This window comes from Streptomyces sp. NPDC021622, from assembly GCF_040640795.1.
In the GTDB taxonomy this organism is placed as follows: Bacteria; Actinomycetota; Actinomycetes; order Streptomycetales; family Streptomycetaceae; genus Streptomyces.
Genome location: NZ_JBFACK010000020.1, coordinates 1 through 184,077, shown reverse-complemented (window position 1 = coordinate 184,077; position 184,077 = coordinate 1). Strand labels below are relative to the sequence as shown.

The 184,077-nt window shown below is 70.9% G+C and carries 173 protein-coding genes, 1 tRNA gene and 7 pseudogenes; 95 read left to right on the top strand and 86 right to left on the bottom strand.

What is annotated here, in order from left to right; translation table 11 throughout:
* The first annotated feature begins 176 nt into the window (after window positions 1-176).
* The gene (locus tag AB0G47_RS33845; protein ID WP_360777776.1) at window positions 177-1,304 is read left to right on the top strand and encodes an NADH:flavin oxidoreductase; all 1,128 of its coding nucleotides are present in this window, start codon (window positions 177-179) and stop codon (window positions 1,302-1,304) included.
* A 69-nt stretch (window positions 1,305-1,373) separates the two neighbouring features.
* Here AB0G47_RS33845 and AB0G47_RS33840 read toward each other — a convergent pair whose 3' ends face one another.
* Window positions 1,374-2,837, bottom strand: a complete 1,464-nt coding sequence (locus tag AB0G47_RS33840) for an NCS2 family permease (RefSeq protein ID WP_360777774.1) — start codon at window positions 2,835-2,837, stop codon at window positions 1,374-1,376.
* A gap of 344 nt (window positions 2,838-3,181) precedes the next feature.
* Between AB0G47_RS33840 and AB0G47_RS33835 the strand changes: the two genes are divergently transcribed.
* Entirely contained in the window at window positions 3,182-3,877 is a 696-nt protein-coding gene (locus tag AB0G47_RS33835; RefSeq protein ID WP_360777772.1) for a helix-turn-helix transcriptional regulator, read from the top strand.
* A gap of 36 nt (window positions 3,878-3,913) precedes the next feature.
* Here AB0G47_RS33835 and AB0G47_RS33830 read toward each other — a convergent pair whose 3' ends face one another.
* Complete coding sequence (locus tag AB0G47_RS33830; protein ID WP_360777770.1) at window positions 3,914-5,074, bottom strand: family 2 encapsulin nanocompartment cargo protein terpene cyclase; 1,161 nt, start codon at window positions 5,072-5,074, stop codon at window positions 3,914-3,916.
* Between the two features lie 429 nt (window positions 5,075-5,503).
* Between AB0G47_RS33830 and AB0G47_RS33825 the strand changes: the two genes are divergently transcribed.
* Window positions 5,504-6,931, top strand: a complete 1,428-nt coding sequence (locus tag AB0G47_RS33825) for a family 2B encapsulin nanocompartment shell protein (protein ID WP_360777769.1) — start codon at window positions 5,504-5,506, stop codon at window positions 6,929-6,931.
* 23 nt (window positions 6,932-6,954) lie between these two features.
* Window positions 6,955-7,815 (top strand): geranyl diphosphate 2-C-methyltransferase, encoded by an 861-nt coding sequence (locus AB0G47_RS33820; RefSeq protein WP_360777767.1) that lies wholly within the window; start codon window positions 6,955-6,957, stop codon window positions 7,813-7,815.
* Here the strand turns inward: AB0G47_RS33820 and AB0G47_RS33815 are convergent.
* Together AB0G47_RS33815 and AB0G47_RS33810 are read right to left on the bottom strand one after the other, a co-directional pair.
* Window positions 7,785-8,903, bottom strand: a complete 1,119-nt coding sequence (locus tag AB0G47_RS33815) for a CapA family protein (protein ID WP_360777765.1) — start codon at window positions 8,901-8,903, stop codon at window positions 7,785-7,787. The genes AB0G47_RS33820 and AB0G47_RS33815 overlap by 31 nt on opposite strands.
* Before the next feature lie 39 nt (window positions 8,904-8,942).
* Complete coding sequence (locus AB0G47_RS33810; protein ID WP_360777763.1) at window positions 8,943-9,689, bottom strand: PP2C family serine/threonine-protein phosphatase; 747 nt, start codon at window positions 9,687-9,689, stop codon at window positions 8,943-8,945.
* A gap of 123 nt (window positions 9,690-9,812) precedes the next feature.
* Here AB0G47_RS33810 and AB0G47_RS33805 point away from each other — a divergent pair.
* Window positions 9,813-11,078 (top strand): annotated as a pseudogene (locus AB0G47_RS33805) (alpha/beta family hydrolase); the annotation flags it as partial.
* Between the two features lie 69 nt (window positions 11,079-11,147).
* Here AB0G47_RS33805 and AB0G47_RS33800 read toward each other — a convergent pair.
* Complete coding sequence (locus AB0G47_RS33800; RefSeq protein WP_360777793.1) at window positions 11,148-11,561, bottom strand: Fur family transcriptional regulator; 414 nt, start codon at window positions 11,559-11,561, stop codon at window positions 11,148-11,150.
* A 431-nt stretch (window positions 11,562-11,992) separates the two neighbouring features.
* Between AB0G47_RS33800 and katG the strand changes: the two genes are divergently transcribed.
* From katG to AB0G47_RS33770, 6 genes are all read left to right on the top strand, one after another.
* Window positions 11,993-14,224, top strand: coding sequence for a catalase/peroxidase HPI (katG, locus tag AB0G47_RS33795; RefSeq protein ID WP_360777762.1), 2,232 nt, complete (start codon window positions 11,993-11,995; stop codon window positions 14,222-14,224).
* A gap of 118 nt (window positions 14,225-14,342) precedes the next feature.
* Complete coding sequence (locus AB0G47_RS33790) at window positions 14,343-15,155, top strand: thioesterase family protein (RefSeq protein WP_360777760.1); 813 nt, start codon at window positions 14,343-14,345, stop codon at window positions 15,153-15,155.
* Window positions 15,152-16,294 carry a sensor histidine kinase gene (locus AB0G47_RS33785; protein WP_360777758.1) on the top strand — a complete coding sequence of 381 codons (1,143 nt, stop codon included), beginning with the start codon at window positions 15,152-15,154 and terminating at the stop codon, window positions 16,292-16,294. Before AB0G47_RS33790 ends, AB0G47_RS33785 begins: the two co-directional genes overlap by 4 nt.
* Window positions 16,295-16,396: 102 nt before the next feature.
* The gene (locus AB0G47_RS33780) at window positions 16,397-17,287 is read left to right on the top strand and encodes an ATP-binding cassette domain-containing protein (protein ID WP_360777757.1); all 891 of its coding nucleotides are present in this window, start codon (window positions 16,397-16,399) and stop codon (window positions 17,285-17,287) included.
* The gene (locus tag AB0G47_RS33775; protein WP_360777755.1) at window positions 17,280-18,032 is read left to right on the top strand and encodes an ABC transporter permease; all 753 of its coding nucleotides are present in this window, start codon (window positions 17,280-17,282) and stop codon (window positions 18,030-18,032) included. Before AB0G47_RS33780 ends, AB0G47_RS33775 begins: the two co-directional genes overlap by 8 nt.
* 122 nt (window positions 18,033-18,154) lie before the next feature.
* Complete coding sequence (locus AB0G47_RS33770; RefSeq protein ID WP_360777753.1) at window positions 18,155-18,829, top strand: response regulator transcription factor; 675 nt, start codon at window positions 18,155-18,157, stop codon at window positions 18,827-18,829.
* 32 nt (window positions 18,830-18,861) lie between these two features.
* Here the strand turns inward: AB0G47_RS33770 and AB0G47_RS33765 are convergent, their stop codons facing one another.
* A complete protein-coding gene (locus AB0G47_RS33765; RefSeq protein ID WP_360777752.1) occupies window positions 18,862-19,755 on the bottom strand; it encodes an alpha/beta hydrolase in 894 nt (297 codons plus the stop codon).
* 71 nt (window positions 19,756-19,826) lie between these two features.
* A complete protein-coding gene (gene cynR / locus AB0G47_RS33760; protein WP_360777751.1) occupies window positions 19,827-20,735 on the bottom strand; it encodes a transcriptional regulator CynR in 909 nt (302 codons plus the stop codon).
* Window positions 20,736-20,889: 154 nt separating this feature from the next.
* Between cynR and AB0G47_RS33755 the strand changes: the two genes are divergently transcribed.
* Both AB0G47_RS33755 and cynS read left to right on the top strand, forming a co-directional pair.
* On the top strand, window positions 20,890-21,492 hold the full coding sequence (locus AB0G47_RS33755) for a carbonic anhydrase (protein ID WP_360777749.1): 603 nt from the start codon (window positions 20,890-20,892) through the stop codon (window positions 21,490-21,492).
* 66 nt (window positions 21,493-21,558) lie between these two features.
* The gene (gene cynS, locus AB0G47_RS33750; RefSeq protein ID WP_360777747.1) at window positions 21,559-22,029 is read left to right on the top strand and encodes a cyanase; all 471 of its coding nucleotides are present in this window, start codon (window positions 21,559-21,561) and stop codon (window positions 22,027-22,029) included.
* Window positions 22,030-22,043: 14 nt separating this feature from the next.
* Here cynS and AB0G47_RS33745 read toward each other — a convergent pair whose 3' ends face one another.
* Window positions 22,044-22,700: a TetR/AcrR family transcriptional regulator gene (locus AB0G47_RS33745; protein ID WP_360777745.1), complete on the bottom strand. Its 657-nt coding sequence runs from the start codon at window positions 22,698-22,700 to the stop codon at window positions 22,044-22,046.
* 55 nt (window positions 22,701-22,755) lie between these two features.
* Entirely contained in the window at window positions 22,756-23,697 is a 942-nt protein-coding gene (locus tag AB0G47_RS33740; protein ID WP_360777743.1) for an alpha/beta hydrolase, read from the bottom strand.
* 146 nt (window positions 23,698-23,843) lie between these two features.
* On the opposite strand from AB0G47_RS33740, the gene AB0G47_RS33735 reads away from it, so the two are divergent.
* The 7 genes from AB0G47_RS33735 to AB0G47_RS33705 all read left to right on the top strand — a co-directional run bounded on the left by AB0G47_RS33735 (window position 23,844) and on the right by AB0G47_RS33705 (window position 30,075).
* Complete coding sequence (locus AB0G47_RS33735; RefSeq protein WP_360777741.1) at window positions 23,844-24,671, top strand: enoyl-CoA hydratase-related protein; 828 nt, start codon at window positions 23,844-23,846, stop codon at window positions 24,669-24,671.
* A gap of 18 nt (window positions 24,672-24,689) precedes the next feature.
* Entirely contained in the window at window positions 24,690-24,848 is a 159-nt protein-coding gene (locus AB0G47_RS33730) for a hypothetical protein (RefSeq protein WP_360777791.1), read from the top strand.
* A gap of 68 nt (window positions 24,849-24,916) precedes the next feature.
* Complete coding sequence (locus tag AB0G47_RS33725) at window positions 24,917-25,732, top strand: SDR family oxidoreductase (RefSeq protein WP_360777739.1); 816 nt, start codon at window positions 24,917-24,919, stop codon at window positions 25,730-25,732.
* Complete coding sequence (locus AB0G47_RS33720; protein ID WP_360777737.1) at window positions 25,729-26,367, top strand: HAD family phosphatase; 639 nt, start codon at window positions 25,729-25,731, stop codon at window positions 26,365-26,367. The genes AB0G47_RS33725 and AB0G47_RS33720 overlap by 4 nt, the downstream gene beginning before the upstream one ends.
* Window positions 26,368-26,397: 30 nt before the next feature.
* Entirely contained in the window at window positions 26,398-27,618 is a 1,221-nt protein-coding gene (locus AB0G47_RS33715; protein ID WP_360777735.1) for an acyl-CoA dehydrogenase family protein, read from the top strand.
* The gene (locus AB0G47_RS33710; RefSeq protein WP_360777733.1) at window positions 27,615-28,367 is read left to right on the top strand and encodes an SDR family oxidoreductase; all 753 of its coding nucleotides are present in this window, start codon (window positions 27,615-27,617) and stop codon (window positions 28,365-28,367) included. Before AB0G47_RS33715 ends, AB0G47_RS33710 begins: the two co-directional genes overlap by 4 nt.
* A 343-nt stretch (window positions 28,368-28,710) precedes the next feature.
* Complete coding sequence (locus AB0G47_RS33705; RefSeq protein ID WP_360777731.1) at window positions 28,711-30,075, top strand: FAD-dependent oxidoreductase; 1,365 nt, start codon at window positions 28,711-28,713, stop codon at window positions 30,073-30,075.
* 55 nt (window positions 30,076-30,130) lie between these two features.
* Here the strand turns inward: AB0G47_RS33705 and AB0G47_RS33700 are convergent, their stop codons facing one another.
* Window positions 30,131-30,376, bottom strand: coding sequence for a hypothetical protein (locus AB0G47_RS33700; RefSeq protein WP_360777729.1), 246 nt, complete (start codon window positions 30,374-30,376; stop codon window positions 30,131-30,133).
* Window positions 30,373-30,840 carry a nuclear transport factor 2 family protein gene (locus AB0G47_RS33695; protein WP_360777727.1) on the bottom strand — a complete coding sequence of 156 codons (468 nt, stop codon included), beginning with the start codon at window positions 30,838-30,840 and terminating at the stop codon, window positions 30,373-30,375. Before AB0G47_RS33695 ends, AB0G47_RS33700 begins: the two co-directional genes overlap by 4 nt.
* A 175-nt stretch (window positions 30,841-31,015) precedes the next feature.
* Between AB0G47_RS33695 and AB0G47_RS33690 the strand changes: the two genes are divergently transcribed.
* The 3 genes from AB0G47_RS33690 (at window position 31,016) to AB0G47_RS33680 (ending at window position 34,374) form a co-directional block, all read left to right on the top strand.
* On the top strand, window positions 31,016-31,567 hold the full coding sequence (locus AB0G47_RS33690; protein WP_360777725.1) for a TetR/AcrR family transcriptional regulator: 552 nt from the start codon (window positions 31,016-31,018) through the stop codon (window positions 31,565-31,567).
* Between the two features lie 177 nt (window positions 31,568-31,744).
* On the top strand, window positions 31,745-32,659 hold the full coding sequence (locus AB0G47_RS33685; protein ID WP_360777723.1) for a diiron oxygenase: 915 nt from the start codon (window positions 31,745-31,747) through the stop codon (window positions 32,657-32,659).
* Between the two features lie 65 nt (window positions 32,660-32,724).
* On the top strand, window positions 32,725-34,374 hold the full coding sequence (locus AB0G47_RS33680; RefSeq protein ID WP_360777721.1) for an FAD-dependent oxidoreductase: 1,650 nt from the start codon (window positions 32,725-32,727) through the stop codon (window positions 34,372-34,374).
* A gap of 37 nt (window positions 34,375-34,411) precedes the next feature.
* Here the strand turns inward: AB0G47_RS33680 and AB0G47_RS33675 are convergent, their stop codons facing one another.
* Window positions 34,412-34,624 (bottom strand): DUF4287 domain-containing protein, encoded by a 213-nt coding sequence (locus AB0G47_RS33675; protein WP_360777719.1) that lies wholly within the window; start codon window positions 34,622-34,624, stop codon window positions 34,412-34,414.
* A 247-nt stretch (window positions 34,625-34,871) separates the two neighbouring features.
* Between AB0G47_RS33675 and AB0G47_RS33670 the strand changes: the two genes are divergently transcribed.
* The 3 genes from AB0G47_RS33670 to AB0G47_RS33660 all read left to right on the top strand — a co-directional run bounded on the left by AB0G47_RS33670 (window position 34,872) and on the right by AB0G47_RS33660 (window position 40,644).
* Window positions 34,872-36,458, top strand: a complete 1,587-nt coding sequence (locus tag AB0G47_RS33670) for an MFS transporter (RefSeq protein WP_360777790.1) — start codon at window positions 34,872-34,874, stop codon at window positions 36,456-36,458.
* A gap of 151 nt (window positions 36,459-36,609) precedes the next feature.
* Complete coding sequence (locus tag AB0G47_RS33665) at window positions 36,610-39,666, top strand: BTAD domain-containing putative transcriptional regulator (protein WP_360777717.1); 3,057 nt, start codon at window positions 36,610-36,612, stop codon at window positions 39,664-39,666.
* A gap of 321 nt (window positions 39,667-39,987) precedes the next feature.
* Window positions 39,988-40,644, top strand: a complete 657-nt coding sequence (locus tag AB0G47_RS33660; RefSeq protein ID WP_360777715.1) for a M15 family metallopeptidase — start codon at window positions 39,988-39,990, stop codon at window positions 40,642-40,644.
* Window positions 40,645-40,652: 8 nt separating this feature from the next.
* Here AB0G47_RS33660 and AB0G47_RS33655 read toward each other — a convergent pair whose 3' ends face one another.
* On the bottom strand, window positions 40,653-41,537 hold the full coding sequence (locus AB0G47_RS33655; protein WP_360777713.1) for an NAD(P)-binding domain-containing protein: 885 nt from the start codon (window positions 41,535-41,537) through the stop codon (window positions 40,653-40,655).
* Window positions 41,538-41,586: 49 nt separating this feature from the next.
* Between AB0G47_RS33655 and AB0G47_RS33650 the strand changes: the two genes are divergently transcribed.
* On the top strand, window positions 41,587-41,994 hold the full coding sequence (locus AB0G47_RS33650) for a MerR family transcriptional regulator (protein ID WP_360777711.1): 408 nt from the start codon (window positions 41,587-41,589) through the stop codon (window positions 41,992-41,994).
* Window positions 41,995-42,029: 35 nt separating this feature from the next.
* On the opposite strand, the gene AB0G47_RS33645 is transcribed toward AB0G47_RS33650, so the two are convergent.
* Window positions 42,030-42,476: an anthrone oxygenase family protein gene (locus tag AB0G47_RS33645; protein WP_360777709.1), complete on the bottom strand. Its 447-nt coding sequence runs from the start codon at window positions 42,474-42,476 to the stop codon at window positions 42,030-42,032.
* 109 nt (window positions 42,477-42,585) lie between these two features.
* Here AB0G47_RS33645 and AB0G47_RS33640 point away from each other — a divergent pair, with 109 nt between their 5' ends.
* Both AB0G47_RS33640 and AB0G47_RS33635 read left to right on the top strand, forming a co-directional pair.
* Window positions 42,586-43,230 carry a TetR/AcrR family transcriptional regulator gene (locus tag AB0G47_RS33640; protein ID WP_360777707.1) on the top strand — a complete coding sequence of 215 codons (645 nt, stop codon included), beginning with the start codon at window positions 42,586-42,588 and terminating at the stop codon, window positions 43,228-43,230.
* Between the two features lie 4 nt (window positions 43,231-43,234).
* Window positions 43,235-43,747, top strand: a complete 513-nt coding sequence (locus tag AB0G47_RS33635) for a hypothetical protein (protein ID WP_360777705.1) — start codon at window positions 43,235-43,237, stop codon at window positions 43,745-43,747.
* A 17-nt stretch (window positions 43,748-43,764) separates the two neighbouring features.
* Here the strand turns inward: AB0G47_RS33635 and ssuE are convergent, their stop codons facing one another.
* From ssuE to AB0G47_RS33615, 4 genes are all read right to left on the bottom strand, one after another.
* Window positions 43,765-44,319, bottom strand: a complete 555-nt coding sequence (ssuE, locus tag AB0G47_RS33630) for an NADPH-dependent FMN reductase (RefSeq protein WP_360777704.1) — start codon at window positions 44,317-44,319, stop codon at window positions 43,765-43,767.
* Window positions 44,320-44,833: 514 nt separating this feature from the next.
* The gene (gene fxsT / locus AB0G47_RS33625) at window positions 44,834-47,317 is read right to left on the bottom strand and encodes an FxSxx-COOH system tetratricopeptide repeat protein (RefSeq protein ID WP_360777702.1); all 2,484 of its coding nucleotides are present in this window, start codon (window positions 47,315-47,317) and stop codon (window positions 44,834-44,836) included.
* A 239-nt stretch (window positions 47,318-47,556) separates the two neighbouring features.
* The gene (locus AB0G47_RS33620; RefSeq protein WP_360777700.1) at window positions 47,557-48,318 is read right to left on the bottom strand and encodes a TIGR03943 family protein; all 762 of its coding nucleotides are present in this window, start codon (window positions 48,316-48,318) and stop codon (window positions 47,557-47,559) included.
* On the bottom strand, window positions 48,315-49,349 hold the full coding sequence (locus AB0G47_RS33615) for a permease (RefSeq protein ID WP_360777698.1): 1,035 nt from the start codon (window positions 49,347-49,349) through the stop codon (window positions 48,315-48,317). The genes AB0G47_RS33620 and AB0G47_RS33615 overlap by 4 nt, the downstream gene beginning before the upstream one ends.
* A gap of 193 nt (window positions 49,350-49,542) precedes the next feature.
* Between AB0G47_RS33615 and AB0G47_RS33610 the strand changes: the two genes are divergently transcribed.
* On the top strand, window positions 49,543-50,712 hold the full coding sequence (locus tag AB0G47_RS33610; protein WP_360777696.1) for a GTP-binding protein: 1,170 nt from the start codon (window positions 49,543-49,545) through the stop codon (window positions 50,710-50,712).
* Window positions 50,713-50,729: 17 nt separating this feature from the next.
* Here the strand turns inward: AB0G47_RS33610 and AB0G47_RS33605 are convergent, their stop codons facing one another.
* Window positions 50,730-51,332 carry a TetR family transcriptional regulator gene (locus tag AB0G47_RS33605; RefSeq protein ID WP_360777694.1) on the bottom strand — a complete coding sequence of 201 codons (603 nt, stop codon included), beginning with the start codon at window positions 51,330-51,332 and terminating at the stop codon, window positions 50,730-50,732.
* 84 nt (window positions 51,333-51,416) lie between these two features.
* On the opposite strand from AB0G47_RS33605, the gene AB0G47_RS33600 reads away from it, so the two are divergent.
* Window positions 51,417-52,328 carry an SDR family NAD(P)-dependent oxidoreductase gene (locus tag AB0G47_RS33600; protein ID WP_360777693.1) on the top strand — a complete coding sequence of 304 codons (912 nt, stop codon included), beginning with the start codon at window positions 51,417-51,419 and terminating at the stop codon, window positions 52,326-52,328.
* Here the strand turns inward: AB0G47_RS33600 and AB0G47_RS33595 are convergent.
* Together AB0G47_RS33595 and AB0G47_RS33590 are read right to left on the bottom strand one after the other, a co-directional pair.
* Complete coding sequence (locus tag AB0G47_RS33595; RefSeq protein WP_360777690.1) at window positions 52,318-53,139, bottom strand: alpha/beta hydrolase; 822 nt, start codon at window positions 53,137-53,139, stop codon at window positions 52,318-52,320. The genes AB0G47_RS33600 and AB0G47_RS33595 overlap by 11 nt on opposite strands.
* Window positions 53,140-53,168: 29 nt before the next feature.
* The gene (locus AB0G47_RS33590) at window positions 53,169-54,005 is read right to left on the bottom strand and encodes an alpha/beta hydrolase (RefSeq protein WP_360777688.1); all 837 of its coding nucleotides are present in this window, start codon (window positions 54,003-54,005) and stop codon (window positions 53,169-53,171) included.
* Window positions 54,006-54,206: 201 nt separating this feature from the next.
* On the opposite strand from AB0G47_RS33590, the gene AB0G47_RS33585 reads away from it, so the two are divergent.
* Complete coding sequence (locus tag AB0G47_RS33585) at window positions 54,207-54,518, top strand: hypothetical protein (protein WP_360777686.1); 312 nt, start codon at window positions 54,207-54,209, stop codon at window positions 54,516-54,518.
* Window positions 54,519-54,572: 54 nt separating this feature from the next.
* Here the strand turns inward: AB0G47_RS33585 and AB0G47_RS33580 are convergent, their stop codons facing one another.
* On the bottom strand, window positions 54,573-55,772 hold the full coding sequence (locus AB0G47_RS33580; protein ID WP_360777684.1) for an ROK family transcriptional regulator: 1,200 nt from the start codon (window positions 55,770-55,772) through the stop codon (window positions 54,573-54,575).
* A 191-nt stretch (window positions 55,773-55,963) separates the two neighbouring features.
* On the opposite strand from AB0G47_RS33580, the gene AB0G47_RS33575 reads away from it, so the two are divergent.
* The 6 genes from AB0G47_RS33575 to AB0G47_RS33550 are packed head-to-tail and all read left to right on the top strand — an operon-like array spanning window position 55,964 to window position 64,755.
* The gene (locus AB0G47_RS33575; protein WP_360777788.1) at window positions 55,964-57,469 is read left to right on the top strand and encodes a sugar ABC transporter ATP-binding protein; all 1,506 of its coding nucleotides are present in this window, start codon (window positions 55,964-55,966) and stop codon (window positions 57,467-57,469) included.
* 38 nt (window positions 57,470-57,507) lie between these two features.
* Window positions 57,508-58,476 carry an ABC transporter permease gene (locus AB0G47_RS33570; protein WP_360777786.1) on the top strand — a complete coding sequence of 323 codons (969 nt, stop codon included), beginning with the start codon at window positions 57,508-57,510 and terminating at the stop codon, window positions 58,474-58,476.
* Window positions 58,473-59,483, top strand: coding sequence for an ABC transporter permease (locus AB0G47_RS33565; protein ID WP_360777682.1), 1,011 nt, complete (start codon window positions 58,473-58,475; stop codon window positions 59,481-59,483). Before AB0G47_RS33570 ends, AB0G47_RS33565 begins: the two co-directional genes overlap by 4 nt.
* Window positions 59,484-59,488: 5 nt before the next feature.
* On the top strand, window positions 59,489-60,697 hold the full coding sequence (locus AB0G47_RS33560; protein WP_360777784.1) for a substrate-binding domain-containing protein: 1,209 nt from the start codon (window positions 59,489-59,491) through the stop codon (window positions 60,695-60,697).
* Entirely contained in the window at window positions 60,694-61,566 is an 873-nt protein-coding gene (locus AB0G47_RS33555; RefSeq protein WP_360777680.1) for a sugar phosphate isomerase/epimerase family protein, read from the top strand. Before AB0G47_RS33560 ends, AB0G47_RS33555 begins: the two co-directional genes overlap by 4 nt.
* Before the next feature lie 48 nt (window positions 61,567-61,614).
* A complete protein-coding gene (locus tag AB0G47_RS33550; protein ID WP_360777678.1) occupies window positions 61,615-64,755 on the top strand; it encodes a ThuA domain-containing protein in 3,141 nt (1,046 codons plus the stop codon).
* 78 nt (window positions 64,756-64,833) lie between these two features.
* Here the strand turns inward: AB0G47_RS33550 and AB0G47_RS33545 are convergent, their stop codons facing one another.
* Entirely contained in the window at window positions 64,834-65,973 is a 1,140-nt protein-coding gene (locus AB0G47_RS33545; protein ID WP_360777676.1) for an aminoglycoside phosphotransferase family protein, read from the bottom strand.
* A gap of 232 nt (window positions 65,974-66,205) precedes the next feature.
* Between AB0G47_RS33545 and AB0G47_RS33540 the strand changes: the two genes are divergently transcribed.
* Window positions 66,206-67,705 (top strand): hypothetical protein, encoded by a 1,500-nt coding sequence (locus AB0G47_RS33540; RefSeq protein WP_360777674.1) that lies wholly within the window; start codon window positions 66,206-66,208, stop codon window positions 67,703-67,705.
* A gap of 50 nt (window positions 67,706-67,755) precedes the next feature.
* On the opposite strand, the gene AB0G47_RS33535 is transcribed toward AB0G47_RS33540, so the two are convergent.
* The 6 genes and pseudogenes from AB0G47_RS33535 to AB0G47_RS33510 form a co-directional block, all read right to left on the bottom strand.
* On the bottom strand, window positions 67,756-69,177 hold the full coding sequence (locus AB0G47_RS33535) for a SpoIIE family protein phosphatase (protein ID WP_360777672.1): 1,422 nt from the start codon (window positions 69,175-69,177) through the stop codon (window positions 67,756-67,758).
* Between the two features lie 168 nt (window positions 69,178-69,345).
* Complete coding sequence (locus tag AB0G47_RS33530; protein WP_360777670.1) at window positions 69,346-69,990, bottom strand: response regulator transcription factor; 645 nt, start codon at window positions 69,988-69,990, stop codon at window positions 69,346-69,348.
* 12 nt (window positions 69,991-70,002) lie between these two features.
* Entirely contained in the window at window positions 70,003-71,394 is a 1,392-nt protein-coding gene (locus AB0G47_RS33525) for a sensor domain-containing protein (RefSeq protein ID WP_360777668.1), read from the bottom strand.
* Window positions 71,395-71,410: 16 nt separating this feature from the next.
* Window positions 71,411-71,824, bottom strand: coding sequence for a hypothetical protein (locus AB0G47_RS33520; RefSeq protein ID WP_360777795.1), 414 nt, complete (start codon window positions 71,822-71,824; stop codon window positions 71,411-71,413).
* Window positions 71,825-71,896: 72 nt separating this feature from the next.
* A pseudogene (locus AB0G47_RS33515) lies at window positions 71,897-72,021 on the bottom strand (ABC transporter ATP-binding protein); the annotation flags it as partial.
* 410 nt (window positions 72,022-72,431) lie between these two features.
* Entirely contained in the window at window positions 72,432-73,142 is a 711-nt protein-coding gene (locus tag AB0G47_RS33510) for a class I SAM-dependent methyltransferase (RefSeq protein ID WP_360777666.1), read from the bottom strand.
* A 246-nt stretch (window positions 73,143-73,388) separates the two neighbouring features.
* On the opposite strand from AB0G47_RS33510, the gene AB0G47_RS33505 reads away from it, so the two are divergent.
* Entirely contained in the window at window positions 73,389-74,930 is a 1,542-nt protein-coding gene (locus tag AB0G47_RS33505) for a M12 family metallo-peptidase (protein WP_360777665.1), read from the top strand.
* Between the two features lie 101 nt (window positions 74,931-75,031).
* On the opposite strand, the gene AB0G47_RS33500 is transcribed toward AB0G47_RS33505, so the two are convergent.
* On the bottom strand, window positions 75,032-75,394 hold the full coding sequence (locus AB0G47_RS33500) for a hypothetical protein (protein ID WP_360777663.1): 363 nt from the start codon (window positions 75,392-75,394) through the stop codon (window positions 75,032-75,034).
* A gap of 71 nt (window positions 75,395-75,465) precedes the next feature.
* Window positions 75,466-75,756 (bottom strand): EF-hand domain-containing protein, encoded by a 291-nt coding sequence (locus tag AB0G47_RS33495; protein ID WP_360777661.1) that lies wholly within the window; start codon window positions 75,754-75,756, stop codon window positions 75,466-75,468.
* A 408-nt stretch (window positions 75,757-76,164) separates the two neighbouring features.
* On the opposite strand from AB0G47_RS33495, the gene AB0G47_RS33490 reads away from it, so the two are divergent.
* A complete protein-coding gene (locus AB0G47_RS33490; RefSeq protein WP_360777659.1) occupies window positions 76,165-76,620 on the top strand; it encodes a hypothetical protein in 456 nt (151 codons plus the stop codon).
* Between the two features lie 82 nt (window positions 76,621-76,702).
* Here AB0G47_RS33490 and AB0G47_RS33485 read toward each other — a convergent pair whose 3' ends face one another.
* Together AB0G47_RS33485 and AB0G47_RS33480 are read right to left on the bottom strand one after the other, a co-directional pair.
* Window positions 76,703-77,797, bottom strand: coding sequence for an alanine racemase (locus AB0G47_RS33485; protein ID WP_360777657.1), 1,095 nt, complete (start codon window positions 77,795-77,797; stop codon window positions 76,703-76,705).
* Window positions 77,798-77,925: 128 nt separating this feature from the next.
* Complete coding sequence (locus tag AB0G47_RS33480) at window positions 77,926-78,966, bottom strand: helix-turn-helix domain-containing protein (protein ID WP_360777655.1); 1,041 nt, start codon at window positions 78,964-78,966, stop codon at window positions 77,926-77,928.
* Window positions 78,967-79,035: 69 nt separating this feature from the next.
* On the opposite strand from AB0G47_RS33480, the gene AB0G47_RS33475 reads away from it, so the two are divergent.
* Together AB0G47_RS33475 and AB0G47_RS33470 are read left to right on the top strand one after the other, a co-directional pair.
* Window positions 79,036-80,010 carry an NADP-dependent oxidoreductase gene (locus tag AB0G47_RS33475; protein WP_360777653.1) on the top strand — a complete coding sequence of 325 codons (975 nt, stop codon included), beginning with the start codon at window positions 79,036-79,038 and terminating at the stop codon, window positions 80,008-80,010.
* 186 nt (window positions 80,011-80,196) lie between these two features.
* Window positions 80,197-81,348, top strand: coding sequence for a hypothetical protein (locus tag AB0G47_RS33470; protein ID WP_360777651.1), 1,152 nt, complete (start codon window positions 80,197-80,199; stop codon window positions 81,346-81,348).
* A 50-nt stretch (window positions 81,349-81,398) separates the two neighbouring features.
* Here the strand turns inward: AB0G47_RS33470 and AB0G47_RS33465 are convergent, their stop codons facing one another.
* The 10 genes from AB0G47_RS33465 to AB0G47_RS33420 all read right to left on the bottom strand — a co-directional run bounded on the left by AB0G47_RS33465 (window position 81,399) and on the right by AB0G47_RS33420 (window position 91,553).
* Window positions 81,399-82,160 carry a FadR/GntR family transcriptional regulator gene (locus AB0G47_RS33465; RefSeq protein ID WP_360777649.1) on the bottom strand — a complete coding sequence of 254 codons (762 nt, stop codon included), beginning with the start codon at window positions 82,158-82,160 and terminating at the stop codon, window positions 81,399-81,401.
* A gap of 17 nt (window positions 82,161-82,177) precedes the next feature.
* Window positions 82,178-83,218, bottom strand: a complete 1,041-nt coding sequence (gene denD, locus AB0G47_RS33460) for a D-erythronate dehydrogenase (protein ID WP_360777647.1) — start codon at window positions 83,216-83,218, stop codon at window positions 82,178-82,180.
* Window positions 83,215-84,036: a 2-oxo-tetronate isomerase gene (gene otnI, locus AB0G47_RS33455; protein ID WP_360777645.1), complete on the bottom strand. Its 822-nt coding sequence runs from the start codon at window positions 84,034-84,036 to the stop codon at window positions 83,215-83,217. The genes denD and otnI overlap by 4 nt, the downstream gene beginning before the upstream one ends.
* A 50-nt stretch (window positions 84,037-84,086) precedes the next feature.
* Window positions 84,087-85,391 carry an MFS transporter gene (locus tag AB0G47_RS33450; protein ID WP_360777643.1) on the bottom strand — a complete coding sequence of 435 codons (1,305 nt, stop codon included), beginning with the start codon at window positions 85,389-85,391 and terminating at the stop codon, window positions 84,087-84,089.
* 75 nt (window positions 85,392-85,466) lie between these two features.
* Complete coding sequence (locus AB0G47_RS33445; protein WP_360777642.1) at window positions 85,467-86,141, bottom strand: aldolase; 675 nt, start codon at window positions 86,139-86,141, stop codon at window positions 85,467-85,469.
* Window positions 86,138-87,436 carry a 3-oxo-tetronate kinase gene (gene otnK, locus AB0G47_RS33440; protein ID WP_360777640.1) on the bottom strand — a complete coding sequence of 433 codons (1,299 nt, stop codon included), beginning with the start codon at window positions 87,434-87,436 and terminating at the stop codon, window positions 86,138-86,140. Before otnK ends, AB0G47_RS33445 begins: the two co-directional genes overlap by 4 nt.
* 3 nt (window positions 87,437-87,439) lie before the next feature.
* Window positions 87,440-88,372 carry an L-threonate dehydrogenase gene (gene ltnD / locus AB0G47_RS33435; protein WP_360777638.1) on the bottom strand — a complete coding sequence of 311 codons (933 nt, stop codon included), beginning with the start codon at window positions 88,370-88,372 and terminating at the stop codon, window positions 87,440-87,442.
* A 294-nt stretch (window positions 88,373-88,666) separates the two neighbouring features.
* Window positions 88,667-89,839 carry an RICIN domain-containing protein gene (locus AB0G47_RS33430; protein WP_360777636.1) on the bottom strand — a complete coding sequence of 391 codons (1,173 nt, stop codon included), beginning with the start codon at window positions 89,837-89,839 and terminating at the stop codon, window positions 88,667-88,669.
* 99 nt (window positions 89,840-89,938) lie between these two features.
* Entirely contained in the window at window positions 89,939-90,595 is a 657-nt protein-coding gene (locus AB0G47_RS33425) for a hypothetical protein (RefSeq protein ID WP_360777635.1), read from the bottom strand.
* A 40-nt stretch (window positions 90,596-90,635) separates the two neighbouring features.
* Entirely contained in the window at window positions 90,636-91,553 is a 918-nt protein-coding gene (locus AB0G47_RS33420) for a LysR family transcriptional regulator (protein ID WP_360777633.1), read from the bottom strand.
* Between the two features lie 257 nt (window positions 91,554-91,810).
* Here AB0G47_RS33420 and AB0G47_RS33415 point away from each other — a divergent pair, with 257 nt between their 5' ends.
* Window positions 91,811-92,563, top strand: coding sequence for a sulfite exporter TauE/SafE family protein (locus AB0G47_RS33415; RefSeq protein WP_360777631.1), 753 nt, complete (start codon window positions 91,811-91,813; stop codon window positions 92,561-92,563).
* 33 nt (window positions 92,564-92,596) lie between these two features.
* Here the strand turns inward: AB0G47_RS33415 and AB0G47_RS33410 are convergent, their stop codons facing one another.
* The gene (locus AB0G47_RS33410; protein WP_360777629.1) at window positions 92,597-93,574 is read right to left on the bottom strand and encodes a DinB family protein; all 978 of its coding nucleotides are present in this window, start codon (window positions 93,572-93,574) and stop codon (window positions 92,597-92,599) included.
* A gap of 62 nt (window positions 93,575-93,636) precedes the next feature.
* On the opposite strand from AB0G47_RS33410, the gene AB0G47_RS33405 reads away from it, so the two are divergent.
* Window positions 93,637-94,635: a YafY family protein gene (locus AB0G47_RS33405; protein WP_360777627.1), complete on the top strand. Its 999-nt coding sequence runs from the start codon at window positions 93,637-93,639 to the stop codon at window positions 94,633-94,635.
* Between the two features lie 36 nt (window positions 94,636-94,671).
* Here AB0G47_RS33405 and AB0G47_RS33400 read toward each other — a convergent pair whose 3' ends face one another.
* Window positions 94,672-95,244, bottom strand: a complete 573-nt coding sequence (locus AB0G47_RS33400) for a helix-turn-helix transcriptional regulator (RefSeq protein WP_360777625.1) — start codon at window positions 95,242-95,244, stop codon at window positions 94,672-94,674.
* 47 nt (window positions 95,245-95,291) lie between these two features.
* Between AB0G47_RS33400 and AB0G47_RS33395 the strand changes: the two genes are divergently transcribed.
* Window positions 95,292-96,218 (top strand): class I SAM-dependent methyltransferase, encoded by a 927-nt coding sequence (locus tag AB0G47_RS33395; protein ID WP_360777623.1) that lies wholly within the window; start codon window positions 95,292-95,294, stop codon window positions 96,216-96,218.
* Window positions 96,219-96,254: 36 nt separating this feature from the next.
* Here AB0G47_RS33395 and hemC read toward each other — a convergent pair whose 3' ends face one another.
* A complete protein-coding gene (hemC, locus tag AB0G47_RS33390; RefSeq protein WP_360777621.1) occupies window positions 96,255-97,190 on the bottom strand; it encodes a hydroxymethylbilane synthase in 936 nt (311 codons plus the stop codon).
* Between the two features lie 201 nt (window positions 97,191-97,391).
* Here hemC and AB0G47_RS33385 point away from each other — a divergent pair, with 201 nt between their 5' ends.
* Window positions 97,392-97,868, top strand: a complete 477-nt coding sequence (locus AB0G47_RS33385; protein ID WP_360777619.1) for a GNAT family N-acetyltransferase — start codon at window positions 97,392-97,394, stop codon at window positions 97,866-97,868.
* Between the two features lie 25 nt (window positions 97,869-97,893).
* Here AB0G47_RS33385 and AB0G47_RS33380 read toward each other — a convergent pair whose 3' ends face one another.
* From AB0G47_RS33380 to AB0G47_RS33365, 4 genes and pseudogenes are all read right to left on the bottom strand, one after another.
* Window positions 97,894-99,411 (bottom strand): MFS transporter, encoded by a 1,518-nt coding sequence (locus tag AB0G47_RS33380; protein WP_360777617.1) that lies wholly within the window; start codon window positions 99,409-99,411, stop codon window positions 97,894-97,896.
* Between the two features lie 15 nt (window positions 99,412-99,426).
* Window positions 99,427-99,576, bottom strand: coding sequence for a hypothetical protein (locus AB0G47_RS33375; protein ID WP_360777615.1), 150 nt, complete (start codon window positions 99,574-99,576; stop codon window positions 99,427-99,429).
* Between the two features lie 52 nt (window positions 99,577-99,628).
* Window positions 99,629-99,896, bottom strand: a pseudogene (locus AB0G47_RS33370) (hypothetical protein); the annotation flags it as partial.
* Between the two features lie 202 nt (window positions 99,897-100,098).
* Window positions 100,099-100,512 (bottom strand): VOC family protein, encoded by a 414-nt coding sequence (locus AB0G47_RS33365; protein ID WP_360777613.1) that lies wholly within the window; start codon window positions 100,510-100,512, stop codon window positions 100,099-100,101.
* A 283-nt stretch (window positions 100,513-100,795) separates the two neighbouring features.
* Here AB0G47_RS33365 and AB0G47_RS33360 point away from each other — a divergent pair, with 283 nt between their 5' ends.
* The 6 genes from AB0G47_RS33360 to AB0G47_RS33335 are packed head-to-tail and all read left to right on the top strand — an operon-like array spanning window position 100,796 to window position 108,230.
* The gene (locus AB0G47_RS33360) at window positions 100,796-102,406 is read left to right on the top strand and encodes an ABC transporter substrate-binding protein (RefSeq protein WP_360777611.1); all 1,611 of its coding nucleotides are present in this window, start codon (window positions 100,796-100,798) and stop codon (window positions 102,404-102,406) included.
* A 56-nt stretch (window positions 102,407-102,462) separates the two neighbouring features.
* A complete protein-coding gene (locus AB0G47_RS33355; protein WP_360777609.1) occupies window positions 102,463-103,416 on the top strand; it encodes an ABC transporter permease in 954 nt (317 codons plus the stop codon).
* Window positions 103,413-104,297 carry an ABC transporter permease gene (locus tag AB0G47_RS33350; RefSeq protein ID WP_360777607.1) on the top strand — a complete coding sequence of 295 codons (885 nt, stop codon included), beginning with the start codon at window positions 103,413-103,415 and terminating at the stop codon, window positions 104,295-104,297. Before AB0G47_RS33355 ends, AB0G47_RS33350 begins: the two co-directional genes overlap by 4 nt.
* Window positions 104,294-105,319, top strand: a complete 1,026-nt coding sequence (locus AB0G47_RS33345; protein WP_360777605.1) for an ABC transporter ATP-binding protein — start codon at window positions 104,294-104,296, stop codon at window positions 105,317-105,319. Before AB0G47_RS33350 ends, AB0G47_RS33345 begins: the two co-directional genes overlap by 4 nt.
* Window positions 105,316-106,374 (top strand): oligopeptide/dipeptide ABC transporter ATP-binding protein, encoded by a 1,059-nt coding sequence (locus AB0G47_RS33340; RefSeq protein WP_360777603.1) that lies wholly within the window; start codon window positions 105,316-105,318, stop codon window positions 106,372-106,374. Before AB0G47_RS33345 ends, AB0G47_RS33340 begins: the two co-directional genes overlap by 4 nt.
* Before the next feature lie 11 nt (window positions 106,375-106,385).
* The gene (locus AB0G47_RS33335) at window positions 106,386-108,230 is read left to right on the top strand and encodes a gamma-glutamyltransferase (RefSeq protein ID WP_360777601.1); all 1,845 of its coding nucleotides are present in this window, start codon (window positions 106,386-106,388) and stop codon (window positions 108,228-108,230) included.
* 155 nt (window positions 108,231-108,385) lie between these two features.
* Here the strand turns inward: AB0G47_RS33335 and AB0G47_RS33330 are convergent, their stop codons facing one another.
* From AB0G47_RS33330 to AB0G47_RS33315, 4 genes are all read right to left on the bottom strand, one after another.
* Entirely contained in the window at window positions 108,386-109,666 is a 1,281-nt protein-coding gene (locus AB0G47_RS33330; protein ID WP_360777599.1) for a cation:proton antiporter, read from the bottom strand.
* Window positions 109,667-109,670: 4 nt separating this feature from the next.
* On the bottom strand, window positions 109,671-110,156 hold the full coding sequence (locus AB0G47_RS33325; protein ID WP_360777597.1) for a TrkA C-terminal domain-containing protein: 486 nt from the start codon (window positions 110,154-110,156) through the stop codon (window positions 109,671-109,673).
* A 122-nt stretch (window positions 110,157-110,278) separates the two neighbouring features.
* Window positions 110,279-111,817: an ATP-dependent DNA ligase gene (locus AB0G47_RS33320; protein WP_360777595.1), complete on the bottom strand. Its 1,539-nt coding sequence runs from the start codon at window positions 111,815-111,817 to the stop codon at window positions 110,279-110,281.
* A gap of 109 nt (window positions 111,818-111,926) precedes the next feature.
* Entirely contained in the window at window positions 111,927-113,468 is a 1,542-nt protein-coding gene (locus AB0G47_RS33315; protein WP_360777593.1) for a sigma-70 family RNA polymerase sigma factor, read from the bottom strand.
* 207 nt (window positions 113,469-113,675) lie between these two features.
* Here AB0G47_RS33315 and AB0G47_RS33310 point away from each other — a divergent pair, with 207 nt between their 5' ends.
* The 3 genes from AB0G47_RS33310 to AB0G47_RS33300 all read left to right on the top strand — a co-directional run bounded on the left by AB0G47_RS33310 (window position 113,676) and on the right by AB0G47_RS33300 (window position 115,950).
* Entirely contained in the window at window positions 113,676-114,089 is a 414-nt protein-coding gene (locus AB0G47_RS33310) for an SsgA family sporulation/cell division regulator (protein ID WP_360777591.1), read from the top strand.
* Between the two features lie 136 nt (window positions 114,090-114,225).
* Window positions 114,226-115,125, top strand: a complete 900-nt coding sequence (locus AB0G47_RS33305; protein ID WP_360777589.1) for a trypsin-like peptidase domain-containing protein — start codon at window positions 114,226-114,228, stop codon at window positions 115,123-115,125.
* 93 nt (window positions 115,126-115,218) lie between these two features.
* Window positions 115,219-115,950, top strand: coding sequence for a siderophore-interacting protein (locus AB0G47_RS33300; protein WP_360777587.1), 732 nt, complete (start codon window positions 115,219-115,221; stop codon window positions 115,948-115,950).
* 9 nt (window positions 115,951-115,959) lie between these two features.
* Here AB0G47_RS33300 and AB0G47_RS33295 read toward each other — a convergent pair whose 3' ends face one another.
* Window positions 115,960-117,135, bottom strand: coding sequence for a serine hydrolase (locus tag AB0G47_RS33295; protein ID WP_360777585.1), 1,176 nt, complete (start codon window positions 117,133-117,135; stop codon window positions 115,960-115,962).
* A 221-nt stretch (window positions 117,136-117,356) separates the two neighbouring features.
* Between AB0G47_RS33295 and AB0G47_RS33290 the strand changes: the two genes are divergently transcribed.
* Together AB0G47_RS33290 and AB0G47_RS33285 are read left to right on the top strand one after the other, a co-directional pair.
* On the top strand, window positions 117,357-118,043 hold the full coding sequence (locus AB0G47_RS33290; RefSeq protein WP_360777583.1) for a restriction endonuclease: 687 nt from the start codon (window positions 117,357-117,359) through the stop codon (window positions 118,041-118,043).
* A gap of 137 nt (window positions 118,044-118,180) precedes the next feature.
* Window positions 118,181-119,008 (top strand): NAD(P)H-binding protein, encoded by an 828-nt coding sequence (locus AB0G47_RS33285; protein WP_360777582.1) that lies wholly within the window; start codon window positions 118,181-118,183, stop codon window positions 119,006-119,008.
* Window positions 119,009-119,029: 21 nt separating this feature from the next.
* Here the strand turns inward: AB0G47_RS33285 and AB0G47_RS33280 are convergent, their stop codons facing one another.
* A complete protein-coding gene (locus AB0G47_RS33280) occupies window positions 119,030-119,824 on the bottom strand; it encodes an NAD(P)H-dependent oxidoreductase (RefSeq protein ID WP_360777580.1) in 795 nt (264 codons plus the stop codon).
* A 96-nt stretch (window positions 119,825-119,920) separates the two neighbouring features.
* Here AB0G47_RS33280 and AB0G47_RS33275 point away from each other — a divergent pair, with 96 nt between their 5' ends.
* Window positions 119,921-120,814 carry a helix-turn-helix transcriptional regulator gene (locus AB0G47_RS33275; RefSeq protein ID WP_360777578.1) on the top strand — a complete coding sequence of 298 codons (894 nt, stop codon included), beginning with the start codon at window positions 119,921-119,923 and terminating at the stop codon, window positions 120,812-120,814.
* Window positions 120,815-120,869: 55 nt separating this feature from the next.
* Window positions 120,870-120,941 (top strand) — tRNA-Ser (locus AB0G47_RS33270).
* Between the two features lie 121 nt (window positions 120,942-121,062).
* Here AB0G47_RS33270 and AB0G47_RS33265 read toward each other — a convergent pair.
* Both AB0G47_RS33265 and AB0G47_RS33260 read right to left on the bottom strand, forming a co-directional pair.
* Complete coding sequence (locus AB0G47_RS33265) at window positions 121,063-121,554, bottom strand: glutathione peroxidase (RefSeq protein ID WP_360777576.1); 492 nt, start codon at window positions 121,552-121,554, stop codon at window positions 121,063-121,065.
* A gap of 33 nt (window positions 121,555-121,587) precedes the next feature.
* The gene (locus AB0G47_RS33260; RefSeq protein WP_360777574.1) at window positions 121,588-122,370 is read right to left on the bottom strand and encodes an ABC transporter permease; all 783 of its coding nucleotides are present in this window, start codon (window positions 122,368-122,370) and stop codon (window positions 121,588-121,590) included.
* Window positions 122,371-122,508: 138 nt separating this feature from the next.
* Between AB0G47_RS33260 and AB0G47_RS33255 the strand changes: the two genes are divergently transcribed.
* Together AB0G47_RS33255 and AB0G47_RS33250 are read left to right on the top strand one after the other, a co-directional pair.
* Complete coding sequence (locus AB0G47_RS33255; RefSeq protein WP_360777572.1) at window positions 122,509-123,594, top strand: S-(hydroxymethyl)mycothiol dehydrogenase; 1,086 nt, start codon at window positions 122,509-122,511, stop codon at window positions 123,592-123,594.
* Complete coding sequence (locus tag AB0G47_RS33250) at window positions 123,594-124,226, top strand: MBL fold metallo-hydrolase (RefSeq protein ID WP_360777570.1); 633 nt, start codon at window positions 123,594-123,596, stop codon at window positions 124,224-124,226. The genes AB0G47_RS33255 and AB0G47_RS33250 overlap by 1 nt, the downstream gene beginning before the upstream one ends.
* 54 nt (window positions 124,227-124,280) lie before the next feature.
* Here the strand turns inward: AB0G47_RS33250 and AB0G47_RS33245 are convergent, their stop codons facing one another.
* Window positions 124,281-125,129, bottom strand: coding sequence for a fumarylacetoacetate hydrolase family protein (locus AB0G47_RS33245; protein WP_360777568.1), 849 nt, complete (start codon window positions 125,127-125,129; stop codon window positions 124,281-124,283).
* Between the two features lie 248 nt (window positions 125,130-125,377).
* On the opposite strand from AB0G47_RS33245, the gene AB0G47_RS33240 reads away from it, so the two are divergent.
* Window positions 125,378-126,097, top strand: coding sequence for a DUF2470 domain-containing protein (locus tag AB0G47_RS33240; RefSeq protein WP_360777566.1), 720 nt, complete (start codon window positions 125,378-125,380; stop codon window positions 126,095-126,097).
* On the opposite strand, the gene AB0G47_RS33235 is transcribed toward AB0G47_RS33240, so the two are convergent.
* Window positions 126,068-126,367 carry a DUF1232 domain-containing protein gene (locus AB0G47_RS33235; protein WP_360777564.1) on the bottom strand — a complete coding sequence of 100 codons (300 nt, stop codon included), beginning with the start codon at window positions 126,365-126,367 and terminating at the stop codon, window positions 126,068-126,070. The two genes, AB0G47_RS33240 and AB0G47_RS33235, sit on opposite strands and share 30 nt — an antisense overlap.
* Window positions 126,368-126,553: 186 nt before the next feature.
* On the opposite strand from AB0G47_RS33235, the gene AB0G47_RS33230 reads away from it, so the two are divergent.
* Together AB0G47_RS33230 and AB0G47_RS33225 are read left to right on the top strand one after the other, a co-directional pair.
* Window positions 126,554-127,744 carry an amidohydrolase family protein gene (locus tag AB0G47_RS33230; RefSeq protein WP_360777563.1) on the top strand — a complete coding sequence of 397 codons (1,191 nt, stop codon included), beginning with the start codon at window positions 126,554-126,556 and terminating at the stop codon, window positions 127,742-127,744.
* An 82-nt stretch (window positions 127,745-127,826) separates the two neighbouring features.
* A complete protein-coding gene (locus AB0G47_RS33225; protein ID WP_360777782.1) occupies window positions 127,827-128,396 on the top strand; it encodes an isochorismatase family protein in 570 nt (189 codons plus the stop codon).
* 31 nt (window positions 128,397-128,427) lie between these two features.
* On the opposite strand, the pseudogene AB0G47_RS33220 reads toward AB0G47_RS33225, so the two are convergent.
* A pseudogene (locus tag AB0G47_RS33220) lies at window positions 128,428-128,586 on the bottom strand (SDR family oxidoreductase); the annotation flags it as partial.
* Between the two features lie 86 nt (window positions 128,587-128,672).
* Window positions 128,673-130,283: an alpha-amylase family glycosyl hydrolase gene (locus tag AB0G47_RS33215; protein WP_360777561.1), complete on the bottom strand. Its 1,611-nt coding sequence runs from the start codon at window positions 130,281-130,283 to the stop codon at window positions 128,673-128,675.
* Between the two features lie 173 nt (window positions 130,284-130,456).
* On the opposite strand from AB0G47_RS33215, the gene AB0G47_RS33210 reads away from it, so the two are divergent.
* Window positions 130,457-131,125 (top strand): hypothetical protein, encoded by a 669-nt coding sequence (locus tag AB0G47_RS33210; protein WP_360777559.1) that lies wholly within the window; start codon window positions 130,457-130,459, stop codon window positions 131,123-131,125.
* Here the strand turns inward: AB0G47_RS33210 and AB0G47_RS33205 are convergent.
* Both AB0G47_RS33205 and AB0G47_RS33200 read right to left on the bottom strand, forming a co-directional pair.
* A complete protein-coding gene (locus AB0G47_RS33205; protein ID WP_360777558.1) occupies window positions 131,122-132,297 on the bottom strand; it encodes a lactonase family protein in 1,176 nt (391 codons plus the stop codon). The genes AB0G47_RS33210 and AB0G47_RS33205 overlap by 4 nt on opposite strands.
* Window positions 132,298-132,421: 124 nt before the next feature.
* A pseudogene (locus tag AB0G47_RS33200) lies at window positions 132,422-134,045 on the bottom strand (amidohydrolase).
* A gap of 9 nt (window positions 134,046-134,054) precedes the next feature.
* Here AB0G47_RS33200 and AB0G47_RS33195 point away from each other — a divergent pair.
* Both AB0G47_RS33195 and AB0G47_RS33190 read left to right on the top strand, forming a co-directional pair.
* Window positions 134,055-134,486 (top strand): hypothetical protein, encoded by a 432-nt coding sequence (locus AB0G47_RS33195; protein ID WP_360777556.1) that lies wholly within the window; start codon window positions 134,055-134,057, stop codon window positions 134,484-134,486.
* Between the two features lie 245 nt (window positions 134,487-134,731).
* Window positions 134,732-135,106, top strand: coding sequence for an STAS domain-containing protein (locus AB0G47_RS33190; protein ID WP_360777554.1), 375 nt, complete (start codon window positions 134,732-134,734; stop codon window positions 135,104-135,106).
* Window positions 135,107-135,189: 83 nt separating this feature from the next.
* On the opposite strand, the pseudogene AB0G47_RS33185 reads toward AB0G47_RS33190, so the two are convergent.
* Window positions 135,190-135,372 (bottom strand): annotated as a pseudogene (locus AB0G47_RS33185) (hypothetical protein); the annotation flags it as partial.
* A gap of 237 nt (window positions 135,373-135,609) precedes the next feature.
* Here AB0G47_RS33185 and AB0G47_RS33180 point away from each other — a divergent pair.
* Entirely contained in the window at window positions 135,610-136,281 is a 672-nt protein-coding gene (locus tag AB0G47_RS33180; RefSeq protein ID WP_360777780.1) for a TNT domain-containing protein, read from the top strand.
* A 7-nt stretch (window positions 136,282-136,288) separates the two neighbouring features.
* Complete coding sequence (locus AB0G47_RS33175; RefSeq protein WP_360777552.1) at window positions 136,289-136,525, top strand: hypothetical protein; 237 nt, start codon at window positions 136,289-136,291, stop codon at window positions 136,523-136,525.
* Here AB0G47_RS33175 and AB0G47_RS33170 read toward each other — a convergent pair.
* The 3 genes from AB0G47_RS33170 to AB0G47_RS33160 form a co-directional block, all read right to left on the bottom strand.
* On the bottom strand, window positions 136,514-137,686 hold the full coding sequence (locus AB0G47_RS33170) for a GTP-binding protein (RefSeq protein WP_360777550.1): 1,173 nt from the start codon (window positions 137,684-137,686) through the stop codon (window positions 136,514-136,516). The two genes, AB0G47_RS33175 and AB0G47_RS33170, sit on opposite strands and share 12 nt — an antisense overlap.
* A gap of 4 nt (window positions 137,687-137,690) precedes the next feature.
* Window positions 137,691-137,861, bottom strand: coding sequence for a 50S ribosomal protein L32 (gene rpmF / locus AB0G47_RS33165; RefSeq protein WP_360777548.1), 171 nt, complete (start codon window positions 137,859-137,861; stop codon window positions 137,691-137,693).
* An 80-nt stretch (window positions 137,862-137,941) separates the two neighbouring features.
* Window positions 137,942-138,505 (bottom strand): GNAT family N-acetyltransferase, encoded by a 564-nt coding sequence (locus AB0G47_RS33160; RefSeq protein WP_360777546.1) that lies wholly within the window; start codon window positions 138,503-138,505, stop codon window positions 137,942-137,944.
* Between the two features lie 415 nt (window positions 138,506-138,920).
* On the opposite strand from AB0G47_RS33160, the gene AB0G47_RS33155 reads away from it, so the two are divergent.
* The 5 genes from AB0G47_RS33155 to AB0G47_RS33135 all read left to right on the top strand — a co-directional run bounded on the left by AB0G47_RS33155 (window position 138,921) and on the right by AB0G47_RS33135 (window position 145,393).
* Window positions 138,921-140,516, top strand: a complete 1,596-nt coding sequence (locus AB0G47_RS33155) for an ABC transporter substrate-binding protein (RefSeq protein ID WP_360777778.1) — start codon at window positions 138,921-138,923, stop codon at window positions 140,514-140,516.
* Entirely contained in the window at window positions 140,513-141,466 is a 954-nt protein-coding gene (locus AB0G47_RS33150; RefSeq protein WP_360777544.1) for an ABC transporter permease, read from the top strand. The genes AB0G47_RS33155 and AB0G47_RS33150 overlap by 4 nt, the downstream gene beginning before the upstream one ends.
* Window positions 141,463-142,269, top strand: coding sequence for an ABC transporter permease subunit (locus AB0G47_RS33145; RefSeq protein ID WP_360777542.1), 807 nt, complete (start codon window positions 141,463-141,465; stop codon window positions 142,267-142,269). The genes AB0G47_RS33150 and AB0G47_RS33145 overlap by 4 nt, the downstream gene beginning before the upstream one ends.
* Entirely contained in the window at window positions 142,266-143,828 is a 1,563-nt protein-coding gene (locus AB0G47_RS33140; RefSeq protein ID WP_360777540.1) for an ATP-binding cassette domain-containing protein, read from the top strand. Before AB0G47_RS33145 ends, AB0G47_RS33140 begins: the two co-directional genes overlap by 4 nt.
* Before the next feature lie 77 nt (window positions 143,829-143,905).
* Window positions 143,906-145,393, top strand: coding sequence for a membrane-associated oxidoreductase (locus AB0G47_RS33135; protein ID WP_360777538.1), 1,488 nt, complete (start codon window positions 143,906-143,908; stop codon window positions 145,391-145,393).
* Here the strand turns inward: AB0G47_RS33135 and AB0G47_RS33130 are convergent.
* Window positions 145,380-145,742 (bottom strand): hypothetical protein, encoded by a 363-nt coding sequence (locus AB0G47_RS33130; protein ID WP_360777536.1) that lies wholly within the window; start codon window positions 145,740-145,742, stop codon window positions 145,380-145,382. The two genes, AB0G47_RS33135 and AB0G47_RS33130, sit on opposite strands and share 14 nt — an antisense overlap.
* 196 nt (window positions 145,743-145,938) lie before the next feature.
* Here AB0G47_RS33130 and AB0G47_RS33125 point away from each other — a divergent pair, with 196 nt between their 5' ends.
* From AB0G47_RS33125 to AB0G47_RS33085, 9 genes are all read left to right on the top strand, one after another.
* Window positions 145,939-147,033 (top strand): substrate-binding domain-containing protein, encoded by a 1,095-nt coding sequence (locus AB0G47_RS33125; RefSeq protein WP_360777534.1) that lies wholly within the window; start codon window positions 145,939-145,941, stop codon window positions 147,031-147,033.
* A 91-nt stretch (window positions 147,034-147,124) separates the two neighbouring features.
* The gene (locus AB0G47_RS33120) at window positions 147,125-148,456 is read left to right on the top strand and encodes an extracellular solute-binding protein (protein WP_360777532.1); all 1,332 of its coding nucleotides are present in this window, start codon (window positions 147,125-147,127) and stop codon (window positions 148,454-148,456) included.
* A 76-nt stretch (window positions 148,457-148,532) separates the two neighbouring features.
* Entirely contained in the window at window positions 148,533-149,504 is a 972-nt protein-coding gene (locus AB0G47_RS33115; RefSeq protein WP_360777530.1) for a sugar ABC transporter permease, read from the top strand.
* Entirely contained in the window at window positions 149,501-150,364 is an 864-nt protein-coding gene (locus AB0G47_RS33110; RefSeq protein ID WP_360777528.1) for a carbohydrate ABC transporter permease, read from the top strand. The genes AB0G47_RS33115 and AB0G47_RS33110 overlap by 4 nt, the downstream gene beginning before the upstream one ends.
* Before the next feature lie 37 nt (window positions 150,365-150,401).
* Window positions 150,402-151,418 (top strand): hydroxyacid dehydrogenase, encoded by a 1,017-nt coding sequence (locus AB0G47_RS33105; RefSeq protein WP_360777526.1) that lies wholly within the window; start codon window positions 150,402-150,404, stop codon window positions 151,416-151,418.
* On the top strand, window positions 151,415-153,316 hold the full coding sequence (locus tag AB0G47_RS33100; RefSeq protein ID WP_360777524.1) for a DUF2264 domain-containing protein: 1,902 nt from the start codon (window positions 151,415-151,417) through the stop codon (window positions 153,314-153,316). The genes AB0G47_RS33105 and AB0G47_RS33100 overlap by 4 nt, the downstream gene beginning before the upstream one ends.
* A 31-nt stretch (window positions 153,317-153,347) precedes the next feature.
* A complete protein-coding gene (locus AB0G47_RS33095) occupies window positions 153,348-154,073 on the top strand; it encodes an AraC family transcriptional regulator (RefSeq protein WP_360777522.1) in 726 nt (241 codons plus the stop codon).
* A complete protein-coding gene (locus tag AB0G47_RS33090) occupies window positions 154,070-154,915 on the top strand; it encodes a MerR family transcriptional regulator (protein ID WP_360777520.1) in 846 nt (281 codons plus the stop codon). Before AB0G47_RS33095 ends, AB0G47_RS33090 begins: the two co-directional genes overlap by 4 nt.
* Window positions 154,915-156,153 carry a glycosyltransferase gene (locus AB0G47_RS33085; protein WP_360777518.1) on the top strand — a complete coding sequence of 413 codons (1,239 nt, stop codon included), beginning with the start codon at window positions 154,915-154,917 and terminating at the stop codon, window positions 156,151-156,153. The genes AB0G47_RS33090 and AB0G47_RS33085 overlap by 1 nt, the downstream gene beginning before the upstream one ends.
* A 61-nt stretch (window positions 156,154-156,214) precedes the next feature.
* On the opposite strand, the gene AB0G47_RS33080 is transcribed toward AB0G47_RS33085, so the two are convergent.
* The 4 genes from AB0G47_RS33080 to AB0G47_RS33065 form a co-directional block, all read right to left on the bottom strand.
* A complete protein-coding gene (locus AB0G47_RS33080; protein WP_360777516.1) occupies window positions 156,215-156,730 on the bottom strand; it encodes a hypothetical protein in 516 nt (171 codons plus the stop codon).
* Between the two features lie 198 nt (window positions 156,731-156,928).
* Window positions 156,929-157,678, bottom strand: a complete 750-nt coding sequence (locus AB0G47_RS33075) for an SDR family oxidoreductase (protein ID WP_360777514.1) — start codon at window positions 157,676-157,678, stop codon at window positions 156,929-156,931.
* Between the two features lie 100 nt (window positions 157,679-157,778).
* Window positions 157,779-159,428, bottom strand: a complete 1,650-nt coding sequence (locus AB0G47_RS33070) for an amidohydrolase (protein WP_360777512.1) — start codon at window positions 159,426-159,428, stop codon at window positions 157,779-157,781.
* A gap of 56 nt (window positions 159,429-159,484) precedes the next feature.
* A complete protein-coding gene (locus tag AB0G47_RS33065) occupies window positions 159,485-160,903 on the bottom strand; it encodes a cytosine permease (protein ID WP_360777510.1) in 1,419 nt (472 codons plus the stop codon).
* Between the two features lie 215 nt (window positions 160,904-161,118).
* Between AB0G47_RS33065 and AB0G47_RS33060 the strand changes: the two genes are divergently transcribed.
* The gene (locus tag AB0G47_RS33060; RefSeq protein WP_360777777.1) at window positions 161,119-161,688 is read left to right on the top strand and encodes a TetR/AcrR family transcriptional regulator; all 570 of its coding nucleotides are present in this window, start codon (window positions 161,119-161,121) and stop codon (window positions 161,686-161,688) included.
* Window positions 161,689-161,744: 56 nt separating this feature from the next.
* Complete coding sequence (locus tag AB0G47_RS33055) at window positions 161,745-161,981, top strand: hypothetical protein (protein WP_360777509.1); 237 nt, start codon at window positions 161,745-161,747, stop codon at window positions 161,979-161,981.
* 29 nt (window positions 161,982-162,010) lie between these two features.
* Here AB0G47_RS33055 and AB0G47_RS33050 read toward each other — a convergent pair whose 3' ends face one another.
* Complete coding sequence (locus AB0G47_RS33050) at window positions 162,011-162,313, bottom strand: hypothetical protein (protein ID WP_360777507.1); 303 nt, start codon at window positions 162,311-162,313, stop codon at window positions 162,011-162,013.
* A gap of 264 nt (window positions 162,314-162,577) precedes the next feature.
* Window positions 162,578-164,038, bottom strand: coding sequence for a cytochrome P450 (locus tag AB0G47_RS33045; protein WP_360777505.1), 1,461 nt, complete (start codon window positions 164,036-164,038; stop codon window positions 162,578-162,580).
* 109 nt (window positions 164,039-164,147) lie between these two features.
* Here AB0G47_RS33045 and AB0G47_RS33040 point away from each other — a divergent pair, with 109 nt between their 5' ends.
* The 4 genes from AB0G47_RS33040 to AB0G47_RS33025 are packed head-to-tail and all read left to right on the top strand — an operon-like array spanning window position 164,148 to window position 166,539.
* Window positions 164,148-164,756, top strand: coding sequence for a helix-turn-helix domain-containing protein (locus AB0G47_RS33040; protein ID WP_360777503.1), 609 nt, complete (start codon window positions 164,148-164,150; stop codon window positions 164,754-164,756).
* Window positions 164,757-164,804: 48 nt separating this feature from the next.
* The gene (locus AB0G47_RS33035; protein ID WP_360777501.1) at window positions 164,805-165,383 is read left to right on the top strand and encodes a DUF2867 domain-containing protein; all 579 of its coding nucleotides are present in this window, start codon (window positions 164,805-164,807) and stop codon (window positions 165,381-165,383) included.
* A gap of 9 nt (window positions 165,384-165,392) precedes the next feature.
* Window positions 165,393-165,515: a hypothetical protein gene (locus tag AB0G47_RS33030; RefSeq protein WP_360777499.1), complete on the top strand. Its 123-nt coding sequence runs from the start codon at window positions 165,393-165,395 to the stop codon at window positions 165,513-165,515.
* A gap of 34 nt (window positions 165,516-165,549) precedes the next feature.
* Window positions 165,550-166,539, top strand: a complete 990-nt coding sequence (locus AB0G47_RS33025; RefSeq protein WP_360777497.1) for a nitronate monooxygenase — start codon at window positions 165,550-165,552, stop codon at window positions 166,537-166,539.
* A 36-nt stretch (window positions 166,540-166,575) separates the two neighbouring features.
* Here the strand turns inward: AB0G47_RS33025 and AB0G47_RS33020 are convergent, their stop codons facing one another.
* Complete coding sequence (locus AB0G47_RS33020; RefSeq protein WP_360777495.1) at window positions 166,576-167,319, bottom strand: helix-turn-helix transcriptional regulator; 744 nt, start codon at window positions 167,317-167,319, stop codon at window positions 166,576-166,578.
* Between the two features lie 54 nt (window positions 167,320-167,373).
* Between AB0G47_RS33020 and AB0G47_RS33015 the strand changes: the two genes are divergently transcribed.
* Complete coding sequence (locus tag AB0G47_RS33015) at window positions 167,374-168,594, top strand: MFS transporter (protein ID WP_360777493.1); 1,221 nt, start codon at window positions 167,374-167,376, stop codon at window positions 168,592-168,594.
* A gap of 4 nt (window positions 168,595-168,598) precedes the next feature.
* Here AB0G47_RS33015 and rph read toward each other — a convergent pair whose 3' ends face one another.
* Window positions 168,599-171,253: a rifamycin-inactivating phosphotransferase gene (gene rph / locus AB0G47_RS33010; RefSeq protein WP_360777491.1), complete on the bottom strand. Its 2,655-nt coding sequence runs from the start codon at window positions 171,251-171,253 to the stop codon at window positions 168,599-168,601.
* Between the two features lie 161 nt (window positions 171,254-171,414).
* On the opposite strand from rph, the gene AB0G47_RS33005 reads away from it, so the two are divergent.
* Together AB0G47_RS33005 and AB0G47_RS33000 are read left to right on the top strand one after the other, a co-directional pair.
* A complete protein-coding gene (locus AB0G47_RS33005; protein WP_360777489.1) occupies window positions 171,415-172,329 on the top strand; it encodes an alpha/beta hydrolase in 915 nt (304 codons plus the stop codon).
* Between the two features lie 86 nt (window positions 172,330-172,415).
* On the top strand, window positions 172,416-173,153 hold the full coding sequence (locus AB0G47_RS33000) for a MerR family transcriptional regulator (protein ID WP_360777487.1): 738 nt from the start codon (window positions 172,416-172,418) through the stop codon (window positions 173,151-173,153).
* Window positions 173,154-173,163: 10 nt separating this feature from the next.
* On the opposite strand, the gene AB0G47_RS32995 is transcribed toward AB0G47_RS33000, so the two are convergent.
* The 4 genes from AB0G47_RS32995 to uvrA all read right to left on the bottom strand — a co-directional run bounded on the left by AB0G47_RS32995 (window position 173,164) and on the right by uvrA (window position 178,382).
* Window positions 173,164-173,598 (bottom strand): hypothetical protein, encoded by a 435-nt coding sequence (locus AB0G47_RS32995; protein ID WP_360777485.1) that lies wholly within the window; start codon window positions 173,596-173,598, stop codon window positions 173,164-173,166.
* 5 nt (window positions 173,599-173,603) lie between these two features.
* Complete coding sequence (locus tag AB0G47_RS32990; RefSeq protein ID WP_360777483.1) at window positions 173,604-174,191, bottom strand: hypothetical protein; 588 nt, start codon at window positions 174,189-174,191, stop codon at window positions 173,604-173,606.
* A 199-nt stretch (window positions 174,192-174,390) separates the two neighbouring features.
* Window positions 174,391-175,650, bottom strand: a complete 1,260-nt coding sequence (locus AB0G47_RS32985; protein ID WP_360777481.1) for a helix-turn-helix domain-containing protein — start codon at window positions 175,648-175,650, stop codon at window positions 174,391-174,393.
* Window positions 175,651-175,826: 176 nt separating this feature from the next.
* Window positions 175,827-178,382, bottom strand: coding sequence for an excinuclease ABC subunit UvrA (gene uvrA / locus AB0G47_RS32980; protein WP_360777479.1), 2,556 nt, complete (start codon window positions 178,380-178,382; stop codon window positions 175,827-175,829).
* A gap of 128 nt (window positions 178,383-178,510) precedes the next feature.
* On the opposite strand from uvrA, the gene AB0G47_RS32975 reads away from it, so the two are divergent.
* On the top strand, window positions 178,511-179,260 hold the full coding sequence (locus AB0G47_RS32975; RefSeq protein WP_360777477.1) for a MerR family transcriptional regulator: 750 nt from the start codon (window positions 178,511-178,513) through the stop codon (window positions 179,258-179,260).
* A gap of 7 nt (window positions 179,261-179,267) precedes the next feature.
* Window positions 179,268-179,948 (top strand): SUMF1/EgtB/PvdO family nonheme iron enzyme, encoded by a 681-nt coding sequence (locus AB0G47_RS32970; RefSeq protein WP_360777475.1) that lies wholly within the window; start codon window positions 179,268-179,270, stop codon window positions 179,946-179,948.
* A 15-nt stretch (window positions 179,949-179,963) separates the two neighbouring features.
* Here the strand turns inward: AB0G47_RS32970 and AB0G47_RS32965 are convergent, their stop codons facing one another.
* The 5 genes and pseudogenes from AB0G47_RS32965 to AB0G47_RS32945 form a co-directional block, all read right to left on the bottom strand.
* Window positions 179,964-180,848 carry an alpha/beta hydrolase gene (locus AB0G47_RS32965; protein WP_360777473.1) on the bottom strand — a complete coding sequence of 295 codons (885 nt, stop codon included), beginning with the start codon at window positions 180,846-180,848 and terminating at the stop codon, window positions 179,964-179,966.
* Window positions 180,849-180,913: 65 nt separating this feature from the next.
* Window positions 180,914-182,098, bottom strand: coding sequence for a GDSL-type esterase/lipase family protein (locus tag AB0G47_RS32960; RefSeq protein ID WP_360777471.1), 1,185 nt, complete (start codon window positions 182,096-182,098; stop codon window positions 180,914-180,916).
* Window positions 182,099-182,114: 16 nt separating this feature from the next.
* Entirely contained in the window at window positions 182,115-182,708 is a 594-nt protein-coding gene (locus AB0G47_RS32955; protein WP_360777469.1) for a WHG domain-containing protein, read from the bottom strand.
* A gap of 92 nt (window positions 182,709-182,800) precedes the next feature.
* A complete protein-coding gene (locus AB0G47_RS32950; protein WP_360777467.1) occupies window positions 182,801-183,214 on the bottom strand; it encodes a hypothetical protein in 414 nt (137 codons plus the stop codon).
* Between the two features lie 2 nt (window positions 183,215-183,216).
* Window positions 183,217-184,077: pseudogene (locus tag AB0G47_RS32945) on the bottom strand (hypothetical protein); the annotation flags it as partial.

Here is a 184,077-nt window from a genome sequence, read left to right as displayed (position 1 = left end):
CGAGCGACAGCGAGAGCAGCTCCATGAGCCGGGCCGTGTCGGTGCGGGGAGAGCCTGTCATGACGGTCACTTTACCTCGTGAAACTTGACGATCTTAAATATCGGCGTTTACCGTCTAGGCGTTGCTTGAGTTTATCAAGCATCTAAGTTGTCAAGTTTCCACGAGGAGCACCACCGTGACCGTCACTACGTCCTCGGCCTCCCGCGCGGCCGAGATCCTGTCCCGGCCCGTCGCGCTGAACGGCTTGACCGTCCCGAACCGGATCGCGATGGCGCCGATGACGCGCATGTTCTCCCCGGGCGGCGTTCCGGGCGAGGACGTGCGGTCGTACTACGCCCGCCGTGCCGCCGCGGGCGTGGGCCTGATCGTCACCGAGGGGACGTACGTCGGCCACGATTCGGCCGGACAGAGCGACCGTGTGCCGCGCTTCCACGGCGAGGAGCAGCTCGCGGGTTGGGCGAAGGTCGCCGAGGACGTGCACGCGGCGGGCGGCACGATCGTCCCGCAGCTGTGGCACATCGGCATGGTGCGCAAGCAGGGCGAGGCGCCCTACCCCGACGCGCCCGCCGTCGGCCCCTCCGGCATCCGCGTCGACGGCACCGAGGGCACCGGCAAGGCGATGACCCGGAGCGACCTGGACGACGTCATCGGCGCCTTCGCCGAGGCCGCCGCGGCCGCCGAGCGCATCGGCTTCGACGGCGTCGAGCTGCACGGCGCCCACGGCTATCTCCTCGACCAGTTCCTGTGGGAGGGGACGAACCGCCGTACCGATGCGTACGGCGGCGACGCCGTGGCCCGTACGAAGTTCGCGGCGGAGATCGTGGCGGCGGTCCGCGCGGCCGTCTCGCCCGAGTTCCCGGTGATCTTCCGCTACTCGCAGTGGAAGCAGGAGGCCTACGACGCGCGCCTCGCCGAGACCCCGGAAGAGCTGGAGGCGATCCTGGCCCCGCTCGCCGCGGCGGGCGTCGACGCCTTCCACGCCTCCACGCGCCGGTACTGGCTCCCGGAGTTCGAAGACTCGGACCTCAACCTGGCGGGCTGGACCAAGAAGCTCACCGGCAGGCCCACCATCACCGTCGGCTCGGTCGGCCTCGACGGTGACTTCATCCGCGCGTTCGCTGGCGAGGGCGCCGCGCTCGGCAGCATCGACAACCTCCTCGACCGCATGGAGCGCGACGAGTTCGACATGGTCGCCGTCGGCCGCGCCCTGCTCCAGGACCCGCAGTGGGCGGCGAAGGTCCTGGGGGACCGGACCGCGGAGCTGAAGCCGTACGACGCTGCGGCGCTGAAGACGCTGAGCTAGCGCCGCGAGCGCGCCGGACCGGATGAAACGTGCAGCGGGCCCAGGGCTTCGGCCCTGGGCCCGCTTTCGTCACTTGACGCCGAGGAGCTGCTCGATCGGGTCGATGGCGAAGTAGACGGCGAACAGCACCGAGACACCCCACAGCAGCCAGTGCACCTCGCGGGCCCGGCCGAGCGCCGTCTTGATGATGACGTACGCGAGGAAGCCGGCGCCGATGCCGTTGGTGATGGAGTAGGTGAACGGCATGACGGCGATGGTCAGGAACGCCGGGATCGCGATGTCGTAGCGGTCCCAGTCGATGTGCTTGACCTGCGTCATCATCAGGAAGCCGACGGCGACGAGCGCGGGGGCCGCCGCCTGCAGCGGAACGATCGTCAGCACCGGCGTGAGGAAGAGCGCCAGGGCGAACAGACCGCCGGTGAACAGGTTGGCGAAGCCGGTGCGGGCGCCTTCGCCGACACCCGCCGCCGATTCGATGTACGTGGTCGCGGAGGAGGCCGACGCGGCACCGCCCGCCACCGCCGCCGCACCGTCGATGAGCAGCACCCGGCCCAGACCCGGCACCTGGCCCTGCTCGTCGAGCAGATCCGCCTCCGCGGTGACACCGACGACCGTGCCCATGGTGTCGAAGAAGTCGGACAGGATGAGCGTGAAGACGAGCAGCAGTACGGTGACGACGCTGACCTGACCGAAGGCACCGAACACGTCGAACTTGCCGAGCAGCCCGAAGTCGGGGCTGTCCACGAGGGAGTCCGGCAGCTCGGGCGTGGTCAGACCCCACGTCTTGATGTCCGCCGCCTTGTTCAGGACCAGGGCGAGGACGGTCGTCACGACGATGCTGATGAGGATCGCGCCCTTGACCTTGCGGGCGAGCAGCACGATCGTCAGCACGACCCCGAAGCAGAACACGAACATCGGCCAGCCGGTGAGGTTGCCCGTGCCGAGCTGCACCGGCACGGTCGTGTTCGCGGCATCCGGGATGCGGGTGACGAACCCGGCGTCGACAAAGCCGATGAACGCGATGAACAGGCCGATACCGACGCTGATGGCCTGCTTGAGCGGCTGCGGGATGGCATGCATGACCGCCTCGCGCAGACCGGTCAGGACCAGCACGCAGATGATGATGCCTTCGAGGACGATCAGGCCCATGGCGTCGTCCCACGTCATCAACGGGGCGAGCTGGAAGGCGACGACCGCGTTGAGACCGAGTCCGGCCGCGAGCGCGAGCGGGAGGTTGCCGCCGATGCCCATGATGACCGTCATCACGGCGGCCACGAGCGCGGTGGCCGTGACCAGCTGGGCCGGGTCGAGCTCGGCGCCGGTCTTGTCCTTGGCGCCGCTCAGGATGATCGGGTTGAGCACCAGGATGTACGCCATCGTGAAGAACGTGGCGAATCCACCGCGTATCTCCCGGCCGTAGGTCGACCCGCGTTCACTGATGCGGAAGTAGCGGTCGAGCGGACCGCTGGGGACACGGGGTCCGCCGGGTGCCGGGTACGCGTCGTGCGGAGCGCCGGTCGCGCTGGGTTTCATCAACTCTCCAGGATGTGCGCATGACTTGGGGGCGCATGGAGCGTGCGCGGGTGAACGCATCCGGAATCAGGGGACTGTTGGATGAACATCCGACTCCGTCGTCGGCGGCGTGATGCGCGAACGCACATGCGAAGCGCTGTGGATCATACGGACGGATGGTCGGCGATGCGCGCTCGAATGCCCCGAACTGGCAATGGTTGCAAGGACGTTATGGAGATTCTGCGGCTGCACCCCGCGCCTGCTGGAGGTATGCACGAAAAGTACCCCTGGATCTATGCACTAAATGTGGGGTCTGTGGAACGCACAGTAGCCAAATCGATCATCTGTCTCTATTATCCCGGGCTGTGCCTGGTCCCCCCTCCCATGACCCGCCCCCGCCCTTCGACGCCGGTGCCGCGCGCCGCATCCGCGACTCCCTCGGCATGGCTCCCGGCCACGTCGCGCACGGCATGCGCGCCTCCTTCGGCATGGGGCACATCACCCCCGACACGATCACTGCCTGGGAACGCGGGATCGCCGCGCCCAACCCGGGCGAACTCGCCGCACTCGCCGCAGTGCTGTGGTGCGAGCCGACCCAACTCATCGGTACGCCCCGTGCGTTGAGGGAGCATCGGCTGATCCGCGGCTATGCCGCCGTCGATGTCGCCCGTGCGGTCGGCATGGACACCGCCGAATACGAGGCCGCCGAGCGCACCGGCGTATGGACGGGTGACGCGCGCCAGTCAGGAGCGCTGGCGTCCGTGCTCGGCCTCTCCGTACGCGACCGTCTTGCGGTCACGGGTGGGAACGGCCGCCTGGCCGAACTGCTCGGCGAGGCGGTCAGCACCCGCTGGCAGGCGCACTCCCGAGCCCTCGCGAAACTGACCGGTATCGACCGAAAGATGCTCGAAGCGCCGCTGCGCTTGATGCACCAGGAGTACCAGAACCTGATGACCGCGACCCTGAGCCGGGGGATGGTCGGCAAGTCCGCGTCCGGCGAGCAGGGCCGGGCCTATCTGGAGGGCATCGTCGACCGCTTCTGGACGCTGTTGGGCATGTGACGGTGCCGGGCGCCCGGTGCCCGGCACGGCCGGGCTTCAGGGTGAGGTCGCGTAGCGGGTGCCGACGTTTCCTGCGTGCCATTCGTGGTTGCCGCCCACCCAGTTCGACAGGCCGGTCATGAAGCGGGCGAGGAGCGGATCGGTGGCGGAGAGCACGGCGGCCTGTTCCTCGAAGAGGCGGACGAGGTCGTTGTGGACCTCGATCGACTGCTGGAAGGCGTCCTCGATGGAGCAGTCCTCCTCGGCGGCGATCACGGTCGGCAGGCTGTAGTGGAAGCGCTCGCTCTGCTGCTCCTTGCGCAGCGAGTAGAGGTCGTTGCAGATGGTCGAGGCGTTGGAGGACAGGGCGACGGCGCGCTGTACGGCGGGTTCCGCGAAGAGCTGGGCGGGCAGTTCGTAGCCGCCGATGGCGTCGGTGATGGTCAGGCATGGGCGGAAGTTGTTGAACTGCCGCTGCACCAGGTACTCCCACACCGCCGGGGTGCGGCGTTCGCTGATGCAGTCGCCCTCGGCGTTGTAGCCCAGGTAGAGGCCGGCGATGTCGTGCCGGTAGCGGTGGGCCTGCGCCGAGGTGGCCAGGGCACGGAAGTGGTCCATGGCCGAGCGCATCGAGCGCAGGGCCGGGTGGGAATCCACTCCGGACCGCCAATCGGCTTCGTAGCGTGGGGTGTTGTGGGCCGGGTCGATCGCGGACTGGGCGACGGCGAGTGCCGCGCCGCGCCGGTCGGCGCTGCCGCCGTACTCCGCCTCGCAGAAGTAGTCGTCCACGGCGTTCTCGCCCACCAGCAGGCGGGCGGCGGCCATGAGGTGGTCGATGTCCGGTGCGTCCGGGTGGCACAGGACGACCGACCGTCCCGGGTCGAAGCCGACAAGGGCCTCCCGGTGATCGGTGTCCGGATAGAGGGCCACATCGTTCTCGGCCCACTCGACGAGACGGTCGTTGACCTCGTCGGCCAGCGCACGGTCGTCCCGTACGGCGGGTGGGCAATAGAGGCCCTCGATCCGTTGCGATGACGGCGACATCGGCGATGGGCCGGCCGTGGGCGAGGCCGACGCCGATTCCGGTTCCGCGGCAGGCGTGAGGCGCAGGGAGTCGGTCCCGATCCCGGAAGGACCCGAAAGGAGCCGGGTCAGCAGGCGGGGCGAACCAAGGGCGTCCGCGGGCGCGTTGGTCGTACCGGGCAAGGGCGCCTTCATCCGCAACTCCGTCCACGGGAGAGTCGACTCGGCTCGGTCGTCGACGCAGGCATAGCACGGCCCAGAGGGCGGATCAAGGGCGCGCCGGCCTCCCCGACAGGACGCAGCACGCACAACAACCCTGCCCATACCGGGAATTGAGGATCCACCCCTCCACTTCTTCACGGCCTTGGATGACCTGGGACGGTTCGCTTGATTCCAGCCGTCCTCGGGCGCGGTGACTGCCGATCCCGCAGCGCGCCGCAGGCTGTTCGCGCAGGTCATCCAGGGCGTGGGGCCGGTGGCGCAAACACATGGTGTGGGCGGGAGGCCGCTCTCGACCGCCGTCGACGCGCGCTGCTTCACTTGCGGCGCGCAGCTCCTGCGGCCGGGTCCGCCGCAGGAGTCTTTCGTGTCCTGAGCAACGCACTGCCGTGGGAGGGGACCAGGATGGCGACCGCAACGTCGGCGGAGCAGCCGGAGCAACCTGAACAGAGCGCGGGCCAGGCACAGTTGAGTCTGGGCATCGCGGCCGCCCGCAATCTGGCGACCACCACCAAGACCGTTCCGCAGATGCAGAACATCAGCTCCCGCTGGCTGCTGCGGACGCTGCCCTGGGTGGAGGTCGGAGGCGGCACGTACCGGGTGAACCGGCGCCTGGTGTACGCGGTCGGCGACGGCCGGGTGACCTTCGTCCAGGAGGGCGCCGACGTCCGGGTCGTCCCCGCGGAACTGGGAGAGCTGCCGCTGCTGCGCGGATTCGACGACTCCGAGGCGCTGCGGGCGCTCGCCGAGCGCTTCCAGCAGCAGGAGCTCCAGCCGGGCCAGATCCTGTCCCAGGCGGGCCGCCCCGCCGACCACGTCTACCTGATCGCGCACGGCAAGGTGGAGAAGATCGGAACCGGCAAGTACGGCGAGGAGACCCGGCTCGGAGTCCTCGCCGACGGCGGCTTCTTTGGCGGCCAGGTGGTCGGGGACGAGCCCGGCGACTGGGAGTTCACCACCCGCGCGGTGACCGCGTGCACCGTTCTGGTGCTGCCCCGACAGGCGTACGAGGAGGTCGCCGGGCAGAGCGAGACGCTGCGGACCCATGTGCGGGCGCGCCAGGCCGAGGGGGAGCGGCCGCAGAACAGGCGCGGCGAGGCCGACATCGCGCTCGCCGCCGGGCACGCCGGCGAACCGGCGCTGCCCGGCACCTTCGTGGACTATGAACTGGAGCCCCGCGAATACGAGTTGAGCGTGGCGCAGACGGTCCTGAAGATTCACACCCGGGTGGCCGACCTCTACAACGACCCGATGAACCAGGTCGAACAGCAGCTGCGGCTGACCATCGAGGCGCTGCGCGAACGCCAGGAGTACGAGCTGGTCAACAACCGCGAGTTCGGGCTCCTGCACAACGCCGACCACAGCCAGCGCATCTCCACCCACTCAGGACCGCCCACACCGGACGACTTCGACGAGCTGCTCAGCATGCGGCGCCAGACCAAGGCGTTCTTCGCGCACCCGCGCGCCGTCGCCGCCTTCGGCCGCGAATGCAACAAGCGCGGCATCTACTTCGGCGACACCGAAGTCGGCGGCCACCGCCTTCCGGCCTGGCGCGGCGTGCCGATCTACCCCCTGGGGAAGCTGGAGGTCTCCGCCGAAGGCGCCACCTCGATCCTGGCGATGCGTACCGGCGAGGAGGCGGAGGGCGCGGTCGGCCTGCGCCAGACCGGCATCCCCGACGAATACGAGCCGGGCCTCAATGTGCGGTTCATGGGCATCAACGACCAGGCCGTCATCTCCTACCTGGTCAGCGCCTACTACTCGGCGGCCGTGCTCGTGCCCGACGCGGTCGGCGTTCTGGAGAACGTCGAGGTCTCCCGGACACCCGCCTGACACGTTGTTAAGGAGTTCTGACGATGACGATGACTCCGGAAGCCTCCTCCCGCGTGGTGCGCACCGCCTACCAGCAGGCGGTCGCGGAGTACTGGAACAAGGAGAAGGACCCGGTCAATCTGCGCCTCGGGGATGTCGACGGCCTATACCACCACCACTACGGGATCGGCGACTGGGATCCCTCGGTCCTGGAGGGCCCCGAGGAGACCCGCGACGAGCGCGTCATCGAGGAGCTGCACCGCCTTGAGTCGGCGCAGGCGGACGTGCTCATCGACCACCTGGGAGCCATCGCGCCCGGCCACCGTCTGCTGGACGCCGGCTGCGGCAGGGGCGGCACCAGCATCATGGCCAACCAGCGCTTCGGCTGCCAGGTCGACGGCGTATCCATCTCCGAGTCACAGGTCGAGTTCGCCAACGCCCAGGCCCGCAGGCGCGGCGTCGACGCCAAGGTGGCCTTCCACTTCCGCAACATGCTGGACACGGGTCTGCCGTCCGGTGCCTTTCACGGGATCTGGAACAACGAATCCACCATGTACGTGGACCTGTTCGCGCTCTTCTCCGAGTACGCCCGGCTGCTGGTCCACGGCGGGCGCTACGTCTGCATCACCGGCTGCTACAACGACGTCACCGGCGGCCGCTCCAAGGCGGTGAGCCGCATCGACGAGCACTACACCTGCAACATCCACTCCCGCAGCGCGTATTTCAAGGCGCTCGCCGCCAACGGCCTCGTCCCCATCAACGTCGTCGACCTGACGGCCGCGACCATCCCCTACTGGGAACTGCGGGCCAAGTCCTCACTGGCCACCGGCATCGAGGAACCCTTCCTGACTGCGTACCGCGAAGGCAGCTTCCACTACCTCCTCATCGCCGCCGACCGCATCTGACCCTCGGCTCGCAGGATGAGCTCCGCGTCGGTGGCGACGCAGGGGCGGAACCCCGTCGCGATCCGGTCGAGGAGTGAGCACAGCCACCGGGAGTCCTCCGACGAGGCGTGGCACAGTCGCATGCGCCGGGACTGCAGCGGGACGATGCGCAGCTCGACGAGCCGGCCCGTGCCGGGTTCAAGTGAGGCCAGGTAGAGGAGCCGCAGGTCGTCGCGGTACTGCTCGTACCCGGTGATGCCCTCGTAGTCATTGATGAAATCGCCGCAGCCGTACAGGACGAGCTTGCCTCGATACGTCTCCAGGGGGCGAGGGTGGTGCGATGAGTGGCCGTGCACGACATCCGCTCCGGCGTCGATCAGGGCGTGCGCGAAGGCGACTTGGTCCCGGGGCACGCGGTACCCCCAGTTGGAGCCCCAGTGGACCGAGACCATCGCGATGTCGCCCGGACCCTTCGTCCGCCGTACGCGGTCGGCCACTTCGGCAGCGGCGGATGCGCCGGCCACGAAGCTCACCCCGCTGCGGTCTTCGGCCGCCGCCCAGCCGTACGGAACGCCGCTGGACGGCATGCCGAAGGCGAAGACCAGGAGCCGGTGGTTCCCGTCGAGCGGGACGATCGCCGGGCGGCTCGCCGCGTCTGCGTCCTGGCCCGCGCCGGCCGTCCGCAGCCGTGAGTCGGCCAGTGAGCCGAGCGTCTCCGTCAGCCCGCTGCGGCCGAAGTCAAGGACGTGATTGTTGGCCAGGACGCAGACGTCGGGCCGGGCGGCCGCCAGGCAGGGGACGTTGGCGGGATGCATCCGGTAGTGGATGCCCTTGCCCGGTGCGAACGAGCCGCCGCGCGTGACGCTGGTCTCCAGGTTGATGACGCGGGCGTCGGGCGCGGCCGCCGCAAGGACCTCCAGCGCGTCCCCCCAGGGCCACGCGAAGCCGACCGGACGCGGGATGGGCCCGTTCACCGCCTCCGCCAGGGCGACGTACCCGTTGGCGTCCCGCATGTAAGTCTCGCGCAGCTCCGGGTCACCGGGGTGCGGCAGTATCTGGTCCACACCACGGCCGAGCATGACGTCGCCGCAGACGAACAGCGTGGTCATGCGGCCTCTCCCTGGGGTGTCGTGGGGTCGATGAGCCGATCAGTCGACGATGCCGATCAGCGCGAGGGTGATGTTGTCGGGGCCGCCGGCCTCGATGGCGGACTTCCACAGTCCGAAGGCCGCCCGCCCGCCGTCCTGGGCCCGCAGCACCTCGTCGATCGCTTCCTCGGGCACGGGGTCGGTCAGGCCGTCGGTGCACACCAAGTAGCGCCGCCCCGTGGTGAGGGGCGTCGTGCTGATGTGCGGCGTGATCTCGGTGAACCGCGGAGCGCCGCCGAGCGACTGCGTGACGATCGACGTGGTGCGCCGGCCGGGCTCCGGTGCCGGGCTGTCGTCGACGCTCATCCGGTGCAGCGCCGCATGGCCGCCGCTCACGTCGAGCACTCTGCTGTCACCGACGTTGAACACCAGCAGTTCCGTCGGGAGGACCACGATCCCCGCGACCGTCGTCCCCATGGTGATCAGCTCCGGGTCCCCGTCCGCCACCGCGTACACGGAGTGATTGCAGGCGTCCAGCGCGTCACGCACGGCTTGTTCGCTGTCCAGGGTGGGGCCGAGCGAAGCCAGGTGCCGGACGACGAGGCTGCTGGCGACCTCGCCGGCCGGCTGGCCGCCGATGCCGTCGGCGACCGCCACGACGAGCGGCGTACCGAGCGGGAACCCCAGCGTCTGCGGGTTCTCGGTCACGGTTCCGCACAGCGTCCATGGCCCGACGGCCAGACTGTCCTCGTTGTGATCGCGCATGAGCCCCGGGTGACTCAGGGCGGTGACCGTTACGTACGGCATCTCCATCCCGCCTCTCTCCGCCACGGCGGGCGCTTTCCGCACCTCCAATTGTCGCGCCGTGCGCCCCCGCGGGCGCGGTCGGAGCGCGACAATGGAAGTGCCGAACGAGATGGGGCGAACACCGTGCTGTTCAGCGACCGTGTGGATGCCGGGCGCCGCCTGGCCGGAGCGGTGCGGCACCTGCACAAGGAAAGGCCGGTCGTCCTTGGCCTGCCCAGAGGCGGCCTACCGGTGGCCTTCGAGGTGGCGCGGGCGCTCGGTGCCCCGCTCGATGTGATCGTGGTCCGCAAGCTCGGCGTCCCCTACCAGCCGGAACTGGGCTTCGGGGCGATCGGCGAAGGCGGCGTACGCGTCATCAGCGAGGAGATCGTGCGCCACTGCGGCATCCGGCCCGCGGAGCGCGCCGCGGTCGAGCGCCGGGAGGAACGGGAGCTGCTGCGCCGGGCGCGGCGGTACCGCGACGGGCGCCCTCGGACGGCGGTCGACGGCCGCACGGTGATCGTGGTGGACGACGGGATCGCGACCGGCGCCACGGCCGCTGCCGCCTGCCGGGTCGCACGGGCACAGGGCGCGGCCCGCGTGGTGCTCGCCGTGCCGACGGCTCCGGCGGACACCCTTGACCGGATGCGCGAGGTGGCGGATGAAGTGGTGTGCCTGGCCGCGCCGGACCTGTTCGGCTCCGTGGGCCAGTGGTACCGCGACTTCTCGCAGACCTCCGACGAGGAAGTGATCGCATACCTGGCGCAGGCCGCCCGTTCCGGACCCGTCGAGGCCGAGGTCGAGGTCGACGCGGGCGGCATCGGTCTGGTCGGAGACCTCGCTCTGCCGGAGGGCGCCCGCGCGGTGGTGATGTTCGCCCACGGCTCCGGCAGCAGCAGGCACAGCCCGCGCAACCGGTCGGTGGCGTCGGCCCTGCGCGCGGCGGGTCTCGGCACGCTCCTCTTCGACCTGCTCACTCCCGCCGAGGAGGGCGACCGGGCGAACGTCTTCGACATCGACACGCTGGCCGCGCGGCTGTCGGGGGCCACCCGCTGGCTGCGGCAGCGCGAGTCCTTGGCGATCGGCTACTTCGGAGCCAGCACCGGGGCCGCGGCGGCGCTGCGGGCAGCCGCCGACGACGCGGCCGATGACACGGCTGTCGGCGCCGTGGTCTCCCGGGGCGGCAGGCCCGATCTCGCCGCGCCCCGCCTCGGCGACGTACGCGCACCGACCCTGCTGATCGTCGGCGGGCACGACCCGATGGTGGTCGACCTCAACCGTGCCGCCCAGGCGGAACTGCGCTGCGAGAACCGGCTCGACATCGTCCCGGGGGCCACGCACCTCTTCGAGGAACCCGGAACCCTGGACCAGGTGGCCGACCTGGCCAGGGACTGGTTCATCGGACACCTGACGGCAAAGGATGGTCGGCCCGGTGGCGGCGGCCCCGGCGTGCCGGAACAGCCGCACGGGCGCCGTGAGTTACCCGGCGCACTCCGGGCACAGCCCTCGATAGGTCACCTCGACATCGGACACCTGGAAGCCGAACCGTTCGGATGGCGGCAGCGCCGCCAGCGGGTCGCCTTCGGGGTGCACGTCCCGGATGGCGCCGCAGCCGGAGCAGACCAGGTGCTGGTGCGGATGGTGGGCGTTCGGGTCGTAACGCTTGGCGCGTCCGTCGGTGGCCACCTCGACCACCTCGCCGAGCGAGACGAGTTCGCCGAGGGTGTTGTAGACGGTGGCACGGGAGATCTCCGGCAGCCGGGCGGTGGCGCGCGCGAGCACCTCGTCCGCGGTGAAATGGACGTGTTCGCCGTCGAGCACCTCGGCGACCACCCGGCGCTGAGCGGTCATCCGCCAGCCACGTCCGCGGAGCCGTTCGAGCAGGTCGCTCATGTCCACCAGCCTAACTTTGCGTCGTTGAGCATCGTCCGACAAATGAATCCGTACGGCGCCCTGTCTGTCGTATTGACTTGGACTTGGTCCATCGTAGGATCGGATCCGGCCGACAGCCAAGGGACAGGGCAACAGCAGGGAAAAGCGCGTGACTTCAGCAGGCGGGTCCGCTCGACGCGGCATCCGGTGCACCGCTCGCCGACCATTGGTACGGCGAGCCGGCGGGAGTCCTCGGCCTGGAGCCGTTCGAGGACCAGATCCTGCTGGAGAAACCTGCCCCCGTCGACCCCGAGCGCATCGTCCGTGTGCGCGCCGGTGCCCGGTCGGTGACCAGCCCGCCCTCGGCGGCCCGTGCACCGACCGAAGCACCACTCCGCAGTTCTTGAGGCAGTTCTTGAGCTTTGTGATCCGCCCCGTCCGGAAGGATTCCCATGTCTGAGAACCATGACGCGATCGTCACCGACCCGAAGCCGGAGGAGACAGGCGGCTGCCCGGTCGCGCACGGACGCGCACCGCACCCGACCCAGGGCGGCGGAAACCGCCAGTGGTGGCCGGACCGGCTCAACCTGAAGATCCTCGCCAAGAACCCCGCCGTGGCGAACCCCCTGGGCGAGGAGTTCGACTACGCCGAGGCCTTCAAGACCCTCGACCTGCCCGCGGTGAAACGCGACATCGCCGAGGTGCTCACCACCTCGCAGGACTGGTGGCCCGCCGACTTCGGCAACTACGGCCCGCTGATGATCCGGATGGCCTGGCACAGCGCGGGCACCTACCGCATCAGCGACGGCCGCGGCGGCGCCGGCGCCGGTCAGCAGCGCTTCGCCCCGCTCAACAGCTGGCCGGACAACGCGAGCCTCGACAAGGCCCGCCGTCTGCTGTGGCCGGTCAAGAAGAAGTACGGCCAGAGCCTCTCCTGGGCCGACCTCATGATCCTCACCGGCAACGTGGCCCTGGAGGGGATGGGCTTCAAGACCTTCGGCTTCGGCGGCGGCCGCCCCGACGTCTGGGAGCCCGACGAGGACGTCTACTGGGGTCCCGAGACCACCTGGCTCGACGACGAGCGCTACACCGGCGACCGGGAGCTCGAGGACCCGCTCGGCGCCGTCCAGATGGGCCTCATCTACGTCAACCCCGAGGGCCCCAACGGCAACCCGGACCCGATCGCCGCGGCCCGCGACATCCGTGAGACGTTCCGCCGGATGGCGATGAACGACGAGGAGACGGTCGCCCTGATCGCGGGCGGTCACACCTTCGGCAAGACCCACGGAGCGGGCTCGTCGGACAACATCGGTCCCGACCCCGAGGCCGCCCCGATGGAGCAGCAGGGCATCGGCTGGAAGAGCACGAACGGCACCGGTGTGGGCGCCGACGCGATCACCAGCGGTCTCGAGGGCATCTGGACGAACACCCCGGTCACCTGGGACAACAGCTTCTTCGAGATCCTCTTCGGCTATGAGTGGGAGCTGTTCAAGAGCCCGGCCGGCGCGTACCAGTACCGTCCGAAGGACGGCGCAGGGGCGGGCACCGTACCCGACGCCTTCGACGCGTCGAAGACGCACGCGCCGACGATGCTCACGACCGACCTCTCGCTCCGGTTCGACCCGGCCTACGAGCAGATCTCACGGCGCTTCAAGGACAACCCCGAGGAGTTCGCCGACGCCTTCGCTCGCGCCTGGTTCAAGCTGACCCACCGCGACATGGGCCCGATCGTGCGCTACCTCGGCCCGGAGGTCCCGGCGGAGCAGCTGGTGTGGCAGGACCCGCTGCCCGCGGTCACGCACGAGCTCGTCGACGCGGCGGACATCGCCGCCCTCAAGAGCCAGGTCCTCGCATCGGACCTGACGGTTTCCCAGCTGGTGTCCACCGCGTGGGCGTCGGCCTCGTCCTTCCGCGGCAGCGACAAGCGCGGCGGCGCCAACGGCGCCCGCATCCGCCTGGAGCCGCAGAGCGGCTGGGAGGTCAACCAGCCCGACGAGCTGGCCACCGTACTGCGCACCCTGGAAGGGATCAGGGACTCCTTCAACTCGGCCCAGAGCGGCGGCAAGCAGATCTCGCTTGCCGACCTGATCGTGCTGGCCGGCGCCGCCGGTGTCGAGCAGGCCGCCAAGGACGGCGGCGTCGAGATCGAGGTCCCGTTCACGCCGGGCCGCGCCGACGCGTCGCAGGAGCAGACGGACGTGGAGTCGTTCTCCGCGCTCGAGCCGCGCGCCGACGGGTTCCGCAACTACATCGGCAAGGGCAACCGCCTGGGCGCCGAGTACCTGCTGCTCGACAAGGCGAACCTGCTGACCCTCAGCGCCCCCGAGCTGACGGTCCTCGTCGGTGGCCTGCGCGTCCTCGGCGCCAACCACCAGCAGTCGAAGCACGGCGTCCTCACCACCAACCCCGGGACTCTGACCAACGACTTCTTCGTCAACCTGCTCGACCTGGGCACGGAGTGGAAGTCGACGTCCGAGGCCCAGGACACGTTCGAGGGCCGTGACGCCGCCACGGGCGCGGTCAAGTGGACCGGCACCCGTGCCGACCTCGTCTTCGGCTCGAACTCCGAGCTGCGCGCGGTCGCGGAGGTCTACGCGAGCGATGACGCGAAGGAGAAGTTCGTGCAGGACTTCGTCAAGGCGTGGGACAAGGTCATGAACCTGGACCGGTTCGACCTCTCCTGACGCGTAGCGGACGACGGCGTCCGGGCCGGCCCCCGTGGGCCGGTCCGGACGCCGTTCTGCGTGCGTGCGGTGACAGGAGGCGCCGTACGATCACCGAAGGCACGACAGAGGAGGCCCGTTGAACACCGGCGCAGCGGTTCCGGACAGCTACTACGAGCGGATAGACGAGCACCGCTACAAGCCCACCGTCCACGCGAGCGGCGCCTGGGACCCCGACGAGCTGCACTTCAGTCCGCTCGGCGGCCTCGTCGTCCACGCCATCGAACGCCATCTGGCCGGCAGGGCCGCGGACACCGGCCTGGTCATCGGCCGGATCAGCTTCGACATCCTGGGGCGCCTCGCGCTCGACGAGTGCGAGATCCAGGTGGAGACCGTCCGCCCCGGCCGCACCATCGAGCTGATCGAGGCCACCGTGCTGGTCGCAGGACGAGCGGTGGTCCGCGCCCGCGCCTGGCTCCTCGCCGCGCTCGACACGAGCGCCGTCGCGGGCGGCGCCCCGGCCCCGCTCACCCCGCCCGACGAGGTCGCCCCGTGGGAGATGGCAGCCCTCTGGCCCGGCGGATACATCGCCTCCATCGACGTACGTCCGCTGTCCCCGCCGCAGCCGGGACGTACAACCGCCTGGATCTCCACGGCACTTGACCTCGTCGCGGGTGAGAGCGCAAGCCCGCTCGCGTCGTACGTTGGCCTCGTCGACACCGCCAACGGCATCGCCGTACGCCAGCCGCCCACCGCCTGGATGTACCCGAACGTCGACCTGACCCTGCACCTGTACCGGCAGCCCGAAGGCCGCTGGACCGGCCTCGACACGACGGTCGTCTTCGGAGGCTCGGGGCACGGCGTCACCAGCACGGTCCTGCACGACGCCACCGGACCTGTCGGATACGCACACCAGATGCTGACCGTCAGGCCACAGCCGACCGCGCAGTGACCGTGCGGGATGTCCGGCAGCGGCGCCTGATCCTGCTCGATGTACCGGCGGCACTCGGCCTCGCGCTGCTGCCTCAACTGGCCCCACTGCGGGACACGTTGAGCGGCGAGACGAGCGACACCGCCGTGTTGGTCCTTTCCCTGAGTACCGCGCTGCCGGTCGCCGTCCGTCGGCTGTGGCCCGTGCCGGTCTTCGCGTTCGTGCTCGTCGCCGCCTGCGCGGCACTGCCGTCCGGACTCGGGCCGACCTCGTTCCTCGCCGCCGCGTACGCGCTGTATGCGGTGGCGGTGGAGTGGCGGCGGCAGCCGGGGCCGTCCGCGGTCGTCATCGGCGGGGCGTGCGCGACTGGTGCCGCCCTGCTGACGCTGACGGGAGGGCGGGACTATGAAGGCGGGACCCGGGTGGTGCAGGTCGTGTTCGGGCTGCTGGTCCTCGGCGCGACCTGGGCGGCGGGGTCGTCCGTCAGGGAACGCAGGGAGAGCGTACGGCGCGTCATCGCGGAGACGGCCGAGCGGGCGAAGGTCGAGGAGCGGCTGCGCATCGCCCGTGACCTCCACGACGTCGTCACGCACAGCGTGGGCCTCATCGCGGTCAAGGCCGGGATCGCCAACCACGTGGTCGACAGCCGCCCGGAGGAGGCGCGGGAAGCCCTGACGGTGATCGAGGACGTCGGCCGCACGGCACTGCGCGACCTGCGGGCCACGCTCAAGGTGCTGCGGCGCGACGGGGATGCCGACGAGGACATCGGTCCCGCGCCGGGGCTCGCCGATCTGCCGCGGCTGGTGCGGGCCGCCGAGGCGGCGGGAGTCCGTGTCGATCTTGACTCCCGCTGCGACGAGGGGCCTCCGGACGGCATCGCGACGGCCGCGTACCGGATCGTGCAGGAAGCCCTGACCAACGTCGTGAAGCATGCGGCGCCGACCCGGTGCCGGATCGAACTCAGGGCAGGGGCTGGTGAGTTGACGGTTGATGTCTACGACGATGGGCCCGGCGCGGGTGCCGCGCACCGCCCCGCCGCCCCCGGCGGCGGCCTCGGCCTGGTCGGGATGCGGGAGCGGGTCACCGCACACGGCGGCACTCTCACCGCCGGGCCGCGGGCGGGCGGCGGCTTCCGGGTGACGGCGGCACTGCCGTACTGATCCGGACTCATCCGCAGGTATGGGTTCGGTGCACGCGGGGCGTCCCGCTCATCCCGACCCGGGACCGATGCACGGGCCACGGTCCGTGGCGAGACTTGACGTGTGATCGACGTCCAGAACTTGACCAAGCGGTACGGGGAGCACACCGTCGCCGGCGGTCTCACCTTCACGGTGCGACCGGGTGCCGTCACGGGGTTCCTCGGGCCCAACGGGGCCGGTAAGTCCACCACGATGCGGATGATGCTCGGCCTGACGCACCCGGACGGCGGGTCCGCGCGGATTGGCGGGCGTGACTACCGCGAACTGCGCCACCCCGCCCGGCACGTCGGCGCCCTCCTCGACGCGTCGGCGCCGCACCGCGGCCTCACGGCGGTCGACCATCTGCGGTGGCTGGCGCAGAGCAACCGGATCCCGCGGCAACGGGTCGGCGAGGTACTGGAGTTGGCCGGTCTGACGCACGCGGCCCGGCAGCGGACCGGAGCCTTCTCCCTGGGCATGGGCCGACGGCTCGGCCTGGCCGCCGCCCTGCTCGGCGACCCGCCCGTCCTGGTCCTCGACGAGCCGTCCAACGGCCTGGACGCGGAAGGCATCCGCAGGCTGCGCGAACTGCTGCGCAGGCGGGCCGCCGAGGGCGGCACCGTCTTCGTATCCAGTCATCTGATGACCGAGATGTCCCTGATCGCCGACCATGTAATCGTCATCGACCGAGGTCAACTCCTCGCGGACACCGGCATGGCGGACTTCATCCGGACCCATGCGCGGCCGTACGTACGCGTGCGGTCCTCTGAACCCGCCCTGCTGGCCCGTGAGTTGGAACGCAGGGGAGCCGTGCCCGTTCTCGCGGCGGACGGCAGTCTGGAGGTCGGTGGTCTTTCCGCGGGCGACATCAGCCGCCTCGCCGCGGGGTGCGGTGTCGCGCTCGACGAACTGAGCACCCGTACCGGCTCCCTGGAGGACATCTTCCTCTCGCTCGTCGGGGGCAGCCGTGGCTGAGACGCTCGCGGCCGTCCGGGCCGAGTTCACCAAGGTGCGAGGTGTCCGCGGCACGTTCCTCGCGCTGCTCCTTTTCATCCCGCTGAGTCTCCTCATCGCCGCCTTGGACGGCTGGTCGGCGAGGTCGGCGCTGGAATCCGACCGCGGCATGCTGCGCGACGGCTTCACCGCCGCGCAGGCCGGCCTCGACGGAATCCTCTACGGGCAGCTCGCGCTGATCGTGTTCGGTGTGCTCGTCGTCAGCAGCGAGTACGGGTCGGGGATGATGCGGGTCTCGCTGCTCGCCGTGCCCCGGCGCGGAAGGCTTTACGCGGCGAAAATGGCCGTCACGGCAACGGCCGCCCTGCTCGTCGCGATCCCGGTCACCGTCGTCGGTTACCTGGTCACTCAGCTCGCCCTGGGATCCCACGGTTCCTCGATCGGGGCGGAGGGCGTGCCCCGGGCGCTGGCCGGGGCGGTGCTGTATCTGACGCTGGTGAGCCTGTTCGCCGCGGGCACGGCCGCGGCGGCCCGCAGCGCCGTCGTCCCCCTGGCGATCCTGCTGCCGATGGTGCTCGCGGGGTCCCAGATCCTCTCCGTCATCGGGGCCACGAAGGAGGTGGCGCGGTACTTCCCCGACCGGGCCGGCGCGCGGATGCTGACCGTCGACGCGGGTGACGCGTACACCGGGGGTGCGGTGCTGCTCGTCTGGACGGTGACGGCGCTCGCTGTGGGCCAGGTGCGCCACAGCCGATGGGATGCCTGAGTCCGCTGGCCGACCGCGGCCCAACCTACCGACGTGTGACGGGAGTTGAAAGGGCCGACGAGACCCCACTGCTAAAGTTGCCGAATCCAGAGGCCCGTTGAACAGCATGCGAGGAACGCGGGATGGCCGAGGCGATCCGAGTGCTGATCGCGGACGATCAGGCGTTGCTGCGCGGCAGCTTCCGCGTGCTCATCGATGCCACGCCCGGGATGACGACGGTCGGCGAGGCGGCGGACGGCGCCTCGGCAGTGGAACTGGCCCGGGAGCTGGTCCCGCACGTGGTCCTGATGGATCTCCGCATGCCCGTGATGGACGGCATCGCCGCCACGCGGCACATATGCTCCGACGAGGGCCTGGCCGGGGTACGGGTGCTCGCGCTCACGATGTTCGACATGGACGAGTACGTGTACCCGGCCCTTCGGGCGGGCGCGAGCGGATTCCTGCTGAAGGACGCCTCACCGTCCGACCTGGTCGCGGGCATCCGTGTCGTGGCCACCGGCGAGGGCGTCCTGGCGCCGACGGTCACCCGCCGCCTCATCGCGGACCACTCGGGCCGCACCGAACCCGACCGGCGGGCACCCGGGCTCGTGGGGCTCACCAAGCGGGAACAGGAGGTGCTCGTGCTGATCGCCAACGGCCTTTCGAACGCCGAGATCGGCGCACACCTGGTGATCAGCCTGCCGACGGTGAAGACTCATGTGGGCAGCCTCCTGGCCAAGTTGACCGCCCGCGACCGCGCGCAGCTCGTCATCATCGCGTACGAGAGCGGACTGGCCGAGCGCGGAATGCCGGCCTGAGGGACCCGTGCCCCGGCGTCGCCCGGCCGCGGTCAGTCCGTGACCCCGCTCGCAAAGGCGAGCGAGCGGCTGAAGATGTCATCCGCCTGCGCCTCGGTCAGCCCGTACCAGACGTGGTCGGAGCCCGGGACCGTCCAGAGTTCGACGGGCGCGCCCGCCTCGCGCAGGCGATCGGCCAGGGCCTCGCTGTGGGTGCGACTCACCATGCGGTCCTCCTCGCCGTGGACGAGGAGGAGCGGCGGTGCGTCGGCGTGGGCCCGGGCGAGCGGGCTTGCCGCGCGGGCGAGTTCGGGTACGGCGGAAGGGGCCGCGCCCAGCAGCAGCGCTTCGGGGGACGCGGGGTCCGACGGGTCGTAGCTGCCGCGGGCGGTGGTCAGATCGCTCGGCGCGTACCAGATGACGGCGCCCGCGACCCGCGGTCCGGTGTGGGTGAGCGCGAGGAGGGAGGCGAGGTGCCCGCCCGCGGACTCTCCCCACACCACCGTCCGCCCGGTGTCGATGCCGAGCTCATCGGAGCGCAGCGTCAGCCACCGCAGGGCGGCACGCAGGTCGTCAAGCGGGGCGGGGAAGACGGCCTCGCCGCTGAGCCGGTAGTCGACGCAGGCGACCGCGAAGCCTGCGGCCGCGATGCGCGCGAAGGGCCCGGGCGACCACGAACGCGTGTGCAGCCCCATGTCGTCGCGCCGCCCCCGGCGCCACGCACCGCCGTGCACGTAGAGCACCAGCGGGGCGGGCGTGGGGGATTGGCCGGCCTTCTCGGGCAGCCACAGGTCGAGCTCCAGCGGGCGGCTGCCCTCGGGCACGTCGTAGGGGATCCCGCGCAGCACGCTGACGCCGGGCTCGCAGGGGGCGGCGGGCGGCAGGGCCGCGATGTCCGGGTGGGGTACGCCGATGACCTGGAAGAGGCTGGGGCGTTCGGCCGTCACTGGGTGCTCCACTGGTGGTCGGGCAGGGAGAGCACATCGTACTGTTCGAAACTTCTTGGGGGGCGACCGCCTCAGACGGGGGCGTAGGCGCGGGCGGCGACGAGCTGTTCGGTGACGCGGGTGAAGGCGCGGGCCGCGGCGCTGCGGTAGGCGCTGTCGCGGTGCAGCAGCGTGACGGTCCGGGCCGGCAGGGGAGGGTCCAGCGGGACCTGGGTCAGATGGGGGTGGTCGTGTGTGACGGCGTCGGGCAGCACCGTCGCCAGGTCGGTGCGCCGGACGATCTCGGTGAGCGCCTGGATGGAGTTGGCCTCCACGGCGATGCGCGGCTGCACCCCGTGCGCGGTGAAGTAGCCGTCGATATGGGTGCGGGTAGCGAAGTCACCGCTGAGAAGCGCGAGTTGACGCTCCATCAACTGGCTGACGGGCAGGGGAACTTCGCTGTCGCTGTCGGGGTGCCGGGCCGCGGCGACGACCAGGCCGAGGGTCTCGGTGAACAGGGCGGTGGCGGTGATGCCGGGTGCGTGCGGGCCGTGGAAGGCGATGCCGAGGTCCAGCTCGTCGGCGAGCAGCCCGGCCTCGATGCGTTCCTGCGTCATCTCCTTGACGTCCAGTGTGATGCCGGGGTGGCGGTCGTGGAACTCTGCGGCGAGGGGACCGACGAGGTAGGTGGTGAACGTCGGGGTGATCGCCAGGCGCAGATGCCCGCGGGAGAGATCGGCGACGTCCAGGACGGCACGTTCGGCAGCGGCGAGGTCCCGCAGGGCCCTGCGGGCGTAATGGGCGTAGGTCTCGCCGGCGTCGGTGAGTCGGACGGTCCGTCCGGTGCGGTCGAGGAGCTGTGTGCCCACGGCGCGCTCGAGCTGCTTGATCTGCTGGGACAGCGTCGGCTGGGACACCCGCAGCTCCTCGGCGGCGCGGGTGAAGTTGGCGTGCTCGGCGACGGCGAGCAGATAGCGCAGATGACGGAGCTCCGGAGCCATGCCCTCCAGCATAGACGGAGCTATAGATGGCATCGATAGGAGTCATGGATAGTGCGTCTTGGACGCTATAGGTGCAGGTCGTGCATGGTGGATCTCGCCGCCCCACAGAGCGGCAGCGCCGCCCGCCGAGTGGGCAGCCAGGAAGGGAGTGACCATGCCAGACCTCACCGAGGGCGTCACGCGATTTCGGCGCGATGTCTATCCGGCAAAGGCGGAGCTCTTCGCCGAGCTGGCCGCGACCCACCGGCCGACGACGCTGTTCATCAGCTGCTCCGACGCCCGGGTGGTGCCGGAGCTGATCACCCAGAGCGAGCCGGGCGAGCTGTTCGTGATCCGCACCGCCGGCAATCTCGTCCCCGCCCACACTCCCGGCTCGGACGGGGTGGCGGCCAGCATCGAGTACGCCGTCGCCGTCCTCGGCGTCACCGACATCGTGGTGTGCGGTCATTCCGCCTGCGGCGCGATGACCGCGCTCGCCGAGAACCACGACCTGACCGCCGCTCCCGCGGTCGCCGACTGGCTGCGGCACGCGGACGCCTCACGGGCCCGCGTCACCGCGGAGACCGGCGAGCGCGAGGTGGACGCCCTGGTGCGCGAGAACGTACGCGCCCAGCTGGCGAATCTGGCGACCCACCCCTCGGTGGCCCGCGCCCTGGCCGCGCGAACCCTCACCCTGCACGGCTGGGTCTATGACATCCCCACCGGCACCGTCGAGGAACTCGACGCCACCGGCCGCACGGCCACGCTCGTGGCCTGAGCCGGCAGAACCAGAAGCAGCCGCCGCCTGTCCGGCGAGCGGCACCCCCCCCGAAAGGAACCTCCCATGCTGCACGCCCAGTTCGACCCCACCGCACGTCAGACCCTCGCCACGACCGCCGTCGAGGCCAAGCTCCGCAAGGACCTGTCCTGGCAGCAGATCGCCGACGCAGCCGGCCTCTCGGTGGCCTTCGTCACCGCTGCCGTGCTCGGCCAGCACGCCCTGCCCGAGCAGTCGGCAACGGCCGTCGCCGAACTCCTCGGCCTGGACGACGACGCCGCGCTGCTCCTGCAGACCATCCCGACCCGCGGCTCCATCGACGGCGGTATCCCCACCGACCCGACGATCTACCGCTTCTACGAGATGCTCCAGGTCTACGGCACGACGCTGAAGGCCCTGGTCCACGAGGAGTTCGGCGACGGCATCATCAGCGCGATCAACTTCAAGCTGGACGTGCAGAAGGTCGCCGACCCCGAGGGCGGCGAGCGCGCCGTCATCACTCTGGACGGCAAGTACCTGCCGACCAAGCCCTTCTGACCGATACGGGCGCTCTACGCCTCCGGTTCGGCGTCCTTCAGCTGGAGCCCGTTCTCCCAGATCTTGTTGAGCGTCGTGACGAGCCGCTCGAACGGGATGCGCTGGCCCAGCACGAACACCATGTACGCCATACGGCTCACCATGACCGAAAGCGCGTGTGCCGTCACCAGCGGATCCAGGCTGGTGTCGGCCTCGCCGTTCTCCTGCAGAGCGCTGATCAGCTTGGCGTTGCGGCGGGCAAAGGCGTTGCCGCGCTCGATGCGCAGCGCCATGAACTGCTCGTCGATCTGGGCGACTTGCTCGAACAGCGCCATCAGGCGCGCGTTCTTCTTGTACGCGCGCAGATACTCGCGGTTCGAGGCGTCGATGAGCTCGCGGGTGTCGGTGATGCCGGTGCGCTCGCGCAGGTGCGGGTGGAGCATCTCCTCCTGCACCTGCTCGACGAGCGCCTGGAAGATCTCTTCCTTACTGTTGAAGTACGTGTAGAAGGACCCGGACGCGACATGGGCCGCCTTGGAGATGTCCGTGATCCGGGCGTCCAGATATCCGTCACGCTCGAAGACCTCACGGGCGGCCGTGATCAGGGCGTTGCGCGTCCTGACACCGCGTGCGCTGCGTGGTGTGATCGGTTGCTTCTGGCCGCCGTCTGCGGCCGGGGCCTGGGCAGCCACTGCGATCCATTCACTGTCGTTCGAACACATATGTAACCGGTGGCTGCGGATGCTATCAGCCCAGGCCGGACAGGAAGTCGAGCAGCGCGGCGTTGACCTCGTCGGCGCGCTCCTGCTGGATCCAGTGGCCCGCCCCGTCCAGGACGACATGGCCGCGCAGATCGGTGAGGACGCGGTCGAGGCCGTGCGCGGGCATGAACTTCCCCACGGGATCCTTCGATCCGGTGATGAACAGCGACGGCTGCGCGATGAGCCGGCCGTCCAGGTGCTCCGTGAGCGCCCAGGTCCGGTCCAGGTTGCGGTAGTAGTTGAGGCCGCCGGTGAACCCCGTCTCCTCGAACGCCTTCACGTAGTACGCGAGCTCCTCATCGCTCAGCCACGGGGGAGGCGGCAGCTGCTCGTCGGGTTTCGCGGCCCACTCGGCGGAGTAGATCTCCCTGGTGACGAGCGTCCTGCGGACGTTCTCGCTCAGGGCCCGGTCGGCGACGCCCGGCTCCTGGAACCACACGATGTAGAAGTCGTCGCCGAAGCGCGAGCGCAGGATCGGCAGCGGCGGGGCAGGGGCACGCGGCGTCACCGGCACGCTCATCCCCACCACCGCGCGAACACGCTCCGGGTACGCCGATGCCATCTGCCAGACAACGATGGCACCCCAGTCGTGCCCCACGAAGACCGCGTCGTCCGCCCCGATGTCGTCCAGGAGCCCGGCGAGGTCGGCGCAGAGGGTCAGCGCGTCGTACGCGTCGGCCTCCTCGGGGCGTGAACTGCCGCCGTACCCCCGCATGTCGGGCACAAGCACGCGGTGTCCCGCGGCCGCGAGGGCGCTGACCTGGTGCCGCCAGGAGAACGCCAGCTCCGGAAAGCCGTGGCAGAGCACCACCGGAGGCCTGCCGGGACGGCTCTCCCCGTGCTCGAAGACCCGGAGCGTGATGCCGTTGGTCGCGACGTCCCTCGCCGCGACGCTCTCCCACTCGCTGATCGGCATGTGTGTCGTCATGTGCAGAACTCCCGTGGTCGCGTGGACCGGCGCCGGAACTCGCGCTGGTGAAGGGCGTGTTCAAAGTATTGAACTTGACGTTGGGTTCAAATATACAGGGCGGGCCACGGCGCGGAGCGCGAAGCGTTCAGAAGGAGGCCACGACAGTGACCGGAAGCAGTCGGACGGAGCGACGGGAAACGGTCATCGCCCGGCGGCGGGGACCCGTGCTCGTGCTGACCCTGAACCGCCCGGAGCGGCTGAACGCCTGGAACGACGAGCTGGAAGACCGCTGCTTCGCGCTGCTCGCCGAGGCGGACGCCGACCCCGAGGTGCGCGCGATCGTCCTGACCGGAGCGGGGCGCGGCTTCTGCGCCGGAGCGGACATGGACGACCTGCGGCAGGTCGGCGAGGTCGGCGCGGCGACGGACCTGGCCACGCTGGACCTGCCGAAGCGGGGGCGCCCGCGCTGGTTCCCGCTGACCCTGCGCAAACCGCTGATCGCGGCGATCAACGGGGCCGCGGCGGGCCTCGGCCTCGTCCAGGCCCTGTACTGCGACATCCGCCTGAGCACGCCGGACGCCAAGCTCACCACGGCGTTCGTGCGGCGCGGCCTGATCGCCGAGTACGGCATCGCCTGGCTGCTGCCCCGGCTCGTCGGGCCAGGACGGGCCATGGACCTGCTCCTTTCCGGACGTGTGGTGCGCGGGACCGAGGCGTACGAGATGGGTCTGGTCAACAGGGTCGTCGAGCCCGAGCTGCTCCTCGACGCGGCGGTCGACTACGCCACGGACTTGGCCACCTGGTGCTCGCCCACATCCATGAGCGTCATGAAGCGGCAGGTCCTCCAGGCGCTCGACACCGACTTCGCCACGGCGGCCGGGGCAGCGGACGCCCTCATGGCGGAGGCCTTCCGGCATCCCGACGCCACCGAGGGCGTCACCAGCTATCTGGAACGCCGCGCACCCGCGTTCCGCCCCCTCGACCCCAAGTGACGCAAAGGCCGAGCCGGTCTGGGGGAGGCCGAGCTGCGTGCCTGGGCGAAGGGGCGGTTGTCCGCGTACAAGGTGCCCCACCGGGTCGCCGTCGTCGACGAGCTGCCGAAGGGCCCGAACGGGGAGATCCTCAAGCGTGCCGTCGACCTGGCCTTGCCGGCGCCCCACAAGCATTGAAGTTGACATCGGATTCAACTACGGTGAGGGGCGCCGGGGGAGATTCGGGCTATCGACTGGGAGAGTTCGTGCAGATCAACGGGAGAGTCGCGATCGTCACGGGCGCGGCGGGCGGTATCGGCGCCGCCATCGCGCAACGCCTCCTCGAGCACGGCGCTCGGGGCGTCCTGCTGACCGACCTCGACGCCGACCGGCTCGCGGCGACGGTGAAGCGGCTGGCCGGCGCACACGGAGAGGAGCGGGTGTCCGGTGACGCGGCGGACGCCGCGTCGACCGCGGACCTGGAGCGCCTGATCGCGGCGGCCGACGAGCGCTTCGGTCCCGTCGACCTGTACTTCGCCAACGCCGGAGTCGGCGGCGGCCCTGGCCTAGACGCGAGCGAGGCGGAATGGAGCCGGGCGCTCGACGTCAACGTGATGGCGCATGTGCGCGCGGCGAAACTTCTCGTGCCCGGCTGGGTGGAGCGCGGCAGCGGCTACTTCTTCAGCACCGCGTCGGCCGCGGGCCTGCTCACACAGATCGGCTCGGCGACGTACGCCGTCAGCAAGCACGGAGCGGTCGCGTTCGCCGAGTGGCTCTCGGTGACGTACGGAAATGAGGGTGTGCGGGTGAGCTGCCTGTGCCCGCAGGGCGTCGAGACCGAGCTGCTCATGGCGGGCACCCGGTCGGACGACCCGGACGAACGGGCCGCCGCGCAGGCCGTGTTGGACGCGGGGGAGCTGCTCTCGCCGCTGGACGTCGCCGACCGTGTGACCGAGGCAGTCGCCGCCGAGCGCTTCCTCGTGCTCCCGCACCCGCAGGTGCTCAACTTCTACCGCGGCAAGGGCCAGGACTACGACCGGTGGCTGCGCGGCATGCGGCGCTACCAGGAGACAGTGCGATGAGTGAGGAACGTACCCGCAGTGCCGTCCTGTTCGACTTCGGCGGCGTGCTCACCACCAGCGTGGTCGCCGCCTTCGAGGAACTGGGCGCGGAACTCGGCTGTGAGCGGCGGCTGTTGCTGCGGCTCCTGTCGAAGGACGAGGAGAGCAGCGCGCTCCTTGTGGCGCACGAGGAAGGGCGCATCGGGGAGCGGGAGTTCGAGGACGGCTTTGCCGCGCGGCTGCGGGCCCGCGGCGTGCCGGCCGTGGGCGAGGGCCTGGTGGGCCGGATGCAGGCGCAACTGCGGCCGGACCCGGACATGATCGCCCTCGTGGCGAAGGTGCGGGCCGAAGGACACCGCGTCGGCCTGCTCTCCAACTCCCTGGGCGACAACTGCTACTCGGGCTTCGATCTGCCCGCCATGTTCGACGCCGTGACCGTGTCCGGCGAGATCGGTGTGCGCAAGCCGTCGCGCCGCGCCTACGCCATCGCCTGCGAGCGCCTCGGCGCACGCCCGGAGGACACCGTGATGGTCGACGACCTGGAACAGAACATCACCGCGGCGCACCGCATCGGCATCGCCGGCGTCGTGCACCGCGACGCCGCCACGACGGCCGCCGCACTCGCGCGGCTCCTCGTGCCGTCGGCCACCCCATGACACCGTGAGCATCCGACCGTTGGAGGATCCGTGTTCGACCTTTCCGACCGTGCCAAGGAGTACCAGGACAAGCTGCTCGCCTTCATGGACGAGCACATCTACCCCGCCGAGGCCGTCTACGAGGCGCAGATGGCCGAGTCCGGCGATCCGCACTTCCAGCCCCCGGTCATCGAGGAGCTGAAGACCGAGGCGAAGAAGCAAGGGCTGTGGAACCTCTTCCACCCGCACCCCGAATGGGGTCCGGGCCTGAACAACCTGGAGTACGCGCCGCTCGCCGAGATCATGGGCCGCAGCGCCCACCTGGCGCCCGAGGCCACCAACTGCAACGCCCCGGACACCGGCAACATGGAGGTCCTCACCCTCTTCGGCACCGAGGAGCACAAGGAGAAGTGGCTCAAGCCGCTGCTCGCCGGTGAGATCGCCTCAGCGTTCGCGATGACCGAGCCCGCGGTCGCCAGCTCCGACGCCCGCAACATCGAGATGCGGATGGAGCGCGACGGCGACGAGTACGTACTCAACGGCCGCAAGTGGTGGACCTCCAACGCCCTGCACCAGAACTGCAAGGTCCTGATCGTGATGGGCAAGACCGATCCGGAAGGGCCGGGCCACCGCCAGCAGAGCATGATGGTCGTGCCCCTCGACACCCCCGGCGTCACCGTCCTGCGCGGCCTTCCGGTCTTCGGCTACCAGGACCGCGAGGGCCACGCCGAGGTGCTCTTCGAGAACGTACGCGTGCCGGTCACCGCACTGCTCGCGGGCGAAGGCGACGGCTTCATGATCAGCCAGGCGCGGCTCGGCCCCGGCCGCATTCACCACTGCATGCGCTCGATCGGCATGGCCGAGCGCGCCCTCGACCTGATGATCGACCGCGCGCAGTCGCGTACGACGTTCGGTGCGCCGCTGGCCGAGCGGGCCAACATCCAGGACTGGATCGCCGAGGCCCGCATCGAGATCGACATGGCCCGCCTGCTCACCCTCAAGGCCGCCCACCTGATGGACACCGTCGGCAACAAGCAGGCCCGCACGGAGATCGCCGCGATCAAGGTCGCCGCTCCCGAGGTGGCCCTGAAGGTCGTCGACCGCGCCATCCAGGTGCACGGCGGCGGGGGAGTCTCCGACGACTTCCCGCTCGCCAGCATGTACGCCCATCTGCGCACCCTGCGCCTTGCCGATGGCCCCGACGAGGTGCACAAGCGCACCATCGCGGTGCGGGAGCTGCGCCGCCGTGAGAACGAGCGGACCGAGCGGTGAGCGGCCCGCTCGACGGCAAGGTCGCCGTCGTCACCGGAGCGTCGCGAGGCATCGGCCTCGCGGCCGCCGCGGCCCTGCGCGACCAGGGCGCGCAGGTCGTCGTGACCTCGCGCAGCGAGGAGCGCGCCAAGGAGGCGGCCGCCCAACTCGGCGACGGCGTGGCCGGGTTCGGCGCGCACGCCACCGATGAGGAGGCCGCGCGCGCCTGCGTCGACTTCGTCATCGGGACGTACGGGCGGCTCGACATCCTCGTCAACAACGCCGGTACGAACCCGGCGTACGGCCCGGTCATCGACCAGGACCACGGCCGCTTCAGCAAGACGATGGACGTCAACCTGTGGGCGCCGATCCTGTGGACGTCGCTCGCGGTGAAGGCGTGGATGGGGGAGCACGGCGGCTGCGTCGTCAACACCGCCTCGATCGGCGGCTATTCGGTCGCCGCCGACGTCGGGATCTACCACGTCTCGAAGGCCGCGCTCATCCACCTCACCAAGCAGCTCGCCCTGGAACTCGGCCCGAAGGTCCGGGTCAACGCCATCGCGCCCGGCGTCGTACGGACCCGGCTCGCCGAGGCGCTGTGGCAGGAGCGCGAGGCGACGGTCGCCGCGGCGACCCCGCTCGGCCGGATCGGCGAACCGGAGGACATCGGATCCGCGATCGCCTTCCTGGCCGGGGACGGCGCGCGCTGGATCACCGGCGAGACCCTCGTGGTCGACGGGGGGCAGCTCCTGGGCCCAGGAGTCGTATGAGGGCGGCCGACGCCGGGTCCGGGGCGGCGCCCCGCTGCGGCCCACGGCGATCATCGGCGAGGGCGTCCTGCGGCGGGCCCGCGACGAGCCCCGCAGCGCCGCGGAGGGCGGTCCGCCGAGCAGCACCGCCTATATCGACCACACGGTCGACCAGGCCTGGGGCCTCACCGCGGACTCCGGGCTCTGAGACCTCTGGTGCCTGTGCCTTGATCCAACCGACCCATGGGCCCATGGACCCATAAGGCAGCCTTATGGGGTCATAAAGCCAACCCGATTACTAACTTAGGCTTGCCTTAGTTTAGGCTGCCCGTCGAGTCACCCATCGCTCGAAGGGAACCTGAACATGCCTCGCCCTCTGCGGGTAGCCATTGTCGGAGCCGGCCCGGCCGGGATCTATGCTGCCGACGCGCTGCTGAAATCCGCAGTGGCTGCCGACCCCGGTGTGTCCATCGACATCTTCGAGCGGATGCCGGCCCCCTTCGGCCTCATCCGCTACGGCGTCGCCCCCGACCACCCGCGCATCAAGGGCATCATCACGGCCCTGCACCAGGTGCTCGACAAGCCGCAGATCCGCCTCTTCGGCAACGTCGACTATCCGCGTGACATCAGCCTCGACGATCTGCGCACCTTCTACGACGGGGTGATCTTCTCCACGGGCGCGACGGCCGACCGGGCCCTGGACATACCCGGCATCGACCTCGACGGTTCCCACGGTGCCGCGGACTTCGTCTCCTGGTACGACGGGCACCCGGACGTGCCGCGCACCTGGCCGCTGGAGGCCGAGAAGGTCGCCGTCCTGGGCGTCGGCAACGTGGCCCTCGACGTGGCGCGCATCCTCGCCAAGACCGCGGACGAGCTGCTGCCGACCGAGATCCCGGCCAACGTCCACGAGGGCCTCAAGGCGAACAAGGCCCTGGAGGTCCACGTCTTCGGGCGCCGCGGCCCCGCACAGGCGAAGTTCAGCCCGATGGAGCTGCGGGAGCTCGACCACTCCCCGAACATCGAGGTCATCGTCGACCCCGAGGACATCGACTACGACGACGGCTCGATCGCCACCCGGCGCGGCAACAAGCAGGCCGACATGGTCGCCAAGACGCTTGAGAACTGGGCCATCCGCGACATCGGCGACCGCCCGCACAAGCTGTTCCTGCACTTCTTCGAGTCGCCCACCGAGATCCTCGGCGAGGGCGGCAAGGTCGTCGGCCTGCGCACCGAGCGCACCGCCCTCGACGGCACCGGCAACGTCAAGGGCACCGGCGAGTTCAAGGACTGGGACCTCGGCGCCGTCTACCGCGCCGTCGGCTACCTCTCCGACGAACTGCCCAAGCTGCCCTGGGACGTCGAGTCGGGCACCGTCCCGGACCAGGGCGGCCGGGTCATCGAGGAGAGCGGGGAGCACCTCCAGTCGACGTACGTCACCGGCTGGATCCGCCGCGGTCCCGTGGGCCTCATCGGTCACACCAAGGGCGACGCCAACGAAACGGTCGCCAGCCTCCTGGACGACCACGCGAACGACCGTCTGCACACCCCCGCATCGCCCGACCCGGAGGCCGTGGACGCGTTCCTCGGCGAGCGGGAGGTCCGCTTCACCACGTGGGACGGCTGGTACCGCCTCGACGCCGCCGAGAAGGCGCTGGGCGAGCCGCAGGGCCGTGAGCGCGTGAAGATCGTCGAGCGCGAGGACATGCTGAAGGCGAGCGGCGCCTAGCAGCACCGCCCCTGGCAGCACCGCCCCTGGTCGATCTCGGCCAGGGGCAGCCGTGCTAGAGGGGGGTCGCAGGTGCGTTGAGGCCCGCGCCCCGCGCCGTCTTGCCCTGGACGACTTCGCCACCGCCCTGGTCCAGGGCGTGGCCGCGGCCGAGTTCACCGTCGACCCCGAGGTCGTCGTCGTGGGCGGCGGACTCTCCCGCGCCGGGGAGCTGCTTGCTGCTCGCCCCCCTGCGCATCCGACTGGCCGAGCTGTGCCTCTTCCTGGTCGAGGTGGAGTCCTTCGGGGCGTCGGCCGTCACAGACCGAGTTCGCTGAGTCCGGGGTGGTCGTCGGGGCGGCGGCCCAGCGGCCAGTGGTACTTGCGGTCGGACTCCGCGATGGGCAGGTCGTTGATGCACGCGTGGCGCGCCCGCATCAGGCCGGCGTCGTCGAACTCCCAGTTCTCGTTCCCGTACGAGCGGAACCAGTGCCCGGAGTCGTCGCGCCATTCGTACGCGAAGCGCACCGCTATGCGGTTGCTGTCGTGGGCCCAGAGTTCCTTGATGAGCCGGTAGTCGAGCTCGCGGTCCCACTTGCGGGACAGGAAGGCGACGATGGCGGCGCGCCCGGTGACGAACTCGGCGCGGTTCCGCCAGCGCGAGTCCTCGGTGTAGGCCAGGGCGACCTTCTCGGGATCACGGCTGTTCCAGCCGTCCTCGGCCAGCCTGACCTTTGCGGCGGCGGTCTCGCGGGTGAACGGAGGGACGGGGGGTCGTGCGGTCATCGGTGTGCCTCGCTTCCGGTCGTTTCCGGTCGGTCGGGAGAAGGTGCGTTCTCTCCGGGGTGTGCCACCATAGGAGAACGCACGTTCTCGCGCAAGGGTGCGGCCGCCCGCCGCCCCGTAGTACGGTCAGTACCGTAGAAGAACGTTCGTTCTCCCTCTTGGGTTTGGGGCTCTCATGGATCGCGCCGAGGCAGAAGCCCGCGTACTCGAAGCCGCCGAGGCGCTCTACTACGAGCGCGGCGTTCAAGCGGTGGGCATGGACCAGGTCCGTGCGGCGTCCGGGGTTTCCCTCAAGCGGCTCTATCAGGTCTTTCCGTCGAAGTCGGAGCTGGTCCTCGCCTGCCTTGAGCGTCGGGACCGCCGCTGGCGGGCGCGGCTCGCCGAGTACGTGGACGGTCGGCCCGCGGGGGAGAGCCGCCTCCTCGCGGTCTACGACTGGCTGTACGAGTGGTTCTCCGAGCCGGACTTCCGCGGCTGCGCCTTCATCAACTCCTTCGGTGAACTCGGCGCCGTGGACCCGGCGGTGGCCGATGCCGTCCGGGCGCACAAGGGCGCCTTCCGCGACTACGTGGCCGGACTCGCGGCCGCCGATGGGCAGCCGGAGGGGGCTGTCGGCCCCTTGGTCCTACTGGCGGAAGGGGCCATGACCACGGCCGCGATCTCGGGGTCACCGGAACCGGCGCGTGAGGCGCGTGCGGGTGCGGCTCTGCTGATGGCCGCCCGGTAGCCGTTCCGCGCTCCTGCCCCGTGAGTAGAACCCCCGAGATAGTTCTTACTCGGGGGTAGGCCTGCCCCGTTCCCTTGTTATACGGTCCGTCAACAAGGGCTCCGGCGGCGTTGCGGGACGGCACGGCGGTCCGTTGCCTCGACGTTGGCGCACACCTCCGAGTCAAGGAGCCGCAGCATGGCAAGCAGCACTGTTCGGCCGACCGCACAGGGCCATTCCCAGGACGACGACGTGGCCCGGCGGCTGCTCGACTCGGCCGCCGTGCTGGCCTACGACCCGGCCACCGAGGTCGACTGGGAGACACCGCTCGACCGCGACTACCACGGCGCGAGCCCGGAATGGAGCTCGCTCTACGGCACCGCGTACTGGCAGGAGTTGACCGAGCCGCAGCGCAAGGAACTCACGCGTCAGGAAGCCGCTTCGGTGGCCAGCACGGGCATCTGGTTCGAGATGATCCTGCAGCAGATGGTGCTGCGCGACGTGTACGCGAAGGACCCCACGAGCGCCGAGGTCCAGTGGGCGCTCACGGAGATCGCGGAGGAGTGCCGCCACTCGATCATGTTCGCCCGCGGCGCCCAGAAACTGGGAGCGCCCGCCTACCGGCCGCACCGCGCCGTCATGGAACTCGGCCGCGCGTTCAAGACCCTGGCCTTCGGCGAGGCGGCGTACGCGGCGATCCTGGTGGCCGAAGAGGTGCTCGACGTCATGCAGCGCGACTGGATGCGGGACGAGCGGGTCGTGCCGTTCGTCCGCACGATCAACAACATCCATGTGGTCGAGGAGTCGCGGCACATGAAGTTCGCCCGCGACCAGACGCGCAAGCGGCTCGTGGGCGCGGGACGGGTCCGCCGGCAGATCAACGCGTTCGTCATCGCCGTCGCGTCGTACTACATCGTCACCAGCATGGTGAACCGCAAGGTGTACGCGAACGCGGGGCTCGACGAGAGGCGCGCCGTCGCCGAGGCGAAGGCCAACGAGCACCACAAGTCCATGATGCGGTCGAGCTGTTCGGGCCTGATGGAGTTCCTCGCGTCCGCCCGGCTGCTCACCAAGCCGGCGCTGGCCTTCTACAAGCGCGCCAACCTCATCTGACCCGGCCACAGCCACCATCCGACCCGACCTCAGTCGATCCGAGCCGAACGAGTCGAGCCGCCACCATGACCTATGCCATCACCCAGACCTGCTGCACCGATGCCACCTGCGTCGCCGTCTGCCCGGTCAACTGCATCCACCCGACGCCGCAGGAACGGGAGTTCGGCAGTACGGAGATGCTGCACATCGACCCGACGACCTGCATCGGCTGCGGTGCCTGCGCCGACGCCTGCCCGGTCGACGCGATCTTCCCCGTGGACGGATTGCCGGCCGCGCAACAGGAGTACGCCGAGATCAACTCGGCGTACTACGAAGGGAAAGCGACCGACGACGAGCCCGACGGGCCGAACTTCCACGTCTGGGACGAGCCTTCCTTCCCGCGGGTCCTGCCGTCGGACTTCGCCCCGCTGAAGGTCGCCGTCGTCGGCACAGGACCGGCCGGGATGTACGCCGTGCGGGACCTGTTGCTGCACACGAGCGCCGAAGTCACGCTGATCGACCGGCTTCCGGTCGCCGGCGGGCTCATACGCCACGGCGTGGCACCGGACCACCCCGCGACCAAGAAGGTCGGCGAGACCTTCGCGCGCTTCCACACACATCCGCGGGTGCGCATGCACCTCGGTCTCGACGTGGGCACCGACATCACCGCGCAGGAGCTGGCCGCGCACCACGACGCCGTCATCTACGCCGTGGGTGCCGCCGCCGACCGCACCCTTGCCGTGCCGGGCGAGGACCTGCCCGGCACGGTCTCCGCCCGGTCCTTCGTCGCCTGGTACAACGCCCACCCGGACGCGGCGCCGGACGCGGTCGACCTCTCCGCCGAGCGCGTGGTCGTCGTCGGAAACGGCAACGTCGCCCTCGACGTGGCCCGGATCCTGCTCGCCGACCCCGACGAGCTCGCCCGAACCGACATCGCCGACCACGCCCTGGCGGCGCTGCGTGCGAGCAAGGTCCGCGAGGTGGTCCTGCTCGGACGGCGCGGCCCCGAAGACGCCGCGTACACCGCGTCCGAGCTGATCGCGCTCAAGCATCTGCCGGGTGTGGAGCTGATCGTCGACGACCACGACCCGCGGATCGCCGCGGCCATCGACGAGGCGGGCCCGAAGGACAAGGCCGCCGTCCTGCGCGGCGTGACCCGCTCCCGGCCGACCTTGGCGGAGCCGCCCGCGGCCGGGCGGCGCATCGTGCTGCGCTTCCACTGCACCCCGTTGGAGGTGGAGGGCCAAGGTGGCGTCCGCGCTGTGCGTGTCTCGGAAGCCTCGGGCGAGCGGGCGATCCGTACCGGCCTGGTGCTGCGCGCGATCGGCTACCGCGGGGTTCCGGTCGCCGGGCTGCCCTTCGACGAGGCCACCGGCACCGTCCCGCACGAGGGCGGCCGCGTCACCGGACGGCCCGGCACCTACGTCGTGGGCTGGATCAAGCGGGGCCCCAGCGGCGGCATCGGCGCCAACCGCACCTGCGCCGCCGAGACGGTCACCACCCTCCTCGCCGACGCGGTCGCCGGCGCCCTGCCCGCACCGGAGCGCGCGCCGAAAGCCTTCCACCGGCTTGCCCGGCGCCGCAACCGCGAGGTCGTCGACGCCCGCGGCCTGGCCGCGATCGAGCGCGCCGAGGTCACCCGGGGCGAACGTGACGGCAGGCCCCGGGTGAAGCTCGCCACCGTGGACGAGCTCGTGTCGACGGCGCGCAGGAGCCGCCGGGGAGTGCTGCGCTGAGCCGGGCCGCAAGGGCCCAACCTGCCACGCCCGCGCCTCACTTGGCGCGGGCCTCGGCAAGGGTGTGGGCCACGAGGGCGTTGGCGTGCCCGTGACCCAGGCCGTGCTCGGCCTTGAGCCAGGCGACGAGTTCCATGTGCTTGGTCAGCGGCGAAGAGCGGATGAGCTCCAGCCACTCGGTGACCGGGCGGCCGTACTTCTTCTCGATCGAAGGGAAGTAGCTGGCCGGGCCGTTGGCGGCAGTGCTCATGATGGCGGTGTCCCGTCTGTCGCGATGATGTCGCAGGTAAGTGGTGATGTCGCAGGTAAGACGGGCGGGGCCGGGGAAAGTCATCGGTCGGGACGGGACATCTTCGGATCGCAGTGAGCCGTGCGGCGCAGAGGTGTTCGATTGGCGGGGCCGGAGTGCCAGGACTAGCCTTGAGCCAGTGAACGCAGCCGTTCACTGCCGGCCGGCGGTGTGAGGCCGGCTGAGGCGTCAGCGCGTGAGCAAACCCATGACGGCCGATCGATCTTCACCCTCGAAGCCTGCCGAATCCCCGGAGCGGGGACATGGCAGCGGTATCGCGCTTCTCGTCATCGCCTCGTGCCAGCTGATGGTGGTCCTCGACATCACCATCGTGAACATCGCCCTTCCGCACATCCAGACCTCGCTCGGCTTCTCCACCGAGAACCTGTCCTGGGTGGTCAGCGCCTACACGCTGACCTTCGGCGGCCTGCTCCTCCTCGGCGGACGGCTCGGAGACATCCTCGGCCGCCGCAGGGTCTTCATGTTCGGCGTCCTGCTCTTCGTCTTCGCCTCACTGCTCGGCGGTCTCTCCCAGGAGTCCTGGCAGTTGCTCGCGGCGCGGTCGCTGCAGGGCGTCGGTGGCGCCATCGCATCGCCCACCGCCCTCGCGCTGATCACCACGACGTTCCGCGAAGGACCCGAGCGGAACAGGGCGTTCGGTGTGTTCGCCGCCGTCTCGGCGGGCGGCAGCGCGATCGGACTGCTCGCGGGCGGGCTGCTCGTGGAGTGGCTCGACTGGCGCTGGGTCCTCTATGTGAACATCCCGATCGGCCTGCTGATCGCCCTCGCGACGCCCCGCTACATCCGGGAGTCCGAGCGCCACCCCGGCCACTTCGACATCCTCGGCGCGCTCACGTCCACCGTCGGCATGGTGTTGCTCGTCTACGGCTTCATCCGCGCCTCCGAGGACGGCTGGAGCGACACGCTGACCATCGCGTCCTTCGTGGCGGCCGTGGTGCTCCTCGGTGTGTTCCTCACCATCGAGAGCCGGTCGAAGCAGCCGATCACGCCATTGTGGATGTTCCGCGACCGCAACCGCGCCGGTGTCTACGGGATGATGCTGAGCCTGGCCGCGGCGATGTTCGGCATGTTCTTCTTCCTGACGCTGTTCGTGCAGAACATCCTGGGCTTCAGCCCGTTGCGGGCCGGGCTCGCCTTCCTGCCGGTGAGCGCGATCATCGCGATAGGAGCGGGGATCGCATCGCAGCTCCTGCCCAAGTGGGGGCCCAAGCCCTTCATGGTGGTCGGCGCGCTCCTGGCCGCCTTGGGGCTCGGCTGGCTGACGATGACCGATGTCGAAAGCACCTACGCCGGAAGCATCCTCGGGCCCATGCTGGTGTTCGGCCTCGGCATGGGCATGCAGTTCGTGTCGCTGACCCTGATGGCGGTGTCGGGCGTGGCGCCCCATGAGGCGGGTGCGGCCTCCGGGGTGCTCAACGCCACACAGCAGGTGGGCGGTTCGCTCGGCCTGTCCGTCCTGGTCACCGTCTTCGGCACGGCAAGCCGCAACGAGGCCACCGACCAGGTGCCGCAGTTCATGGCCGAGGCGAGCCCCGCCCAGCTGGCCGAATTCCGCAGGACGGGGGAGCTCCCGGGGACCTGGGCCGATCAGGTCCTTGCTTCGGGCATCTCCAGTTCCTTCATCGCCGCCGCCGTCTTCGCGATCGTCGCCGCGCTGATCGCCCTGTTCGTCATCCAGGTGCGCCCCGCGGACCTGGAGCGGCTCCAGGGCAACGGAGCGAATCCGCTCGCAGCGGCCGGGGACGTGCCGGACGAGTCTGCGCGCCCCGATTGAGGCGCGGCACCGTGCGGCCGGGGCTGAGCGCCGACGTGGCCTGATTCCCTTCGCGGCTACGCCAGTTGAGGTGTGGCGGACGTAACATGACCACTCGTCGACCGGGGTCGGCGAGCGGGGGCGGCGCGGGGCAGGGATGCATGGAGAGGGCGTGGACACGAACACCGACTACCGCCTCCTTGGGCCGGTCGAGGCATGGCGCGCGGGCCGTCGGCTCGACCTCGGTGGACCCAAGCCCCGGGCGCTGCTTGCGGCGCTGCTCCTGGAGCACGGCCGTGTGGTGTCCGTCGACGCGCTGATCGACGCCATCTGGGGCGAGCACCCGCCGGGCACGGCACGTTCCCTGATCCAGTCCTATGTCTCCGCACTGCGGCGCGCGCTGTCCGCCGACGCCATCGAGACACGCCCGCCCGGCTATCTGATCCGCGCCGACACCGCCCTGGTCGACCGCACCGCGTTCGAGCATCTGACGGCGCAGGGCAGACAGGCCGCCGCCGCGGGCGACCACCCCGCCGCCGCCCGGCTGCTCGCCGAGGCCCTCGCCCTGTGGCGCGGCCCCGCGCTCGGCGGGATCGGCGACACGCTGCGGGCCATGGCCGATCAGCTGGAGGAGGCACGGCAGACGGCCCTGGAGGAGCGGATCGCCGCCGAACTCTCCGAGGCCGGACGCGAGACGGAACTGGTCGCCGAACTGACCGCCCTGGTCGCCACCCACCCCACGCGGGAACGGCTGCGCGGCCAACTGATGCTCACCCTCTACCGGTTGGGCCGCCAGGCGGACGCACTCGCGGTGTACGTGGAGGGCCGCGACGTACTCGCCGAGGAACTGGGCATCGACCCGGGCCCTGACCTCCGGCGGATGTACGAGTCGATCCTGCGCGCGGACGACGAGCTGCTGCCGGGCGCCGGTCAGGACGCGGCCGCCCAAAGTGCCACGCCGGCGGCTCCCGTGCCGGTGGTTCCGGCCCTGCTGCCGCCCGCCATCGGCGACTTCACCGGACGCGCCACGCATCTCGCCGACGTACGGGCGGCGCTTTCCGGCCCTCGTGAGGTGATGCCCGTCGTCGTGGTGTCGGGCACCGGCGGCGTCGGCAAGTCGACGCTGGGCGTCCAGGCGGCACACCGGGTCGCCGAGCACTACCCGGACGGCCAGCTCTACGCCGAACTGCGCGGCACCGCCGACCCGGTGGCGCCCGGCGAGGTGCTCGGGCGGCTGCTGCGCGCCCTGGGGGCCGACCCGCCCGAGGGGGACGCGGAACGGCGCGATCTCTTTCGCAGCCTGGTCGCGGGGCGCCGCGTCCTGCTCGTGCTCGACGACGCGGGCAGCGAGTCCCAGGTGCGCCCGCTCCTTCCGGGGAGCGCCACCTGCGGGGTGCTGATCACCGCGCGGGCCAGGCTCGGCGCGCTGCCCTGCACCCACCGCGCCGAGCTCGAAGTGTTCGCCACGGAGCCGGGGATCGAACTCCTTGCCAGTGTCGCGGGCGAGCGGCGCGTGCGGGACGAGCCGGACGCCGCCCGGCGCATCGTCGAGCTGTGCGGCGGCCTGCCGCTGGCCATCCGGATCGCCGGGGCCCGCCTCGCCACCCAGCGGCACTGGACACCGGGGATGCTCGCGGGACGGCTCGCCGACGAGCACAACCGGCTCGACGAACTCGCGGTCGGGGACCTGGAGGTCCGGGCAGGTCTCGGCCTGAGCTACCGGGTGCTCGACGCCCCCGCCCGCACCGCCCTGCGCCGCCTCGGCCTGCTCGCCGCCTCCGACGTCGCCGCGTGGGTGGTCGCCGCGCTGCTCGATGTCCACGAGGCCGCCGCCGACCGCGTCGTGGAGCAGCTCGTCGACGCCCAGTTGCTGCACTGCACCGGCGTCGACCGCGCGGGGCAGGCCCGCTTCAGGCCGCACGACCTGGTGCGGGTGTACGCCGCCGAACGCGCCGACGCAGAGGAGCCGCCCGCCGAACGGGCCGCCGCCGTCGCCCGCGCGCTCGGTGCCTGGCTCTGGCTGACCGGCCGCGTCGCGTCCGACACGCCGTCCGGCGCGGTCGAACTGCACCGAGGGCTCCTCGACGGCGACGGGCCGACGGACGGGACGGTCGGGCGTGTCGTGCGGCCCATCGGCCCCGAGGCCACCCGGCGTGCCCTCGCCGATCCGACCGCATGGTTCGAGGCCGAGGCCGACGCGATCGCCACCGCCGTCGAACGCGCGGCCGCCCTGGACCTGCACACCCTGGCCTGCGAGGCCGCGGCCGCCCTGTGCTCGTCGGCGTACACCGTCGGCAACCGCTTCGAGGCGTGGTGGCGCACCCATGACGCCGCCCTGGCCGCGGCCCGCCGCGCCGAGGACCGCTCCGGAGAGGCGCTGCTGCTCATCGGGCTCGGGCAGCTCCGCTTCGAGCAGGACCGGTTCCCCGAGTCGCAGGGCTACTTCCGGCAGGCCGCCCGGCTCTGCGCGGAACTCGGCGACACGCGCGGCAGGGCCGCCGCCTTCGCCGGCCTCGGCAGCGCCTTGCGTGAAGCGGGCAGGCTGCGCGCCGCGCAGGACGTCCTCACCCAGGCGGTCGTCGGCTTCCGGGACATCGACGACGACCCCGGCGTCGGTCTCTCCTGCAGGTACGCCGGAACCGTCCGGCTCGAACTGGGCGACCACGAGGCGGCGAGCGAGCTCCTCGAGGAGTCGCTGCGCGCCTACCGCAGGCTCGGCAGCCGCCGCGGCGAGGCGCTCACCCTGCGCTCCATCAGCCTCGTACGGCGTGCGCTCGGCGAGTACGCGGCGGCGGAGGAACTTGCGGGCCGCGCGGTGGACCTGCTGAGCCCCCTGGGGGACACGCTGATGTCCGCGTACGCGATGCAGGCCCGCGCCAAGTCCCGCGTCCGCCTGGGGCGTTCGGCCGAGGCGGAGGCCGAGATCCGCAACGTACTGGACGTCTGCCGCGGCCACCGCGACCGCTTCGGCGAGGCGCTCGCCCTGCGCACCCTCGGCGAGTGCGAGCTGGCAGCGGGCCGCATCGAGGCGGCGGAACAGAGCCTGACCACGGCGGCCGCCCGCTGGGAAGCCCTGGATCTGCCGCTGCCCCGCGCCCGCACCCTGCGCGACCTCGCGGCGGCACGGGAGGCGGCGGGGGACCCGGCGGGAGCACACGCGCTGCGTGCCGAGGCGCTGGAGGTCTTCACGGCGTACGAGGCGCGGGAGCGGGACGAGCCCTGGGTCTGACGAGCCAGGGGGCCGCGGCATTCCACTTGCCGTGGAATTGCAGAGAACTTGCAGCGGCCTGCGGCAGGCTGTGGTTGTCGGCAGGGAGACCTTCCGGCGCAACGGGGGAACCAGGGTAAGTAACGGGGGACTCAGCGGAATTCGACGGGGGACGACGGGGGAAGACCACTGATGCCTCGCGCGGCCCACACCACCGGCGTCGTCGGAGGTGTGGGCCCTTCCACGCGTCACGACCCCGCCCGTAACGAGGAGGGGACTCCGGGGGCGGGCGGCAGCTCGCCCCCGGAGCTGTGCCCGTCAAGGACGCCACGAAGGGCCGGAATGCCGCCGATCATCCTCATGAACGATCCGAGAGTCGTCGACATACCCGTCCGAGAATGCGGCGAGCCCCTCGTGGATCTGCGTCAACTGCCCTTCCTGGACGTTGACGACCGCCTGGCCGACCCGGCAGGCGCTTATGCCCAGCTGCGCGAGGGAGTCGCCTGGCGGCTCGCTCGCGCAGCCCGGCTGCTGCCCGACGGCCTGCGCTTCCTGGTCACCGAGGGGTATCGCCCGCTCGCGCTGCAGATCACGTACTTCGAGGATTACGCCGCCGAGCTGAGGAAGGCCCACCCCGACTGGTCGGACGTCCATCTGCGCCGCCAGACGAGCCGCTCCCTCTCGCCTCCCGAAGTGGGCCCGCACGTCGCCGGCGCCGCGGTCGACCTCACGCTGTGCACGGCCTCCGGCGCCGAACTGGACCTCGGCACCCCGGTGAACGCCAGCCCCGAGGAGAGCGACGGCGGCTGCTACATGGACGCCGACGGCATCTCCGCCGCCGCCCGCCGCAACCGCCGCACCCTCACCGCGGCCCTGGCCACGGCGGGCCTGGTCAACTACCCCACGGAGTGGTGGCACTGGTCCTACGGAGACCGCTACTGGGCGCTGGCGACCAACGCGCCCGCCGCCCAGTACGGCCCGATGACGTACGAGGGCTAGCGGATCGGTCAGTCCTCACGGGGCCTGCCGAACTCCTCGATCAGGACCGCGTAATCCTCTCCACCGTGTCCGGCCGCGATCGAACGGTCCGCCATCGCCTTGATCAGCTTCGGCAGTTCGGCGTTGACGCCCAGGGCCTCGCTCTCCTCGATCAGGTGGTCCATCGACCGGACGTGGGTCTCCAGGGACGCCACCTCGGCCCGGTAGGAGCCACTGTCGATCTGCTCGGCATGGCCGGGCAGCCACTCGGCGACACCGGCGGCGATCTGCCGTGCGAACGGTGCGTACGTCGCGGCGTCGACACCGGCCGTCTTCAGCATGGCGGTGCCCTGGAGCCAGGCGTTCAGGATGCTCCACATCATGGCAAGGCCTGCCACGTCGTACAGGGACGCCAGGCCATGGTCCGCACCGAGGTAGTTGACGGTGCCGAGCGCGCCGAGTGTCGCCTCGTATGCCTCGAAGTCCGATGCGGGCCCGCTGTGCAGAATCACCGCGTCGGCGGTCCCGATCCCGGACGGGACGGCCATGATGGCGCCGTCGAGGTAACGGGCGCCGCGCTGCTCGGCCCATCGGGCGGCTTCCCGCGCCTGGGCCGAGTCGCCCGAGGTCAGGTTGATCAACATGGTGCCGTCAAGCTCGACTTCGCCCGGACCGAGCAGTTCGCGCATGGCCTGGTAGTCGGTGACGCAGATGATCGTCAGGGTGCTCGCCTTGAGCGCGGCGTCGACTGTCGGCGCCAACAGCGCGCCCCCGGCGACCAGTTGGTCGGCCTTGGAGGCCGTACGGTTCCACACGGTGGTGGGATGCCCGGCCTTCAGGAAGGCGCCGGCGAGCGCCTGGCCCATCAGTCCGAGGCCGATGACGGTAACGGGTGCTGCGGTTTCGTTGTTCATGGCAGCATCGTCAACGTTGATACCGGTATGAAGGTCAAGCGAGGTTTTGATGCGGATCGGGGAACTGGGCCGTCGGACGGGCGTCAACGCCCATCAGCTGCGCTACTACGAGGCCCAGGGACTCCTTGAGGCCGACCGGCGCGCGAACGGCTATCGCGAGTACGACGAGAACGCCGTGCTGCGGGTGAAGCAGATCCGGCACCTGCTGGGCGCAGGGCTGTCCTCCGATGACATCGCGTACCTGCTGCCCTGTGCGGTCGGAGAGGCTCCGGAGCTGCCCGGGTGCCACGAGCTGGTGGCCGCGATGCGGTCACGGCTGCGGCGACTTGACGAGCAGATGGAAAACATCGCCCGCTCCCGCGCCGCTCTCGCCGACTACATCGATGCGGCCGAGCAGATGGGCGGCGACAGCTATCCGCCCTTGGACGGTGCCGAGCAGGATCCCGTCCCCGCCTGAGCCGCGGCCCGCAGCGTGCGGCCGGCCGTGGCCGCTCAGACCAGGGCTGCGGCGAACAGCGCGAAGGCGAGCACGATGATGCCGACGCGGACGTAGTGGAACCGGTCCCACTTCCCCACCTGCTGCTTCCAGTCCGCGGGCGCGCCCTCCTTCGACCACGTCGCGACGCGCGAGTTGATCGGCACGAGCAGCAGCACCGACATGACCACGCTCACGACGAGCAGCGCGGTGCCGGCGGTGACGAGCGCCGTGCCGTCGTCGCCCCACGCCAGTGCGGCCCAGAGCACGCCGAGGACGACCGAGCAGATGTACCAGAACGGCATGACGCGGCCGAGGACGCGTGCCCCGTCGCTGCGGGCCGCGAGCCCGCCGTCGTGGGGCAGCCGGTCGAAGATCGGGTTGACGAACGCCGCCACCGCGAACTCCACGCCCACCATCAGCCCGACCACGACGACCGCGACGACGGCCAGGGTGTCCTGCATGTCCCCTCCAAAGGGCAAGCTTTCAAAAGGCAGGGCCTAGCGGTGCTAGGTTCAGATGCAATGCTAGCAATGTCATTGCTCTATTGTCTAGCGCTGCTAGAATCTGGTCATGTCGGTACGCGAACGCAAGGAACGCGAGCGAGCCAACCGCCACAGGCTGATCGTCTCCACGGCCCGCGAACTCGCCGAGACGCACGGCTGGGACGCCGTCACCACGCGCCGGCTCGCCGAGCTGATCGAGTACAGCCAGCCCGTGCTCTACAGCCACTTCCGGGGCAAGCGGGAGATCGTGGGGGCGGTCGCGCTGGAAGGGTTCGCGGAGCTGACGAGCGCGCTGCGCGCCGCGGTGCCGGAGGGGCTCGCGGGACGCGACGCGGTGCCGGAGGGGCCCGCGGGACGCGACGCGGTGCCGGACGGGCCCCTGGGACGCGACGCGGTGGCGCGCCTTGCGCGCGCCTACACGGACTTCGCCGCACGCAATCACGCCCTGTACGACGCGATGTTCATCCTCGACAACGGCCTCCCCTTCGCCGACGAGGCCACCCCCGGACCGCTGCGCGAGGCGTTCCAGGCCCCTCTGGACCCGCTCGTCGACCACGCGAACCCCGACGAACCGGGCCTGTTCGTCGAGACGTTCTGGGCCGCGCTGCACGGCCTGGTCACCCTCACCCGCGCGGGACGCCTGCCCGCAGAACGGGTCGCCGACCGGCTTGCGCTCCTGGTCGACCACTTCGTTCCCCGAGGCATAGGTTGACCCGATGGGTCTTTTCGACAAGCTGACCGGCACCAGGCGTCCCGACGCAGGTGTCGCACCCCGCTCGGCCGGGGACGTCCGGGCAGCGCTCCTCGCGCTCAACGGTCCGGACGTGCCGTACGCCGTGCGCGACGCGACCTCGAACGAGGGCGCCGACCTGGTGGCCGAGTGGCGGATTCTGGAGCCTGCCTGGCGCACCTTCTTCGTCCGGACCCAGCTGGACCGGACGATCAAGACGCGGATGCGCCTCGACGCCAAGGGTCATGAGGTCCGTGCCGTCGACGAGCAGTGGGAGGTCACCTGGTCCGGGGACACCCCGCGCCTCGCGCTGTCGCGCGAGTACTCCCGAGGGCAGGTGACCACGGTCTCCCGCCAGTGGAAGCTCGAACGGGGCGCCGACGGCGCCCTGGAGAAGACCGAGGTGTTCCGCTTCGACCCCGCAGAGATGAAGGATCCCCTGCGGGGCGCGGTCCTGGGCGCGGGCTGGACGTGGCGCGGAGTGGTGTTCAGACTCTGACCGTGCCGATCACCCCGTCATGCGGCGGCGAGCCGTGCCGGCTCCGGAAGCGACGCGCGGAAGCGGGCGACGACCGGGCCGAGACCGGCGTCGGCGTCGGGCGCCAAGGTCACGCTCCCGTCCTCCGCGGCCGTGATGTGCCGGTCCAGGACGAACCATCCCTGGGCGACATCGGCGCCGAGCGAGGTGAGCACGGGCCGCAACGCGTAGTCGACGGCCAGGACATGGGCAGGGGAGCCGCCGGTGGCAAGGGGCAGGACGCTCTTGCCGCGCAGCGCGTACTGCGGAAGCAGATCGAGGAAGGTCTTCAGGACTCCGGAATACGCGGCCTTGTAGACCGGCGTGCCCACGAGCAGCGCGTCGGCGCCCTCCACGAGCGCGACGGCGTCGGCGACGGCCGGGTGGGAGATGTCGGCGGAGAGCAGCGCGTCAGCGGGCAGCGTCCGCACGTCCAGGCTGTGCACCTGGTGCCCCTGGACGGCCAGTTCGCGGCCGAGCTGCTGGACGAGACGCGCGGTGCGTGAGGAACCGGGGGCGGATGCGCTGCCGGTCAGGGCGAGGACGGTGGCCATGATGGAAGTCCTTCGGGTACGCGGCCGCGAGGGCCGTACGAGTCATGGGGAGAGGGGCACACTCAAGTGCCGTACGCTCGGCGGGGGTTCGACGCGTACGGACGATGGGGCGGGGCGGAACGGGCAGCCCGTCGGCCAGACCCGGTCAACGGAGTCCGAGAGAAAGGAAGTTGCGGCGTACGAACCGCGCGCGTACTGCCCGGCGGTTGCTCAGCGGCCAGGGCGACAGCAGGCGCTGCACACCCGCGCGAGGTCGACGTGACGTCGCCGCGTGAGGTGGTGTCGCACTGCATTCATGTGCTCGATTCAAGCATCTGCCCGCGCGGGCGTCGAGTGGGCAATCGAGCTGGAGTGCATCGAGCCGTCACGCGACTGGGCTCGCTGCGGCGCGCCGCGGGCGAACTGCACCTCTCAGCTTCCTGGACCGCCACCGCTCCGCCCACTGTGACCGAGCTGGCTGCTGCGCGGCAGGCCATGGTCTGCATTCGCGTACTCCACGGACGGCGCGTGACTTCTAAAGTGGCAGGGGGTCGATATAGCAATTGGCCCGGGTCAGGTCGGCCAAGTCCGTGACCGCCGGATGTGTGGCGCTGAGCTGTATCCGCAACTCGTCCAGGATCGTGCTGTGCAGCGCGTCGCACTCGTCGTTGCGGTTGAGGGCGTGCAAGTCGAGGGCTCGATTTGCAGCCGTGCACAGCGTCGACGGGTGCGCGCGTCCCAGAACGTCGGTGGACAGTGCGAGAGTCTCCGTGCCTAGTGCGAGCGCCTCCTCGTGTCGTTGGAGCGCCGCCAGATCACTGGCCTGGTTCGTAGCCACGACCAACGCCAACGGGTGCCGCTCGCCCAGCTTCTCGCTCAGCGCGGCGTGGGCGCGCACATCCAGCTCGTACGCCTCCTGCGGCCGCCCGTCCAGCCTCAACGTGATAGCGAGGTTGGCCTCGGCCGACACGGTGTGCGGGTGCTGCTCCCCGAAGAGGCGCCGGTACCGATGGCAGCAGACGTCGGCCAGTTTCCGGGCCCGGTCCAACTGCCCGTCGTGCCGCAGGTCCATCGCCAGGCCGAGCGATGCCGCGATCGTGTCCGGATGCTCTTGCCCGAACCGGCTGACCATCACCTCCCACACCTCTTCCGACACCTCCAACGCCGCGCGGTGGTCGCCGGTCTTTCGGCGGGCCACCGCCAGGAGGCGCTTGGCGTGCAGCGCGGCCGGGTTGTCCGCTGGGAGCTGCCGCTCGTACTGGGCGACGACCTTCTCCTGCTGATCGCGGGCGCGGGCGTACTGGCCGAGTTCCCGCTCGTCCACCGTGAGGCAGGTCCGCGCGAGCAGAGTCAGTTCGTGATCGCTGCCGAGAAGTGCCTCCATCGACCCCCAGGTGGTGCGATCGAGTTCGTACGCGTCCTGGAACCGGCCGACGAGCCGCAGACATACAGCGAGGTTGTGGGCGGCAGTCAACGTCGTAGGGTCCTCCTCGCCGAACTCCGCCCTCGCCTCCTCGTACACCCGCCGCGTCAGTGCGAACGATTCGCCGAAGTCACCTTTGACCCGCAGGTCGGCGGCGACGGCGCCCATCGCGTGTAGGCGTCTCTCCCTGGTCTTGGGCACCGGCACCGGGGACGATCGGTGAACGGACTCGTAGGCCACCAGCGTCACCTTGTTGATCTTGGCTGCCTCCTTGTAGCGACCCACGCAGAAGAGGGTCCAGCCGAGCCAGAGCGCCAGCCAGAGGGTCTTTTCGTCGTAGGGGCCAAAGAGTTCACGCGCTGCTTCGTACGCCTCGTCGGTGAAGCGCAGCGCGCTCTCGTGATCGCCCCAGCGCTGGAGATATACGGCGATGTTGACCACTAGCCTGCGCACCCACGGATCCGTGGAGTGGACGATGGCGGCAGCGACAGCGTGCGGATACAGCACGGAGTAACGCTTCCACGTGGTGCTGGACGACGGATTTCGTGGGTCGGCAGAGGCCAGCAACAGCTGCGCTCCGCGTTTCATCTGTTCCTGCTGATGTGGCGTCATGCGGTTGATCAGAACGTTTTGGACGAGCCGGTGGATCTGAATCGAATTGGTGCGCAGATCCACCCGCGCCAGCGAATACCTCCTGATCTCCCGAATGGCCCGGCCCAGCCGCAGCGGATCCGCGAGCGCTGCGTCCAGCTCCGGGGTGATTGAGCCGTGGTGCACTTGAGAGAACAAGTCACGGGGAATCGGCTCGGGCGCCAAATAGGCGCAGACCTGCAGGAGCTGGATGGCTTCGGAGTCCGTCCGCTCGACATGGTCGAGGGATACATTCCAGGCTGTCGCTATCGACTGCTGGTACGTGTGCGGCGCGGACTCGGAGAGCAACTCGTTGTGCTTTTCCTCGAACAGCCGCAAATACTCCTGAGCCGGCATCCCCGTCTCGGCCCTCCAGGCCGCGGCCTGTTCGACGGCGAGGGGCAGGTCACCCAGTACGTCCGCGAGCAGGTCGGCGTCTTCCTGGGCGAGCTCGGGGCCACGCTTGTTGAGAAGATCGATGCTCTCGGCGCGGTCGAAGATGTCCACCTCCAGACAGAGCGCCACGTGGTCCCAGTGGGGGTTTCGCGAGGTGATCAGGACTGCGCCGGAGCCGGAATTGGGAAGGAAAGGTGTGAGGGTCTCGACATTCTCGGCGTTGTCGAAGACGAGCAACCAGCTGCTGTACGGTTCCCCGCGGCGCAGTGCGTCCAGAACGGCCGGTACTGTCACCGTCGGCTCGGATCCGTGGGCGATGCCGAGGCGTGAAGCGAGCTGGGCCAGAGCGTTGGTGATGCCGGAGGTGCGGTCGCTCGGTATCCAGCAGACCAAGTCGTACGCGCTCTGATGCAAGTAGATGTATTCGACGGCCAGTTGGGACTTGCCGACTCCCCCAAGTCCGTACATGGCCTGCGGCAGAATCGCTGCTGTTCTGCCGCGTTCCAGGTGTTCGGCCAGCTCGGTGAGCTGTCGTTCCCGGCCGGTGAAATTCGGGTTCCGTGGGGGCACATTCTCCCAGACCGTCGGCGAGAGCGTAGAGCGCCGAGGCGGCACCTGCGGGCGAGGCGGGGCTCCTGGAGGGATGGGCGCGCTGGTCATGGATCTCCCTCAGGTTCGAATACCGGGTGGAGAGCGCGAACGGCTCGCACCTCCGGTGCGCCCAAGTCATGTGCGCCGACATCTGCCTTCGTCCTGTCAGGCTGCCAATTATCCTGCATGGAGCGGTAGTTGGGCGACTGCGTATCCGATCAAGGCGTCGGCGCCCGGTCCATATAGGGACTCGGCGGTTCCGGGATCCGCTCGAGCGAGTCGGCGTCCAGGGCGAGGGCGGCCGATGAGGTGCCCAGGGTGCCCTTCGGGTGCCAGGTGCCGGTGACCTTCACCCAGGTGTCGGCGGGCGGAGCCTTGGCGCCGTGCACGGTCACCGTCAGGGACTGGGAGTCCGCGGCGCAGCAGGCCACGACGAGGCGGGTCAGTTTCCAGGTGCCGCCCTTGCCGGGGGTGACGAACCCGGACATCAGGACCGTACGTCCCTTCAGGCTCCCCTTGTCGTCCTGTTGGGCCCTGCCGATGAACTCGGTAAGGGAGAGCGGGGCAGGGCCGTGCGCCGGCAGCGGTTCGAAACGGTCGTAGTCCGCGACGACCTTCGGGCTGTCGCGGGCGGCCGTGTAGGAACCGAGGGCGGGCGGTGCGAAGAACAGCAGCGCGAGCGCGGGCGGCAGCAACAGCCAGGCGACACGGGGGCCGTGGGAGTGGTCGTGGCCGTGCGCGCCGTCGCTCGGCGGCTCGGGGGCGGGCTCGTGTGTCTTGGTGCGGCGCCGCCCGGCGAGCGGCAGCCCGTCGCGTACGACACCCAGCAGCCCCACGCCGACCAGGACGAAACCGGTGATGACGAGGAAGGGGAGCAGGCCTTCCTTCACGTACCGCAGCGCGAGGTCGTCGAAGAGGGCGGCCCGCAGCACGGCCGCACCGGTCAGCAGGAGCACCACTGCCTGGAGATTCCGTCTCACAGCAGCCACCATCCGGTCAGGGCGGTGCAGGTCACGGCCGTCAGGGCCGTCACCGTCGAGAACCGCAGGGCGAAGGCGCGGCCGAAGGTGCCCGCCTGCAGGGCGATCAGCTTGAGGTCCACCATGGGGCCGACGACCATGAACGCGAGGCGGGCCGTGGGGGAGAAGCCGGTCAGTGAGGCGGCCACGAAGGCGTCGGCCTCGGAGCAGACGGCGAGGACGATCGCGAGCGCCGCGAGGAAGAGCACCGAGAGCCAGGGCGATCCGGCGAAGGTGTCGAGGACCGAGCGCGGCACGGTGACGTTGAAGGTAGCCGCGGCCATGGCGCCGAGCACGAGGAACCCGCCGGCGTGCAGGAAGTCGTGCTGGAAACCGAGCCGGAACTCCTCCCAGCGGCTGTGTCCGTGCTGGTGGCCGGTGTGCCGGGACGGCATCCGCAGCCATTCCGAGCGCCCGAGCTTCAGCCAGAGCCAGCCCATGGCGGCGGAGGTGGCCAGTGAGGCGATCAGGCGGGCGGCGACCATCTCCGGGTTGCCGGGGAAGGCGACCGCGGTGGAGGCGAGCACGATCGGGTTGACCGCGGGCGCAGAGAGCAGGAACGCGAACGCGGCGGCCGGTGTGACCCCGCGCCGGATCAGGCTTCCCGCGACCGGCACCGACGCGCACTCGCAGCCCGGAAGGACCACGCCCGCCGCGCTCGCCACGGGCACCGCGAGCGCGGGGTTGCGGGGGAGCATCTTGCTGAACAGATGCGCGGGGACGAAGGCGTTGACGGCCCCGGAGATCAGGGTGCCGAGCACCAGGAAGGGCAGGGCCTGCACCGTGATCGCCAGGCAGACGGTCTGCCAGGCCCGGAATCCCGGGTGGGTCAGCCACTGCGCGCCTCCCATGGCCAAGGCCAGTGCCAGGAGCAGAGCCACGGAGAGGACGCCGGTGGCGACAAGGCCGGGTACGGGGCTGCCGTTCGGCGGCCGGGTCGGCGCGGGGCCGGGGCCGGCCGGCGGTCTTTCGATCAGCTCCGAATTGCGCACAATTTCTCCGATTTTTGGGCCGGGAGGGTCACGATAGCGAGCCGGTCGGGCCCGGCCCGGGATTTCGGCGGGCCGTGTGCCCGGGGTCGGGGCGCAGGGGCCGGGGCGCCGGTGCCGGGCTGTGCTCCGGGCCTCTGAAGGCCATGCTATACAGATGGAAATCATTTTCAGTAACTGGTGAAGGGGGGCGCTCGTGCCCAAGGGACTGCTGAGCGTGGTGGCCGGCAACACGCCGGACGTCCGCGGTGCCGTGGTGGACCAACTGCTGCGCGCCGCGCCGAACGCCGTGGTCCTTGCCGTGTCGATCCACGGCGCCGACGCCGGGTACCCCGTCGTCCAGCGCTTCCTGTCCGGCGCGGACCCCGCCCTGCGCGACGCCGCGGCGCAGGGCGCGACCGGCGACCCGGTGGTCATCCTGCGCCAGGACCTGATGGCCGTCCGCCGCGCCGCGGGTCGCCCGCATGTCGTCCTCGCCCTCCCGGAGGACCTCGACGTGCTGCCGTTCCTGGTGGAGCTGTGGCGGCCGAGGGTCGGCAGCGGCTCCCTGGGGGACCACTACGACCCGGCGCCGCTGCTGGTGGGCGTGGACCCGGAATCCTTCATGGCCGACATCGGCTGCGTCCACCGGGCCGTACGCCTGTGGGACGGTGACGACCGCGGCGATCCGCTGACCCCCGCCGAGATCGCCGCCCGCCAAGTCGAGGCGGCCGACGCCCTGTTGATCCCTGAGCCCGGCATCGGTCCCGCCGCTTCCGGCGCCGTGGCACTCGCCGGTCACCTCAACGGGCAGGCCCTGCTGTTGCCGCCCGCCGGAGCGGAACTGCCCTCGCCCCTCCTCCGACCCGCGCCGCCCGGGTGCGGCGACCGTTGGCGGTCGCGCCTTGAGCCCGTGACCGTCCCTTCGCTGCGGCGCGGCCGCCACGAAGGCGTCGCATCGGTCCTCTGGCGCGCCCGCCGCCCCCTGCACCCCGAACGCCTCGCCGGGGCGTTGCCCGCCGTGATGTTCGGCGTGGTACGCAGTCGTGGGCACCTGTGGCTGACCAGTCGCCCCGATACCGTGGTGACCTGGCGCTCGGCGGGCGCGCACCTTGAACTGCGCGAAGCCGACCGCTGGTTGGAGGAGGCCTCTCCTCGCGCCTGGGAGGCGGCCACCCCCCAGCGGCGCACGCTCGCCTCCTGGTTCTGGCACGACTACTACGGCGAACGCCGCAACGAACTCGTCTTCACCGGCATCGACCTCGACGACCAGCGGATCCGCTCGGCACTCGACGCGGCCCTGCTCACCGACGCCGAACTGGCCCTGGGGCGCGAGGGATGGACCGCCATCCCCGACCCGCTGCTCAGCGACGCCGAGACGTCCTGAGGGGCCCCTGACCCCTCTCAGGGCCGCAGTGTCGCGAATGCCCGGTCGACCAGCGTGGCGCGGTCCGCCGTACCGCCCGAGCGCAGCCACTCCCGGTCCGCCGCGTCAAGTGCCGCGGCCGCAGCCGAGGTCAGGACGTCGGCGGTGAGGGCGTCCAGCTTCGCGCCCGGGCGCTGCGCGAGCGCCTCGGCGACCTGGGCGCGCATCGCGTCACGCCGCTGGTGCAGCCGGGCCCGCAGTGACGGCGTGGCCTCGATGAGCGTGAGCTCGGCCAACTCCTGCCCGGAGCTGTGGATCCGCTGCTGCCATGCGCGCAGCACCTGATGGAGGCAGTCCCAGGGCGCCTCGTCGGCGGGGCGGCCGCGCACCTCCTCAGCGACGTCCTGCGCCATCGACTCGACGGCGCCGAAGACCACGTCCTCCTTGGACGGGAAGTACCGGAAGAAGCTCCGCTTCGACAGTCCTGCGGCGCGGGCGATGTCCTCGACGGTCGTCTCGTCGAAGCCGCGCTCGGTGAACAACTCAAGGGCGAGCGCGGCCAGTTCGGCCCGCATGGTGCGTCGGGCGCGAGCCCGCAGCCCGCCGCTCTCCGGGCTCTCGGTGCTTGCTCGGCTATACATGCACCGGAGTTTACTTTGATTCACCGACTGCCTAACGTGTCACCGAGTGACGCATTTTCGGAAGTGGTGGAGATGGAGGCGGACATGACGACCCTGCACGGCACGACCGCGCTGATCACCGGCGGCACCGGAGGCATCGGCAAGGAAACGGCCCGCGGACTCGTCAGGCGCGGCGCGCACGTGATCCTGGTGGGTCGCGATCCCGGGCGGGCCGCCGACGCCGTGCGCGAGCTCGAACGTGAGGGCGGCGGCGGGCGGGTGGAGGCGGTGGCCGCCGATCTGACGCTGCGTGCGGGGCTGCTGCGGGTGGCCGACGCGGTGAACGCCGGGCACCCGCGACTCGACGTACTCGTCAACAACTTCGGCATGAGCCCGGCCGAGCGCCGGCTGACCGCCGACGGCGTGGAGACCGCCTTCGCGGCGAACGTCCTCGCGCCCTTCGCCCTCACCCGGCTGCTCATGCCGCACCTGCGGAAGGCGCCGGCCGCCCGCGTCATCAACCTCACCGGCGGCATCCCGCGCGGCCCCGTCGACCCGGACAATCTCCAGGCGGAGAAGGCCTTCATCGGCTGGACCTTCGGTCAGTACAACCACACCAAGGCCCAGCTCATGGCGGTGAGTTACGAGTACGCGCAGCGGACCGCGGACGGCGGCGTCACCGTCAACGTGGCCTACCCCGGACACGCCTACACGCCGGGCAACCAGGCGACGCCGATGCGCGCGTTCCCCCGCCTGTACCGCCCTGCCGCGCCCCTCGTCCGGCTCCTCGGGCCGATCCTGCTCGCCGACCTCGCCAAGCCCGCCCGCTCCAGCATCCACCTCGCCACGAGCCCGGAGCTCGCAGGCGTCACCGGCGCCTACTTCGACACCCGATGCCGCCGCGTCCCGTGGCCGGACTTCGCCACCGATCCCCGTACCCGCTACGCCGTCTGGTCACTGTGCGAGCGGCTGTGCGACCAGGGCGAGTTGGGAGAGCCGGGCGAGTTCAAGAGCTGAGGAACTCAAGCAGGTCCGTGTTGAAAGCCTCCTCGAACGCGCCCGTCAGACCGTGCGGGGCGCCCGGGTAGACCTTCAGGGCCGCGTCCTTGACCAGGTGGGCCGACTTGTGGGCCGAGGCCACGATGGGCACGATCTGGTCGTCGTCGCCGTGCGCGATCAGCGTGGGCACGTCGAGGCGCCGCAGGTCCTCGGTGAAGTCCGTCTCGGAGAACTCGCCCACACAGTCGTACGCCGCCTTCACGCCGGCCTGCATGCTCTGCAGCCAGAAGGCGTCCCGGGTGCCCCGCGACACGGCCGACCCCGGCCGGTTCGCGCCGTAGAAGCTCTCGCTCAACTCGCGGTAGAACTGCGAGCGGTCGGTGCGCACGCGTTCCCGGATGGTGTCGAACACCTCGCGGGGCAGGCCCTCCGGGTTGGCCGGTGTCCGCAGCATGAGCGGCGGAACGGCGCCGAGGAGCACCACCTTGGCGATCCGGTCGGTGCCGTGCCGGCCGATGCTGCGGACGACCTCCCCGCCGCCCGTCGAGTGCCCCACCAGAACCGCTTCCCGCAGATCCAGGTTCCAGACGAGCTGCGCGAGGTCGTCGGCGTAGGTGTCCATGTCGTTGCCCAGCCACGGCTGGCCCGAACGGCCATGGCCGCGGCGGTCGTGCGCGATGGCGCGGAAGCCGCTCTCGGCGACAAGACGCAGCTGGTTGTCCCAGGCGTCCGCGTTGAGCGGCCAGCCGTGGCTGAAGACGACCGGGCGGCCCTCGCCCCAGTCCTTGTAGTGGATCGTGGTCCCGTCGACGGTGGTGAACGTGCCCATACGGGTGTCCTCTCGGGAGGCCGGGGCGGTCAGACGAAGCGGCGTACGAAGGCCAGTGCCGTGTCGGCGACCTCCTGCCAGCGGCTGTCGATGATCAGCGCGTGGTCGCGGCCCGGCAGCTCGGTGATCTCCGTGACGCCGGAGTTCTGCTGCTGCTTCTTGTACGCGCCGTTGGCGAGCGCCCAGGGCACGGCATGGTCCTTCTCGCCGGAGATGATCAGGAGCGGACCGCGCCGGGGATTGCGGCAGTCGACCTTCACCTCGGTCCACGGATTGAGGTTCGCGGCCGCGGCCTGGAACGGCGGCGCGCACGGGGCGGGGACGGCGAACTTCTCGTACAGCTCCCTGGCCTCCCGCTCACTGACCGCGTTGGCGTACGCGTATCGGAACTGCTCGAAGGTCAGCGGCAGTGCGCGCTTCCGGTTGGCCGGGTTGGCGATCATGGGGCGCAGGGAGCGCAGCGTCGACAGCGGCAGCGCCATGATGCCGCGGAACGGCGCCGGATCGATCGCCACCGACGCGGCGCTAAGGCCACGCCCCGCGAGGATCTGCGTGAGCAGCCCGCCGACCGAGTGCCCGACGATCGCGGGTTTGCGCTCCAGGCCGTCGATGAGCCCGGCGAGATGGTCGGCGATACGTCCGACGGTCTTCCCCGCGAAGGCCTCGGGGCGCTCCCTGGCCTCGGACACCGTGTCCGGGTCGTCGGGCCAGGACAGCGCGACGGGCACATACCCGGCCGCCTCGAAGTGCGCGGTCCACAGATCCCAGCTGCTGGGCAGCATCCACAAACCGTGCACGAACACGACGGGCACGCGGTCGGTCGCTGCGTTGGCCCGGTCGATCTGCTGTGCGTCGTTGAGGGACATAGCCCGAAGTTACGGTCGCAAGTCCCCCGGCGATACAGGGCAGTTGACGGGTTGGCCGGTGTTGCATGGTGCTTGTCCGGTCTACGGCCAGGGTTTACCCGATGCCCAACCAGGAGTTGACGCCACGGCGCGGGGCCTGACCTAGCTTCGTTGGTGGCCGGGACGACCTCCGGCTTCCGTGAATCGAAGGGGGAAGAACCGATGAAGCGTGTGATCGCCAGTACGTTCGCCGTCGTGGCGCTGGCAGCCTCGGGCTTGACCGCCACCGCTGCGACGGCGTCGGCGGCGCCGGACGACACCCGTGCCTTCCGGTGCAAGCTGGTGTGGAACGACAACAACACCGCGGGTGTGAAGTGCACCGGCGGCGGACCCTTCATCGCCGTCGCGAAGTGCAAGAACGGCAAGTGGGCCCAGGGTGCCAAGGCGGCCGCGGGGACCACCTCGTACGCCTACTGCACCTCCGTCAATTCGAGCCTGAAGAAGCCTGTCCAGGCCTATGGTGCGCAGGCCTGACAGGGGTTCGGGAGCGTAAGGAGGCGGCCGTCTTCCGACGGCCGCCTCCGTCCCTCAGCGTCTGGCTTCACCGCCCGCGAGGACGCGGTCCACCTGCCGCGGCGACAACGCGTGCTCCACCGCGAGGATGCCGGCGCCCACCGCCGCCGCGTTCTCGCCCGTGCGGCTCGGCTCGATGCGCAGCACATGGGTGGCCAGCGGGTGCGAGCGCCGATACACCGCTTCCCGTACGCCCGCGAGGAGTTGGTCGTGGACGGCGGCCAGCGCGCCGCCGACCACCACCGTGTCGGGGTTGAAGAAGTTCACCAGACCCGCGAGCACCTCGCCCACCGCGCGGCCCGCCTCACGCACCATGCGGACGGCGTCGCGGTTCCCTGACTTCACCAGGCGTACGACATCGCTGCCTGATGCTGCCTCCAGGCCGAGAGCGGAGAGCTTGCGGGCGATCGCCGCGCCACCCGCGACGGCCTCCAGGCAGCCGGAGTTGCCGCACCGGCAGGGCTCCTCGGTGTCGCCGACCCGGATGTGCCCGATGTCGCCCGCGCTGCCCTGCGCGCCCCGGTGCAGCCGGCCGTCCGCGACGATGCCGCAGCCGATGCCGGTGCCCACCTTGATGTAGAGCAGATAGCGGGTGTCGGGGAAGGCGCGGCGCTGCTCGGCGAGGGCCATCACGTTCACGTCGTTGTCGACGAGGGCCCGCGCGCCGAACCGCTCGGCGAAGAACTCGGGGATCGGGTACTGGTGCCAGCCCGGCATGATCGGCGGATCCACCGGACGGCCCGTGGAGAATTCCACGGGACCCGGCACGCCGACCCCGATGGACTGCAACGACGCGGCGTCCCGGTCGGCCTCCTTGAGCAGGGAGTTCAGCGTCCGCTCGACATGGCCGAGCACCTCCTGCGGGCCGTCCGCGATGGAGAGCGGATCCTCGCGCAGGGCGAGCATCTCGCCGCCGATGTCGAGCAGCGCGACCCGGCAGTGCGACGCCCCCAAGTCGACGCCGGCTACGGCGTGTTCGCGCGTGCGCAGGCGCAGCCGCCGGGGCGGTCTGCCGCCCGTCGAACCGCCGTCGGCCTCCTCGATGACGTAGTCGTGCGCGATGAGCGCGTCCACCCGCTGCGAGACCGTCGACCGCGCGAGCCCCGTGAGCCGGGCGATGTCGGCGCGGGTCTCCGCGGCCCCCGTCCGGATCAGGGCGAGGACCTCGCCGGGCGACGACGGCAGGGAAACGGGGTGATCCGGCGCTCCAGACATGGCAGCCACCATAGGGACGACTTCCGCTGCTCACAAGGCTGATGGTGTTCGGCGATCGACCTAAGTAACCGTCAACTGCCGTATAAGGAAAGCTGCTTGAGACCTTGACAGGTCAAAGCTCGCTCATCACATTGCTCTGCAGACCGCTGCCGAAGGAGCCGAGGGTGCAGGCGATGCAGGCGACGCAAGTGATGTTGGCGATGCGCGGGGTGTCCAAGAGCTTTCTCGGAGTGCGGGTGCTGCACGGCGTCTCGCTCGACCTCGCCGCGGGTGAGGTGCACGCGCTGGTCGGGGAGAACGGCGCGGGCAAGTCCACCTTGATGAAGGTCCTGGCGGGCGAACACGTACCGGACGAGGGCAGCATCGTGCTCGACGGAACAGAGCATTCCTTCAGCCACCCCGCGCAGGCCCAGGCCGCCGGAATCGGCATCATCCACCAGGAGTTCGCGCTGCTCGCGCACCGCACGGTCGCCGAGAACGTCTTCCTGGGCCGCGAGCCGACCCGCTACGGCCTCGTCGACCGCCGCGCGATGGAGGCGCGTACGGCCGAACTGCTCGCGGCGGTGGGCGTATCGGGCATCACGCCACGCACGTACGTCCGTGATCTGTCCGTCGCCCGGCAGCAGACCGTCGAGATCGTCAAGGCGCTCGCATCCGACGTCCGCGTCCTGGTCATGGACGAGCCGACCGCACCGCTCGCCGACCACGAGGCGGGCCTCCTGCACGACCTCGTGCGCCGCCTCGCGGGCCGTGGCCTGGGCATCCTGTACATCTCGCACCGGCTGCGGGAGGTCTTCGAACTCTCGCAGCGCATCACGGTGTTGAAGGACGGCCGTCACGTCACGACCGTGCCCACCGCCGACACGGACACCGACCAGGTCGTACGCGCCATGGTGGGCCGGGAGCTGAGCGCCTACTACCCACCGCGCGCTGGCCCCGAGGACATCGGCGAGGTCCGCCTCACGGTCACCGGCGGCGGCAACGACCGGCTCCGCGGCATCGACCTGACGCTGCGGGCCGGCGAGGTCACCGGCATCGCGGGCCTCGAAGGCTCCGGCCGTACGTCCCTGGCGCGGGCCCTGTTCGGCGCCGCACCGTTCACCGGCGGGGCCATGACGGTGGGCGGCGACGCCCTGCGGCCCACCACTCCGCGGCAGGCCATCCGCGCGGGGATCGCCCTGGTGACCGAGGACCGCAAGGCCGAGGGGCTCGCCCTGCGCCAGTCCGTGCGGGACAACGCCCTCCTCGTCACGCGCGCCGTCCCCGCCCGCGAAGGCCCGCCCGCGGCCCGCGAACTCACTGCGCTCCTTGAACGCGTCAAGCTCCAGGCACGCGGCGAGGACCAGCAGGCCCAATACCTCTCCGGCGGCAACCAGCAGAAGGTCGTCATCGCCAAGTGGCTCGCCGCCCGCCCCCGCGTCCTGCTCTTCGACGAGCCGACCCGGGGCGTGGACGTCGGCGCCAAGGCCGCCATCCACACCCTCGTGCGCGAGCTGGCCCGCGAGGGCATCGCCGTCCTGATCGTCTCCTCCGAGCTGCCCGAACTCATCGGGATGAGCGACCGCATCCTCGTCATGTCCGATGGCCGCATCGTCGGGGAGCTCCCGGCGGGCGCCGCCGAGGAGGACGTGATGCGGCTCGCCACGACCGGCCCGTCCGCCCTGTCCGACTCCTCCGGAGAGGAGCCCGCCGCGTGAGCGGTACCACCGGCACCACCGTCGCCCCGCCGCCCGCAGTGAAGTCCCGTGCCGTACCGCGCGGTCGGCTCACCGACCCGGCCGTCGGCGTCTGGCTCGCGGCCGCCGCCGTCACCGTGCTCGGCTGGATCGTGGTCGCCGCGCGCGGCGGCGACTTCCTCACCGTGTCGAACGTCGTCGGCATCCTCCAGAACTGCGTCGCCCTCGGCCTGGTCGCCGTCGGCCAGACCGCCGTCATCCTCACCGGCTCGCTCGACCTGTCGGTGGCCTACCTCATCAGCCTCGGCACGCTGGTCGCCGCCACCACCATGGAGGACGGCAGCGTCGTCACCGCGGTGCTCGCCGTCCTCGCCCTGTCGGCGGCCGTCGGACTCGCCAACGGCCTCATCGTCACCGGCCTCAAGGTCAACGCGTTCATCGCGACGCTCGGCACCGCGTACATCCTGCGCGGCTGGATCGAGGACAACTACACCGGCCCGGCGGGCAAGGTCCCCGCCTCCTTCCAGCATCTGGGCTACGACCGGATGGGCCCGGTCCCCGTCTCGGTCTTCCTGCTCGCCGCCGTCGCCGCAGCGATGTGGCTCGTCACCCGCCGCACCCGCTTCGGACATCATCTGTACGCGACGGGCGGCGACGAACACGCGGCGCGCCTGTCCGGTGTCCGCACCCGGCGCACGATCATCGCCGCCCACGTCCTGTGCTCGCTCTGCGTGGGCGCCGCCGCCCTCTTCCTCGCCTCACGGCTCGGCGCCGGCGCCCCCTGGGCGGGCACCGAGGCCCGCTACGACCTGGAGTCGATCGCCGCCGTCGTGCTCGGCGGCACCGTCCTCGCGGGCGGCCGCGGGGGAGTGGCGGGCACCCTCGGCGGGGTCCTGGTGCTCGCCGTGCTCGACTCCGTCTTCAACCAGCTAGGCGTCGACCCGTTCTTCAAGAACGTGGTCCGCGGCATCGTCATCATCGCCGCCGTCGCGATCTACGCCCGGCGCGGCAGCAGGAGGTCCGCATGAGCAGCCAGACGGCAACGGCCGCTCCGTACAAGAGAGTTGTTCGCTCCCTCGGCAGCGGAGCGCCCGTCTACGCCCTGCTCGTGGTGCTCCTCGTCGCGCTCGCCGCCACCGACCCCGGCTTCTACGAACCCGACCGCTTCCTCGCCTTCGTCAAGCGAGCCGCGCCTCTGGTGATCCTCGCCGCCGGGCAGTATCTGGTCATCGTCTGCGGCGAGTTCGACCTGTCCGTCGGGGCGATCGTCACGGCGGGCGTCGTCGCTGCGGCGGAGGTCTACGGCTCGTTCCCGAACGCGCCGTGGCTGCTCATCACCGCCGGACTGCTGCTCGCGGGGGCGTTCACCGGCCTGGTCAACGGGCTGATCACCACCCGTCTGAGAGTGCCCTCCTTCATCACCACGCTCGGCATGATGCTGATCCTGGAGGGCGCCGTCTTCTACTGGACGGGCGGCTCACCGCACGGCCAACTGTCGGAAGGCTTCCGGCAGTTGGGGCGTGGCACCGCCATGGGCTGGCTGCCCTGGGCCGTCCTCGCCTGCCTCGTCGCGGGCTGCGTCGCCGTGCTGCTCATGCGCTCCGACTTCGGCCGCACGCTCGTCGCCACCGGGGACAGCGAACGAGCCGCCGCCCTCGCGGGGGTGCGTGTCCACCGCGCTCGCGTCATCGCCTTCGTGCTGTCCGGTGCGGCCGCCGCGCTGGCCGCCGTCCTCGTCGGCGGCTTCTCCGGGGTGTCCGCGCAGGCAGGGCGCGGCTACGAGTTCGAGGCGATCACCGCCGTGGTCCTCGGCGGGGTCGTGCTCGGCGGCGGACGGGGCAGTGTCGTCGCCGCGATGGCCGGCGCCTTCTCGCTGCAGGCCCTGTTCACGCTGCTCAACCTGCAGGGCGTATCGGGCGCCCTGGAATCCACCGTCCAGGGCGTCATCGTCATCGCCGCGGTCGGGCTCGGGGCCGCCGACTGGTCCCGGCTGCGCCGCCGTCGTACCCACTCCTCAGGAGGCAGACCCTCGTGACGCACATCCACCCGAACCGCAGGCGCGCGCTCGCGCCCGCTGCCGCCGTCCTCGCGGGCGCGCTGCTCGCCTCCTGTTCCAGCGACACGCCGCCCGACGCGCCGGCCGGGGCCTCGCAGAGCGGCTCGTCGGAGCAGGGCGACAAACCCTCCAAGTTCTTCGAACAGGCCGAGTACGACCGCCAGTTGGCGCTGGGCAAGGAGACTCCCCAGGGCCCGGCCGACAAGCCCTGGGAGCAGATGCTCGAACCGAAGATGGCCGACACCGCCCAGTACAAGAAGAAGGGCTCGGGCGGCACCCACCTCTGCTTCTCCAACGCCGGAGTCTTCAACCCCTGGCGGCAGGTCGGCCTGAAGAACATGAAGGCCGAAGTGAAACTCCACAAGGAGATCAGCGACTTCACCGTCCTGGACGCCCAGGGCAAGGACGACAAGCAGATCTCCGACATCCAGGAGCTGGCCGGGAACGAGGACTGCGACGCGCTGATCGTCTCGCCGAACACCACCGCCACCCTCACCCCCGCCGTGAAGGAGGCCTGCGGCAAGCTGCCCGTCATCGTCTTCGACCGAGGCGTGGAGACCGACTGCGCGGTCACCTTCGTCAACCCGATCGGCGGATACGGCTACGGCGCGGTCGCCGCCGACTTCCTTGTCGACAAGGTCAAGCCCAAGGGGAAGATCCTCGCCCTGCGCATCTCGCCCGGCGTGGACGTCCTGGAGACCCGCTGGTCGGCGGCGAAGCTGGCCTTCGACAAGAGTGAACTGGACGTCGTGGACGCCAAGTTCACCGACGGGGACCCCGCCAAGACCAAGTCGATCGTCTCCGACGCCATCTCCCGGCACGGCTCCATCGACGGCGTCTGGATGGACTCCGGCGCCACGGCCGTCGCCGCCGTCGAGGCCTTCGAGGACGCGGGCGTCGACGTCCCGCCGATCACCGGCGAGGACCAGCAGGACTTCCTGGAGGCCTGGAAGGACAAGAAGCTCACCGCGATCGCCCCCACCTACCCGACCTTCCAGTGGCGTACGCCGGTCATCGCGGCCCTGCGGATCCTGGACGGAAAACAGGTGCCCAAGGAGTGGAAGCTGCCGCAGCCGACCGTCACCCAGGAAAACCTGGACGAGTACCTCCAGGACAGCATGCCGCCGCTGCACTACGCGATGTGCGGATGCCAGGACATGCCGGGCTACCCCAAGGACTGGAAGAAGAAGTGACATACACAGCCTGGCAGTTGGGGGCGAACCCCTGGATCTGGCACTCGCCGGTCTCCGGTGAAGTGCTCAACGAAACCCTGCCCCGTCTGGCGGTCTTGGGCTTCGACTGCGTGGAGCTGCCCCTCGAAAACGCCGACGACTGGGAGCCCGCGGCCGCCGCCAAGCTCCTGGACGCCACGGGCCTGACGCCGGCCGCCGTCGTCGCCGTCATGCCCGGCCGGCGGAACCTGGTCCGCGCCGACCAGGCCATGGTCCGCGCCACCCAGGACTACCTGCGCCGCTGTGTCGACGCCGCCCATGCGATCGGCGCCCCCGTGGTGGCGGGACCCGTGTACGCGGCGGTCGGCCGCACCTGGCGCATGGACCGGGCGGAGCGCTCGGCGACGTACGAGGAATGGCGCGCGCACATCGCGCCGGTCGTCGAGTACGCGGCCCGCGCCGGGGTGCGCATTGCCGTCGAACCCCTCAACCGCTACGAGACGAGCCTGTTCAACACCGTCGCCCAGACCCTCACCGGCCTCGAAGGCCTGCCCGAGGACGCGATCGGCGTCGCGCTCGACACGTACCACCAGAACATCGAGGAACACACGCTGCCGGACGCGGTCCGCGCGGCGGCCGGCCGCATCGCCCATGTCCAGGTGTGCGCCAACGACCGCGGCGCGCCCGGCGCCGACCACCTCGACTGGCCCGGCTTTCTGCGGGCCCTGAGCGAGTCCGGCTACCAAGGCACCCTCTGCATCGAGTCGTTCACCGCCCACAACGACGCCATCGCCGTCGCCGCCTCCGTCTGGCGCCCCCTCGCACCCACCCAGGACGCCCTAGCCACCGACGGCCTCGGCTTTCTGCGCCGCACACTCGCGGCCCTCTGATTCCGGCACCAGGCACCCGCACCCCGTCCACACAGAGAGGAACCGCTCATGAGCTGTCATGCTCGTGACATTCACGCCTTAAGGAGCCTACGAAGAGGGGTCGTCGCCCTGCTTGCGGCACTGCTCCTCACCGTGGGCTTCCTGCCAGGATCCGGAGCAACCGCGGCCGACAAGGACCCCGCCTTCCGCGCCCTGCTCTTCACCAAGGCCGTCGGCTACGTCCACGACTCGATCCCGGCCGGCATCCAGATGGTCAAGGAACAGGCCGCGGCGAACAACTTCGAGGTCGTCCAGACCGACGACGCCACCGTCTTCGACGACGCGAAGCTCAAGGACTTCGACGTCATCATCATGCTGCAGAACTCCGGAATGGTCTGGGACACCGACGCCCAGCGCGACGCCATGAAGAAGTACGTGAAGAGCGGCAAGGGCGTCGTCGCGCTGCACAACACCCTCGACATGGGCGTCGAGGACTCCTTCCCCTGGTGGGACGAGCTCATCAACGCCGGTGCCCATATGCCCGCCCACTCGCCGGGAGTCCTCAAGGGCACCGCGAAGGTCGCCGACCGCGACCACCCCTCCACGAAGGCTCTTCCGGAGCGCTGGGAGCGCCCGGAGGAGTGGTACAACTTCGACAAGAATCCCCGCGGCGACGTGCACGTCCTGGTCACCGCCGACGAGACGACGTACAACCCGGGCGGGTCCGCGATGGGCGCCGACCACCCCATCTCCTGGTGCCGCAACGCCGAGGGCGGCAAGGTCTGGGCCACCGCCATGGGCCACGACAAGGCGTCGTACACCGAAGCCGCCTTCCGCGAGCATGTGCTCGGCGGCATCCAGTGGGCCTCGGGCAACAAGGCGGGCGACTGCGGCGGCACGGTCTGGTCCGGTTACGAGAAGACCGCGCTCGACGACAACACCGCCGACCCCATGGAGCTCGACGTCGCCAAGGACGGCAAGGTCTTCTACGTCCAGCGCAGCGGCGAGGTGAAGATCTTCGACCCGAAGAGCCACTCCACCTCCACGGCCGGGAAGCTCGACGTCTACACCGGCGGCGAGGACGGCCTGGTCGGCATGGAACTCGACCCGAAGTTCGCCGACAACCGCTGGCTCTACCTCTACTACGCGCCCGCGAGCGCACAGGACGACGTCAACCGCCTCTCCCGCTTCACGGTCAAGGCGGACAACACCCTCGACCTGGCCAGCGAGAAGAAGCTCCTGGACGTCCCCGCCTACCGCGACCGCAGCTTCCCCGAGCCCGGACACACCGGCGGCGCCGTCGAGTTCGGCCCCGACCGCACCCTCTATCTGGGCGTCGGCGACGACGTCCCGCCCAACCTCGACCCCAACTGGCAGGGCTACGCCCCGCTCGACTGGCGCCCCGGCAAGGAGCGCCTCGACGCAGCCCGCACCGCGGGCAACACCAACGACCTGCGCGGCAAGATCCTGCGCATCAAGCCGACGGACTCCGGCGGCTACACCATCCCCAAGGGCAACCTCTTCGAGAAGGGCACGGACAAGACGCGGCCCGAGATCTACGCCATGGGCTTCCGCAACCCCTTCCGCTTCACCGTCGACCCCAAGACGGGTTATGTGCACGCCTCCGACTACGGCCCCGACCGCGGCGGCCCGACGACCGACCGCGGCCCCGAGGGCCTGGTCGAGTACAACGTCATCAAGAAGGCCGGCAACTACGGCTGGCCGTTCTGCCACGGCAACAACCAGGCGTACGCGCCCTACGACCCCGACACCCAGAAGGTCGGCGCCAAGTTCGACTGCGCCAAGCCCACCAACCCCTCGCCGAACAACACCGGCCTGAAGGACCTGCCGACGCTGCAGCAGCCGGAGATCTGGTACGGCTACGGCGAGTCCAAGGAGTTCCCGGAGATGGGCGCGGGCGGCTCGGCGCCGATGAGCGGCCCCGTCTACCACTACGACCCCAAGAACCCCTCCAAGACGAAGTTCCCCGCCTACTTCGAGGGCGCGAGCTTCTTCTACGAGTGGGCCCGCGACTCGGTCAAGGAGATCCGCTTCGACAAGGACGAGAAGCTCCTGAAGATCAACGACTTCCTGAAGTCGGCGAAGTTCGCCAAGCCCATGGACATGACCTTCGGGCCCGACGGCTCGCTCTATGTCCTGGAGTGGGGCAGCGAGTTCGGCGGCGGCAACAACGACTCCGGGCTCTACCGCATCGACTACGCCCAGGGCCAGCGCACCCCGCTCGCCCAGGCCAAGGCCTCCGCCACCAACGGCCCCGTCCCGCTGAAGGTCGACTTCTCCAGCGAGGGCAGCAAGGACCCGGACGGCGATCCGCTCACCTTCGCCTGGGACTTCAACGGCGACGGAACCTATGACTCCACCGAGGCCAACCCCTCGCACACCTATGACGCCAAGGGAGACTTCAACGCCCAGCTGAAGGTCACCGACTCCACCGGCAAGTCCGGTTACGCCAACGTCCCCGTCACGGCGGGCAACACCGCACCCAAGGTGACGATCGAGACCCCGGTCGACGGCAAGCTCATCCAGTTCGGCGACAAGATCCCCTACAAGGTCACCGTCACCGACCCCGAGGACGGCACGATCGACTGCACCAAGGTCACCGTCAACCCGGCCCTCGGCCACGACGACCACGAGCACCCCACCACCGACATCCCCGGCTGCGAAGGCACCGTGGACACCGGCGACCTGGGCGGCCACCCCGAGGGCGCCGACCTCACCTACGTGCTCAACGCCAAGTACACCGACAAGGGCGGCGACGGCGTCAGCGCCCTGACTGGCTACGGCCGCTCCGTCATGCACCCCAAGCACAAGCAGGCCGAGTACCACGACGACCAGTCAGGAACCCGCATCGTCTCCCAGGCGGGCGCCGAGAACGGCAAGCGCATCGGCGACATCAGCAACGGCGACTGGATCGCGTACAGCCCGATGAGCGTCGAAGGCGTCGGCAAGGTCAGCTACAAGCTGTCCTCGCCCTACGGCGTCGGCTCCATCGAACTGCGCGCGGACGCCCCCGACGGCAAGCTGCTCGCCACCACCCCTGTCCCCAACACCGGGGGCTGGGACACCTATCAGGCAACTCCGGACGTCCCTGTCGAGGCGCTGACCGGCACCCACAAGCTGTATGTGGTCTTCAAGTCGACGCAGGACAATTCCTTCGACGTAGACGCGGTGCAGTTCACCACGTCATAGTCGCTCGGTAGTCGCCAGAGGCATACGAAGGTCCGCAGTGCGCCGCTGTCCAAGGCGCACTGCGGACCGTCATCCCCGTCAGCGAGTACCGACCGCCGCCCGCACGGCCCGTCGGGCCAGCTGGCAGTCGTCGTGCAACCGCCTGAGCAGCAGTCGCTGTTCCTCGCCGGACGGCGCAGCACCAGGATGGGCCGGGCCCGGTGCCGCCGGGGCCGCGTCGTGCATCGAGCGCTGCACGGCCATCTCGTACGTACGGATCTCCCGGGTCAGGATCAGCATCAGGTTGACCAGGAACGCGTCCCGTGCCGCTGTCCCCGCGTGCTGCGCCCGCTGACTGATCTCGCGGCGCTCCACCGGTGCGTCACCCAGCACCGCCCAGAGCGTCGCCAGGTCGTAGCCCGGTAGATACCAGCCCGCGTGCTCCCAGTCCACGAACACCGGACCGGCAGGCGAGAGCAGGATGTTCGAAAGGAGCGCGTCACCGTGACAGAACTGCCAGGTGTCCTGCTGCCCCGCCGAGTGCGCGATGCCGTGCAGCAGCTTCTGCAGGTCACCCATGTCCCGGTCGGTGAGCAGACCCAGCTCATGGAAGCGGGAGATCCGCTTGCCGTAGTCCAGGGGCCTGCCGAACATCTCCTGCGGCGGACGCCACCGGTTGAGGCGGTCGATCGCACCGACCGCGAGCCGTACGTCCGCGCGCGGCGGCGGCTCCACGGGGTGCCGGGTCAGCGCCGCGACGCGGCCCTGCATCCGCTCGATCACCAGCGTGCAGTCCTCCGGGTCCGCGGCGATCAGCCGCGGGGCCCGGACGGGCGGACGGTGCCGGACGAACGAGCGGTATGCCGCTATCTCGTGCCGGATCCGCTCGGCCCACACTGGCGAGTGGTCCAGTAAACACTTGGCGATCGCCGTGCTGCGCCCTGTCGTTCCCACCAGGAGCACGGTGCGTCCGCTGCGGCGGAGCACCTGCACCGGGTTGAACTCCGGACAGATGCGGTGCACCGAGGCGATCGCGGTGCGCAGTTGCGCCCCCTGGGGGCCGGACAAGTCGAGTCTCCCGCTGAGCGGTTGGGTGCCGGACCCCGGGACGCGGCGCGTCCGGCCGGCGCCGAGCGACCCGGCCGCCGGCCGCGCGGGCTCCAAGTAGGGGCCGCTGCCCGGCTGTCGGGAATGCAGCGGCCGGGGCGGGGCGGACACGGAGGACGATGCTGCGTACATGGGCGATACAGATCCCTTCGTGTGCCTGCGAGTTGCCGCGCCACCGGCCCGGACGCCTTGGAGCACCCTGGGGAATGTCCCGAGGTGGTCCGGGTCGGGGTGGCGCATTCCTACCTGACACCCGGCGTCCCCTGGCACACCATGTGGCGCACCCTGGCGAACCCTGGCGAATAGTCGCCCAGCAACTGACAGAGGGTTACTGTCAACTCAGCCGAGAACCTGGGGGCTTGACGTGAACGGACAACCCAACACCCGACTGTCGGACCTTTTCGGCCTGGCAGGCTGGTCCAAGGGGGAACTCGCGAGACTGGTGAACCGGCAGGCGGCGGCCATGGGCCATCCGCAGCTGGCCACCGACACCTCGCGGGTGCGGCGTTGGATCGACATGGGGGAAATCCCGCGCGATCCCGTGCCCAGGGTGTTGGCGGCTCTGTTCACCGAGCGTCTCGGCCGTGTCGTGACCATTGAGGATCTCGGTCTGGTGCGGCACGGGCGCGTAGGGAAGCGGCGCGGCGACGGGAGTGTGGAGCACCCCGACGGCGTGCCGTGGGCGCCCGAACGGACAGCCGCGGTCCTCACCGAATTCACGGGAATGGACCTCATGCTCAACCGACGCGGCTTGGTGGGCGCGGGCGCTGCGCTTGCCGCAGGCTCCGCACTCAGCAGCGCCATGCACGACTGGCTGCACACCGATCCGGCCCTCGTTGCCGACGCTCCCCGCACCGAACATCCCCTGCACGCCGACCCCGCTGGGTTCGACCGCTATGAGGCCGCCCCCATCGGGTCGCAGGAGATCGAGGAACTGGAGCGCTCCGTCGAGGTGTTCCGGGCCTGGGACGCGGCCCGCGGCGGCGGGCTGCAGCGCAAGGCTGTGGTGGGACAGCTCAACGAAGTGGGCGGCATGCTCGCCTACCGACACCCTGAACATCTCCAGCGGCGCCTGTGGGGCGTCGCTGCCAACCTCGCCGTCCTCGCGGGCTGGATGTCGCACGACGTCGGCCTGGAGCCCACGGCACAGAAGTACTTCGTGATCGCCGCGCACGCGGCCCGCGAGGGCGGTGACCGGCCGCGCGCCGGTGAGGCCCTGTCCCGGGCGGCGCGCCAGATGGTGCATCTGGGCCGGCCGGACGACGCCCTGGACCTCATGAAGCTCGCCCAGTCGGGATCGGGCGAGGAGATGCTGCCGCGCACGCAGGCCATGCTCTACACCATCGAGGCCTGGGCGCAGGCGTCGATGGGCAAGGGCCAGGCGATGCGCCGCACGCTCGGCATCGCGGAGGACCTCTTCGTGTCCGACAAGGGGGATGTCCCCCCGCCCAGTTGGATGCAGATGTTCGACGAGGCGGACATGCACGGCATGCAGGCACTGGCCTACCGCACCCTCGCCGATCACGAGGCGTCCGCGGCGGCCACCGCCCAGCGCCACGCCAAGGAGGCGATCGACCTGCGGTCCAAGGGCCGCGACCGGTCGCAGATCTTCGACTACATCTCGCTGGCCTCGGCGTGCTTCATCGCCGACGATCCCGAACAGGCCGACCGGTACGCGCGGTTGGCGCTGGTGTCGATGGGTTCCAACTCCTCGCACCGCACCTGGGACCGGCTGCGGGAGATGTACCGGCTGACCGCTCAGTACTCGGGCTATCCGAAGATCCAGGACCTGCGCGAGGAGATCAAGATGGCGCTGCCGAAGTCGGCGGGTAAGGGCGGGGGTGGCAAGCGGGTCCAGGTGTGATGAGGGGGGTGTGAGGGGGTCGGTGCCCGGGTTCCAGTCGACCCGTGGTTCTAGTTGACCCGTGCGACCAACAGGCAGGCATCGTCCTCGCGCGGGGCCACGCCGAACTCCTCGACGACCGTCCGTACGCAGTCCTGAGCACCACGTGTGTCGGTGAAGCGGGGTGCGAGGGCCAGCAGCCTGCTGGTCGCCGCGTCCCTGGCGCGCCGGGGAACAAGTCCGTCGGTGTGCAGCAACAGCACGTCGCCTGGCTGGAGTTGCTCTTCGGCCTGCTCGTAGGTGGCGCCGGAGGTCGCCCCGAGGATCACGCCGTCCGGTGGTGTCAGCGCGCGCCCCGTCCCGTCGCGGAACAGCAGCGGGGCGGGGTGTCCCGCCTGCGCCCAGGACAGCGTGCCCGTCGCGGGGGAGTACTGGCAGCAGACCGCGCTGCCCAGGGCCGGTTGGGCGGTGGTGTCCAGTAACTGGTTGAGCCAGCCCATCAGTTGACCGGGGCACACCCCGGCGACCGCCATGCCGCGCACGGCGCCGAGCAGCATCGCCATGCCGGAGGTGACGGTGACGCCGTGACCGGTGAGATCGCCGACGCTCAACAAGTACTGGCCGTCGGGCAGTTCCATGGCGTCGTACCAGTCACCGCCGATCAGTGCACTTGTCGACGAGGGGAGGTAGTGCGCGGCGAGGTCCAGTGCCGCGGGTCCGCCGTGCGGGAACTGCAGGGAGCCACGCCACGGCGGCAGCACGGCCTCCTGCAGTTCGACCGCGAGCCGGTGCTCTGTCTGCGCGATGTGCCGCTGGCGCTGCAGCGAGTCACGGGTCTCGCGCACCACTCGCTGGCTGCGGCGCAGCTCGCTGACGTCCCGCAGGACCGCCCACATGGAGGCGGTGCTGCCGTCAGCGGCGAGCACGGGCTCGCCCATCATGTGCACCTGTCGTACACCGCCGTCGGGGCGCGTGATCCGGAACTCGCCGTCGATCGGCTTACCGTCGATCAGGCAGTCCGTGACCATGGCCGTCAGCATCGGCTGGTCGTCGACGTGCACCAGGGAGGGCAGTTCGTCCAGGGAGAGCGGGGGAGCGTCCGGGTCCCGGCCCAGGATCTGATAGAGCTCGCCGGACCAACTCGCCTCGTCGTTCAGGAGGTTCCACTCCGCGCTGCCGACCCGGCTGAGCAGCGAACCGTGCTGCGGTTCGAGCGGCGGGGGGATGGCCGGCGCCGACGGCTCCGGCGTCGGCTGGACGGGCCCGTCCCGCAACTGCGCCAGGTGGTCGTCCAGGTCGTTGAGCTGGTGGACCGCGAGGTCGCACAGGGCGCGCTGCCAGCGTCCCTGGGGGTCGCCGTGGTCGGTCATGGCGTCGCGGCGTACGGCGTCGACCTCGCCGCGGAGCCGACGCGTCTGCGTGATCAGCGCTTCGACCGAGCCGCGCTCGGGCGGCTGGGCGGCTGGGCGGTCCGCGAAGACATGGGACGGCATGAGGTGCTCCGTTGACGATGCGGTGCGACCAGACGGGCGGAATGGACCGCTAATGACTTTCGCACAGCGAGGGGTGGCTCGTAAGGGATTTGGCAACACCCGAGGCGGCGTTGCACCTGGCATATGCCTATGTCCATAGGGTGGGCGGCATTCCGCACACCCCCTGCGTCAGCCGCGCAAGTAGCGGATGACGGCCAGCACGCGGCGGTTGTGGTCATGTGACGCGGGCAGGCCCAGCTTCTCGAAGACGGAGGCCACGTGTTTCTCGACCGTGCCCGCCGAGACGACGAGGCTCTGTGCGATCGCCCCGTTGGACCGCCCCTCGGCCATCAGGGAGAGCACCTCGCGCTCGCGCTCGGTCAGCGGCGCGAGCTCGGCCGCGCGGTGTCCCGCACCGGCCAACTGCGTGACGACCTCGGGGTCCAGGGCCGTGCCGCCCGCGCCCACCCGCTCCAGGGCATCGGCGAACTCCGCGACATTGGCGACCCGGTCCTTGAGCAGATAGCCGACCCCCGCCGACCCCTCCGCGAGCAGCCGCGTGGCGTACTTCGTCTCGACGTACTGCGAGAAGAGCAGAACGCCCGTGCCGGGGTGATCGCGGCGGATGTCGATGGCCGCGCGCAGTCCCTCGTCCGTGTGGGTCGGCGGCATCCTGATGTCGGTTACCGTGACGTCCGGGCGATGCTCGGCGACCGCGGCGCGCAAGGCGTCCGCGTCCCCCACGGCCGCGCAGATCTCATGCCCCCGCTCGGCGAGCATCTGGGCCAGCAACTCCCGCAGTACCGCGGCATCCTCAGCGATCACGACGCGCATGGCCGCATGCTCTCACGCACGCAGGGGAAGATCGACAGTGACCGCCGTCGGCCCGCCCGCGGGGCTCTTGATTTCTATCCCGCCATCGACCGTACGCACGCGCTGGACGAGCCCGCTCAGTCCGCTCCCGGCCCCCATCTCCGCGCCGCCCTGCCCGTCGTCACTGACCTGGAGGTAGAGCCGGCCGTCCGACTGGGCCACCGTGATCGCGGCCCGCCGCGCACCGCTGTGCTTGATGACATTGGTGAGCAATTCGGCGGCACAGAAGTACGCGATGGTCTCGATCGCCGGGGTCGGCCGCTCGGGCACCTCCGTGACCAGGTCGACGGGAATGGCACTGCGCGAGGTCAGCGTCGCGAGCGCATCGGGCAGCCCGTCGTCGAGCACGGGCGGATGGATGCCGCGGGCCAGATCGCGCAGTTCGGTGAGCGCGTCGGTGGCGTTCTGATGTGCACCGTCGACCAGTTGACGAATACGGCCGACGTCCAGCGGCGCGCCCCCGCCACCACCGTCGTACGCGGTCAGCCGCTGTCTGACCATGTCCAGACTCATCGCCACCGCGACGAGCCGCACCTGTGCTCCGTCGTGCAGATCGCGCTCGACGCGCCGCAGCAGGGCCACCGAGTCGTCCACGGCGAGCGCCCGGGTCTCCTCCAAGTCACGTACCCGGTCGGCGAGTTGACCGGGACCGAGGAGCGAGCGGATCAGCCAGCGGTCGGTCTCCGTCACCAGCCGGGTCACCCAGGGCGCGCACAGCAGGACGGCCACTCCGACCGCGGCCGCGAAGAAGGTGCCCGCGAAGGTGTCCACATGCAGCCCGCCGGCGGGAATGGGGGACAGCACCGGCATCCCCTCCGGATCCCCTGCCTCGGGCCGCTGCCCGAACACCGCCCACCGCAGCGGCGCGGTCAGGCTCACCAGTCCCGTCACCCACCACAGGACGGCGTACGCCCCCAGGCAACTGACCGGCAGCTTCGCCAGCGTGTAGGCCGCCGCCCGCCATCCGTTCCCGTCCCACAACCGGGCATCGATGCGGCTGACGAACCTGCCATCGGGCCGCAGCGGCGGCGGCGACTGGGTATCCTCGCCCAGCAGCCCCGCGGCCAGCCGACGGTGCAGCCGGCCCAGCGCTCGGGCCAGCTGGAGCCCCGCGATCACCAGCAGCGCGCCGACCACGAAGAACACCAACGACACCGTGAACCCCGCGCCCAGAGCGAGCAACACCAGGAGGACCGCCCCACCTGCGAGACCGAGCGGGAATCCGATCAGGCAGTACGCCGCCTCGGCCCATGCCCGCCGGGTGAAGGGGGCGCGCAGGACGGCGCGCCCGAGGGCGCGAGCCTTACTCGCGCCACGTGCTGGCGCGGGGCGCTCCGGCGTGACCATCGGGGGTGTGACGTGCATGGTGTCCAGTGTCCCGTCAGGCATCATGGCGTGCCGCCAAGCGCAGGCCCGCGCCGAGCACGAGGAGTGTGTAGAGGCAGAGCACCGCGAAGCCCACCCAGGGGGAGAGGACGTCGGCCACGGGCTTGGAAACGGCCAGGGAGTTCCCGGCGATGATGGTCGGAATGAACTTCGCCACGGTGGTCCCCGAGGCCCCGCCGATGATCGCCGCAAGCACGAACGTGACCGACACCAGCACGGCTATCGCGCTCGCGGTGTGCCGCGTGATGGCGCCGATCCCGATGCCCATCAACGCGATGAGCCCCAGATACGCCCCCGAAAGGAGCACCGCCCGCAGCACCCCCGGATCGCTGAGCGCGGGCTCGGGCAGCCCCTCGCCCAGCGCGGCCCGCCGCGCGAAGAACGCCACGAACGTGACGGCCTCGCCCACCGCGAGGGAGATCCCGCCGTAGACGGCCGCCCTCGCGGCAAGGACCAGACGCCGGTTCGGTATGGCCGCCAGGGTCGAGCGGACCGTCCCGGACGGGCCGAGGACCCGGTGACGGCGCCGGGCCGCACGTCGAAACTCAACGCGTCGACGGCGACGGTGGGGCCGTACCGCTTGGTGAGACCTTGAGCCTCGATCATCACATCTCCTGCCGCAGACACGCAGACCCGATGGGGTCGGACAACTTCACGTTAGGTCTGCGACAGGACCCGCCGGAACGTGGCTTTCCTCCGTCTGTACTGGGGGTTTTCCCCCAGAGCCGGGGAGTTCACCAAGCCCACGCCGCCCAGGCCAAACGCCCTGTCGGGCGCTCCGAGCACCGCTGGACTTCCCTCCTGTTCCTGCGAGTGCCCGCGAGTTCCCGGGAACTCCTGCGCCGACGTGCACTGGAATGCCGGCGAGTGGCACCGAACTGACCGTGGTGAGGAATCACGCCCGTGTCACCAGGCACCAGCAGGTAGGGAGCCTCGCTGCTGTTCCGCGCCGCAGCACGGAGCACCTTGCCAAGCGCGTCATGGTTCGGAGTGCGCCCGGCCTGAGCGGCTTCTCGCTACACACGCAGGTACTGGCGGAACAGCCCGTTGGCACCGTCGGGTTCAAGCCTGAACCCGCATGCTTCCAGGAGTTGGTCGGCCTGTTTCTCGGGGTAGAGGCGATAGCCAAGGCGTTGGCGCGCCACCACGGTGTTCTCCCGCATGACGAGGTAGTCCTTGGTGAACCGGCCGTCTCCGTCGGTCTGGACATCCTGGGCGTAGACCAGCCCGTTGGACAGTGGCCGCCGGTAAGGCCGGTGAGCTTCCTGGACGGCCAGCAGTAAGACGCCTCCGGGGCGGAGGGCGGCGGCGAGGTTCTCCAGGCCCTTGACGTTCTCGGCCTCGTCGACGAGGTGGCTGCCCAGCCAGGTGCGGCCCTGATCGTGAACGCAATACCAAATGCCGCCGACGGAGTAGGCGACGTCGAAACCGTGCGGCGGCGCTGCGTCCACGATGTCCTGCTCGATGAGCCGCACTCGGCCGCCGAGCCTGGTGCGCGCCCGGGCCAGCATGCTCTCGGTGTGGTCGATGCCCGTGATCTGCAGTCCGGGCGGCTCGCGCTCCAGCAACCGTTCGCACACCAACCCCGTGCCGACGCCGAGTTCCAGAAGGTCCCTGTGCTCGCCGATGCGACTCAGTAGATCCTCTGCGTAGGCGTCGTAGTCGTAGTACCCCGAGGTCATGATGAGGTCGTAGTGATCTGCGAGCCCAGCGTACGAATTGGCCACCTGCGGCACCGTAGCCGGAGCAGCACCTCGCCGGTAGGGGACAGGAGCGACGCGGGCGCGCCAGTACCGGGCCTCGGGGTGTCCCGCTGATGGCTCATGCACCACCGCAGACTCGCCTGCCTACCACGAAGCCCACCCGCACCGCACCGAACCCGTGAGCCACCTCGTCTACAGCGCAGTGCCACATGGGTGATGCGAGGCATGCGGTGGCGTGGCGCGGAGGGGTGTGGTGGAACGGGTAGCGGCATGACTCTCACCAGAACCGTTTGGTGCCGCGGCGGCCTGCGGCTCGCCGCGATCTGTGGTGCGGCGCTGTCCTTGTTCGCTTCGATAGCCGTTGCCGATGCCGGCCCTTCCAACCCGGCCCCGTCGACGGGAGAGCGGGGAGTGTTGCGCGAGCGGATCGTCGATGTGGACGTCAGTGACTATGCGTGGCTGTGCGCAGCCGACGGATTCGGCAAGGCGAAGGAACACACGCTTGAGTTCTTCCCGGGGGTGAAGATCACGGTCGTGCAGGACGGCCGTGAGCGGGAAGAGGACACGGTGACCTGGACCGGACATGTGAAGGACGAACCAGAGGCGGGCGCGGTGATCTCCGCGAGTCACGTATGCCCTCCCACCAGGGGACGGCCGCCGGCCGTCGATGCCCTGATCGATCTGCAGACGCGGGCCTACCACATCACGACCCTGCCGGGGCAGCCGCCGCGGTTGCGGATCACCGAGGAGGATCCGAACACCCGGCGCCGTCCGGAACCCGACAACGCCCATCTGGACGCCTCCACTGTCCGCAAGTTGCACGACTCGCTTCGTGGGCGTGCCCCGGTGTCCCCGGCCAATCCGGCGGTGGTCGACGTTCTGGCCGGATACACCCCGGCCGCCGTGCAGCGCGTCGGTGGCGAGCAGGCGATGCTGGCACGTCTGCGGCTCGCGGAGTCATACATGAACCAAGCCTTGGCCGACAGCAACGTCGCGGCCAGCATCGACATCGTCGCAAGCTACAACACCGGCTACCAGGGTGAGCAGACGGCCGCCGTCATGCTCGGCAAGCTCTCCGACTCCGAGGATCCGCAGCTGGGCGCGAAGGCACACGGCTTTCGCGAGCAGCTGGGCGTCGATCTGGTCACTGTCGTCAACAACGTCCTCGTCGGCTCCTCCGGGCAGGGCAGCCTGCCCACAGGCGGCGAAATGGACAGTGAGCTGGCCTATTCCGTCGTCGACGTCCAGTCGTTGGTCGACTGGTACAACCTCGGTCACGAAATCGGCCACAACCTGGGCCTGTTCCACGACCGCGCCACCCTCGACCAACAGGCCCCCGGCAGATACGAGCAGATGCTCAACCGCCCCTACGGCACCGGCTGGATCACCCCGCGCCGTGACTACCACACACTGATGGCCTATGCGGTCACGTGCGGCGGGCCGTGCAGGACGGTCAACCAGTACTCCAACACCGAGAACACCGTCGACGGCCAGCCCTTGGGCGATGCCTCCAACAACAATGCGGCCCTGGCCCGCCTGACCATCCCCATCGTCGCCGACTACCGCGCCCTGACGATGCGCCGTCCCCGCCACGCCCTCACCCTTGAGCCGAGTGCGCACGGCACGATCCGCCCCGCCGTGTACGGCCCCTACGCTCCGGGCACCACCGTCGCCGTCACCGCCAAGCCCGCAGAGGGCTACCGCGTGGCGGCGTGGATTGCCAACGGCGTGCGCCACGACATCACAGCCGACCACGTGACCCTGACGATGGACCGCCCTTACACCCTCAGCGCGGTCTTCACCCGCGACTGAGCGACTGCTTGAGAACTTGCATGTGCAGGGCCGGGCTTGAGAAGCGCCGTGTGGCGTCAAGCCAGCGCTGCGTGGCACAGCGCGTCACCCGAGTCAGCAATTCACATGCGCCAAGCCGAGCGCTCGGTCAGGGGGCGCGACGGCTTGTCGAGCGCCGCCAGCAGCCAGCCGGGTGGCTGCGGCACCGGCTCGTCCCGGGCGGCCAGCAGAGCGCTCCGGGTGCCCCACTCCAGCCACGCGGCGAAGACGGCCCGTACTTCGGGGGCGTCGGGATCGCCCTCGCCTCCGAAGGCGCCGACGAAGAACTCGGTCACCGGCACCAGATGATCGGCGTCAGCGAAGAGAGGCCCGAGGATGTCGTCACGGATGACGCGCTCGTGCATCGCCGCGACCAGCCGGTAGAAACCCTCGCGCCCGCCCGCCAGTTCGTACAGACCGTGCCTGATCTCTGGAGGTGCCACCATCCTCGGCAGGATCCGAAACACCGCAGCAGGCGCATGCAGGCGCGCACGGAAGCACGCAGGGCTTCCTGAGGTCAGCCCTTCATGCCCATGATCAGAGATCCCGGCCCGGCCGTTTCCGCGGAGGTGTGGAAGCCCTCGACGGCCTGCTGCCACTCCTCGACCGTCAACTGTCCCTCCCCGTCGCCGTCCATCGCCGCGAAGGCTTCCCGCGCGTCCTGCGCCGTCATGCCCAGTGCCTGCGCGGACCGGGTGAACTCCTCCGGGCTGACGACGCCGTCCCCGTCCGTGTCCACGAGGGCGACATGGGCCCTGACCGGGGGCCGCACCAGATCGGCGATCTCTCCCCGCTGCCGGGCGAGCATCAGCGCGCCGACGAACGCCTCCTCGGTCAGCTGCCCGTGCTCGTCGGCCCCGGTGTGCTCGCCGCGTGCTGGGGCAGGCCGGTGGCAGGTGGGCCCGTCGTGTTCGTAGGCGAACGCGGCGACAGGGACCGTCGGGTGGCCCCTCCGGATTGGAGCAGCGGCCGGTGGGTGAGGTGTTCATCGTGTGTGATCTCGCCCAGGGTACGTACGCGCTCGCCGGGCAGCACGTGCCGGTGGGCCCTCGACTTCCTCACGGTGGTAGAAGCGACCCAAGTAGATCCGACGCAAGGCGAATCCACGCGGGGCAGGACACGGGGGGGAGGGAGGGGGAGCACCATGGCCGCGACTGCATCGACGCGGACAGCGTGCAGGGCGCGACGGGTGCGTACGCGTCGGCCGGGAGCAGGCATGGCGGTGGCGGCCCTGGCTGCCCTGACCGTGATCAGCTGCGGCGGTTCCGGCCAGGACGATCGGCCGTCCGCACGCGGTGACTCCTCGGCGACACCCTCGCCATCAGCGGCGGACGGCCGTGACATCGACGCCTGCGCGGACGGCAACTGTGAGGTTGCGGTGTCCGACCCTGTGGTGGTCCGTTTCAAGGGCCCGGCCGGCCGGGCGACGCTCTCCGTGAGCGAAGTGGGTCCGAACAACGTTGCGTACTCGGTGAAGTCCGACAGAGGTCAGTCCAAAGGCGGTGCGAGCGGTCCGGGGCAGGGCTGCGTCACTGTTCTTCGGAGCAACGGCAGCAGCAACTCGTGCGGGGGACTGGGCGGCGCCCGGCCGAGTGCTCAGTCCGGCGCCGTCGTGATCCAGGCGGCGACCGGGGAAGACGGCACGGCAATCCTGTACGTCGTGTCGGACTGAGCCTGCCCGGCGACCGGACAGGGGCGAGTCAGCGAGTCAGGGACGCTTCGCCGCCGGCGCCCCTGGTGGGTTGGGATGGTGCTCAGGTATTGGCACCCCGCGCCGACACCCGCCAGCGGTCGAGCACCTCGCCGTCCCGGACGACCAGCAGTTCATCGGCGAGATTCACCGGCGTACAGACGTGGTTGGGGACAACAGCGACGACCGATCCCAGGCGTGGTCCTTGCACGCCGTCCGGCAGGCGCACAACGGCGTGGTGCTCCCACAACCCGGTGATGGTTCCCTGCGGGAACCGGGGCATATAGCCGTGGCCCGTCACCCAGGGCGATCGGTCGGAGCCGAGGACCTTGCTGCCGACGTCCAGGACGAAGCGGTCGGGGGCGGGGACACTGATCACCGTGGCCGCGGCGGCCAACGCCAGGTCCTCCACCCCGCAGGTGCCGATGGCCAGTTGGGTGGCGTCGTTGAAGACGTAGACACCTGGCCGCAGCTCGTTGACCGCGCCCGGCTGCCACTGGCCCACCGTCGGAGTCGACCCGCCGCTGATCACCTGGATGTCGAGCCCGAGGTCGCGCAGTGCCTGCGCGGCCTCGCCGAGGGCGTGCTCCTCGTCCCGCGCGGCGCGCACGCGCGCCTGCGCGTCGTGGCCGTAACCGTGTCCCGGGAAGGTGAACACGCCGACAACGTCCAGTCCCGCGTCGACTGCCGCCTTCCCCACCTCATCAGCGGCGTGCGGCAGCACTCCGGTCCTGTGGTTGCCGCTGTCGACCTCGATGAGCACCTCGACCGGCCGTGCGCTGCCCCGCACGGCGTCCCCCAGCCGCCGCGCGCCTTCGACCGACTCGACGCCGACTCTTACGGCAACCTCGTCCGCCAACCGGCGCAGCCGCTGCGCCTTGTCGGCGTCGAGCCATACGGGGAAGGCGATGAACAGGTCGTCCACGCCGCTGCGTGCGAATGCCTCGGCCTCGCTGATGGTGGCCACCGAAAGGCCACGAGCGCCCGCCCGCAACTGACGGTCGGCGATCTGTGCGCACTTGTGGCTCTTGGCGTGCGGACGTAGTGCGAACCCTTGTGACCGCGAAGCCTCCGCCATACGCGAGATGTTTCTGTCCAGAACATCCGGATCGACCACGAGCGCGGGCGTGGCCAGCCCGCCCGGCAGCGATATCGTCATCTCTTGCCTCCCACCCAGGAACACTTCGGGATGATCATGGCAGGTTTCCGGACGGAGTCGTCCGGCAGTCATCGGCAGTCACGCAGTTGGAAGCGGTGCCTGATGGGTGCCTGGTGGTGGAGCCGACTTCACCGACGCTTGACCGCCCGATCGTGAGCCGCCGGTGATCCAAACGAAACCGCCTGGCCGCCCACAGCCGCCGCCCCCGCCTGGAACGTCTTCCGGTACGCCTGCGGTGACACCCCGATGGCCGCCTGCAAGTGCTGCCGCAGCGACGTCCCGGTGGCGAAGCCGACCTCTGCCGCGATCCGGTCGACCGAGAGATCGCTGGACTCCAGCAGATGGCGGGCCCGGTGCACCCGCTGCTGGATCAGCCACCGGCCGGGACTCGTGCCCGTCTCCTCCTGGAAGCGGCGCGCGAACGTGCGCGGGCTCATCCGGGCGTGCGCCGCCAACTCCCGCAGGGCCAGCGGCCGGTCGAGGTGTTCCATGGCCCAGGCGCGGGTCGCGGCGGTGCCGGTGACGCCCTCGTCCGGCACCGGCTGCTCGATGTACTGGGCCTGGCCGCCCTCCCGCCACGGCGGCACGACGCAGTGCCGGGCGACCCGGTTGGCGACCGCGCTGCCGTGGTCGGAGCGGACCATGTGCAGGCACACGTCGATGCCTGACGCGGCGCCCGCCGAGGTGAGCATGTCGCCGTCGTCGACGAACAGCACGTCCGGATCCAGGTCGACCTGGGGGAACATCCGCCGGAAGAGATCCGCGAGCGACCAGTGCGTCGTCGCGGGCCGCCCGTCGAGCAGACCGGCCGCGGCGAGCGTGAACGCCCCCGTGCAGATGGACACCAACCGTGTGCCCGGCCTGACCCGGGCGAGCGCCTCGCGCACCGGCTCCGACAGCTCGGCGGTGATGTGCCGCAGATCGAAGGGCGGTACGACCACCGTGTCCGCGCTCTCCAGCGCCTCGGGGCCGTGCTCGACGGTGATGCTGAAGTCGGCGTTGGTGGCCAGGGTGCGTTCGTCCGTCGCCGCGCAGGTCACCACCTCGTACGCCCCTGGGACCAGCGGGAAGACGCGGTTCGGGATGCCCAGCTCGAAGGGGTAGACGCCGTCCAGTGCGAGGACGGCCACGCGGTGCGGGCGAGCGGCACGGAATTCCATCGAAGCCATGGCACGATTCTATCGCTTAATGGCTATCTTGCCATTGCCCAGGTCAAGCCCTTGCCGCAGGCTGAATCCATGACTAAGAACACCGCTTCTGAGCAGGCAGAGCACACCATGAAGGCCATCAGCCAGGACGTCCTCGGCGAGCCCGACGTACTGAAGGAGATCGAGGTCCCGCGCCCGAAGCCCGGCGTCGGACAGATCCTCGTCGCCGTGCACGCGGCGGGCGTGAACCCGACCGACTGGAAGCACCGCGGGCTCGGCTACTTCCTGGGCGAGCCGCCGTTCACGCTCGGCTGGGACGTGTCGGGCGTCGTCGAGGCGGTCGGCCTCGGCGTCTCGCTGTTCCAGCCCGGCGACGAGGTGTTCGGCATGCTGCCGTACCCGTACGGCGTCGGCTCGCACGCCGAGTACGTCACCGGCCCCACCCGCGCCTTCGTGCCGAAGCCCGCAACCCTGAGCCACGTCGAGGCGGGCGCACTGCCGCTGGTCGCGCTGACCGCCTGGCAGGCCCTCGTGGACAACGCCCATGTGGAGGCGGGGCAGCGGGTGTTGGTGCATGCGGCGGCCGGTGGCGTGGGCCATGTCGCGGTGCAGATCGCCAAGGCGCGCGGCGCGTATGTCATCGGCACGGCCTCCGCCGCCAAGCACGATTTCGTACGGGGCCTGGGCGCGGACGAGGTCATCGACTACCGCACCGCCGACTTCGTGAAGGAGGCCCGCGACATCGACGTGGTCCTCGACCCGCTGGGCGGCGATGACCGGCTGCGCTCCCTCGAGGTGCTCAGGCCCGGCGGCATCCTGGTGTCGATCCTGCCGGGCAACTTCGGTGAAGTGGCCGAGCGCGCCGCCGAGTTGGGGGTTCGGGCCACGGACATGCTGGTGGAGCACGATCAGGCGGGCATGGTGGCGATCGCGGCACTCGCCGAGTCCGGGCAGCTGCGGGTCCACGTCTCGGACACGTATCCGCTCGCCGATGCGGTCAAGGCCCACGAAGAAGGCGAGACGGGTCGCGTCACGGGGAAGCTGGTGATCACGGTCCGCCCGTAGGCGCCGGCGCGATGGCGATGGGGGGAGGGGCGCGGGCGCGTGCCAGTGTCCCCTTCCCGGCCCGACACCCCGCGCGTTTTCCCGGCCCCGAGGCTCCGCAGGTCAAAGTCGTTGACGGGGTACCTCTTCGATCGCCGGGTACAAGGGCCATACTGGTCGGGCCCCGATCACCCACAGAACGACTCCATGGCCAAGAACAGCAACTCTTCGACCACCGCCCCCGACACCGCGTGGCTGGGGCGCGGGCGCCACCTCGGGCCCGAGCCCGAACAGGACGTCCGGCGCAACCTGATCGCCCTCAAGGCGGCCGGGGTGCTCGACGACTTCCTGGACCTCGACCCCGTCGAGGCGGCCCGCTCCACGGTCCTGCACCCGCGGGACGAGTCCGCCGACCCCGGTCCGTCGGCCCGCCGCCTCTTCGAGGCCCGCTGGCGCGTGGCCGACGACGTCACGGTGCGCGCACAGCTGACCACGTACGGCCCCGAGGCCCGCCGCAAGGACGGCGAGGGTGTCACCTGGGTCATCGCAGCCGAGGCGGAACGGGCGTGGGACGCACGCTGGCCCTCGCCCGCCACCATGTTCTGGCCCGACAGCGACCAGGTCGCCTGGGACCACGACACGGTGCCGGGCCTGCGGCTGCGGACGACGAACCACCTGCCGAAGGACGACGACGAACTGCGCCGCAGGCTGCGGGAGTGCACCCGGCAGAGCTGGTACATCCACATCGTGGTGCACGAGGCGATGACGCCGGACGCGAAGGGGCAGCGGCCCATCGCGGAGTTCCTGCCGCCGAGCCTGCGGCACCGTGTGGTCGAGCACCGGGGCACGCCGGAGCAGGCGCAGATCGCCGACTTCGCGATGAAGCGGGAGCTGAGCGTGCGCATGCCGCGCGGCGGCGCCGTCGTCCTGCCCGCGGCGCCGCAGGGCCCGGATTACGACGCGGAGCGTTTCACGGTGCGCAGCGTCTTCCTGGACGGCTCGGAACCGACCGAACTCCTCGACAGGATCATGGAGTTCGCCGTGCTGCCGCGGCCGCTGCCCGCCGAGGCCGAGCAGGCCCTGACGCGGCTGCGCCGGGGCTGGCACCTGCTCACCCCGGACGAGGAGCTGGTGCACGCCCAGTCCATGGTCACCAGGTACGCCGAAGAGCTCGACGCCATGACGAAATCCCGTGACCTGTACCAGGAAGCTGCCGAGACGGCGCACGCCGCGCTGGCCGAGGTGACCGGCGGCGACGGTGTGCCCCGGCCGCCCGCGCCTGGCCTCACCAAGGGAGACGGCTCACCGCTGGGCTCTCTCACGAAGGCGTTCGGGCGCTTCCGGGGTTCGAGCAAGTAGCTTCCCGGGTCGAAACAAGCACGGCGCGCCGTTACAGCGCCCCGGGCCCGTCAAGGCGCGTCCAGATCCACCTCAAGGTCGTCCGCCTCCGTCCAGAAGCCGTCGTCCGCGTCCTGGAGACGGGACGCGGCGTGCTTCAGGTGACGGCGCACAGCGCTGCGCGCCGCCCGCGCGTCACCGGACTCGACCGCCGCCAGGATGGCGTGGTGCTCGACCCGGACCGCCTCGATGAAGTCGTCACGCCGCGCCTCGTTGGCCCGTGTGACGCGGATGCCGCTGCGCAGCACCTCTCCGAGGTACCGCACGGTCGAGACCATCACCGCGTTGCCGGTCGACTCGGCGATCGACTGGTGGAACGCGAGGTCCTCGTCCACGCCGTCACCGCCCGCCGCGACCGCCTCGTCGATCGCGGCCAGGGACTGCCGCATCCGGTCGACGTCCTGCGGCGTGGCGCGGGTGGCCGCGAGCGAGGCCGCCTCACCCTCCATGGCGCGGCGGACCTCCACGATCTGCAGCACCTTGGCCTTGGTTTCGGATGCCCCGGCCCCGGTCTCCGCCTCGAGGTCGAGCGGCCGGGTGCGCCGGGGCATGACGAACACGCCCCGGCCCTGCCGCGGTTCGACCAGGCCCGCGTTCCGCAGCCGCGAAACGGCCTCGCGGATCACGGTGCGGCTGACGCCGAGCTGCTTGACCAACTCGACCTCGGTCGGCAGCTTGTCGCCCTCGGCCAGACGTCCGGACTCGATCTCCTCCGCGAGGATCGCGGCGACCCTGTCCGCGAGCCGTACGGGACCACTCACCTTGGAGAACATGCTCGTCAGTCTATCCGTCAGGCCCCGATCGCCCCTGGTGCGGGCAGCGAACCAGGCGCCACCGCATCGGGGTGGTCCGCCACGTACGCCCGTACGACCGACTCGAAGTTCTCGTCGGGCGCGAGACCGAGCGCCGTGGCGCGCGCGTTGTCGAAGGCGGCGGGCCACGAGCCGACGATGGCCTCGACGGCGGGGTCGGGCGTGACCGTCACCAGATCGGCGACGGCGTCTCCGGCCACCCGGCGCAGCGTGGCGAGCATCTCGGCGACCGTCACCGTGAGCGCCGGCAGGTTGACAGGAAGCCCGCCGTCGAGCTGCCCGGGGCCGCTGCCCCGCTCGGCCTCGGCGATGCGGAGGATGCCGTCGACCGTGCGCCGCGGTGAGGCCAGCGCGACCCGCAGTTCGGGGCCGACCGGGCAGGTCGCGGGGAGGCCGGAGAGGGGCTCGCGGATGATGCCGGACAGGAAGCCGGATGCGGCAGCGTTGGGCTTGCCCGGCCGCACCGAGACCGTCATGAGGCGTGCCACACGTCCGTCGACGAAGCCCTTGCGGGTGTACTCGGCGACCAGCATCTCGCAGACGCGCTTCTGCGTTCCGTAGCTCGACTGCGGTGTGGGCAGCGTCGATTCGCCGACCACGGGCGGCAGCGGCAGCGCGGGGTCGGAGCCGTAGACCGCGACGCTGCTGGAGAACACGACCCGGGGCGTCGGCCCGCCGGCCGCCGACTGCGCGCGGGCGGCGTCGAGCAGCGCGCGCGTGGTGTCCAGGTTCGCGCCCATGCCGAGGTCGAAGTCGGCCTCGCACTCGGCCGATACCGCGGACGCCAGGTGGATCAGGACGTCCACCGGCCGCGCGAAGATCTCGTCGAGGCGCTCGCTCAGGTCACCCTGTACGACGTCCACGAGCGGGTCGGCGGCAAGGGACGACCCGGCAGGGACGAACCGGTCGGCGAGCACCAGGCGGTCCAGGGTCGTGCCGCACAGGGTCCGCCGCTTCAGCAACGCCTCGGCGACCTGCTGCCCCAGGAAGCCGAAGCCACCGGTGATGACGATCCTCATACGCGCTCTCCTCGGTTGTTCTTGAGCCGGCCGTAGTTCTTGAGCCAGCCGAGCCCCTCGCTCGTACCGGAGCGGGGGCGGTATTCGCAGCCGATCCATCCCTCGAAGCCCAGCTCGTCGACGACGTCGAACAGATACCGGATGTCGAGTTCGCCCTGGTCGGGCTCGTGGCGGTCGGGCACGCCCGCGATCTGCAGATGGGCGACGCGGCCGGTGGGAAGGTCGCGGCGCAGTGTGGTGGTGAGGTCGCCCTCGACGATCTGACAGTGGTACAGGTCGAGCTGCACCTTGAGATTAGGGGCGCCCACCTCCTGCACGATCGCGTGTGCCTCGGCCTGCCGGTGCAGGAAGTAGCCCGGCATGTCACGGCCGTTGATCGGCTCGATCAGTACGTCGACGTCCACGGCGGCGGCCCGCTGCGCCGCCCAGGCCAGGTTGTCCAGGTACGTGGCGCGGTGCTCGGCGAGCTGTGCGGGCGTGGCGTCCGCGGGCCGGAGACCGGCCATCACGTGCACCTGGCCGCAGCCGAGCGCCACGGCGTATGCGAGCGCCCGGTCGATCCCGGAGCGGAACTCGGCCTCGCGTCCTGGCAGCGAGGCGATGCCACGCTCCCCGGACTCCCAGTCGCCGGGAGGTGCGTTGAACAGCACCTGGCGCAGGCCGTGGTCGTCGAGCCGACGGCGCAGTTCGGCGGGCTCGTGGTCGTACGGGAAGAGGTACTCGACGGCGTCGAAGCCGTCCGCCGACGCCGCGGCGAAGCGGTCGAGGAAGTCGTGCTCGGTGTACATCATGGACAGGTTCGCGGCGAACCTCGGCATGCTTGCTCCTGTGGTGGGGCCGGGGCCAGGGAGGCCAGGTCCAGTCCCGGTCATCGGTTGACGACGTCCTTCTTCGTGGTGAGCACCGCGGCGGCGCCGATGACCAGGCTGAGGGCCAGGACGTACATCGGGATGGAGGTCGACCCTGTGGCGTCCTTGAGCCCGCCGATCATGTACGGGCTGACGAAGCCGGCCAGGTTGCCCACCGAGTTGATCAGGGCGAGGCCGGCCGCCGCCGCGGTGCCGCCGAGGAACGCGGTGGGCAGCGACCAGAACAGCGGGGCACAGGTCAGCACGCCGGCCGCGGCGAAGGACAGGGCGATCAGGGACAGCACGGTCGATCCGCTCCAGCCTGCGGCCAGGGAGAAGCCGACGGCGCCCATGAGGCTGGGTATGACCAGGTGCCAGCGGCGCTCGCGGCGCTTGTCGGCGGAGCGTCCGAACAGGTTCATGGCGATCAGCGCGGCCAGGAAGGGCACGGCGCTGAGCACGCCGATGGTGAAGTTGTCCTCGATGCCGGTCGACTTGACGAAGGTGGGCATCCAGAACGTCAGGGCGTACTGGCCCATCACGAAGCAGAAGTAGATGAGGCACATCAGCCACACCTTGGGGTCGCGGAAGCCGTCCCAGACCCGGCCGTGCTTCTGGTGCGCGGTGTCCTTGGCGATCGCCGCCTCGACGATGTCCTTCTCCTCGTCGGAGAGCCACTTGGCGCTGCGCACGTTGTTGTCGAGGTAGAACATCGTGGCGACACCGATGAGGAGCGCGGGGACCGCCTCGAGCAGGAACATCCACTGCCAGCCGTCCCAGCCGTTCCGCCCGTCGAAGGTGTCCATGATCCAGCCGGAGAGCGGGTTGCCGAAGATGCCGGCCACGGGGATCGCCGACATGAACATCGCGATCACGCGGGCCCTGCGGTGCGACGGGAACCAGTAGGTGCAGTAGAGGATCACGCCCGGGTAGAAACCGGCCTCCGCGGCGCCGAGCAGGAAGCGGAGCACGTAGAACATCGTCTCGTTGGTGACGAGCGAGAACGCAGCCGAGACCAGACCCCAGGTGATCATGATCCGGGCGATCCAGGTGCGGGCCCCGATGCGCTGCAGCATCAGGTTCGACGGGACCTCGAAGAGGAAGTAGCCGATGAAGAACAGACCGGCGCCCAGACCGTACGCCGCCTCGCTCAGGCCCAGGTCGTCGGACATCTGCAGCTTCGCGAAGCCGACGTTGACGCGGTCGAGGTAGGAGAAGACGTAACAGAGGATCAAGAAGGGGACGATCCGGAGAACGACCTTGCGGAATACGGCGTTCTCGCGGGCGAGGCCGGGGGCATCGGCCGTCGCGGTGGACGTGGACATGCGGAATCCTTACTGCGGCTCAGGGGATTCTCCGACGGGCGGTGCTCGATCACCAAGAGAGCGATACGGGAGCGATCACCAAGCGGCGCTGAACGCGGCCTTGAGTTCGTCGAGAGCGGGGACGGGGAGCGGCTCGGGGCGACGGTCGGTCAGGAGCCAGAGACGTGCCGTTTCCTCGAGTTCTTCGAGGACGGCGAGAGCGGACGCGGCGTCCGGGCCCCAGACCACGGGGCCCAGACGGTCGAGCAGTACGGCCCTGATCGGTGTGCGCCGCGCGGCGCGATCAGCGATGCGGCCGGCCACCAGGTCGGCGACGCGGGGATCGCCGGGCCGGTGGTAGGGGATGAGCGGGACGTGCCCGACCTTCATGACGTAGTACGGCGTGAGGGGCGGGAGCACGTCGTCCTTGCTCCACACGCCGGCCAGGGTGAGCGCGACGAGATGCGTGGAGTGGGTGTGGATGACGAACCGTGCCGTGGGGTCGGCGGCACAGATGCGCCGGTGCAGGGTGAGGGTCTTGCTGGCGCGGTCGCCCGCGCTCTGCTCGCCCGCGGCGTCGACCAGGGCGAGGCGCTCCGGGTCGAGGAAGCCGAGGGCGGCGTCGGTGGGCGTGATCAGGTGGGAGCCGCCGACCCGCGCGCTGATGTTGCCTGCGCTCGCGTGGACGTACCCCCGGGCGAACAGGCTGGTGCCCACCCGGACGATCTCGGCGCGCGCCTCGTCCACGACGGTGCCGGGCAGCTGGTTCACGAGGTCTCCCCGTCGAGGTGGGCGTCGCGGTCGAGGTGGGCGAAGGACGCGGTGAAGAAGTCGGGGCCGCCGAAGTTGCCGGACTTCAGCGTGATGTGGAGCGTCTCCCCGTCCGGCAGGTCCGCCGCGCACCACGGCACACCGGGGTCGATCTGCGGTCCGATGCGCAGGCCCGTGAGACCAAGGGCCTGGACGACGGCGCCCGAGGTCTCGCCGCCGGCGACGACGAGCTGCCGGACACCGAGGTCCACGAGGCCCCGGGCGACGCGGGCCAGGGTCTGTTCGACGAGCTCACCGGCCTCGGCGACGCCGAGCCGCCCCTGGACGTTCTTGACCGCGTCAGGAGCCTCGGTGGAGTACACGAGGACCGGCCCGTCGGCGAGGTGCGCGGCGGCGAAGGCCAGGGCCTGGCCTGCCACGTCCTCGCCGGCCGCGATCCGCAGCGGGGCGACGCTGAACGCGGGGCGGCCGCCGCGCAGGAACTCCAGGACCTGACCGTTCGTGGCGGTGGACACCGACCCGGAGACGATGGCCTGATGGCCGCCGGGCGGGGGCAGCTGGGCGGCGGCGGGCGTTGGCTCGAACCCCCAGTTCGCGGGCAGCCCGATGGCGAGCCCCGAACCGGCGGTCACCAGCGGCAGCTCCTTGACCGCCGCACCGAGCCGTACGAGATCGTCGTTGGTGACGGCATCGACGATCGCCGCGCCCACGCCTTCCCCGCGCAGCTCGTCGACGCGCTGCCGGATCGCCTCGGCACCGGCGGTGACCACGGTGTGGTCGATGAGACCGACGGGCCGCGCGGTCTGCGCACCGAGCACGGACACCAGGTTGGAGTCGGTCATCGGCGTCAGCGGGTGATAACGCATCCCGCTCGCGCTGAGCAGTACGTCGCCGACGAAGAGATGCCCCTTGAAGACGGTGCGCCCGTTGTCGGGGAAAGCTGGCGTCGCGACCGTGAAGTCCGTGCCCAGGGCGTCCATCAGGGCCTCGGTGACGGGACCGATGTTGCCGGCCCGCGTCGAGTCGAAGGTCGAGCAGTACTTGAAGTAGATCTGCTCCGCGCCCGCGGACCGCAGCCACTCCAGGGCCCGCAGCGAGGCGTCGACGGCGTCGGGCGCCGGGGCGGTCCGTGACTTGAGCGCGATGACGACGGCGTCCGCGTCGACCGGGCCCTCGGTGCCGTCCTGCGGCACGTCGATCAGCTGGACCACGCGCATGCCCGCGCGTACGAGGTTGTTGGCGAGGTCGGTGGCGCCGGTGAAGTCGTCGGCGATGCAGCCGAGTCGGATGCCCATGGGTCAGACCTCTTCCTGCTCATGCTCAGCCTGCTCGGGCAGCTCGATCCCCGGGAAGATCTTGATCACCGCGCTGTCGTCCTCGCCGCCGAGACCGGAGGCCGACGCCTGCAGGAACATCTGGTGGGCGGTGGCGGCAAGGGGCAGCGGGAACTTCTCCGGCCGGGCGGCGTCGAGCACGAGCCCCAGGTCCTTGACGAAGATGTCGACCGCGGACAGCGGCGTGTAGTCACCGGCGAGCACGTGCGCCATGCGGTTCTCGAACATCCACGAGTTGCCCGCGCTGTGCGTGATGACCTCGTAGAGCGCATCGGCGGGCACGCCCGCCTTGATGCCGAGCGCCATCGCCTCGGCCGCGGCGGCGATGTGCACGCCCGCGAGCAGCTGATTGACGATCTTGACCTTGGAGCCGATGCCGGCCTCGTCGCCCAGGCGGTAGACCGTGCCGCTCATGGCCTCGAGCACCGGATCGGCGATCGCGTACGCGGTGGGGGCGCCCGACGTCATCATGGTGAGCTCGCCGTTCGCGGCCCGCGCGGCCCCGCCCGAGATGGGGGCGTCCAGGTAGAGCACGCCACGCTCGGCGAGGCGCTGCTCCAGCCCGGCGGACCAGTTGGGGTCGGCCGTGGAGCACATGACGTAGACGGAGCCCTGACGCAGCCGCTCGGCCGCGCCGTCGGTGCCGAAGAGGACCGACTCGACCTGCGCCGCGTTGACCACGACGCCGACCAGGACGTCGACCTCGGCCGCCAGCTCACCGGCGGAGGCATGGGCGGTGCCGCCGTCCGCGGCGAAGGCCGCGGCCACCTCGGGGCGCAGATCGTGGACACCCACGTCGAAGCCCGCTGTGCGCAGGCTGCGCGCCATGCCGAGCCCCATGGCCCCGAGGCCCACCACGCCGACGCGCGGTCGTGCCGGCCTGTCCTGGTCGTTCATGCCCATCCTCGTCTCGCTGTGCCGGGGTGCGGGCCCGGCTCTCAAATCCGTGCGGCGATCGGGTCATATGATGACCTGCGGACAGTGAAACTTGAACTGTGATGCCGGTCACATGGCCTGGGGTCAGGCGGCGGCCGCTCGCGGCGGCGTGACGGCCGCGGCACGCGAAAGGCGTCCGACGGGAGGGATTCCCGTCGGACGCCTTTCGGTCGATGCACGCTCAAGTGACCGCCCGCAGAAGCCTCTTGACGCTACGACTCGCGGGGCTGCCCTGGAGCGCGGTGGCCGAGCCGCTCACGGCCTGACCGGCACCGTCCACTTCTGATGGGAGCCGCCATTGCAGTCCCAGATGACGAGCCGGGTGCCGTCGGAGGTGTCGCCGCCGGGGATGTCGAGACAGCGGTTGGCGGCGGGGTTGCGCAGGGCGCCGTTCTCGTGGCGCCACTGCTGGTTGGCGCCGCCGTTGCAGGTCCACATGATCGCCGGGGTGCCGTTGGCGTGCGCCCCGTCCTTGACGTCGAGGCACAGGCCCTGGCCCATCAGATGCAGGGCGCCGTCCTTGCCGAGCACCCAGGCCTGATTGGCCCCGCCGGTGGGGCCGTAGACGATGGCCGGGTCGCCGCCGACATTCCGCGAGCCGTCGACGACCTTGCCGCCGAGGCCGGTGATCGGGCCGCGCACCGAATTGCCGACGGCGTTGGTCTGCAGGGTGCCGCCGGACACCTGCTCGACCCGGGTGTAATCGGCGCAGGTCGCGCTCGTACGCATCGAGGAGACGCTCGCCGTCACCGCCCCGTCGTCGCCCACCGGCAGGCCGAACTTCGCCTGGGAGTAAGGCTGGTCGTCGCAGGACGCCTTCGGGTTGTTCCACTCGAAGTACTCGGTCCAGTCGACCATGCCGCTCGGTGAGATCTGCGTCGACCCGGCACGGATGCTGCCCAGCTTGAAGGAGGCACCGGTGGTCTCATTGGTGACCGTCACGCCGAACCAGCGGTCCCCCTCGTGGGCCACTCGCGTACGGAAGGTGTGCCCCACCTTCCAGTCGGTCTTCAGCCGGCAGCTCTTGCCCACGCCCTCGCCGCCGAAGTCGACGCAGTAGCTGTCGCCGGTACCGGGCTTCGCCTCCGTCGCATCCCACAGCGAGAACAGGAAAGTGCGGGTCTGGCCAGGGCCGTTGGACTGCATCCCGGTGTAGGCGCCGCTGCCCGCGGTGAAGCCGAACTGGTGGCTCCAGAAGATGTTGGAGGCGGGCCCCGCGTCCTTGGTGACGGTCGTGCGGAAGGTGACGCTGTTCAGGCCCCCGGTGCCGGAGGGGAAGCCGTAATGCGTGTACGAGCCTGGTGTGTCGGACGCCGATGCGCTGCCGGCGGTCGTCATGACCGTCCCGACGGACATCGCCAGAACCGCCGCGCCGGCCAGCGCACCGCAGCGCGCCCGTCGTCTACGGGGAGGGGTGGTTGTCGCCATCGTCAGAGCTCCTTCCGGAGGAGGGTGTGGCGACAAGGAGAGTGCCCGTGCGGCGTCCCGCCGCCCATGGACGGGCGCGCATCGGCACTTGGACTTAGCTCATGCGCCCTGGGCGTTGTACCAGCGCCACTCGGTGAGCCGTGGACGATCGGGCAGGTCGATACGTCCAGTTGCCCACAGCAGGGTGTCCCAGGCGTCGGAGCCGATGACGACGTGCGGGAAGAGCCTCTTCAGTACGCGTGCGCACAACTCCCTTGGCGGAGACCACTCCAGGCCCAGCCCCTGAGCGATGTCATGCGTGTGCACGAGGGTCTCGACAACACCCATGGCGGCAAAGCCTTCTGGGCCCGAAGGTCCGAAGACGTGGAAGGCGACGGTGGTGGATGGGGCGGTGCGCAGGACGGACGCCAGCAGACCGCCGCAGGCCTCCAGGACGGTCAGGAGACCCTCTGGGCCCGACGCGCGCTCGACGAAGAAGACATTCGCCGGCCCACCGCTCCGGTCGCTGTCCGTCCGGAACGGCAGCACCGCGGACGTCGGCGGTTCCGCGAGCCCGAACCGCGCGGCGTAGGTGAAGAGGTCATCGGCCAGATGCTCGAGCGTCTCCCAGCAGGTCCACTCAAGGGTTCCCGCCTTGGCCTCCCAGCCTTGGGGATCCGCGTCCCTCAGGGTCTGGATGGCCAGAGCCACCATGTGGCGTACGTCGTCCGCGCCGATGGCGGTGGTTGTCGTGTCCGACGTGTCTGCGCTGTGCATGCGGTGGATCGTAACAACGGCGGTCCGCCCGGCTTTTCGGCTATCCGCGATGGGCGGCCTCGCTCCCGAACGTCTCGTCGCAGTTCTCTTCCACCGTTTCCGCGAAGGCCCTGGCCAGGGGGGACAGTGCGTCCCAGCGGCGTACCGCCCAGCCGGTCCACAGTGTGGGGAGTTCGGGGATCGGGATGAGGCGCAGGCCGGGGTGGGCGGGGCCGTGCCAGCCGGGGAGGTCGGGGACGACCGCGTGGCCGAGGCCGAGTTCGGCCAGCAGGATCGCCGTGTCCCAGTCGGCGACGCTCGTGTCGGAGGTGGTCCGGACTCCGTGCTGGGCCAGCCAGGCGTCCAGGCGGGAGCGCGATGTCGCGTTCTCGGGCAGGCCGATCAGCCGGATGTCCGCGAGATCGGCCATGTCGATACGGGACTTGGCGGATAGGGGGTCGTCGGCGGCGACGGCGAGCACCCAGGGCAGTTCGACGACGGGGCGCTGCTCGATGCCGCGCACGGGTTCCCCGAGCGTGATCCAGGCCAGGTCGAGGCCGCCCGCGAGCAGGGCATCGAAGCAGCTGCGGCTGGAGTGCGCGGTCTGGAACTCCAGGCTGACGTCGGGGTAGTGATGGCGGAAGGCGACGACGGCGGCCGACATGAAGTGGCGCACGGTGGTGGCGCCGGTGGTGACACGGACCGAGCCCGACTCGCCGCGCACCAGCTCGCGCAGCCGTAGCAGGGCGTGGTCGATGTCGCCGAGGCCGCCGGCCACCGCGGTGTGCAGGAGGTGTCCGGCCGCGGTGGGTGTGACGCCGCGGGGGCGGCGCTCCAGCAGGGTGATGCCGGTCTCCCGCTCCAGTCGCTTGATGTGCTGGCTCACCGCCGACTGTGTGCAGGACAGGTCGCGGGCCACGGCGCTGAGGCTGCCCGTGCGGCATACGGCGGCGAAGACGCGGAGGTCGTCGAGGGTCATGGAGGGTGAAGCTACAGCTTGGGGATGGGTAAGGAAACCCGAGGATTGACTTGGCCGTGGCCGGAGCGAGACGATCTTTGGCGGGCCCAGGGCGGCAACCCGGGTGGGCCCGGGCGCAGTTCCGGACAGCGCCCGGTCCCTCCTGGGTGCCGACCCTCCATCACACGTAACTGATCACTCCCAACACCCAGCACCTGGCTGTGCCTTCGCCGGAGCCTCCGCGCTCCGGCGCTGGGCCGTGCCCGGAAAGGCGAGCAGTGCACGCACTCGAGACAGCGGCCCTGGCGGCCGCGGCCGTTGGGGCGGGCGGCATCAACGCCGTCGTCGGCTCCGGCACCCTGATCACCTTCCCCACCCTCCTCGCCTGCGGCCTGCCGCCCGTCCTTGCCAACGTCTCCAACACCATCGGGCTCGTGCCAGGGGTGATCACCGCTGCCTACGGCTACCGCCGTGAGCTGAAAGGGCAGTTGCCCCGGCTGCTGCGGTGGGGTGGTGCGGCACTCGTCGGCGGGCTGATAGGGGCGGCGCTCCTGCTGCTCCTGCCCGAAGGGACGTTCCAGTCCGTGGTGCCGGTGCTGATCCTGCTGGCCTGCGTCCTCGTGCTGTTCCAGCCGCGCCTGAACCGGTGGCTGAGGCAGCGCCCCGGCCACGACGGAGCGGACCGCCAGGCGCCCGTGCTGCTCGGGGTGCTGGGAACGGCGGTCTACGGCGGCTACTTCGGCGCCGCCCAGGGCGTCCTGCTCATGGGCCTGTTCGGCACCTTCGTCCGGGACGACCTGCAGCGGCTCAACGCCGCCAAGAACGTGCTGGCCGCCATCGTCAACGGCGTCGCCGCGATCGTCTTCATCGCGGTGACGGACGTCGACTGGACGGCGGTCGGCGTGATCGCCGTGGGTTCCACGGTCGGCGGACTACTGGGTGCCCGAGTCGGCCGCCGCCTGTCGCCGAACGTCCTGCGCGGAGTGATCGTCGCGGTCGGCGTGATCGCTTCCGTCGCCGTCATCGCGTAGTAACTGGCGTGAGCCTGGGCCCAGTTCGTCGACCTAGTCGGGAATGACAGCCACCGCGTCGATCTCCACGAGCGCGCCCGGGCGAGCGTGTCCCGCGGTGGAGACAACCGTGATGGCCGTGCGGTGATCGCCCCACACTGATCGCGACGCCGCGTATCCGACCTGTGCGTCGACCCCGTTGACGAGGTAGATGTTGAGTTTGGTGACATGCTCGGGACCGGTGCCCGCGGCAGCAAGTACGGTCAGTACGTTGCGCATTGCCTGAGCGGTCTGCGCCTCTATGCCGTCGAGCAGGCTGCCGGTGCTGTCGGTGCCGAGTTGGCCGCCGACATGGAGCATCCGGGCAGCGGGTGTGATCACGCCCTGGGTGAAGGCGGGATTGTGGTGGAGCTCTTCAGGGTCGATGTGTGTCGTCTTCGCGGTCATGAGCTTCTCCTGACGGGTGCCTGGATTCGTGTGCAGGTAGAGGTCGCGCAGCAGGCAGACCTCGGACAGGTGGTGGATCAGTTCGCGGTGTATGTGCAGCACCAGGTCGGCCATAGGGATGTCGGGGAAGGGTTCCTTCGCGCCGACCGGGACCCGGAGCCCGGCGTCGCCGAGGTCGCGTACCCCGGCCAGCCAGACGTCGAGTTGGGTTTCGAGCTGGTCGAGCGCCGTCTTCGCACTGCCGGCGTACTCCCAGGTTTCGTACGACGCTGCCGGCGCGCCGAAGTGCGCCGCGTTGCGCGCGGCGAGCAGACCGGTGATGACATGGCCGAGCCGCCAGGCGATCGTCGTGAAGGGCGCGGGGACCGGCTGGGGGTATGCGTATTCCAACGTGAAGTCTCCGGCGCCGAGTTGCATGGGAGCCGTCGAGCTGCCGCGCGGCCGGATGCTCCAGGCGTCCGGCACCGGCGACCAGAAGTACTCCTCGTCGGTGAGGCCGTCGAGCCGGGCCCGCAGTTGGTGGTTCCAGTGGAACTCAAGCTGCTCGCGCAGCGACCGGTTCACATCGAGTTCGTTTGCGTCCATGGAGCCACCGTGACACCAGAGGCGGACAGGATCGGTCCGCCATCTCTGGCAACGTGGGCGGCATGAACGCGGCAAGCGGTGACGGGCGAGATACGACGGAGCGGGTGCTCACCCTGCTCGGGCTGCTACAGCAGCGGCAGACCTGGAGCGGTCCCGAGCTCGCCGAGCGGCTCGGGGTCACGACGCGCACGGTGCGGCGCGATGTCGAGCGGCTGCGCACCCTCGGCTATCCGGTGCACGCCGGCCAGGGCGTCGGCGGCGGCTATCGACTCGGCCCGGGGCAGGACCTGCCGCCGCTGCTGCTCGACGACCAGGAGGCGATCGCCACCGCCGTCTCGTTGCTCGCCGGTGCGGGCGGCGCGGTCGCCGGTGCCGGGGACGCCGCACTCCGGGCGCTGACCAAGCTCGATCAGGTGCTGCCCGGCCGGCTGCGGCACGAGGTGCGCGCGCTCTCCGGCTCGGTGGAGTCCTTCGGCGGAGGCCGCACGCCGGTCGACCCCGAGGTCCTCATGACGTTGGCCAGGGCCTGTCGCGACGAGGTCGAGGCCGGTTTCGACTACCCGTCCGGGGGTGAGACTCGGCGGCGGCGTACCGAGCCCTACCGCCTGGTCGCCTCCGACCGGCGCTGGTACCTCCTCGCCTACGACCTCGATCGCGACGACTGGCGCACTTTCCGCGTCGACCGGATGACCGAGGCGGTCGCCCGGACCTGGCGCTTCAGCCCGCGCGCGGCGCCCGACGCGGCGGCGTACGTGCAGGAGGGTGTGGCGAGCCGGGTCTACCCGCAGCGGGCGCGCTTCCTCGTGCACGCGCCGGCCGACACGGTGCGCGCGCAGCTCCCGGCGTCGGCGGCCGTCGTGCGGCAGAGAGGGAGCGAGCACTGCGAGGTGCTCAGTGGCGCCGCCGGTCTCGACGCCGTACTCATGCATGTACTCCTGCTGGGGCACGACTTCGAGGTGCTTGACCCTCCGGAGCTCGGGAGGCGCTGCCGCGTACTGGCGGAGAGGTTGATGGCCGCCGGTGCGACGGCCCCACCGGCGCCGGACACGCAGGAGTCGTGAGGCGTGCAGGAGCCATGAACCGCAGCTCCGTCCTCGTTACGTTCGGCCGCCTTCAGCGAGGTGGTTGCGCCGGGCCTCGCGGTCGAAGATGCCGAGGATCTCCGCGGGGCCGCCGATGGCGCCCACGGCGTGCGGAAGCATGGTCGGGAACTCCGCCGCCTGCCGCTCCTCGACCCGCAACCGGCGCTCGCCCAGGAGGAGTTCGACCGTTCCGGACAGCACCGTGAACCACTCACGGCCGGGGTGCGCCTTCAGTGCGGTGGCACCTTGCGGGGGCGGGTCGGTCAGGCGCATCCGGGCGACCGTGACGCCCGGTTCGCCGCGCAGCGTCCAGTGGGTCTGGGAGCGGGACCGGTGGTAGGTGGGGTTCGAGATGACGTCTTCGGCGTCGGTCTCGACGAGCTGGTCGAGCGAGGTGCTCAGGGCGCGGGCGATCGCGGTGAGCTGGTCCAGGGCGATCCTGCGGTGCCCGGTCTCGATCCGGCTGAGGGTCGAAGGGCTGAGATGGCTGCGGCCGGCCAGGTCGTCGAGCGACCAGCCGTGCGCGGCCCGCAAGGCCCGGATCCGCTTGCGCACGAGGCCGTCCAGATCAGTACCTTCTTGCGTCATGCGCAAGAGTGTATGCGTTGGCCGCAAACCGTCGTACGGTCGGGCGCATGGCAGACCTCGCATCGCAGCCCCACTCCCACGCCCACAGTTCCGCCCCGCACGGCACCGGCCCTCACTCTCACGCCCACGCCCATGGAGAAGACGGCGCAGGGCCGCAGCCGCAGCACAGCCTCGCCGAGATACTCGACCTCGACGCCGCGCTGTTCGCCTCCTACCTCACCGCCGTCACCGGCCGGGTCGCATGCCTGGCCGCGGGCGACGTCACGCACATCGTCGACCTCGGCGCGGGCACCGGTACCGGTACCTTCGCGCTGCTCGATCAGTTCCCCACGGCCCGGGTGACCGCCGTCGACAGCTCGGCCGAGATGCTGGCCGGGCTCACCGAGGCCGCCCGCGCGCGGGGCCTGGGGGATCGCGTGCACACCCTGCGGGCGGACGCCGGCGCGGGACTGCCCGGCGTCATGGACGCGGACCTCGTCTGGGCCTCGGCCTCGCTGCACCATCTGGACGACCCCGCCGCGGCCCTGGCCGGTATCCGCACCGCGCTGCGCCCCGGCGGGCTGCTGGCCGTCGCCGAACTGGACGGCATACCGCGCTTCCTGCCCGCCGACGCCGTACCGGACCGTCCCGGCCTGGAGGCCCGCTGCCGCGAGGCACTGGACGCACTCCACGCCGAGCGAGTGCCGCACCTGGGTGCCGACTGGGGTGCGTTGCTCACGGCGGCCGGCCTCACCGTCGAGCAGGAGCGCACCGAGCAGCTGGAGCTGCGCGCACCCCTGCCGGACGGCGCAGGCCGTTACGCGTATCTCGCCCTCGGCGGCATCCGCGGCGCGCTCGAAGGCCGGATCGACCCCGCGGACCTGGCCGCGTTCGACACGCTGCTCGGCGGCGGTCCCCAGGACGTGCGGCACCGCGACGACCTCGTGGTGCGCTCCACGCGTCAGCTCTGGGTGGCCCGCCGCCCCGGTCAGTAGGCGGCCGTCAGTAGTCGACTGTCAGTAATTTGGCCGTCAGTGCGCGATCGAGTCGATGAGCTCGCGCGCGCCCTGGCGCAGCAGCGTGACCGCCACGGACGTGCCGAGCGTCGCCGGGTCGAGCCGTCCGGCCCACTCGTGGGCGTTCAGGACCGTCTTGCCGTCAGGGGTGAACACGCTGGCGCGCAGCGACAGGTCGCCGTTCGGCTCGCAGCGGGCGTACCCGGCGATGGGGGAGTTGCAGTGCCCCTGCAGGACGTGCAGGAACATCCGTTCGGCGGTCGCCTCCCGCCAGGCGTCGGGGTCGCCGAGGCCGGACACGACGTCGATCGTCTCCGTGTCCTCCTCGCGGCACTGGAGCGCCAGGATCCCGGCGCCGATCGGCGGGCACATCGTCTCCACCGAGAGAACCTCGGTCGCCACGTCCATCCGGTCGATGCGTTCGAGGCCGGACACGGCGAGCAGCAGCGCGTCCGCGTCGCCCGCGGCCAGCTTCTCCATCCGGCGCCCCGCGTTCCCGCGCATCGGTACGCACTCCAACTCCGGGTGGGAAGCCGCGAGTTGGGCGATACGCCGGACGGAGGACGTGCCGATGCGCGTTCCCGCGGGCAGCTCGTCCAGGGTGAGCCCACCGGGGTGGATGAGCGCGTCACGGATGTCGTCCCGCTTGAGGAAAGCGGCGAACGTGGTGCCCGCGGGCAGCGGCCGGTCCGCGGGCACGTCCTTGACGCAGTGCACCGCGAGGTCCGCCTCACCGGCGAGCAGCGCCGCGTCGACCTCCTTGGTGAACGCGCCCTTGCCGCCGAGCTTCGCGAGGTCCCCCATCCAGCGGTCACCGGACGTCGTGACCGGCACGACTTCGGTACGGATCCCCGGGTGCAGTACGGCCAGTTCGGCGCGGACGCGCTCCACCTGGGCGAGCGCCATGGGCGAGGAACGGGAGACGATGCGGATCAGCTCAGGAGCGGACATGTGCACCACGATAGGGCCTGCCCAACAGCCGCCGGGACAAGGGCTGGTCACCGCGATGCCGGTTCGAGCGCGGCTCCGGCGGTGCCCGAGCCGCCGCCGGCTCGGCATGCGCCGGGCCCGTGGGCCTCATAGCGTGGAAGCAGCCTGCGTCCGGCGTCAGGCCGTCGTGCCGTCCGCGGCGTCAGCCACCTGGGAGGTCCCATGCCCGCCCCCGCCGGTCACCAGCGGTCCCCGATCGTCCTGGAACCGATGGCGCCCACCCATCTGGTCGACGTCCTCGCCCTCGGCCGGGAGTTGTACGACACCACGGTGAAGCCGTACACGTCCTGGTCACTCTCGGCCATCGCCGGGCACATGGACGCCGACGCCTCCGCCTGCTGGGTGGCGCTCGACGGCGGGCGTCTCGCCGGGTTCGTCCTCGGCTCCATGGGCTTCGAGCAGCGGGCGGACTGGGGGAACCTGGAGTGGATCGCCAGCGCCCCGGACTATCAGGGGCAGGGCGTCGCCAGCCATCTCGTACAGGCCTGCTGCGCGACGCTGACCGCCGCCGGTGCCACCGCCGTCGTGACCGATGTCGCGGCACGCAATACCGCGTCCGCCGCGCTCATGCGGCGCAACGGCTTCAAGGAGAGCGTGACGGTCACCCTCTTCGTACGTGAGGTGGAAGCTCCGATCTGACCCGCGCCCGCCTGGTCGCCGACCCTCACCCCGCGCAGCCCTTCCCCGGCTCCAACGGCGGTGCGCCGACCCCGAGATGGGATTTGCACCGCGGTGTGTTGCCCGGATCCTCGTGCCAGGCGGCGGGGCTCGGCCGGATGAAGACCGCCGCTGCCGCCGCCGCGAGCACGAAGAGTCCCGCGCAGCCCACGGCCGCCTTGCCGAACGCGGTGTTGAGCGCGGCCGGATCCGCGTACGCCGTGCCGGACAGGCCGACCGCGAGGGGCAGTGCGGCGACGACGAGCATCTGCGCGACCCGTGCCGCGGTGTTGTTGACCCCGCTGGCAAGCCCCGCGCGGCCCGCGTCCACCGAGGCGAGGACGGTCGCGGTGAGCGGGGCGACGAAGACGCTCATCCCCAGGCCGAGGACGACGACCGCGGGCAGGACCGAGGTGACGTACGAGGCACCCGGCTCGATCCGCAGCATCAGGAGCGCCCCGGCGGCCGCGATGAGCGGGCCCGCGACCAGCGGCAGGGTGGGGCCGACCCGCCGCGAGAGATCACCGGCGGCCGCCGAGAGCAGCAGCATCAGGACCGTGATGGGCAGTGTCGCCGTGCCCGCCTCCAGGGCGTCGTAGCCCAGCGTGGTCTGCAACTGCACCGGCAGCATGAACAGGAGCCCGCCGATGGCCGCGTACAGACAGAGCGTCATGACGTTGGCCGCGCTGAACAGGCGGGAGCGGAAGAGCGAGAGCGGCAGCATGGGGTCCTTGCGGCGGTGCTCGACCAGGACGAAGACGACGCCCGCCGCCAGGCCGAGCAGGCCCGGAAGCAGGGCCGCCGCCGAGGAGTCACCCGACGCCCCGATCAGCGAGAAGCTGATGCCCGCGAGGAACAGCGCGGCCAGGCAAGCCCCCGTCACGTCGAACGGTTTGTCCGCGGCGCCCTCGTCGCGGCTCTCGGGGACATGACGTGCCGCGACGAGCACGAGCGCGGCGAGCGGCACATTGATCAGGAAGATCCAGCGCCAGCCGGGACCGTCGATCAGCCAGCCGCCGAGGAACGGTCCGATGGCCCCCGCGACGCCGCCGAGCCCCGACCACGCGCCCACCGCGCGTGCCTGGTCCTGGGGGCGGAACGACGTACGCACCAGGGCCAGCGAGCCCGGAGTGAGCAGCGCTCCGCCGATGCCCTGGAGCGCGCGGGCGGCGATGAGCATCCCCGCGTTCTGCGCGAGCCCGCACAGCGCGGATGCGAGGGCGAACCACACGATGCCGATGACCAGGGTGCGCCGGCGGCCGATGCGGTCGCCGAGTGCGCCGCCCAGGAGCAGCAGCGAGGAGAGGGTGAGCATGTAGGCGTTGACGACCCACTGCAGCGAGGCGATCGAGGTGTCGAGGTCGCGGCCGAGGGTGGGCAGGGCGACATTGACCACCGTGCCGTCGAGCAGCGCCATGCCCGATGCGAGTACGGCGCAGGCGAGCACCCAGCGGCCCCGTGGCGATGCCAGTGCGACACCGCCGTCGGCGCTGTCCGTCGCCGAAGCCTCCGATGTGGACGCCATTGCCTCGCCCTCCTCCTACATGTGCGCCGCGCCGCCGCTCGCCTCGGAAGGGACGGGAGCACCGCGGCGGTAGAGCACGACCGTAACGACGAGCCCGACGGCGAAGAAGAGAGCCGACCACCAGTACGCGGTCGAGTAGCTCTCCATCGCCGGCTCGGCCTGCACCTGAGGCGTCGGTTCCTTGCCCGCCCACGAGGTAGTTGGCCGCGGCGCTGGTGGCCAGCGAGTTGAGCAGGGCCGTGCCGATCGAACCGCACACCTGCTGGCTGGTGTTGACCATCGCCGATGCGACGACCTTGCGGCCCACCAGGTCGGCTATGCGACCGCCGAGCAGCAGCAGGCTGCCGAAGGCGAGTGCATATGCGGTGACGATCCGCCCCCACGCCTGAAGGGCGCGGGAGGTGCCCCCCCCGGTTGCCGTCGCTGAACCCGAGGTCCTGCTGCGCCGATGGCAGTGCGATGTTCACGATCGTCGCGTCGAGGACCCGCACGGAGTCGGGCGGTGATCCTGCCGACTGTGTGGTCTCGAAGGGTTCCGGCATGGGCGAGCGGTCCATCGGTTGCCTCCAGACGCCCCCGTCACACAAGGCACCCCCGTCACACGGTAGGCGTGCTGGTGCGCGCCCGCGACCTGGGCGTACGGGTGCGGCGGCGGGGTCGGCCCCGCCGCCGCTCGCGCTCAGTTGTTCAGCTCGCCGGCTCGCTGATGTTGACCATCCAGGGGATGCCGAAGCGGTCCGTACACATGCCGAATACGTCGCCCCACATCTGCTTCTCCATCGGCACGGCCACCGTGCCGCCGGCGGAGAGCTTGTCCCAGTAGCCGCGCAGCTCGGTTTCGTCGTCGCCGCTGAGGCTCACCGAGAAGTTGGTGCCCGTGGAGTGCTGCATGCCGGGCGGGGTGTCGGAGGCCGTCAGGGTGAAGCCGTTGGGTGCCTCGAGCAGCGCGTGCATGATCTTGTCGGCGTGCGGGGTGCCCTGCTGGCCGGATTCACCGAAGGTGTTGAGCGAAAGGTCGCCGCCGAAGACCTCCTTGTAGAACTCCATTGCCTGGCGGGCATCGCCGTCGAAGCTGATGTACGGGTTGAGGCGCGAGGCCATGAAAACCTCCCAGAACGGGGTGAACGGTCAGTTGCGCGGAGAGTAGCGCGGCGCACTGACAACGGCCCGCCGGGAGCGACGGGGCGCGGATCCGGCAAGGGTCGGGGCACGGATCCGGCAGGGATCCGGAACGGATTGTCGCGTTCGGTCATTCAATCTTCATCAAATCTGGGCCGTCATCCGAGCGGGCCTCTTGTGTGCGGACTGTATGCGAAATACGTTCTGCGGTATTCCTTGATCGTCCGCGATCAGCCCGGAACCACCCTGGCGGAGGTACCCACCCGTGCGCCGAAAAGCGGTTGCCCTTGCGGCAGTTGCCCTGGTGATGTCCCTGACGGCGGGCTGCGGCTCCTTGCAGTCCTCGGCCACCGAGGTCGGCGGTGAGCGCATGACCGACGACCGTCCCGTGCGCGACGGCGGCACCCTCACCGTCGCCCTCAACGCCGACCCGGACAAGCTCGATCCGACCCTCGCGCAGACCCTCGTGGGCCGCACCGTCTTCGCCGGAATGTGCGAGAAGCTCTACGACATCGACGAGCAGGGGACCGTGATCCCGCAACTCGCCAGAGCCCTGCCCAAGACGTCGAAGGACGGCCGCACCGTCACCTTCGCCCTGCGCAAGGGCCTGAAGTTCAGTGACGGGACGAAGCTCGACGCGGCCGCCGCCGTCACCTCGCTGCTGCGCCACCGCGACCTCGCGGGCTCGGCGCGCGCCACCGAACTCGCCCCGCTCGCACGGGCGGAGGCGACCGGGACGTACACGGTGAAGCTCACGCTCAAGCAGGCCTACGTCCCGCTCACCGCCGTCCTCGCGGACCGTTCCGGCATGGTGATGTCGCCCAGCGCGCTCAAGAAGTACGGCAAGAACTTCACCAACCACCCGTCCTGCGTAGGCCCGTTCAAGTACGTCGAGCGTGTCGGCGGCGACCGCATCGTGCTCGCCAAGGACCCGAACTACTACGCGGCCGACCGGGTCCACCTCGACAAGGTGATCTACAAGCCGATACCCGACGGCAACGTCCGCCTGGCCAATCTGCGGTCCGGAGACATCCAGGTCGGCGACCAAATGACGCCCGTCGACGTACGCAGCGCGCTGACCGAGCCCGGCCTCCAGCTCTTCAACTCGCCCTCGCTCGGCTACCAGGGCATCGGCCTCAACGTGGGAAACGTCAAGGGGATCGGGGAGAAGCCGGGCCGCATCGACACACCGCTCGCCCGCGAGCCGAAGGTCCGTGAAGCCTTCGAGCTGGCCATCGACCGCGAGCTGATCAACAAGGTCGTCTTCCAGGGCATGTACGAACCCGCCTGCGGCCCCGTCTCGCCTGAGTCGGCCATCGCACCCGGCGTCAAGGCGTCCGCCTGCCCCAAGCGGGACGTCGCCAAGGCCAGGCGGCTGCTCGACGAGGCCGGGGTGAAGACCCCGGTCCGCATCGAGTTGAAGGTGTCCACGACGCCCGAACACAGCCGCCTCGGGCAGGTCTTGCAGGCCATGACCAAGGAAGCGGGTTTCGCCGTCACGCTGCGTCCGACCGAGTACGCCACGATGCTGGAAGAGACCGACTCCGGGGACTACGACGCCTTCACCAGTGGCTGGTCGGGACGGCTCGACCCGGACGGCAACATCGCCAGCTTCCTGCAGACACGCGGCGCGATGAACGCCTACGGGCTCTCCGACCCGGCCATCGACCGACTGGTCGAACGCGGCCGCGCCGAAGCCGACCCGGACGAACGCGCCCGGATATACGAGGAGTTGACCGAGCTCGCCACTGAGCGGCGCGGGCTCGTCTACCTCTACCGCCAGAAGAACTACGTCGTCACCCGCAAGGACGTCGCAGGCGTCCGCGTCTACGGAGACGGCCTGGTCCGCGTCACGACTGCGGGGTACACCCGATGAGCCTGAACCCGCTGCGTCTGGCTTCCGCCCGACCGAGGCCGGTGCGTCTGAGCCCCATGACGTCCTATCTGGTCACCCGGATCCGGCAGTCCCTCATCACACTCGTCCTGGTCAGCATGGTCGTCTTCGCCGGGGTCCGCGCGCTGCCCGGCGACCCCGCCCTCGCGCTCGCCGGTGAGGAGCGCAGCCCCAAGGCGCTCGCCGCGATCCGGGAGAGCTACGGCCTCGACGACAACATCGTCGTCCAGTACGGGCGGTTCATCGGACACGCCGTCACCGGCGACCTCGGGACCTCGTCGCGCACCGGCCTGCCCGTTGCCGACGCGATCACCGCGGCGCTGCCCATCACCCTCGAACTGGCCGCCCTCTCCCTGCTGTTGGCGGTCACGCTCGGCATCGGTGCGGGCATCGTCGCCGCCGTGCGGCGCGGCAGGCCCGAGGAGTGGCTGGCCAACGCCCTTGCCCTGCTTGGGCTCTCGATTCCCACCTTCTGGCTCGGCATCGTCCTCGTCCTCGGATTCGCCATCGCCCTGCCGGTCTTCTCGGCCTCCGGATACGTGCCGTTCGGCACCGACCCGCTCGACAACCTGCGCCGCATGGTGCTCCCCGCGATCGTCCTCGGATCGGGTCTCGCGGCCGTCGTGATGCGCCAGACACGGGCCGCGATGCTCGACTCGCTCTCCGCCGACTACGTACGCACCGCACGCGCCAAGGGCCTGTCCCGGCGCGAGGTCATCGGCGGGCACGCACTGCGGAACTCCCTGGTCACGGTCGTGACCGTGCTCGGCCTCCAGCTCGGCCACCTCATCTCGGGTGCCGTCGTCACCGAGCAGATCTTCGTCCTGCCCGGCTTCGGCAAGCTCACCATCGACGCCGTCTTCACCCGCGACTACGCGACCCTGCAAGGCGTGGTGCTCTGCACATCTGCCGCGTACATCCTCATCAACCTGCTGGTCGACGTGGCGTATTCGGTCATCGACCCGCGCATCCGGCTCGGAGGTGCCCGGTGACGACAGCGGTGCTCACCACGCTCGGGCGGATACGTTCCGCGAGCGCGCGCAGCGGCAAACTGCGCGCCCTGCGCAAGAACCGGCTCGCCATGACCGGCGGCATCATCGCCGCAGTCTTCGTTCTCGCGGCGCTCATCGCGCCGCTCATCGCGCCGTACGATCCCGCGCGCCCCGACTTCGCCAACGCCCTTGCGGCGCCCGGCTGGTCGCACTGGCTCGGCACCGACGACCTCGGCCGCGACCAGCTCTCCCGCGTCGTGTACGGGGCGCGGGCGTCGATGCAGGTGGGCGTGTTGGCGGTGGCGCTCGCGTTCGTCGTCGGCGTACCGCTGGGGCTGCTCGCCGGCTACTACGGCAAGTTCACCGACAGTGTCGTCTCGCGGCTCACCGATACGATGCTGGCCTTCCCCTTCCTGGTGCTCGCGGTCGGACTCGCCGCGGTGCTCGGCCCCTCGCTCACCAACGCGACCATCGCGATCGGCATCTCGCAGATCCCGGCCGTCATCCGCATCACCCGCGCCGAGACGCTGCGGCTGCGCCACGTCGACTATGTGGCGGCAGCCGTCGCCAACGGAGGCGGCGACGCCACCGTGCTCTTCCGGCACATCCTCCCCAACGCCACCTCCGCGCTGACCGTCCAGGCCACCGTCGGCATCCCCGCCGCGATCATCGGCGAGGCGCTGCTCAGCTTCCTGGGCCTCGGCGTGCAGCCACCGGACGCGTCGCTCGGCGTGATGCTCTCCGGCGCCCAGTCCTTCCTCGCGCCCGCGCCGTGGATGGCGGTCTTCCCCGGACTCGCCGTCGTCGCGGCCACGTTGGCGTTCAATCTGCTCGGCGACGGCCTGCGGGACGTCCTCGACCCCCGAGGAGCCACCCGATGACCACCCCAGTACTGAGCGTGCGCGATCTGTCGGTCTCCTTCCGCTCCGACACCCGCACCGTGCATGCCGTCGACCATCTCTCGTACGACGTCGCACCGGGCGAAGTGCTCGCAGTCGTCGGGGAGTCGGGGTGCGGCAAGTCCGTCACCGCGATGGCCGTGATGGGGCTCCTGCCGCCCACCGCGCACATCGACGGGTCGATCAGGCTCGGCGGCACCGAGATCGCCGGAGCGAGCGAGAAGGAGCTCGGGCGGGTCCGCGGCAAGGACATCGCGATGATCTTCCAGGAGCCGATGACCTCGCTGAACCCGGTCCTGACCATCGGCCGGCAGATCGGCGAGGTGCTCCGGCGCCACCAGGGCCTGTCGAAGAAGGAGGCACGCCCGCGCGTCGTCGAACTCCTCGACCTCGTCGGCATCCCGGCCCCCGCCCAGCGCGTCGACGAATACCCGCATCAGCTCAGCGGCGGCATGCGGCAACGCGTCATGATCGCCATCGCGGTCGCCTGCGACCCGTCCGTACTGATCGCCGACGAGCCGACCACCGCGCTCGACGTCACCGTCCAGGCGGGCATCCTCGAAGTCCTGCAGTCCCTGCGGGAACGGCTCGGCACCGCGATCGTGCTGATCACCCACGACCTGGGCGTGGTGGCCGACACCGCAGACCGGGTCCTGGTCATGTACGCGGGCCGCCCCGTCGAACAGGCCCCGGTGGACGAGCTGTTCGCCGAGCCGCGCCACCCGTACACCCGCGGTCTGCTCGGCGCGGTCCTCCGCCCAGGCGGCGAGGGCAAGCGGCGGCTGCCCGAGATCCCCGGCCTGGTGCCGAGCCTCGACGCTCAGCCCGACGCCTGCACCTTCGCCCCGCGCTGTGCGCACGCCGACGACCGGTGCACGACCGGGCGCCCCGCATTCAAGGCGGTCTCCCCGCACGCCGGAGTCGATGCCGCGCACCGGGCCGCCTGCTGGCACCCGCAGGACGCCCCCGCGCTCACGCCCACCACCCAGGAGGCCGGCCAGTGATCCCCACTCAGACGCGCGAGGGCGACGCGGCGCCGGTGCTCGAACTCCGCGACCTGGAACGGCACTTCGCGGGACACGGCGGCATCGTGCGCGCCGCCGACGGCGTGACGCTCACCGTCGGCAAAGGCGAAGTCGTGGGACTCGTAGGGGAGTCGGGGAGCGGCAAGTCGACGGTGGGGCGGTGCGCCGTACGCCTGGATGAGCCCACTGGCGGCACCGTCCGCATCAACGGCCGGGACGTGACCCGCCTGTCGCGGCGCGCCCTGCGGCCCCTGCGCAAGGACTTCCACCTCGTCTTCCAGGACCCCTCCTCCTCGCTCGACCCCCGCATGACCGCCGGGCAGATCGTCGCCGAACCCCTGCGCCTGCACGGCATCGCCAAGGGAGACGCGGCACGCGCGCGCGTCGCCGAACTCCTCGGCCAGGTCGGCCTGCGCCCCGAGCACGCCGACCGGCATCCGCACGAACTCTCCGGCGGTCAGCGGCAACGTATCTCCATCGCCCGCGCCCTCTCCGTCGACCCCGATCTCCTGGTGGCCGACGAACCCACGTCCGCCCTCGACGTCTCCGTCCAGGCCTCCGTCCTCAACCTCCTCGCCGACCTGCAGCGGGACCGCGGCTTCGGGTGTCTGTTCATCACCCACGACCTGGCCGCCGTCGAGTTCCTCGCCGACCGCATCGCGGTCATGTACCTCGGCCAGATCGTCGAACAAGCCACGACCGCCGAGCTGTTCGCCGACCCCAAGCACCCCTACACGCAGGCGCTCCTTTCCGCCGCGCCCGTGCCCGACCCGGCCCTCCAGCGCACCCGCGAGCGCATCGTCCTCAGCGGGGAACTGCCGAGCCCGCTCGCGCCGCCGCCGGGCTGCCGCTTCCACACGCGCTGCCCGCTGGCCGTCGACCGCTGCCGTGTCGAGGTCCCCGAACTGCGCGAAGTCCCCGGAGACGGCCGCCGCCAGGTCTCCTGCCACCTCGTCGCCGACGACGGCACGGCTCCGGACGCGGCCGCCGCCCAGACCCTCCGTACGATCCCCCGTATCCGCACCGCACGCTAGGAGCAGCCCCCTTGTTCACCACCCGGCCGACCCTCCAAGGCACCTTCGGCATGGTGTCCTCCACCCACTGGCTCGCCTCCCAGTCCGCGATGGCCGTCCTGGAGGACGGCGGCAACGCCTACGACGCCGCGGTCGCCGCGGGCTTCGTCCTGCACGTCGTCGAGCCGCACCTCAACGGCCCGGCGGGCGAGGTGCCGATCATCCTGGCGCCCGCCGGGGGAGAGGTGCGGGTCCTGTGCGGGCAGGGTGTCGCGCCGGCCGGAGCGACCGTCGACCACTACCGCTCGCTGGGCCTGGAACTCGTACCGGGCACGGGACCCCTTGCGGCCGCCGTGCCGGGCGCCTTCGACGCATGGATGGTGCTCCTGCGCGACCACGGCACCAAGTCCCTCGCCGATGTCCTCAAGTACGCCATCGGGTACGCCGATGACGGGCACGCGCCCGTGGAGCGCGTCGGCGAGACCGTCGAGACGGTGCGCGAGCTCTTCGAGACGGAATGGCCGTCGTCGGCCGACGTCTACCTGCCCGGCGGCCACGCCCCGCGGCCCGGCGAACTCCTGCGCAACCCAGCGCTCGCCGCGACCTGGCGCCGCCTGATCGAGGAGGCGGGCGACGGCTCGCGCACCGAGCAGATCGAGGCCGCGCGGAAGATCTGGAGCGAAGGGTTCATCGCCCAGGCGCTGATCCGCCAGGCGGCCCGCCCCACGATGGACACCAGCGGAACCCGGCACACCGGAACGCTGACCGCCGCCGACCTCGCAGGATGGGAAGCGACCTTCGAGGCCCCGGCGACGTACGACTGGAACGGCTGGACCCTGTGCAAGGCGGCCGGTTGGAGCCAGGGCCCGGCCTTCCTCCAGCAGCTGGCCCTGCTCCCCACCGAGCGCGCGGACCTGCCCGCGTACGGCTCTGCCGACTACGTCCATCTGCTCATCGAGGGCTGCAAGCTCGCCATGGCCGACCGCGAGGCCTGGTACGGCGACGCGGACGGCCCCGACACGGTCCCGGTCGCCGATCTGCTGTCGCCCGCCTACAACGAGGAGCGGCGCACGCTCATCGGCGACAAGGCATCGCTCGAACTGCGCCCCGGAAGCCCTGGCGGCCGCACCGCGAGGATCTCGGCCCACGCGCGCGCGGTGGCCGAGGGAGAGGAGGGCTTCGACGCGCTCGGCCTTTCCGGAGCGGGCGCCGGTGAGCCGACCGTCGCCTCGCCCCCGCAGGGCGAACCGGACGTCTCGCCGGACGGCGCCACCCGCGGCGACACCTGCCACCTAGACATCGTCGACCGCTGGGGCAACATGGTGGCGGCCACGCCGAGCGGCGGCTGGCTGCAGTCCAACCCGGTCGTCCCCGAACTGGGCTTCCCGCTCGGCACCCGCCTCCAGATGGCGTGGCTGGAGGAGGGCCTGCCCAACTCCCTTACGCCGGGCCGCCGTCCGCGCACCACCCTCACCCCGTCCCTCGCACTCAAGGACGGCGTACCCGTGATGGCCTTCGGCACGCCGGGCGGCGACCAGCAGGACCAGTGGCAGGTGCACTTCTTCCTGGCGGTGGCGCTGCGCGATTCCGTGCGCGGAGGCCTCGACCTCCAGGGCGCCATCGACGCCCCGAACTGGCACAACGACAGCTTCCCCGGCTCCTTCTACCCGCGCGGCATGCGCCCGGGAAGCGTCACGGTCGAGTCCCGCATGGACGAGGCGGTCATCGAGGAGCTGCGGCGGCGCGGCCACGACGTGACGGTCGGCGAGCCCTGGTCGGAGGGGCGGCTGTGCGCGGTGGCGCGGGATCCGCGGACCGGGGTGCTCTCGGCGGCGGCCAACCCGCGGGGGATGCAGGGGTACGCCGTGGGGCGGTAGAGAACCCGGAGAGCGCCCCGAAGGGGCGCGGGGAACTGCGCGAGGACGGACCACGACCCGCGGTCGGCAACGGCGCGCACCCGGCCGACGCTGATCCGAGGATCCCTGCGGCTCGGCCGGGTACGCGGCGTCGCGTGCCCGGCCGAAGGCGTGCGTCAGGGGCGCCCGCTCGTACCCTGCCCGTCGAGCGACTCCTCCGTCGAGGTCGACGTCGACGTCGGCTGCTCCGGCTCCCGGGGCGACGGCAGGGCCACCGCGGCGGCGGCCTCCCGGCGGCGCGACATGACGCCGTCCACGCGCGCGGCCACGGGCTGTACGAAGCGCGCGGTGAGCGGGCCGACGATCACGAGGATCAGGACGTACGCCGTGGCCAGCGGGCCGAGCGACGGCTCGATGCCCGCGGTGACGGCAAGCCCCGCGATGACGATGGAGAACTCGCCGCGCGCCACAAGCGCACCGCCCGCACGCCACCGTCCCTTCACGGAGATCTTGGCGCGGCGGGCGGCCCAGTACCCCGTGGCGATCTTCGTGCAGGCCGTCACGACCGCGAGGGCGAGCGCGGGAAGCAGCACCGGGGGAATGCTCGCCGGATCGGTGTGCAGACCGAAGAAGACGAAGAACACGGCGGCGAACAGGTCCCGCAGCGGCGCCAGGAGACTGTGCGCCCCCTCGGCGACCTCGCCGGACAGCGCGATGCCGACCAGGAAGGCGCCCACGGCGGCCGAGACCTGGAGCTGCTGTGCGATCCCGGCGACCAGGATGGTCAGTCCGAGGACGACAAGGAGCAGCTTCTCGGGGTCGTCGCTCGACACGAAGCGCGAGATCACACGTCCGTAGCGCACGGCCAGGAACAGCACAAGACCCGCGGCGCCGAGCGCGATCGCGAGGGTGAGACTGCCCGCGGCCCAGCCGACACCGGCCAACAGGGCGGTGATGATGGGCAGATACACGGCCATGGCGAGGTCTTCGAGGACCAGGATGCTGAGGATGACGGGGGTCTCGCGGTTGCCGAGCCGGCCCAGGTCGCCGAGCACCTTGGCGATGACCCCGGACGACGAGATCCAGGTGACGCCCGCGAGGACGACGGCGGCGACCGGACCCCAGCCCATCAGGAGCGCGGCGATCGCGCCCGGCACGGCATTGAGCCCCATGTCGACAAGACCGGCCGGGTACTGGGTCTTGAGATTGCTGACCAGATCGCTCGCGGTGTATTCGAGCCCCAGCATCAGCAACAGCAGGATGACGCCGATCTCGGCGCCGATCGCGACGAACTCCTCGCTGGTGCCGAGCGGAAGCAGCCCGCCCTCACCGAACGCGAGCCCCGCGAGCAGATAGAGGGGGATGGGGGAGAAGCGGAACCGCCCGGCGAACCTGCCGAGCAGCCCGAGCGCGAGGATGATCGCGCCGAACTCGATCAGGAAGACAGCCGAATGCATCGAATCACTCCCGCCCGAGTATCGCGGCGGCGCTCTCCACACCCTCGCGGGTGCCGATCACGATGAGGGTGTCCCCGCCCGAGAGGCGGAAGTCCGGTGCGGGCGACGGGATGGCCTCGGCCCTGCGAAGGACCGCCACGATGGAGGCACCGGTCTCGGTGCGCATCTGGGTCTCGCCGAGCAGCCGCCCGTTCCAGTGCGAGGTGCCCGCGATCTCGATGCGCTCGGCGACCAGGCCCAGATCGGTGGTGTGCAGCAGATTCGTGCTGTGGTGCGAGGGCATCAGCGCGTCGATCAGTGCGGCCGCCTCTCCGGAACTCAGCCGCAGCGAGAGCGCGCAGGCGTCGGGGTCGTCGGCACGGTAGGCGCTGAGGGTGCGCGCGCCGTCCCGGTGCGCGACCACCGAGATCTGCCGCTGTTCTCGGGTGGTCAGGTCGTACCGGATGCCGATGCCTGGAAGCGGCGTCTGGCTCAGGCGTGATGCGGGCACAGCTCTCCCTCTCATGCTGCTGATGCGAATGGGCGTCAATAAGGCGTTAAGGTCACCCTATCGGCCGGATCTTTGCCTGAACTTGGTGGTAGCCACCGCGCCTCAGGACTAGAGGGGGAGGGCTACGGCTGACGCTCTGCCAGCACCGTCTCGACCGAATCGGCCTCGGCGGGCGACTTGTCCTCGCGGTAGCGCACGACCCGGGCGAAGCGGAGCGTGACGCCGGCCGGGTAGCGGGTGGACTTCTGCAGCCCGTCGTAGGCGATCTCGACGACGAGTTCGGGACGTACGGTCACGAGGAATCCGTCGTCGCTGACGGCGAGCTCACGCAGCCGCTCCGTCTGCCAGGCCAGCATCGCGTCGGTCATGCCCTTGAAGGTCTTCCCGAGCATGGCGTACGTCCCGTCGGCGCGCCGGGCGCCCAGATGCAGGTTGGAGAGCTTGCCGGTCCGCCGCCCGTGCCCCCACTCGGCGGCAAGGACCACGAGGTCCAGGGTGTGCACGGGCTTGACCTTCAGCCAGCTCGCGCCGCGCCGCCCTGCGCTGTAGGGGGAGTCGAGCGCCTTGAGCACGACTCCTTCGTGACCGCGTCGCAGCGTGTCGGCGAAGAAGGCTTCGGCGTCCCGCCGTCGGGCCGCGTTCTCCGGCTCGTCGACGACGGTGCGGCGCACCCGCATCGGTTCCGGGACGACCCGGGCCAGGCGGGCGTGCCGCTCGGTGAACGGCAGATCGAGCAGGTCGAGCCCGTCGGCGTACAGGGCGTCGAAGAAGACGGGGGAGAGAGGCAGCTCGGCGGCCGCGGTGGCCACGTCGACACGTGAGCCGACACGCCCCGCGACCTCCTGGAAAGGACGGGGCCTGCCGTCGCCGCCGAGGGCGATCACCTCTCCGTCGAGAATGAACCGCTCGCCCTTCAACTCCCGCGCCGCAGCGGTGAGTTCGGGAAGCCGGTCGGTGATGTCGTCGAGGGTGCGGGTGTAGACACGTACGTCGCCCCCGTCGCGATGCACCTGGACGCGGATGCCGTCCAGCTTCTCCTCGACCGCGCACGGTCCCAGCTTGTCGATGCCTTCACCCACGGAGGCGGCGCCGTGCGCGAGCATGGGCAGGACGGGCCGCCCGAGGCTGAGCCGGAACTCGTCAAGAGCGGCGGGCCCGCGGGCGAGGAGCGCCTGCGCGACGGGGCTCACCGCCCCGGCGAGCATCACGGCACGCCGCACCGCGGTGGCCGGAACCTCCGTGGCGCGAGCGAGCCCTTCCACGGCGATGGCGTCAAGCGCCCCCTGCCGGACCTCGCCGGTCAGCAGCCCGAACAGGAACCGCTGCTCCTCGGCGGTGGCCGCGCCCATCAACTCCCGGATGAGGCGCTTGCGTTCGGCCTGGGATCCTGGACCCGTGACGGCGCCGATGGCGGTGAGGGCGGCATCTGTGCCCCGGACGGTCAGGGTGGGTTCGCAGGCGGGCTCGACAGGGTCCTTGAGCAGATTCCACCCGATCCCCAGACGCCCCTGCGGTAGCCGCCCCGCCAGATACGGGATCACGACCGGGACGTCGTCAGGCTCCGCGGCCCGGAAGAGATCGGCCAGGAGCGCGATCTTCCCCGAGCGGGCGGAGGTCGTGGCGACCGAGTGGGACACATGGGCTAGCCGGGCCAGGAGCATGTGTCTCCCTTTCCCCGGTCGCACCCGTTCCTGACACCTTTTCCGCCGGGTGGCGGGTCCCCCGGTGACCGGCCGTCGCCTTGCCCGGTGACCGGCGGTCACCCCTCTCTCATGGGGTGTGGCAGATGTAGATCGGCCCTATCCAGGGCTCGCAGACCGGCTCCGGGGGCGGGGTGGGCTCAACCGGTGTCGGTGTCGGCGTCGGCGTCGGCTCCGGGGGAGGGGTCGGGTCGACTGGCGTCGGTACAGGGGGAGCTGGGTCCACCGGGGTCGGCGTGGGGGTCGGAGTAGGCGTCGGTGCAGGGGGCGGAGGCGTCGGAGTGACCGGTTCGGCCGGTTCCGTCGGGGTTACCGGTTCGGCCGGTTCCGACGGTTCGGCAGGCGTCGGCGCTGTGGCCGGGTCTGCCCGGTCCGCGGGCGCCGGGGCTTCCGGCTCCGCCTCTTGCTGCTGGGGCGGTGGCTGTGGCGCGGGTGCCTGCTGCTCTGCAGGGGCGTCCTGCTCGGCGGGTGCAGCTGGAGGCGCCGGTGCCTGCGGTTCCGCCGGGGCCGGCGGTGGCTTCTCGGCCGGAGTCGCGGGGCGGTCCTCGCTGCGGGGCGCCGGCGCTGGTGCCTCCGCGGCCGGTGGCTGGGCCGGCTTGCTCTCCACCGCGGTGGCCCGCTGCGGCGGTGCCGCGCTGCCGGAGCCGCCGAGCACGAGCCCCGCCGCCACTGCCGCCCCCGCCACCGAAGCGCCTACGACGCCGACCGCGGCGGCCGGGATCTTTCCGCCGCCGGTGAGGACGTGACGTACGCCGTGCAGGAAGCCGCTGTGGCCGCCGGGTGCCGAAGCCGCCCCGGCTGCCCCGGCCGACCCCGCGGCAAGCGGCACGAGGAACTTGCCCGCGCCGCCCAGGACGAAGATCAGCAGTGCCGGTCCGACCAGCGCCGGCAGTCGGTCGTTGGCGCGGGCGAGCAGTGCCAGTCTGGCCCGGCAGTCGGCGCAGCCGTCGAGGTGGGCAAGGAGACGCTCGGACTGCCGGGCCGATGCCTCGCCGCGTATGTGGCCGGGTATGCGGTCCCAGTGCTGCTCGCACGCGGGATCCTCCGGCGTACCGGGATGGGCGCGCAGGAACGCCTGCCGCATCCCTTCGCGCGCCCGGTGCAGCAGCACGGCGGTCGCGCCCTGCCCGGCCCCGATCCGGCGCCCGACCGCCTCCAGCGGCTGGCCCTCCGCTTCCGCGAGCCACAGTGCCTTCACCCAGCGCTCGGGCAGCTGACCGAGGACCCGGCCGAGCAGGTCCACGGAGGAGACCCGGTCGCCCGGATCGTCCGCGCCGTCGCTGTGCACGTCGACCCGCTCCGCGGACTCGACGGTCCGCGGGTCACGTGGCGTCTCGCGCGCCGCACCGCGCCCCACCGCCGCCGCGAGGTGCCGCACGGTCGTCATGAGATACGCCGGTACGTTCTCGATCTCGTGCCCGGCCGAAAGCCGCCGCCAGACGCGGAAATGTGCCTCGGCGACGAGGTCGTCGGCGATCCAGGCGTTGCCGGTCAGCGAGCGGGCGTAGGCGACGAGGCGCGGCTGTTCCTCCCGGTAGAGGCGGGCGTAAGCGGCCGTGGCCGGCACGGTCACCGGACCGTCGGCGGGGGCCTCGGCAGGGGCGTCGGACATGGCAGAGCACTCTCCCGTTTCCACTGCGGGGGATCCGGACGAGTTCGAAAGCCTAGGTCAGATATGTCCGACTTGTGATGCATGAGTGGCGTAGGTCACACGAACTCCTCGCGTGTCGCCGTAATGCACGCGCTCGCCGCGGACTCGTACAGGCGCGGAAGGAACCAGACCGCGAAGCGGAAGCCTTACGAGAAAGAGGAACCGATCATGGCCGTCACCCTTGAGCAGCCCGCCCGAGCCCGCCTGATCACCCCGGAGGGGCGCGAGCGCGGCCTGTCCGTCACCCTCCGGTACTCGTCGGCCGACCCCCTGGCCGCCCAGATCACCTTCCCGTCCGAGGCCTCCCTCGACGGCGCGGAGGTCACCTGGATCTTCGCCCGTCAGCTGCTCGACGAGGGGCTGCGTGCCCCCGCGGGCAGCGGTGACGTGCACATCTGGCCGTGCGGTCGCGCGCGGACGGTCCTCGAGTTCCACGCGCCGCAGGGCCTGGCCCTGGTGCAGTTCGACCGCGCCGTGCTGCAGCGATTCCTGCTGCGCTCGTACGCCATCGTCGGCGCGGGGAGCGAGGTGACGGGACTCGACCTGGACCGGAATCTCGCGCGCCTGCTGGGCGGGGTCTGAACGCCGGGCCCACCGGACTCGACGGGCGGATCGTCCGGCCCTCGCCTAGCGTCGTATCAGGGGTGATTTCCAGGGGGTCTCAAGCCCATGAGTTCCGCATTCATGAGTTCCGCATTTTGGTGCGGAGGTGGAAGGCATGCACCGGATAGTTGCGCCCGCGCTGGCTATCGCTTCCGTCGCTTCCGTCGTGGCCGTCATCGCCGGGAACGCGGCCGGCAGCACGGCGAGCGGTGAGGCGGCGAGCGGTGAGGCGGCGATCACCACCGTGAAGTTCACCGCGGAAGAGCGCCGCGAGACCCTCGGGTACTGGACGGCCGACCGGATGCGCAAGGTCGCCGCCGGTGTCGACCTCGGGCACGACGCCGCATCCGTCAAACCCTGGAACGGCCCGGCGATGAAGACGGTCGGGCGGCTGTTCTTCACCAACGAGCAGGGCCAGGATTCCTACTGCACCGCCACCGCGGTCCGCAGCCGCAGCCATTCCGCGGTGATGACCGCAGGGCACTGCGTACAACTGCCCGCCTCCCCGGGAAACCACTACAGCAACATGGTCTTCGTGCCGGGCTACGGCGAAGGCAAGAGCCCGTACGGGGTGTTCGCGGTCCGGGCCTCCGTGATGCCGCGCAGTTGGGAGCGCGACGCCAAGAACGATGTCGCCGTCGTCGTGGTGGACGAGCGGAAGGGCAGGTCGCTGACCGACACGGTCGGCGGGCAGGCCGTGGCCGTGGACCGCAAGCCGGGCGGCAAGGTGACCGTCTTCGGCTATCCCGACAGCCAGGAGCAGCGCGGCGAGCGGCTGATGTACTGCGCGGGCACCACGTCGGCCGCGCCCCAGGACAAGCAGAGCGTGCGCTGCCCGATGGAGGGCGGGTCAAGTGGCGGGCCCTGGCTGGCCGACTTCGACGAGAAGTCGGGCCGGGGAAAGCTCGTGTCCGTGAACAGTTTCGGTGACACGGCGGAGGGGGGTTCGGCCATGGAGGGCGAGGTCCTGGGCGCCACTGCGGGTGAACTCCTCAAGCGGGCACAGGAGTTGTGATCCGTGCCGAGTCCCGTTCTTCGCCTCCCCTGTTTTAGGTTAGGCTGCCCTAACTTATCGACGGCTTCAGGCCGCTCAGGGGAGGGGACCACGATGGGACACGGCTGGGAGGGGGTGGTCCTCAAGCTGTTCCGCGGCAAGGACTTCGAGTTCACGGTGACCGGCACCGAAGACGTCACCGAGCACTACCGGCGGCTGCACCTGACGGACGGCGGCATGCTCGCCCTGACCGGGGTGCATCCCACGATGTGGGTGCGCCTGTGGTTCGACGACGCGGGCAAGAGCCACCAGCGTGCCTACACCCTGGTGAACCCCGACCCCGACAGCGGAACCTTCAGTCTGGAGTTCGCCCTGCACGACGGCCGCGCCAGTGACTGGGCGCGCAAGGCCGCCCCCGGTGACACCATCGAGGCCACGTTGCAGGGCACCGGCTTCGAGGCGCCGGAACCGCGGCCGTCACGGCTCCTGGCGATCGGCGACACGGCGGCACTCCCGGCCCTCAACTCGCTCCTGGCCGCCCTGCCCGGCGTACCGGCGACGATCTGGTTCGAGACCCAGCACGCCGAAGACCACGACCTCGACCTGCGCCTCGACCCGGCCCTGCACGATCTGCACCGGGTGGAACGGCGCGCGTCCGGCGCCCATCTGGTCGACGAGGTCAAGGCCGCACTGCCCGCCCTTGTCCAGGACCCCGCCGACGTCTACGTCTGGATCACCTGCGACACGACGACCACCCGGGCCATCGCCTCATACGTACGCAAGGAGCTGAACGTCCCGAAGCACCGCGTGCACGCGCTCGGCTACTGGCGCCCGGAGAAGCGGTAGCCGGCTCGGCTATTCGCGCCCGGAGGGGCGGCGGACGCGGGCCGTCCGCCGCCGGATCATCAGCACCGTACCCACAAGGACCACCGCTGAGCCCGCGCCGACCAGGAGGATCGCGGTCCAGTCCGAGTCGTCGGGCTCCGGACTCAGCGCGGCGGGGGCCAGACCCTGCGCGGTGCGCGACTGCTCGCTCTGGGACAGCAGCGAACCCACCGGCTGCACGCGCCCCGCGGCCTTGAAGCCCCAGTCGAGCAGCGACCGCGCCTCTTCGTACACGGCGTACCCGCCGCCCTCCTGAGGGTTCATCACGGACACGACCAGGGTGCGGTTGCCGCGCTGCGCCGCGCTGATCAGGGTGTGGCCGGCATGGCTGGTGTAGCCGTTCTTGATGCCGACGAGGCCGGGGTAGCGTGCCACGCCGTCCGCGCCGGTCAGCAGGCGGTTGGTGTTCTTGATCGGGTAGGACCAGTTGCCGTTGGGGAACCGCGCGACCGCCGTGGCGCAGTAGCGGGCGAACTCGGGGTCCGCGAGACCCGCCCGGCCGAAGACCGCCAGGTCGTACGCCGATGAGACCTGCCCCGCCGCGTCGTAGCCGTCGGGGGAGACCACATGGGTGTCGCGGGCGCCCAAGGCGCGGGCCTTGGCACGCATCTGCTGGACGGTCTGCTGCCAGCCGCCGTTCAGCTTGGCGAGCACGTGAACGGCGTCGTTGCCGGAGCTGAGGAAGACGCCACGCCACAGATCGGAGACGCGGTAGCTGCGGCCCGCCTCGATACCCACGAGGCTGCTGCCGTCCCCGACGCCGGAGAGCTCGCTCTGGGAGACCGTGTGGCGGGCGGTGGCGTCCAGGTGGGGGAGGGCCGTGAGGGCGAAGAGCGACTTCAGGGTGGAGGCGGGCGGCAGTTGGCGGTGCGCGTTGTGCGCGGCGAGCACTTCGCCCGTACGGGCGTCGGCCACCAGCCAGGACAGCGCCGAGACGTCGGCCGGCAGAGCCGGGGCGCCGGCGCCCGGCCTGGCCTGGGTGCCGGGCCGGTCGAGCAGGGTCGAGGAGTACGCGGGCACCGGCTTGGGCGGCGCGGGCTCGGCCGTGGCGGCCGCCGCGACGGGAGCGGGCAGGAGGACCAGGGCAACGGTGGCGAGGGCCGCGGTGCGGACGGATGAGGAGCGCGGAAGGTACCTGATGGCCATTCAGCCACCGTAGGAGCACGGCCAGAAGTCCGCAGGTCAGCTTGGTCCGGCTGGATGTATCGGGGGGTGAGGGACGCTGCCGGGCCGGGGCCGGCGGGCGTCGGTCAGGGCCGCCGCGAGGGCCGAGGGCCACCGGCTTCGGCCACTGGCCGAACGGCCGCCCTTCCCGAACCGGCGCTCTCTGCCCACACTGCTTGGCAAGGACGGCGGAGGGGGCACCGATGGCCGCTCGACGGGGACGGCGCACGGCGGAGAGCAATCGGCGCGAGGCGGGCGCCCTGGTGGTCGCCCTGCTGCTCCTGGTGGTGGTTTTCTGGTCGGTCGTCTGGCCCTACGCGGCCGCGGTGTTGCTCGTCGGCGGCCTCGGAGCCGTGGCGTGGTGGCTGTGGCGCACGGACCGCATGGCGCGCGGGCGGGATCGCGAGTGGCGCGAACACGAGGAGGTACGGGCGGGGCACCGGACCCTCGGGGATGTGGACGCGATGACCGGCACCGCCTTCGAGGAGCATGTCGCCGGGCTGTGCCGCAGGGACGGATGCACCGAGGTGCGCCGCGTGGGTGGCGCCGGTGACCAGGGCGCCGATGTGATCGGGCGGCTTCCGGACGGCCGGAGCATGGTCGTCCAGTGCAAGCGGTACGCCCCGAGCGGCACCATCGCCAGCCGTGAACTGCGCGATCTCCTGGGCTCCCGCGTGCACTTCGGGGCCGATGTGGCGATCTTCGTGACGACCACACGCTTCAGCCGCCCCTCCGCGACGTTCGCGGCGACGCACTCCATCGCCACCGTGCACCGCGACCATCTGGGCCTGTGGAACAGCGGAACCCCGCTGGATTCGATCCTCGACGTCAGCGCCGCGGGGCAGGGCGACGGCCGGCACCGGGCGCGCTGGAAGAGGACGTACGGATAGTGCCGCCGGATACCCTCCGCGGCCTGTGATCCCGGTCACCATCAGGCCGATTCCCCATTACTTTCCCCTAGGTACCTAATGCCCCGGCGCCGATAGCTTCCTTCAAGTCCACAGAGAACAACTCATGGGGAGCGAACATGATCGTGGTGACCGGAGCAACGGGCAATGTCGGGCGGCCACTTGTCAAGGCACTCGTCGCGGCGGGAGAACAGGTCACGGCCGTCTCGCGTGCGGTGTCGGAGACGGACGTCCCGGCGGGAGTGCGGCAGCTGCGGGCGGACGTGGCCGATCCGGAGCGGCTCAAGCCCGCACTCGACGGCGCGGACGCCCTGTTCCTGCTGACGTCCGGAGACTTCACGCTGGCCGGCGGCGATGTGCACGGCGCCCTCGACGCCGCGCGGGCAGGCGGCGTCCGGCGGGTCGTCCTGCTCTCCTCCCAAGGCGTCGGAACGCTGCGCCATCCACCGGCGTACGAGGAGGCCGTCAAGCAGTCGGGCCTGGAGTGGACGGTGCTGCGGCCCGGCGGCTTCGCCTCCAACGCGTTCCTCTGGGGCGACGCGGTCCGCGCGACCCGGACGGTCGCCGCGCCGTTCGGCGATGTCGCCCTGCCGGTGATCGACCCGGACGACATCGCGGCGGTCGCCGCTCTCACACTGCGGGACGCCGGGCACGACGGCGCCACGTACGTGCTGACGGGGCCGGACCCGGTCTCGCCGAGGCAGCAGGCCGCGGCGATCGGGGACGCGATCGGCGAGCCGGTGGGGTTTGTCGAGCAGAGCGAGGAGGAGGCACGGACACAGATGCTGGCCTTCATGCCCGAGCAGGTGGTGGAGGCCACCCTCGCCATCCTGGGCTCACCCACGCCCGACGAACAGCGGGTGAGCCCCGACGCCGAGCGGGTCCTCGGCCGCCCGCCCCGGCCCTTCGCCGAGTGGGCGGCGCGCAACGCAGCCGCCTTCAAGTAGCGGCACACGGCGGTGACTTGATCAGCCGCGCGGGCGGACATGGAGGTCGAGGCCGCTCGTCCCCGGCGTCTCCACGCCCGGAAGGAGGCGCATGTCGTGGTCGTAGTCGCCGCCGACGAGCGAACGGAAGGGGACCGGCTCGTCGGTGAAGAGGCCGTCGAGCCGGCGCCCGAACTCCCGCTTCGCCGCGGCGAACCGCTCATCGGGCAGCTCGTTCGCGTCGTACACCGCGAACGGTTCCAGCGGCGCCATGCCGGTGAACCAGGAAAGACCGTGCTGCAGCGGGTACAGGACGTCCGTGAGCCGGCCATGGATTCCCCGGTCGGAGAACGACGACTCACGGGCGCCGAGCGTCACCGACACCAGCGCACGCCGCCCTGCAAGGACGCCCTCGCTGTAGGGCGGCGGGACCGCAGGGCCGTAGCCGAACCCGCTGGTGAACACCCGGTCGATCCAGCCCTTCAGGATCGCGGGCACCGAGAACCACCACATCGGGAACTGCAGGATCACCGCGTCCGACCAGCGCACCTTCTCCTGCTCCGCCGCGATGTCGGACGAGAGACGGTCGGCGAACGTGTCCCGCTCGGAGGCGGCCATCACATGCAGTCGCTGATCCCCGGCGTGACCGGAGAAGTCGTCGGCGTCCACCGTCGCCTTCCACTTCATGGCGTACAGGTCGGAGACCCGCACCTCGTGCCCCGCCGCGCGCAGTTCGTCGACCGCGAAGGCGGCCAAGGAGGCGTTGAGCGAACGGGGTTCGGGGTGGGCGCTGACGACGAGGATCTTCTTCGGGCGGGGCGGCGTGGTGGTGTTCATGGAGCCACGATCTCCGGGCGCGCCCCGGTCAGCCAGCACCCTGTCCGACGTCGGAACGCCGATCCTGGTACTGCCAGGGCCACGCATACTTGGCCCATGAACGGCGTGAGCGGTGTGGACGGCGAGGACGAGATGGGCGGCACCGGTGGCGGGACCGGCGGCACGGGGCGGGACCTCGGCGGGTTTCTGCGGGCCCGGCGGGGGCGCGTGACGCCGGAGCGCGTGGGGCTCACCGGCGGTCGCCGCCGCCGGGTGCGCGGGCTTCGCCGTGAGGAACTGGCCCAGTTGGCCGGGATCAGCGTGGACTATTACGTACGCCTCGAACAGGGCCGGGCCACCCAGCCGTCCGCCGAGGTGCTCGACGCGCTCGCCGGGGCGCTCGGCCTCGGCACGGCGGAGCGCGCGCACCTCACCACACTGGCCGCCGCCCGTCGGGAGCCCGCGCCCACGGCCCGGGTCAGCCCCCTGCTGCGACGGATCCTGGACGCCCTGGGCGACTTCCCCGCCTTCGCGACCGACCACCGCCTCGACGTGGTGGCCTGGAACCCCCTGGGCGCCGAACTGATCGGCGGCCTCGCCGACCCGGCCCGCCGCGACCGGAACAACGCCAGGTTTCTCTTCCTCGACCCCGCGTCCCGTCTCGTACACCCTGACTGGGAGGACCGTGCGGCGGAGGCGGTGGGCCAGCTGCGCGTCGCCGCGGGGCGCTACCCGCAGGACACGGAACTGGCCGCGCTCATCGCCGAACTGGCCGCGGCCAGCGGCGAGTTCCGGCGGATCTGGGACAGCGGCGAGGTCGTGATGTGCGCGGCGGGCCGCAAACGCCTGCGGCACCCGGCCGCCGGGTTGCTCACGCTGAACTTCGAGACCCTGCACGTACCGGCCGCACCCGGCGAGACGGGTCTGGTGGTGCATGTGTTCAGCGCCGACGAGGACAGCGTGGAGGCGGCTGCCCTCGCCCGGGTGTCGGAGACGGCTGCCGTGCGCTGAACGGGCCCGCGGAAAACCCGATGCCCCCGCGTGCGGTGATCGCTACGGTGGAGATGTCCAGGTGCGCAGGAGCGGGCTACTTCCACTGTAAATGGGACGGTCGCGGGTTCGAATCCCGTCGTCGACTTCGGGTCGGCGTAGCTCAGCGGCTAGAGCACCATGTTGCCTGCACCGACTCTGATCTCTGGACCGTCGACGCGAGCCGTCTGCCTTGCCGCACAGCAGGGCAGACGGCTCGCGTTCGCCGACTACTGCGGCAGGTTCGCCTCGATCGCGGCGATGACCTCGGGAGCGTCCGGCTCGGTCTGCGGGGAGAAGCGCGCGACGACCGATCCGCGCGCGTCGATCACGAACTTCTCGAAGTTCCAGCGGATGTCTCCGCTGTGTCCCTCGGAGTCGGCGGTGCCGACGAGGTTGCCGTACAGCGGGTGGCGGGCATCGCCGTTGACGTCGACCTTCTCGGTCAGCGGGAAGGTCACGCCGTACGTCGCCGAGCAGAACTCGGCGATCTCCTCCGAGGTGCCGGGCTCCTGGCCCATGAACTGGTTGCAGGGGACGCCAAGGACGGTGAAGCCGCGGGCGGCGTACTGCGCGTGCAGTCGCTCCAGGCCCGCGTACTGCGGGGTCAGACCGCACTTGGAGGCGACGTTGACGATCAGGACCGCCTTGCCCAGGTGCTGGTCCAGGTTCGCGGGGCCACCCTGGAGGGCGGCGATCTCGGCATTCTCGTAGACAGACATGTTTGGGAGCCTACGCTCAGGGCCCGGCGCCGCTCACGCCGCCTCCGTGCGGTTCAGCCGGCCGCAGGCGACCAGCTCGACCGTCACCGCGACCGCGATCGCCTGGACCGCCATCAGGGCGATCAGCACGAACAGCTGCACCGCGCCCGCGAGGACGGGAGACGCGCCGCCCAGGAGCATGCCGACGAACGCTCCCGGCAGCGTGACCAGGCCCACCGTGCGGGTCTGGTCGAGTCCGGGCAGCAGGGCGTCCGAAGCGGCGGGGCGGATCACCTCCATGCGGGCGTCACGGGCGAGCAGGCCGAGGGCCAGGCCCGCCTCGAACTCGCCGTTGCGGGCCCGGAGTTCGTCCAGGGCCCGGCGGCCGGCGAGCACCGTCGCCGTCAGCGCGCCGCCGATGAGGATGCCGGTCACCGGGATCATGGCGATGCCCCGCACCGGCAGCAGCCCGGCCAGCGTCAGGCCGGTCACCACCGGGACGACCGGACCCGCGACCGGCAGCGCCGCCCACCACCAGCTGCCGTTCTCGGTGATGCGCCGCCCCGCGGTCCGGGTGGCGACGGCGAACATCAGGAGCAGGAAGGCGAAGAGCGCCGCCAGGTGGTGGATCACCCAGCCGATCGCCAGGGACACCACGCCCAGCTGCGCGGCCGCCCGCACCCCGGCCACCACGATCTCGCGCGCCCTGCCGTACGAGCCGTCGGGGGACAGCCGGAACACGGCGGCCGTCGCGGCCGCGACAAGGAGCAGCACGAGCAGCGCCGCACCGAGCGTCGCATTGACCGGAAGCAGGGCCTGAGCAGCGAGATCACGCACCCGCCCACCCTAGGCGGCGGCGCGCCCAAGAGAACGGAATCGGCCGTCGCAACCCGCGCGAGCGGGTCGTGGAGGGGGTGCCCAGGATGTGAGGATGCCCGAGGAACATGTGATGCCGAAGAAAGAAGGGCTGACCTCATGGCGCAGCAGGTACAGGGCGTGATCGCCCGCGCGAAGGGCGAGCCGGTAAGGATCGAGACGATCGTCGTGCCGGACCCGGGCCCGGGAGAAGCCGTGGTGAAGGTGCAGGCGTGCGGCGTCTGTCATACCGATCTGCTCTACCGCGAGGGCGGCATCAACGACGACTTCCCCTTCCTCCTCGGCCACGAGGCCGCGGGCGTCGTCGAGTCGGTCGGCGACGGCGTCACCGAGGTCGCGCCGGGCGACTTCGTGATCCTCAACTGGCGTGCGGTGTGCGGTCAGTGCCGCGCCTGTCTGCGCGGACGCCCGCAGTACTGCTTCGACACGCACAACGCCAAGCAGAAGATGACCCTCACGGACGGCACCGAGCTCTCGCCCGCGCTCGGCATCGGCGCCTTCGCCGAGAAGACCCTCGTCGCCGCCGGTCAGTGCACCAAGGTCGACCCGGCCGCATCGCCCGCCGCGGCCGGACTCCTCGGCTGCGGCGTCATGGCCGGGCTCGGCGCCGCCATCAACACCGGCGAGGTCGGCCGGGGCGACTCGGTCGCCGTCATCGGCTGCGGCGGTGTCGGCAACGCGGCGGTCGTGGGCGCGCGGCTCGCCGGCGCCGCGAAGATCATCGCGGTGGACATCGACGACAGGAAGCTCCAGACCGCCAAGGGCCTGGGCGCCACGCACACCGTCAACTCCCGCACGGCGGCCCCGATCGAGGCGATCCGCGAGCTGACCGGGGGCAACGGCGCCGACGTCGTCATCGAGGCGGTCGGCCGCCCGGAGACGTACGAACAGGCCTTCTACGCCCGTGACTTGGCGGGCACCGTCGTCCTGGTCGGTGTGCCGACGCCGGAGATGCGCATCGAGCTGCCGCTGCTCGACGTCTTCGGCCGCGGCGGCGCGCTCAAGTCGTCGTGGTACGGGGACTGTCTGCCCTCACGCGACTTCCCGATGCTCATCGACCTCTACCGGCAGGGGCGGCTCGACCTGGACGCGTTCGTCTCCGAGACGATCGCCCTGGAGGACGTGGAGAAGGCCTTCGAGCGGATGCATCACGGGGACGTCCTGCGTTCGGTGGTGGTCTTCTGATGGCGGCCGCCCGCATCGACCACCTCGTCACGTCCGGGACCTTCTCCCTCGACGGCGGCACCTGGGACGTCGACAACAACGTATGGATCGTGGGTGACGACAGCGAGGTCGTCGTCATCGACGCCGCGCACGACGCGGACGCCATCGCGGCCGCCGTCGGGGACCGCAGGGTCGTCGCGATCGTGTGCACGCACGCCCACGACGATCACATCGACGCGGCCCCCGCGCTCGCCGCCCGCACCGGCGCGCCGATCCTGCTGCACCCTGCCGACGCGGAGCTGTGGAAGCAGACCCACCCCGACCGCGCCCCCGACGGCGAGCTGGCCGACGGACAGGAACTGTCCGTGGCAGGAACGGAGTTGACGGTGCTGCACACGCCGGGCCACTGCCTGGGCGCGGTCAGCCTGTACGCGCCGGACCTTGCCACCGTCTTCACCGGCGACACGCTGTTCGCGGGCGGTCCTGGGGCGACGGGCCGTTCGTTCAGCGACTTCCCGACGATCGTCGACTCGATCAGGGACCGGCTGTTGACCTTGCCGCCGCAGACCGTGGTGCGCACCGGCCACGGCGACAGCACGACGATCGGCGCCGAGGCGCCGCACCTGGAGGAGTGGATCGCCCGCGGTCACTGAGCGGGCAGGGCGGCGGGCTCCGTGCTCCACGGGGCCCGCCCGTCATGGTGGGCGTCAGGCGGGTGTGCAGCGGCTGCGCTGTGTCCCGAGACCGGAGATCTCCATCTCCATCACGTCGCCGGGGGCCAGGTACGGGAAGCGCCCGGACAGGGCGACACCTTGTGGCGTACCGGTGTTGATGACGTCGCCCGGTTCGAGGACGAGATACCGCGACAGATGGTGCACGAGCTGGGCGACCCCGAAGATCATGTCGGCGGACACGGAGTCCTGCCGGACGTCCCCGTTCACGTAGGACCGCAGGCGCAGGCCCTGCGGGTCGTCCACCTCATCCGCGGTCACCAGGACGGGCCCCAGCGGGTTGAACGTGGCGCAGCTCTTGCCCTTGGACCACTGGCCGCCCGACTGCTCCAGCTGGAAGGCGCGCTCGGAGACGTCGTTGCTGACGGCGTAGCCCGCGACATGGGCGAGCGCGTCGGCGGGCGAGTCCAGATAGGAGGTCCGCCGCCCGATGACGACGGCGAGTTCCACCTCCCAGTCGGTCTTCTTCGAGCCGCGCGGGATGAGGACGTCGTCGTACGGACCGATGACGGTGTTCGGCGCCTTGTAGAACAGGATCGGCTCCTCCGGCGGCTCGGAGCCCGATTCGGCGGCGTGGGCGGCGTAGTTCTGCCCGATGCAGAGCACGGCGGACGGGCGGGCTATGGGGGCACCGACGCGCTGCCCGGTGATGTCCGTCTCGGGCAGGTCGGAGGCGTCGGGCACGAGCGACGGGTCGTCCGACAGGGCGGCGAGAAAGGCACCGTCGATGTCGCGGGTGACGGCCGAGAGGTCGTGGTGCCGGCCGTCGGATGAGACGAGAACGGGCCGTTCGCGGCCGGGCTCGCCGATGCGCATGAGACGCATGGGGTGAACTCTCCTGTGCGGTAAGGGAGATCGAGGTCGGGGGATCGTGGTGGTCGCCCCCACAGCCTGCACCGGCGGCAGCCCGTGGAACAGGCGTAGGACCTCGGAGATCGCGTTCGCCCCGAGCCGCTGCCCGCACTCGACCGTGCCCGGCGGCCATCCGCTGAGGCAGAAGTCGGCCCCGCCTGGTAGCACCCACTCTTGATCTCCGATAAGTTAGGCAAGGCTTACCTAATGGAGGTTGACGAATGGGTGTCCGTCACATCAGCACGACCCTGCCCACAGCAGCGGCACGCGCGCGTTCCCTGCTCACCACCGCGTGGTCCTGCGCGGTGACCACGGAGATCGGCAGGGACGAACTCGTCGGCGCGCACAGCGTCGGCGCGGACGGGACGGTTCTGCTGGTCCCGCCGCGGGACAGCGCACTGTCCACCGCGATGATCTGCGCGCCGCGCGGCGAGCCGTCCACCCTGCTGGAACTCGCCGATGTCTCCCCGGTGCCGGTCAGGGACCGGATCCGGGCCCGGCTGTGGCTCTCGGGGTCGCTCGTGCCCGACGGCGAGCGTTTCGTCGTCGCGCCGACCTGCGCCGTGCTGCACGACGCCACGGGCGAGCGGATCGGCATCGACCTCGACGAGCTCGCCGTGACGGCCCCCGACCCGCTGGCCGAGGCCGAGGCGCGGCTGCTGACCCACCTCGCCGACGCGCACGAGGACGCCGTCGAGCAGCTGACCCGGCTCGTCCACGCCGACAGCCTGAACGGAGTGGTGCGCGTACGCCCGCTCGCCATCGACCAGTACGGCCTCACCCTGCGCCTGGAGCGGGCGCGCAGCCAGGCCGATGTGCGGCTGTCGTTCGACGAGCCCGTCGAGGACGTCTCCCAGGTGACCGAGCGCATGCACATCCTGCTGACCAGGGCCCGGCATGTGCGCCGCCCGCTACTGCGCCCCGCGACTCCCGAGTCCTGAGCCCGCCGTCAGTTCCTTCCGCATCGAGCGCAGCGCGAGCGCGAGCACTCCGATGTCGTCGAGGAACACCGGATCGGGCAGCAGATCCGCGGGCAGTACGAGATAGGCGACCGCACCCCAGAACACCCACCGACGTTCCACCGGCAACCCCGCCCTGCGCAGCCTGCGGCGCGCCCTGACCAGGCGCACGAGCAGGGCGACCGCGACTGCAAGCGTGGCGGCCGCGAGGGCCCCGGCGGCCATGAGGAGGACCATGACTTCCGTGCTCATCAGACCCTGAACCTCCGTCCTGAGCGGGGCGCTCCGCCCCAGGCTATGCGCCCCCGCGGGACAGCGCGCGCAAGCGGCGTCCACATCGGGACGGCCGCCAGAACATCCCCTTCCGCCCTCCCATGACGGACGATGGAACCCGGCAAGCACCGCCGGCTCCGCCAACTCCTTGTGGGAAAGGTCGAGATGAGCCAGACGTTGATCACGGCAGGGCGGGTTCTGACCGGGCCGCGTGGCCAGAGCGTCAAGGACGGCGCCGTACTGACGGACGGCGCGGCCATCGTCGCCGCGGGGCCCCGCGCCGCTGTCGAGCCGCTGGTGCGCGCCGGGGCGCGGCGCTGTGCGCTGCCCGACGCCACGGTGCTGCCCGGCCTCATCGACGCCCATGTCCACCTGGTCTTCGACGCGAGCAAGGACCCCGTGGCCGTCCTGGACGCCCACGACGACCGCACGCTGATGGCCGCCATGGAGGAGCGGGCGCGCCAGTTCCTGCACAGCGGCGTGACCACCGTGCGCGACCTGGGCGACCGGGGGCGCCTCACCCTGCGGCTGCGCGAGGCGATCGCCGGCGGCGCCGTGCCCGGACCCCGGATCGTCGCCGCCACCACACCGCTGACCACCAAGGGCGGCCACTGCTGGTTCCTCGGCGGAGAGGTCGACGGCGAGGACGAGATCCGTGCCCTGGTGCGCCGCAACGCCGAACTGGGCGCCGACGTCATCAAGGTGATGGCCACCGGCGGCGGCCTCACCCACGGCGGCCCCGCCACCTGGCAGGCCCAGTTCGGCGCCCCCGAGATCCGCGCCGTCGTCCGCGAGGCGCACCGGGCCGGGCTGCCTGTCGCCGCGCACGGACATGGGACCGCCGGGATCGTGGCCGCCGTGATGGCCGGCGTCGACACCATCGAGCACTGCACCTGGATGACCCGCAAGGGCCTCGACCTGCGCGAGGACGTCCTGGACGCCATCGTCGCCAAGGGCATCCGGATCTGCCCCACCGTCAGCCCCAACTGGCGGATGCTGCCCATGTTCTTCGGCGCCGAACGGGCCAAGGCGATGTTCGACCAGGTGCGGACCATGGCGGAACACGGCGCCCGCCTGATCGCGGGGACGGACGCGGGAGTCCAGCGCGCGGGCTGCGACGGCCTGGCCCAGAGCCTCGGCTTCTACCAGCACCTGGGCATCGAACCGGACCGCGTCATCGACATGGCCACCACGGAGGCCGCCGACGCCCTGGGCATCGCCGACCACGTCGGACGCCTGACGACCGGCTACCGGGCCGACCTGATCGCGGTGCGCGGAGACCCGCTCAAGGACGTGGAGGCCCTGGGGGACGTACGACTGGTGATGGCGGAAGGCAAGATGGTGGACCGTGACTGAGAACAAGACGCAGCCCTTAGAGCAGCCCATACACAAGACGCAGTCCATGGAGCAGTCCATGGAGCAGTCCATGGAGCAGTCCATGGACAGGGCCACGAAGCCCGTTCAGGCCCTGCTGGTCGTCGACATGCAGTCCGCCTTCGTCTCCGGCGACGGCGCCGTACCGGAAGCGGCCCGCGTCCTCGACCGTACGATCGACCTCATCACGCGGGCCCGCGCCGCCGGCGCCCTCGTGATCCAGCTTCAGAACGACGGCGAGCCGGGGTCCGTCGACGAACCCGGAACTCCCGGCTGGCAGATCCACATCCCCGTGGACACGGACCGGGGCGAGACCGTGCTGCGCAAGACGATCGACGACGGCTTCGAGGAGACCGGGCTCGGAGAGCTGCTCGCGGATGCGGGCGTGCGCGACCTCGCCGTCTGCGGGGTGCAGTCCGAGATGTGCGTCCTCGCGACCGCGCGCACCGCCCTCGAACTCGACTTCCGCGTCGTCATGCCGCACGACGCGCACGCGACGTACGACATCCCCGCCGCGCAGGGAATCAGCGACGCGGTCCCGGCGGCGATGGTGTCGCGGGTCGCCGAATGGGCCCTCGGCGACGAGGTCGAGATCGTCGCGAGGGCCCAGGACGTCGACTTCACCAAGCCGTAGCCGTAGACGTAGACACAGGCAGGGGGCCGGATCAGCGGGCGGAGGCGCGCTCCGAGAGCAGGAAGGCGATCAGCTCGGCGACCTCCTCGGCGTGACCGAGGTGGCCCGCCGGGTGCAGGGAGACCAGCGCGTCGTACGCCTCCTCGTCCATGTTCTGCAGGAGCGGGGTCTCGATGAAGCCCGGGCCGAGCCGTGGATCGAGGCGACGTTGACGATGGCGCTGGCCGCCCCTGCCGACGCCGTCGCGTCCCAATGGGACATCTGTCCCGATGGGACTTAAGAGAGGGTGGCTGTCGGGCCCAGATCGAAGACGCCGTACCCGAATCCCCGCGCCGTGACGGCGCCGCCCTCCGCCTCCACACCCGCCGCCTCCAGGGCGCGCGGCGCCGCACCGGCCACGAGCCCGGTGGTGAACGCCGCGGGCGCGCTGCGCGGATTGACCACGACGAGGAAGCGCCCGCCCCGGAGGTACACGAACGGATAGCCGCTGTGCAGTACCTCCACCGAGCCGTCCGGGCCCAGCTCGGGGGCGGCCTTGCGCAGCGCGATCAGGCGGCGTACGAGATGCAGCAGCGAGGTGCCGTCGGCGCGCTGGGCGGCGACGGTGGGCCGCTGCGGATCGGGATCTACGGGGAGGTAGAGGCGCTCGGCCGGGGCGGTGGAGAAGCCCGCGGCGGGGCCGTCGTCCCACTGCATGGGGGTGCGCGATCCCGCCCGGTTGTAGTGCGGGCCGAGCACGCTGCCCTCGGTGTCGGGCAGGCCGGGGATGTAGCGCATGCCGATCTCGTCGCCGTAGTAGATGGCCGGGAGCGTGGGCCAGGTGAGCTGGAAGGCGAACGCAGCGGGGAGCTGCTCGGCGGTGCGCGGACCGCAGTTGAGGCGCGAGAAGTCGTGGTTGGAGGTGGGCAGTGCGATGTGCCCGGAGTCGCCGATGGCCGCGCGGGCCGCACGCCACGCCTCGACGAACGTATCGGGGGAGCCCTGGCCGCTCGGGTCGAAGAACGGGGCGACCGGATCCCAGGCCTCGGAGTCGGTGCCCGCGCGGTTGTTCCACAGGGAGCGCAGCGGCCTGCCGTTGGTGGGGCCGCCGAACTGGAGGAAGAAGTCGGCGTGGAACCCGGCGGGGACGGACACCGCCGGGTCGCCCCACTCCGACAGGAGCGCCGCCCCCGGATGGGCGGTGTCCAGCCAGCCGCGCAGCTCGGTCCAGACCGCTGCCGTGGCGCTGAGGCCCGGGTCGTCCTTGACCAGCGAGTGCGCCATGTCGACCCGGAAGCCGGCGAGGCCGAGCCGCAGCCAGTGGTGCATGACGTCGAGCAGCGCGGCGCGGTTGGCGCGCGGACCGTCGGCGTCCACCCGCTGCCGCCACGGCTCGGCCGGATCGAGGCGGGCGTAGCCGAAGTTGAGGGCGGGCTGGGAGTCGAAGAAGTTCGGCAGATACGCGCCGGGGCGGGACCCCGGCGACCGTACGAAACCCTCCGGGCAGCCCTCGGGCGCCCAGATGTAGCGGTGGTCGTCCGGGTCGTCGGCGGACGCGGTGAACCACGGATGCCGGTCGGAGGTGTGCCCGGCGACCAGGTCGAGCAGGACCCGGATGCCGCGCCGCCCCGCCTCGTCCACGAGCTTGGTCAGGTCGTCGTCGGTGCCGTAGCGGGGCGCGACGGAGAGGTAGTCCGCCACGTCGTACCCGGCGTCGCGGAACGGCGAGGCGAAGCAGGGATTGAGCCAGACGGCGTCGATCCCGAGCCAGGCCAGGTGGTCGAGGTGCTCGGTGATTCCGTTGAAGTCACCGATCCCGTCGCCGTCGGAGTCGGCGAAGGACTGCGGATAGATCTGGTAGAAGACGGCGTCGGAGAGCCAGGCGGGGGCGGGGCGGAACGAAGTCATGGACGGGTGCAGCCTTTCCCTCGTAGGTGTGCGGCGCGGCCGAAGCGGGCTCAGCCCTGTCAGGCCGCGGGGCTCAACTGCTGGATGAGCAGAAGAAACTGAGGCCGTCTCCGCCGTGTCATGCCGAAGGCGCGGTGCGATTGTCTTGCTCAGGGCCAGGGTAGGTCCGCACGGTGCTGTCCTTACCCGAGTACACCCCGCCGCTGAGCGACCGCTTCGCCGTCGACGGCTATCTGCGACTGCCCTCGCTCGTCCCGCCCCGTCTTCTGGAGGATCTGACACGCGAGGTGCAGCGGCTCGAAAAGCTCGCCGTGCGCAGGGACTTCACCATGGCGTCGATGGACGATTCGCCCCGCCACATGACCACCCTCGGCGGTCACGCCATCGACGAGGAATCCACCCTGATCCCGGGCCTGTACCGCGACCAGGAGCTCCTGACCTGGCTCGGCCGGGTCGCCGCCCTGCCCGCGGTCGAGGTCGCCGACCCCCTTGAGCGGCACGTCCTGAACATCCTGCACCGGCCCGGCGACACCCATGGCGCCCACACCGACGACTACCCCCTGGCTCTCGTGCTGTTCATCGAGGCCCCTGCCGACCCGGCCGACGGCGGCCTCCTGCACTACACCGCGCGCACCAGCGCCCTCGACGCCCTGCGCGCCACCGCCGCCCACGCCCACCACCGGCGCGGCGACGGCTACCTCCTGCGGGCCGACACCACCGCCCACCGCGTCACCGCACTGAGCAGGCCCGGCGTCCGCCGTACCGTGCTGAACTTCGCCTACACCACGCCCGACCGGCAGCGGGCGCGCACACCCTCCGCCTCCCAGCTGTACGCGCCCTAGAGCGGCAGCGCGCACACGGCCATGGGGACCGCGAACGGCTCGCCTGCCAGGCGCAGTTGACCCTTCGCGCCGACATGGAAGACGCTCACCGCACCCGACTTCTGGTTCGCCGCGAACAGCAGTCGCTGCGACGGCGAGAAGGCGATGTGCCGGGGGAAGTCGCCGCCGACGGGCACCGTGTCGAGCAGCCGCAGCCGGGCGCCGCCCGCCTCGATCGCGTACCGGGTCAGGCTGTTGTGCCCGCGGTTGGCGAGGAAGGCGAAGGCGCCGTCGCGGGTGACGAGCAACTGCGCCGGATAGCTGGTGCCTTCGCCCGTGCCCGTGGACTGCGGCTCACCCGGAGTCAGCCGCCCACTGGTGGGGTCGTACGCGCAGACGGCCACGGTGTTGTCCACCTCGTTGGCGACGTAGGCGAACTGCCCCGAGGGGTGGAAGGTGAGGTGCCGCGGCCCCGCGCCGGGACGGAGCGCGGCGTACGAGACCTGCGTCAGCTGGCCCGCCTTCGTGTCGAGGCGGTAGCTGTACACGGCGTCGGTGCCGAGATCGACGGCGAGCACATGCCCGCCGTCCGGGCTCGTCACGATCTGATGGGCGTGCGGCCCCTCCTGCCCCGGACCCGGCGGGGGACTGGAGTGCGTGACGACATCGGTCAACTCGCCAAGGGCGCCCGAGGGTTGGACGGGATGGACGGCAACGCTCCCGGAGAGGTAGTTGGCGCTGAGCAGCCAGCGGCCGCCCGGATGCACGGACAGATGGCAGGGCCCGGCGCCACCGGTGCCGCGCGAGCCCAGGACTTCGGGGCCCGCGGGCGAGAGCGCGACCGCGGTCACGCCGCCCTGCTCCTGCTCGTTGACGGCGTACAGGGTGCTGCCCGACGGGTGCAGGCAGAGGTAGGAGGGATCCGGTACGCCGGTCAGTGTCCCGGTGGCGGTGATACGTCCCGTGGCGTCGTCGTACGTCGCGAGACCGAGGCCCGTGCCGCCGCCGGGCTTGGTGGTGTACGTACCGAGAAAGAGCGGCCGCGTCCGGCGCTGCGGACGTCGGGGCGGCAGGGCGGCGGCGGTCTGCGACGAGGAGAGGGCGGTGGCCGCGGCCGTGGCGGCGACGGCTCCGATGAACCCGCGCCGGCCCCAGCCGTGCGCCTCGGACCGCCCGTCGGACCCACTGCTCATGCCTGCCTCCATGCCCGCTCCTCATGTGACGGTGGTGACGCGTGTGACAGACACAGTGCTGCCCGGAGGGTCCATGGACAAGAGGTGCAACTTGAGTTGCGTTCTGCGCAACGGGCGGGGCGGCTCAGAGGCTCGCGTCGCGGTGCGTGGCGCGGCCGTCGAGCACCGTGAGCAGGACCGGCAGATCCGGCAGATGGGTGGCGTCGGTGGTGAGCGGGTTGTCGGCGAGGACGGTCAGGTCGGCGCGGTGGCCCACCGCGAGCTGCCCGGCCTCGTGCTCATCGCCCGCCGTGTGAGCGGCGTTCACCGTCATGGCCTCCAGTGACTCCAGCGCCGACAGGGCCTGCTCGGGGCCGTGCGGCGGCCGGCCGAGGTCACGGCTCGGGCGGCGGTGGCGGGCGCCCGCCATGACACCCAGCGGCGGGGAGGGGGGCGATGGGCCAGTCGGAGCCGAGGACGACCGTGGCGCCGGAGTCCCACAGATCGCGGCAGCGCCAGGCGCGCGACGCCCGCTCCTCGCCGAGACGGCGCGACCAGTTGTCGGTGTGGTCGGCCCGGGTGAAGTCGCAGCAGTGCGTGGGCTGCATGGACGCGATGACGCCGAGTTCGACGAACCGGGCCAGGGCGTCGTCGGGCACCGTCTCGATGTGCTCGATCCGGTGCCGCACCGCACGCTCCCCGGCGGCCCGCGCCTTCTCCACGGCGTCGAGGGCATGCCGCACGGCCGCGTCACCGATGGCGTGCGTGGCGGTGGGCACCCCCGCCCGGTGGAGTTCGCCGATGACGTGGGTGTAGGCGGCGGGATCGGGCCAGAAGGCGTGGGTGGACTCGCCGTGGCAGTCGGGGCGTTCGAGCCAGGCGGTGCCGTTGTCGATGGTGCCGTCCATGAAGAGCTTGACGCCCTCGGTCCGCCACAGCGCGCCGCCTGCGCCCTGCTGCGCGATGAGCGCGCGCAGCGCACCGGCGTCGGCGCCCGGCCGGCACCAGGGCGCGACACGCAGCCGCAGCGGCAGCTCTCCGGCCGCGTCCGACTCGGCGTACAGCGCGAGGCTTTCGCCGTTGGCGTCCATGGCGTGGCCGCCGGTGAGACCCGCCGCGGCCATGCCGCGCAGGGCGGTGGCGAGCCGGGCGCGCCGCTCGGCGTGCGTGGGCCGCGGGGCGGCGCGCTCGACCAGTTCGCAGGCGGCGTCCTCAAGGAGCAGCCCGGTGGGCCGGCCCGTGTCGTCGCAGACGACCTCGGCGGCTTGCGCGAAGGTGCGCGGTCCGTCGACACCGGCGAGTTCGAGCGCGCGCGGTCTTGCCAGCATCGAGTGGGCGTCGAACATCTGGAGCAGCGCCGGTACGCCGTCGAGCACAGGGGAGAGGGCGGCGGTCTCGACGGGCCGGTCCCCGAAGGCGTTCGGGTCAAGACCCCAGCCGTGCAGCCACGCGCCGGGCGCCAGCGAACGGACCTCGCCGGCGAGCGCCGCGCGCACCTCGTCCAGGTCCGTGCAGGCCGACAGGTCGAGACCATGGGTCAGCTCCGCTCCCGAGACGGGGTGCAGGTGGCCGTCGACCAGGCCGGGGGTCACCACGGCGCCCTTGAGGTCGATCACCTCCGTCGACGCGTCCGCGAGCGCGCGGATCCGACGGTCGTCGCCCAGCGCCGTGATCCGCCCTCCGGACACGGCCATGGCGGTGTCCGGCAGGAACCGGCCCGTGACCGGGTCGAGCAGCCGGGCGGAGAGCAGGACGAGACGGGTGCGCACAGACGCTCCTTGAAGTACGGGTGGGGAAGGCGGGGCAGCATCGTCTCGCTCACCCTGTACGGACTGCTCGCCTCCAGCTTCCTCGACACCGTCAGCAACGTCCTCCAGCTGACCGTCGTCCTGCTCGGCCCGAGCATGGCCGTCTACGCCACGGACATCGTGCTGCGCCGCAACCGCTACGACGGCATCGCGCTCACCGACGAGACTCCCGGCAGCCCTTTCTGGTTCACCGCGGGCGTCAACCGGGCGGGTGCGGCGGCGCTCGCCGCCGGTGTCACCGCGGCCGCCCTGTGTGTGGACACCGCGTACACCGGCCCGGTCGCCGATGCTCTGGGAGGCGTCGATCTCGCCCTGCCCGCAGGCATGTTGGTGGCATCCGCGGTCTACGTCCTCATGGCGCGCCGCACCCGCGACGGGCTCGGAAAGATGCCGCGGGCATGAGCCCTCGCCTCCACATCCGGAGCGGAAACTACGGAGAGTAACTGACGTGGAATTGCCGCCAAGTTGCCCCGAGTTGCGACCGGTGGCGCTATCGCGAGGCATGAAAGGCATCTGAACGGGCAAGATGTAGATGCCATACTCGGCGCCGCCCCGGACCCCGGCGGCGCCCGGTGCCGTCGGGCAGGCCGTACCACGTACGAGTTCGTCACTCTTCGTATGCGGGGAAGGGAATTTGGGGGTAGCCCATGGGCATATCCGACCCGAGTTTTGGGCTGCGTCACCATGTGGTGGAGGGTCTGACCGTGCTGACACTCCACGGCGAGCTGGACGCCTGGGCGGAACAGGAACTGGAGCCGTGCTTAAGGGAGTTCCTCGACCGAGCGGACTCCGATGTGGTGGTGGACCTGCGCCAGGTCACCTTTCTGGACGCCGGGGGCCTGCGGCTCCTCGTGCGCATCAGAAACCGAACCGCCGCCACGGGTCGCGCCCTGAGGCTCGTCCGCTGCCCACCACGCGTCTGGCGGGTCATGGGCATCACCCGCCTCGACCGCAGCTTCACCGTCCTGGACGCCCTGCCCGCCGAACTGGAGGTTCCCGACGGCGATGACGTCCCGGCGTGAGGCGCGGGTCGGGGCGGCGGGGTTCATTCAAGGCCGGTGATCTGCGTCCGCGAGGTGAGCCCCAGCTTCGTCAGGATGGGGAGCGCGGCGCGGGCGGCCCGCAGCGCGAGCCGGGTCTTGCCGACGCCACCGGGTCCGGTGAGCGTCACGAGGCGGTCCTTGCCCAGCAGTGCGCCGACCTCCCGCAGTTCACGCTCACGCCCGATGAATCCGGTGACCTCGAGCGGCAATTCGCCGGCAGGCTCCCGGACATGTCCAAGCCGCATCCCGTGCTGGCCCCTCCGCCGCCACCTGCCCCCGAACGGGGCCCCTCAAGGCTACGCGGGAAGGCCACACCACGATGCGGATGGCTGGTTTCGGCTCGCCACCATGGAAGGCGGCCACTGAGAGCCACTGCTCGGATACGGTGTGCGAGTTGTTGTCGTTTCTCGTCCCGTACCTGTTCCCGATCTGTTCCCGTTTCCCGTGGACACGCGAGGAGTTGCCGAGTGGACCGCAGTTCTGTGATCCGGATCCGTACCGTTCTTGCCGCGTTGGGTGTCGCGACTGCCATGGCGGCGGCGCCCGCCGCGACGGCGGTCGCGGAGCCGAAGGCCGTGGCGGCGTCGAAGCCGCACGAGCCCTGCACCGGAGAGTTCCAGAAGGACGCGCGGCTCGGCCCGAAGTGGCTGCCCAAGAAGTGGCAGAAGCCGGTCGGCCCGCTGCTCAAGGGCTGGAAGCGGACGGGTGACCTGACTCCGTCGTCGTTCCTCAAGAAGTACTGGGAAGGACCCGCGGACTCCGGCAGCTGGAAGTACCCGCCGAACGACGGCTTCGAGACGGTCAACGGCCAGGTCGACAAGCACCCCGAGGAGCTGGAGGAGGGCGAGCTGCTCGACCGGTTCGGCTCGGAGTACGGCTCGTTCCTGGCCCCGGCGGGCGACCCGTACGCCAAGCGCGCGCTGCCCCCGCAGAACCTCAACACCCGTGACGCCGCGGTCGCCTGCGACTACCGCGTCTACGAGGTGAGCAAGCCGTTCTACGTCTGGCAGGGCAGCATCGCCCCCTGGTTCGAGCAGCCCGGCCACGGCCAGCAGATCAAGCTCGACGCGGTGTTCCTCGACCCGGGCGAGGGTCAGCGCCTGAACGTGAAGTGGCTCCTCGAGCACGGTTACCTCGAGCCCGCGAACAGCTAGCACGCCGATGGACATCCGTGGACTGCCCGCCGCCCTGCGCGAGGCCGGTGTCGCCGACGGCTACTACTGGATCGAGGGCGTCCACGAACCGGCCCCCACGCCCCCCGACTTCGTCTACCTGCGGCGGACCGAGGACGGCGGGGCGTGGGAGACCGGGACGTACGAACGCGGCACGCACCACCCGCTCGCCCGGCACGCGGACGAGGCGGAGGCCTGCGCGCAGCTGCTCCGGCTACTGGTGTGAGCCGGCGAGCGCCTCGTGCTCGCAGGCGTCGTCGATGCCGTACGTGTCCCAGGCGGGGAAGGGGTCGAGGTCGAGCGGCGAGAGGCTCTCGCCCTCGGCCATGAGACAGCCGGCCAGCGCCGCACGCAGCGCATCGGGCCGCAACCCGGTCCCGATGAACACCAGTTCCTGCCCCTGGAAGTCCTCCGCGTCGCGCGCGGCGGACGGCTCGAAGCGGGCGACGGACCCGGCCTGTGACCACAATCCGGTCACGTTCGGACGGCTGGCGAGCCAGAAGAAGCCCTTGGAACGCAGCACGTCCCCGAAGCTGCCGCTGTCCAGGCCCTGCGTGACGAAGTTCCACAACCGCACGGGGTGGAAGGGGAGTTCGGCACGGAAGACGGTGCTGGAAATGCCGTACTCCTCGGTCTCCGGCACATGGTCCCCGTTCAGCTCCCGCACCCACCCCGGAGCCTGCTGGGCCCGCTCCAGGTCGAACAGGCCGGTGCCGAGGACCTGTTGGAGATCCACCCGGCCCTGGGTCGCGGGCACGAGGCGGGCGAGCGGATTGAGGCGCGCGAGGGTGGCGGTGAGCCGCTCGGCGTCCCGCTCGTCGACCAGGTCGAGCTTGTTGAGGACGATGACGTCCGCGAACTCGATCTGGTCCATGAGGAGATCACTGACCGTGCGCTCGTCCGCCTCGTACTGATCAAGACCTCGCTCGGCCAGGCCGTCGCCGCCCGTCAGCTCCGGCAGGAAGTTGGCGGCGTCGACGACCGTCACCATCGTGTCGAGCCGCGCGAGATCGCCGAGGGTGGCGCCGTCGTCGCGCGGGAACTCGAAGGTCGCGGCCACCGGCATCGGTTCGGAGATGCCGCTGGACTCGATGAGGAGATAGTCGAACCGCCCGGCCCTCGCAAGACGGTCGACCTCCTCCAGGAGGTCGTCGCGCAGGGTGCAGCAGATGCACCCGTTGGTCATCTCCACCAGGCGTTCCTCGGTGCGCGAGAGAGCGGCCTCGCCGCCCCGCACGAGGGCGGCGTCGATGTTGATCTCGCTCATGTCATTGACGATCACCGCGACGCGCAGGCCTTCGCGGTTGCCGAGGACATGGTTGAGCAGGGTCGTCTTGCCCGCGCCGAGGAAGCCGGACAGGACGGTGACCGGCAGTCGCTCGGCCATCCCGTCAGCCCTCGGGGCGCAGCAGGCCGCGCTCGTAGGCCTTGGCGAGGCGCTGGGGGACGAGGTAGGCGGAGCCCTCGACGGTGACCGGCACGAGCTGCGGGGTGCTGGCCTTCCACTGGGCGCGACGGTGGCGGGTGTTGCTGCGGGACATCTTGCGCTTGGGTACGGCCATGGGTTCTCGGGTTCCTTTCTCGGTGGTGCGGGGTCGAGGCTATATGAAAATGGATCCCATTACGAATTAGGGTTCGGGCCTCAGTGGGGCATCGGGATCTCGAAGTGCACCGTGCCGACGCCGGGGCCGTGCTCGCCGGTCGTCCGGGCGTCGAAGACCTCCTTGGCGATGCTGCGCCAGAACGCTTCGGCGCCCTCCACGTGGACGTTCGTGTGGAGGTAGATGCTGTCGTAGCCGGGCGTCGCGGCGGCGAAGTCGCATGCCGTGCGCACCAGGGTTCGCGCCAGGCCGTGGCGCCGGTGCTCGGTCCTGACGTAGACACGGACGATCTGTGCGGTCGTGCCCGACGGGTAGCGCTCGGTGAGCCAGCGGGGGTGCGGGGGATGGGCCGGGCCCACTGAGCGCACGCCGGTCGTGGCCACCACCTCGTCGCCGTGCAGCGCCACCAGGAGGAGGTGCCGCGGGTTGTGGAGATAGGTGTCCGCGAGGTCGATGACGTCCCGGTGCCATGCGGGTGTGTAGCCGTATCCGAAGTCCCGGTAGAAGGTGTCCAGCATCAGGCGGCGTGCGCCCTCCAGGTCGGCTGCCGTGGCGGGGCGCACGGTGTACGGGGGGTGTGAAGTGTCCTCGGGGGTGGTGGTCATCGGTGCTTCCTCCGGGGTGGGTGCGGGGGTGGGGATGGGCCGTCAGGTGACAATGAAAACGATTGTCGATAACGTATCGCCGCGTCAAGGCGGGCAGGCCCGAGGCAGTGCGCGGCAGCGAACTGGCGGGATCCGGCCCGGTCTTGGCGTGCCTCGGCGCGTGGCCTGAGGGCGGCGGCCGAGGCACGGTCGTGCAGCAGCCAGCAGCCAGCAGCCAGCAGCCAGCAGTCAGCAGCCAGCAGTCAGCAGTCAGCAGCCAGCAGTCAGCAGCCAGTAGCCAGTAGCCAGCAGCCAGCGCGCAGCCCTGCTGCTCCCTGAGCCCCGCAGTCCCGCACTTCCCCCGTCCCGCCGCGTTCCGCAGTCCCGCATGACGGGTCCCCGCCTGCGCAACCGCTCGTACACCAAGGACAGCCGCATGAACGACGTCCCCGTCAACGACCCCCGACCGACCGGCCTGCGCCGCAGAGGGCTGCTCGCCGCCGGTGGGGCCGCCGGCCTCGGAGCGCTCGCCCTCACCGGGTGCGCCGGGTCGGCCACCCCCGCCGCCGGTGCGGACGCCGGGGGCGAAGGCAAGCCCCGGCGCGGCGGACGGCTGCGCGCCGCGTTCGCCGGCGGCGGCGCAAGCGAGACCCTCGACCCGCACCGGGCCAATCTCTTCGCCGACGCCGCACGCGCCAAGGCCCTCTTCGACAAGCTGGCCGACTACGGCGCCGACCTCTCCGCCCGGCCCCGGCTCGCCTCGGCCTGGCGGCCGAACAAGGGCCTCGACCGCTGGAGGGTGACCCTGCGCAAGGCCGCCTTCCACGACGGCAGTCCCGTGACCGCCGACGACGTCCTCTACAGCTACCGGCGCATCGCCGACCCCGCCGAGGAGTTCCGGGCCAAGGCGTCCCTGGAGCCCATCGACCTCAAGGCCAGCCGAGCCCTGGACGAGCGGACCGTCGAGTTCGTCCTCAAGCGCCCGACCGCCGAATTCCCCAACGTCCTGGCCGCGTTCGGCGCGTACATCGTGCCCAAGGGCGCCGACGACTTCGACAAGAAGCCGGTCGGCAGCGGTCCGTTCCGCTTCGTGTCCTTCGCGCCGGGCAAGTCCGCCGTCGTCAAGCGCAACGACGCCTACTGGGACGGCGCCCCCTACCTGGACGAGCTGGAGTTCGTCGTCGCCAACGAGGAATCGGCGCGTGTCAACGCCCTCCTCGGCGGCCAGATCGAGTACGCCCACGAGCTCAACCCCGCCACCGCGCGGGCCCACGAGAAGAAGGGGCAGATCGAGATAGTCCGGCTGCGCAACAGCGCCATGCAGGGCTTCGTGATGAAGACCGACCGGCCGCCGTTCGACGACCGGCGGGTCCGCGAGGCGTTCTTCCTCATCGCCGACCGCAAGGAACTGGTCGACGGTGCCCTGTCCGGCGCGGGCGAGATCGGCAACGACCTGTTCGGCAAGGGTTACGAGTACTACGCGGGCGATCTCCCGCAGCGCGAACAGGACCTGGGCCGCGCGCGCAAGCTCCTCAAGGAGGCCGGGGCCCAGAAGCTCGAAGTCACCCTCGACACCTCACCGGTCGCCGCCGGATTCACCGAGGCCGCGGCGATCTTCCGGGACCAGGCAGCCCGGGCCGGAGTGACCGTCAAGATCAAGACCGGGAGCAAGGACAGCTACTGGAGCGACATCCTCGACTCCGGGACCTTCGCCTCCTACCGCTCCGGTGCCATGCCCATCGAGTCCCACATCTCGCAGCGCCTGCTCATCGACTCGACCACCAACGCCACCCACTGGAAGCACAGGGACTTCGACGCGCTGTACCAGCAGGCGCAGTCCACCAAGGACAAGAAGGACCGCGCCGCCGTCTACGCGCGCATGCAGCGCCGGCTGCACGCCGAGGGCGGCTTCCTGATCTGGGGCTTCGCCGACTGGATCCTCGGCACCGCACGCACCGTGCGGGGCGTCGAGGAGAAGGCGCCCGCCAACTCCCTGGACTGGGCGCGCTTCGACAAGGTCTGGCTGGCGTGAGCGGACTGCGCACCTGGGTCGCCCGGCGGCTGATGCTCGGGCTCGCGCAGACGGCGGCCGTCGTGCTGCTCGTCTTCGCGCTCACCGAGGCGCTGCCGGGCGATGCCGCCGTGGCGCTCGCGGGCGATCAGCCCGACCCGGAGCGGATCGCGGCGATCCGCGAATCGCTGCAGCTCGACCGTCCCGCGTACGAACGCCTCGCGGACTGGGTGGCGGGCCTGCTGCGGGGCGACTTCGGCACCTCGCTGGCCTCGGGGCGGCCCGTCAGCACGTACATCTCGGACGGTCTCGAACCGACCCTGCTGCTCGCCGCGGTGACCGTGGTGCTCCTGGTGCCGCTGGGCGTCGGGCTCGGTGTGCTGTGTGCGCGGCACGAGGGGCGGTTCGTGGACCGGATCGTCAGCTCGGTGACGCTCGGGGTGTACGCGGTACCGGAATTCGCCTTCGGCGTACTGCTTGTCACCGTGTTCGCGCTGCGCCTTGGCTGGCTGCCGCCGACCGCCGTCGGTTACGGCACGGATCTGCTCGCCCACCCCGCGGCGCTCGTGCTCCCCGTCCTCGTCCTGCTGTCGCGACCGGTGTGCTCCCTGACCCGCCTGGTGCGGGCCGGCATGATCGACGCGCTGGCCTCGCCGTACGTCGCCCAGGCCCGCCGCTGCCGGATTCCCGGCGCCCGCATCCGGTACGCGCACGCGCTGCCCAACGCCGTCGCGCCGGCCGCGCAGCAACTGGCCCGCACCATCGACTGGTTGCTGTGCGGGGTGATCGTCGTCGAGGCGCTGTACGTCATCCCCGGCCTTGGCACGGTCCTGATGAATGCCGTCGCCGAACGGGACGTCCCCGTGGTGCAGGGTCTCGCGGTGCTCTTCGGGCTCACCGCGGTCGTCCTCAACCTCGGTGCCGACCTGGTCACGCACCGGTTCGCGCCCCGGACGGGGGTCGCGGCATGACGGTCTTCGCACGGGGCGGGGCGGGGCGTCTCCTGCTCGGCCTGGTGATCCTGGGCATACCGCTCACGCTCGCGCTGCTCGGCCCGCTCTTCGTCGGCGCGCCCGGCCCGAGGGCGGCCTCCTTCACGTCCGGCGACGGGCACTGGCTCGGCACCGACTTCGTCGGCCGGGACGTGTGGGCCCAAGTGCTGCTCGGCGGGCGGTCCGTGGTCCTTGTCGCGCTGGCCGCGACAGTGCTGGCCTACCTGGTGGCGCTGCCCCTCGGTCTCATCAGCGCGCTCACCCACCGGACCTGGCTCGAAGAGCTGCTGATGCGGCCCCTGGACGTGCTCCTGGCCGTGCCGTCGCTGCTGCTGATCCTGCTGGTCGCCGCCGTTCTCTCGCCGGGGACGGTGGGGCTCGCCCTCCTGGTGGCCCTCGTCAACATCCCCGACGCGGCGCGGATCGTGCGCGCCGCCGCGGCGGAGGCGGCCGCCCGCCCCGCCGTCGAGGCGCTGCGCATGCAGGGCGAGACATGGTGGCGCATGGCCGTCGGCTATGTCGGCAGGTCGATGACGCGCACCCTCGCCGCCGACGCGGGCATCCGGTTCACCGGCGTGCTCTATCTCGTGGCCACCGCCGCGTTCCTCGGCGTCGGGGTCGAACCGGACGCCTCCGACTGGGCGGTGATGGTGGACCGCAACCGCACGGGCCTGTTCCTCCAGCCCTGGGCCGTGGTCGTCCCCGCGCTGCTGATCGTCGCCCTGACCATGGGCGGCAACCTGCTGTTCGACGCCGTACTGGAGAAGAGGAAGCACGCGTGACCGCCGTCGCGGAGATCAAGGACCTGCGGGTCGAGGTGGACGGGGGCCGGGCGATCGTCGACGGGGTGAGCCTGTGTGTGCTGCCCGGAAGAGTCACCGCGCTGGTCGGTGCGTCCGGGAGCGGCAAGTCGACCACCGGCCTGGCGCTCCTCGGGGAGTACCCGCAGGGCGCGCGGGTGACCGGTGAGGTGCGCGCCCCCGGCGGCCTCGTCGGCTACGTCCCCCAGCACCCCGGCGCCGCACTCAACCCCGCACGCCGCGTCGGTGCCCTGCTGCGGGACATCGCCCGCGGCCGGGTGCGGAGCCTGCCCAGGCCCGAACGCAGGGCAGCCGCCCGGGAGTTGACCATCCGGGCGCTCGCCGACGCGCAGCTTCCGGAGGGCGAGGCCCTGCTGCGACGCCACCCGCACCAGCTCTCCGGCGGGCAGCAGCAACGGGTCGTCCTGGCCCAGGCGTTGCTCCTCGGAGCACGGGTCGTCGTCGCGGACGAGCCGACCACCGGGCAGGACGCACTGACCAAGCGGCGCATCGTCGACCAGCTGGCGGCGATCGCCCGACAAGGCATCGGTGTCGTCCTGCTGAGCCACGATCTGGACGTGGTGCGGGCCCTCGCCGACGACGTGCTCGTCCTGCACGGCGGCCGCGTGGTGGAATCCGGCCCGGCTCAGGAGCTGTGGCGCGCACCCCGGCATCCGTGGACCGTCGAACTCCTGGCGGCGGACGGTGTGGTGGCGGACGGCACGGTGGCGGCCGCGGCACCCGCTGCGAGCAGCGGTGCACAGGAGGTGCTTCGCGTACGTGACCTCACCGCCCGGCACCGCGGCAGCGGACGCAAGGCAGTGCATGTCCCCGAACTCGCCCTGCACGCCGGTGAGATGCTGGCCCTCGTCGGCCGATCCGGCAGCGGCAAGACGACCCTGGCCCGCTGCCTGGCGGGACTCCACCGGGACCACCATGGCGAGATCCACCTCGACGGGACTCCGCTGCCCCGCAGCCTGCGTGACCGCGACCGCGGGCAACTGGCCGCGGTGCAGTACGTCTTCCAGGACGCGCGGGCCGCGTTCGACGAACACCGCCCGGTGCGCGACCAGGTGGCACGCACGGCCGTACGGCTGCGCGGCGCGGACCGGGAGCAGGCCCGGGCCGAAGCGCTGAGCACGCTCACGTCCCTGGGGCTCGGCGACGACCTCGTACGGCGCTGCCCCGACCGGCTGTCGGGCGGTGAGCTCCAGCGCGCCGCTCTCGCCCGGGCGCTGCTCGCCCGCCCCAAGGTGCTGATCTGCGACGAGATCACCTCCGGGCTCGACGCCGTCACGCGGCGCGGCATCCTCGACACGCTCACCGGGCTCCTGAACGACCGAGACGACCTGGCGCTCGTCCTGATCACCCACGACCTGGCCACCGCAGCGACGGCGGCGCGGATCGCCGTGCTCGACGCCGGTGAACTCGTCGAACAGGGGCCGGCGGACCGGGTGCTGGCCTCGCCGCGCCATCCGTTCACCGCCTCGCTGGTGGAGGCGACGGGAGGCCTGGCCGCCGGGCCGGCTCGGCTGCCCTGACCTCCGGTGGGCCGAAGAAGGGACTGATCCCAGTCCGCAGTTGACAGCCCGAACACACCCGCGACAGCATCCCGTCGATGGAGATCACGGACCTGACACCGGCGGAGCTGCGCGTCTGGCGGGCGTTCCCGCTCGGCGCGGGCGTCGATTTCCGTGAGAGCCCCGATGACGACCCCCGGGCCGGCGGCTCGTGGGGGCCCGAACGGACCGTGCGGGCCGAGGTGTTGCGGGCGCTGCTGCTCAACGGGCCGATGCGGGACGGCGAGATCGCGGGCCTGAAGCTGACGGGCGCGCGGATCACCGGGCGGCTCGACCTGATGTACGGGACGGTCGAGCATCCCGTGCGGCTGCGGTCCTGCCACTTCGAGGAGACGCCGAATCTGTACGGGGCGCAGGTCCGCGCCCTGGTCCTCAGCGACTCGGTCCTGCCGGGGCTGACCGCGGGAACCCTCCGGGTGGAGCTGGTCCTGCGGATCACCTGCTGCCGGATAGCGGGGCCCGTCCGGCTCGCGGGCGCGCAGATCACCGGTGCCTTCTTCGTCAACGGGGCGGAACTCGGCGCGCCGCCCGTGCCCGACGAGCCGCACGCGGTGGACGCCGAAGCGGTCCTGCAGCTGAATCATGCGGAGGTCGGCACCGACGTATGGGCCGTCGGCCTTGTCGCGCACGGCCAGGTCCGGATGAACGGCGCCACCGTCGGCGGCCAGGTCAACCTCGACGACGCCGAACTGAGTGCCCCTGGTGGAGTCGCCCTGCACGCCGAGACCCTGTCGGTCGGCACCGATCTGCGGGCCATGCGGCTGCGGGCCCGCGGCACGGTCAATCTGAGCGGCGCCCGCATCCCGCGCCACATCAATCTCGCCTACGCCCGTCTCTCCCACCCCGAAGGGTCGGCGCTGCGCGCCAGCAGCTGCGTCGTCGGCGAACTGTGGCTGCGGGAGGCCGCCCCGATCGAGGGCGCCGTCAATCTGCGCCGCTCCCAGCTGGACCTGCTGCACGTCCCCCCGGAGGTGTGGCCGGACCAGGTCAAGCTCGACGGCCTCGGCTACCAGCGGCTCGCCCCGCACCTGCCCGCCGAGCAGCGGCTACCGCTCCTTGAACGTGAGACGGGCGGCTATCTCCCGCAGGGCTACGAGCAGTTGGCCGCCGCGTACCGCACCGTCGGCGACGAGGCCGCCGCCCGAACCGTCCAGCTGGCCAAGCTCCGCCGCCATCGCGGCACCCTGCCCCCGTACGCCCGGATCTGGGGCCACCTCCAGGACGTGACCGTCGGCTACGGCTTCCGGCCCATGCGCGCCGCCGGATGGCTGTTCGTCCTGCTGCTCGGCGGCGCGCTCGCCTTCGCCCTGCACCATCCGCGCCCGTTGAAGTCCGACGAGGCCCCCGACTTCAACCCCGTCTTCTACAGCCTTGACCTGCTCCTGCCGATCATCGGCTTCGGGCAGGAGGCGGCGTTCGCGCCGGACGGCTGGTACCAGTGGCTCTCGTATCTGCTGATCGCCACGGGCTGGGTGCTTGTCACCACGGTCGCGGCGGGCATCTCGCGCTCGCTCAGCCGGCAGTGACCGTGAGCGCCCAGGCGATGTAGGCGGCGTTCACGGTCAGCCGGGCTGTCACGCCCCAGGGGGTGTTGAGGAATCCCGTACGGGTGCGGGTGTGGAACGCGGCGTCGAGGTGCGACACCTGAAAGGCGCTCAGCAGCGCGACGGCGGCCCAGCCGCCGACCGTGCGGGTCGCGGGGGCGAACAGCAGGGCGGCCGTGGCGAATTCGGCCACCGCGCTGCCGACGACGAGGGCGGCGGGGGAGGGGAGCCACCGCGGGACCAGGGTGCGGAAATAGCCGGGGAACAGGAAGTGCGTGACGGCCGTGACGGCCAGGAAGGCCGCGAGGGCCAGGGCTGCGAAGTCGGACATGCGGCGATGATCGGGGCGTCGGTGGGGCCACGTATTGAACAGAACGCGCGTGATCAACAGAAAGCACGTGATGAACAGATCGCGCGCGTGAACAGATCGCGCGACGCACGGGTGCGGACGGCGCAACGATCGATATCCTCCAGCGGAAACGCTCAAACGAACACCCGATGGGTACGTCGCGAGGGGGGCCGGCAGCATGCGAGAGCCGAGGGAAGTCAGGCGGCAGCGGATACTCGCGGTCGTGGAGTCGCGCGGTACGGCGCGGCTGAGTGATCTCGCCGCCGATCTGGAGGTCTCGGTGATCACCGTGCGCCGCGATGTCGAAGACCTGGCCCGCGAGGGCAGGCTGCGCCGCGGCCACGGCGTGGCACGCTCGGTCGGGCCCGTGGAACGGAGCGCCGCGCCCGCCGAACCGGTGGCCTCCGGGGAGGCCGTGGCGCTGATGGTGCCCGAGCGGCACACCTATCTGTACGAGACGATGCACGGGGCGCGAGGCGCCCTGAGCGAGGCCGGGATGCGGGTCGCCCTGCACATCGCGCCGCAGGTGGAAGGTGCCGAACGGCCGTTGGTGGAACGGGTGTTGGCCGAGGGCGTGCGAGGTCTCCTGATCGCTCCGCGCTGGCGCACCGCGGCCGAGGAGGAGGCGGACTACGCCTGGCTCGCCGCGTCCGGTGTGCCCACGGTGGTGATGGAGCGGCGGCCGCGGGCCGGCAGTGCGCTGCACGCCATGGACTCCGTGTGCACAGACCACTGGTTCGGCATCCATCTCGCCGTCGACCACCTCATTCAACTCGGCCATCGCCGGATCGTCCTTGCCGCGCGCGACGACAGCCCGACGGCCCGTGCGCTGCGCGCGGCCTTCGCCGAGATCGCCGCGTCCCGGGCGGAGATCGAGGACTGGACGGTGGTGCTCAGCGCCCGCGACGCCGGACCCGGCCGGGCGCGCGAACCCCTCGACCTCGCGGCGCTGCTGCGCGAGCGCCGGGCCACGGCCGCCGTGCTGCACGGCGACGTCGACGCGCTGATGCTCGTGTCGCAGCTCATCGACGGCGGGGTGCGGGTGCCGCAGGACTGCTCGGTGGTGGCGTACGACGATGTGGTGGCCGCGCTTGGCAGCACCCCGCTGACCGCGGTGTCCCCGCCGAAGCACGAGGTGGGACGGGTCGCGGCCCAGCTCCTGCTGCGCCGGTTCGCCGATGCGGAGGCGTCAGGCGCCGGGCGGCCGCAGCGAGTTGAGCTCCTTCCGGAACTGAAGGTGCGCGGCTCTGCCACCCATCCCGCGATCGTTTGACCGCTTAAGTTTCTTTTGATCGGTCTCTTGACCGGCTTCGTTCACGCGATCAGGATTCCCGTGTCCCGAACAAGAGCCGCGGGAGGCATCCATGCCCGGTCGACCGAGTCGCCGGTCCCTGCTCGCCGTGACAGCCGCCGTTCCCGCGGCAGGCGCGTTGAGCGCCTGCTCGGGCGGCAAGGGCCGAACGGCACGCACCAAAGGCGGCAGTACACGCATCACCTTCTGGTCCGCGCTGCGCGGCAGCCAGGAAGTGGTCGACGCGTTCAACAAGACCCACGACCGGGTCCAGGTCGAGTTCCAGCAGATCCCGTCAGGGGCGATGGGCGGCTACGCCAAGCTCAGCAACGCCGCCCGCGCCGGCAACGCCCCGGACGTCGCCACCATCGAGTACCCCCAGGTCCCCGGCTTCGCCATCGACGGCGTCGCCCGTGACCTCACCCCGCTCTTGACCGACCGACTGCGAGCCAAGCTGCTCCCGCAGGCTCTTGGCCTGACCACGTTCGAGAAGCGGGTCTTCACCGTTCCGCTCGACGTGGAGCCGATGGTGCTGCACTACCGCACCGACCTGTTCGACCGGTACGGCCTTCAAGTCCCGCGCACCTGGGGCGAGTTCGCCGAAGTGGCCCGCACCGTACGGGGCAAGTCCCGTGACCGGCGGCTCGCGCTCTTCCCGACCGACGGCTTCACCCAGTTCGCCGCGTGGGCATGGCAGGCGGGCGCCCAGTGGTTCGACACCCGCGACGGTGCTTGGAACGTCTCGCTCGCCGACCGGCCAACGCGCAAGGTGGCGGCGTACTGGCAGCGGCTCGTCGACGAAGACCTGGTCTTCGCCAACGCCTCCGAGAGCAGACAGCACGACTCCCAGCTCGGTGAGGGCCTGGTCCTTGCCCGGCTCAGCGGCGCCTGGGACGCGGGCGCGCAGATGAACGCGAGGCCGGGCCAGAAGAAGCAGTGGGCGATCGCGCCGCTCCCGCAGTGGGACCCCGATCACCCGGTCGTCGGCACCCACGGCGGCTCCACCTTCGCCGTCACCAAGGACAGCCGGAACCCGGAAGCCGCCATGGAGTTCATCGAGTGGCAGGTCTCGCACCCCGACGCCCTGCGCGCACGCCTCTCCAGCGGCACCAGCAGCCAGTACCCGGCCGTCCCCGGCCTGGTCTCGGTGGGCCGCGAGGCCTTCGACCGCTCCTACTACGCCGACCAGGACATCTACCGCCTCTTCCAGGAACAGGCCGACACCATCCGGGACGGCTGGGTCTGGGGCCCGCGGATGACTGCGACCCAGCGCGTCATGCAGGACGGCTTCGCCCGCGCGGGCGGCGGCCAGGGATCGATCCTCGACGCGGTGCACGCGGCGCAGGACGGCACCATGCCGGACCTCAAGGCGCTCGGCCTCTCCACCACCGAGCACAGCACATGACCGGCGCGAACGCCGCCGGGCGATGCGCTGTATCCCGTACGCCACAGAGCACCAGCAGAAAGGCAGGTGACCCCCGATGACCACGACCGCGCCCCCGGCCCGCGCCGCCCGCACGGCCGCTGCCCCCGCCGCCGCCCGCGGTGCACGCGCCAGTGCGCGCCGCCGTGAACACATGGCGTGCGGCGTTCTGATGACCCCCTTCCTGATCCTCTTGGCGACGGTCTTCCTGATTCCCGTCGGCACCGCCGTCTGGCTGAGCTTCTTCAGCGACGACCAGCCCGGCCTCGGCTTCGGCCCCGAACGCACCGTCTTCGTCGGCCTGCGCAGCTACACGGCCGTCCTCACCGACCCGACCTTCCTCGGCAGCCTCGGAGTGGTCGCCCTCTACTGCCTGATCTACATCCCGCTGATGGTGATCGGTGCCCTCGCCCTGGCCCTGCTGCTCGACTCGGGCGTCGTACGGCTGCGCGCCTGGGCGCAGTTGAGCCTCTTCCTGCCGCACGCGGTGCCCGGCATCATCGCCGCCCTCATCTGGCTCTACCTCTACACCCCGGGCCTCAGCCCGGTCGTCGAACTGCTCGCCAAGGGCGACATCACCATCGACTTCCTCGGCGTCCACACCGTGCTCCCGTCGATCGTGAACATCGCCCTGTGGAGCAACCTCGGCTACAACATGGTGATCTTCTACGCCGCCCTGCAGGCCGTCCCGCGCGAGGTGATCGAGGCCGCGGTCGTCGACGGTGCGGGACCGGTGCGCACCGCACTCCAGGTCAAGGCGCCGCTGGTGCGCTCATCCATCGCGATGGTCGCCATGTTCACCCTGATCTGGGCGCTGCAGCTGTTCACCGAGCCGATGCTGCTCAGCCAGTCGTCCCCGATGATCAACTCGCGCTTCTCGCCCAGCATGTACATCTACGACGCGGCCTTCACCCGCAACAACTACGGCCTGGCGGCGGCCGCTTCGGTGATCCTGCTGCTGTGCACGGTCGCCCTCTCGTACGGCGTCACCCGCTGGACGAACCGCTCCCAGAAGGAGGCCGCACGATGAGCGCCGACACCCTCACCGCGGGCCGCCCCCGCCTCCTGGGCCGCACCGTCGTGAACACCGTGGTCGGCATCGCGGTGCTCTACACCCTGCTGCCCGTCCTGTGGCTGGTGCTCGCCGCGTCCAAGGACCGGGACGCCCTGTTCAGCAGCGACTTCTTCTCGCTGGCCGACTTCTCCTTCGTACAGAATCTGCGCGACCTGTTCGCGATGGACGGCGGCCTGTACGGACGCTGGTACACCAACAGCCTGCTGTACGCCGTCCTCGGCGCCGCGATCAGCGCCCTGATCAGCGTCGCCTGCGGCTACGCCTTCGACAAGTACCGCTTCCGGCACAAGGAGAAGGTCTTCGGCCTGGTGCTCGCCGCGGTGATGGTGCCGCAGACGGTGCTCGCCCTGCCGCTGTATCTGATGGCATCGGCCACGGGTGTCGTCGACACCTTCTGGGCGGTGTTCATCCCGGTCCTCTTCAACCCGTTCGGCGTCTATCTCGGGCGGATCTTCAGTCAGGGGTACGTTCCCGACGAGGTGCTCGAGGCGGCGCGGATGGACGGGGCGGGGGAGCTGACCACGTATGTGCGCGTCGCCCTGCGGATGCTGGGGCCCGGCCTGGTCACGGTGTTCCTCTTCCAGCTCACCGCCATCTGGAACAACTTCTTCCTGCCCATGGTGATGCTTTCGGACGAGAAGCTGTATCCCGTCAGCCTCGGCCTCTACACCTGGAACAGCTCCGCAAGCGTCTCGCCCGAGTACTACCCCGTGGTGATCATGGGTTCGCTCCTCGCGGTGTTGCCGCTGATCTTCGCCTTCGTCCTGCTGCAGCGCTTCTGGAAGTCGGGCCTGACCGCGGGCTCGATCAAGTGAGCCATGGGAAAGGGCCCATGTGAAAGGGAATGTGTTGATGAACGGCAGTCACCGTCCGCACACAGCGCTCGCCATGGCGCCCGACGCGGCGACCGCCGTGCTCGGCCCCGGCGCCCTGGCCGCGCTCGGCCAGGTCTGCGATCTGGTGCCGGACACCGTCCTGGACGACTTCACCACCGGGCGGGCCCGCTCCGTGCTCGCGGACGTGGAGGTCCTCGTCACCGGCTGGGGCTGCCCGCCCCTTGACGCCGCCGCGCTCGCGGCGGCGCCCCGGCTGCGGGCCGTCGTGCACACCGCCGGGTCGGTACGCGGGCACATCACCGAGCAGTGCTGGGAGCGCGGCATCGAGGTGTCGTCGGCCGCGGCGGCCAACGCGCTGCCCGTCGCCGAATACACCGTCGCCATGATCCTGCTCACCGGCAAGCAAATCCTTGAGCGCGCCCGCGAGTTCGGTATCACCCGCCGCCGCGACGACTGGCTCGGTGTCTCGCAGGGTGTCGGTAACTACGGCCGCACGGTCGGCATCCTCTCCGCATCGCTGATCGGCCGGCGGGTGATCGAGCTCCTGCGGCCGTACGACCTGCGGGTGCTGCTGCACGACCCGTACGTCAGCGACGAGGCGGCCGCGGCTCTCGGTGTGCGGCCCGTCGGCATCGGGGAACTCTTCGCGAGCAGTGACGTCGTCAGCGTGCACACGCCGCTGCTGCCCGCCACCCGCGGTCTCGTCGGCCACGACCTGCTCGCGGCGATGCGCCATGACGCGGTGCTCATCAACACCGCCCGTGGCGCCGTGCTCGACCAGGACGCCCTCACCGAGGCCGCAACGGCCGGCCGCATCCGGGCCGTCCTCGACGTCACCGACCCCGAAGTGCTGCCCCCCGACCACCCGTTGTGGGACTGCGGCAACGTCACGATCACCCCGCATCTCGCCGGATCGCAGGGCAACGAGTGGGGCCGCCTCGCCGATCTCGCCGTCGCCGAGCTCGGCCGCTGGGCCGCGGGCGACGGCTTCGCCCATCCCGTACGACGCGAAAGGCTGGCCTACCTCGCATGAGCATCCCCGGACTGCCCGAAGAGAACCGGGAGTTGAGCCCGCACACCGGCTACACGCGCGAGCACTGGGAGGCCGCCGCCGACGGCCTCCTGGACGCCGCCTGGCAGTGGGCGACACCGCACGGCGCACTCCTCGACCTGCCGGGGCGGCCCTCCGCGTCCGGCGTACGGTCGGACGGCCTTGAGGGATATGCCCGCACCTTCCTCGCCGGCGCGTTCCGGGTGGCGGGCGCCGAGGGCAAGGACCCGCACGGATGGCTCGACCGGTACGCGCAGGGGCTCGCGGCGGGCACCCGTACACCCGGCCGCGACGACACCGAGTCCTGGCCGGTCGTCCTCGACCACCACATCCAGGGCCAGCCCATGGTCGAATCCGCTTGCGTGGCGCTGGGCCTGCGGTTGACCAGCCCCTGGCTGTGGGACCGCCTCGACGGCGATGTACAGGACCGCGCGGAGGAATGGCTGCGCGGCGCGCTCCGCCACGTCCCCGCACCCAACAACTGGTACCTCTTCCCCTACACCGTGGCAGGCTTCCTGGAGTCGGTGGGCCGAGGCGACACAGAGACGGCCAGGGCCCGCGAACGGGCCCTCGAACTCCTGGAGACCTGGTACCGCGGCCAGGGCTGGTACGGCGACGGCGACGGCCGCGCCTTCGACCACTACAACGGCTGGGCACTGCACCTCTACCCGACACTCGACGCCCAACTGTCCAATGACAAACGCCAGTTGGAGGTCCACGGTCCCCGTCTGCGCGAACACCTGGAGAGCTTCGGGCTCCTCTTCGGCGGCGACGGCGCCCCGATCCACTTCGGCCGCTCCCTGACCTACCGGTTCGCCGCCGCGGCCTCCGTCGCCCTCGGCGCGGTCACCGGCCACACCCCGCTCACCCCCGGCACCTCGCGCCGCCTCCTGAGCGGATCGCTGCGCTACTTCCTCGACCGCGGCTCGGTCGGCGACGACGGCCTGCTCAGCCTGGGCTGGCACGGCCCCCACGAGGCGAGCCTGCAGAACTACTCGGGGCCCGCGTCGCCGTACTGGGCGTCGAAGGCGTTCGTCTGCCTGCTCGCCCCGGCAGAACACCCCCTGTGGACGGCGACCGAGGAACCGGCGCCCAGTGAGACCCGCGACCGCGTGCTCGCGCTGCCCGCGCCCGGTCTGCTGGTGCACAGCACCCGCGCGGACGGGCTGGTGCGGCTGCACAACCACGGCAGCGATCACGCGCGCCCGCACGAGGCGCAGTCGGCCGCGCACGAGGACCCGCTCTACGCCCGCCACGCCTACTCCACCCGCACCGGTCCCACGGCACGCGGCAACACCCCCGACAACCACATCGCTGTAGAAGTGGCGGGCATCCGCAGCGCCCGCTGCCGCATCGAGCCGCTCGGCGCCGACAACGGGCCGGACTGGGGCTGGGCCGCATCCCGGCACACCCCGGTCTTCGTCGGCGGCCCGCCCATGGTGCCGGGGCTGAGCGTGGAGAGCGTCACCGTGGCCAAGGGGCGGTACGAACTGCGCGTGCACCGCGTCATCGGCGCACCGCACGGCGCTCGCGTCACCCACACGGGCTGGGCGACCGGGCCCGAGGAGAACCTGCACTCCGCGCTTCATCCGCTGCACGGCTGGACCGCCCAGGACGAACAACGCGCACCCCAGGGCACCGCGTTCACCCGGTGGGCCCGCATGCCGCGCCTCACGGCGGGCACGGAGGGCACCTCCCTCTACGCGGCCCTCGCGCTGCTCACCGCGGAGCCGGAACCCGCGCCACTGGCGGATGCGGTCACCGCGGTGGACGCGACGGCCGACGGGGTCGAGGTGCGGTGGGCTGATGACGGCTCCACCACTCTGATCTCCTTCGAACCGCTGGCCGTTGAACACCGGGAGGGGGCTCCGATGGGCTGACGCTTCAGGCGGTTGGGCACACTGGCCGACCATGGGCACGTTCACCGCCGGGCACGGCATCACCGTCTTCGCCGAATCCCGTCCGTACGAGGTGACCCGGCACCGGCATCCCGCCTGGAAGCTCGTCCTGCCGGTCGGCGGACACGTCACTGTCGGGGCGGAAGCCGGGGCGGGCGTGCTGGTGCCGCCGGGGTTCGAGCACGGCTGCGGCACGTCGTCGGGCTTCGTCGCCGTCTTCCTCGAACCATGGGGGGTGCCGGGCGCGGCTCACGCCGTGCGTCCGGTCTGGCTCGACGCGGCGCGGACGCGGAGGATGCGCGACGCGCTGGGGCCGCAGCTGGACGGCGCGGCGCTGCGCGCCGAACTGACCGCGTTCACCGGACCGCCGACCGCCGTCGACGCACGCGTGCGGCACGCGGTCCGGGCCTGCGGCGGGGCCGCCCGGCTCGACGCGGTCGCCGCCGATGTGGGGCTCTCCCCGGCGCGGCTGCGCACGCTGGTCCGCACGGAGGTGGGCATCCCGCTCGGCACCCTGCGGCAGTGGGAGCGGCTGCGGACCGCGGTCGGCGCGCTAGTCGAGTGCGGTACGGACATCGCGGAGGCCGCCACCGCCGCCGGCTTCGCGGACCAGGCGCACCTCACCCGCACCGTCCGCAAGCTGGTGGGCCGCACGCCGGGTTCGCTGCGGCGCGGCGGGCTTGACCCTCACGCCGCGTCAGGCTGCAGGCTTCAGCCCGACGAAAGGCGAGGTCCATGAGTTACACCGTGGGGCAGGTCTCCGGGTTCGCCGGGGTGACCGTCCGTACCCTGCATCATTACGACCGGGCAGGTCTGCTCACCCCCAGCGAGCGCAGCCCCGGCGGCTACCGCCTGTACAGCGAGGCAGACCTGGCCCGCCTGCAGCAGATCCTCTTCTACCGCGAACTCGGCTTCACCCTGGAGGAGATCGCGGAGATCCTCGCGGACCCGCAGGCCAACGCCCTCGACCAGCTGCGCGCCCGGCACAAGGCGCTGGTCGAGCAGATCGGCAAACTGGGGCGCCTGGTGGAGGTCGCCGAGCGGGCCATGGAGGTACAGCAGACCGGCGTACGGCTCAGCCCGCAGGAGCGGTTCGAGGTGTTCGGGGAGATCACCTTCGATCTGAGTTACGCCACCGAGGCCGAGCTGAAGTGGGCGGGCAGCGCGGGACATCGCGAGGCGATGAGCCGCGCCGCCGCCCACTCCAAGGAGGACTGGGCGCTGCTCATGAGCGAGGCGGCGCGGTGGCGCGAGCGGCTCGTCGCGGCGTTCGACGAGGGAGAGCCCGCCGAGGGAGAGCGCGCGACGGCCCTGGCCGAGGAGCACCGCAGGCACATCTCCCGCTGGTTCACCCCGTGCCCGCCCGACATGCACATCCGCGTCGCCGACGACTTCGCCGAGGACCCGAGGGCCTTCGCGCTCGTCGTGCCGCCCTCCCAGCAGCGGCCCGGCCTGGCGATGTTCCTGCGTGCCGCGGTGCTCGCCAATGCCGGGGCCAACCCTGAAGGTAAAGCTAAACCTGAGGTTGAGGGTGGGGTCGAGTCCGGCCTGGGGTCACTCGCTGAGAGCGAGGGAAGCTGATGCGTGTTCTGATCACCGCGGCCGGGTCGTACGGCGATGTCGCGCCGTACACCGGACTCGGCGCCCGGCTGCGCCAAGCCGGCCACGACGTCGCCCTCGCCACCCAGGAGACCTTCGCGCCGCTCGTCCGCGCCGCCGGTCTCACCTTCCGTCCGCTGCCCGCCGACCCGCACGCTTCCGGCGGCGGGAGCGGCGGCAAGCGGGAGCTGCTGCGGGCGGCCGCGTCGTTCGTACGCGAACTGGGGTCAGGGCTCGTCGAAGCGGCGCAGGGCGGCGGCGTTGACGTACTGCTGCTCTCGACGACCACGGCCCCGCTCGGCTGGCACCTGGCAGAGGCCATGGGCGTACCGACCTTGGGCGTGTACCTCCAACCCACGCACCCCACCCGCGAGTTCGCGCCGGTCGTCAGCGGTGCCCGTTCCCTCGGCGGCCCCGGCAACCGGGCGATGGGCCGCTTCTCGCTGCGGATGACGGACCGCGTCTACGCCGACGCCGTCCGGGACCTGCGCAGCCGCCTCGGCCTGCCCGCGGCCGCGCCCGGAGCCGTCCGGCGTCGGCGCGAAGAGGCCAAGTGGCCGGTCCTGCACGGCTTCAGCCCGGCCGTGGTGCCCCGGCCCGGAGACTGGCGCGACGGCCTGGACGTCGTCGGCAACTGGTGGCCGCACCACGACCCGGGCCGCCCGCTGCCCGCCGCCCACGAGGACTTCCTGCGGGCGGGCCCGCCGCCCGTCTTCATCGGCTTCGGCAGCATGGCCGCCGGCGAGGGGGAACGGCTGAGCGAGATCGCCGTGGCTGCCTTGCGCAAGGCCGGGCTGCGTGGGGTGCTCCAGGAGGGGCGGGCAGGCCTGATGGCGCACGGCGACGACATCCTCACCGTCGACGAGGTCCCCCACGCGCTGCTCTTCCCGAGGATGGCCGCGGTCGTCCACCACGCGGGCGCGGGCACCACGGCGGCGGCGCTGCGGGCCGGGGTCCCCGCGATCCCCGTCCCCGTCATGGCCGACCAGCCGTTCTGGGCCGCACGCGTGGCCGCCCTGGGCGCCGCCACCACGCCGATCCCCTTCAAGCACCTCACCGCGGAGCGCCTGGCCGAACAGCTCGGCCAGGCCGTGCGCGAGGACTCGCTGAAGGCGGCCGCCGGGGGCATCGCCCGCCGGATGGGCGCGGAGGACGGTGCGGGTCATGTCCTCAAGGCGGTGGAGGGGTTGGGCGCGCCCCGAAGGGGCGCGGGGCTGTGACATGTGCGCCTCCGCCGCGTGGGCGCGACCAGCCACGACGCAGCCGCAGACGAGCGATGACTCAGGCGGCGTAGCAAAGCTCCGCGGGGTCGGCCGGGGCCGGGGCGCCGGCCACGGCAGCGGGCACGGGGCGGACGGTGGCCGCGGCCTGCGAACGGTTCCGTGCGAAGACGACGAGCCGCAGCACCACGAACCGCGCGACACCGGCAAGCGCGGAGGCGGACAGATAGACCACCTGCTCAAGCACCGCGCCGGGCGCCGCCACCAGCAGCTGCAGGCCCAGCATCGCCACACAGGTCACCGCGTACGCGGCCACCGCGGATCCGGCCGACTGCGCATGCTGGCGCCGGGTCGCGCGCCCGCCCGCTCCGAAGGTGAAGCGGGCGTGCAGCTCGGTGGCGAGCAGCGTGGAGGCCACCGTGATCAGGGCGTTGGCCAGGACCCAGGGAATCCAGGAGGAGAGACCCGCCACGGCGAAGCTGGAGGCGATCCCCACCCCGCCGCCGCAGAGCACGAAGCGCGCGAAGGCGGTGAAGGCGCCGGGCGCCGCCTGCTCCTGACTCTGTGCTGTCTCCATGATCCGACCCCCTGTATTGGCTGACTTGGCGAACCGAGCACTCCTCGGCCTGCGGGGCAGAGGGCTGCTCGGTTCGTGGTGTCATCATGGCACATGCGTGGCACCATGGCGAGCCATTTATGGCGCAGCTCCATGTCGGCAATGGTGCAGTTGTCGAGAAGGAGTCACGAATATGCAGGTCGGCGACTTGGTGTCGCCCTAGTCCACGATGGCACCACAGGAGATGTTGATCTCGGTGGAGGTGATGGTGCGCGCCTGGTCGGACGCCATGAAGGCGGCGGTGGCACCCACATCGCTCAGCATCGCCGTGCGGGGGAGAAGCGTCGCCTCCTGAAGGCCCGCGGTGATCTCCGCCGCTCCGGGAAAGCCCTCGGGCAGCGATTCGGGTACACCGCCAGTCTTGAGGGTGACGACGCGAATGCCGGACGGGCCGAGTTCGCAGGCCCACTGGCGGCGCAGCCCCTCGATGGCGTCGAGCGCGATCTTGAAGCCGCCGAGCCCCGGGAGCGTCTGCGGCCCTCCACCGCCGAACGCGAGGATCACTCCCGTACCGCGTGCGGTCATGTGGCGGGCCGCGGCCCTGGTGGTGAGGAACTGCGAGCGCATCGCGTTCGTGATCGGCCGGAGGAAGTCGCTCACGGCGATCTCGGCCAGCGGCTGGTGCACATCGCCGTACCCGATGGCGTTGAACGAGATGTCGATGTGCCCCTCGCGCGCGGCGATGCCGTCGACGTAGGTGTCCACGGCCTGTTCGTCCAGGGCGTCGACGACGCCGGTCTCCGCCACGCCGCCCTGCGCGCGGATCGCGTCGGCGACGGCGTCGAGTGTCTTGCCGGTGCGTCCTGCGAGGTGGACCCGCGCGCCCTCGCGGGCGAAGGCGCGCGCCACCGCGCCGCCGATCGGCCCTCCGGCCCCGTACAGCACGGCCACCTTGTTCTCAAGCAGCATGTCCCGGTCCTTCCTCGTGGTGCGAGTCCGGTGCGGCCCGGATCTCGGAAGGTACGTCGGGACGGGCCGCCGGATTTCGACATCCGGCGGCGAGTCGCTGTTACCGCACTTCCTCGCCCCCCACGACGACCATCTCCGCACGCGTGCCGGGAATGTCCTCGGGGCGTACGCGCAGGATGTCCCGGGACAGGACGACGAAGTCGGCGAGCTTGCCGACGGTCAGGGAGCCGCGGTCGTCCTCCAGGAAGTTGGCGTACGCGGAGCCCATCGTGTAGCCGTGGATCGCGGTCTCCACATCCAGCGTCTCGCCCGGCTGCCAGGCGTCGCCGCCGCCGAGGGGGCGGCGGGTCAGGGCCGTGTAGATGCCGGCCATCGGGTCCATCTCGGTGACGTTCCAGTCGCTGGAGAGGGCGAGCACCGCGCCCGCCTCGTGCAGGCTGCGCATCGGCCAGGCCTTGTGCCAGCGCTCGGCACCGACGTTCTCGGCCCAGTCCTGGCCGGGCCCCGCGATCTCGGGGGCGCAGTGACGCGGCTGCATACAGGCGACGACACCGAGCTCGGCGAAGCGCGGTGTGTCGGCGGGGTCCAGGCACTCGACGTGGACGACCTGGTGGCGGGCGTCGCGCGGACCGTTGAGGGAGCGGGCGTGCTCGACGGCGTCCAGGACGGTGCGGATGCCGCGGTCGCCCGTGGCGTGCACGAAGCACTGGAAGCCGCGGGCGTCCAGCTTGGCGAGCAGCTCCGCGAACTCGTGCGGGGGATAGAACGTGTCGCCCCGGTGGTGCCCGTACCCGGCGTACGGCTCGAGGAGCGCGGCCGTGCGCGGCTCGACCACATCGTCGATGTACAGCTTGAGCGGGCCGACCCGCAGCCGGTCGTCGGCGAACTCCCGCGCGGCCGCAGCGAAGTCGTCCAGGTCCGCGTCGGTCGTCCCGCGCGGATGGAAGAGCGCGGCGACGATGCGCGAACGCAGCCGCCCTTCCGCCCGTGCGCGGCTGAACAGCGCCAGGTCGTCCATGGAGTTCTGCGGCTCGACGACCGTGGTGATGCCGTACCCGATCGCGTCGTCCAGGCTCTTGGCGAGGCGGCCGTACTGCCGGTCGGGCGAGGCCCACGGCACGCCGAGCTCGTTCAGTGCCCGGTGGCCGTCGCGGGAGAGCCCCTTCACCGCGAAGTCCTTGATGAAACCGGTGGGTTCGCCGGTCTCCGGGTCGGTCTCGGCGCGGCCGAACGGCAGCGACGTACGGTCGCGGTCCACACCGAGGCGGCGCAGCGCGGCCGTGTTGAGCCAGGCGGTGTGCACGTCGTAGCTGAGGACGAAGGCCGGGGTGTTCCCGGTGACGGGGTCGAGACCGGCGGCGTTCGGCATGCGGCCGCCGGGGATCGCCGAGTAGTCGAAGGCCTCCGCCTCGATCCACTCGGCGTCCGGGTGCTGGTCGCGCCAGGCGCGGATGCGGTCGTGGATCTCGGCGAGGGTGCGGGCCCCGCCGAGCTGTACGCAGGCGTCGTCGGAGCCGAGGCGTACGTGGTTGTGGGCGTCGATGAAGCCCGGCAGGACAAGACGTCCGCGCCCGTCGATGACGCGGGTGCCCTCACCTGTCCAGGAGTCCGCCTCCTCGTCCGGCCCGAGCCACACGATGCGCCCGTCCCGCACGGCGAGCGCCTCGGCCGACGGGAGGTCCGGGTCGACGGTGTGGATACGGGCGTTGCGCAGGACGAGATCGGCGGGGCCGGGGGTGGTGCTGGTCATGAGGGGTGAACTCCTGGGGTGGTGCGGATGGTGGTGCGTGACGAGGGGTGCCCGCATCAGGCAGATGTGGAGGCGGGGGCAGAGGTGGCGGCGGGGACGCTGCGGCGGGCGAGCGCCCAGTACACGAGCCCGGCGACCACCGAGCCGAGGAGCGTGAGGTCGCCGCCGCCGAGCGGTGCGACCAGGGGTCCTGTCCACAGCTCGGAGTCGCAGGTCAGCGCGGCGAAGGCCATGCCGGTGACGAGGGCGGTCATCCCGGCGGGGTGGAATCCGGCCCGGTACCAGTACGCCCCGTCGCGCCCGGTGGTGTGCAGCGCGTCCGTGTCGTAGTGGCAGCGCCGCAACAGCATGTCGGCGAGGAACACCCCGCCCCACGGCGCGAACACGATGATCAGCAGGGAGAGGAAGCTGAGCAGGGACGCGGTGAAGTCGGTCAGGAAGAGCGCGCCGAGCGAGCCGAGCGCCGTGACGACGATGCTGATGACGATGGCCTTCGCACGGCTCCACGGGATGCCGAGCACCTGCAGGTTGAGGCTGGAGGAGTAGAGCGTGAGGATCGAGTTGGTGACCGAGCCGCCGAGCACGAGCAGCAGGAACACCGCCTGGAACCAGCCCGGAAGCAGCTTCTCCACCCCCGCGACCGCGTCCGTCATGTCGGCCTGCGTGGCGGCCGCGACTCCCGCGACACCGAGCGCGACCGAGGAGACGAAGCCGCCGAGCGCGCCGGTGAGCGTGATGGAGCGCAGCGAGGTGTCCCGGGGCAGATAGCGGGTGTAGTCGGCGGGCATCGGCAGATACGAGAACGGCCCGGCCAGCATGACGACGAACGCCCAAGTCCAGCCGGAGAAGCCCGCGCCGCCGCCCGATGCGGCGCCGAAGTCGGCGTCGGGCAGCACGAAGAGCAGCAGCCCCCCGAATCCGGCGGCCAGGACGTACGCCATCCAGCGCTCGGCGAGCTGCACGGTCGCGTGCCCCCACATCGCCACCGCGAAGGTCATCGCGAGGGTCACCGCGAGCGCGAGGCCACGCGCCGCGTCCCCGCCGCCCGTCCAGCCGAGGTCGGTGAAGAGGGCCTCGAGGGCGAGCGTGCCGACCACGGTGTTCACGATGGTGTAGCCGATGGAGACGACCCAGTTGAGCAGCCCGGCGGGCCAGTTCCCGAGGACGCCGAAGGCCGCCCGGGAGATGACCAGGGTCGCCGTGCCGGTCCGGATGCCGCTGAGGCCCGCCGCGCTGATGACGAAGAACGCGAGACCGCCGATCACGACCACGGCGGTGGCCTGCCAGAAGCTGAGGCCGAAGCTGACGGCGAGGGCGCCGTTGATGACGTATGTGAAGGTCAGATTGGAGCCGAACCAGAGCCAGAACAGATCCTTGGCGCTGCCGTGCCGGTCGGCGTCGGGGATCGGGTCGATGCCGTGGGTCTCGACGCGGAACACCTCGTCGCTGGTGACTCCAGTGGCCTGTCTTGCCATGCGGGCACCTCACTCTCCGGCACCCAGACTTTGAATGCCGTTCTATAACTTTGAATGGCATTCAAAATGAGGCACGGGTCAGCGGGCCGTCAAGACCCTGCGCGAAATCGGCGCGGAACGGCCCGGCTAGGCTCGAGGGCGTGGAGCGGCACGCGGGAACCGGAACGGGAGCAGGCGTGGCACGACGGCGGGACGGGCAGGTCGCGCGGGACCGGATGCTCGAGGAGGCGATGACGGCGATCGCCGAGAACGGCCTCGCGGCGCTCACCATGTCCGCACTGGCCGACCGCCTGGGCACCAGCGGCGGGCACATCCTGTACTACTTCGGCAGCAAGGACCGCCTGCTCCTTGAGGCGCTGCGCTGGAGCGAGGCGGCGCTCGCCGAGGAACGCCGCGCGCTGCTCGCGGGCCGGACGGCACCGGCCCGCAAACTCGACCGCTTCCTGCGGATGTACCTGCCCGCGGGGCCGCGCGATCCCCGCTGGATGCTCTGGATCGAGCTGTGGGCGCGCGCCGGTGCGAACGAACCGCTCCGCACGGCGCAGGACGAACTGGACCACGGCTGGCAGCAGGATCTGGAGGCGCTGCTCACCCAGGGCGCGGAGCGCGGCGTCCTCACGGTGGACGACGCCGCGGGCCGTGCCGGCGAACTCCTCGCGCTGCTCGACGGCCTGAGCACCCGTGTCGTCCTGGGTCAGCGCGGCGCGGACCGCGGGGGCGCGCTCGCCTCGGCGCGCTCGGCGGCCGAGCGGCTGATCGGACGGCCCGAGCCCACCGGCGCGTAGCCCGAGCGGCCGAACAGGCAGGTCATGACCGGGCCGGAGCGTGGCAGTCTCCAGGCATGACCGAAAGCGCGAACCTCCATGTGGCCCATCCTCGGATCACGGTCCTTGGCGTCAATCCCGGCCGGCCCCCCTTCCGCATCGTGGAGATCGACGGCGAGGTGGTCGGCGAGGCCACGGGGCTCGTCGACGTACTGACGGTCGCCGCCCGGGCGGGCGTCGTCGTGCACGACGCGGATGATCCGGAGGTCGTGCACTGGGTGGGCGGCGACAAGTTCAAGTGGAAGCCGAGCTGACAGGCCGAGTGGAAGCCGAGCCGGCAGGGTCAAGTGGAGGCCGAGCTGGAGACGGCGGACCCGGTGACGGGGAAGCCGGCGGCAGCGGAGCCGTCGTCCCCGGACCGCGTGGGAGGGTGCGGATCGAGGTCGTAGATCCTTGCGAGCAGCTCTGCCTCGTTGCCCGTCAGGCCCGCGCGGCGCAGCGCCTCGTCGGCCTCCGCCATCGGTCCGGCGAGCAGCGAGGCCGCGGCGGCCGTCGGGACGGGACCCGTCAGGGCCGCACGTGCGGTGTGCAGCAGCCGCAAGCAGGCCTGGGCGGCGGCCAGTTCCGGGGTCTGCGTGCTGGTCATGGCAAGAGCTCCTTAGCGCGGGTCGGTCCGGCCGGCGGTCGCACCGGTGGACCTTCCACTCTTGCGCATGGGTCTGACAATCGCGGTTCTACGCGGTCGTGTCGAAGTCCGCTGCGGGTCGGCAGCGCCCCGAAAGGGGCGCGGGGCTGTGACATGTGCGGCTCCGCCGCGAAGGGGGTCCCCCTGTTCGAGCGAAGCCGAGAACTTGGGGGAGCGACCAGCCACAACGGACCCGCAGACGAATACCGCATGTCCCGCGGAGCGCTATGCGCGGCGGCCGAGCCGCAGCGTGAGCCCGTCCGGCATGAGCGTCAGACGCTCGGCGACCCGCAGCCGGTAGCCCGGATCGGGATGCAGGTCGTAGCGGCGCAGCAGCAGACCGAGGACCAACGTCGCCTCGTGCAGCGCGAACTGACGGCCGATGCAGGCACGGGCGCCGGTGCCGAACGGCTTGAAGACATGGGCGGGCCGGGCCCGGACGGCCGATGGCGCGAACCGGTCCGGATCGAAGGTCTCGGGGTGCTCGCCCCACGCCTCCGGGTCACGGTGCAGCAGCGTCGCAAGGACCAGCGCCCAGGCCCCCTCGCGCATCGGATGTGTGCCGCCGAGCGTCGTGTCCTGCCGGGCCTGGCGGGAGAAGCCGGGAGCGGTGGGCCACAGCCGCAGCGACTCGTCGAGGACGCAGCGCAGATAACGCAGCTTGGCGACTTGCTCGTACGCGGGTTCCGCCACGTCACCCCAGATCTCGTCGACCTCGGCCTGTGCGCGGGCCAGGACATCGGGGGAGCGCGAGAGGTAGTGCAGCGCGAACGACAGGGCGCCCGACGTCGTTTCGTGCCCGGCGACCAGGAAGGTGATGACCTGGCGGCGGATGTTCTCGGCGGAAAGACGCTCGCCGGTCTCGGGGTGGGCGACCTCCAGCATCCGGTCGAGCAGATCGCCGGTGCCCTGGCCGGGCGCGGCGCGTCGCGCCGCGACGACGTCATCCACGGTGCGGTTGAGATAGGCCATGTCGGCCGTGTTGCGCCGCGTCGCGCCGCGCAGCACCAGCGGGGCGATCGTGGGCGGCACGACATTGCGGCGCTGGGCGTAGGACAGCGTGCCGACCATCGCCGTCACAAACGGATGCGGCCGGGACCGCTCGAAGGACCCGAAGTCGTGCCCGAACCCGGTACGGGAGATCGTCTCCAGGGTCAGCTTCGTCATGTCGCCCGGCACGTCCACGGACCGTCCCGCCGCCTCGCGCTCGTCCCAGCGGGAAGTCAACTGCCGGGCGACGTCCAGCATCAGCGGGTGGTAGCCCGCCATCGCGTCACGGCTGAACCCCGGCGCGAGAACGTCGTGCGCCAGCTGCCAGTTGGGCTCGTGGTTGTAGGCGGTGAACAGGCCGTCCCCGGCGAGCGGCCGCAGATTGGCGACGCCGAGCCCCACATGCTTGGCGAACCGTGACTCGTCGGCCAGTTCCGCCGTGAGCTCGGCACCCCAGACGAAGACGATCTCCTTGCCGAAGGCCTTGCGGCGGAAGATCGGCCCCAGGGCCCGCCCGATCCGCATCGAATCCTGCACGGGCGTACGCACGTTGGCGCCGAGGACATCGCCGATCAGGGGCACGCGGCGCGGCGGATGCGGCACGAGGTCGAGCCGCGGCCACCCGATCTCGGCACTGCGGAACCCCTTCGGCATGGGGGCACCCGCCGGCTCCGCCATCTGAGACAACTGCGCCATGAGTGCCATCTCCCTTGCGCTACGCGCTCGTTGAGCCTGTTGTACGCGGATTCAATAAGGCGCTTCAGTCTGGTCCCCTTATTGAATCCACGTCAAGTAAGGTGCTCCCATGGCCGCGAAACCGCAGGAACGCACGCGCCGCAGACTCAGCACCGAGGAGCGGCGCGAGCAACTGCTCACGGCGGGGGCGCGGCTCTTCGCGGAGAATCCGTACGACGACGTATGGGTCGAGCGGGTGGCGGAGATCGCCGGTGTCTCGCGCGGCCTGCTGTACCACTACTTCCCGACCAAGAGCGACTTCTTCGCCGCCGTCGTGCAGCGCGAGAGCCGGCGCATGCTGCGGCTGACGGCAGCGGTGCCGGGGATCCCGGTCCGCGAACAGGTCACCACGGGCCTCGACACGTTTCTTTCGTACGTGGAGGCGCACGCGGAGGGCTTCCGCGCCTTCCACCGAGCCCAGGCGACGGGCGACCCGACCGCGCGCAAGGTCTACCGCGAGAGCCTCGTGGCGCAGGAGCACCAGATCCTCGAGGCCCTGGCCGCGGACCCCGAAGCGGCGGCCACCGCACACGACTTGCCCACCCTGCGCCTGGCCGTGCGCGGCTGGCTCGCGTTCATGGTGGCCGTCTGCCTGGAGTGGCTCGAGGAGCCGGAACTGCCCAGGGAACAGGTGCGGGACCTCTGCGCGAGAGCGCTCCTGGGCGCGATCTCGCCCTGAGGCGTAACGTACGTACACGTGCTCGGTCCGCCACCCGGAGGTACCCGGATGAGACTGCCGAAGGCCGCACACACCGAACGCCCCTGGCGGATCCACGAACTCACCCGTGACTTCCAGGTCGAGGACGTGTGGGCGCTGCCGACGCCCGGCGGCCCCGACGACTTCCCCCGCCTGGTCTCACAGACCGTCTCCGGGAACTTCCCCGAGGGCGCCCCGCTCGCCGCGCGCGTGCTCTGGGCGGCCCGGTGGAAGATCGGGAAGGTGCTCGGCTGGGACCGCCCGAAGGCCGGCATCGGCACCAGGGTGGCCTCACTGCGCAACCGCATGCCCAAGGACCTGCGGGACGTCCCGACGGGGCCGGATTTCGACTCGCTCCCGTTCACCCCGCTGTACCTGCTGGCGGACGAGTGGGCGGCGGAACTGGCCAACGGGACCGTGCACACCGTGATGCACATGGGCTGGGTCCCGGACGGGTCCGGCGGTCACCGGGGCCAGATGGCGGTCCTGGTGAAGCCCAACGGCCTGTTCGGCGCCGCCTACATGGCCGCGATCAAACCCTTCCGGTACCTGATCGTGTACCCGGCACTGATGCGGAAGATCGAACGGGAGTGGCGTACGGGGGCGTGAAGCGGACCGGTGGCCCTGGACAACCCGCACCGTTTCGCGGCCCTGCGCGGCTCCCTCTTCGGCGCGGATCGCTCGCCCGCCCTGGAGGAGGGGGTCCTCGCGGCGGACAGCGGTCTGTGCCACGGGACTTGAACCTGTCCGTCGGGGCGGGAGCCATGATGGAGCCATGGCGTTGTCGACGGAGTTGACGGAGTTGTTGGGCGTACGGCACCCGATCGTGCTGGCGCCGATGGGCGGTTCGGCCGGCGGCGCGCTGGCCGCAGCGGTCTCCCGGGCGGGCGGGCTCGGGATGGTGGGCGGTGGGCACGGGGAACGGGCATGGCTGGAGCGCGAGTTGGCGATCGTCGCGGAGGGCACCGCCGAACCGTGGGGGGTCGGCTTTCTGACCTGGGGGACCGAAGTCGACGCGGTGGAGCGTGCGCTGGAGTTCCGTCCCGCCGCGGTGATGTTGTCCTTCGGCGACCCGGGCCCGTTCGTCGACCGGATCCGCCGGTCCGGCGCGGTACTGATGGTTCAGGTCACCGACCTCGATGAGGCGAGGCGAGCCGTGGAGGTGGGGGCCGATGTGATCGTGGCCCAGGGGACCGAGAGCGGTGGGCACGGTGCGCGGCACGGGCGGTCCACGTTGCCGTTCGTGCCGCTCGTGGTGGATCTCGCGGCGCCCGTACCGGTGTTGGCGGCAGGCGGGATCGCCGATGGCCGGGGCGTGGCCGCGGCACTGGCCCTGGGCGCGGCCGGGGCACTCATCGGCACGCGCTTCCAGGCCACCACCGAGGCCCTGGTCGCCCCCTCGACCCGTACGGCGATCATCGAAGGCCGGGGCCAGGACACCGAGCGCAACGCCGTGTTGGACATCGCCCGCGGCGCGGGCTGGTCGACGGACAGGTACACCGCCCGTGCGCTGAGCCACCCCTATCTCGACCGATGGCGTGGCCGGGAGGCCGAGCTGGCCGACGACGCGCAGGCGCGTCAGGAGTACCAGGACGACGTGGCACGAGGGGCGATTCCAGCCCTGCCGGTCTGGGCGGGCGAGGCCGTCGACCTCATCACCGATGCACCGTCCGCGGCCGACCTCGTCACCGACCTGGCTGCCCAGGCCGAGGACGCGCTGACCCGCGCGGGAAGGCATCGCCGTAACGACCGGCCACGGGGTTAGGGGACTTCGGCATCTGGCGAAACGGAATCGGTACGGCTAGCCGTGTTGATGTGCTCCTGGAGTGTGCCCGAAGGTACGGCGGAAGACATCGATGAATGCACTGGCGGACGACCAGCCGCACCGGTGTGCCACGGTGGTCACCGGGATGTTCTCGGCAAGCAGCACCAAGGCGTGGTACAGGCGCAGTTGGGTGCGCCACTGCGGGAAAGTCATGCCGAGATCGGCCTTGAAGAGGCGGGAGAGCGTGCGGTCGCTGGCGCCGACCTCCCTGCCCAGTGCGGCCAGGGTGCGGTCGTCGGCCGGATTCGTGCGCAGCATCTCGCACACTGCCTTCAGCTGAGGGGCGGTCGGAGTGGGCAGGTGCAGGGGCTGCTGCGGCGAGGCCCGCAACTGATCGAGCAACACGGCCCGCAGCCGCCCACGTTCGGGACTGTCGTCGTGCGGGGTGCGCGTGTAGGCGAGGATCAGTTCACGAAGGAGGGGGCCGACCGCCAGCACGGTCGGCTCGTCCAGGCCGAGCGGGTTGTCACTCGCGGGCAGGCCCACCAGGTGCAGCGCGAGTTCGCCGTGGGCTTGGTGAGCATGCGCGGTGCCGGCCGGCACCCAGATGGCGCGCGTACCCGGCGCGATCCACGAGCCCGTGCTGGTCGTCACGGCCAGCACGCCCCGGCCCGCGTAGACGATCTGGTGGTCGTCGTGGCGGTGCGCGTCTATGGCGGCCCCGGGGGCCAGCCACTGGGTGCGGGTCGGCGCAACCGGCTCGTGGCGGATTTCCGTCATTGATCGGCAGTTTATCGGAAGCGCGACACGTTGCCCGGTGATGACCATGGCGATGTGCCAAGGAACAGATCAATCATCATGCTGTCGGTCGGCCACGCCTGCGTCGACGTCTACCAAGGCGCTGTCGCGTCGCTCGTCCCGTTCTTCGTCGCCGAGCGCGCTTACAGCTATGCCGCGGTCTCGGGCGTCGTGCTCGCCGCGTCTCTGCTGTCCTCGGTGGCACAGCCGGTGTTCGGCGCGCTCACCGACCGCTGGGCCATGCCCTGGCTCCTGCCGGTGAGTACGATCCTCGGCGGACTGGGTATCGCCTTGAGCGGTTTGAGTGGTTCGTACGCTCTGACGCTGGCGTTCGTGGCGGTGTCCGGTGTCGGGGTCGCCGCCTACCATCCCGAGTCCGCCCGCGTCGCGCGGCTCGTCAGCGAGGGCAGCCACAGCGCGATGGGCTGGTTCTCCCTGGGGGGCAATCTCGGCTTCGCCGCCGCGCCGCTCATGGTCACCGCCGTCGTCGCCTCCGGCGGTCTGCGCCTGTCACCGCTGCTCGTGGTGCCGGCCCTCGCCGGCAGCGTGCTGTGCCTGCCTGTCCTGCGCGCCCTGGAGAAGACAGCACGCGGCGGCTCCGGCACCGCGGTTGCGACGGGCGCCGACGACAGGGCGTCGTTCGTGAAGCTGTCGCTGGCCGTGGTCTGCCGGTCCATCGTCTTCATCGGCCTGAGTACGTTCATCTCGCTCTACGCACAGGAGCGTCTGGGAGGCGGTACGGCAGCGGGCACCGCGGCGCTGGTCGTGCTCTATCTCGGCGGCGCGGTGGGCTCCGTCCTCGGCGGCAGCCTGGCCAACCGCTGGGACCGGGTCACTGTCGCCCGCTGGTCGTACCTCGTCACGATCGCCGCCGTCGCGGGGATCGTGTTCACGCCCGGCCCGGCGATCTACGTGTTCGTGGCGTTGACCTCGGCTGGCCTGTACGTCCCCTTCTCCCTGCAGGTCACCCTCGGCCAGGACTACCTGCCCACACGCGTCGGCACTGCAAGCGGCATCACCCTCGGGCTGACCGTCAGCATCGGCGGCCTGGTCAGCCCGCTCATCGGCAGCGTCGCCGACGCGACCTCCCTGCGCACCGCCCTGACACCACTGATCCTGATGCCCGCCCTGAGCTGGCTGCTGTTCCGCACGCTGCCCGAACCCACCGCGCCGAAGCCCACGGCGGCGGCGCAACAGAGCGGAGACGACACGGATGCCGAGGCAGCCCCTGCACGCCCGGCCAACTCCTCGGCGTAGTCGGTCAAGCCACGATCTCGACGTACCCGTCGGTTCCGTGCACGCGGATCCGCTGCCCGTCCCGGATCAGCCCGGTGGCCTGCTCCACGCCCACGACCGCCGGCAGGCCGTACTCCCGGGCGATCACCGCACCATGGGTCATCAGGCCGCCCACCTCCGTCACCAGGCCCGCGATTCCGACGAACAGCGGCGACCAACTGGGGTCCGTGTAGGTCGTGACCAGGATGTCGCCCGCTTCGAGATCGGCGTCCGCCATGTCCAGGATCACGCGGGCCCGTCCCTCGACGGTCCCGGCGGAAACCGGCAGGCCGATCAGCGCACCGGCCGGCACGTCGTCGCGCCGGTACGCCCCGGTGACGGCCTCACCGTCCGAGGTGAGCACCCGGGGCGGGGTGAGCGCGTGATACGACCGGAACGCCTCCTTGCGCTCCTTGATGAGCCGGTCATCCACCTGGTCCTGGTTCGAGCGCACGACGTCGTGGAGTTCCTGGAACGTGAGGTAGAAGATGTCCTCCTTCTCAGCGAGCACACCTGCCTGCACGAGCCGCTCGGCCTCCTCCAACAGGGCCTGCTTGTAGAGGAAGTAGCGGCTGACGATGCCGTACTTCGGGTACTCCCGGTACCCGATGAAGTTCCGGACCCGGTCGATCATCCGCTTGGTCTCGTCGGCCTTCCGTTGCCCGTCCGGCAGGGCCCGCAGGCGGGACAGCACGTCCTGTTCCTTCTGCAGCGCCTTCTGCCGCCCTTGCTCGAACCGCCGCTCGGCGGCGCCCGGTTCGAAGTTCCTGACGTTGTCGAGGATGACCGGCACGAGCGTGGTGGGGCGCTCGCGCCAGCGCGGCCTCGTGATGTCGATCTCGCCGACGCAACGCATGCCGTACCGGTCGAGGTAGGACTCGATGGCGTCGCGCGCTTCGGCCCCGCCGCCCGCGAGCTTCGCCAGCTCGTCCAGGAAGCCCGCGTCCTCGACGTACTCGATGCCCTGAAGGAAGGCCACGACCTCCGGGTGCGGTCGGATCACGTCCGCGACGTCGAGCAGCGCGAGACCCATCTCCGACGTGATGTTGTCGGGGGCGGACAGCGTGAGCGTGTCCGCCGCGTTCTTCTCGCCCAGCCACTCCTGCAGTTGGTCGTTGAGCCACCAAGTGGCCTCCATCCCCGCCATGATCGCCTGAAAGTTCAGCGGATCACTGAGGATTCGCTTGTGCTCCTCGAAGGCCTCGAGCAGGAAGTCGAACAGCGCCGGTCCGCTCTTCGTCCGGATGTCGCGCTCCAGGGCGGCGATGGATGCCCGGCTGCGCTCGATCAGCTCGGTGACGATGGCCGGATCGGCCTCGGCCGGGGCGGGCGGGCCGCCGGTCGGGGGCCCGCCGGGACCCGCGTCAGGGAGCGTCGGGATGAAATCGTCGCGGTCGATGACGGTCTCCAGAGCGTCCCTGATCAGCGGATCGCCTCTCCCCATGACATCCAGGAGAGCGGCGCGGCTCGCGGGCGAGGCCAGCCGCCGGGTGACGTCGACGAACAGCCTCCCGGCGGCCTCGTGCATCGGCACCATTGCTGTCAGCTGCCACATGGAGAACCCGAGGGGCTTCATCGGGTCGGTCATCATCTGCTGATGACCGACGGATACGTACACGTGATTCTCCAGGTCACCGGTCTCGGGTACGGGGACGCCGGGAACGGGGGCCGGGGCGGGAACGGGGATGGGGAACAGCGTCGTGATCGGCCGACTCTGAACGATCTGGAAGCCGTCGTCGACCAGGCACCATTCGATGTCCTGCGGGCGGCCGAAGCGCGCTTCGATCCGCCGCCCGAGCTGTACGAGCCACACGACCTGAGCATCCGTCAGCGCGGGCCGCTCCTGCCGTGGCGGATCGACCGCCACTTCCTGCGTACCGCCGCCCGGCAGGGCGCGAACGGCCCGCTGCTTGGCGGCGATCGCCTTGGCGACGACTGCCCCGTCCTGCACCGTGAAGACGTCCGGGTTCACCAGGCCGGATACCAGGGCCTCGCCGAGGCCGAAGCCGGCGTCCACGGTGGCGACCTTCCGGTTGCCCGTGACGGGGTCGGCGGTGAACAGGATGCCGGACGCATCCGGGAAGACCATCTGCTGCACGACCACGGCCATGTGGACCGCACGGTGGTCGATGCCGTTCCGCCGGCGGTAGGTCACGGCACGCTCGGTGAACAGCGAGGCCCAGCACCGGCTGACGTGCTGAAGGATCGCCGTCGGCCCCACGACGTTCAGGTACGTGTCCTGCTGGCCGGCGAAGGAGGCCGTCGGTAGGTCCTCCGCCGTCGCGCTGGACCGGACGGCGCAGGCGGCCTGCTCGCCGAGCCGGCCGAGCGCGCCGGTGATCGCCGCCGCGAGATCGCCCGGGACGGCGATCCCTTCGATGGTCCGGCGAATCTGCGCGCTGAGCGTGCGGATCCCCTCCCGGTCGTCCGGGTCCAGGCGCGACAACTGATCGAGCCGTCCGCCGATCGACGGCGCTTCCGCCATGATCCGCCGAAAGGCATCCGTCGTCACACAGAAGCCATTCGGTACGCGGATGCCGTCGACGCGCGACAGCTCGCCCAAGTGCGCGCCCTTGCCGCCGACGACGGCGACCTGTGTCTCGTCCACCTCTTGAAGACCCAACACGTACTGCCCGATCACTGCGACACCTCCGAGGCAGCCGTGTTCCGTTGCACGGCACTGGCCGATCGAATCACCGGCGACTCCAACTCTGTCGAATACGTCGACAACACACCCACGAAGCGCCCTCTTTCGCCGACTGGGTTGACCCTGACCCTGCGTCAGGGTTGGAGCCTGAGCGCATGACGAACCACAGCACTTCCTCGGCTCGGCTCGCCCCGCCGATCGGAGGGTTTCAGGAGATCAAAGGCCGCCGCATCTTCGTGCACCGGTCGGGCAGCGGCGGACCGGCCGTCGTGTTTCTGCCGGGCGCCGGCGCGGTGGGTCTGGACTACTTCGGGGTTCAGCAGGCAGTTTCGCAGTTCACCACGGCCGTTGTGTACGACCGCGGCGGCACGGGCTTCAGCGATGCCCTTCCACTGCCGCGCACCGCCGCCGCGGTCGCCACGGAACTGCGCGAGCTGCTGCGCGCCCAGCACATCGCCGCCCCCTACGTTCTGGTGCCGCACTCCCTCGGCGGCTTCTACGCGCATCGGTTCGCGCAGCTGTACCCGCAGGACGTGGCAGGCCTTGTCTCGTTGGACGCCTTCCATCGCGACTGGGACGACTTCATGCCGCCCGAGGCGTCTCTGGCCTCGGTCGAGCGGATGGCACCTGGTCGGGAGCAACTGGAACAGATGCGCCCGGTCCTGCGTGAGATGTACGCCGAGCTGCACGCGAACGACCCGGAGCAGCTGCGGCAGGCGCTGGTCGATGCCAAGGTGAGTGACGCATGGACCGACGTGGGCATCGCCGAGCGCGGCAGGCTGGCCGAACTCGCCACCGAACTGCGGGCCGGGCCGGACCTTCCCGATGTCCCGGTGGTCGCTCTCACCGTGGTCGGCACCGACCCGGGCCAGAAGAATCTGATGTCGGAGCGGACGTTGCAGGAGATGCATGACGGCCGTACGAGAATGGACGCGGCCCTGGTGAGCGGGGTCTCGCACGGCGAACAGCGCATCCTCTCCGACACGGCCCACCACCGACTCTGCTTCGACCGCCCCGACGCCGTGACCCAGGCGATCCGCGACGTCATCGACCGCGCGGCTCGCCTCTAGAATCGGCCCGATCACATTTCAACTAGACCCCCCCCGATCGCAATTCACGTAGACCAATCGCAATTCACGCAGACCAGAGGAGGACGGTGCTCACGATCAGCCGGCTCGCGGCGACCGCCGGAGTGACCGTGCGCACCGTCCGCCACTACCACCACGTCGGGCTCTTGCCCGAGCCCGAGCGCGATGCCTCCGGCTACCGCCGGTACAGCGCGCAGGCGGCGGTGGATCTCATCCGGATCAGGACCCTCGCCGATGCGGGGGTGCCACTCGCCCGTATCGACGCGCTGCTGCACGCGCAGCCGACCGAATTCGCCGCGGCCGTCACCGACATCGACGCGGAACTGCGGCGCAAGATCGGCCAACTCACCGAATACCGCCGCCGGATCGCCCAACTGGACAGCGGCGAACGGCTTGTCCTGCCCCCCGAGGTGGTCGCCATCCTGGACCGGATGCGCGGGCTCGGTGTCAGCGAACGGAGGGTGCTGCTCGAGCGCGACGCGTGGATCCTGATGCAGGCGCTGGATCCGCATGTCATGCCGCAGCGGATACGGGACAAGAACGCGGGCTTGGACGACCCCGAGACCACGCGCCTGTTTCTCGCCTGTGATCAGGCAGTCGAATGGGATCCGTACGATCCACGCCTTGACCGGCTCATCGACGACCTGGACGCGTGGGAGATCGGACAGGAACGGGACGGCAGCCGGCCGGGGTATCTGAAGCTGGTCTCTTCCCGGATCTCCGAGGCGTCACCGGCATGGCAACGCATCGTCGACGCGCTCGACCACCGCGCCGAGCGGCGCCGAACTGCCGGGCAGGCGAGCTGAAGCAGGCAGCTCAGGACGGCAGGAATCCGGCACGGAAGTGCGTGAACAGCGTGGTGTACGACGTCGCGTCACCGTCCGCGAGGCGGCCCGCCGCCCAGAGGTAGAAGTCGTCCGCCTCCGCGTCGATCCAGTCGTACGTCGGGTCGAAGGGGCCCGAGTCCGGTGCGGGGTAGGGGAGTTCGAGGGCCGTGCCCCGGGCGTCCTCGACCGTGAAGAGGCGGGTGCCGTGCGCCTGGGCCGACTGATGGACCGTCACCGTGGCGCAGTTCCAGCGGTGTTCGCCGTGCTGCAGCCACAGGGTCTCCGTGTCGGCGTACAGCGCAGTCGCCGCGTCCGCGCCCACGTGGACGAAGCCGTGGCAACGGCCGGACGCGGGGGAGAGGAGCCCCGTTCGGGGGTTCAGCTCCCACGTCCGGCCGTGGTGGTCGTAGTCCCGCAGGATCATCGAGGTCAGCCGCGCGGCGGGATGCCGAGTTCCTGGTCGACGGCGGCGCTGGTGCGGGTGGACGCCTCGATGACCTTGGCCCAGCTGCCGTACTTGGCGTACAGCTGGTCGGCGGTCGGGCCAAGCGGGTTGCCGTACTTCTTCATGTTCCGCTGCTCCAGGGCCTGCACCGCCTCGGGGGTCATCCCGGCACGGGTGATGTCCTGGGCCTCGTTGCGCATGTCGACCAGGACGCGGGCGATCTCCTCGTCGCAGCGGCCCTCCTCGTGCATGTGGTCCGCCACGGCCTCCATGGTGTCCAGGAGCTGGTGGTAGCGGAGCCGGGTCTCGCGGGCCTGCTCGCGCTCCTCCGGGCTCATCTGCCGGATGAGGCAGACCGCGGGGTCCTTGCTGGTGCACGGTTCGTCCGCCGCGGGAGGCGGGGCGAGCAGTGTGCTGACGGACGCCACCTGCGGCAATCGGACGTCCGCGTGGGCGTGCGCCGGGGCGAGCAGGGCGGTGCTCAGCGTGGTCAGCAGGGGGAGGAGGAACAGGGCGACGAGTCGGGGGAGGGCGGCGCGGACGGGGGAAGCGGCCATGACACGGGCACGCACGTAGGAACTCTCCTTCACCTGACGGCAGGGCAATCGGGGCGAAGGGGACGTTACGGCGAGACGTCGTCGCCTGGCTGCCGCCGCTGCCGCGCGTCCGGGTGATGGGCATGGCGTTCACCGTGACGTACCGCGTACACGTCACGCACCATCAGGAACGTCACACGCCATCAGTGGAACGGCACGCGCCGGCAGCCGAACGTCAGGCGCCGGCCGGCCGCAGGCTCAACGCGTGCAGGGCAAGCTGCATCTCGAACTGCGCGGCCGGATCGTGCAGCCGGTCGCCGAAGACCTCGTCCAGCTGCCGCAGGCGGTAGCGGACCGTCTGCGGGTGGACGGCGAGGCGGGTGGCGACCTCGCTCGCGTTGTGCCCGGACCGGAGCCAGCACAGCAGCGTCTCAGCGAGGCGTTCGCGCTGCGGTGAGCGCACTTCCCGCAGCGGCAGCAGATGCCGCTGGGCGAGCGCGTCGATCAGCGCCTCGTCGTGGAAGAGCAGCAGCGTCGCCAGATGGTCCGCGCAGTGCAGGAGGCCCGCGTCGGGCAGGATGCCGCGCCGGGAGAGCTCCAGGGCGTCGAGCGCCCAGCGCAGCGAGCGCGCCCCCTCGTGCAGCGCCACCGTGGGACCGATCACCGCGCGCAGCCCCTGCAGCGCGGCCGCGATCGTGCGGGCACGGCCGGGTCCTTCCGGGTCGGGTACGACGAGACAGCCGGGCTGCTCGGAGAAGCGGGCGAGGAACTCCGGCGGCACGATGGGCCGGATGGTCTCGGGGGTGAGGGCGTGGTCGATGACGACGACGGCCACCTCGCGCGGGATGGGCCACTGAGCGCTCTGCGCGAGATCGGCGATGGCCTCGGCGGACGCCGGCGGATCGGCGGTGAGCAGACCGATGAGCCGGTCCCGGCGCTGCTGCAGCTCACCGGCCGCGTGCAGCCGGGCCTCGGTGTAGCCCGCGGTCGTCGCCGCGGCCATCTCGTCCAGGTGCAGGAAGAGCGCCTCGCCGAAGGCGGAGAGCACATGCCGGGGCAACAGATCGGCGTCGACCAGGGCGTTGACCCTGCGCCACGTCACCCGCGCGCCGAGCCGCAGCGCCGACTGGAACGAGTCGAGGCTGCGCCCCTCGTCCGCCTCGCCCCTGCCGATGCTCTGATAGGTGGCCTTCACCGACTCCCAGTCGGTGTCCGGGTGGGCCATGCGGGCGAGGAATCCCTGCAGGGCCTGCTCCACACCGCGGTTCACGACGTGCATGTACGTGTTGTCCGTCGGCCGTGCGTACTCCGGTATCTCCGTACGTATGGCTTGCACCACCTCCGCGGTGATGTCGTCCAGATACGGCCGAACATGGTCGTGCAGGCCCGAGGGAAAGGCGCTGAACGCGGCGTGCGACTTCTCTGCGGGCGCGCTCAGGGGTGCAGGAGTGCCGGCCGAGGCCATGCCCGCGGGCGGCATCGATCCGTTGACCATGGAGTGCTCCCTCTGCGCGCGGGGGACAAAGGTTCGGTGAAGATACCGCCCGAAGGTGCGCGGAAGACGATCGGGTGATGGACACCACATGGTGCGGCCTCTTGTCACTCGGGGGACAAGAGGCCGCGACGGTGAACTCGGTCACGGCAGCGGGCAGTTGCCGGACTCCAGGTACGTCACACCCCGTCCAGGAACGCACCCGTCCGCGACGCGCTCACCCGCGTGAGCTCCTTCGGCGTGCCCTCGGCCACGATCTCGCCGCCCGCCGCGCCGCCCTCGGGACCCAGGTCGACGACCCAGTCGGCGGCGCGGACGACGTCGAGGTTGTGCTCGATGGTGATGACGCTGTTCCCGGCGTCGACCAGGCGTTGCAGCACGCCAAGCAGCCGTGCCGTGTCGGCGGCGTGCAGTCCGGTGCTCGGCTCGTCCAGGAGATACAGCGTGCGGCCCGTGGCACGGCGGCCCAACTCCTTGGCGAGCTTGACGCGTTGGGCCTCGCCGCCGGACAGGGTGGTCGCGGGCTGCCCGAGCTGAAGATAGCCGAGGCCGACGTCGGACATCCGCTGGAGCCGCGTGGCCGCGCCGGGCACGGCCTCGAAGAGGGAGAGCGCCTCGTCGACGGTCATCTCAAGGACCTGCGCGATGTCATGACCGCCATACCGCGCACCGAGCACCTCGGCCCGGAAACGGCGGCCACGGCAGGCAGGGCAGCGCACCTCCACGTCGGGCAGGAAGTGCATCTGCACCGTGAGGACCCCCGCGCCCGCGCAGCGCTCGCAGCGGCCACCCGCCACGTTGAACGAGAAGTGCCCGGCGGTCAGCCCCCGTTGCCGTGCGTCGGCGCTCGCGGCGAACGCCTCGCGGATCGGGGTGAACGCGTCCGAGTACGTCGCCGCGTTCGACCGCGGCACCCGGCTGATCGCCTGCTGGTCGATGGCGACGACCTTGTCGATGTGCTCCCAGCCGTCGATCCCGTCGTGCGCGCCCGGCGCCTCGCTCGCACCGTGGAAACGCTGCCGCGCCGCACGGCCCAGGATGTCGAGCACCAGCGACGACTTGCCCGATCCCGAAGGGCCGCTCACCGCGATGAGCCGCCCCAGCGGAAGCCGCGCGGTGACGTTCCTGAGGTTGTGCGCCCGTGCCCCGCGGATCACCAACTCCTTGCCGATGCCTGGCCGGTGGGCCGCGGGCAGCGGCATCGCAAGGCGCCCCGACAGATAGTCGCCGGTGACCGACCCGCGGGTCGCCGCCACCTCCTGCGGCGACCCCGCGGCGACGATGCGCCCGCCGTCGCGGCCAGCGCCGGGCCCGACATCGATGACGTGGTCGGCCGCCCGCAGCACATCCAGGTCGTGCTCGACGACCAGGACCGTGTTGCCCAGATCGCGCAGCCGGCGCAGGACGCCGACCAGCCGCGTGGTGTCCGCGGGATGCAGCCCGATCGTCGGCTCGTCCAGGACGTACAGCACGCCCGTGAGCCCGGAACCGAGCAGCGCGGAAAGCCGCAGGCGCTGGGCCTCGCCCGCGGAAAGACTGGGGGTGGCCCGCTCCAGGGTCAGATAGCCGACGCCGACGTCGATCAGACGCCGCACACGTTCCCGCAGATCGTCCAGGACGGGCTCGGTGACCTGCCACGCCTCGTCGTCGGTGACATGGCCGCGCAGTGCGCCGATCCACTCGGCGAGCTCGTCGAGCGGCAGCCGTGCCGCGTCGACGATGGTGAGACCGGCGACGGTGACGTGTCGGCTCTCCGGGCGCAGCCGGGTGCCTTCGCAGTCCGGGCAGACGTCGTTGACGAGGAACTTCTCCGTCTTCTCGCGGTAGGCGGCGTCGTCGATGCGTTCGGCGTACCGGCGCAGCACGGTCGTCACCACGCCCTCGAAACGTCCGCGCGCCACGGTGGCCGGTGGTTCGACGCCCGGGAAGTGGCGGCGGAACGTGTCGCTTTCGACGCCGTGGAGCAGCAAGTCGCGTTGTACGTCGCCCAGTTCGCGTACGGGAGTGTCCGCGTCGAAGGTGAAGCCGTAGTGCTCCCCCGCGGCCCGCAGGACCGGGACGTTGCGCGCGGTCAGCACGGGCAGCCAGCCGAGCACGGCCCCCGCCGCGACGCTCAGCCCGTCGTCGACCAGGCGGCAGACATCCGCCTGGAACACGGTGCCGATGCCGGTGCAGGTGGCGCACGCGCCGGCGGGCTTGTTGAAGGAGAAGGTGCCCATCACCATGCCGGGAACGGCCGTCCCGCAGTGCGGGCACGGCAGGGAAGCGACTTCGCCGTCGGCGGACTCGCCCGCAGACGTCTCGTCGCCCCAGAGCTCGTCACCGTCCACGTGATAGGCGGGCGGGACGTCCTGCCCGCACGCCGGGCAGGGGCGGTGGCCGATGCGCGCCCACAGCAGACGCAGATAGGTGAAGACCTCGGTGACCGTGCCGACCGTCGAACGGGGGCTGCGGTTGGTCAGATGCTGGTCCACGCTGATCGACGGGGAGAGGCCGGTGATCGAGTCGACCGCCGGCTTGCTGACGGACATGGTGACGAGGCCCAGCGACTCCAGGTACTGCCGCTGGCCCTCCTGGTGCAGGGTGTCGAACGCGATCGTGGACTTGCCGGAGCCGGAGAGCCCGGTCAGGACGACGAGCTTGTTCTTGGGGACGGCGAGCGACACGTTCTTGAGGTTGTGCAGGCGTGCGCCCTTGATGCGGATCGAGTCGGCGTTGACAGTGCTGGCATCCATGCCTTCAAGTGTTCCATTGAAGTCCTAGTTGAGACTTTTGCAGCTGGATTGCCTGTACGAGTGAGAATCCGTGCCGCTAACCTTCAACTCGGGGGTGCGTCCAGTCCACGTGAAGGAGAGGTCGATCGATGAGCCGAGCCGACACGGCACTGCGCCCCGTCGACCTGGCGCGGGCGGCCGGAGTCTCCACCCAGCAGATCCGCAACTACGCCGACGCGGGCATCCTGCCGCCCACCCCGCGCACGCCCGCCGGCTACCGCAGGTTCGACACGCGCCACCGCCGCGCCCTGCTCGCCTACCGCGCGCTCGTGCCGGGATACGGCCTGTACACCGCGCAGGCGATCATGCGGGCCGTGCACGCGGACGACCTCCCCCTGGCCCTCACCCTCATCGACGCGGGCCACGTCGAACTGCACGAGCAGCGGCGCTCCCTCCAGGCGGCAGGCGAGGCGCTGGAAGCCGTCGCGAAGGAGACCCCGGACGACACCCCGCAGGCCTCCGACGCGGCGCGCCTGCGGATCGGCGAGGTCGCCGCCCGCCTGGGCGTGCGTACTTCGGCGCTGCGGGTGTGGGAGGAAGCGGGCCTGCTGCACCCGCAGCGCGAACCGGTCACCCACTACCGCTGGTTCGGCCCCACCGACGTACGCGACGCCCGCATCGTCAGCATCCTGCGACAGGGCCACTACCCCCTGCCCCAGATCCAGTCCGTCCTCGACGGGCTGCGCGAGACGGGCAGCCCCGACGCCCTGCGCGCGGCCATCGCGCAACGCCTCGCGGCCCTGAACGGGCGGGGGACCGCCATGCTCGCGGCATCGGGCCGCCTGCACGGCTACGTCACCGGCGAACCCCAGCCGGATCCTGAGCCCGATCAGGCATGATCGGGCGATGGACGTGATCACAGGGACCGAGATGATCGACATTCCGGCGGGACGGGTGACCCTCTCCGACCGCCGGACGCGGCGCAGTTGGCCGGTCGACGTCGCGTCCTGTCACATCGCGGCGTACCCGGTCACCCAGGCGCTGTACGCGCGGATCACCGGCCTCCGGCCCAGCACCGCAGACGGGGACCGGCTGCCGGTCGAAGGGGTCTCCTGGTGGGACGCGGTCCGGTTCTGCAACGCGCTGTCCGAGCACGACGGGTTCACGCCCGCCTACCGCATCGACGGCGAGAGCGACGGCGAAGACATCGCGTGGGACACGTCGGCCGACGGCTACCGACTGCCGACCGAGGCCGAGTGGGAGCACGCCTGCCGCGCCGGTACCGCCGGACCGCACTACGGGCCGCTCGACGAGATCGCCTGGTACCGCGGCAACTCCGACGAGCGGATCCACGACGTGGGCGGCCGACGGCCCAACGCGTGGGGCCTGCACGACATGCTCGGCAACGTCTGGGACTGGTGCTGGGACATCTACGACCCGGAGGTCTACGGCAGCTACCGGGTGCTGCGCGGCGGAGGCTGGTTCGACGAGCACTGGAGCTGCCGGGCCTCCGCGCGGCGGCGCAGCCACCCCAGTTACCAGGTCGACGACGTGGGCTTCCGCCTCGCGCGTTCCCTGGGGCGCTGACCGCCGCGCCGCGCCTCAGCGGTGCGCGTCGAGCACCTGCCGCAGGGTCTTCGCGAAGGGCTCCGGGGCGCCCTGCTGGCCGAACTCGCCGCCCAGGAAGCCGCCGTGGTGGCTGGGGAACATCGCGAGCTCGCTGTCGAGACCGGCGGCGATCCGAGCCGCGGCGCGTGCGGCCAATTCGCCGGAGGACTCCTGCCCGGCCGCGATGACGATCTTCGTGGGCGCTGCGCGCAGAGCGGTGAAGTCGGGCTCGAAGCCGGTGCAGCCGATCAAGTTCTGGCCGAGCAGCGGGTCGTCGCGCGAACCGTCGTCCTCCACGGGAAGCCCGAAGTCGGCGGGCGAGGGCGCCGGTTCGTCCGCCCAGGTGTCCGGGAACGGCCCCTTCCGGCTCGTCACCGCGAGGAACTTCGCCATCGCGGGACCCATCCCGTCGCGCAGGTAAGTGGCGTGGATGTCCGCGCAGACGGCGAGCGCCGCCTCCCGGTCCGGGAGCACCTGCGCCGACGGCGGCTCGTGCGCGACCAGGGTGTGCACGAGGTGCCCGTGCCGCGCCACCAGACCCAGCGCGTTCACGGCACCGCCACTGCTCGCGAACATGTCCACGGCCCCCACGCCGAGCGCCTCGATCACCCGTCGGAGATCATCGGCGTGCTCATCGGGGCTGGTCTCCGTCGCACCGTCGGTGCGCGGGCTGCGGCCCGTTCCCCGCGGGTCGTACGTGACGACGGTCCGGTCGGTGAAGTGCGAGGCCAGCGTGGTGAACCCGGAGGCGTCCATGGGCGAGCCGATCAGGAACAGCACACGGTCACCGGTCGCGTCGCCGCCGATCACGCCGCCGTGAATGTCGTAGGTCAGCGTGGCCCCGGTCGCGGCCAGTGTGTGCGTTGTTGTCTCGGGCATGGGGTTCTCCTGAAGTCGTCGCGTTCTCAGGAAGTAAGACCGTCGGGACCGCCGGAACTCATCGCTCAGGCGCCGCCTGTCGCGAAGGCGCCCTTGGCGGCGAAGGCCAGATCGGCGAAGCGTTCGCCGATGCGGCGGTGGGTGGCCGCGTCCGGGTGGAGTGCGTCGGGGAGCGGCAGTTCGGCGAAGTCCGCGTCGCCGTAGAGATCGCGGCCGTCGAGGTGGTGGATGTTCGGGTCGTCGGCCGCCCGCTGTGCCACGATCCGGGCCAGCTCGTCCCGGATGACGGTCAGCGTCAGCCTTCCGCTCGCCGTCTCCGCCGGATCGCCCGTGGCCATGAACCGCAGCTGCCCGGTGCTGAGCGCGCTGAAGTCCGGCGCGCACGGGCCGGGCGTGTCCTCGTGGATGGGGCACAGGATGGGCGAGACGACAAGGAGCGGTGCGGTGGGGTGGCCCTCACGGATGGTGTCGAGGAAGCCGTGGACCGCGGGCGTGAAGGCGCGCAGCCGCATCAGATCCGCGTTGACCACATTGATGCCGATCTTGACGCTGATCAGGTCGGCAGTGGTGTCCCGCAAGGTGCGCGCCGTGAACGGGTCGAGCAGCGCGCTGCCGCCGAACCCCAGGTTGATCAGTTCGACACCGCCGAGCGAGGCGGCAAGGGCGGGCCATGTGGTGGTGGGGCTCGCGGCGTCGGAGCCGTGGCTGATCGAACTGCCGTGGTGCAGCCACACCCGGCGGTCCGGGTCCTGCGCGGGCTCGACGGGGGCATCCGTGCGCAGGGCGACGAGTTCGGTGGTCTCGTTGTGCGGCAGCCAGATCTCGACGTCCTTCATGCCATCGCGCAGATCCGTGAAGCGGACGGTGCCGGGCGCGCCGGGCCGCAGCTCGGCGGTCCCCGCGGTCATGTCGATGACCAGCGTGTTGCCGCCCGCCACACTGGCCTGACGCGTCAGCCGGCCGTCGACGAGCAGGTCGTACACGCCGTCCGGGCGGGGCGGCGCGCCCACGTAGGCCCGCTTGGTGGGCAGGACTTCGAGCTCCACGGCGGTGGCGCGGGTGCGGAACACCAGGCGTACGCCCGACGGCTGGGACTCGGCCATGGCGAGCTGTCCGTCGGCGTACTGGGCGCGGGCCCGGGCGGGCAGCCGGTGCGGCAGCACGCCGTGCTCGGTGTGCTCCACATCGAGGGCGCCGCGCAGGAGTTCCGCGGTGACGGGCGTGGTGATCCGGTCCTGGGGGGTGTTCATGGCCTCAACCTGTTGATCAATGGTTCTGGGGTACGGGGATTTCCGGCGCCGGCCAGTTCCGCAGCAGCGCGTCGAGGGCGTCGAGGATCCGGGGCCAGGTCTCCTCCGTGTCGGGGGCGCTGTGGCTGAACCCTCCGGCAAGCTCCAGGCTGACGTAGCCGTGGAAGACGCTGCCGAGGAGGCGGACCGCGTGCGTCTGGTCCGGCTCGGTCAGGTCGTAGCCGCGCAGGATCGCCCGCGTCATCTGCGAGTGCCTGCCGCCCGCGCTGGCGGCGGCCGCCTCCGGGGTGAGCCTCATCTGGCCCGCGGCATAGCGTCCGGGGTGTTCCCGGGCGTAGTCGCGGTAGACGTTCGCCAGAGCCGAGAGCGCGTCCTTGCCGGCTCGTCCGGCCAGCGCGGCGGCGCCCCGGTCGGCGAGTTCCTCCAGGGCGAGCAGGGCGATCCTCGTCTTGAGGTCCTGGGAGTTCTTCACATGCGAGTACAGACTCGCGACCTTGACGTCGAACCGTCTGGCGAGCGCCGAGACGGTCACCTGGTCGAACCCGACCTCGTCGGCCAGCTCCGCACCCGCCTGGGTGAGACGTTCCGCGGTCAGCCCTACGCGCACCATGACCTGCCCCTCTCTTGCCGAAACAAATTATGCAGCTGCCTAATACCTTTAGGCAAATCTACGTATGCATTCGGCAAGGAGGGGCGGCAGGGTCAGCGCACCGTCACGTGGACGACGGGCGAGACGGCGCCCCCGCCCACGATCCGCAGGGCGTTGAGCCCCTTGAGGCCGAGCTTGACGGGCATGCCGTACGTCGCGTCGTACTTGATGTTCACGGTCGCGGGCAGCGACACCCACCGCTTGCCCTGCTTCTCCTGCAGGGTGACGCGGGTCCCCGGCGCCATGTGGTGGCTGACGCCGTGGATGTGGAACTGCTGCCAGGCCCGCACACTGGCCACGCTCACCTTCGCCGTCAGCGCCGGACGCGGGGCTGCGGCCTCGGCTGCCGGTGCCTGCGGAGTCGTGTCGGACGGTGGCGGGTCACCCACGGTGGCCGCCACCGCAGGCCCTGTCAGGACGGCCATCGCCGCGAGTGCCGCCAACGACGCGTACTTCAACCGATTCACGGTCAACTTCCTGTTCCCATCTCTCTGGTGCGATCCACTGATCCCTGGTGATCCCGTGGTGCGAGGTAGCTCTTCCAGCCGACTTCCGGGCGTTGCCCCACTTCGAGGCCGCGCAGTCTGTCGAGTACGGCCGGGTCCTGGACGTCGAGCCAGTCGACGAACTGCCGGAAGGAGACGAGGCGTACGTCCTTCTTCCCGGAGATGCGTGTGAGGGCCTGCTCGACGGCATCCATGTAGATGCCGCCGTTCCAATCCTCGAAGTGGTTGCCGATGAAAAGCGGTGCGCGGTTCGTCTCGTAGGCCCGCTGGAATCCGGCGAGATACGACTCGGTCGCCTGGGTGCGCCAGCCGGGATAGTTGTACGAGGGTGCCCGGGTCGAGTTCTTCGACTGGTTGGCGAGGATGTTGTAGTCCATGGACAGGACTTCGAAGCGGTGGCCGGGGAACGGGATCTGCTGGAGCGGCAGATCCCACATGCCGAGGCGTCTGCCCGGCCAGCGCTGCAGTCCGCCGGGCGACGACGCGTCGTAGCGCCAGCCCAGGTCGCGGGCGACGGGAAGGAGATTGCCGCGACCGAGGAGGCAGGGTGTGCGGCCGCCGATGAGTTCCTTGTCGTAGTCGAAAGGCAGCGACGGCAGATCGGTCCAGCCGGTATTGGTGCGCCATTCCTTGACGAAGGACTTGGCCTGGTCGATCTCGTCCTGCCATTGCGCGGGCGTCCAGTTGGCGACCGAGCCGGTGCCGGCGCAGAAGTGCCCGTTGAAGTGCGTGCCGATCTCATGGCCCTCGAGCCAGGCCTGGCGCACGTACTTGAGGGTCTCCTTGATGTGACCGTCGGTGAGATAGCCGATGTCGGACGCGCC

Excerpts from the sequence above, each read along its gene's own strand:
- AB0G47_RS33840 (WP_360777774.1), bottom strand. The coding sequence starts at position 2,837 with ATGAAACCCAGCGCGACCGGCGCTCCGCACGACGCGTACCCGGCACCC.
- AB0G47_RS33830 (WP_360777770.1), bottom strand. The coding sequence starts at position 5,074 with ATGAAGGCGCCCTTGCCCGGTACGACCAACGCGCCCGCGGACGCCCTT.
- AB0G47_RS33825 (WP_360777769.1), top strand. The coding sequence starts at position 5,504 with ATGGCGACCGCAACGTCGGCGGAGCAGCCGGAGCAACCTGAACAGAGC.
- AB0G47_RS33820 (WP_360777767.1), top strand. The coding sequence starts at position 6,955 with ATGACGATGACTCCGGAAGCCTCCTCCCGCGTGGTGCGCACCGCCTAC.
- AB0G47_RS33815 (WP_360777765.1), bottom strand. The coding sequence starts at position 8,903 with ATGACCACGCTGTTCGTCTGCGGCGACGTCATGCTCGGCCGTGGTGTG.
- AB0G47_RS33810 (WP_360777763.1), bottom strand. The coding sequence starts at position 9,689 with ATGCCGTACGTAACGGTCACCGCCCTGAGTCACCCGGGGCTCATGCGC.
- AB0G47_RS33800 (WP_360777793.1), bottom strand. The coding sequence starts at position 11,561 with ATGAGCGACCTGCTCGAACGGCTCCGCGGACGTGGCTGGCGGATGACC.
- katG (WP_360777762.1), top strand. The coding sequence starts at position 11,993 with ATGTCTGAGAACCATGACGCGATCGTCACCGACCCGAAGCCGGAGGAG.
- AB0G47_RS33770 (WP_360777753.1), top strand. The coding sequence starts at position 18,155 with ATGGCCGAGGCGATCCGAGTGCTGATCGCGGACGATCAGGCGTTGCTG.
- cynR (WP_360777751.1), bottom strand. The coding sequence starts at position 20,735 with ATGGCTCCGGAGCTCCGTCATCTGCGCTATCTGCTCGCCGTCGCCGAG.
- AB0G47_RS33755 (WP_360777749.1), top strand. The coding sequence starts at position 20,890 with ATGCCAGACCTCACCGAGGGCGTCACGCGATTTCGGCGCGATGTCTAT.
- cynS (WP_360777747.1), top strand. The coding sequence starts at position 21,559 with ATGCTGCACGCCCAGTTCGACCCCACCGCACGTCAGACCCTCGCCACG.
- AB0G47_RS33740 (WP_360777743.1), bottom strand. The coding sequence starts at position 23,697 with ATGACGACACACATGCCGATCAGCGAGTGGGAGAGCGTCGCGGCGAGG.
- AB0G47_RS33720 (WP_360777737.1), top strand. The coding sequence starts at position 25,729 with ATGAGTGAGGAACGTACCCGCAGTGCCGTCCTGTTCGACTTCGGCGGC.
- AB0G47_RS33705 (WP_360777731.1), top strand. The coding sequence starts at position 28,711 with ATGCCTCGCCCTCTGCGGGTAGCCATTGTCGGAGCCGGCCCGGCCGGG.
- AB0G47_RS33695 (WP_360777727.1), bottom strand. The coding sequence starts at position 30,840 with ATGACCGCACGACCCCCCGTCCCTCCGTTCACCCGCGAGACCGCCGCC.
- AB0G47_RS33690 (WP_360777725.1), top strand. The coding sequence starts at position 31,016 with ATGGATCGCGCCGAGGCAGAAGCCCGCGTACTCGAAGCCGCCGAGGCG.
- AB0G47_RS33685 (WP_360777723.1), top strand. The coding sequence starts at position 31,745 with ATGGCAAGCAGCACTGTTCGGCCGACCGCACAGGGCCATTCCCAGGAC.
- AB0G47_RS33680 (WP_360777721.1), top strand. The coding sequence starts at position 32,725 with ATGACCTATGCCATCACCCAGACCTGCTGCACCGATGCCACCTGCGTC.
- AB0G47_RS33675 (WP_360777719.1), bottom strand. The coding sequence starts at position 34,624 with ATGAGCACTGCCGCCAACGGCCCGGCCAGCTACTTCCCTTCGATCGAG.
- AB0G47_RS33670 (WP_360777790.1), top strand. The coding sequence starts at position 34,872 with ATGACGGCCGATCGATCTTCACCCTCGAAGCCTGCCGAATCCCCGGAG.
- AB0G47_RS33660 (WP_360777715.1), top strand. The coding sequence starts at position 39,988 with ATGCCGCCGATCATCCTCATGAACGATCCGAGAGTCGTCGACATACCC.
- AB0G47_RS33655 (WP_360777713.1), bottom strand. The coding sequence starts at position 41,537 with ATGAACAACGAAACCGCAGCACCCGTTACCGTCATCGGCCTCGGACTG.
- AB0G47_RS33650 (WP_360777711.1), top strand. The coding sequence starts at position 41,587 with ATGCGGATCGGGGAACTGGGCCGTCGGACGGGCGTCAACGCCCATCAG.
- AB0G47_RS33645 (WP_360777709.1), bottom strand. The coding sequence starts at position 42,476 with ATGCAGGACACCCTGGCCGTCGTCGCGGTCGTCGTGGTCGGGCTGATG.
- AB0G47_RS33640 (WP_360777707.1), top strand. The coding sequence starts at position 42,586 with ATGTCGGTACGCGAACGCAAGGAACGCGAGCGAGCCAACCGCCACAGG.
- AB0G47_RS33635 (WP_360777705.1), top strand. The coding sequence starts at position 43,235 with ATGGGTCTTTTCGACAAGCTGACCGGCACCAGGCGTCCCGACGCAGGT.
- ssuE (WP_360777704.1), bottom strand. The coding sequence starts at position 44,319 with ATGGCCACCGTCCTCGCCCTGACCGGCAGCGCATCCGCCCCCGGTTCC.
- AB0G47_RS33605 (WP_360777694.1), bottom strand. The coding sequence starts at position 51,332 with ATGTATAGCCGAGCAAGCACCGAGAGCCCGGAGAGCGGCGGGCTGCGG.
- AB0G47_RS33600 (WP_360777693.1), top strand. The coding sequence starts at position 51,417 with ATGACGACCCTGCACGGCACGACCGCGCTGATCACCGGCGGCACCGGA.
- AB0G47_RS33595 (WP_360777690.1), bottom strand. The coding sequence starts at position 53,139 with ATGGGCACGTTCACCACCGTCGACGGGACCACGATCCACTACAAGGAC.
- AB0G47_RS33590 (WP_360777688.1), bottom strand. The coding sequence starts at position 54,005 with ATGTCCCTCAACGACGCACAGCAGATCGACCGGGCCAACGCAGCGACC.
- AB0G47_RS33585 (WP_360777686.1), top strand. The coding sequence starts at position 54,207 with ATGAAGCGTGTGATCGCCAGTACGTTCGCCGTCGTGGCGCTGGCAGCC.
- AB0G47_RS33580 (WP_360777684.1), bottom strand. The coding sequence starts at position 55,772 with ATGTCTGGAGCGCCGGATCACCCCGTTTCCCTGCCGTCGTCGCCCGGC.
- AB0G47_RS33575 (WP_360777788.1), top strand. The coding sequence starts at position 55,964 with ATGTTGGCGATGCGCGGGGTGTCCAAGAGCTTTCTCGGAGTGCGGGTG.
- AB0G47_RS33565 (WP_360777682.1), top strand. The coding sequence starts at position 58,473 with ATGAGCAGCCAGACGGCAACGGCCGCTCCGTACAAGAGAGTTGTTCGC.
- AB0G47_RS33550 (WP_360777678.1), top strand. The coding sequence starts at position 61,615 with ATGAGCTGTCATGCTCGTGACATTCACGCCTTAAGGAGCCTACGAAGA.
- AB0G47_RS33545 (WP_360777676.1), bottom strand. The coding sequence starts at position 65,973 with ATGTACGCAGCATCGTCCTCCGTGTCCGCCCCGCCCCGGCCGCTGCAT.
- AB0G47_RS33535 (WP_360777672.1), bottom strand. The coding sequence starts at position 69,177 with ATGCCGTCCCATGTCTTCGCGGACCGCCCAGCCGCCCAGCCGCCCGAG.
- AB0G47_RS33530 (WP_360777670.1), bottom strand. The coding sequence starts at position 69,990 with ATGCGCGTCGTGATCGCTGAGGATGCCGCGGTACTGCGGGAGTTGCTG.
- AB0G47_RS33525 (WP_360777668.1), bottom strand. The coding sequence starts at position 71,394 with ATGCACGTCACACCCCCGATGGTCACGCCGGAGCGCCCCGCGCCAGCA.
- AB0G47_RS33505 (WP_360777665.1), top strand. The coding sequence starts at position 73,389 with ATGACTCTCACCAGAACCGTTTGGTGCCGCGGCGGCCTGCGGCTCGCC.
- AB0G47_RS33500 (WP_360777663.1), bottom strand. The coding sequence starts at position 75,394 with ATGGTGGCACCTCCAGAGATCAGGCACGGTCTGTACGAACTGGCGGGC.
- AB0G47_RS33495 (WP_360777661.1), bottom strand. The coding sequence starts at position 75,756 with ATGCTCGCCCGGCAGCGGGGAGAGATCGCCGATCTGGTGCGGCCCCCG.
- AB0G47_RS33490 (WP_360777659.1), top strand. The coding sequence starts at position 76,165 with ATGGCGGTGGCGGCCCTGGCTGCCCTGACCGTGATCAGCTGCGGCGGT.
- AB0G47_RS33485 (WP_360777657.1), bottom strand. The coding sequence starts at position 77,797 with ATGACGATATCGCTGCCGGGCGGGCTGGCCACGCCCGCGCTCGTGGTC.
- AB0G47_RS33480 (WP_360777655.1), bottom strand. The coding sequence starts at position 78,966 with ATGGCTTCGATGGAATTCCGTGCCGCTCGCCCGCACCGCGTGGCCGTC.
- AB0G47_RS33475 (WP_360777653.1), top strand. The coding sequence starts at position 79,036 with ATGACTAAGAACACCGCTTCTGAGCAGGCAGAGCACACCATGAAGGCC.
- AB0G47_RS33470 (WP_360777651.1), top strand. The coding sequence starts at position 80,197 with ATGGCCAAGAACAGCAACTCTTCGACCACCGCCCCCGACACCGCGTGG.
- AB0G47_RS33465 (WP_360777649.1), bottom strand. The coding sequence starts at position 82,160 with ATGTTCTCCAAGGTGAGTGGTCCCGTACGGCTCGCGGACAGGGTCGCC.
- denD (WP_360777647.1), bottom strand. The coding sequence starts at position 83,218 with ATGAGGATCGTCATCACCGGTGGCTTCGGCTTCCTGGGGCAGCAGGTC.
- otnI (WP_360777645.1), bottom strand. The coding sequence starts at position 84,036 with ATGCCGAGGTTCGCCGCGAACCTGTCCATGATGTACACCGAGCACGAC.
- AB0G47_RS33450 (WP_360777643.1), bottom strand. The coding sequence starts at position 85,391 with ATGTCCACGTCCACCGCGACGGCCGATGCCCCCGGCCTCGCCCGCGAG.
- otnK (WP_360777640.1), bottom strand. The coding sequence starts at position 87,436 with ATGGGCATCCGACTCGGCTGCATCGCCGACGACTTCACCGGCGCCACC.
- ltnD (WP_360777638.1), bottom strand. The coding sequence starts at position 88,372 with ATGAACGACCAGGACAGGCCGGCACGACCGCGCGTCGGCGTGGTGGGC.
- AB0G47_RS33430 (WP_360777636.1), bottom strand. The coding sequence starts at position 89,839 with ATGGCGACAACCACCCCTCCCCGTAGACGACGGGCGCGCTGCGGTGCG.
- AB0G47_RS33425 (WP_360777635.1), bottom strand. The coding sequence starts at position 90,595 with ATGCACAGCGCAGACACGTCGGACACGACAACCACCGCCATCGGCGCG.
- AB0G47_RS33420 (WP_360777633.1), bottom strand. The coding sequence starts at position 91,553 with ATGACCCTCGACGACCTCCGCGTCTTCGCCGCCGTATGCCGCACGGGC.
- AB0G47_RS33410 (WP_360777629.1), bottom strand. The coding sequence starts at position 93,574 with ATGGACGCAAACGAACTCGATGTGAACCGGTCGCTGCGCGAGCAGCTT.
- AB0G47_RS33405 (WP_360777627.1), top strand. The coding sequence starts at position 93,637 with ATGAACGCGGCAAGCGGTGACGGGCGAGATACGACGGAGCGGGTGCTC.
- AB0G47_RS33400 (WP_360777625.1), bottom strand. The coding sequence starts at position 95,244 with ATGACGCAAGAAGGTACTGATCTGGACGGCCTCGTGCGCAAGCGGATC.
- AB0G47_RS33395 (WP_360777623.1), top strand. The coding sequence starts at position 95,292 with ATGGCAGACCTCGCATCGCAGCCCCACTCCCACGCCCACAGTTCCGCC.
- hemC (WP_360777621.1), bottom strand. The coding sequence starts at position 97,190 with ATGTCCGCTCCTGAGCTGATCCGCATCGTCTCCCGTTCCTCGCCCATG.
- AB0G47_RS33385 (WP_360777619.1), top strand. The coding sequence starts at position 97,392 with ATGCCCGCCCCCGCCGGTCACCAGCGGTCCCCGATCGTCCTGGAACCG.
- AB0G47_RS33380 (WP_360777617.1), bottom strand. The coding sequence starts at position 99,411 with ATGGCGTCCACATCGGAGGCTTCGGCGACGGACAGCGCCGACGGCGGT.
- AB0G47_RS33365 (WP_360777613.1), bottom strand. The coding sequence starts at position 100,512 with ATGGCCTCGCGCCTCAACCCGTACATCAGCTTCGACGGCGATGCCCGC.
- AB0G47_RS33355 (WP_360777609.1), top strand. The coding sequence starts at position 102,463 with ATGACGTCCTATCTGGTCACCCGGATCCGGCAGTCCCTCATCACACTC.
- AB0G47_RS33345 (WP_360777605.1), top strand. The coding sequence starts at position 104,294 with ATGACCACCCCAGTACTGAGCGTGCGCGATCTGTCGGTCTCCTTCCGC.
- AB0G47_RS33330 (WP_360777599.1), bottom strand. The coding sequence starts at position 109,666 with ATGCATTCGGCTGTCTTCCTGATCGAGTTCGGCGCGATCATCCTCGCG.
- AB0G47_RS33320 (WP_360777595.1), bottom strand. The coding sequence starts at position 111,817 with ATGCTCCTGGCCCGGCTAGCCCATGTGTCCCACTCGGTCGCCACGACC.
- AB0G47_RS33315 (WP_360777593.1), bottom strand. The coding sequence starts at position 113,468 with ATGTCCGACGCCCCTGCCGAGGCCCCCGCCGACGGTCCGGTGACCGTG.
- AB0G47_RS33310 (WP_360777591.1), top strand. The coding sequence starts at position 113,676 with ATGGCCGTCACCCTTGAGCAGCCCGCCCGAGCCCGCCTGATCACCCCG.
- AB0G47_RS33305 (WP_360777589.1), top strand. The coding sequence starts at position 114,226 with ATGCACCGGATAGTTGCGCCCGCGCTGGCTATCGCTTCCGTCGCTTCC.
- AB0G47_RS33300 (WP_360777587.1), top strand. The coding sequence starts at position 115,219 with ATGGGACACGGCTGGGAGGGGGTGGTCCTCAAGCTGTTCCGCGGCAAG.
- AB0G47_RS33295 (WP_360777585.1), bottom strand. The coding sequence starts at position 117,135 with ATGGCCATCAGGTACCTTCCGCGCTCCTCATCCGTCCGCACCGCGGCC.
- AB0G47_RS33290 (WP_360777583.1), top strand. The coding sequence starts at position 117,357 with ATGGCCGCTCGACGGGGACGGCGCACGGCGGAGAGCAATCGGCGCGAG.
- AB0G47_RS33285 (WP_360777582.1), top strand. The coding sequence starts at position 118,181 with ATGATCGTGGTGACCGGAGCAACGGGCAATGTCGGGCGGCCACTTGTC.
- AB0G47_RS33280 (WP_360777580.1), bottom strand. The coding sequence starts at position 119,824 with ATGAACACCACCACGCCGCCCCGCCCGAAGAAGATCCTCGTCGTCAGC.
- AB0G47_RS33275 (WP_360777578.1), top strand. The coding sequence starts at position 119,921 with ATGAACGGCGTGAGCGGTGTGGACGGCGAGGACGAGATGGGCGGCACC.
- AB0G47_RS33265 (WP_360777576.1), bottom strand. The coding sequence starts at position 121,554 with ATGTCTGTCTACGAGAATGCCGAGATCGCCGCCCTCCAGGGTGGCCCC.
- AB0G47_RS33255 (WP_360777572.1), top strand. The coding sequence starts at position 122,509 with ATGGCGCAGCAGGTACAGGGCGTGATCGCCCGCGCGAAGGGCGAGCCG.
- AB0G47_RS33250 (WP_360777570.1), top strand. The coding sequence starts at position 123,594 with ATGGCGGCCGCCCGCATCGACCACCTCGTCACGTCCGGGACCTTCTCC.
- AB0G47_RS33245 (WP_360777568.1), bottom strand. The coding sequence starts at position 125,129 with ATGCGTCTCATGCGCATCGGCGAGCCCGGCCGCGAACGGCCCGTTCTC.
- AB0G47_RS33240 (WP_360777566.1), top strand. The coding sequence starts at position 125,378 with ATGGGTGTCCGTCACATCAGCACGACCCTGCCCACAGCAGCGGCACGC.
- AB0G47_RS33235 (WP_360777564.1), bottom strand. The coding sequence starts at position 126,367 with ATGAGCACGGAAGTCATGGTCCTCCTCATGGCCGCCGGGGCCCTCGCG.
- AB0G47_RS33230 (WP_360777563.1), top strand. The coding sequence starts at position 126,554 with ATGAGCCAGACGTTGATCACGGCAGGGCGGGTTCTGACCGGGCCGCGT.
- AB0G47_RS33225 (WP_360777782.1), top strand. The coding sequence starts at position 127,827 with ATGGACAGGGCCACGAAGCCCGTTCAGGCCCTGCTGGTCGTCGACATG.
- AB0G47_RS33215 (WP_360777561.1), bottom strand. The coding sequence starts at position 130,283 with ATGACTTCGTTCCGCCCCGCCCCCGCCTGGCTCTCCGACGCCGTCTTC.
- AB0G47_RS33205 (WP_360777558.1), bottom strand. The coding sequence starts at position 132,297 with ATGAGCAGTGGGTCCGACGGGCGGTCCGAGGCGCACGGCTGGGGCCGG.
- AB0G47_RS33190 (WP_360777554.1), top strand. The coding sequence starts at position 134,732 with ATGGGCATATCCGACCCGAGTTTTGGGCTGCGTCACCATGTGGTGGAG.
- AB0G47_RS33175 (WP_360777552.1), top strand. The coding sequence starts at position 136,289 with ATGGACATCCGTGGACTGCCCGCCGCCCTGCGCGAGGCCGGTGTCGCC.
- AB0G47_RS33170 (WP_360777550.1), bottom strand. The coding sequence starts at position 137,686 with ATGGCCGAGCGACTGCCGGTCACCGTCCTGTCCGGCTTCCTCGGCGCG.
- rpmF (WP_360777548.1), bottom strand. The coding sequence starts at position 137,861 with ATGGCCGTACCCAAGCGCAAGATGTCCCGCAGCAACACCCGCCACCGT.
- AB0G47_RS33160 (WP_360777546.1), bottom strand. The coding sequence starts at position 138,505 with ATGACCACCACCCCCGAGGACACTTCACACCCCCCGTACACCGTGCGC.
- AB0G47_RS33155 (WP_360777778.1), top strand. The coding sequence starts at position 138,921 with ATGAACGACGTCCCCGTCAACGACCCCCGACCGACCGGCCTGCGCCGC.
- AB0G47_RS33145 (WP_360777542.1), top strand. The coding sequence starts at position 141,463 with ATGACGGTCTTCGCACGGGGCGGGGCGGGGCGTCTCCTGCTCGGCCTG.
- AB0G47_RS33135 (WP_360777538.1), top strand. The coding sequence starts at position 143,906 with ATGGAGATCACGGACCTGACACCGGCGGAGCTGCGCGTCTGGCGGGCG.
- AB0G47_RS33130 (WP_360777536.1), bottom strand. The coding sequence starts at position 145,742 with ATGTCCGACTTCGCAGCCCTGGCCCTCGCGGCCTTCCTGGCCGTCACG.
- AB0G47_RS33125 (WP_360777534.1), top strand. The coding sequence starts at position 145,939 with ATGCGAGAGCCGAGGGAAGTCAGGCGGCAGCGGATACTCGCGGTCGTG.
- AB0G47_RS33120 (WP_360777532.1), top strand. The coding sequence starts at position 147,125 with ATGCCCGGTCGACCGAGTCGCCGGTCCCTGCTCGCCGTGACAGCCGCC.
- AB0G47_RS33115 (WP_360777530.1), top strand. The coding sequence starts at position 148,533 with ATGACCACGACCGCGCCCCCGGCCCGCGCCGCCCGCACGGCCGCTGCC.
- AB0G47_RS33110 (WP_360777528.1), top strand. The coding sequence starts at position 149,501 with ATGAGCGCCGACACCCTCACCGCGGGCCGCCCCCGCCTCCTGGGCCGC.
- AB0G47_RS33105 (WP_360777526.1), top strand. The coding sequence starts at position 150,402 with ATGAACGGCAGTCACCGTCCGCACACAGCGCTCGCCATGGCGCCCGAC.
- AB0G47_RS33100 (WP_360777524.1), top strand. The coding sequence starts at position 151,415 with ATGAGCATCCCCGGACTGCCCGAAGAGAACCGGGAGTTGAGCCCGCAC.
- AB0G47_RS33095 (WP_360777522.1), top strand. The coding sequence starts at position 153,348 with ATGGGCACGTTCACCGCCGGGCACGGCATCACCGTCTTCGCCGAATCC.
- AB0G47_RS33090 (WP_360777520.1), top strand. The coding sequence starts at position 154,070 with ATGAGTTACACCGTGGGGCAGGTCTCCGGGTTCGCCGGGGTGACCGTC.
- AB0G47_RS33085 (WP_360777518.1), top strand. The coding sequence starts at position 154,915 with ATGCGTGTTCTGATCACCGCGGCCGGGTCGTACGGCGATGTCGCGCCG.
- AB0G47_RS33080 (WP_360777516.1), bottom strand. The coding sequence starts at position 156,730 with ATGGAGACAGCACAGAGTCAGGAGCAGGCGGCGCCCGGCGCCTTCACC.
- AB0G47_RS33075 (WP_360777514.1), bottom strand. The coding sequence starts at position 157,678 with ATGCTGCTTGAGAACAAGGTGGCCGTGCTGTACGGGGCCGGAGGGCCG.
- AB0G47_RS33070 (WP_360777512.1), bottom strand. The coding sequence starts at position 159,428 with ATGACCAGCACCACCCCCGGCCCCGCCGATCTCGTCCTGCGCAACGCC.
- AB0G47_RS33065 (WP_360777510.1), bottom strand. The coding sequence starts at position 160,903 with ATGGCAAGACAGGCCACTGGAGTCACCAGCGACGAGGTGTTCCGCGTC.
- AB0G47_RS33060 (WP_360777777.1), top strand. The coding sequence starts at position 161,119 with ATGCTCGAGGAGGCGATGACGGCGATCGCCGAGAACGGCCTCGCGGCG.
- AB0G47_RS33055 (WP_360777509.1), top strand. The coding sequence starts at position 161,745 with ATGACCGAAAGCGCGAACCTCCATGTGGCCCATCCTCGGATCACGGTC.
- AB0G47_RS33050 (WP_360777507.1), bottom strand. The coding sequence starts at position 162,313 with ATGACCAGCACGCAGACCCCGGAACTGGCCGCCGCCCAGGCCTGCTTG.
- AB0G47_RS33045 (WP_360777505.1), bottom strand. The coding sequence starts at position 164,038 with ATGGCGCAGTTGTCTCAGATGGCGGAGCCGGCGGGTGCCCCCATGCCG.
- AB0G47_RS33040 (WP_360777503.1), top strand. The coding sequence starts at position 164,148 with ATGGCCGCGAAACCGCAGGAACGCACGCGCCGCAGACTCAGCACCGAG.
- AB0G47_RS33035 (WP_360777501.1), top strand. The coding sequence starts at position 164,805 with ATGAGACTGCCGAAGGCCGCACACACCGAACGCCCCTGGCGGATCCAC.
- AB0G47_RS33025 (WP_360777497.1), top strand. The coding sequence starts at position 165,550 with ATGGCGTTGTCGACGGAGTTGACGGAGTTGTTGGGCGTACGGCACCCG.
- AB0G47_RS33020 (WP_360777495.1), bottom strand. The coding sequence starts at position 167,319 with ATGACGGAAATCCGCCACGAGCCGGTTGCGCCGACCCGCACCCAGTGG.
- AB0G47_RS33005 (WP_360777489.1), top strand. The coding sequence starts at position 171,415 with ATGACGAACCACAGCACTTCCTCGGCTCGGCTCGCCCCGCCGATCGGA.
- AB0G47_RS32995 (WP_360777485.1), bottom strand. The coding sequence starts at position 173,598 with ATGATCCTGCGGGACTACGACCACCACGGCCGGACGTGGGAGCTGAAC.
- AB0G47_RS32985 (WP_360777481.1), bottom strand. The coding sequence starts at position 175,650 with ATGGTCAACGGATCGATGCCGCCCGCGGGCATGGCCTCGGCCGGCACT.
- uvrA (WP_360777479.1), bottom strand. The coding sequence starts at position 178,382 with ATGGATGCCAGCACTGTCAACGCCGACTCGATCCGCATCAAGGGCGCA.
- AB0G47_RS32975 (WP_360777477.1), top strand. The coding sequence starts at position 178,511 with ATGAGCCGAGCCGACACGGCACTGCGCCCCGTCGACCTGGCGCGGGCG.
- AB0G47_RS32970 (WP_360777475.1), top strand. The coding sequence starts at position 179,268 with ATGGACGTGATCACAGGGACCGAGATGATCGACATTCCGGCGGGACGG.
- AB0G47_RS32965 (WP_360777473.1), bottom strand. The coding sequence starts at position 180,848 with ATGCCCGAGACAACAACGCACACACTGGCCGCGACCGGGGCCACGCTG.
- AB0G47_RS32960 (WP_360777471.1), bottom strand. The coding sequence starts at position 182,098 with ATGAACACCCCCCAGGACCGGATCACCACGCCCGTCACCGCGGAACTC.
- AB0G47_RS32955 (WP_360777469.1), bottom strand. The coding sequence starts at position 182,708 with ATGGTGCGCGTAGGGCTGACCGCGGAACGTCTCACCCAGGCGGGTGCG.